The sequence below is a fragment of the Micromonospora sp. NPDC005291 genome, from assembly GCF_040607415.1.
GTDB lineage: Bacteria > Actinomycetota > Actinomycetes > Mycobacteriales > Micromonosporaceae > Micromonospora.
Map to the genome: position 1 here is coordinate 1 of NZ_JBEXGR010000012.1, position 181,643 is coordinate 181,643.

Annotated in this window: 173 protein-coding genes and 1 riboswitch; of the genes, 36 read left to right on the plus strand and 137 right to left on the minus strand. The window is 71.2% G+C overall.

Annotation, left to right across the window (positions count from 1 at the left end; all coding sequences use genetic code 11):
• Positions 1 to 579: 579 nt before the first annotated feature.
• Positions 580 to 1,872 (minus strand): tyrosine--tRNA ligase, encoded by a 1,293-nt coding sequence (tyrS, locus tag ABZT18_RS17515; RefSeq protein WP_354993614.1) that lies wholly within the window; start codon positions 1,870 to 1,872, stop codon positions 580 to 582.
• 115 nt (positions 1,873 to 1,987) lie between these two features.
• On the opposite strand from tyrS, the gene ABZT18_RS17520 reads away from it, so the two are divergent.
• A complete protein-coding gene (locus tag ABZT18_RS17520) occupies positions 1,988 to 2,362 on the plus strand; it encodes a PaaI family thioesterase (protein WP_354994036.1) in 375 nt (124 codons plus the stop codon).
• A gap of 18 nt (positions 2,363 to 2,380) precedes the next feature.
• Here ABZT18_RS17520 and ABZT18_RS17525 read toward each other — a convergent pair whose 3' ends face one another.
• The 5 genes from ABZT18_RS17525 to ABZT18_RS17545 form a co-directional block, all read right to left on the minus strand.
• Positions 2,381 to 3,724, minus strand: coding sequence for a hemolysin family protein (locus ABZT18_RS17525; protein WP_354993615.1), 1,344 nt, complete (start codon positions 3,722 to 3,724; stop codon positions 2,381 to 2,383).
• 126 nt (positions 3,725 to 3,850) lie between these two features.
• Complete coding sequence (locus tag ABZT18_RS17530; protein WP_355251835.1) at positions 3,851 to 4,492, minus strand: hypothetical protein; 642 nt, start codon at positions 4,490 to 4,492, stop codon at positions 3,851 to 3,853.
• A 9-nt stretch (positions 4,493 to 4,501) separates the two neighbouring features.
• Entirely contained in the window at positions 4,502 to 5,002 is a 501-nt protein-coding gene (locus ABZT18_RS17535; RefSeq protein ID WP_354993617.1) for a GNAT family N-acetyltransferase, read from the minus strand.
• A gap of 61 nt (positions 5,003 to 5,063) precedes the next feature.
• The gene (locus tag ABZT18_RS17540; RefSeq protein ID WP_354993618.1) at positions 5,064 to 6,536 is read right to left on the minus strand and encodes a serine hydrolase domain-containing protein; all 1,473 of its coding nucleotides are present in this window, start codon (positions 6,534 to 6,536) and stop codon (positions 5,064 to 5,066) included.
• A gap of 70 nt (positions 6,537 to 6,606) precedes the next feature.
• Positions 6,607 to 7,110 carry a helix-turn-helix domain-containing protein gene (locus ABZT18_RS17545; RefSeq protein ID WP_354993619.1) on the minus strand — a complete coding sequence of 168 codons (504 nt, stop codon included), beginning with the start codon at positions 7,108 to 7,110 and terminating at the stop codon, positions 6,607 to 6,609.
• 226 nt (positions 7,111 to 7,336) lie between these two features.
• Here ABZT18_RS17545 and ABZT18_RS17550 point away from each other — a divergent pair, with 226 nt between their 5' ends.
• The 3 genes from ABZT18_RS17550 to ABZT18_RS17560 all read left to right on the plus strand — a co-directional run bounded on the left by ABZT18_RS17550 (position 7,337) and on the right by ABZT18_RS17560 (position 11,921).
• Positions 7,337 to 9,907 carry a cation-transporting P-type ATPase gene (locus tag ABZT18_RS17550; protein ID WP_355251838.1) on the plus strand — a complete coding sequence of 857 codons (2,571 nt, stop codon included), beginning with the start codon at positions 7,337 to 7,339 and terminating at the stop codon, positions 9,905 to 9,907.
• 102 nt (positions 9,908 to 10,009) lie between these two features.
• Positions 10,010 to 10,909 (plus strand): universal stress protein, encoded by a 900-nt coding sequence (locus ABZT18_RS17555; protein WP_355251841.1) that lies wholly within the window; start codon positions 10,010 to 10,012, stop codon positions 10,907 to 10,909.
• 133 nt (positions 10,910 to 11,042) lie between these two features.
• On the plus strand, positions 11,043 to 11,921 hold the full coding sequence (locus tag ABZT18_RS17560) for a universal stress protein (protein ID WP_355251844.1): 879 nt from the start codon (positions 11,043 to 11,045) through the stop codon (positions 11,919 to 11,921).
• Here the strand turns inward: ABZT18_RS17560 and ABZT18_RS17565 are convergent.
• The 5 genes from ABZT18_RS17565 to ABZT18_RS17585 all read right to left on the minus strand — a co-directional run bounded on the left by ABZT18_RS17565 (position 11,914) and on the right by ABZT18_RS17585 (position 16,140).
• Positions 11,914 to 12,549, minus strand: coding sequence for an FMN reductase (locus ABZT18_RS17565; protein ID WP_354993623.1), 636 nt, complete (start codon positions 12,547 to 12,549; stop codon positions 11,914 to 11,916). The two genes, ABZT18_RS17560 and ABZT18_RS17565, sit on opposite strands and share 8 nt — an antisense overlap.
• Positions 12,546 to 13,685 (minus strand): LLM class flavin-dependent oxidoreductase, encoded by a 1,140-nt coding sequence (locus ABZT18_RS17570; protein WP_354993624.1) that lies wholly within the window; start codon positions 13,683 to 13,685, stop codon positions 12,546 to 12,548. Before ABZT18_RS17570 ends, ABZT18_RS17565 begins: the two co-directional genes overlap by 4 nt.
• A 367-nt stretch (positions 13,686 to 14,052) precedes the next feature.
• Positions 14,053 to 14,328 carry a ubiquitin-like small modifier protein 1 gene (locus ABZT18_RS17575; protein ID WP_354993625.1) on the minus strand — a complete coding sequence of 92 codons (276 nt, stop codon included), beginning with the start codon at positions 14,326 to 14,328 and terminating at the stop codon, positions 14,053 to 14,055.
• Between the two features lie 2 nt (positions 14,329 to 14,330).
• Entirely contained in the window at positions 14,331 to 15,416 is a 1,086-nt protein-coding gene (locus ABZT18_RS17580) for an exo-alpha-sialidase (protein ID WP_354993626.1), read from the minus strand.
• A gap of 82 nt (positions 15,417 to 15,498) precedes the next feature.
• Positions 15,499 to 16,140 carry a DNA-3-methyladenine glycosylase gene (locus ABZT18_RS17585; protein ID WP_354993627.1) on the minus strand — a complete coding sequence of 214 codons (642 nt, stop codon included), beginning with the start codon at positions 16,138 to 16,140 and terminating at the stop codon, positions 15,499 to 15,501.
• A 99-nt stretch (positions 16,141 to 16,239) separates the two neighbouring features.
• Between ABZT18_RS17585 and ABZT18_RS17590 the strand changes: the two genes are divergently transcribed.
• Together ABZT18_RS17590 and ABZT18_RS17595 are read left to right on the plus strand one after the other, a co-directional pair.
• Positions 16,240 to 16,665, plus strand: a complete 426-nt coding sequence (locus ABZT18_RS17590; protein ID WP_354993628.1) for a DNA-binding protein — start codon at positions 16,240 to 16,242, stop codon at positions 16,663 to 16,665.
• Between the two features lie 83 nt (positions 16,666 to 16,748).
• Positions 16,749 to 17,102, plus strand: coding sequence for an MmcQ/YjbR family DNA-binding protein (locus tag ABZT18_RS17595; protein ID WP_354993629.1), 354 nt, complete (start codon positions 16,749 to 16,751; stop codon positions 17,100 to 17,102).
• A 43-nt stretch (positions 17,103 to 17,145) separates the two neighbouring features.
• Here the strand turns inward: ABZT18_RS17595 and argH are convergent, their stop codons facing one another.
• The 10 genes from argH to ABZT18_RS17645 form a co-directional block, all read right to left on the minus strand.
• The gene (argH, locus tag ABZT18_RS17600) at positions 17,146 to 18,609 is read right to left on the minus strand and encodes an argininosuccinate lyase (protein ID WP_354994037.1); all 1,464 of its coding nucleotides are present in this window, start codon (positions 18,607 to 18,609) and stop codon (positions 17,146 to 17,148) included.
• A gap of 17 nt (positions 18,610 to 18,626) precedes the next feature.
• Positions 18,627 to 19,829 carry an argininosuccinate synthase gene (locus ABZT18_RS17605; protein ID WP_354993630.1) on the minus strand — a complete coding sequence of 401 codons (1,203 nt, stop codon included), beginning with the start codon at positions 19,827 to 19,829 and terminating at the stop codon, positions 18,627 to 18,629.
• Positions 19,826 to 20,341: an arginine repressor gene (locus ABZT18_RS17610; protein WP_354993631.1), complete on the minus strand. Its 516-nt coding sequence runs from the start codon at positions 20,339 to 20,341 to the stop codon at positions 19,826 to 19,828. Before ABZT18_RS17610 ends, ABZT18_RS17605 begins: the two co-directional genes overlap by 4 nt.
• The gene (argF, locus tag ABZT18_RS17615; protein WP_354993632.1) at positions 20,338 to 21,276 is read right to left on the minus strand and encodes an ornithine carbamoyltransferase; all 939 of its coding nucleotides are present in this window, start codon (positions 21,274 to 21,276) and stop codon (positions 20,338 to 20,340) included. Before argF ends, ABZT18_RS17610 begins: the two co-directional genes overlap by 4 nt.
• Entirely contained in the window at positions 21,273 to 22,514 is a 1,242-nt protein-coding gene (locus ABZT18_RS17620; RefSeq protein ID WP_355251847.1) for an acetylornithine transaminase, read from the minus strand. The genes argF and ABZT18_RS17620 overlap by 4 nt, the downstream gene beginning before the upstream one ends.
• Positions 22,511 to 23,398: an acetylglutamate kinase gene (gene argB / locus ABZT18_RS17625; protein WP_354993634.1), complete on the minus strand. Its 888-nt coding sequence runs from the start codon at positions 23,396 to 23,398 to the stop codon at positions 22,511 to 22,513. The genes ABZT18_RS17620 and argB overlap by 4 nt, the downstream gene beginning before the upstream one ends.
• 55 nt (positions 23,399 to 23,453) lie before the next feature.
• Positions 23,454 to 24,626, minus strand: coding sequence for a bifunctional glutamate N-acetyltransferase/amino-acid acetyltransferase ArgJ (gene argJ, locus ABZT18_RS17630; RefSeq protein ID WP_355251850.1), 1,173 nt, complete (start codon positions 24,624 to 24,626; stop codon positions 23,454 to 23,456).
• On the minus strand, positions 24,623 to 25,624 hold the full coding sequence (gene argC, locus ABZT18_RS17635; protein ID WP_355251853.1) for an N-acetyl-gamma-glutamyl-phosphate reductase: 1,002 nt from the start codon (positions 25,622 to 25,624) through the stop codon (positions 24,623 to 24,625). The genes argJ and argC overlap by 4 nt, the downstream gene beginning before the upstream one ends.
• Positions 25,625 to 26,015: 391 nt before the next feature.
• A complete protein-coding gene (locus tag ABZT18_RS17640) occupies positions 26,016 to 26,585 on the minus strand; it encodes a kinase (protein ID WP_354993637.1) in 570 nt (189 codons plus the stop codon).
• 15 nt (positions 26,586 to 26,600) lie between these two features.
• The gene (locus tag ABZT18_RS17645) at positions 26,601 to 27,263 is read right to left on the minus strand and encodes a pentapeptide repeat-containing protein (protein ID WP_354993638.1); all 663 of its coding nucleotides are present in this window, start codon (positions 27,261 to 27,263) and stop codon (positions 26,601 to 26,603) included.
• A gap of 306 nt (positions 27,264 to 27,569) precedes the next feature.
• Between ABZT18_RS17645 and ABZT18_RS17650 the strand changes: the two genes are divergently transcribed.
• A complete protein-coding gene (locus tag ABZT18_RS17650) occupies positions 27,570 to 28,460 on the plus strand; it encodes a hypothetical protein (RefSeq protein ID WP_354993639.1) in 891 nt (296 codons plus the stop codon).
• Here the strand turns inward: ABZT18_RS17650 and ABZT18_RS17655 are convergent.
• The 10 genes from ABZT18_RS17655 to ABZT18_RS17700 form a co-directional block, all read right to left on the minus strand.
• Positions 28,450 to 28,746, minus strand: coding sequence for a DUF4326 domain-containing protein (locus tag ABZT18_RS17655; protein ID WP_354993640.1), 297 nt, complete (start codon positions 28,744 to 28,746; stop codon positions 28,450 to 28,452). The genes ABZT18_RS17650 and ABZT18_RS17655 overlap by 11 nt on opposite strands.
• Positions 28,747 to 29,097: 351 nt before the next feature.
• Complete coding sequence (gene pheT / locus ABZT18_RS17660; RefSeq protein ID WP_355251856.1) at positions 29,098 to 31,644, minus strand: phenylalanine--tRNA ligase subunit beta; 2,547 nt, start codon at positions 31,642 to 31,644, stop codon at positions 29,098 to 29,100.
• 40 nt (positions 31,645 to 31,684) lie between these two features.
• Positions 31,685 to 32,752 carry a phenylalanine--tRNA ligase subunit alpha gene (gene pheS, locus ABZT18_RS17665; RefSeq protein WP_355251859.1) on the minus strand — a complete coding sequence of 356 codons (1,068 nt, stop codon included), beginning with the start codon at positions 32,750 to 32,752 and terminating at the stop codon, positions 31,685 to 31,687.
• A 217-nt stretch (positions 32,753 to 32,969) separates the two neighbouring features.
• Positions 32,970 to 33,767, minus strand: a complete 798-nt coding sequence (locus ABZT18_RS17670; protein ID WP_355251862.1) for an RNA methyltransferase — start codon at positions 33,765 to 33,767, stop codon at positions 32,970 to 32,972.
• An 83-nt stretch (positions 33,768 to 33,850) separates the two neighbouring features.
• Positions 33,851 to 34,243, minus strand: a complete 393-nt coding sequence (gene rplT / locus ABZT18_RS17675; RefSeq protein ID WP_088947486.1) for a 50S ribosomal protein L20 — start codon at positions 34,241 to 34,243, stop codon at positions 33,851 to 33,853.
• A 32-nt stretch (positions 34,244 to 34,275) separates the two neighbouring features.
• Positions 34,276 to 34,470 (minus strand): 50S ribosomal protein L35, encoded by a 195-nt coding sequence (rpmI, locus tag ABZT18_RS17680; RefSeq protein WP_007458415.1) that lies wholly within the window; start codon positions 34,468 to 34,470, stop codon positions 34,276 to 34,278.
• 19 nt (positions 34,471 to 34,489) lie between these two features.
• On the minus strand, positions 34,490 to 35,140 hold the full coding sequence (gene infC, locus ABZT18_RS17685) for a translation initiation factor IF-3 (protein ID WP_355171166.1): 651 nt from the start codon (positions 35,138 to 35,140) through the stop codon (positions 34,490 to 34,492).
• 729 nt (positions 35,141 to 35,869) lie between these two features.
• Entirely contained in the window at positions 35,870 to 36,343 is a 474-nt protein-coding gene (locus ABZT18_RS17690) for a PH domain-containing protein (protein WP_354993644.1), read from the minus strand.
• Positions 36,344 to 36,758: 415 nt separating this feature from the next.
• Positions 36,759 to 37,604, minus strand: a complete 846-nt coding sequence (gene hisG / locus ABZT18_RS17695; RefSeq protein ID WP_354993645.1) for an ATP phosphoribosyltransferase — start codon at positions 37,602 to 37,604, stop codon at positions 36,759 to 36,761.
• A gap of 47 nt (positions 37,605 to 37,651) precedes the next feature.
• On the minus strand, positions 37,652 to 37,933 hold the full coding sequence (locus ABZT18_RS17700) for a phosphoribosyl-ATP diphosphatase (protein ID WP_336298075.1): 282 nt from the start codon (positions 37,931 to 37,933) through the stop codon (positions 37,652 to 37,654).
• 115 nt (positions 37,934 to 38,048) lie between these two features.
• Between ABZT18_RS17700 and ABZT18_RS17705 the strand changes: the two genes are divergently transcribed.
• The 3 genes from ABZT18_RS17705 to ABZT18_RS17715 are packed head-to-tail and all read left to right on the plus strand — an operon-like array spanning position 38,049 to position 40,500.
• Positions 38,049 to 38,912 (plus strand): ABC transporter substrate-binding protein, encoded by an 864-nt coding sequence (locus ABZT18_RS17705; protein ID WP_355251865.1) that lies wholly within the window; start codon positions 38,049 to 38,051, stop codon positions 38,910 to 38,912.
• On the plus strand, positions 38,909 to 39,754 hold the full coding sequence (locus ABZT18_RS17710; RefSeq protein WP_355251868.1) for an amino acid ABC transporter permease: 846 nt from the start codon (positions 38,909 to 38,911) through the stop codon (positions 39,752 to 39,754). Before ABZT18_RS17705 ends, ABZT18_RS17710 begins: the two co-directional genes overlap by 4 nt.
• Before the next feature lie 2 nt (positions 39,755 to 39,756).
• The gene (locus ABZT18_RS17715) at positions 39,757 to 40,500 is read left to right on the plus strand and encodes an amino acid ABC transporter ATP-binding protein (RefSeq protein ID WP_354994038.1); all 744 of its coding nucleotides are present in this window, start codon (positions 39,757 to 39,759) and stop codon (positions 40,498 to 40,500) included.
• A gap of 41 nt (positions 40,501 to 40,541) precedes the next feature.
• Here the strand turns inward: ABZT18_RS17715 and ribH are convergent, their stop codons facing one another.
• The 7 genes from ribH to rpe form a co-directional block, all read right to left on the minus strand.
• Positions 40,542 to 41,039: a 6,7-dimethyl-8-ribityllumazine synthase gene (gene ribH, locus ABZT18_RS17720; protein WP_328414128.1), complete on the minus strand. Its 498-nt coding sequence runs from the start codon at positions 41,037 to 41,039 to the stop codon at positions 40,542 to 40,544.
• A 2-nt stretch (positions 41,040 to 41,041) separates the two neighbouring features.
• Positions 41,042 to 42,307: a bifunctional 3,4-dihydroxy-2-butanone-4-phosphate synthase/GTP cyclohydrolase II gene (locus ABZT18_RS17725; protein ID WP_354993648.1), complete on the minus strand. Its 1,266-nt coding sequence runs from the start codon at positions 42,305 to 42,307 to the stop codon at positions 41,042 to 41,044.
• A gap of 76 nt (positions 42,308 to 42,383) precedes the next feature.
• Positions 42,384 to 43,070 carry a nicotinamide riboside transporter PnuC gene (pnuC, locus tag ABZT18_RS17730; RefSeq protein ID WP_354993649.1) on the minus strand — a complete coding sequence of 229 codons (687 nt, stop codon included), beginning with the start codon at positions 43,068 to 43,070 and terminating at the stop codon, positions 42,384 to 42,386.
• On the minus strand, positions 43,070 to 43,714 hold the full coding sequence (locus ABZT18_RS17735) for a riboflavin synthase (protein ID WP_355251871.1): 645 nt from the start codon (positions 43,712 to 43,714) through the stop codon (positions 43,070 to 43,072). The genes pnuC and ABZT18_RS17735 overlap by 1 nt, the downstream gene beginning before the upstream one ends.
• A gap of 1 nt (position 43,715) precedes the next feature.
• Positions 43,716 to 44,777, minus strand: a complete 1,062-nt coding sequence (gene ribD, locus ABZT18_RS17740; RefSeq protein ID WP_354993651.1) for a bifunctional diaminohydroxyphosphoribosylaminopyrimidine deaminase/5-amino-6-(5-phosphoribosylamino)uracil reductase RibD — start codon at positions 44,775 to 44,777, stop codon at positions 43,716 to 43,718.
• A 166-nt stretch (positions 44,778 to 44,943) separates the two neighbouring features.
• A riboswitch (FMN riboswitch) is annotated at positions 44,944 to 45,114 on the minus strand.
• Between the two features lie 78 nt (positions 45,115 to 45,192).
• Positions 45,193 to 46,221 (minus strand): response regulator, encoded by a 1,029-nt coding sequence (locus ABZT18_RS17745; RefSeq protein ID WP_354993652.1) that lies wholly within the window; start codon positions 46,219 to 46,221, stop codon positions 45,193 to 45,195.
• The gene (gene rpe, locus ABZT18_RS17750) at positions 46,151 to 46,831 is read right to left on the minus strand and encodes a ribulose-phosphate 3-epimerase (RefSeq protein WP_354993653.1); all 681 of its coding nucleotides are present in this window, start codon (positions 46,829 to 46,831) and stop codon (positions 46,151 to 46,153) included. Before rpe ends, ABZT18_RS17745 begins: the two co-directional genes overlap by 71 nt.
• Positions 46,832 to 47,085: 254 nt before the next feature.
• Here rpe and ABZT18_RS17755 point away from each other — a divergent pair, with 254 nt between their 5' ends.
• Both ABZT18_RS17755 and ABZT18_RS17760 read left to right on the plus strand, forming a co-directional pair.
• A complete protein-coding gene (locus tag ABZT18_RS17755) occupies positions 47,086 to 47,976 on the plus strand; it encodes a septum formation family protein (RefSeq protein WP_354993654.1) in 891 nt (296 codons plus the stop codon).
• Positions 47,977 to 48,059: 83 nt separating this feature from the next.
• Positions 48,060 to 48,950 (plus strand): septum formation family protein, encoded by an 891-nt coding sequence (locus ABZT18_RS17760; RefSeq protein WP_355251909.1) that lies wholly within the window; start codon positions 48,060 to 48,062, stop codon positions 48,948 to 48,950.
• Between the two features lie 48 nt (positions 48,951 to 48,998).
• Here the strand turns inward: ABZT18_RS17760 and ABZT18_RS17765 are convergent, their stop codons facing one another.
• The 19 genes from ABZT18_RS17765 to pyrR all read right to left on the minus strand — a co-directional run bounded on the left by ABZT18_RS17765 (position 48,999) and on the right by pyrR (position 71,168).
• Positions 48,999 to 50,477, minus strand: coding sequence for a transcription antitermination factor NusB (locus ABZT18_RS17765; protein WP_354994040.1), 1,479 nt, complete (start codon positions 50,475 to 50,477; stop codon positions 48,999 to 49,001).
• A complete protein-coding gene (gene fmt / locus ABZT18_RS17770; RefSeq protein ID WP_355251912.1) occupies positions 50,432 to 51,358 on the minus strand; it encodes a methionyl-tRNA formyltransferase in 927 nt (308 codons plus the stop codon). Before fmt ends, ABZT18_RS17765 begins: the two co-directional genes overlap by 46 nt.
• Positions 51,359 to 51,363: 5 nt before the next feature.
• The gene (def, locus tag ABZT18_RS17775) at positions 51,364 to 51,921 is read right to left on the minus strand and encodes a peptide deformylase (protein WP_354993655.1); all 558 of its coding nucleotides are present in this window, start codon (positions 51,919 to 51,921) and stop codon (positions 51,364 to 51,366) included.
• Positions 51,922 to 51,966: 45 nt separating this feature from the next.
• Entirely contained in the window at positions 51,967 to 53,235 is a 1,269-nt protein-coding gene (locus ABZT18_RS17780; RefSeq protein WP_355251874.1) for a cytochrome P450, read from the minus strand.
• A gap of 134 nt (positions 53,236 to 53,369) precedes the next feature.
• Positions 53,370 to 54,353 (minus strand): AAA family ATPase, encoded by a 984-nt coding sequence (locus ABZT18_RS17785; protein ID WP_354993657.1) that lies wholly within the window; start codon positions 54,351 to 54,353, stop codon positions 53,370 to 53,372.
• Between the two features lie 258 nt (positions 54,354 to 54,611).
• Positions 54,612 to 56,531, minus strand: coding sequence for a primosomal protein N' (locus ABZT18_RS17790; protein WP_354993658.1), 1,920 nt, complete (start codon positions 56,529 to 56,531; stop codon positions 54,612 to 54,614).
• Positions 56,532 to 56,590: 59 nt separating this feature from the next.
• Positions 56,591 to 57,784 carry a methionine adenosyltransferase gene (metK, locus tag ABZT18_RS17795; protein WP_204944578.1) on the minus strand — a complete coding sequence of 398 codons (1,194 nt, stop codon included), beginning with the start codon at positions 57,782 to 57,784 and terminating at the stop codon, positions 56,591 to 56,593.
• An 87-nt stretch (positions 57,785 to 57,871) separates the two neighbouring features.
• Positions 57,872 to 59,080, minus strand: coding sequence for a bifunctional phosphopantothenoylcysteine decarboxylase/phosphopantothenate--cysteine ligase CoaBC (gene coaBC / locus ABZT18_RS17800; RefSeq protein WP_354993659.1), 1,209 nt, complete (start codon positions 59,078 to 59,080; stop codon positions 57,872 to 57,874).
• 14 nt (positions 59,081 to 59,094) lie between these two features.
• The gene (gene rpoZ, locus ABZT18_RS17805) at positions 59,095 to 59,358 is read right to left on the minus strand and encodes a DNA-directed RNA polymerase subunit omega (RefSeq protein ID WP_074318577.1); all 264 of its coding nucleotides are present in this window, start codon (positions 59,356 to 59,358) and stop codon (positions 59,095 to 59,097) included.
• Positions 59,359 to 59,423: 65 nt separating this feature from the next.
• Positions 59,424 to 59,957, minus strand: coding sequence for a guanylate kinase (locus ABZT18_RS17810; protein WP_354993660.1), 534 nt, complete (start codon positions 59,955 to 59,957; stop codon positions 59,424 to 59,426).
• A 25-nt stretch (positions 59,958 to 59,982) separates the two neighbouring features.
• Positions 59,983 to 60,300, minus strand: a complete 318-nt coding sequence (gene mihF / locus ABZT18_RS17815; protein WP_112584585.1) for an integration host factor, actinobacterial type — start codon at positions 60,298 to 60,300, stop codon at positions 59,983 to 59,985.
• A gap of 178 nt (positions 60,301 to 60,478) precedes the next feature.
• Entirely contained in the window at positions 60,479 to 61,315 is an 837-nt protein-coding gene (pyrF, locus tag ABZT18_RS17820; RefSeq protein WP_354993661.1) for an orotidine-5'-phosphate decarboxylase, read from the minus strand.
• Between the two features lie 70 nt (positions 61,316 to 61,385).
• A complete protein-coding gene (locus ABZT18_RS17825; RefSeq protein ID WP_355251877.1) occupies positions 61,386 to 62,660 on the minus strand; it encodes an adenosylmethionine--8-amino-7-oxononanoate transaminase in 1,275 nt (424 codons plus the stop codon).
• Positions 62,661 to 62,778: 118 nt separating this feature from the next.
• Entirely contained in the window at positions 62,779 to 63,831 is a 1,053-nt protein-coding gene (locus tag ABZT18_RS17830) for a quinone-dependent dihydroorotate dehydrogenase (protein WP_355251880.1), read from the minus strand.
• Positions 63,828 to 67,175 carry a carbamoyl-phosphate synthase large subunit gene (carB, locus tag ABZT18_RS17835; protein WP_354993664.1) on the minus strand — a complete coding sequence of 1,116 codons (3,348 nt, stop codon included), beginning with the start codon at positions 67,173 to 67,175 and terminating at the stop codon, positions 63,828 to 63,830. Before carB ends, ABZT18_RS17830 begins: the two co-directional genes overlap by 4 nt.
• Positions 67,168 to 68,331 (minus strand): glutamine-hydrolyzing carbamoyl-phosphate synthase small subunit, encoded by a 1,164-nt coding sequence (carA, locus tag ABZT18_RS17840; RefSeq protein ID WP_354993665.1) that lies wholly within the window; start codon positions 68,329 to 68,331, stop codon positions 67,168 to 67,170. Before carA ends, carB begins: the two co-directional genes overlap by 8 nt.
• 55 nt (positions 68,332 to 68,386) lie before the next feature.
• Entirely contained in the window at positions 68,387 to 69,664 is a 1,278-nt protein-coding gene (locus ABZT18_RS17845; protein ID WP_354993666.1) for a dihydroorotase, read from the minus strand.
• Complete coding sequence (locus ABZT18_RS17850) at positions 69,661 to 70,587, minus strand: aspartate carbamoyltransferase catalytic subunit (protein WP_354993667.1); 927 nt, start codon at positions 70,585 to 70,587, stop codon at positions 69,661 to 69,663. Before ABZT18_RS17850 ends, ABZT18_RS17845 begins: the two co-directional genes overlap by 4 nt.
• Positions 70,584 to 71,168 carry a bifunctional pyr operon transcriptional regulator/uracil phosphoribosyltransferase PyrR gene (gene pyrR, locus ABZT18_RS17855; RefSeq protein WP_354993668.1) on the minus strand — a complete coding sequence of 195 codons (585 nt, stop codon included), beginning with the start codon at positions 71,166 to 71,168 and terminating at the stop codon, positions 70,584 to 70,586. Before pyrR ends, ABZT18_RS17850 begins: the two co-directional genes overlap by 4 nt.
• Positions 71,169 to 71,457: 289 nt before the next feature.
• On the opposite strand from pyrR, the gene ABZT18_RS17860 reads away from it, so the two are divergent.
• Complete coding sequence (locus ABZT18_RS17860; protein WP_007458348.1) at positions 71,458 to 71,946, plus strand: transcriptional regulator; 489 nt, start codon at positions 71,458 to 71,460, stop codon at positions 71,944 to 71,946.
• An 83-nt stretch (positions 71,947 to 72,029) separates the two neighbouring features.
• On the opposite strand, the gene nusB is transcribed toward ABZT18_RS17860, so the two are convergent.
• The 5 genes from nusB to ABZT18_RS17885 all read right to left on the minus strand — a co-directional run bounded on the left by nusB (position 72,030) and on the right by ABZT18_RS17885 (position 75,679).
• Entirely contained in the window at positions 72,030 to 72,440 is a 411-nt protein-coding gene (gene nusB, locus ABZT18_RS17865) for a transcription antitermination factor NusB (RefSeq protein WP_354994042.1), read from the minus strand.
• Positions 72,441 to 72,463: 23 nt separating this feature from the next.
• Positions 72,464 to 73,021 (minus strand): elongation factor P, encoded by a 558-nt coding sequence (gene efp / locus ABZT18_RS17870; RefSeq protein WP_354993669.1) that lies wholly within the window; start codon positions 73,019 to 73,021, stop codon positions 72,464 to 72,466.
• An 85-nt stretch (positions 73,022 to 73,106) separates the two neighbouring features.
• A complete protein-coding gene (aroQ, locus tag ABZT18_RS17875; protein WP_354993670.1) occupies positions 73,107 to 73,532 on the minus strand; it encodes a type II 3-dehydroquinate dehydratase in 426 nt (141 codons plus the stop codon).
• A gap of 58 nt (positions 73,533 to 73,590) precedes the next feature.
• Positions 73,591 to 74,670, minus strand: coding sequence for a 3-dehydroquinate synthase (aroB, locus tag ABZT18_RS17880; protein WP_354993671.1), 1,080 nt, complete (start codon positions 74,668 to 74,670; stop codon positions 73,591 to 73,593).
• A gap of 10 nt (positions 74,671 to 74,680) precedes the next feature.
• Complete coding sequence (locus tag ABZT18_RS17885; protein WP_355251883.1) at positions 74,681 to 75,679, minus strand: YafY family protein; 999 nt, start codon at positions 75,677 to 75,679, stop codon at positions 74,681 to 74,683.
• Between the two features lie 79 nt (positions 75,680 to 75,758).
• Here ABZT18_RS17885 and ABZT18_RS17890 point away from each other — a divergent pair, with 79 nt between their 5' ends.
• Complete coding sequence (locus ABZT18_RS17890) at positions 75,759 to 76,487, plus strand: alpha/beta fold hydrolase (RefSeq protein WP_355251886.1); 729 nt, start codon at positions 75,759 to 75,761, stop codon at positions 76,485 to 76,487.
• A gap of 69 nt (positions 76,488 to 76,556) precedes the next feature.
• Here ABZT18_RS17890 and ABZT18_RS17895 read toward each other — a convergent pair whose 3' ends face one another.
• The 15 genes from ABZT18_RS17895 to ABZT18_RS17965 form a co-directional block, all read right to left on the minus strand.
• Positions 76,557 to 77,060 carry a shikimate kinase gene (locus ABZT18_RS17895; protein WP_354993674.1) on the minus strand — a complete coding sequence of 168 codons (504 nt, stop codon included), beginning with the start codon at positions 77,058 to 77,060 and terminating at the stop codon, positions 76,557 to 76,559.
• A complete protein-coding gene (gene aroC / locus ABZT18_RS17900) occupies positions 77,060 to 78,238 on the minus strand; it encodes a chorismate synthase (RefSeq protein ID WP_354993675.1) in 1,179 nt (392 codons plus the stop codon). Before aroC ends, ABZT18_RS17895 begins: the two co-directional genes overlap by 1 nt.
• Positions 78,239 to 78,323: 85 nt before the next feature.
• Complete coding sequence (locus ABZT18_RS17905) at positions 78,324 to 78,785, minus strand: hypothetical protein (RefSeq protein WP_355251889.1); 462 nt, start codon at positions 78,783 to 78,785, stop codon at positions 78,324 to 78,326.
• 135 nt (positions 78,786 to 78,920) lie between these two features.
• Positions 78,921 to 79,844, minus strand: coding sequence for a glycosyltransferase (locus tag ABZT18_RS17910; RefSeq protein WP_355251892.1), 924 nt, complete (start codon positions 79,842 to 79,844; stop codon positions 78,921 to 78,923).
• Positions 79,841 to 80,416, minus strand: coding sequence for a glycosyltransferase (locus ABZT18_RS17915; RefSeq protein WP_355251915.1), 576 nt, complete (start codon positions 80,414 to 80,416; stop codon positions 79,841 to 79,843). The genes ABZT18_RS17910 and ABZT18_RS17915 overlap by 4 nt, the downstream gene beginning before the upstream one ends.
• Positions 80,417 to 80,514: 98 nt before the next feature.
• The gene (locus ABZT18_RS17920; RefSeq protein WP_355251895.1) at positions 80,515 to 80,994 is read right to left on the minus strand and encodes a UDP-N-acetylglucosamine--LPS N-acetylglucosamine transferase; all 480 of its coding nucleotides are present in this window, start codon (positions 80,992 to 80,994) and stop codon (positions 80,515 to 80,517) included.
• 216 nt (positions 80,995 to 81,210) lie between these two features.
• Complete coding sequence (locus ABZT18_RS17925) at positions 81,211 to 82,473, minus strand: hypothetical protein (protein WP_355251898.1); 1,263 nt, start codon at positions 82,471 to 82,473, stop codon at positions 81,211 to 81,213.
• Complete coding sequence (locus ABZT18_RS17930; protein ID WP_354993679.1) at positions 82,470 to 83,372, minus strand: sulfotransferase domain-containing protein; 903 nt, start codon at positions 83,370 to 83,372, stop codon at positions 82,470 to 82,472. The genes ABZT18_RS17925 and ABZT18_RS17930 overlap by 4 nt, the downstream gene beginning before the upstream one ends.
• An 8-nt stretch (positions 83,373 to 83,380) precedes the next feature.
• Positions 83,381 to 85,015 carry a lipopolysaccharide biosynthesis protein gene (locus tag ABZT18_RS17935; protein WP_355251901.1) on the minus strand — a complete coding sequence of 545 codons (1,635 nt, stop codon included), beginning with the start codon at positions 85,013 to 85,015 and terminating at the stop codon, positions 83,381 to 83,383.
• A complete protein-coding gene (locus tag ABZT18_RS17940; protein ID WP_354993681.1) occupies positions 85,012 to 86,304 on the minus strand; it encodes an O-antigen ligase family protein in 1,293 nt (430 codons plus the stop codon). The genes ABZT18_RS17935 and ABZT18_RS17940 overlap by 4 nt, the downstream gene beginning before the upstream one ends.
• A gap of 68 nt (positions 86,305 to 86,372) precedes the next feature.
• On the minus strand, positions 86,373 to 87,971 hold the full coding sequence (locus ABZT18_RS17945; protein ID WP_354993682.1) for a lipopolysaccharide biosynthesis protein: 1,599 nt from the start codon (positions 87,969 to 87,971) through the stop codon (positions 86,373 to 86,375).
• On the minus strand, positions 87,964 to 88,512 hold the full coding sequence (locus ABZT18_RS17950) for a DapH/DapD/GlmU-related protein (protein ID WP_354993683.1): 549 nt from the start codon (positions 88,510 to 88,512) through the stop codon (positions 87,964 to 87,966). The genes ABZT18_RS17945 and ABZT18_RS17950 overlap by 8 nt, the downstream gene beginning before the upstream one ends.
• 95 nt (positions 88,513 to 88,607) lie before the next feature.
• Complete coding sequence (locus tag ABZT18_RS17955) at positions 88,608 to 90,545, minus strand: hypothetical protein (protein WP_355251904.1); 1,938 nt, start codon at positions 90,543 to 90,545, stop codon at positions 88,608 to 88,610.
• Between the two features lie 221 nt (positions 90,546 to 90,766).
• The gene (locus ABZT18_RS17960) at positions 90,767 to 92,479 is read right to left on the minus strand and encodes a glycosyl hydrolase (RefSeq protein WP_354993685.1); all 1,713 of its coding nucleotides are present in this window, start codon (positions 92,477 to 92,479) and stop codon (positions 90,767 to 90,769) included.
• A gap of 934 nt (positions 92,480 to 93,413) precedes the next feature.
• Positions 93,414 to 94,241, minus strand: a complete 828-nt coding sequence (locus ABZT18_RS17965; protein ID WP_354994044.1) for a shikimate dehydrogenase — start codon at positions 94,239 to 94,241, stop codon at positions 93,414 to 93,416.
• Between the two features lie 213 nt (positions 94,242 to 94,454).
• On the opposite strand from ABZT18_RS17965, the gene ABZT18_RS17970 reads away from it, so the two are divergent.
• Positions 94,455 to 94,946 (plus strand): hypothetical protein, encoded by a 492-nt coding sequence (locus tag ABZT18_RS17970; protein WP_354993686.1) that lies wholly within the window; start codon positions 94,455 to 94,457, stop codon positions 94,944 to 94,946.
• A gap of 113 nt (positions 94,947 to 95,059) precedes the next feature.
• On the opposite strand, the gene mltG is transcribed toward ABZT18_RS17970, so the two are convergent.
• The 8 genes from mltG to ABZT18_RS18010 all read right to left on the minus strand — a co-directional run bounded on the left by mltG (position 95,060) and on the right by ABZT18_RS18010 (position 105,296).
• Positions 95,060 to 96,253 carry an endolytic transglycosylase MltG gene (gene mltG, locus ABZT18_RS17975; RefSeq protein WP_354993687.1) on the minus strand — a complete coding sequence of 398 codons (1,194 nt, stop codon included), beginning with the start codon at positions 96,251 to 96,253 and terminating at the stop codon, positions 95,060 to 95,062.
• Positions 96,253 to 96,711 (minus strand): Holliday junction resolvase RuvX, encoded by a 459-nt coding sequence (gene ruvX, locus ABZT18_RS17980; RefSeq protein ID WP_354993688.1) that lies wholly within the window; start codon positions 96,709 to 96,711, stop codon positions 96,253 to 96,255. The genes mltG and ruvX overlap by 1 nt, the downstream gene beginning before the upstream one ends.
• A 72-nt stretch (positions 96,712 to 96,783) precedes the next feature.
• Complete coding sequence (gene alaS / locus ABZT18_RS17985) at positions 96,784 to 99,462, minus strand: alanine--tRNA ligase (protein ID WP_354993689.1); 2,679 nt, start codon at positions 99,460 to 99,462, stop codon at positions 96,784 to 96,786.
• Entirely contained in the window at positions 99,459 to 99,764 is a 306-nt protein-coding gene (locus ABZT18_RS17990) for a hypothetical protein (protein WP_354993690.1), read from the minus strand. Before ABZT18_RS17990 ends, alaS begins: the two co-directional genes overlap by 4 nt.
• Before the next feature lie 29 nt (positions 99,765 to 99,793).
• On the minus strand, positions 99,794 to 100,258 hold the full coding sequence (locus ABZT18_RS17995; RefSeq protein WP_354993691.1) for a DUF948 domain-containing protein: 465 nt from the start codon (positions 100,256 to 100,258) through the stop codon (positions 99,794 to 99,796).
• A 150-nt stretch (positions 100,259 to 100,408) separates the two neighbouring features.
• Positions 100,409 to 101,104 (minus strand): hypothetical protein, encoded by a 696-nt coding sequence (locus tag ABZT18_RS18000; RefSeq protein ID WP_354994045.1) that lies wholly within the window; start codon positions 101,102 to 101,104, stop codon positions 100,409 to 100,411.
• 2,357 nt (positions 101,105 to 103,461) lie between these two features.
• Complete coding sequence (locus ABZT18_RS18005; protein ID WP_354993692.1) at positions 103,462 to 105,000, minus strand: replication-associated recombination protein A; 1,539 nt, start codon at positions 104,998 to 105,000, stop codon at positions 103,462 to 103,464.
• Between the two features lie 74 nt (positions 105,001 to 105,074).
• The gene (locus ABZT18_RS18010) at positions 105,075 to 105,296 is read right to left on the minus strand and encodes a hypothetical protein (protein WP_354993693.1); all 222 of its coding nucleotides are present in this window, start codon (positions 105,294 to 105,296) and stop codon (positions 105,075 to 105,077) included.
• Positions 105,297 to 105,436: 140 nt separating this feature from the next.
• Here ABZT18_RS18010 and ABZT18_RS18015 point away from each other — a divergent pair, with 140 nt between their 5' ends.
• Entirely contained in the window at positions 105,437 to 106,177 is a 741-nt protein-coding gene (locus ABZT18_RS18015) for an N-acetyltransferase (protein WP_354993694.1), read from the plus strand.
• A gap of 52 nt (positions 106,178 to 106,229) precedes the next feature.
• On the opposite strand, the gene ABZT18_RS18020 is transcribed toward ABZT18_RS18015, so the two are convergent.
• From ABZT18_RS18020 to aspS, 4 genes are all read right to left on the minus strand, one after another.
• On the minus strand, positions 106,230 to 107,519 hold the full coding sequence (locus tag ABZT18_RS18020; RefSeq protein ID WP_354993695.1) for an MFS transporter: 1,290 nt from the start codon (positions 107,517 to 107,519) through the stop codon (positions 106,230 to 106,232).
• Positions 107,516 to 108,121, minus strand: coding sequence for a helix-turn-helix domain-containing protein (locus ABZT18_RS18025; protein WP_354993696.1), 606 nt, complete (start codon positions 108,119 to 108,121; stop codon positions 107,516 to 107,518). The genes ABZT18_RS18020 and ABZT18_RS18025 overlap by 4 nt, the downstream gene beginning before the upstream one ends.
• 70 nt (positions 108,122 to 108,191) lie before the next feature.
• Complete coding sequence (locus ABZT18_RS18030; protein ID WP_354993697.1) at positions 108,192 to 109,004, minus strand: sugar nucleotide-binding protein; 813 nt, start codon at positions 109,002 to 109,004, stop codon at positions 108,192 to 108,194.
• Between the two features lie 88 nt (positions 109,005 to 109,092).
• Positions 109,093 to 110,898 (minus strand): aspartate--tRNA ligase, encoded by a 1,806-nt coding sequence (gene aspS, locus ABZT18_RS18035; RefSeq protein ID WP_354993698.1) that lies wholly within the window; start codon positions 110,896 to 110,898, stop codon positions 109,093 to 109,095.
• A gap of 155 nt (positions 110,899 to 111,053) precedes the next feature.
• Between aspS and ABZT18_RS18040 the strand changes: the two genes are divergently transcribed.
• Together ABZT18_RS18040 and ABZT18_RS18045 are read left to right on the plus strand one after the other, a co-directional pair.
• On the plus strand, positions 111,054 to 111,767 hold the full coding sequence (locus ABZT18_RS18040) for a DUF998 domain-containing protein (protein ID WP_354993699.1): 714 nt from the start codon (positions 111,054 to 111,056) through the stop codon (positions 111,765 to 111,767).
• 25 nt (positions 111,768 to 111,792) lie between these two features.
• A complete protein-coding gene (locus tag ABZT18_RS18045; protein WP_354993700.1) occupies positions 111,793 to 112,440 on the plus strand; it encodes a DUF998 domain-containing protein in 648 nt (215 codons plus the stop codon).
• Between the two features lie 91 nt (positions 112,441 to 112,531).
• Here the strand turns inward: ABZT18_RS18045 and ABZT18_RS18050 are convergent, their stop codons facing one another.
• Both ABZT18_RS18050 and ABZT18_RS18055 read right to left on the minus strand, forming a co-directional pair.
• Positions 112,532 to 113,578 carry a S1 family peptidase gene (locus tag ABZT18_RS18050; protein WP_354993701.1) on the minus strand — a complete coding sequence of 349 codons (1,047 nt, stop codon included), beginning with the start codon at positions 113,576 to 113,578 and terminating at the stop codon, positions 112,532 to 112,534.
• A 291-nt stretch (positions 113,579 to 113,869) separates the two neighbouring features.
• The gene (locus tag ABZT18_RS18055; protein WP_354993702.1) at positions 113,870 to 114,346 is read right to left on the minus strand and encodes a helix-turn-helix domain-containing protein; all 477 of its coding nucleotides are present in this window, start codon (positions 114,344 to 114,346) and stop codon (positions 113,870 to 113,872) included.
• Positions 114,347 to 114,401: 55 nt separating this feature from the next.
• Between ABZT18_RS18055 and ABZT18_RS18060 the strand changes: the two genes are divergently transcribed.
• Positions 114,402 to 114,914 carry a PaaI family thioesterase gene (locus tag ABZT18_RS18060; RefSeq protein WP_354993703.1) on the plus strand — a complete coding sequence of 171 codons (513 nt, stop codon included), beginning with the start codon at positions 114,402 to 114,404 and terminating at the stop codon, positions 114,912 to 114,914.
• A gap of 122 nt (positions 114,915 to 115,036) precedes the next feature.
• Here ABZT18_RS18060 and ABZT18_RS18065 read toward each other — a convergent pair whose 3' ends face one another.
• The 3 genes from ABZT18_RS18065 to ABZT18_RS18075 all read right to left on the minus strand — a co-directional run bounded on the left by ABZT18_RS18065 (position 115,037) and on the right by ABZT18_RS18075 (position 118,169).
• Positions 115,037 to 115,972 (minus strand): acyl-ACP desaturase, encoded by a 936-nt coding sequence (locus ABZT18_RS18065; RefSeq protein ID WP_354994046.1) that lies wholly within the window; start codon positions 115,970 to 115,972, stop codon positions 115,037 to 115,039.
• Positions 115,973 to 116,049: 77 nt separating this feature from the next.
• Positions 116,050 to 117,378 (minus strand): histidine--tRNA ligase, encoded by a 1,329-nt coding sequence (gene hisS, locus ABZT18_RS18070; RefSeq protein WP_354993704.1) that lies wholly within the window; start codon positions 117,376 to 117,378, stop codon positions 116,050 to 116,052.
• 71 nt (positions 117,379 to 117,449) lie between these two features.
• A complete protein-coding gene (locus tag ABZT18_RS18075; RefSeq protein ID WP_354993705.1) occupies positions 117,450 to 118,169 on the minus strand; it encodes an MBL fold metallo-hydrolase in 720 nt (239 codons plus the stop codon).
• Positions 118,170 to 118,439: 270 nt separating this feature from the next.
• Here ABZT18_RS18075 and ABZT18_RS18080 point away from each other — a divergent pair, with 270 nt between their 5' ends.
• Together ABZT18_RS18080 and ABZT18_RS18085 are read left to right on the plus strand one after the other, a co-directional pair.
• The gene (locus tag ABZT18_RS18080; RefSeq protein ID WP_354993706.1) at positions 118,440 to 119,318 is read left to right on the plus strand and encodes a peptidylprolyl isomerase; all 879 of its coding nucleotides are present in this window, start codon (positions 118,440 to 118,442) and stop codon (positions 119,316 to 119,318) included.
• Between the two features lie 60 nt (positions 119,319 to 119,378).
• A complete protein-coding gene (locus ABZT18_RS18085) occupies positions 119,379 to 120,218 on the plus strand; it encodes a peptidylprolyl isomerase (protein WP_354993707.1) in 840 nt (279 codons plus the stop codon).
• Positions 120,219 to 120,284: 66 nt separating this feature from the next.
• On the opposite strand, the gene ABZT18_RS18090 is transcribed toward ABZT18_RS18085, so the two are convergent.
• From ABZT18_RS18090 to ruvC, 8 genes are all read right to left on the minus strand, one after another.
• Positions 120,285 to 122,795 carry a RelA/SpoT family protein gene (locus ABZT18_RS18090; RefSeq protein ID WP_354993708.1) on the minus strand — a complete coding sequence of 837 codons (2,511 nt, stop codon included), beginning with the start codon at positions 122,793 to 122,795 and terminating at the stop codon, positions 120,285 to 120,287.
• A 170-nt stretch (positions 122,796 to 122,965) separates the two neighbouring features.
• Positions 122,966 to 123,532, minus strand: coding sequence for an adenine phosphoribosyltransferase (locus tag ABZT18_RS18095; protein WP_354993709.1), 567 nt, complete (start codon positions 123,530 to 123,532; stop codon positions 122,966 to 122,968).
• 88 nt (positions 123,533 to 123,620) lie between these two features.
• Complete coding sequence (secF, locus tag ABZT18_RS18100; protein ID WP_354993710.1) at positions 123,621 to 124,814, minus strand: protein translocase subunit SecF; 1,194 nt, start codon at positions 124,812 to 124,814, stop codon at positions 123,621 to 123,623.
• Between the two features lies 1 nt (position 124,815).
• Positions 124,816 to 126,720, minus strand: coding sequence for a protein translocase subunit SecD (gene secD / locus ABZT18_RS18105; protein WP_354993711.1), 1,905 nt, complete (start codon positions 126,718 to 126,720; stop codon positions 124,816 to 124,818).
• 274 nt (positions 126,721 to 126,994) lie between these two features.
• Positions 126,995 to 127,333 carry a preprotein translocase subunit YajC gene (gene yajC, locus ABZT18_RS18110; RefSeq protein WP_354993712.1) on the minus strand — a complete coding sequence of 113 codons (339 nt, stop codon included), beginning with the start codon at positions 127,331 to 127,333 and terminating at the stop codon, positions 126,995 to 126,997.
• 140 nt (positions 127,334 to 127,473) lie between these two features.
• Positions 127,474 to 128,541: a Holliday junction branch migration DNA helicase RuvB gene (ruvB, locus tag ABZT18_RS18115; protein ID WP_354993713.1), complete on the minus strand. Its 1,068-nt coding sequence runs from the start codon at positions 128,539 to 128,541 to the stop codon at positions 127,474 to 127,476.
• 16 nt (positions 128,542 to 128,557) lie between these two features.
• Entirely contained in the window at positions 128,558 to 129,160 is a 603-nt protein-coding gene (gene ruvA / locus ABZT18_RS18120) for a Holliday junction branch migration protein RuvA (protein WP_354993714.1), read from the minus strand.
• Positions 129,157 to 129,684: a crossover junction endodeoxyribonuclease RuvC gene (ruvC, locus tag ABZT18_RS18125; RefSeq protein ID WP_354993715.1), complete on the minus strand. Its 528-nt coding sequence runs from the start codon at positions 129,682 to 129,684 to the stop codon at positions 129,157 to 129,159. Before ruvC ends, ruvA begins: the two co-directional genes overlap by 4 nt.
• A gap of 416 nt (positions 129,685 to 130,100) precedes the next feature.
• On the opposite strand from ruvC, the gene ABZT18_RS18130 reads away from it, so the two are divergent.
• Positions 130,101 to 130,883: a 3-hydroxybutyrate dehydrogenase gene (locus tag ABZT18_RS18130; RefSeq protein ID WP_354993716.1), complete on the plus strand. Its 783-nt coding sequence runs from the start codon at positions 130,101 to 130,103 to the stop codon at positions 130,881 to 130,883.
• A 14-nt stretch (positions 130,884 to 130,897) separates the two neighbouring features.
• Entirely contained in the window at positions 130,898 to 132,817 is a 1,920-nt protein-coding gene (locus ABZT18_RS18135) for a helix-turn-helix domain-containing protein (protein WP_354993717.1), read from the plus strand.
• A 141-nt stretch (positions 132,818 to 132,958) separates the two neighbouring features.
• On the opposite strand, the gene ABZT18_RS18140 is transcribed toward ABZT18_RS18135, so the two are convergent.
• The 10 genes from ABZT18_RS18140 to ABZT18_RS18185 all read right to left on the minus strand — a co-directional run bounded on the left by ABZT18_RS18140 (position 132,959) and on the right by ABZT18_RS18185 (position 143,431).
• Entirely contained in the window at positions 132,959 to 133,567 is a 609-nt protein-coding gene (locus tag ABZT18_RS18140) for a TetR/AcrR family transcriptional regulator (protein ID WP_354993718.1), read from the minus strand.
• A gap of 11 nt (positions 133,568 to 133,578) precedes the next feature.
• Positions 133,579 to 135,147 carry an MFS transporter gene (locus ABZT18_RS18145; protein WP_354993719.1) on the minus strand — a complete coding sequence of 523 codons (1,569 nt, stop codon included), beginning with the start codon at positions 135,145 to 135,147 and terminating at the stop codon, positions 133,579 to 133,581.
• Between the two features lie 84 nt (positions 135,148 to 135,231).
• Positions 135,232 to 135,903, minus strand: a complete 672-nt coding sequence (locus ABZT18_RS18150) for a transcriptional regulator (RefSeq protein ID WP_354993720.1) — start codon at positions 135,901 to 135,903, stop codon at positions 135,232 to 135,234.
• Positions 135,904 to 136,058: 155 nt separating this feature from the next.
• The gene (locus ABZT18_RS18155; protein WP_354993721.1) at positions 136,059 to 137,222 is read right to left on the minus strand and encodes an acyltransferase; all 1,164 of its coding nucleotides are present in this window, start codon (positions 137,220 to 137,222) and stop codon (positions 136,059 to 136,061) included.
• Between the two features lie 55 nt (positions 137,223 to 137,277).
• Positions 137,278 to 138,588, minus strand: a complete 1,311-nt coding sequence (locus tag ABZT18_RS18160) for a glycosyltransferase 87 family protein (protein ID WP_354993722.1) — start codon at positions 138,586 to 138,588, stop codon at positions 137,278 to 137,280.
• Positions 138,589 to 138,798: 210 nt separating this feature from the next.
• Positions 138,799 to 139,815, minus strand: a complete 1,017-nt coding sequence (locus ABZT18_RS18165) for a branched-chain amino acid ABC transporter permease (RefSeq protein ID WP_354993723.1) — start codon at positions 139,813 to 139,815, stop codon at positions 138,799 to 138,801.
• Positions 139,812 to 140,693: a branched-chain amino acid ABC transporter permease gene (locus tag ABZT18_RS18170; RefSeq protein ID WP_354993724.1), complete on the minus strand. Its 882-nt coding sequence runs from the start codon at positions 140,691 to 140,693 to the stop codon at positions 139,812 to 139,814. Before ABZT18_RS18170 ends, ABZT18_RS18165 begins: the two co-directional genes overlap by 4 nt.
• Positions 140,690 to 141,940 carry an ABC transporter substrate-binding protein gene (locus ABZT18_RS18175; protein ID WP_354993725.1) on the minus strand — a complete coding sequence of 417 codons (1,251 nt, stop codon included), beginning with the start codon at positions 141,938 to 141,940 and terminating at the stop codon, positions 140,690 to 140,692. The genes ABZT18_RS18170 and ABZT18_RS18175 overlap by 4 nt, the downstream gene beginning before the upstream one ends.
• Before the next feature lie 50 nt (positions 141,941 to 141,990).
• The gene (locus ABZT18_RS18180) at positions 141,991 to 142,683 is read right to left on the minus strand and encodes an ABC transporter ATP-binding protein (protein WP_354993726.1); all 693 of its coding nucleotides are present in this window, start codon (positions 142,681 to 142,683) and stop codon (positions 141,991 to 141,993) included.
• Entirely contained in the window at positions 142,670 to 143,431 is a 762-nt protein-coding gene (locus tag ABZT18_RS18185) for an ABC transporter ATP-binding protein (RefSeq protein WP_354993727.1), read from the minus strand. Before ABZT18_RS18185 ends, ABZT18_RS18180 begins: the two co-directional genes overlap by 14 nt.
• 223 nt (positions 143,432 to 143,654) lie before the next feature.
• On the opposite strand from ABZT18_RS18185, the gene ABZT18_RS18190 reads away from it, so the two are divergent.
• Positions 143,655 to 144,512: an SPFH domain-containing protein gene (locus tag ABZT18_RS18190; protein WP_354993728.1), complete on the plus strand. Its 858-nt coding sequence runs from the start codon at positions 143,655 to 143,657 to the stop codon at positions 144,510 to 144,512.
• Between the two features lie 60 nt (positions 144,513 to 144,572).
• Here the strand turns inward: ABZT18_RS18190 and ABZT18_RS18195 are convergent, their stop codons facing one another.
• The 6 genes from ABZT18_RS18195 to ABZT18_RS18220 all read right to left on the minus strand — a co-directional run bounded on the left by ABZT18_RS18195 (position 144,573) and on the right by ABZT18_RS18220 (position 150,059).
• Complete coding sequence (locus ABZT18_RS18195) at positions 144,573 to 145,949, minus strand: permease prefix domain 1-containing protein (RefSeq protein WP_354993729.1); 1,377 nt, start codon at positions 145,947 to 145,949, stop codon at positions 144,573 to 144,575.
• A complete protein-coding gene (locus ABZT18_RS18200; protein ID WP_354993730.1) occupies positions 145,946 to 146,311 on the minus strand; it encodes a helix-turn-helix transcriptional regulator in 366 nt (121 codons plus the stop codon). The genes ABZT18_RS18195 and ABZT18_RS18200 overlap by 4 nt, the downstream gene beginning before the upstream one ends.
• A gap of 143 nt (positions 146,312 to 146,454) precedes the next feature.
• Positions 146,455 to 146,715 carry a hypothetical protein gene (locus ABZT18_RS18205; RefSeq protein ID WP_354993731.1) on the minus strand — a complete coding sequence of 87 codons (261 nt, stop codon included), beginning with the start codon at positions 146,713 to 146,715 and terminating at the stop codon, positions 146,455 to 146,457.
• Positions 146,716 to 146,749: 34 nt separating this feature from the next.
• The gene (locus tag ABZT18_RS18210; RefSeq protein WP_354993732.1) at positions 146,750 to 147,892 is read right to left on the minus strand and encodes an alcohol dehydrogenase catalytic domain-containing protein; all 1,143 of its coding nucleotides are present in this window, start codon (positions 147,890 to 147,892) and stop codon (positions 146,750 to 146,752) included.
• Positions 147,889 to 149,346 (minus strand): aldehyde dehydrogenase family protein, encoded by a 1,458-nt coding sequence (locus tag ABZT18_RS18215; protein ID WP_354993733.1) that lies wholly within the window; start codon positions 149,344 to 149,346, stop codon positions 147,889 to 147,891. Before ABZT18_RS18215 ends, ABZT18_RS18210 begins: the two co-directional genes overlap by 4 nt.
• 56 nt (positions 149,347 to 149,402) lie before the next feature.
• Positions 149,403 to 150,059 (minus strand): TetR/AcrR family transcriptional regulator C-terminal domain-containing protein, encoded by a 657-nt coding sequence (locus ABZT18_RS18220; protein ID WP_354993734.1) that lies wholly within the window; start codon positions 150,057 to 150,059, stop codon positions 149,403 to 149,405.
• Positions 150,060 to 150,157: 98 nt separating this feature from the next.
• Here ABZT18_RS18220 and ABZT18_RS18225 point away from each other — a divergent pair, with 98 nt between their 5' ends.
• A complete protein-coding gene (locus ABZT18_RS18225; RefSeq protein ID WP_354993735.1) occupies positions 150,158 to 151,330 on the plus strand; it encodes an acyl-CoA dehydrogenase family protein in 1,173 nt (390 codons plus the stop codon).
• 7 nt (positions 151,331 to 151,337) lie between these two features.
• On the opposite strand, the gene ABZT18_RS18230 is transcribed toward ABZT18_RS18225, so the two are convergent.
• The 6 genes from ABZT18_RS18230 to ABZT18_RS18255 all read right to left on the minus strand — a co-directional run bounded on the left by ABZT18_RS18230 (position 151,338) and on the right by ABZT18_RS18255 (position 159,616).
• A complete protein-coding gene (locus tag ABZT18_RS18230) occupies positions 151,338 to 152,375 on the minus strand; it encodes an aminotransferase class V-fold PLP-dependent enzyme (RefSeq protein ID WP_354993736.1) in 1,038 nt (345 codons plus the stop codon).
• Between the two features lie 60 nt (positions 152,376 to 152,435).
• Positions 152,436 to 152,972, minus strand: coding sequence for a SigE family RNA polymerase sigma factor (locus ABZT18_RS18235; RefSeq protein ID WP_354993737.1), 537 nt, complete (start codon positions 152,970 to 152,972; stop codon positions 152,436 to 152,438).
• Positions 152,972 to 153,583, minus strand: a complete 612-nt coding sequence (locus ABZT18_RS18240; RefSeq protein WP_354993738.1) for a permease-like cell division protein FtsX — start codon at positions 153,581 to 153,583, stop codon at positions 152,972 to 152,974. The genes ABZT18_RS18235 and ABZT18_RS18240 overlap by 1 nt, the downstream gene beginning before the upstream one ends.
• Before the next feature lie 115 nt (positions 153,584 to 153,698).
• Complete coding sequence (locus ABZT18_RS18245; protein WP_354993739.1) at positions 153,699 to 155,888, minus strand: FUSC family protein; 2,190 nt, start codon at positions 155,886 to 155,888, stop codon at positions 153,699 to 153,701.
• Between the two features lie 97 nt (positions 155,889 to 155,985).
• Positions 155,986 to 157,392 (minus strand): FAD-dependent monooxygenase, encoded by a 1,407-nt coding sequence (locus ABZT18_RS18250; RefSeq protein WP_354993740.1) that lies wholly within the window; start codon positions 157,390 to 157,392, stop codon positions 155,986 to 155,988.
• Between the two features lie 73 nt (positions 157,393 to 157,465).
• Positions 157,466 to 159,616, minus strand: a complete 2,151-nt coding sequence (locus ABZT18_RS18255) for a ricin-type beta-trefoil lectin domain protein (protein WP_354993741.1) — start codon at positions 159,614 to 159,616, stop codon at positions 157,466 to 157,468.
• Between the two features lie 472 nt (positions 159,617 to 160,088).
• Between ABZT18_RS18255 and ABZT18_RS18260 the strand changes: the two genes are divergently transcribed.
• Positions 160,089 to 160,448, plus strand: coding sequence for a hypothetical protein (locus ABZT18_RS18260; RefSeq protein ID WP_354993742.1), 360 nt, complete (start codon positions 160,089 to 160,091; stop codon positions 160,446 to 160,448).
• 201 nt (positions 160,449 to 160,649) lie between these two features.
• Here the strand turns inward: ABZT18_RS18260 and ABZT18_RS18265 are convergent, their stop codons facing one another.
• Together ABZT18_RS18265 and ABZT18_RS18270 are read right to left on the minus strand one after the other, a co-directional pair.
• Positions 160,650 to 161,153 (minus strand): NUDIX hydrolase, encoded by a 504-nt coding sequence (locus ABZT18_RS18265; RefSeq protein WP_354993743.1) that lies wholly within the window; start codon positions 161,151 to 161,153, stop codon positions 160,650 to 160,652.
• A 161-nt stretch (positions 161,154 to 161,314) separates the two neighbouring features.
• On the minus strand, positions 161,315 to 162,295 hold the full coding sequence (locus ABZT18_RS18270) for a phosphotransferase (RefSeq protein ID WP_354993744.1): 981 nt from the start codon (positions 162,293 to 162,295) through the stop codon (positions 161,315 to 161,317).
• A gap of 69 nt (positions 162,296 to 162,364) precedes the next feature.
• Here ABZT18_RS18270 and ABZT18_RS18275 point away from each other — a divergent pair, with 69 nt between their 5' ends.
• On the plus strand, positions 162,365 to 162,478 hold the full coding sequence (locus ABZT18_RS18275; RefSeq protein WP_354994047.1) for a DUF3224 domain-containing protein: 114 nt from the start codon (positions 162,365 to 162,367) through the stop codon (positions 162,476 to 162,478).
• 169 nt (positions 162,479 to 162,647) lie between these two features.
• Here the strand turns inward: ABZT18_RS18275 and ABZT18_RS18280 are convergent, their stop codons facing one another.
• Together ABZT18_RS18280 and ABZT18_RS18285 are read right to left on the minus strand one after the other, a co-directional pair.
• Complete coding sequence (locus ABZT18_RS18280; RefSeq protein WP_354993745.1) at positions 162,648 to 163,193, minus strand: hypothetical protein; 546 nt, start codon at positions 163,191 to 163,193, stop codon at positions 162,648 to 162,650.
• A 214-nt stretch (positions 163,194 to 163,407) separates the two neighbouring features.
• Positions 163,408 to 163,758 (minus strand): cyclic-phosphate processing receiver domain-containing protein, encoded by a 351-nt coding sequence (locus ABZT18_RS18285; protein ID WP_354994048.1) that lies wholly within the window; start codon positions 163,756 to 163,758, stop codon positions 163,408 to 163,410.
• 64 nt (positions 163,759 to 163,822) lie between these two features.
• Between ABZT18_RS18285 and ABZT18_RS18290 the strand changes: the two genes are divergently transcribed.
• Positions 163,823 to 164,482: an MSMEG_1061 family FMN-dependent PPOX-type flavoprotein gene (locus ABZT18_RS18290; RefSeq protein WP_354993746.1), complete on the plus strand. Its 660-nt coding sequence runs from the start codon at positions 163,823 to 163,825 to the stop codon at positions 164,480 to 164,482.
• 326 nt (positions 164,483 to 164,808) lie between these two features.
• Here ABZT18_RS18290 and ABZT18_RS18295 read toward each other — a convergent pair whose 3' ends face one another.
• Genes ABZT18_RS18295 through ABZT18_RS18305 form a run of 3 tightly spaced genes read right to left on the minus strand, consistent with a single transcriptional unit; the run spans position 164,809 to position 165,406 of the window.
• Positions 164,809 to 165,027 carry a hypothetical protein gene (locus ABZT18_RS18295; protein WP_354993747.1) on the minus strand — a complete coding sequence of 73 codons (219 nt, stop codon included), beginning with the start codon at positions 165,025 to 165,027 and terminating at the stop codon, positions 164,809 to 164,811.
• Positions 165,024 to 165,203, minus strand: a complete 180-nt coding sequence (locus ABZT18_RS18300; RefSeq protein ID WP_354993748.1) for a hypothetical protein — start codon at positions 165,201 to 165,203, stop codon at positions 165,024 to 165,026. The genes ABZT18_RS18295 and ABZT18_RS18300 overlap by 4 nt, the downstream gene beginning before the upstream one ends.
• Positions 165,200 to 165,406 carry a hypothetical protein gene (locus ABZT18_RS18305; RefSeq protein WP_354993749.1) on the minus strand — a complete coding sequence of 69 codons (207 nt, stop codon included), beginning with the start codon at positions 165,404 to 165,406 and terminating at the stop codon, positions 165,200 to 165,202. The genes ABZT18_RS18300 and ABZT18_RS18305 overlap by 4 nt, the downstream gene beginning before the upstream one ends.
• A 205-nt stretch (positions 165,407 to 165,611) precedes the next feature.
• Between ABZT18_RS18305 and ABZT18_RS18310 the strand changes: the two genes are divergently transcribed.
• Complete coding sequence (locus tag ABZT18_RS18310; RefSeq protein WP_354993750.1) at positions 165,612 to 166,742, plus strand: helix-turn-helix transcriptional regulator; 1,131 nt, start codon at positions 165,612 to 165,614, stop codon at positions 166,740 to 166,742.
• Positions 166,739 to 167,332 (plus strand): HD domain-containing protein, encoded by a 594-nt coding sequence (locus tag ABZT18_RS18315; RefSeq protein ID WP_354993751.1) that lies wholly within the window; start codon positions 166,739 to 166,741, stop codon positions 167,330 to 167,332. The genes ABZT18_RS18310 and ABZT18_RS18315 overlap by 4 nt, the downstream gene beginning before the upstream one ends.
• Positions 167,333 to 167,399: 67 nt before the next feature.
• On the opposite strand, the gene ABZT18_RS18320 is transcribed toward ABZT18_RS18315, so the two are convergent.
• Together ABZT18_RS18320 and ABZT18_RS18325 are read right to left on the minus strand one after the other, a co-directional pair.
• Positions 167,400 to 167,966, minus strand: a complete 567-nt coding sequence (locus tag ABZT18_RS18320) for an NUDIX hydrolase (protein WP_354993752.1) — start codon at positions 167,964 to 167,966, stop codon at positions 167,400 to 167,402.
• Between the two features lie 130 nt (positions 167,967 to 168,096).
• Positions 168,097 to 169,482 (minus strand): cation:dicarboxylase symporter family transporter, encoded by a 1,386-nt coding sequence (locus tag ABZT18_RS18325; protein WP_354993753.1) that lies wholly within the window; start codon positions 169,480 to 169,482, stop codon positions 168,097 to 168,099.
• A 100-nt stretch (positions 169,483 to 169,582) separates the two neighbouring features.
• Between ABZT18_RS18325 and ABZT18_RS18330 the strand changes: the two genes are divergently transcribed.
• A complete protein-coding gene (locus tag ABZT18_RS18330) occupies positions 169,583 to 171,169 on the plus strand; it encodes a sensor histidine kinase (protein ID WP_354993754.1) in 1,587 nt (528 codons plus the stop codon).
• Positions 171,166 to 171,861, plus strand: coding sequence for a response regulator (locus ABZT18_RS18335; protein WP_354993755.1), 696 nt, complete (start codon positions 171,166 to 171,168; stop codon positions 171,859 to 171,861). Before ABZT18_RS18330 ends, ABZT18_RS18335 begins: the two co-directional genes overlap by 4 nt.
• Before the next feature lie 66 nt (positions 171,862 to 171,927).
• Here the strand turns inward: ABZT18_RS18335 and ABZT18_RS18340 are convergent, their stop codons facing one another.
• Both ABZT18_RS18340 and ABZT18_RS18345 read right to left on the minus strand, forming a co-directional pair.
• A complete protein-coding gene (locus ABZT18_RS18340; protein ID WP_354993756.1) occupies positions 171,928 to 172,242 on the minus strand; it encodes a helix-turn-helix transcriptional regulator in 315 nt (104 codons plus the stop codon).
• The gene (locus tag ABZT18_RS18345; RefSeq protein ID WP_354993757.1) at positions 172,242 to 172,634 is read right to left on the minus strand and encodes a type II toxin-antitoxin system RelE/ParE family toxin; all 393 of its coding nucleotides are present in this window, start codon (positions 172,632 to 172,634) and stop codon (positions 172,242 to 172,244) included. The genes ABZT18_RS18340 and ABZT18_RS18345 overlap by 1 nt, the downstream gene beginning before the upstream one ends.
• A gap of 351 nt (positions 172,635 to 172,985) precedes the next feature.
• Between ABZT18_RS18345 and abc-f the strand changes: the two genes are divergently transcribed.
• Positions 172,986 to 174,623, plus strand: a complete 1,638-nt coding sequence (gene abc-f / locus ABZT18_RS18350; protein WP_354993758.1) for a ribosomal protection-like ABC-F family protein — start codon at positions 172,986 to 172,988, stop codon at positions 174,621 to 174,623.
• 27 nt (positions 174,624 to 174,650) lie between these two features.
• On the opposite strand, the gene dnaE is transcribed toward abc-f, so the two are convergent.
• Complete coding sequence (gene dnaE / locus ABZT18_RS18355) at positions 174,651 to 178,181, minus strand: DNA polymerase III subunit alpha (protein ID WP_354993759.1); 3,531 nt, start codon at positions 178,179 to 178,181, stop codon at positions 174,651 to 174,653.
• A 147-nt stretch (positions 178,182 to 178,328) separates the two neighbouring features.
• Between dnaE and ABZT18_RS18360 the strand changes: the two genes are divergently transcribed.
• On the plus strand, positions 178,329 to 178,949 hold the full coding sequence (locus ABZT18_RS18360) for an L-threonylcarbamoyladenylate synthase (protein WP_354993760.1): 621 nt from the start codon (positions 178,329 to 178,331) through the stop codon (positions 178,947 to 178,949).
• Positions 178,950 to 178,955: 6 nt separating this feature from the next.
• Here ABZT18_RS18360 and ABZT18_RS18365 read toward each other — a convergent pair whose 3' ends face one another.
• Positions 178,956 to 180,125, minus strand: a complete 1,170-nt coding sequence (locus ABZT18_RS18365; RefSeq protein ID WP_354993761.1) for a low temperature requirement protein A — start codon at positions 180,123 to 180,125, stop codon at positions 178,956 to 178,958.
• 111 nt (positions 180,126 to 180,236) lie between these two features.
• On the opposite strand from ABZT18_RS18365, the gene ABZT18_RS18370 reads away from it, so the two are divergent.
• Together ABZT18_RS18370 and ABZT18_RS18375 are read left to right on the plus strand one after the other, a co-directional pair.
• Positions 180,237 to 180,578, plus strand: coding sequence for a PadR family transcriptional regulator (locus tag ABZT18_RS18370; RefSeq protein WP_354993762.1), 342 nt, complete (start codon positions 180,237 to 180,239; stop codon positions 180,576 to 180,578).
• Complete coding sequence (locus tag ABZT18_RS18375) at positions 180,575 to 181,522, plus strand: permease prefix domain 1-containing protein (protein ID WP_354993763.1); 948 nt, start codon at positions 180,575 to 180,577, stop codon at positions 181,520 to 181,522. Before ABZT18_RS18370 ends, ABZT18_RS18375 begins: the two co-directional genes overlap by 4 nt.
• Positions 181,523 to 181,643: the final 121 nt, after the last annotated feature.

Genomic DNA, 181,643 nt, shown 5'->3' on the forward strand with positions numbered 1-181,643 from the left:
ATAAAGCCCGACCAGTCCGGGGTATAAATCATAATTGGCACTGGCTTTTAAAGCACCCTGTTGAGTTCTCAAAGAACAACCACACACCGACCAGAGCCCCACCTCAGTGGAACCCCAACTCGGGGCTTTTCGCACCGTGTCCCTGGCCGCTACCAGCGCCAGGCACTTTTACTACGTTACCCGCTGGTTTCCGCCGTGTCAAACCGATGTTTTGCGGTTCGTCATGCTTCATCCAGTCATGCGGGCACCATGTCTCGACCGGCTTACGCCGCTCTCGTCACGGATTCGGCAGGCCGGCCGTCGCGGTTTCCCGCGACCCGCCCGGTGCCCTGCCGGTTGGTAACCTTACCCGGTCGGTTTCGCCGCACCAAATCCGCCTCGCGGCGTTTCTGGCGGCTCCTCCCGGTCCGTGATCGGTGGGCGTGCCCGCCCGACCCCGAGGCCGTTGACCTGCGCTCCGGCCGCTTTAGGCTTTCGCCTGTTTCGTCCGTTCCGCGCTGGCAGAGAGAAAGTTACGCGTCCGGCGGGATGATCGTCAACTCCGCCGGACGCGTCCCCCGTCACATCGTCGACGGACGGCTATTCCCCCAGCTCAACGCCGGCGAACGAGCGCTTGCCACGCCGCAGCACCAGGTATCGCCCGTGCAGCAGCTCAGCCGGCGACACCCCGGCGTCCACTTCGGTCACCCTTTTGTTGTTGACGTAGGCGCCGCCCTCGGCGATCACCCGGCGAGCCTCCTTGAGGCCACTGACCAGCCCGGAATCGCGGAGCAGACCCGCCACATCCGGCAATTCGCCGGAGAGGCGCACCAGACCGGCTTCGGTCAGCGCCGCGCGCAGTGTCTCCGGGGCAAGGTCGTCCAGCGACCCCCGCCCGAAGAGCGCCTGACTGGCGGCGATCGCCTGTCGGGTTTCCTCGGGGCCGTGCACCAGACTTGTCAGCTCCTCGGCGAGCGCCCGCTGCGCCAAGCGGGCAGCCGGCCGCTCAGCGGTCGCCTTCGCCAGCTCCTCCAACTCGTCGCGCGACCGGAAGCTGAAGTAGCGCAGGTAGCGGTCCACCTCCTGGTCCTCGACGTTGACCCAGAACTGGTAGAACGCGTACGGGCTGGTCATCGTCGGGTCGAGCCAGACGGCGCCGCCCTCGCTCTTGCCGAACTTCGTGCCGTCGGCCTTGGTGACCAGCGGCGTGGTGAACGCCTGCACGGGCCCCGCGCCACGTCGACGGACGTAGTCGACGCCGGCGGTGATGTTGCCCCACTGGTCGGACCCGCCGAACTGGAGCTGACAGCCGTGCCGGCGGTTCAGCTCGAAGAAGTCGTTGGCCTGCAACAGCTGGTAGCTGAACTCGGTGAAGCTGATGCCCGTTTCCAGCCGGGCCCGCACGACCTCCCGGGCGAGCATCTTGTTCACCGGGAAGTGCTTGCCGACGTCACGGAGGAATTCGACGATCGACATCTCGCCGGTCCAGTCCAGGTTGTTGACCAACTGCGCGGCGTTGTCCCCGGTGTAGGACACGAAGGGCGCGAGCTGGTCACGGATCCTCTCCACCCAGCCGGCGATCACCTCGGTCGGGTTGAGAGCCCGTTCGGTGTTCTCCTTCGGGTCGCCGATCTGCCCGGTCGCCCCGCCGACCAGCAGCAACGGGCGGTGGCCGGCGAGTTGCAGCCGGCGGGCCATGAGGACCTGCATGAGGTTGCCGACGTGCAGGCTCGGCGCGGTGGGGTCGAAACCCACGTAATAGGTGGCGGCACTCCCACCGTCGAGCAGCTCGCGCAGCTCGTCGAGGCCGGTCGAGTCCTGGATCAGGCCACGCCAGAGCAGGTCATCGGTCAGGGAGGCCCGCCCGGGGGGCGGGAGTCTGCTGTCAGTCACGGTCACCGATTCTCCCCCATCGCCGGTGCCGACCCGTACCGGGTTTCGCGCAACCCGCCCCGGTTACGCTTGCGCCTTGTTGATCGAGGAGGGGTTCGCCGTGGAGATACCGGACATGACAGGTGGGTTCGTCGCCCTGCTCGGCCTGAAGTTCGAGGAGGCGAGCGCCGACCGGGTGGTCATCAGCTGGCAGGTCCGACCGGAGCTGCACCAGCCGTTCGGTATCCAGCACGGCGGGGTGTACTGCTCGGTCGTGGAGACCGCGGCCAGCGTCGGCGGCTCGCTCTGGCTGGCCGACCGGGGCACCGTCGTGGGGGTGTCGAACCAGACCGACTTCCTGCGGGCGGTGCGCGACGGCGAGCTGAGGGCGGTCGGCACGCCGGTGCACCGGGGACGCAGCCAGCAGCTCTGGCAGGTGGAGATCACCGACGCCGATGAGCGGCTGGTCGCCCGTGGTCAGGTCCGGCTGCAGAACCTCTCCCGCGACTGACCGGCCGCTCCCGGCAGGTCAGCTGCGGGCCTCGTCCAGCACCGGCTCGGTGTCCGCGTCGGTATCAGCGTCGGCGTCCACGGCGTCTTCGTCGGGAACCCGGCTGAGGCGTACCTCGGTGATGGCCCGGTGGTCGACGTCGGCCACGACCAGCACCCAGCCGTCCAGGGTGATGTCCTCCCCGGCGACGGTGGGGATGTGCCCGAGGTGGGTCAGGACCAGCCCGGCGACCGTGGTGTAGTCGCCGGCCGGCCGCGACGGCAGCTCGACGCCGACGTTCGGCAGGTCGTGCACCGGGAAGGTGCCGGGCAGCAGAAGCGCGCCGTCCGGTTCGCGGCGCACCGAGTATCCGTCCCGGTCGGTCTCGTCGTAGATCTCCCCGACGATTTCCTCCAGGATGTCCTCCAGCGTCACGATGCCGTCGACGGCGCCGCGCTCGTCCACGACCAGGGCGATGTGCTGGCGCTCGGCCTTGAACTGGCGCAGCGCGTCCACCACGGGCAGCGAGTCGGGCAGCAGCATCGGCGGCCGGGCGATGTCGTCGACCGGGCGGTCGTCGGGCACGCCCACCAGATCACGCAGGTGGATCACCCCGGCGGTGTCGTCCAGGCCGCCGTGGCGCACCACCGGCGCACGGGAGTGCCCGGTGGCGGCCAGCACCAGCCGCGCGGCCTCCGCGGTGGTCCCGCTGTCGAGCGTGAAGACCTGCAACCGGGGTACGAGGACCGCGCGCAACCGCCGGTCGGCGATCTCCACGGCGCCGGCGATGATGGTGCGCTGTTCCTTGGTGAAGCCGTGGTTGCCGGCGACGATGTCGCGTAGCTCGTCCGGGCCGATCTCCTCCGGCTGGTGCTTCGGGTTGAGCCCGAACAGGCGGACCACCAGGTCGCTGGTAGCGCCGAGCGCCCACACGGCCGGGCGGGTGAAGGTCGCGAGCAGGTCGAGCGGGCGGGCGACCAGCAGCGCCCAGCGCTCGGCGGACTGCATGGCGATCCGCTTGGGTGCCAACTCGCCGAAGACCAGGGTGACGAAGGTCAGCGCGAGGGTGACCACCACGATCGCCACCGTCTCGGCGGCGTTTCCGAACATCCCGAGCAGCGGTACGAGTGGCTTGGCCAGCGAGACCGCCGCCGCGGCGGAGGCCAGGAAGCCGGCCAGGGTGATGCCGATCTGAATGGTGGCCAGGAAGCGGTTCGGGTCCTTGGCGAGCCGGGCCAGCACCTGCCCCGCCCGGCTGGTGCGCTCCAACCGCTGGATCTGGCTGTCCCGCAGCGACACCAACGCCATCTCACTACCGGCGAAGAGCGCGTTGATCACGACCAGGATTCCGACCAGGGCCAGTTGGCTCCCGTAGCTCTGCACGCCCGGTTCGCTCCCTCGTGGTGGTGGCACCGGCCGGTACGCGCGGCGCCCGCCGGTCGGCGAGCCCGCCCGGCGTAGGCGTGTCTGTGCCCCGTCCGGCGCCGGCTGAATCCTGCCGCGGCGACGCTACGCCGAATCGGTCACCGGTGACGCCGGCAGATCGAGGACGTACGAGTCGCCCTCCGGGCGGAAGCCGAGCCGGTGGTAGTAGGGGGCGACCATCCGGGGCGGGCTCACCACCCGGTGGAAGCCCCGTTCGGTGAACAGGTGACTGCGCCGGTAGACGAACTCGCCCGGGGTGAAGTCCCGGAACTTTGGAGTCACGTAGTCCAGGTCGATCTGGGCGACTCCACGCGCCTCGGCGTGCGACAGCACCACCCCGACCACCTCGTCGGCGGTGACCACCAGGAACGCGGAGCCTCCCGAAGCGTCCGGGTCCCAGTGGAAGTCGGGATTGAACCGGGCGATGTCCGCGGCATGCACCCGCAGCGTGTGCGCGAGGAACTGATCGCCGACACCGACCTCCACCACCTGGTAGGTCTGCTCGTCGTGGCGGGTGGCGAGCATCCCGCGCAGGTACCAGATGTTGATCACCGCGAGAACGATGCTGAGCCCGACCATGGGCCAGACCTCGATCGCGGTGTTGTAGCCGATCAGCACGACACAGCCGACGAGGTTGAGCGCGCGCAGCCTCAGGACGCGCGACTGCAGCAGCGACCAGACCAGCACCGCCGAGCCGGCCCAGCCGACCAGATCCAACCAATTCACTCCGCGAGACTAGTGCCCACCCAGGTCAGAACCATCGGCGGGCAGCTCCAGCAGCCACTCCTCGACGTCTTCGCCACGGCCGTTGGCGTACCCCGAGTCTTCACCGACCACCACGAAGCCGCACTTGCGGAGCACCGCGAGGGAGGCGGCGTTGTCCTTGGCGGCACGGGCGTGCACCGGCCGGGGCAGCTCACGCAGCAGGGCGGCCAGGGCCGCCGTGGCATGGCCCCGGCCCCAGCGGGCCGGGTCGATCCAGTAGCTGACCTCGGTGCGGTCACCGTCCGGGAATGCGGTCACATAGCCGACCACCTCGCCGTCGACCTCGACGGTGCGGACCACATTCGCCGGGTCGGTGAGCACCCGGGCCCAGTGCCGGGCGAACTCACGGTGGTCGGACGGGTCCTTGGCGCCGAACGCGGCCATCCGGTTGGCCTCCGGATCCTGCTGGTGCAGGAAGAACTCCACGAGATCGTCCTCGCGGACCGGGCGCAACCGCACATCGGTGGTCATCCGACGAGGGTACGCAGCGGCGGTGACAGTTCGAGGCCTCCGGCCCGTCGACCGTGCTGGCTCAGGCGGCAACGGCCGCGACGGCCAGCACGGCGGCGGCCAGGGAGGTCGCCACCGACAGCACGCGACGCCACCGCACCCTCGCGTCGACCACCGGCAGGGCGGCCCACCGGGTCGCCGCGAGGGCCACCCCCGCCGCCGACAGGCCGACGCCGACCGGCCACAGCCAGGCCGGCACCACCGACCAGTCCCCCGTGCGGTGCCCGAGCCCGAGGTAGGCGAACGCCCACACCGCCGCCGCCGCCAGGGTCACCCGGTCCAGGCCGCTGCGGCGGACGGTGCGGAGCAGGGAGATCCCGCCGAGGAAGGTGAAGGCCAAGGCGAGACCGGCGCCGATCCACACCGTCACCGATGGTGCCGCCGCTGCGGCCTCCTCCTCCGGCAGCCCGAGCAGCCGCAGACCGATCGGCTCGACGCCCTTGTCGGTGTTGCCGAGCACCACGACCGCCCTGCCGGTGGCCCGCTCGAAGCCGACGTACGAGCGGAACCCGCTGGTCGCGCCGTTGTGCCAGACGATCTCGCGGTCGCCGTGGCGGGTGGTGAACCAGCCGTACCCGATGCGGTTGTCCTCGTCCTCGCTGAAGCGGGCGGTGGCGGCGTCGGCGCCGGGCGCGGTGCCGTCGAGGGTGGCCGCGACCAGGCGGGCCAGGTCCTCGGCGGTGGACCAGGGACCGACGCCGGCGGGGGCGTACCCGGCTCCCAGCCAGGGGTCGAGGGGGCGCCCGCCGGCCCGGCTTCCGTGGGCGCGGTCGGCCGGCAGGTCGTCGGCCCTCGTGGCGACCACGGTCGCGGTCATTGCGAGCGGTCGGAGAAGCCGTTCCTCCAGCAGGTCGGGGTACGCCACGCCGGCCTTCGCGGCGAGCGCCTGGCCGAGCACGGACGGGCCGAGGTTGGAGTAGTGGACCTCGCCCCGCCCGCCGTCGGGGGTGACCCGGTCGGCGGCGGTCCGGACACTGCCGACGTCCTGCCCGGCGTAGGGGTTGCCGCCGGAGATGTTGGACCAGAGGATGCGCGCCCAGCCCAGCGGCGAGCCGGGGGCCAGCCTGGGCAGGCCGGCCCGGTGACTGGACAGCTCGGCCAGGGTGACATCGCTGGCGGGGCCGGTGATGGTGGGCCACGTGGCGCCGAGCCGGTCGTCAGGGCGGACGACACCGGCGGCGGTTTGGTCGGCGAGGAGCATGCCGGTGAGCACCTTGGTGACCGAGCCGATCTCGAACGGGGTGCCGCTCTCGACGGGTCGACCGGCGACGTCCCGGTCGCCCAGGCCTGCGGTGCGGATCTGACCGTTCTCCACCAGGGCGACGGCGAGCCCGCGGTGTCCCTTCGGGTCGGGCACGGCGGCCCGGGCGGCGGCGGCAAGGTCGGAGTCGCCGGTGACCTGCGTGCCGAGCTGGGGGACGCGGGGCATCAGCGCGGCCCCGACGAGGCCGGCGACGAGCGCGACGAGGAGGGCGGTGACGACTGTTCTCCGCATGGTGATCCTTCGGGGTGATGTCCACCGTGGTGGTGCGGCGGTCGGGGGCTTCGACGGTGGCGGGCCGGGTTCAGCGGCCGGCTGCGGCGAGGATGGCCAGCAGTGGCACCACGCGTTCGGCGGGAACGGCGTACCGGCCTCGGCCGGCGCTGCGCAGCCAACCGGCGGCGGTGATCTGGCGCAGGTGATGGTGGAGCTGACCGGTGGTGCCCAGTTCCTCGATCTCGGCCAGCTCGCCGGTGCCCTGCCGGCCGCCGAGAACCTCCCGCAACAGCCGCAGCCGCACCGGGTGGGCCAGCGCGGACAGGGTGGCGGCCAGCTCCGTCCAGTCACCGGCGAGCAGGTCGTCGACGGTGCGCCCGTACTGCCAGTCGTAGTGCTGGTCGGCGACGGCGACGGTGCCGGTGTAAAGCACGGCGCCCGTGCTGTCGGGCGGCAGGCGCTGCTTGAGGCCGTCGAGGGCCCAGAACACGCCCTCGGGCGCGGGCGGCGTTGGCGGTGCCGCCATCAGTCGTTCGCTCAACGCGGCGACCTGTGTCTCCAGCGCGGCGAGCCGCTCTTCCACGATGCTCATACGTCGATACTACGCACATACGTATTTCCGTATGAACCAGGGTTGGCCCTGCGCCCCACGAGGGCCGTCTACCGAGTCGGTCCGTCTCCTCCCGGGTGCGTGACGCGGAGGGTCTTTGGTCCCGGGTCCCACGGGTGCAATGCCTCTGCCCAGGGTGATCGTGCTGCCGGAGGGTGAGACGGGACGGTGTGCCGGTGGCGCGCCGCGCGGGACGGGGAGGTCACTGGTGGCGACGACCGGCGGACGAGGCGGGATCCTGGAGGACCCCGTCGACCTGGGCGTCCCGGTCGGGCTCGACGCGGCCGAGGCCGCCGCCCGGCTGCGGGCGAACGGACCCAACACCGTGGCGCCGCCACCGCGCCGGCATGTGGCCGTACGGGTCCTGAACCAGCTCACCGACCCGCTGGTGGCGTTGCTGGTCGCCGCGGCCGTGGTCACCACTGTGCTCGGCGACTACCCGGACACCGCGGTGATCGTCCTGGTGGTGCTGGTGAACACGATCATCGGCGTGGTGCAGGAGGTCCGCGCGGACCGCGCCATCGCGGCGTTGGGCCAACTCGCCGCCCCCGCCGCCCGGGTGGTCCGTGACGGCCGGGATCTGGCGGTGCCCGCCGCCGAGCTGGTCCACGGCGATCTGGTCCGGATCGAGGCCGGCGACATCGTGCCGGCCGATCTGCTGCTGGTCGAGGCGAACCGGCTGCAACTGGATGAATCCGCGTTGAGCGGAGAGTCGGTGCCGGTGGGACGGACCGCCGGTCAGGAGGCGCTTGCCGGGACGGTGGTCACCACCGGACGCGCGGACGGCACCGTGCTCCGGACGGGCCCGGCGAGCGCGCTGGGCCGGATCAGCGCCCTGGTGGCGGGCACCCGGCCCACCGCCACACCGTTGCAGCGCCGGCTCTCCGCCCTGGGCCGCACGCTCGGGCTGGTCGCGGTCGCGCTGTCCGGGCTGGTGTTCGCGATCGGGGTGATCAGCGGCCGACCGGTGGTGGACATGGCCATCACGGCGGTGAGCCTGGTCGTCGCGGCGGTGCCCGAGTCACTGCCGGCGGTGGTGACCCTGGCACTGGCGCTCGGCGCACGACGGATGGCCGCCGCGCACGCCATCCCGCGCCGGCTGCACGCGGTGGAGACACTCGGCTCGGTGACCGTGATCGCCTCGGACAAGACCGGCACCCTCACCGAGGGGCGCATGGCGGTGCAGCGGGTGGTCACCACCGACGGAGCGCGATACGGGGTCTCCGGCAGCGGGTACGCCCCGCACGGCGGAGTGCACCAGGACGGCGCTGCGGTGGCCGTACCGGAGGAACTCCGCCGGCTGGCGCGGGCCGGGCTGCTCTGCAACGACGCGGCCCTGGCGCCTCCGGACGACGAACGACCCGACTGGGGCGCCGTGGGCGACCCCCTCGAAGCGGCGCTCGTCGCCTTCGCGGCCCGGTGCGGCCTCGACCCGCAGGACACCCGCGGCGCCTGGCCGCGCGTCGCCGAGCATCCGTTCGACCAGACCCAGCGTCGGATGGTCACCGTGCACCGCTCCTGCGACCAGCGCTACCTCGTGGTCTGCAAGGGCGCCCCGGAGAGCGTCCTCGGCGCACCCCTGCTCGACGCCACCGACGGCGAGATCGCCGCGCTGACCCGCACCGCCCACCAACTCGCCGGGGAAGGGCTGCGGGTGCTCGCCGTCGCCGCCGCCCTGGTGGACACGCTGCCGGACCCCGCCGCGCCGACCGGGTTGCGTCCGCTCGGGCTGGTCGCCGTCGGTGACCCGCTGCGCGCGGGCGCCCCCGAGATCGCCGACAGCCTCGACACCGCCGGGGTACGACTACTCTTGATCACCGGGGACCACCCGGCCACCGCCGCCGCGATCGGCGCTCAGCTCGGCCTGTGGCGCGAGGGCGACCCCCTCGCTCGTGGCGACGACGAGTCGGCGACGGCGCACCCGGACACCCGGATCTTCGCCCGAACCCAGCCGGAACAGAAGCTCGACATCATCGCCGACCTACAGTCCCGCGGACACGTGGTCGCGATGACCGGCGACGGGGTCAACGACGCGCCCGCGCTGCGCCGCGCCGACATCGGGGTGGCCATGGGCGGCGGCACCGAGGTCGCCCGGCAGGCAGCCGACCTGGTGCTGGTCGACGACGACCTCTCCACCGTGGCCACCGCCATCGGCGAGGGCCGCCGCATCTACGACAACATCCGCCGGTTCCTGCGCTACGCGCTGTCCGGCGGGGTGGCGGAGATCCTGGTGATGCTGATCGGCCCGCTGTTCGGGTTGGCCGTACCGCTGTTGCCCGCCCAGATCCTCTGGGTCAACCTACTGACCCACGGAGTGCCCGGGGTGGCACTCGGCGCCGAGCCGGCCGAGCCGGGGACGCTACGCCGAGCACCCCGCTCGCCGCAGGAGTCGGTGCTCGGCGCCGGGCTGGGCCGGGACGTCCTGCTCACCGGCGCCCTGATCGCCGCCGTTGTGCTCGGCGCCGGGGTGTTCGCCGCCCACCGGGACCTACCCTGGCAGTCAGTGGTCTTCGTGGTGCTCGGGCTGGCCCAGCTCGGCGTGGCGCTGGCGGTCCGGGCACCCCGGCCTGCGGGCGCCCGACGCGGCAACCCGGGCCTCCTCATCGCGGTCGCGGTGTCGGCGCTCCTTCAGGTCGCCGGGGTGCTGCTCGCCCCGCTGCGGGAGCTGCTCGGCACCGACCCGCTGACACCGACCGTGCTGCTGGCCTGCGCGGCGGTCAGCGCCCTGCCCGGGCTGGCGCTGCGGCTGACCCGCCGCCCGGCCGACACCGCGAGCTGACGCGACACGGTGACGGGACCAATGACCCCCGGTCCCTTGCCGTCCGCCTCTGACCAGCCGGCCGGCACTGCACGAGGATGAGAACGGACGAAGGAGGACGTGATGACCATCAGACCCGGCGCACCCGTGGTGGTAGCTGTGGACGGTTCGGCATCGGCGCTGGAGGCGGTGCGGGTCGCCGCCCGGGAGGCCGTGACGCGAGGCCGCCCACTGCGGGTGGTGCACGCGTTCATCTGGCCGCTCTACGACGTGTCGCTCGCGCCGGCGCCGGGCGCTCCCCTGCACGCCGGTCTTCGCCACGAGGCGGAACAGTTTGTCGCCGAGGCGGTGACCGAGGCCGGCAAGGTCGCGCCAGAACTCACCGTCACCAGCGCGGTGGTCGACGGCGCGGCCACGCCGGTGCTGCTGACCCATTCCCGGGACGCGGTGCTGCTGGTGCTCGGCAGCCGCGGCCTGGGCGGCTTCGGTGGGCTGCTGATCGGCTCGGTGGCGGTGCAGGTCTCCGCCCACGCCGACTGCCCGGTGCTGGTCGTCAAGGGTGAGGGCCGCGCCGACGGGCCGGTCCTGGTCGGGGTCGACGGCTCGGACCTGTCCACCGAGGCACTGAAGTTCGCCTTCGAGGAAGCCTCGTTGCGCGGCACCGATCTGGTGGCCGTGCACGCCTGGATCATCCCGGTCGCGCCGAGCGACCTCCTACCGGTGGCGTACGACGTGGAAGCGCTCGTCGCCGAGGAGGAGCGGGTGCTCGCCGAGGCCCTCGCCGGTTGGTCCGAGCGGTACCCCGACGTGCCCGTGCGGCACCGCGTGGCGTACGGCGCGCCGGCGCGGATGCTGGTGGAGGAGTCGGCCACGGCGCAGCTCACCGTGGTCGGGGCGCGCGGCCGAGGAGCGCTGGCCGGCATGCTGCTCGGCTCGGTGAGCCACGCGGTGCTGCACCACTCGCAGAGCCCGGTGGCGATCGTCCGGCGTCGCCGCGAAGACCGCAAAGACCGCAAAGACTGACACTGTGCCCCCGGCCGCGCCGGCCGCTGCCCGACCGGCGCGGACCGGCGTTCGGTTGGTTCCGTGCCGGCGAGTTCGGCGGCGGGGCGGGGGTGCACCGCCGACAATGAGCTGACCGACCCTGGGAGAGCCGATGAATCGACCTGTCGTGGTGGGTGTGGACGGGTCGCCGTCCAGCCTCGTCGCCGCGGAGCACGCCGCCCGCGCCGCCCTGCTCCGATCCCGGCCGCTACACCTGGTGCACGGCTACCTGCACCCGCTCGGCTACGGCGTGCCGCTCAACCCGTACGACATCGGGGTTCCGGCGCCCTCCGAGGAGGCGCAGAAGATGTTGGAGCGCACGGCGGCCGACCTGGCCGACCGCTGGCCCGGCCTGGTTGTCGAGGTACGCCAGGTCGCTGGCGGTCCCGGCATCACCATGATCGAGGAGTCCCGCCGGGCCGACCTGGTCGTGGTGGGCACCCGAGGGCTGGGCGGGTTCGCCGGGCTACTGCTCGGCTCGGTGGGCGCGCAGGTGGCCGCGCACGCGCACTGCCCGGTGCTGGTGGTCCGCCCGGACGAGCAGCCGGTGCCGGCGGACGCCCCGGTGCTGGTCGGCGTGGACGGGTCCGAGTCGTCGCGGCTCGCCGCGAGCTACGGCGCCGACGAGGCAGCGCTGCGGGATGTGCCGCTCGTGCTGGTGCACGTCGGCCCGCCGGGCGGGGGCCGGCCGGTGCCGGAGGAGCCCGAGGAGTCGCAGGCCGTGTTCCAGGCCGAGGCGGTCCGGCTGCTGGCCGACGCCTCCGCCGCGGTCCGCGCCGAGCACCCCGACCTGGTCGTGCGCGAGCATCCGGTCCGGGCGGCCGGCACGGCCGAGGGGCTCATCGAGGCCAGCGGCACGGCGTCGCTGCTGGTCGTGGGCACCCGGGGCCGGGCCGGATTCGCCGGAATGCTGCTCGGCTCGGTCAGCCAGGCGGCGATCCAGCACGCGCGCTGCCCGGTGCTGGTCGCCCACCCCTACCCGGTCAGCTGACCGTCGCGTCGTCGCCCCGGCCGAGCATCTGGAGGAAATCGGTGGTGAGGGCGAACGGATCGGCGGGGCCACTGGCCGGTGGCCGACGCTCGACCTGGTCGGCCAACTCCCCAGCCCCGCGCAGGATCCGACCGCGCAACGCTCCGTCGGCGGTGCCATCGGACCAGTCCTCCGGGGCGGCGAAGACCGCGGTGGGGACCACCACCGCCCGCAGGTAGCTGAACATCGGGCGGACGGCGTGCTCCAGTGCCAGCGAGTGCCGGGCGGTGCCGCCGGTTGCCCCGATCAGCACCGGCCGGTCGACCAGCGACCCGGCGTCCAGTACGTCGAAGAAGGACTTGAACAGCCCGTTGAACGAGGCGCTGAAGATCGGGGTGACGGCGATGATGCCGTCCGCTCCGGTCACCGCGTCGATGGCCTTGCGCAGCGCTGCCGGCGGGAACCCGGTGAGCATGTTGTTCACCACGTCGTGGGCGTACTCCCGCAGGTCGACGACGTGCAGCTCCACCTCGGAGCCGCGCCGGACCAACTCGTCGCGGGTAGCCGCGGCGAGCTGGTCGGCGAGCAGCCGAGTCGACGAGGGCTGACTCAGCCCCGCGGAGACCACGGCCAGGGTCCGACGGGTCATCGGGCCACCTCCGGTGCCTTGCCCGTCACGTCGTCGACGGCGTGGACGGTGCTGTCCTTGGCGCCGCCGGCCGCGGCGACCAGCGAGGCGTGGGTCGGCGCCTCCGGGACGTGCGCCGGACGCAGCGCGGCGAACTCCTTGCGCAGCACCGGCACGACCTCCTCACCGAGCAGGTCGAGCTGCTCCAGCACGATCTTCAGCGGCAACCCGGCGTGGTCCATCAGGAACAGCTGCCGCTGGTAGTCACCGACGTACTCACGGAAGCCCAGCGTCCGGTCGATGACCTGCTGCGGGCTGCCCACGGTCAGCGGGGTCTCCCGGGTGAACTCCTCCATCGACGGCCCGTGCCCGTAGACCGGGGCGTTGTCGAAGTACGGACGGAACTCCTTGACCGCGTCCTGCGAGTTGCGCCGCATGAACACCTGCCCGCCGAGGCCGACGATGGCCTGGTCGGCGGTGCCGTGGCCGTAGTGCGCGTACCGCTCGCGGTAGAGACTGATCATCCGCTCGGTGTGCTCCTTCGGCCAGAAGATGTGGTTGGCGAAGAAGCCGTCCCCGTAGTACGCGGCCTGCTCGGCGATCTCCGGGCTGCGGATCGAGCCGTGCCAGACGAACGGGGGCACACCGTCGAGCGGGCGCGGCGTCGAGGTGAACGACTGCAGCGGCGTGCGGTAGCGACCCTTCCAGTCGACCACGTCCTCGCGCCACAGCCGGCGCAGCAGGTCGTAGTTCTCGATCGCGAGGGGAATTCCGGCGCGGATGTCCTTGCCGAACCACGGGTAGACCGGCCCGGTGTTGCCCCGGCCCATCATCAGGTCCACCCGGCCGTCGGACAGGTGCTGGAGCATCGCGTAGTCCTCGGCGATCTTCACCGGGTCGTTGGTGGTGATCAGCGTGGTCGCGGTGGACAGCAGCAGCCGCTCGGTGCGCGCCGCGATGTGGCCGAGCATGGTGGTCGGTGACGAGGGAACGAACGGCGGGTTGTGGTGCTCACCGGCGGCGAAGACGTCCAGACCGACCTCTTCGGCCTTGAGCGCGATGGCGACCATCGCCTTGATCCGCTCATGCTCGGTCGGCTCCCGACCGGTGGTCGGGTCGACCGTGACGTCGCCGACGGTGAAGACTCCGAACTGCATGACCAGCTCCTCGCGTGTCGAACCGGATTCCTCCGTGGTACCCGGACGCAGCTCACAACTTATTTGACGAGTCAACTATTCCGTCGGCGGGACGGCTCGCAGTGGCGCCCATCACTCCGGAAACGGACGCTGGGGGCAACCGACCCCGCGATCCGGAAGCCAAACCGGACAAAGCGCTCGATGGCGCGGCGCACAGCCGGGCTGAGCGGCCTGGCCGCCGTTTGCTGGCCACCCTCGTCGTCGCGGCAGGCGATCGACTCCAGGTCCGCGACGTGGGGGCATCTGGTCGCCAGGACACCGCCACGTCGCCGATCTGGAGTGGAAGGCACGGCGAGCGGCCAGGTAGACCGCGAGTGGCACGGGCGCCTCAGCCGCCCGCGACCGAGGGCAGCACCTGCACCTCCGCGTCGTCGCCGACCGGGGTGGCCAGACCGCCGGAGTGCCGGCAATCTTCCCCGTCGACGAAGACGTTGACGTAACGGCGCAGCTCACCGCGTTCGTCACGGATCCGCCGGGCCAGCCGCGGATGATCGGCGGCCAACTCGTCGAGGACCGCCCGCAGCGTCCCGGCGGCGGTGACGTTCAGCCGACTGGCGCCGCCGGCCTCACCGCGCAGCGGACCGGGCAGCAGCACGGTGACCACGCTCAGACCGCCGCGGCCCGGACGCAGAGCACGTCGGGAAGGTGCGCCGCCACCAGGGACCAGGAGTCGCCCTCGTCGCGGCTGGCATAGACCGAGCCGGAGCGGGTGCCGAAGTAGACCCCACCGGGGGTGGCGTCATCAGCGCACATCGCGTCGCGCAGCACCGCCGGGTAGAACGGCCCCTCGGGCAGCCCCACCGACAGCGGCTCCCATTTGCCGCCAGCGTCGGCGGAACGGAACACCCGGCAGCGGTGGTCGGTCGGGAACCGCTCGCTGTCGGCCACCAACGGGAAGGTCCACACCATGCCGCTGCGCCCCGGGTGGGCCACCATCGGGAAGCCGAAGTCGCTGGGCAGCCCGTCGGCGATCGAGGACCAGGTGCGACCGTCGTCGTCGGAGCGGTAGACGCCGTGGTGGTTCTGCGCGTACAGCCGTTCGGGGTTGCCGGCGTCCCGAGCGACCTTGTGCACACACTGCCCGAACTCCGGCCACTCGTCGGGCATGAAGTAGGCGCGGATGCCGGTGTTGCCCGGTGCCCAGCTCGCCCCCGCGTCCTGCGAGCGGTAGACGCCGCCGGTGGACATGGCGACCAGCAGCCGGGCCGGGTCACGCGGGTGAGGCAGCACGGTGTGCACGGCCTGACCGCCGAAGCCGGCCCCCCACTGGGGGCGGTGCGGGTGGTCCCACAGGGAGCGGACCAGCTCGAAGCTGCGGCCACCGTCGGTGGACCGGAACAGCGCCGAGGGCTCGGTGCCGGCCCAGACCACGTCCGGCTCGTCGGGGCCGGCGGGCGTCAGCTGCCAGACCCGCCCGAGGGAGACCCCGGTGTCGGCCGGAAAGGCGACCGGCGCCTGGTCGGGCTCGTCCCAGGAGGCACCGAGGTCGTCGCTGGTGGCGACGCTGGGCCCGAAGTGTGAGCTGGTCACCCCGGCGAGCAACCGCGGGGTGGGGCGGCGCGTGTCGACCGCGACCGCGTAGACACCGGTCATCGGGAAGTGCGGGCCGGTGATCTCCCAGTTGCGCCGGTCGTCGCCGCTGGTGGCGAGAAACAAACCCTTGGCCGTGCCGATCGCGAGCAGCGTTGCCATGACGTCCTCCGAACCGTCGGTGAGCAGGTGCGGTGATTATGGCCACACCCCCCGACACATTCGTCGGACACACGTCGGCGGGTCAGCGCCGGGTGCGGGGCACGTGTCGCCGGTACACACTGACCGTCGGGTCGCCGTCGAGCCAGAACCGCCACGGCAGATCGTGCGCGCCGGTCACACCGACCCGCGGACCGGCGACCACCGCCTCCGGCGGCACCGGCCGCGTCGGCGGACGCAACCGGACCGGCCCGTCGCCCAGCAGATACCCGCCGTACGCCGAACGGTCGATGCCGAGCGTGGCGCAGAGCCGGGCCGGACCGCGGGCCAGGTCCACGTCCCGACGCACGGCCGGTCGGCGATCCCGAGCGGTAGGCAGGCCGTCCACCACCTCCCCGGCGCGCACCAGCACCGCGGCGGCCTCCCCCTCCACCCCGGTGACCACGTTCATGCACCAGTGCATCCCGTAGGTGAAATAGACGTAGGCGTGCCCAGCCGGCCCGAACATCACCGCGTTGCGTGGCGTGCGCCCCCGGTGGGCGTGCGAGGCCGGGTCACCGGCGGTGCCGGCGTACGCCTCGACCTCGGTGATCCCGACGGTGACGCCGCCGGCGTGCAGCTGGCAGCCCAGCAGCCCGCGCGCGGCCGGTAGCAGCGGACCGGCGAGCAGGTCTGCCAGCGCCGCCACGTCGGCGTCGGTGGCGTCCGCGCCGGGCAACAGATCCATGACCCGACGGTACCCAGCCGGGCCGCGAACCCCACGCGCGGACACCCAATCGTTGAACGTTCTGTTGACAATGTTCCGTTGAGGGTGTGTGCTCGGGGCATGACGACGGACGATCCGTTCACCGCGCCCCACCCCGCCCACGCCCGCGCCCACCGCACCCACGAGGCACTGCAGCGGATCAGCGATCGGCACGCCAGCACCGACACCCAGCGTGGGCGCTGGGCCCACCCGTACGTGCTGGACCCGTGGGAGGCGGTGGCCCTGGTCACCGCGTTGGCCGCGGGCGGAGCGGAGCGGGAGCCGGCGGAGGAGCCGGTCGACGCCGCCGACCTCACCGCCGCGCTGACCCTGCTGCCGCACGTCCGCGCCGAGGTGGACGCCCTGGAGGCGGGCCTGTTGACGCTGGCCCGCGACCGCGGGCTGACCTGGCAGGCGATCGCGTACGGGCTGGGCCTGGGCAGCGCGCAGGCCGCCCGACAGCGCTACGAGCGGGTCGCCGCCCGTTCGGCCGAGCAGACCGACTGACCGCCACCCGGCGACCGGACGGGCGGACCGGCGCACAGTGTGCCGACGGGCGGGCACACTGTGCGCACGACGAGGAGGCACCCATGGAGCGCACGGAGATGCTGACGTACTGCCTGGCCAAGCCGGGAGCGTGGCTGGACCGGCCGTGGGAGGGCGACGAGGTGGTGAAGGTCGGCAGTCGGATCTTCGCGTTCCTCGGCAGCGGCGAAGGAAAGCCGACGGTCGGCATCAAGTGCGGGCCGACCCGGGAGGTTGCCGACGAGTGGCTGCACCGGCACCCCGACGACGCCCGGGTGATGGCCTACATCGGTCGGTCCGGCTGGAACACGCTGCGCCTGGACGGCGGGATCGACGACGAGGAGCTGACCGAGGCGGTCGACGCGTCGTACGACATGGTGGTGGCCAAGCTCCCGAAGCGGGAGCGCCCGGCGGCCTGAACCGGCCGGGGCGCCGGCGGCATGCGCCGACGCCACGGCGAGGTCAGCGCGGTACGACTCGTTCGGTGGCCCACTCCCGCCAGCCAACCAGCTGGTCCGCCGCAGCGGCGAGCTGGTCGGCGACCGGGCCGGGGCCGGTGGAACCGGGGGTGGTCCGGGCCGCGAGGGCCGAACGGACCGAGAGCACATCGCGCACCGACGGGTCGAGGTGCGTGCTGACCGCGGCGAGATCCTCATCGGAGACCTCCTCCAGCTCGCACTCCCGGGCCGCGCAGAGCGCCACCAGCCGGCCGGTGATCTCGTGCGCGTCACGGAACGGCACGTTGCGCCGGACCAGCCAGTCGGCAACCTCGGTGGCCAGGGAGAAGCCGACCGGGGCGGCGGCGACGAGGCGGTCCACCCGGACCGTCATCGTGGAGATCATTCCCGCCAGGGCCGGGAGCAGCAGCTCCAGGGTGTCGACCGCGTCGAAGGCCGGCTCCTTGTCCTCCTGCATGTCCCGGTCGTAGGTCATCGGCAGACCCTTGAGCATGGTGAGCACGGTTACCAGGCCGCCGACCAGCCGGCCGGACTTGCCGCGGGCCAGCTCGGCGATGTCCGCGTTCTTCTTCTGCGGCATGATCGACGAGCCGGTGGCGAAGGAGTCGTCCAGCTCCACCCAGCCGAACTCGTGCGACGTCCAGAGCACGACCTCCTCGCCGAGACGGGACAGGTGCACCCCGATCAGGGCGGTGGTGAAGAGGAACTCGGCGACGAAGTCCCGGTCGGCGACCGCGTCCATCGAGTTGGCGAAGGACGTGCGGAAGCCCAGCTCCTTCGCCACGGCCACGGGGTTCAGTGGCAGCCCGGAGCCCGCCAGCGCGCCCGCGCCGAGCGGGCTGATCGCCGCCCGGTGGTCCCAGTCGCGCATCCGCTCCAGGTCACGCAGCAGCGGCTGCACGTGAGCGAGCAACCAGTGCCCGAACGTGACCGGCTGGGCGTGCTGGAGGTGGGTCATGCCGGGCGCGGCGGTGTCGATGTGTCGCTCGGCCTGCTCGACGAGCGCGTCGGCCAGCTCCACGAGCCGGCTGGCCACGCCCCGGGCGTGGTCGCGCAGGTAGAGCCGCAGGTCCGTGGCGACCTGGTCGTTGCGGGACCGGCCGGCGCGCAGCTTGCCGCCGAGGCTGCCGAGGCGCTCCAGCAGCCCGCGCTCCAGCGCGGTGTGCACGTCCTCGTCGTCGATGGTGGGGCGGAACGACCCGGAGGCGCAGGCGGCCTCCAGGTCATCCAGGGCGGCCAGGATCCGGCCCAACTCCTCGGGGTCGAGCAGGCCGGCACCGGCGAGGACCCGGGCGTGCGCCCGGGAACCAGCGATGTCGTACGGGGCCAGACGCCAGTCGAACTGCACGCTCACCGACAGTCGGGCGAGCGCCTCGGCGGGGCCACCGGCGAACCGGCCACCCCACAGGCTGGTCCGGTTGGTGGCGGCGCTGTTCTCGGTGAGGCTCTTGTCGTCCACCCCACCCATTGTGGTCCCCATGGTCGTCAGCCGCCCAGCCGGGCGTCGCGCGCGGCGGCCATCCCGCTCGGCAGGCCCCACAACTGCACGAAGCCCTTCGCCAGGGACTGGTCGAAGGTGTCGCCGGTGTCGTAGGTGGCCATTCCGAAGTCGTAGAGGCTCGCCTCGGAGCGCCGGCCGGTGACGGTGGCCCGGCCGCCGTGCAGGGTCATCCGCACCTCGCCGCTCACGTGCCGCTGCGCGTCGTCGATGAACGCGTCCAGCGAGTCCTTCAGCGGAGAGAACCACAGGCCGTCGTAGACGAGCTCGCCCCAGCGCTGGTCGACGCTCTTCTTGAACCGGGCCAGGTCCCGCTCCACGGTCACCGCCTCCAGCTCCTGGTGGGCGGTGATCAGGGCGATCGCGCCGGGAGCCTCGTACACCTCGCGGCTCTTGATGCCCACGAGGCGGTCCTCGACCATGTCGAGCCGGCCCACGCCCTGGGCGCCGGCGCGCCGGTTCAGCTCCAGGATCGCCTGGTACGGGGTGACCGTCTCACCGTCGATCGCCACCGGCACGCCGCCGTCGAAGGTGATCACGACCTCGTCGGCGTCGCGGTCCTGCGCCGGGTCGGCAGTGTACGAGTAGAGGTCCTCGATGGGGGCGTTCCAGATGTCCTCCAGGAAGCCGGTCTCCACCGCGCGACCCCACAGGTTCTGGTCGATCGAGTACGGAGACTTGGCCGACACGTCGATCGGCAGCCCCTTCTCCTCCGCGAAGGCGATCGCCTTGTCCCGGGTCCAGGCGAAGTCCCGGGCCGGCGCGACGATCTTCAGGTCGGGGGCGAGCGCGTTCAGGCCCACCTCGAACCGGACCTGGTCGTTGCCCTTGCCCGTGCAGCCGTGCGACACGATCGTGCCGCCGTGCTTACGGGCCGCGGTCACCAGGTGCTTGACGATCAGCGGCCGGGACAGCGCCGACACCAACGGGTAGCGGTCCATGTAGAGGGCGTTGGCCCGGATGGCCGGCAGGCAGTAGTCGGCGGCGAACTCGTCGCGCGCGTCGACCACCTCGGATTCGGCGGCGCCGCAGTCCAGGGCACGCTGCCGGATCGCGTCGAGGTCCTCGCCGCCCTGCCCGACGTCGACCGCCACCGCGATCACCTCGGCGCCGGTCTGCTCGGCCAGGTACGGAATGGCGACGGAGGTGTCCAACCCTCCCGAGTACGCGAGGACGACCCGCTCGGTCATGATGTGGTGTTCCCTTCAACGGTGTCTTCCCGGCGGGCCCAGCCGGCGAGCTTCTCACCGAGTGCGGCCCCGCCGACGGCCTCGCGGGCCACGACGAGGATGGTGTCGTCGCCAGCGATGGTGCCGACGATCTCGGGCAGGCCCGCTCGGTCCAACGCGCTGGCCAGGTACTGGGCTGCGCCCGGCGGGGTACGCAGCACGGCGATGTTGCCGCTGGAGTCGACCCCGTTGAGCAGCTCGTGCAGCAGTCGCACCAGACGGGCCGGTGCGGCCTCCGCGTCGCGCAGCGGCCGTTGACCGTCCTCGGGGATCAGGTAGACGGCCGGGCCGTCGCCGCCGCGCACCTTGACCGCACCCAGCTCCTCCAGATCCCTGGAGAGGGTGGCCTGGGTGACGCCGACGCCGTCGGAGGCGAGCAGGTCGGCCAACTCGGTCTGCGACCGGATCGCCTTGTCGCGGATCAGCTCCACGATCCGGGCATGCCGGGCCGCGCGGGTCAACGGCGCCGTCATCGGGGGTCGCCGTTCGCGGTGCCCAGCAGGAACGTCAGCAGCGCCTTCTGCACGTGCAGCCGGTTCTCCGCCTGGTCGAAGACCGCGCTCTGCGGGCCGTCGAGCACCTCATCGGTGATTTCCTCGCCACGGTGTGCGGGCAGGCAGTGCAGCACGATGGCGTCCGGTGCGGCCTGGCCGAGCAGCTCCTTGTTGACCTGGTACGGCAGGAACGGGGTGATCCGGTCCAGCCCGTCGGCCTCCTGGCCCATCGACGTCCAGGTGTCGGTGGCCAGCACGTCGGCGTCGCGTACCGCCTGGGCCGGGTCGGTCAGGACCCGCACCGACCCGCCGGTGCTGGCGGCGATCTGCGCCGCCTGGTCCACCACGGCCGCATCCGGTGCGAACCCGGCCGGCCCGGCGATCCGGACGTGCATCCCGGCCATCGCCCCGGCCAGCAGGTACGACTGCGCCATGTTGTTCGCGCCGTCCCCCACGTACGTCAGCGTGCGGCCGGCCGTGCCACCGCACCGCTCCCGCACGGTCAGCAGGTCGGCCAGCAGTTGGCACGGGTGGAAGCCGTCGGTGAGCGCGTTGATCACCGGCACGCTGGCGCCCGCCGCGACCTCGGCGATCCGGTCGTCGCCGTGCGTACGCAGCACGATGGCCGCGACGTAGCGGGACAGCACGCGCCCGGCGTCGGCCAGCGACTCACCCCGGCCGAAGTGGGTGACCTGCGTGTCCACGACCAGGGGGTGCCCGCCCAGCTCGGCGATCCCGGCGTCGAACGAGATCCTGGTCCGCAGGCTCTGCTTGTCGAAGAGCACCGCCACCGAGCGGGGGCCGGCCAGCGGCCGGTGGCCGAACCGGTCCGCCTTCATCCGCGCCGCCAGGTCGAGGACCGTGGACTGCTCGGCGGGCGAGAGGTCGTCGTCGCGCAGGAGATGCCGGGTCATGAAGTCGTTCCCGTCGTGGTGATGGTCGTGGCGGGCAGCGTGGATGACCCGCGTTCCGCTCCGGCGGCTGCCGGGGCCGTCGCGTCGAGGGCGGCGGGCAGCGCGGCGAGGAAGGCGTCCACCTGGGCGCCGGTGAGGATCAGTGGCGGGGCCAGCCGGACCACACCCGGCTGCACCGGGTTGACCAGGAAGCCGGCCTCCCGCAGAGCCTCGGCGAGCACCGACGCCACCGGCGCGGTGAGCGCCACGCCGAGCAGCAACCCGGTGCCGCGTACCCCCGTGATCAGGGGGTGGCCCAGCGCCTCGATGCCCCGGCGCAGCCGCTCACCGACCCGCTTGACGTTGTCGAGCAGGCCCTCGTTGGCGATGGTCGCCACCACGGCGAGCGCCGCCGCGCAGCTGACCGGGTTGCCACCGAAGGTGGTGCCGTGCGAGCCGGGGGTGAGCAGGTCAGCGGCGCGGCCGAAGGCCAGCGTGGCACCGATGGGCAGCCCGCCACCCAGCCCCTTGGCCAGGGTGACCACGTCCGGCTCCACGCCCTCGGCCTGGTGCGCGAACCAGTGCCCGGTGCGTCCGATGCCGGTCTGCACCTCGTCCAGGACCAGCAACGCCCCGTGCCGGGCGGTGATCCGACGCGCTGCGGCGAGGTAGCCGGCCGGCGGGACGAGCACCCCGTTCTCGCCCTGGATCGGCTCCAGGATCACCATGGCGGTGGCGTCGGTGACGGCCGCGTCGAGGGCGGCGACATCGCCGTAGTCGACGTGGGTCACCTCGCCCGGCAGCGGCCGGAACGGGTCGGCCTTCGCCGGCTGGCCGGTCAGCGCGAGGGCACCCATGGTGCGGCCGTGGAAACCGCCGTTGGTGGCCACCACATGACTGCGGCCGGTACGCCGGGAAAGCTTGAACGCCGCCTCGTTCGCCTCCGCGCCGGAGTTGGCGAAGAAGACCCGGCCGGGCCGGCCGGCGAGCGCCAACAGCAGCTCGGCCAGGGCGACCGGCGGCTCGGCGACATAGAGGTTGGAGACGTGCCCGAGAGTGGCGACCTGCTTCGACACCGCGGCCACCACGGCCGGGTGGGCGTGGCCGAGGGCGTTCACCGCGATGCCACCCACCAGGTCGAGATACTCCCGCCCGGCGTCGTCGACCACCACGGCACCGGCGCCGGAGACCAGCGCCATCGGCGGCGTGCCGTAATTGTCCATCATGGATTGCTTCCAGCGCTGCGCCAACGTGCTCATGACGGAGTGACCATCGTTCCGAACCCTTCCGAGGTGAACACCTCGAGCAACGTGGAGTGCGCCACCCGACCGTCGACGACGTGCGCGGCGGGCACTCCCCCACGCACCGCCCGCAGGCAGGCCTCCATCTTCGGCACCATCCCCGACTCCAGACTGGGCAGCAGCTTGGCCAGATCATCCGCGACGATCTCGGAGACCAGGCTGGTGGTGTCCGGCCAGTCGGCGTACAGGCCGGCCACGTCGGTGAGCACGACCAGCTTGCGGGCCTGCAACGCGATGGCCAGCGCCGCGGCGGCGGTGTCCGCGTTGAGGTTGTGCAGCACCCCGTCCACGTCCGGCGCCACCGTGGAGATCACCGGAATCCGACCGGCCTCGATCAGGTCCGTCACCGCGGACACGTCGACCGACTCCACATCCCCGACCTGGCCCACGTCGACCGGCAGCCCATCCACGTACGCCGGGCGGCGCACCGCGGTGAACAGCCGGGCGTCCTCCCCGGAAAGGCCCACGGCGAACGGACCGTGCGAGTTGATCAGCCCGACCAGCTCGCGGCCCACCTGCCCGACCAGCACCATCCGGACAACGTCCATCGCCTCAGCGGTGGTCACCCGCAGACCACCCCGGAACTCACTGGCGATGCCGAGTCGGCCCAGCATGGCGGAGATCTGCGGGCCGCCGCCGTGCACCACCACGGGCCTGAGGCCGGCGTACCGCAGGAAGACCATGTCGGCCGCGAACGCCCGCTGCAACTCGGGATCGGTCATGGCGTTGCCGCCGTACTTGACCACGACCGTGGAGCCGGAGAAACGCGCCAGCCAGGGCAGCGCCTCGATCAGCGTCTCCGCCTTGACCTGCGCGCGGGTGAGGTCGGTGCTGAGGTTCACCGCGCCAGTCTTCCGTTCGCGACTGCGGGACTCCGCTGCGCTACGTTCCTCGCGCTCACGACGAGTACGCCGAATTCTCGTGCACGTACGCGTGGGACAGGTCGTTGGTCCAGATCGTCGCGGCCGACGTACCGGCGTGCAGGTCGATCCGGATGGTCACGTCCCGCCCGATCAGGTCGACCTTCGAGCGGTCCTCGGCGGCGGCACCGCCCCGGCACACCCACACCCCGTTGACCGCCACGTCCACCTCGTCCGGCTCGAACGCGGCAGCGGTGGTGCCGACGGCGGCGAGGATCCGCCCCCAGTTGGGGTCGTTGCCGAACAGCGCGGTCTTGACCAGGTTGTTGCGGGCCACCGTGCGGCCCACCTCGACCGCGTCGTCCTCGTCGGCGGCGCCGACCACGTCGATGGCGATCTGCTTGGTGGCGCCCTCGGCGTCGGCCACCAACTGCTGGGCCAGGTCGTGACAGGCCGCGGTGACGGCAGCGGCCAGCTCGGCCGGAGTCGGCTCGATGCCGCTCGCGCCGCTGGCCAGCAGCAGCACGGTGTCGTTGGTGGACATGCAGCCGTCGGAGTCGACTCGGTCGAAGGTGACCCGGGTCGCCGCCCGCAGCGCCTCGTCCAGCGTTGCCGGCCCGGCCACCGCGTCGGTGGTCAGCACGCAGAGCATGGTGGCCATCCCCGGCGCGAGCATCCCGGCGCCCTTGGCCATGCCGCCGACCGTCCAGCCGCTACCCCGGGCCACCGTGGTCTTCGGCCGGGTGTCCGTGGTCATGATCGCCTCGGCAGCGGCCGGGCCGCCGTCACGGGACAGCCCTCGGATCGCCGAGCGGACGCCCGGCAGCAGCTTCGTCATCGGCAGCCGCTCACCGATCAACCCCGTGGAGCAGACCGCGACATCACCGGCACCGAGGATCAGCCGTGGACTGACCGAGGTCAGCGCGGCGGCGGTGTGCTCGGCGGTGGCGTGCGTGTCCTGGAAGCCGGCCGGGCCGGTGCAGGCGTTGGCGCCACCGGAGTTGAGCACCACGGCGCGGACCACACCGCCCTGCACGACCCGCTGGCTCCAGAGCACCGGCGCGGCCCTGACCCGGTTGGTGGTGAAGACACCGGCGACACCGGCGTCCGGGCCGTCGTTGACCACCAGGGCGACGTCCGCGCCACCGCTGGCCTTGAGACCGGCGGCCACACCGGCCGCCCGGAAACCCCGTGGGGTGGTGACGCTCAAGGGGTGACTCCCCAGATCGACAGGCCCGTCGTCTCGGGCAGACCGAGCATCAGGTTGGCGTTCTGCACGGCCTGACCGGCTGCGCCCTTACCCAGGTTGTCCAGCGCGCTGAGCACGATCAGACGACCCGAGTCGACGTCGACGGTGGCCTGCAGGTGGCAGGAGTTCGAGCCGAGGGTGGCGGCGGTGTGCGGCCAGCGGCCCTCCGGCAGCACGTGCACGAACGGCGCGTCCGCGTACGCCTGCGCCAGCACCTGCTGCGGGTCGACCCCGCGCGCCGGCACCGCGGTGACCGTGGCCAGGATGCCGCGCGGCATCGGCGCCAGAACCGGGGTGAACGACAGGCCGGTCGCGCCGGTGGCCTGCTTGATCTCCGGTACGTGCTGGTGGGTGCCGACCCGGTACGGCGACAGGTCCCCCAGCACCTCGCTGGCCAGCAGGTGCGGCTTGGCCGCCCGCCCAGCGCCGGAGGTGCCGGAGGCGGCGACCACCACCACGTCGGCGGGGCTGGCCGCGCCGTCGGCGATCAGCGGCGCGAGCGCCAGGGTGATCGCGGCGGCGTAGCAGCCGGTGTTCGCCACCCGGGTGGACCCGGAGATCAGCTCCCGCTGGCCGGGCAGCTCGGGCAGGCCGTAGGTCCACTGCCCGGCGTGCGTGCCGCCGTAGTACTGCGCCCAGGCGTACGGGTCGGCCAGCCGGTGGTCCGCGCCCAGGTCGACGATCCGCACCTCGGCCGGGAGCTGGGCCGCGAGGGCCGCCGACTCGCCGTGTGGCAGGGCCAGGAACACCAGGTCCGCGTCGGCCAGCGTCGTCGGGTCGGTTGCGCCGAGCACCAGGTCGAGCCCGGTGAGCTGCGGGTGCACCACGTCGACGCGGTGCCCGGCCTGGCTGTGGGCGGTGGCGGCGACCAGGTCGAACTCCGGGTGACCAGCGACCAGGCGCAGCAGCTCGCCCCCGGCGTAGCCGCTCGCCCCGGCGACCGCGACTCGGATCCCCATACTCACCTCCGCATGACTATGCAACGAAGGCTAGCAGCGACCAACGGCTCACTGCAACTTCATACAGCCCACTGCATGGAAATGTGCCGCCATCTCAGGGATCCGCCCGTCGTGTCGAGCACACCGCGATGGGACGTAGCGCGATCTCCCCCGCCGATCAGCAGTGGGTACCGACTCATCACCACGGCCCGGCCCTGCTGCATCGGGTCGACCCGCGTCACGGACTGACCGAGCGCGACTTCACTGTCATCGAGAGCTGGCTCAGGCGGGCGCGGTAGAGCGAGCTCCATCCGCCGCAGTCGCCGTGCTTGACGGGCTGTCTTGGCTACTCGGGACCGACGTCGGCGAACTGTGCGCCGCAACGGCGACACCGGTAGCCGGCTGGGCTGCCCTACGGGGACGGAACGCTCGGAAGCAGGTCATCGTCGCGTCCGGTCTGGGGTAGCCCGGCAGCAGCCGCGATGGCCTCAACGGCCTCGTCCAGTCCCGTGGTCTCGGGGAGGACGAGTTCGTCGGGCCAGCCCAGGACGTCGTGGGCGGCGTACCAGCCGCTCATGTGCTCGGCGGTGAACTCACCGGCCTGCGGGCGCGTGAGGTGTCGGCGCAGGGTCTCGGCCAGGGACACGTCGAGATAGCAGAACAGTGACCGGCCGCGGTGGCCGTCCCGCAGGGAGGTCAGCAGGCCCCGATAGCGGCTGGTGTGCATGATGCCCTCCAGCACCACGTGATAGCCGTGGTCCAGCGCGAACCGAACGGTTTGCCCGATCAACGCCGGTGCCGCGCCGCCGGGCTGGTCCCGCTCGCGCAGCAGGATGCGCCGCAGGTAGTCCTGCTCCACCAGGGCGCAGCCCCGACCGTGCCGGCGTCGTAGCTCGCGGGCGATGCTGCTCTTGCCTGAGCCGGAGTTGCCCCGGATGCAGACGAGGATCGTGTCCGGGCTGCCAGTGGGTTCAGCGAGCACGATCCCTCCTCGGCTTCAGCTGTTGAGGACGGTGAGGCCGAGGGCGGCGACGGTCAGCTGGGTGAAGTCAGGAAGTTGGTCTTCGCCGAGGGTGACGCCGCGCAGGTTGTCCAGCGGCGTCTTGAGGCCCTGGAGCCGGCTGCCCCGCAGGTCAGTGCCGTCGAGGTGGCACGAGTCCAATTCCAGTCCAGCGAGGTCACATGACCGCAGCGCGATGCGAGGTAGTCGGCAGGAGGACCACGCGCCGTTGGTGAGAGTGCAATCGGTGAAGGCGACCGAGCCGGCGGCGGCGACGCGGTGGAAGGTGGCGTAGTCGAAGCGGCAGCCGTCGAACAGGACGTCCTTGAGGCGTACGTCGGTGAGCCTGGTGCCGGTGAACCGGGAGCCGGTAATGGCGCAGCGTTCGATGGTGATGCCGGTCAGGGTCGCGCCGGAGAAGTCGGTGCGGGTGATCTCGCAGCCGTAGAGGCTGCCCGCCTCCCAGGTGCTCTCGCTCAGGTCCACGCCGGTGATCAGACTGCTACGGATGCGGGCGTCCTCAAGGTGCGAGCCGTGCCACGCTGCGCCCTCCACCAGGGCCTCGGTGAGGTCTCCGTCCAGGTCCGTCGTGGTGTCGAGGTCGTCCGGTTCGAGGTCCGGCAGCAGGACCTTCACGTCGCCGATCGTGGTGGTACGCATGAGTCCTCAACCTGTGTGGGCGCGGGGTGGGCACGCCACCCCGCGCTTCCCGTGGCCGGGGTTACCGGTTGATCAGCGTATCTACATGGAGAGCGCCGTGCCGCGGCACCAATCTCCAGAAACGCCCGACACGCGCCTTCCCTGCTCGGCGATGCGTGTCACGCGCCGAGACAGTGGTTACCAGACGAGTTCTGCACGCCGGCATTCGACTGCGGGGCTGACCCTCCCCCTGCCGGCTAGCGCTCGCCGCACTCAAATGCGAGACTGTCTATGTAACTAAATGCATCTGGTCAGCTGCGTTTAGCGATGCGGGTGGTTCCGTTGGAACAGCTTCCGTTGTGGGGACCGAGCACCGACGAAGATCCGAGACCAAAGCCAGTCCTGGCACGACCAGCGAAACTCCGTCTCCTGATCACAGTTAAGGCGGCACCCAACCCCTCCGCGCGGTACGGGGAGACGGTCTGCGTCGGGGCACTGGGCATGGACCCGCCCTGGACGGGTTGGATTCGCCTCTACCCGGTCCACTATCGGGACCTCGACGACGACGGCAAGTTCCACAAGTACGACATCATCCACGTCGAGGCACTGCCAGCCAGGCAAGACCAGCGGCGCGAGAGCTGGAAGCCGATCGTGGACACCATCACCACCGAGCGACACATTGCCAGTCGGCAGTCGCGTCGAAACCTCCTCGAACCACTCATTGAAGACTCCATGTGCCAGCTCAACAAACAGGCCCGCGACGACCGGAGCGCACGATCGATCGCGCTGATTCGCGTGGCCGACATCTCGTCTCTTCAGGTCAAGCGACATCCCGGCTGGTCGGCGGAGGACCGCAAGAAGATCGCTGGCTACCTCAACCAGCTCGACCTATTGGAACCCGCCAAGCGCAGCCCGCTTCAAGCACCACGCTTCACCGGCGCCTACCGCTACCGCTGCGCGGACCGTCATTGCCGCGGTCACCAGCAGACACTCTGGGACTGGGAGTTCGTCGTCCTACAACGTCGTCTGGACCAGCTCACCGACGCGGAGGCTGCGGAGCAGCTGAGAAACAAATTCCTCACCCAGCTCTGCGCCGCTGACCACGACGTCGCTTTCTACGTAGGCAACCAAGCGGCAAGACCGCAGTCCTTCAGCATCGGCGGTGTGTACGCACCGAGACGGCCCACCGCTCGGTACCGGTTGCACGTCAACCGATGATGTCGGTCAGCACGTCGGCATGGCACGCATCCTCGACGCGGCACCAGCACGCCAACTGCTTCCCCGTGAGTTCCCGACGCGCTCGGTCAACAAGGGCCGGCTGCTCAACAAGCCACTGTCGATAGAGGCGTAACGCCTCCGCCCGATCATGCTTTCGCAGGCTGAACGGATTGGCCCAGGGAGAACGCCGCAACCCGAACCCCTGCCGCCCCACGTACACGGCACCGGGCGGCACCACCGGGTGATAGAGATCGCCCTGCACACGAACCCGAGGCTGTCCCCCCACGCCGCCAGCGTAATCGCCAACGACCGGCTCCGCGTGGGTGCTCGAAGGAAGCCCGTCGCCCCAGGGCGAGGGGATGCGCCAATGACCCCGAAGGCCCGATGCAGGCTGGCCACCTCAGAAATGGCAATGAGCGAAGGTGTCCACGGAACAACGACATGTTCCAGCAATGCCGCCCCGGTCCAACGGCTACCGAGCACCCGCCGAGCGACCACCCACCATCGACGTACACGAAAAAGGCCCCGACCCGGTGTGAACCACCAGGTCAAGGCCTTGATCGTTGGTGCGCCGCCAGGGACTCGAACCCCGAACCCGCGGATTAAGAGATCGCGGGGCGGGGACGGGTCGATCCCGTTAGGCGCCGCGCAGGGTGGCGCCGACACGCTCCGCCGCGACGGCGACCGCCGCGTCCCGTGCCGCAACCGCCTCCTCGACGGTGAGCGTCCGGTCCGGTGCCCGGAAGGTGAGCTTGTACGCCAGCGACCGGCGACCGGCACCGAGCTGCGCGCCCGAGTACACGTCGAACAACCGCACGTCCTCCAGCAGCTCACCGGCGCCCGCCTCCAGCGCCCGGCGCACCTGCTCCGCCGGCACCGAGTCGTCCACCACCAGGGCCACGTCGATCAGCGCCGGCGGGAAACCGGAGACCGCCGGGGCGGGCGTCACCGGAGCCGCCGGCAGCGCGTCCAGGTCCAGTTCCATCGCGCAGGTACGACGCGGCAGCTCCAACGCCGCCACCGCCACCGGGTGCAGCTCACCGGCATGCCCGACAACCGCGCCGTCGACCCGCAGCTCGGCACAGCGGCCGGGGTGCCACGGGGCGTACTCGGCGGCCCGCACCTCGACCCACTCGTCGGGGATCCCGGCGGCGGCCAGCACGTCACGGGCCGCCTCGATCGCGTCCGCCCAGCCGGCCGGTCGGCCCGACCCCCACCAGCCGGCCGGGTCGAGGTCACCGGTGAGCACCGCCGCGACATGCACCGGCTGCACCGGCACCACCGCGTCGGCGGCCGCGAACTCCGCGTCGGTGGGGCGCCGGTCCACGCCCATCGCCGGCGGGCTGCCGGCACCGACGCGGGGATGGAAGACCGCCCCGATTTCATAGAGCGCCAGGTCGCGGTGCCCCCGGCCGAGGTTGCGCTTGAGGATGCCGAGCAGCGGGCCGAGCAACGTGGTACGCAGCAGCGGCTCCTCCTCGGACAGCGGATTGGCCAGCCGCACGGCGGGCCGGCGCGGGTCGTCGGCCGGGAGGCCGAGCAGGTCGGCCAACTCCGGCGACACGAACGGGTGCGCGAGCACCTCCACGTACCCCCGCTCCGCCAGTGACCCGGCGACCGCCCGGCGCCGACGCTGGCGTGGGGTCAGCCCGCGGCCGGGAGGCGCGGTCGGCAACACCGACGGCACCCGGTCGTACCCGTCGAGGCGGACCACCTCCTCGACCAGGTCGGCCGGATCGGTCAGGTCGGGCCGCCAGGTCGGCGGCGTGACGCTCAGCGCCGTCGCGGCGCCGCTGGCCACGCCGACCGCGCCCGGGTCCTCAGACAACCGGTCCGCGCCCTGCGCGACCGTGCAGCCGACCCGCTCCAGCAGGGCGACCACCCGCGCCGGCGGATACTCGACCCCGACCCGCCGGGTCGGCAGGTCCGCCGGAAGGCTGATCGGGGTACGTGGCCGCACGTGGTCGATGTCGAGGATCTCCACGCTCGGGGTGCCACCGCCGTGCTCGGTGAGCAGCCGCACGGCACGCTCCAGCGCCACCAACGCGACGGCCGGGTCGACGCCCCGCTCCCAGCGCTTCGCGGCCTCGCTGAACAGCTTGTGCCGGCGGGCCGTCCGCCCGACCATCGCCGGGTCCCAGTGCGCCGCCTCGAAGAGCACGTTGGTGGTGCCGGCGACGACCTCGCTGGTCTCGCCGCCCATCACCGCGGCCAGAGAGATCGGGCCGGTGCTGTCGCAGATGACCATGTCGTCGGCGGTCAGCACCCGGTTGACCCCGTCGAGCGTGGTCAGCTTCTCCCCCGCCTCGGCGCGCCGGACCACCAACGGTCCGGCGATCCGATCGGCGTCGAAGGCGTGCATCGGCTGACCCAGCTCCACCATCACGTAGTTGGTGATGTCGACCGGCAACGAGATGCTGCGGATGCCGGCGGTGACGAGCCGCTGCTGCATCCAGGACGGCGTGGGGGCGTTCGGGTCGACACCGCGGACCAGGCGGGCGGTGAACCGGTCGCAGCCGACCGTGTCGCGAACCTCCACCGGGTACGCCGGCGCCTCGGTGCCGCTCGGCGCGGGCACCAGGGCCGGGTCGCGCAGCGGCACGTCGAACGCGTGCGACAACTCCCGGGCCAGGCCGCGCAGGCTCAGCGCGTACCCCCGGTCGGGGGTGATCTCCAGATCGAGCACGACGTCGTCGAGGCCCACCACCGGGCGCGCGTCGTCGCCCGGCTTGGCCGTCACATCCGACCCCAGCACGATGATGCCGGAGTGGTCGTCGCCCAGGCCCAGCTCCTTCGCCGAGCAGATCATGCCCGCGGAGTTGTGCCCGTACGTCTTGCGGGCGCCGATGGCGAAGCCGCCGGGCAGCACACCACCGGGCAAGATCACCACCACCCGGTCACCCGGGGCGAAGTTGCGCGCCCCACAGACGATCTCCTGCGGCTCGCCGGTGCCGTTCGCGTCACCCACGTCCACCCGGCAGAACCGGATCGGCTTCTTGAAGCCGGTGAGCTCCTCGATCTCGCGCACCTCACCGACAACGAGTTGGCCGGTGACGGTCTCGGCCAGGTCCACCGCGGACTCGACCTCGATACCGAGGTCGACCAGGGCCTGCTCCAGGTCGCCGGTGGCCAGGCCGGCGGGAAGGTCGACGTACTCCCGCAGCCAACTGACAGAAACTCGCATGACTTCAGACCACCGTTCCCGTGTCTCGTACCCGCATCGCCTACGCCCCGGTCCCGAGCGCGCGGCTGAACCGCACGTCGCCCTCGAAGAGATGGCGGATGTCGCTGACCCCGTGCCGGACCATCAGGGTCCGGTCGATGCCCATGCCGAAGGCGAATCCGGAGTAGACCTCCGGGTCGACGCCGCAGGCGCGCAGCACCCGCGGGTTGACCATCCCGCAGCCGCCCCACTCGACCCACTGCGGGCCGTCGCGGTGCTCCGGGAACCACACGTCGAACTCCGCCGAGGGCTCGGTGAACGGGAAGTAGTGCGGCCGCCACCGGGTCTTCGCCTCCGGGCCGAACATCGCGCGGGCGAAGTGGTCGAGCGTGCCCCGCAGATGCGCCATCGTGATGCCCTTGTCGACCACCAGGCCCTCGGCCTGGTGGAACACCGGGCTGTGGGTGGCGTCGATCTCGTCGGTGCGGTAGACGCGGCCGGGCACGATCACGTAGATCGGCGGCTTGCGGCTGAGCATCGTGCGGGTCTGCACCGTCGAGGTGTGCGTGCGTAGCACCAGGCCGGAGCCCTCGGGTGCGATGTGGAAGGTGTCCATCAACCCGCGCGCCGGATGGTCGGCCGGAATGTTCAGCGCGTCGAAGTTGACCCACTCCAGGTCGACCTCGGGCCCCTCGGCCACCTCGTAGCCCATCCCGACGAAGAGGTCACTGATCGACTCCATCAGGGTGCTCAGCGGGTGCCGGGCACCACGCGGACGCCGGTCGTACGGAAGGGTGACGTCCACCCGCTCCTCGACCAGCACCCGCTCGGCCTGCTCGCGCTCCACCACCTCGGCGCGGTCGGCGTACGCGGTCTCGATCGCCCGGCGGGCCTCGTTGACCCGCTTGCCGGCGTCGGACTTCGCGGCCGGCGGCAACACGCCGATCTCACGCCGGGCCAGCGAGACCGGTGACCGGTCACCGAGGTGCACCGAGCGCAGCGCGGTCAGCGCGTCCGGATCGGTCGCCGCCGTGAACGCCTTCGTGGCGTCCGCGACAGCCTCGTCCAGGGCGGCGGGGTCAAGCAGGGCGACCTGCTTCGGGTCGTACGGATCGTTGCGGTAGCTCATGGCGTACGGGCACTCCCTCACGGCGGCGCCAGCCCTCAACGGGCGGCTAAGCGAGTCTACGGACGCGCGGCTGCGCCGCAGCCCGCCGGTAGGAGTTGTGCAGGGAGCAGGTCAGGCACGCCGCCCGCCGACACCGGCGGGCTGGCTAAACGAACGCCGTGGCGCGTTCATGGACGGAGACTCTCCCCTGCTGTCAGTCGCGCCGGCTTTCGTAACCTCAGCGCTGTGCTCTCGCTGAAGCGTACAGGCAGACCGCCGCTGCGGCAGCCAGGTTGAGGCTCTCCGCGCGCCCGTACAACGGCACCCGCACCCGGGCGTCGGCGGCGGCGGTCAACTCCGCGGGCAGGCCGTGCGCCTCCGAGCCGAACAGCCAGGCGGTGGGCCCGACGAGCCGACCGTAGTCGGTCAGGTCGTCCAGGTCGCTGTCGCCGTACCCCGTGGTGGCGAAGACAGACAGCCCGGCGGCGCGCAGCGCGTCGACCACCTGGGCCGGGTCGGCGGCGCGGACCACGTCGAGGTGGAAGAGGCTGCCGGCGGAGGCGCGTACACACTTGCCGTTGTACGGGTCGACGGCGTCGCCGGCGAAGACCACCGCACCCGCCCCGGCCGCGTCGGCGGTGCGCAGCACCGTGCCGGCGTTGCCCGGGTCGCGGATCTCGGCGAGCACCGCCACCAGGCGCGGCCCGTTGGCCAGCGCCTGCTCCAGCGACACGTCCAGGTGCCGGCAGACAGCGACCAACCCCTGCGGGGCGACGGTCTCGGCCAACGCGGCCAACCCGTCGTCGGTCACCTCGGAGACCGGCACGTCGGCGTGAGCCGCCGCGGCGGGCAGCTCCGGGTGCCGGTCGAGGGCGGTGGGCGTACCGAAAAGCTCAGTGACCACCCCCGGCCGTGCGAGGGCCTCGCGGACCGCCTGCGGGCCCTCGGCCAGGAACAGGCCGGTGGCGTCGCGGTCCCGGCGGCGCTGCAGGCGGCGGGCGGCGACAACCCTGGGGGTACGCGGGGTGAAAGCCATGATGGGTGGTCCTCCGACACGATTGAGGCGCCCCCCGGACGGCGGTGCCGACACGGGAGACGCCTCGCTCTGGTGCGTGGGGATCAGGCGGCCTGAGCCGCCGCGCCGCCGGTGCCCTCGGCCGTGACCGCGGCCCGGGCCAGCTCAACGATCGCCGCGAAGGAAGCGGCGTCGTTGACAGCCATGTCGGCCAGGATCTTACGGTCGACCTCGATGCCGGCCAGACGCATGCCCTGGATCAGGCGGTTGTAGGTCATCCCGTTCGCCCGGGCGCCTGCATTGATCCGCTGGATCCACAGCTGCCGGAAGTCGCCCTTGCGGTCGCGACGGTCCCGGTAGGCGTACTGCATCGAGTGCAGCACCTGCTCCTTGGCCTTGCGGTACAGCCGGGAGCGCTGACCGCGGTAACCACTCGCGGACTCCAGCAGGGTACGACGCTTCTTCTGGGCGTTCACAGCCCGCTTGACGCGTGCCATCTCAACTCCTTATTACGTAAAGGTGGCGCGCGTCAGCGGCCGAGCAGCTTCTTGATGCGCTTGACGTCGGCCTTGGCCAGCACGACCGTGCCGGTCAGCCGGCGGGTCTGGGTGGAGGGCTTCTTCTCCAGGTTGTGGCGGAGGCCGGCCTGCTGGGCAACGATCTTGCCCTTGCCGGTCACCTTGACCCGCTTACCCATACCCGTGTGGCTCTTCATCTTCGGCATGTGGAACGTCTCTCCCCTGTTACTCGCCGCTGGTGTCGGCGGCGAGGCCGGTGTCACCGGCTGCTGCGGTCTCGCCGACCGCCGCGGTCTCATCGGCTTCCGGAGCGTCGGACTCGTCCGCTGCCCGGTCCCGAGGTGCACCGCGGGACGCCGTAGCGGCGACCGCGGAGGCCTTCACGGCCCGATGCGGAGCGAGAACCATGATCATGTTTCGGCCGTCCTGCTTCGGAGCGGCCTCGACGTATCCCAGTTCCGTGATCTCGGATTCGAGCCGGCGCAGGAGCCGGTAACCCAGCTCCGGGCGGCTCTGCTCGCGACCGCGGAACATGATCGTCACCTTGACCTTGTCGCCCGCCTTGAGGAACCGCACCACGTGACCCTTTTTGGTCTCGTAGTCGTGCGGGTCGATCTTCGGCCGAAGCTTCATTTCCTTGATGACGGTCTGCTGCTGGTTACGCCGCGCTTCGCGCGCCTTCAGTGCGCTCTCATACTTGAACTTGCCGAAGTCCATGAGCTTGCACACCGGCGGGCGCGCCATCGGCGCAACCTCGACCAGGTCCAGATCGACGTCCGCAGCCAGCTGAAGGGCGCGCTCCAGCGGGACGATGCCCACCTGCTCACCCTCTGGGCCGACCAGTCGGACCTCACGTGCCCGGATCTGCTCGTTCACGCGTGGTTCGACGCTGATGGGGCCTCCTCGAGTCGATTCCGCTCTCTTGCCGACCCTGCGGCCCCCAGGTGGGAACCGACTCGAAAAGCAGAAGGCCCCGGCGCATGCCAGGGCCCGCTCGACCGGCCAGCACGATCATACGATCGCGCATCCGGCGCCGGGACATGCCCGAAACCGGGGACCGGACCCGGCCACCGTAGCGGCGACTCGGGTGGGAGCAGGCGCTCCGCTTTCAAGGCTGTCTGCTCGCACGCGGAGACAGCCTGGTCGACTCGACAACACTACACCGGCGCCCCGGCCGGCCTCAAACCGGGACACCCCGGTCCCTGGGTTCCTCCGGGCCGGGACCGCCCTCCGTCGGCCAAGATCCGCACAGTTTCCCCGAAACTGCTGCATCAGCGCACCCGGAGGCAGCAGTTTCGGGGATGTTGTGTGGCTTTGGGCAGCCGGTGTGTAGATTGCGCCAGCGCGGGCGGGTGAGGCGCGGCGGGGTCATGAGGCGCAGGACGGCGGGGTCGCAAGAGGCAGGGCAGCGGGGTCGTCAGGCCCGGCCGGTGAGCGGACAGGCCGGCCGGCGAGCGGACAGGCCGGCCGGCGAGCGGACAGGCCGGCTCAAGCGGCAATGCCGCCCGGGGCGGGCAGCACGGGCAGACCGGCTCAAGCAGCACCACCGGCCGGGGCGGGCGGTGCCGCGCAGCGCGGGGCGGTGCAGCGCGGGGCGAGGGCTGGTTAGCGGCCGACGGCGCGCTCGGCCAGGCGGGCCTGGTGCTCCTGGTGCAGTCGCCGCAGTGCGCGGACCCCTTCGACGGCCAATTCCTTGTCGGCCGCCTGCAGGGCGATCATCGGCAGCAGGTCGTCGTCGTGCAGCTCCAGGGTGGCCCAGGGCGCGCCCCGGTCGAAGCGGATGCCCCGGACGACCTCCCAGGGCAGCTCGTACGAGCTGATGACGTTGCGCACCCGGACACCGCGCGCGTCAGCCTCGACCCGGGGGCGGGTGAACATCAGGAAGCCCAGTGCACCGAAGACGCCCAGGCCGATCATGGCGATCTGGTCACCGCGCTGGAAGCTGCCGTAGCCGTCGCCGGTCGGCCCACTCAACGAGGTGGCAACCAGAGCGAACACCACCAACAGCGCGATCGCCGCGGACCAGCAGACCATCCGGATGCGGCGGGGCTTCAGGCGGATCAGCTCGGTTTCACTCACCCCACCAGTCTGCCACCCGCACCCGCCCGTCGAACGCACCACCCGCCGAGCCACCACTCAATGCGCCACGCCACGCACGACACCTCCCACGCCACGCGCGCCACCCGCCGCAAGCACCGCCACGCCACGCGCCGCCACGCACCGCCACCCGCCGCACGCACCGCCACGCCACGCGCCGCCACGCGCCGCCACGCGCAAGATCGTGCTCGATCCAGGTTGTAGTGGCCTCGGTCAGGGCTGGAGGCCACTACAACCATGTTCGAGCGTGATCATCGCGCGGGTCGGCCCCAGGACAGGCCGCGCGAATGGGAGATCCACTCCAGGTCGGCGACGTGGGGGTCTCCAAGCGGGTGGACACCCCCACGTCGGCGATCCTGAGTCGATCAAGCGGACCGACGGCTACGCGCGCAGCCGGTCAGAGCCGGCAGGCGTGGATGTTGGTGACCAGGATGGCGCGGGCGCCCAGCTCGTACAGCTCGTCCATGATGCGGTGGACATCGTCGCGGAGCACCATCGCCTGCACCGCCACCCAGCCTTCGCGGTGCAGCGGCGACACGGTGGGCGACTCGATGCCCGGGGTGAGCCCGCTGGCCCGGTCCAGCAGACCGGCCGGCACGTCGTAGGCGAGCATCACGTAGCGGCGGGCCACCAGCACACCGTGCAGGCGGCGGAGCAACTGCTCGGCCTGCGGGAGCGCGGGTGCGCCGGCACGACGGACCAGCACCGCTGACGAGCGCAGCAGCGGCTCACCGAAGACCACCAGGCCCGCCTGGCGCAGGGTGGCGCCGGTCTCCACCACGTCCGCGATGACGTCGGCGACGCCGAGGCGTACGGCGTTCTCCACCGCGCCGTCGAGGCGGATCACGTCGGCCTTGACGCCCGCCTCGCCGAGGTGCCGCTCGACCAGCCCCGGGTACGCGGTGGCGATGCGGTGCCCGCCCAGGTCCTGCACGGAGGCGATGTCGTCGGGGCGGGCGGCGAAGCGGAAGGTGGCCTGACCGAAGGTCAGGTCGACGACCTCCTCGGCCGGCGCGGCCGAGTCGATCAGCAGGTCCCGGCCGGTGATCCCGAGGTCGAGGTCACCGGAGCCGACGTAGGTGGCGATGTCCTTGGGGCGGAGGTAGAAGAATTCGACGTCGTTGGCCTCGTCCCGGCAGACGAGGTCCTTGGGGTCGGTGCGCTGGCGGTAGCCCGCCTCGCGCAGCATCTGGGCGGCCGGCTCGGCCAGGGTGCCCTTGTTGGGAATGGCGACACGCAGCATGACGGAGTGCTCCTTCGATCCGGATGGCGATCAACGGGTGGGGGCACTCACAGATGTCGGTAGACGTCCTTGAGCTCGAGACCGCTGGCGAGCATCAGCACCTGGACCTGGTAGAGCAGCTGGGAGATCTCCTCGGCGGTGCGCTCCGGCCCCTCGTGCTCGGCGGCCATCCACGACTCGGCCGCCTCCTCGACGACCTTCTTGCCGATGAAGTGCACCCCCTTGTCCAGGGCGGCGACGGTGCCCGAGCCCGGGGTGCCGGCGGCGGCCTTGGCCTGCAGCTCGGCGAACAACTCCTCGAACGTCTTCACGGAAGAGGATTCTTCCAGCCGGCCGACCGGCGCCCCGCGTCCGGGTCCGCCGAAACCCAGCAAGCGGACAATTCCCTATCAACATGGTGGGACAATCTTCGATCGATGCCCATGGAGCTCTACGCTGTCCGCCATGGCCAGCAGCTCACGTCTCCTCGCGCTCACCCTCGCCGGTGCCGTCGTCGTAGCCACCGCCGGATGCGCGCCACAGGACGAGGAACCGACCCCCACCGTCACCGCATCGCCGTCCTGCGCCAAGGACAGCCTGCCCACTCGTACGCCGGGCAAGCTCACCATCGCCACCGATCAGCCCGCGTACGAGCCGTGGTTCTCCAAGGACAAGCCGGACAACGGCGAGGGCTTCGAATCCGCCGTCGCGTACGCGGTGGCCGAGAAGCTCGGCTACGCCCGCGCCGATGTCACCTGGGCCCGGGTCAAGTTCGACACCGCGATCGCACCCGGACCCAAGGACTTCGACTTCGACATCAACCAGTTCTCCATCACCGAGGAGCGCAAGCAGGCGGTCGACTTCTCCGCGCCGTACTACCTCGTTCGGCAGACGGTCATCGCGTTGAAGTCCTCGAAGATCGCCGGCAGGACGTCGTTGGCCGACCTCCGCGACGCCCGGCTCGGCGCCCAGGTCGGCACCACCAGCTACCAGGCGATCACCGACGTGATCAAGCCGACCGCCAAGCCGCAGGTCTACAACAGCAACGACGACGCCAAGAAGGCCCTGCAGAACGGGCAGCTGGACGGGCTCGTGGTGGACCTGCCGACCGCCTTCTACATCACCGGCGCGGAGATCACCGACGCGATGATCGTCGGGCAGGTGCCGCAGGTCGGCACGCCCGAGGCGTTCGGGTTGCTGCTGGACAAGAACTCGCCGCTGACCTCCTGCGTGACCGGCGCGGTCGGTCGGCTCAGTGAGGCGGGCACGCTGACCCAGTTGGAGCAGAAGTGGCTCGCGCAGGTGGCGGGGGCGGCCGAGCTGCGGTGACCCTTCTGGATCACGTTCCCTCCGAGGCGCAGCTGCGGCGCTGGGCGTACCGGCGTCGGCAGACCTTCTACAGCGTGCTGGTCGCGGCCTCGTCCACGGCGGCGCTCGGCACGCTGCTGGTGATCGCGGTGACCGGTGCACCCGGCTGGGACCGCGTCCGGCAGTCGTTCCTGGACCCGGAGATCGCCTGGGACGCGCTGCCGGCGGTGCTGAGCGGGCTCTGGCTCAACGTCCGTCTGCTGGTCTGCTGTGCGGCCGGCGCGTTGGTGTTCGGGCTGGTGATCGCGGTGCTGCGGACGCTGCGCGGCCCCATCTTCTTCCCGGTCCGGGCACTGGCCGCCGGCTACACCTACACCTTCCGGGGCCTGCCGCTGATCATCGTGCTCTACCTGCTCACCCTCGGCGTGCCCGGGCTGCGTCTGCAGGGCATGCCGCCGGTGCTGGTGCTCGGTGGGCTCGCGTTGGTCCTCACCTACGGCGGCTACCTCGCCGAGGTGTTTAGGGCCGGCATCGAGTCGGTGCATCCCAGCCAACTCGCCGCGGCCCGCTCGCTGGGTCTGACCTACCGGCAGACGATGCGGCACGTGGTCCTGCCACAGGCCGTCCGTCGGGTGGCGCCACCGCTGCTCAACGACGTGGTGGCGTTGCAGAAGGACGTCGGGCTGGTCTCGCTCGCCGGGCCGATCGACGCGGTCCGCGCCGCCCAGATCGCTACCGCCCAGTCGTTCAACTACACGCCGTACGTCGTGGCGGGGGTGCTCTTCGTGCTGCTCGCGATACCGCTGATCGCGGTCACCGACTGGGTGACACTGCGCGCGGCCCGCCGACAGTCGGGAGGATGACCATGGCACTGCTGCGTTGCCGGGGCCTGCGCAAGGAGTTCGCCGGCCACGTCGTGCTCGACCAGCTCGATCTGACCGTCGCCGAGCACCGGGTGGTGGCCCTGATCGGCGCGTCCGGGTCCGGCAAGTCCACCCTGCTGCGGTGTGTGAACCTGCTGGAGGAACTCGACGACGGCACCATCGAGCTGGACGGGGAGGACATCTCCGATCCCCGCGTGGACCCGGACCGGGTCCGTCGGCGGATCGGCATGGTGTTCCAGGCGTACAACCTCTTCCCGCACCTGAGCGTCCTGGAGAACATCACCCTCGCGCCGCGCCGCGTACACCGGCGGGCACGGGCGGAGGCGGAGGCGCAGGCCCGGGACCTGCTCGACCGGGTGGGGCTCGGCGCCAAGGCGGACGCCTACCCCGACCGGCTCTCCGGCGGGCAGCAGCAGCGGGTGGCGATCGTCCGGGCGCTGGCGAACTCACCTCGACTGATGCTGCTCGACGAGGTGACCTCCGCGTTGGACCCGGAACTCGTCGGCGAGGTGCTGACGATGATCCGGGATCTGAAGGCCGACGGCATGACCATGGTGCTGGCCACCCACGAGATGGGCTTCGCCCGGGAGGTCGCCGACGAGGTCTGCTTCCTCGACGCGGGCCGGGTCATCGAGAGCGGCCCGCCCGAGCAGGTGCTCGGCGAGCCGACCCAGCCTCGCACCCGGCAGTTCCTCCACCGGATCATCGAGGCCGGTCGCCTCTGAACACCGGTCGCCTCTGAACACCGGTCACCCCTGACGACGGGTCAGCCGCCGAAGCCGACCCGCTGCCCGTTGCTGGCCAGCGTACGGACGGCCAGCGCCGCGTCGAGCGCGGCGACGGTGGCCGACCAGCCCTTGTCCTCGGCCGAGCCGGGCAGACCGGCCCGGTCCCGGGCCTGCTCGATGGTCTCCACGGTCAGCACCCCGTGCGCCACCGGCTTGCCCTCGTCCAGCGCCACCCGCGTCAGCCCATCGGTGACCGAGCGGCAGACGTAGTCGAAGTGGGCGGTGGCACCGCGGACAACCACGCCGAGGGCGACAACCACGTCGCAGCGGCGCGCGAGGGCCTGGGCGACCACCGGCAACTCGACCGAACCGGCGACCCGGGCCACCACGGCCCGCGCCCCGCACGCCTCAGCGGCAGCCACCGCGCGCTCCAGCATGTGGTCGGTCAGCTCACCGTGCCAACGGGCGGCCACCACCCCGACGGTCATCCCGGCCGCGTCCACCGCGTCGACGCCCGGCTCCCCGAAACCCGCCATCGTCATGCTCCGATCTCGTCGTTGGCGACCGGACGCCCCATCGGAGCCTCGGTCACCTCGTCCAACTCGTCCAGCAGGTGACCCATCCGGTCCCGCTTGGTGCGCAGGTAGCGCAGGTTCTCCGGGTGCGCACCGGCCGGCAGCCCCTCCCGGCCGGTGATGGTCAGGCCGTAGCCTTCCAGCCCGGCCCGCTTCGCCGGGTTGTTGGTGAGCAACCGCATCGAGCGCACGCCCAGGTCGTACAGGATCTGCGCACCGGTGCCGTAGTCGCGGGCATCGGCCGGCAGCCCCAGGTCGAGGTTGGCGTCGACGGTGTCGCGGCCCAGATCCTGCAACTGGTACGCCTGCAGCTTGTGCAGCAGCCCGATGCCGCGCCCCTCGTGGCCGCGTACGTAGAGCACGACGCCCCGGCCCTCCTTCGCGACCCGGGCCAGCGCGGCGTCCAACTGCGGTCCGCAGTCGCAGCGCAGTGAGCCGAACACGTCCCCGGTCAGGCACTCGGAGTGCACCCGGACCAGCACGTCCTGGCCGTCGCCGAGGTCGCCCAGCACCATCGCGATGTGCTCGGCCGGGTCGTGCTCGGCGCGGTAGCCCAGCGCCCGGAACACCCCGTGCCGCGTCGGCATGCGGGCGTCGGCGACCAGCTCGACCTGCTTCTCGGTACGCCGCCGGTAGGCGATCAGGTCGGCGATGGTGATCAGGGTGAGGCCGTGCTCGGCGCAGAACTTCTCCAGGTCCGGCAACCGCATCATGGTGCCGTCGTCGTTGATCAGCTCGCAGAGCACACCCGCCGGGCGCAACCCGGCCAGCCGGGTCAGGTCCACCGACGCCTCGGTGTGCCCCGGCCGGCGCAGCACCCCGCCCTCGCGGGCCCGCAGCGGCACCACGTGCCCGGGCCGGGCCAGGTCGGTCGGGTCGGTGGCGGCGCCGGCGAGCAGCCGGATGGTGTGGGCGCGGTCGGCCGCGGAGATGCCGGTGCTGATCCCCTCCCGGGCGTCCACCGTCACCGTGTACGCGGTGCCGCGCCGGTCCTGGTTGGTGTGGTGCATCGGCGGCAGGTCGAGCCGGTCAGCCTCGCTCTCGGTCAACGGCACGCAGACGTACCCGGAGGTGTAGCGCACCATGAACGCCAGCAACTCCGGGGTAGCCAGCTCGGCCGCGAAGATCAGATCGCCCTCGTTCTCCCGGTCCGCGTCGTCGACCACGACGACCGGCCGACCGGCCGCGATCTCCGCAACCGCCTGCTCGATATCCGCAAAGCTGCTCATGCCGCCACTCCGCTTCGCTCCGTGGCGTCATGAGACACCATGGCGCTGGACCTGATGATTCGCTCGCTGCGCTCGCTCACGCGACGGCCTCCGTGTAGATGGGGCGTACAGGGGTCGGCCGGGTGGCGCGCGAGGTGCGCCACCAGGCGGCGAAGCCCCAGGCGCAGAGGGCGCCGTAGATGAGGTACATGACCGCCGACGGGTAGAACCCGCCGCGCAGCAGCAGCGGCACGCCGACCGCGTCCACGGCGATCCAGAGCAGCCAGAACTCCACCCAGCCGCGGGCCATGCCGTACGTGGCCAGCAGGCTGCCGGTGAGGATCCAGGCGTCGGGCAGCGGACCCCACGAGCCCAGTGCGGCGAGCACCGGGTACGCCGCGGCGGTGCCGACCACGGCGGCCAGCAGCATCACCAGTCGCTCCCGCCCGGTGGCCCAGCGTGGGACGACCGCCGCCTGCCCGGCGTCGGCGCGACGGTTCCGCTGCCAGCGCCACCAGCCGTAGACGCTGACCGCGAAGAAGAACACCTGTCGGCCGGCCTGCCCGTACAGGTCATGCTCCTGCGGGGTGGTGAACACCCCGCCGAGGAAGACGGTGAGGAGCAGCGCGTTACCGATCATGCCGACCGGCCAGGCCCAGAGCAGCCGGCGCAGCCCGAGCAGCGCGGAGACCAGCCCGAACCCGTTGCCGACGATCTCCCGGACCAGCACCGGCGAGCCGGCCACCTGCACCTGGGCGTCCAGCAGCCAACCGAGCGGGCCCATCAGGCCACTCCGTCCGTGCTGGAGGCCACCCCGTGACCGTCGGTGTCGGTGAGCCGGGCGCCGAGCAGCCGCTCGACGTACTTGGCCACCACGTCGACCTCCAGGTTGACCGGGTCACCGACGCCCTTCGCGCCGAGCGTGGTCAGCTTGAGCGTGGTCGGGATCAGCCCGACGGCGAACTGGTCCGCGCCCACCTCGGCCACGGTCAGTGAGACGCCGTCGATGGTGATCGAGCCCTTCTCCACCACGTACCGGGCCAGGGTGGCGGGCAGCCGGAACCGGACGGTCTCCCACTGCTCGGCCGGCTCCCGGGAGATCAGCTCGCCGACACCGTCCACGTGCCCCTGCACCAGGTGCCCGCCGAGCCGGCTGCCCAGGGCGGCGGCCCGCTCCAGGTTGACCGGGTCGCCGGGACGCAGCGCGCCCAGCGCGGAGCGGCGCAGCGTCTCCCCCATCACGTCGGCCGTGAAGGTGCCGTCGGCCACCTCCACGACGGTCAGGCAGACGCCGTTGACCGCGATGGAGTCACCGTGCCGGGCGTCGGAGGTGACCAGCGGGCCGCGCACGGCGACCAGCGCCGAATCGCCCGCCGTGGGCGTCACCTGGACGATCTCGCCCAGCTCCTCGACAATGCCGGTGAACATGTCAGCCCTCCCTTTTTCGGGGCAAAGCGGTGATCCGGAGATCCGGACCGATCTGTGTAACGTCGACGAACTCCAGATCGATGGCCTCGGCGATGGTGTTCACTCCCGCGTCGACCAGGGCGGTGGGGCCGGCGCCGAGCAGCCGGGGCGCGACGTACCCGACGATCTTGTCGACCAGGCCGGCTTCCAGGAACGCGCCGGCCAGCCGGGGGCCGCCCTCCAGCAGCACCGCGCGGATCCCGCGCTCGTGCAACGCCGCGAGCAGCGCTGGCAGGTCGACCCGGCCGTCCGGGCTGGCGCCGACCTCGTCGGCGGTCGCGATCCACGTCCGTGCGGCGCCGTCGCGGACCCGGGCGTCAGCCGGGGTACGCCCCGAGCTGTCCACCACCACCCGCAGCGGCTGCCGGATGGCCAGGCTGCCGTCGCGCAGGTTGCGGGCGGTCAGCCGGGGATCGTCGGCGAGCACGGTGCCCACCCCGGCGAGCACCGCGTCGACAGTGCCGCGCAGCGCGTGCACGTCGATCCGGGCGGCCTCCGAGGTGATCCACATGCTGGTGCCGTCCGCCGCGGCGGAGCGCCCGTCGAGCGTGGCGGCGTACTTCCAGATCACGTACGGCCAGCCCCGGCGCATCGAGGTCAGCCACGCGATGTTGCCGGCCTCGGCCTCGTCACCGCGTACCCCCAGATCGACCCGGACCCCGGCGGCGCGCAAGGTGGCGGCGCCGCCGGAGGCGACCGGGTTGGGGTCGGGTACGGCGATGACCACCCGGCCCACCCCAGCCTGGACGAGCGCGGAACTACAGGGGCCGGTGCGACCGGTGTGATTGCAGGGCTCCAGGGTGACGATCGCGGTGCCGCCCTTGGCCCGCTGCCCGGCCTGAGCAAGGGCGACGATCTCGGCGTGCGGCCCGCCTGCGTACGCGTGGAAGCCCTCCCCCACGACCTGGCCGTCGTCGTCGAGCAGCACGCAACCGACCACCGGGTTGGGGCTGGTGGTGCCGAGCCCGCGCGCCGCCAACTCGATCGCACGCCGCATCGCCTCATCGACGGAGACGCTGGCCATCGCGCTGCCCCTGCCCTCTCACTCGCCGGTCCGCGCGCGGGCGGTCAGGGAGGCTGCGGCCATGGGGCCGCGGGCAGGCGGAGGCGGATTCCGGGAACGGCACAGCCGCCCCGGAGGGTCGACGCGGCACGCTGAAGCCAGCGGCCGGCTCGGACCCGTCCGTCCCGCGCGCTGTCTCCCATCCGGACTTTCTGGGCGCGGACGAACCGCCCCCAACCGTCGGCCCCGGATTTTCACCAGGTCCACCGGGCGGCAGAGCCGTCCGGGTCGCGGGCTGACCACGGTTGGACCGCGGATCACCGCCGGTTCGGAATTTCACCGAGTCCCGCCAGCGCGTGGTGGGTACAACGGAAGTCTTACACGCCGATCCGGGTACGCCGCCACCTAGGCGAGCTACTTCACAGCGGTATCACGCTCAGGTGACGCCGCGACGCCGGTCCACTGCCACATACGAGCCCGGCTGACTCTTGGCCACCGTCTTCATCTCCGAGGCGACCGCGATCGCCTCCAGGGGGTCGGTGAACCGCTTCCCGGCGTCGGAGAGGGACACCCCGATGGAGAGTGTGACCAGGGCGGCGCGACGGATGTTGCCCCGCCGGTCCTTCAGCTCGACGAAGCCGCGCTCCCGGTCGGTGGCGTCGTAGAGCGTGTCGGCGACCTTCTCGAAGTCGACCACCGCTGCGGACGTCAGCGAGCGGACCTGGTCCGGGGCGCAGACGATGACGAAGTCGTCCCCGCCGACGTGGCCGAGGAATGCCGGTGGCAGCCCCACCGCCACCACCGCCCGGTGCAGGCTGCGGGCCAGCGCGGAGATGAAGTCGTCGCCGCGGACGAAACCGTAGCGGTCGTTGACGCTCTTGAACCGGTCGATGTCGATGTAGCCGACCGCGTAGTCCACGCCGTGCCGGACCCGGTCGCTGATCTCCCGACGGATCCGGCTGTTGCCGGGCAGCCCGGTCAGCGGGGAGACCTCCCGGAACTCCTTGTTGCGCCGCAGCGTGGACGAGACCCGGGCCACCAGCTCGGCGGTGTCGAACGGCTTGACCAGGTAGTCGTCGGCGCCGGCGCTGAGCCCGTGCACCTTGTCGACGGTCATGCCCTTGGCCGTCAACATGATCACCGGCAGGGCGGAGGTCATCGGGTCGGCGCGCAGCCGCCGGGTCAGCTCCAGCCCGTCGATCCGGGGCATCATGAGGTCGACCACCGCCAGGTCCGGCCGCTGGCGCTCGATGACCTCGAGGGCCTCCTGGCCGTCGCTGGCGTGGATCACCTCGAAGCCGTGCAGCCGCAGGTTGAACTCGACGAAACGAGCAATGTCGTCGTCGTCGTCGACGACGAGGATGATGTCCTTACGATCGCCGTCGGGGTCCACCTCAGGCCTCGGGAGCCGCGCGTTCCGCCAGTGCCCGCAGGTGGCGTACCGCCTCCGCCGGGTCGGCGGCACCGTAGACGGCGGTGCCGGCCACGAAAGCGTCGGCGCCCGCGGCAGCCGCCTGTTCGATGGTGTCGGCGGCGATCCCGCCGTCCACCTCGATGCGCAGCTCCAGGTGACCGGCCGACACGTGCCGGCGGGCGGTGCGCACCTTGTCCAGCAACTGCGGGACGAACCGTTGCCCACCGAAACCGGCCTTGATCGTCATGATCAGCAGGGTGTCGAAGCTGGGCAGCAGGTCCAGGTACGGCTCGATCGGCGTGTCCCGGTCGATGGCCAGACCAGCCTTCGCACCGGCCGAACGCAGGTCCTTGGCCAGCGCCACCGGGTCGTCGGACGCCTCCGCGTGAAAGGTGACGTTGTACGCCCCGGCGTCGGCGTAACCGGGGGCCCACCGGCGCGGATCCTCGATCATCAGATGCACGTCGAACGGCATCGCGGTGACAGCCCGCAGGCTCTGCACCACGGGCAGTCCAATGGTCAGGTTCGGCACGAAATGGTTGTCCATCACATCGACGTGCAACCAGTCCGCGGCGTCCTCGACGGCACGGACTTCTTCGGCGAGGCGGGCAAAATCGGCGGCCAGGATGCTTGGCGCGACGATCGGCGGCGGTACGGTCACGGGGCCAGTGTACGAACGTGGTCACCCGCTACCCGCATCGCGGCACCAACGGGGACGCGCTGTGATCCAACAGTGACCACTGGTGCAGAATTGGTCACTCCGGACCGTGAAATCCGGACGAACAGACATCAGCGGCTGGCCGATCGACGGAAACGCGACGACACTCCAACGGGGACGGTGCCTAGGCCGCACGCCCCGCCGGGTTCTCGCCGCGGGGCGCGGCGACCGGCCGCCAGCTCCCGGAAGGGCGGACGATGCGACGGTGGTTTCCAGCGCTGGTGCTGGCCGGCGTCACGACGATGCTGCTGGCCGGCTGCGGGCCCGCGCGGGGCGCGGACGGCGATCTCACCGACGACTGGCCGGCGCTGCGGGTCCCGAAGCCGTTCGCCCCCGCCACCGACACCTGCCTGCCCCGGATCACCTCGGTCGTGCAGGCCAGCACCTACGAGACGGTGGACTGCGCTCGTAACCACCTGGCCGAGGCCATCCACGTCGGCACCTTCGTCGGGCCTGACGCACTGTCCGAGACCCGGCCCGAACCCGGGTCGTCGGCGCTGCGCACGGCCCGCGCCGAGTGCGACCAACGGTCCCGGGAGGTGCTCGGTGGCGACTGGCACACGGCCCGACTCACCCTGTCCCTCGCGCTGCCCTCCGTGCCGGCCTGGGCCGGCGGCGCGCGCTGGTTCCGCTGCGACCTCAGCGAGACCGGCAGCATCGACAACACCCGCCCGGTGAACCGCACCGGCAGCCTGCGCGGCGCGTTGATCGGCGACACCCCACTGACGCACCGCTGCTTCGATCCGAAGCTGATCGGCGACAACCTCAACTACATGGCGCCGGTGCTCTGCACGGAGCCGCACCGCGCCGAGTTCGTGGGCGTCTACGAGGAGCGCGACGTGACCTGGGCGGAGTTCACCCGCTCCGCCGAGCAGGCGCACAAACGCTGCATGGCGTTGATCGCCGAGTACGCGGCCGTGCCGAACAACAGCGACCTGCCGTACCGGGCGGGGTCCATCTACTACCCACCGTCGCAACGGGAGTGGGAGGAGGGTGACCGTGGGGTCCGCTGTTTCCTGTGGAGCGACGACCGCAAACTCACCCGCTCGATGCGCGGCGCCGGCCCAGAGGGACTACCCGCGATCTGAGCATCGGTGCCGTATGCTGCTGCGCCGTGGCGCTACCGACCGGCTGGGTCCGGCCGGAGGCCACCAGCGGCGGGAGGTCGGGGATGCGACGGTGGTTGGCGGCGTTCGCCGGAGGTACGGCCCTGGCACTGGCGCTGGCCGGGTGCGGCGTACCGGCCGGAGTCGACCGTGACCTCATTGACGACTGGCCGGCGCCCGTCGCGGCGCAGCAGTTCGTTCCCGCCGCCGACGTCTGCCACCAGACCTCCCAGCAGGTCGGCTTCCTGTCCGGCTACAACCCGACGGCGTGCACCGAGTCGCACCGGGTGGAGACCGTGCACGTCGGCACGCTCACCGGTCCGGGTGCCGAGCGCGACAAGCCTCCGCAGCTCGGCTCGGTGGGTATGCGTACCGCGCAGGCAGCGTGCGACAAGGAGGTCAACAAGGCGCTCGGCGCCGACTGGCGTTCCGGGCGGCTCGGCCTGACGGTCGTGCTGCCGTCGCCGCAGGCCTGGGCGGGCGGGGCCCGCTGGTACCGCTGCGACGTCGCCGAGATCGCCAGCATCGACGACACGGCGGTCGACCTGCGCACCGGCAGCCTCCGGGGTGCGCTGACCGGGGCCTCGCCGCTGGCGTACCGCTGCTTCGAACCAAAGCTGATCAAGGACGACATCGACGAGATGGTCTCGGTCTCCTGCACCGCTAAGCACCACGCCGAGTTCGTCGGGGTCTGGCAGGCCCCGGACATCAGTTACGACGAGTTCTCCCGCACCATCAAGCGGACCCACCGGGCCTGCCAGACGATGATCGCCAAGTACGCCAAGGTTCCGGACAACTCCCAGCTCGAGTTCCGCGCCGGGACGATCTACTACCAGCCGTACGAGGATGAGTGGAAGAACGGCAACCGTGGCGTGCAGTGCTTCCTCTGGATCAGCGACCGGAACCTGACCCGCTCGATGAAGAACGCCGGCACCAAGGGCCTCCCGGTCACCTGAGCGCCTGCGCATCCGGCCGGTCGGGTGACCGGCCGGATGCGTGTCACATCAGCCTCGACGCAGGACGGCGAGGAACATGGCGTCGGTGCCGTGGCGGTGCGGCCAGAGCTGCACGGTGGGCCCGTCACCCAGACCGGGCATGCCGGCCGGCAGCAGCGGCCGGGCGTCGACGAAGTCCACCGGCACCCCGCTACGGCGAGCCGCCTCGGTCACCGTCACGTGCGTCTCGACGGTGTGCGGCGAGCAGGTGACATAGGCGACCACGCCACCCGGGCGGACCGCCCGCAGCGCCGCGCCGAGCAACTCCCGTTGCAGCCGGGTCAACGGCGGCAGGTCCGACGGTTGGCGGCGCCAGCGCGACTCCGGCCGGCGCCGCAGCGAGCCCAGCCCGGTGCACGGGGCGTCCACCAGCACCCGGTCGAAGTGCTGCTCGGGCAGCTTCGGGTCGGCGCCGACCTCACGGCCGTCCATGGCCAGCACGGCCACCGGCAGGCCCCGGGTCGCCAGGGAGACCAGCCGGGCCCGGTGCTCGGCCACCTCCACCGCGGTCACCCGCGCACCACGCTGGGCGGCCAGCGCGCCGAGCAACCCGGCCTTGCCGCCCGGGCCGGCGCACAGGTCCAGCCAACGCCCGTCCGGGCCGTCCAACGGCGCGTCGGCGAGTGCGGCGGCCACCAACTGGGAGCCCTCGTCCTGGACGTGGGCACGGCCGTCGACCACCGCCGGCACGTCGCCCGGCGCGCCGCCGGGCAGATAGACGGTGTACGGCGAGAAGGCGCCGGGCGCCCCGCCGACCTGGTCGGCCAGCTCGATCGGGTCGATCAGCCCGGGCCGGGCACACAGGTGCACCGGCGGGCGCTCGTTGTCCTCGATCAGGAGGCGGGCCGTGTCACCCAGATCGCCGTCGAGCGCCTCGGAGAAGGCCCGCACGATCCACTGCGGATGGCTGTACGCCACCGAAAGGTGCCCGACCGGGTCGGTCTCCATCGGTGGGGCGATCTTCGCCACCCAGGCGTCCGCGTCACGGGTGGACACCTCGCGCATCACGGCGTTGGCGAAGCCGCTGGCGCCGGGCGCGACCGAACGGACCAGGTCCACCGTCGACGAGACCGCGGCGTGCGCCGGCACCCGGGTGTGCAGCAGTTGGTACGCCCCGATCCGCAGCGCGTCGCGTACCGGTGGGTCGATCCGGGCCACGTCCCGGCCGGCCGCGTCGGTCAGGATCGCGTCCAACGTGCCCAGGTGGCGCAGGGTGCCGTAGGTCAGCTCGGTGGCGAAGGCCGCGTCCCGGCCGAACAGCCCCTCCTCCCGCAGGATGATGGGCAGCACCAGGTTGGCGAACGCGTCGTCGCGGTGCACCGCCGCCACCGCCTCGTACGCCGCGCGGCGCGGTCGGTCCGTCGGTGGCCGGACCGGACGGCGGTCCCCGCCACGATTGGTCGACGGGCCGGAGCGCGTGGGGCGCGTTCCCTCGGGGGCCGTCACGCGAAGTCCTCGCCGGTGCCGACCCGGACGCCACGCGCCCAGTCGGTCGCGGCCATTGCCCGCTTGCCGGCGGCACGGACCTCGCCGAGGCGCACCGGCACGGTGGCCGTTCCGGCCAGCACTCGCGACTTCTCCACCAGCAACTCCCCCGGCTTCAACTCTGGGCCCTCGGGCACCGGCACGACCGGGCCGAGCTTCACCCGCTCGCCCCGGAACATCGTCCAGGCGCCCGGAGCCGGGGTGCAGGCCCGGAGCCGGCGATCCACGGCGAAGGCCGGGTCACTCCAGCGCACTCGGGCATCGTCCACGGTCAGCTTCGGCGCCAGCGACACCCCGTCGGCGGGCTGCGGCTCGGCCCGGGCGGTGCCGTCGGCGATCGCGTCGAGCACCGCCACCAGCAGCCCGGCACCGGATGCGGCGAGCCGCTCCAGCAGGTCACCGGAGGTGTCGGCGGCGCGGATCTCGTCGGTCAGGGTGCCGTAGACCGGGCCCGTGTCCAGGCCCTGCTCCAGCTGGAAGACACTGGCCCCGGTCAGCTCGTCACCGTGCAGCACCGCGTGCTGCACGGGCGCGGCGCCCCGCCACGCGGGCAGCAGGGAGAAGTGCAGGTTGATCCAGCCGTACCGGGGGATCTCCAGGGCCGCCGGCGGCACCAGCGCGCCGTAGGCGACCACCGGCACGCAGTCCGGCTCAAGCTCGCGCAGCCGGTCGAGGAACTCGGGGTCGCGGGGGCGGGCCGGCGTGAGCACCTCGACGCCGTGCTCGTCGGCCCACTCGCCGACCGGGGAGCGGGACAGACCACGCCCGCGCCCGGCGGGCGCGTCGGGCCGGGTGACCACGGCGACCAGCTCGTGCCGGGAGGCGGCGACGGCGGTCAGGGCGGGAACGGCGACGGCCGGCGTACCGGCGAAGATCACGCGCATTCGGGTCACCGACCCAGACCGAAGGGGTCGCTGATGTGCGGGCTCAGCTTGACCGTCGGCGGGGCTGCCCCGTCGTACCACTCGGCCTGGCGGATTGCCTTCATGGCTTCCTTGCGCCCCTCGGGATCCAGCCGGTCGAGGAAGAGCACCCCGTCGAGGTGGTCGGTCTCGTGCTGCACGCAGCGCGCCATCAGGCCGCTGCCGACGATCTGCACGGGATCGCCGAAGGCGCTGAAGCCCTTGGCGACGACGTTCTGCCGACGCTTGGTGTCGAAGTAGAGCCCGGGGATGGACAGGCAGCCCTCCGGGCCGTCCTGCTCCTCCTCGTCGGGAAACTCGAGCACCGGGTTGATCAGGTGCCCGAGCACGTCGTCGACGTCGAAGGCGAACACCCGCAGGCTCACACCGAGCTGCGGCGCGGCCAGGCCGGCGCCGTTCTGCTCACGCATCGTGTCGGTAAGGTCGGCGACGAGCCGACGCAGCTCGGCGTCGAAGTCGACCACCGGATCGGCCGGCGTGCGCAGCACCGGATCCCCAAACAGACGGATGGGCTGGACGGTCACGCGGGATGGCTCCTTCATGGGTGGGACGAGCGGTGCCGTACCAGTCTACGGAGTGCCCGGCCGCGCGCCGGCCGGCGTACCTCGATCGACCACCACCGGTGTGCCCAGCGTCACCGGAACGCTCTCGTAACCACGCAGGGTGAGCCGGGTGCGGTGCCGGGGGGCCTCGGCCAGGGCCAGCTCGGGCAGGCGGCGCAGCAGCATCGGGAAGGCCAGCTGCGCCTCCAGGCGCGCCAGACCGGCGCCGAGACAGTAGTGCGGGCCGGCACCGAAGGAGAGCGGGTGCGCCTGGTCACGGGTCGGGTCGAAGCGCTGCGGATCAGGGAACCGCCGGGGGTCCCGGTTGGCCGCGCCGAGCAGCAGCAACATGGTGCTGCCGGCCGGCAGGTCGAGCCCGCCGCAGCGCACCGGCGCGGTGCTGGTCCGGGTGGTCAACTGCACCGGGGAGTCGTAGCGCAGCAGCTCCTCGACGTACGTCGGGGCGAGGTCGGGATCGGCGCGCAGCGTGGCGGCGGCCTCGGGGTGGCCGAGCAGCACGACAAGGCCGTTGCCGAGCAGGTTGGTGGTGGTCTCGAAGCCGGCGACCAGCAGCACCACCAGGTTGGCCAGCAGCTCGTCACCGGTGAGCCGTTCACCGTCGGCGTCGTGCACCTGGACCAGCGCGGTGGTCAGGTCGTCGGCGGGCTTCCGGCGCCGGGCGACGACCAGCTCGACGAAGTAGTCCCTCAGCTCGGTGGCGCCCGCGTCGGCGACAGCCAACTCCTCGGGGGTGATCTCCGGCTCCAGCACCCCGGTCAGATCACCGGCCCAGCGGCGGAACAGCGGCCGGTCCGCCGCCGGCACGCCGAGCAGTGCGCAGATCACGCCCACCGGCAGCGGGTACGCGAAGTCGGCCAGCACGTCGACCGGCGCGCCGCTCCCGGCCCGGGCCACCATCGTGTCGAGCAGTTCCTCGGCCTGGGCGCGCACCACGTCCCGCATGCCGGCGACCCGACGCGGGCTGAACGCGCCGGAGGCGAGCCGACGCATCCGGCTGTGGTCGGGTGGGTTGGTCCGCAGCATGGAGCGGGCGATCGACGACACCGCCGGGCTCTCGCGCCAGTTCGGCCAGACCTGGTCTCGCAGCGCGTCGTCCTGCACCCCGAGGCGGGGGTCGCGCAGCAGCTCGTCGATTTCCGGATAACCGGTCACCACGTACAGGCCCGGCATGGCCTGCACCACCGGTCCGTGCGCGCGCAGCCGCTCGTACGTCGGGTACGGGTCGATGCGCCCCTGCGGCGACATGAGCAGTGTGAGCGCCTCGGCAGCGTCCATGGCTGGCCTCCCCGTCGATGCGTCGGAGGTTCCATCATCCCGGTGCCGGCCGCTCCCGGCAGCCCCCGCGTCGGGGGAAGTCGGCGCGGGCCGGGTCCCGCGCCGGGCTCAGCCCGACGCGGGCGACGAACCCGTCAGGCGCCGGCGCCCGGGTCCCCGGCGAGCACCGCGTCGCCGCGGAGCAGCGCGGGCTCGGGCAGCGGCAGCTCGATCTTGTGGGCCGCCTCCCAGTCGTAGACCAGGCCGGGGCGCACCTGGGCGGCGAAGTAGTCGATCGCGGTCATCCCACCCACCACCGGCTCGTCGACCTCGGCGACCAGGTGGGCGGGGACCAGGGAGAAGCCGTTCTGCAGGGCGGCGCTGAGCCGGCGGTGACCGTCGACGACGAAGAAGTACTCGCCGGTGAACCCGATCTTCAGCGGCTCCAGCGCCTCATCACCGGCCTCGGCCACGTCGCCGACGAAATCGGTGTCCCACAGACCCCGCAGGGTGGCGATGTCCTCGGTCGGGTAGACCCGCGCCGGGTCCAGCAGCAGCAACGGCGGGCCGTCACGCAGCACCTCGGCGCCGAGCGTGCCCTCGTACGCGGCGATGATGTGCTCGATCACCTCGGTGGCGGAGGCCCGGGTGGTGTCGCAGATCAGGTCGTAGTTGCGCAGTCGGGCCTTGTCCACCCCGTAACGGATGATGAACCGGCTGCGCTCGCTCGCGCTGCGCTCCCGGAGCTTGGCCTTCGCCTCCTCCAGGGAGGCGTAGCTCTCCGCCGGCCCGGAGGGGCGGGCCAGCACCCGGCGGGCGGCCTCGCCCGGCTCGGTGATCATGTGAATCTTGAGCGCGTCGGTGAAGAAGTGCCAGGCCAGCCGGGAATCCATGATCAGCGGCTCACCGGAGGCGGCGATGTCCCGTTGGAGCTGGTCGACGTAGCCGTCGACGGCCTGGTCGAGCTCGGCGTGCAGGTTGAGCTGCAGAGCGGTCATCTGCCGCTGCTGCGCCATCTCCCGGTAGAGGTCACCCACGCTGACCCGGCGCATTCCGAGTCTCTTGGCGATCTCCACCGACACGGTGCTCTTGCCGCTGCCGAGGTCGCCGTTGAAGACGATCGATTGTCGAACGGTCACGACTGGCCCACCTCTGATAACCGGCTGTTTGACATCATCGACATCGCGTCCGACCGCGGCGTTCCCGCCACCGTCGCGCCATCCTCCGGCGACTCCAGCTCGGCCCGACCCGTCTGACGCCGTGCCGTGACCTGGAGCCGTCGTACGCCCGGCATGACGGGCGATGCTACCACTCTGCCGCCAACGCTTTGCCGGACGCGGTGTGCGAGTGCCACCGCTGCCAACCAGGTCCGCCGGGGTCGGCACCAGCCGAAACCGTCAGAACAGGCTCAGCGGATCGACCTGGAGACGAACCGGATCGGCGGCCTTGCGGGCGGCCCGTGCCCCGGCGGCGGAGTGCAGCGCCTCGGCAAGCGCGGCGGCCCGGGCCCGGGGCACCCGGACCAGCATCCGCTCCCGACCCTCCTCGGCCGGCACCGGCCCGAGCACCTCGGCGTCGTCGGGCAGCCGGGCCGCCGCGAGCAGGTCGGCCACCGCCTCTGCCGGGCCGGTGACGCTCGCCATGCGTACGGCCGGGGGGAAGCCCAGCTCCCGGCGCTCGGCCAGCTCCCGGCCGGCGAACCAGGCGGCGTCCCAGCGCAGCAGCGCCTGCACCGGGGCGAGCGCGCCGTCGGCGACCACCACCACCCGGCCGGCCGGTGCCGGGCGGGCCAGGGCCGCCGCGGCCAGCCAGCGGCGCAGCGCCTCCTCGCCGGCCCGCAGGTCGGCCCGGGTCAGCAGAGCCCACGAGTCGAGCAGCAGCACCGCGCCGTAGCCGCCCTCGGCGACCGGCTCGGCGCCGGGCGTGGCCACCACCAGGGCCGCGCCGCCGGGCACGTCGGTCAGCACCTCCTCGCGCCCCGAGGTCCGCACCGCCACGCCGGGGAACGCCCGACCCAGCTCTTCGGCGGTCCGCCGGGCACCGGTCACGGCGGCCCGCAGCCGCCGCCCACCGCACTCCGGGCAGGCGTACGCGGCGGCCACCCGAGCGCACCACCGGCAGGCCGGGGTGCCGCTGGCCGACGGCAGCGCGAGCGGGCCGGCGCAGTGGGCGCAGCGAGCCGGGGTGCGGCACTCCGCGCAGGAGATCGAGGGCAGGTAGCCACGCCGGGGCACCTGCACCAGCACCGGCAGGTCCTGCCGGATGGCGTCGCGGGCGGCCGTCCAGGCCAGGCTGGGCAGCCGGGCGGTGGCGGCCCCGGGGTCGCGGGCCAACTGCGGGTCGTCACCGGTCGGCGCGATGGCCGGGATCCGGGCCCGCACGGTCGCCCGGTCGGCGACCACCTCCCGGGCCCAACCGGTCTCCAGGAGCAGCTGCGTCTCGGCGGTGCGGGCGTACCCGCCGAGCAGCGCGCCCGCCTCGGCGAGCTGGGCGCGGGTGAGCAGCACGTCGCGGGCGTGCGGGTAGGGAGCGCGGGGCTCGGAGTGCAGGTCGTCGCCGTCGTCCCAGATCGCGACCAGGCCGAGGCGGTCCACCGGGGCGAACATCGCCGCTCGGGTGCCGATCACCACCGGCACCTCCCCCCGCCGGGCGGCGAGAAACGCCCGGTAGCGCCGGGCCGGCCCGAGCGCCGCGGTGAGGCTGACGTGCCGTCCCGGGCCGAGCACAGCGGTGAGCGCGGCGTCGAGCCGGTCGAGGTCGCGGGCATCGGGCACCACGACCACGGCCCCACGCCCTCCGGCGACGGTGGCGGCCACCGCGTCGGCGTAGCGGGCCGCCCAGTCCTCGCCGGGCAGCGCCGACCAGACCGCGCGGGGCGCCCGGCCGTCGGTGAGCGCGCGCAGCAGGGGCGGGCCGGTCGGGTAGTCCCGCCACCCGCGCGGGTCGACCGCCTCGACCTCGGCGGTCGCGACCGCCGGGGTCGGCTGGTCGTCGCGAGGCTCCTTCTCCACCCGCGCGTGCCGGGGTGGCACGGCGAGCCGGAGCACGTCGGCGAGGCTTCCCGCGTACCGGTCGGCTACCGCCCGGGCCAGCCGGGCTACCTCGGGCGCCAGCACCGGCTCCGGCGAGACGACCTTCTCCAGGTACGCGAGGCGGCCGGTGTGCCCGGAGTCGTCGGCGCGCGACAGCAACCACCCGTCGACGAGTTGCCCGGCGAAGCGCACCTTCACCCGGGTGCCGGGCACCGCCACCTCGTCCAGCTCCGCCGGCACCAGGTAGTCGAACGGCCGGTCCAGGTGCGCCAGCGGGACATCCACGCAGACGCGCGCGACCGGCGACCCGTCCGCGGGTCGCCGGTCGCTACGCGTGGTGGCGGTCAGGCTCCCGCGGCCGACTTGAGGTCGGCGGCCCGGTCGGTGCTCTCCCAGGTCAGGTCCGGCAGCTCCCGGCCGAAGTGGCCGTACGCTGCGGTCTGCTGGTAGATCGGACGGAGCAGGTTGAGGTCCCGGATGATCGCGGCGGGGCGCAGGTCGAACACCTCGGTGACGGCCTTCTCGATCGAGGAGACCGGCACGGTCTCGGTGCCGAACGTCTCGATGAACAGGCTCACCGGGTGCGCCTTGCCGATCGCGTACGCGACCTGCGCCTCGCACCGCTCGGCGAGGCCGGCGGCGACCACGTTCTTGGCCACCCAGCGCATCGCGTACGCGGCCGAACGGTCCACCTTGGACGGGTCCTTGCCGGAGAACGCGCCGCCGCCGTGCCGGGCGTACCCGCCGTACGTGTCGACAATGATCTTGCGGCCGGTCAGCCCGGCGTCACCCATCGGGCCGCCGATCTCGAACCGGCCGGTCGGGTTGACCAGCAGCCGGTAGCCGTCGGTGTCCAGACCGAGGCTCTCCAGCTCCGGGGCGATCACGTGGTCGCGCACGTCCGGGGTGAGCAGCGAGTCGAGCGAGATGTCCGCGGCGTGCTGGCTGGACACGACCACGGTGTTCAGCCGGACCGGGCGCAGCCCCTCGTACTCGATGGTCACCTGGGTCTTGCCGTCCGGACGCAGGTAAGGAATCGTGCCGTCCTTGCGGACCGCGGCGAGACGGCGGGCCAGCCGGTGCGCGAGCGCGATCGGCAGCGGCATCAGCTCGGGCGTCTCCGAGCAGGCGAAGCCGAACATCATGCCCTGGTCGCCGGCGCCCTGGGCGTCCAGCGCGCTCTCCGAAGCCCCGGTACGCAGCTCGAAGGCATTGTCCACGCCCTGCGCGATGTCCTCGGACTGCGCGCCAATGGAGACGCTGACCCCGCAGGAGGCGCCGTCGAAGCCCTTCTTCGACGAGTCGTAGCCGATGTCGAGGATGGTCCGGCGGACGATCGTCGGGATGTCGGCGTACGCCTTGGTGGTCACCTCACCGGCGATGTGTACCTGGCCGGTGGTGATCATGGTTTCCACCGCCACCCGGCTGTGCGGATCCTCGGCCAGCAACGCGTCGAGGATGCCATCGCTGATCTGGTCGGCGATCTTGTCCGGGTGGCCTTCCGTGACCGATTCGGACGTGAAGAGGCGGCGTGTCACGGCACTCCTAAGCGTGTGAGGTCGTTCCGCGGCAGTCTAATCACCACTGCGGCCGGTGTCGGGATTGGTCGCGCCCTGTACCACCCATCAGGAGCGGCCGGGCAGCCGCGCCACGACGAGATCCCACACGGTGTCGGCCACAGCCTCCTTGGCCTGCTCGGGCAGTCGGCTGACCGAGCCGTCCGCGCCGATGACGGTCACCGTGTTGGTGTCGGCGCCGAAGACCAGGTCCGGACCGACCTCGTTGACCACGATCAGGTCGGCCCGCTTCCGGGCGAGTTTCGCCCGGCCGTTGGCCTCGGCATCGCCGGTCTCGGCGGCGAACACCACCAGCAGTTGCTCCGGCCGTTTGCGCTGGCCGAGTTCCGCAGCGATGTCCGGGTTCGTGACGAGCTCGATGGTGGGCGCGACGCCATCGTCCGACTTCTTGATTTTGCCAGGCGCGTACGTCGCCGGCCGGAAATCGGCCGGAGCCGCCGCCATCACCACCGCGTCGGCCTCGACGGCGGCCTTCAGCGTGGCCTCCCGCAGCTCGCCGGTGGTGCCCACCCGGATCAGGTCGACGCCAGCGGGGTCGGCAAGGGCGACGTTGGCCGCGATCAGGGTGACCCGGGCACCGCGGGCGACCGCCGCTCGGGCGAACGCGTAACCCTGCTTGCCCGAGGAGCGGTTACCCAGGAAGCGGACCGGGTCCAGGGGCTCCCGGGTGCCACCTGCGGTGACGACCACCCGGCGGCCGGCCAGGTCGGCGGGGGCGGAGTCGCCCCGGGCCAGGACCCGACGGGCGACGGCGAAGATCTCCGCCGGGTCGGGCAGCCGACCCTTGCCGGTGTCGACGCCGGTGAGTCGGCCGACGGCCGGCTCGATGACCCGGACACCCCGAGCGCGCAGGGTGGCGACGTTGGCCACGGTGGCCGGGTGCTCCCACATCTCGGTGTGCATGGCCGGGGCCAGCAGCACCGGGCAGCGGGCGGTCAGCAGGGTGTTGGTGAGCAGGTCGTCGGCGAGCCCGTGCGCGGCCTTGGCGAGCAGGTCGGTGGTGGTCGGCGCGACCACCACCAGGTCGGCCTGCTTACCGAGCCGGACGTGCGGCACCTCGTGGACGTCGGTCCAGACGTCGTCGGCGACCGGCTGGCCGGAGAGCGCCGCCCAGGTCGGCGCCCCAACGAACCGGAGCGCCGACGCGGTCGGCACGACCCGCACCTGGTGGCCCGATTCGGTGAAGAGTCGCAGCAGCTCACACGCCTTGTAGGCGGCGATGCCACCGCCGACCCCGAGGACGATCGAGGGGGACATCGGCCGTGGCGGGCTTACGGCTGGTCGGTCGGCTCAGCGGTGAGCAGGCCCCCGTTGATCTCGCGCATGGCGATGGAGAGGGGCTTCTCCTGCGGGGTGGTCTCGACGAGCGGGCCGACGTACTCGAGCAGACCCTCACCGAGCTGGCTGTAGTAGGCGTTGACCTGGCGCGCGCGCTTGGCGGCGAAGATGACCAGCGCGTACTTCGACGTCGTCTTCTCGAGGAGCTCGTCGATCGGCGGGTTGGTGATGCCTTCGGGGTTGGCGATGGATCCCACGAATTAACCTCTGCGTCTTTCGAGCCGCGCGGACGCGGAGCATGAGTCTCAACGGCGGCCGACCGTCAGCCGCGCACGCGCGACCAGGCCGGATCCGGATAAGAAGAACCGAGTAAGCCTACCAGCTCATCAACCACCCGACCGGTGAGGTCGTGGGTCAGCGTGTGCGCGAACGCGGCCGCCACGGTGACGTCGGGTCGGTACCCGGGCGGGCTCAGCAGCACCAACCGGGAATCGGGCAGGCGCGCCCGGACCAGCGGAGCGCCGGCCAGGTCGAGCGGGAGTAGCACCGACTGCCCGGCGTCGAGCCGGGCGCGCAATGGCGGGTACGGGGTGCCCCGGCGGTACGAGCCGATCCGGGACCACTCCAGCAGCTCGCCGGCGGCGACCCGGCGATCGAAATCGGCGGGGGCGAGGAAGACACGGTCGACCTCGTCGATCTCCGACTCCCGGCGCGGACGGGTGGTTGCCGGCACCGGGATCCACACGGACGGAGAACGCGCCCGGACGAGCTCGACGACACTCTCCCTGCCGGAACCCGAAGGTCCAGCCAGGACAGTGAGCCGAGCCGCCGGGCGCGCCTCGTCATCCGTGCTCACTGCTTGTTTCTACACGCTGCCAGGTTCAGTTGGCAGCGAACTCTCCAAGCAGTGCCTTGCGCTGCTGCTCGCCGAGGCCGCGCAGGCGACGGCTGTCGGCGATCTTGAGCTTCTCCATGATCTGGGTAGCCCGGATCTTGCCGATGCCCGGCATGGCCTGCAGGACGGCTGAAACCTTGAGCTTGCCCACGACGTCGTCGTTCTCGGCTCGCTCGAGGACAGCACCGAGGGTGGTCTTGCCCTGCTTGAGCTGCTCCTTCAGTTGAGCACGGGCCTTGCGGATCTCCGCGGCCTTCTCGAGCGCGGCAGCGCGTTGTTCGGGGGTCAGTGACGGGAGCGGCACCAGTTCTCCTCAGGTCCCTATCGCGGCGGGCGGGGCGCACCGCCGCATCTGTGAAACGTGGTGTCGCTGTGAACCAAGGGGTCCGTGGTTCCCAGCGCGGGGAAAACTAGCGGCCAACGGAGCTTTCGGCAACGTGGGGGCCGCATGATCACCGTAGAGTGACCGACCGATCAGTCAGTCACCGGGCAGGCAGGACGGCCCGGCAGTCGACCAACACGCGGTCCGCGGCGGCCCGCAGGGCGGCGACATCGGGGCCTGCCGAGAGCACCTCCCGGGAGTACGACGGGAGCACCGAGGCGAGGCTGGAACCGAAGACGGTACGCAGATCGGCTGCGCCGGCACCCTGCGCGCCGAGCCCCGGGGCGAGCAGCGGGCCCCCCACGCCGGAGAGGTCGTGACCGGTGTCTCCGATGGTCGCGCCGACCACCAGACCGAAGCTGCCGAGTGGGGTCGCACCCCTGTTGAGCTGGGAAATCTCGTCGATCACGGTCTGCGCCACGGTGCGGCCGTCGGCCGTGCGGGCCTGCTGAACGGCCGCGCCCTCGGGGTTGGAGGTGAGGGCCAACACGAACACTCCGCCGCCGTGCTTGGCGGCGAGATCGAACATCGGTGCCAGCGAACCGACTCCCAGGTAGGGGCTCGCGGTGACCGCATCGACATACAGAGGGCTGGATGGATCGAGGTACGCGGAGGCGTACGCGCTCACCGTCGAACCGATGTCGCCGCGCTTGACGTCGAGCAGAACGAGCGAGCCGGCATTCCGTAACTGTCGGATAGTTGACTCAAGGACCGCCACACCTCGGGACCCGAACCGCTCGAAAAAGGCCGACTGAGGCTTGACCACCGCAACCCGGTCACCGAGGGCTTCCACGACGGTTTGGGTGAACCGGTCAAGCCCCTGAACGTCGTCCGCGAGGCCCCAACGGGCCAGCAGACCGGGATGCGGGTCGATGCCCACACAGAGTGGCCCGCGCTCGGTGATCGCGCGGTGCAGCCGGGTGCCGAAGCTCTCCATCGGAGTTCCCCTCTCCTCGTCCGGACGGCAGCCCCGCCCGGGTAACCGTCGACCCGGTGACCGGGCCGACTCAGCCGGCAGCCACCGCCGCCGCCACCCCGGCCGCGATCCGGGCCAGGTCGGCGTCGTCGGTGACGTACGGCGGCATCGTGTAGATCAGGTCGCGGAACGGGCGCAGCCACACCCCCTGGTCGACCGCGGCCGTGGTGGCCGCGCGGAGATCGACCTCGTGATCGAGCTGGACCACCCCGATCGCGCCGAGCATCCGTACGTCGGCCACGCCGGGCACGGCGCGTAGGGGCTCCAGGCCGGCGCGCAGGCCAGCGCCGACCCTGGCCACCTGTGCCGACCAGTCCTCGGCCCGCAGCAGCCCGATGGAGGCGTTGGCCACCGCGCAGGCCAACGGGTTGCCCATGAACGTGGGTCCGTGCGCCAGTACGCCAGCGGCGGAGATGCCCCGGGCGACCTCCGGGGTGCAGAGCGTCGCCGCGAGCGTCAGGTAGCCACCGGTGAGCGCCTTGCCCAGGCACAGCACGTCCGGCGTCACCCCGGCGTGCTCGGCGGCGAACATCTCACCGGTACGACCGAACCCGGTGGCGATCTCGTCGAAGATCAGCAGAATCCCGTGCGCACGGGTCACCTCGCGCAGCACCCGTAGGTAACCCGGGTGGTGGAAGCGCATCCCGCCAGCGCCCTGGACGACCGGCTCGACGATCACGGCAGCCAGTTCGTCGGCGTGCCGCTCGACCGTGTCCACCAACGCCGCCACGTACGCGTCGTCGGGCGGGTCGGTGAAACCGCCCGGCGGGACCGGGGCGAACACCTGCCGGGGCAGCACGTCGCCCCAGAGGTGGTGCATCCCGCCCTCCGGGTCGCAGACGCTCATCGGGTGGAACGTGTCGCCGTGGTAGCCGCCCCGCCAGGTCGCCAGCCGGTGCCGCTGCGGCCGACCGATGGCCCGCTGGTACTGCAGGCACATCTTCACCGCCACCTCGACGCTGACCGAGCCGGAGTCGGCCAGGAACACGTGCTCCAGGCCGTCCGGGGTCAGCTCGACCAGGGTCCGGGCGAGCTGCACGGCGGGCTCGTGGGTGAGCCCGCCGAACATCACGTGGCTCATCCGGCCGAGCTGGTCGGTCACCGCCGCGTCCAGCACCGGGTGTCGATAGCCGTGGATCGCCGCCCACCAGGACGACATCCCGTCCACCAGCTCCCGCCCGTCGGCCAGCCGCAGCCGCACCCCCTCGGCGCTCTCCACCACGTACGGCGGGTTCGCCGGCGGAATCGCCGCGTACGGATGCCAAACATGCGCCCGATCGGCCCCAAGAATCTCCTCAGGCGTCACGCCCACCCCACCCCATCTCCCCGCCCCCACGCCCACGCCCACGTCCGCGCCCACGTCCAAGTCCGCGTCGATCTAGGGCATCTTGTCGCTACTGGATCTCCAATCACGACGATCTGCCCTAGATCGACGCGGAAGGGGCGGTACGGGGGGCGCGGGGGGTGCGGGCGGCGCGGGCGGCGGCGCGGACCAGGGCGGGGCCTCGGTAGATGAAGCCGGTGTAGAGCTGCACCAGGGCGGCGCCGGCGTCGAACATCCGCGTTGCGTCGTCCGGGTTCAGCACGCCGCCTACGCCGATGATGGGCAGCCGGCCACCGGTCTCCCGGTGTACGAAGGACACCACTTCCCGGGCCCGGTTGGTGAGCGGCCGACCGGAGAGACCACCGGTCTGGGCGCCGCGCTCGGCGTCCACAGCGGCCAGCCCGGTACGGGCCAGCGTGGTGTTGGTGGCGATCACTCCGGCGGCGCCCCGGGCCAGGCAGACCTCCAGCAGTTCGGCGATCGCCGCCTCGGTCAGATCAGGCGCGATCTTGACCAGCACCGGCTTCTCCCCCACCAGCGCGCCGAGCAGCGCGTCCAGGTGAGCGCGGTCCTGCAACGAACGCAGCCCCGGCGTGTTCGGTGAGGACACGTTCACCGCGAAGTAGTCGCCGTGCCCGCGCAGCGCCCGGTACGAGGCGAGGTAGTCCTCGACCGCCTCGTCGAGCGGTGTCACCTTGGACTTGCCCAGCGAGATGCCCAGCGGCACGCCGATCGGGCGCGGCAGCGCCGTCAGCCGGGCGGCCAGTGCTGCGGCCCCGGCGTTGTTGAAGCCCATCCGGTTGACCACGGCCTCGCTGGTGGGCAGTCGGAACAGCCGCGGCCGGGGGTTGCCCGGCTGGGCGTGCGCGGTGACCGTGCCGACCTCGACGAAGCCGAAGCCGAGCGCCGGCCAGGCCGGCAGCGCCGCCCCGTCCTTGTCCATCCCCGCGGCCAGCCCGACCGGGTTGGGGAACCGCACACCGAACACCGTGCGTGGCGCGCTGACCGCGTACCGGGCCCGCAGCGCCGCCAGCGCGGCCGGCCGCCGCGACAGAGCGCTCAACCGCCGCAGTGTCCACTCGTGCGCCGCTTCGGCGTCCCCGCCGCCGAGCCGGAACAACCACGGCCGCACCGCCTGCTCGAACAGGGTCACTGAGCCGCCCGGAGGGTGGCGTGCAGGTCCTGCAGGGGGCGTACCTGCATGTCGCCGCGGATCCGTGCCTCGATGCCCATCACGGCCGCGGCGGCGCCGGGGACCGTGGTGATGCAGGGGATGTCAGCGGTGACGGCGGCGCTGCGGATCTCGTAGCCGTCGGAGCGGGCGCTGGCGCCCGAACCCTGCGGCGTGTTGATCACCAGTGCGACGTGGCCGCCGCCGATCAGCGACACCGCGTCGTCCCCCTCACCGGCCTGGTAGTGCTTGCGGATCTGCTCGCACGCGATGCCGTGGCGGCGCAGCACCTCGGCGGTGCCGGTGGTCGCCACGATCTCGAAGCCCAGATCGGCCAAACGCTTGATCGGGAAGATCATGCCGCGCTTGTCCCGGTTGGCCACCGAGACGAAGATCTTCCCGGCGGTCGGCAGCGAGCCGTACGCGGCTGACTGGCTCTTGGCGAAGGCATGCCCGAAGTTGGTGTCGATGCCCATCACCTCACCGGTCGACTTCATCTCCGGCCCGAGCAGCGAGTCGATCCCCTTGCCGGAGCGGGTCCGGAAGCGCTTGAACGGCAGCACCGCCTCCTTGACCGCGATCGGCGCGTCGGCGGGCATCGTGCCCCCGTCCCCCGTCGCCGGCAGCAAACCCTCGGCGCGCAGCTCGGCGATGCTCGCGCCGAGCGCGATCCGGGCCGCCGCCTTGGCCAGCGGCACCGCCGTCGCCTTGGAGACGAACGGAACGGTCCGCGACGCCCGCGGGTTGGCCTCCAGGACGTAGAGCACGTCGTCCTTGAGCGCGTACTGCACGTTGAGCAGGCCGCGGACGCCGACGCCACGGGCGATGGCCTCGGTGTAGCGGCGGACCTCGACCAGGTGCGAGCCCGCGAGGGTGATCGGCGGCAGCGCGCAGGACGAGTCACCGGAGTGGATGCCGGCCTCCTCGATGTGCTCCATCACGCCGCCGATGTAGACCTCGCCGTCGGCGTCGCACAGCGCGTCCACGTCGATCTCGATGGCGTCGTCGAGGAACCGGTCCACCAGCACGGGGTGGTCCGGGGAGATGTCGGTGGCCCGACCGATGTAGTCGCGCAGCGTCGGGTCGTCGTAGACGATCTCCATGCCCCGCCCGCCCAGCACGTACGACGGTCGGACCAGCACCGGGTAGCCGATCTCGTCGGCGATCGTCTTGGCCTCGTCGTACGAGGTGGCCATGCCGTGCGCCGGCGCGCGCAGCCCGGCCCGGGCCAGCACCGCGCCGAACGCGCCCCGCTCCTCGGCCAGGTGGATCGACTCCGGGGAGGTGCCGACCACCGGTATACCCGCGTTCTTGAGCCGCTGCGCCAACCCCAGCGGGGTCTGCCCGCCGAGCTGCACGACCACCCCGACCACGCCCGGCCCGCCGGCCGCCCGGCCGGACGAGTCCTCGGCGTGCCAGACCTCCAGGACGTCCTCGAAGGTCAGCGGCTCGAAGTAGAGCCGGTCCGCGGTGTCGTAGTCGGTGGAGACCGTCTCCGGGTTGCAGTTGACCATGACCGTCTCGTAACCGGCCTCCCGCAACGCCTGAACCGCGTGCACACAGGAATAGTCGAACTCGATGCCCTGCCCGATCCGGTTCGGGCCGGAGCCCAGGATCAGCACCTTCGGCCGGTCCGACGGCACGACCTCGGTCTCCAGGTCGTACGTCGAGTAGTGGTACGGCGTGGTCGCCTCGAACTCGGCCGCGCAGGTGTCCACGGTCTTGTAGACCGGGCGCACGTCAAGTCGGTGCCGCAGGGTCCGTACGCCGTCCTCGGCGGCCAACTCCGGGCGCAGCGCGGCGAGCTGCCGGTCGGACAGCCCGGCCCGCTTGGCACGGCGCAGCAGCTCGGCGTCGAGCACCGGGGCGTCCACGATCTCCGCGCGCAGCTCGATCAGCGAGGCGATCTGGTCCAGGAACCACGGGTCGATCCCGCCGGAGGCCTCGGCCACCTCGGCGATCGACGCACCGAGGCGCAGCGCCCGCTCGACGGTGTACAGCCGGCCGTCGTGCGGGATCCGCAGCGCGGCGAGGGTGTCCGAGCGGGTGGCCCCCTCTGGGTCCGGAGTGGTCCAGAAACCAGATGATCGGGTCTCCATCGAGCGCATCGCCTTGTTCAGCGCCTCGGTGAAGTTACGCCCGAGGCTCATCGCCTCGCCCACCGACTTCATCGTGGTCGTCAGCTCCGGGTCCGCGCCGGGGAACTTCTCGAACGCGAACCGGGGGATCTTCACCACCACGTAGTCCAGGGCCGGCTCGAACGCCGCCGGGGTCTTCAACGTGATGTCGTTGGGAATCTCGTCGAGGGTGTAGCCGATGGCCAGCTTCGCGGCGATCTTCGCGATCGGGAAGCCCGTCGCCTTGGAGGCCAGCGCCGAGGAGCGGGACACCCGGGGGTTCATCTCGATCACGACGATCCGGCCGTCGACCGGGTTGACCGCGAACTGGATGTTGCAGCCGCCGGTGTCCACCCCGACCTCGCGCAGCACGGCGATGCCCAGGTCACGCAGGCGCTGGTACTCACGGTCGGTGAGCGTCATGGCCGGGGCCACGGTGACGCTGTCGCCGGTGTGCACGCCCATCGGGTCGATGTTCTCGATCGAGCAGACCACCACCACGTTGTCGTTCCGGTCGCGCATCAGCTCAAGCTCGTACTCCTTCCAGCCGAGCACGCTCTCCTCGATGAGCACCTCGTGCACCGGGCTGGCGGACAGGCCGTCGCCGGCGATGCGGGCCAGGTCCTCCGGAGTGTGCGCCATGCCCGAGCCCAGGCCGCCCATGGTGAACGACGGCCGGATCACCACCGGCAGGCCCAGCTCGGCGACGGTCGCCTCGACCTCGTCCATCGTGTGGCAGACCCGGGAGCGGGGCACCAGCCCGGTGGGCTCGTCGACGCCCAGGCGTACGCCGGCCTTCGCGACGATCTCCTTGAACAGCTGGCGGTCCTCGCCCCGGTTGATCGCGTCGATGTTCGCGCCGATCAACTCCACGCCGTACTTCTCCAGGACGCCGGCCTCGTGCAGGGCGACCGCCGTGTTCAGCGCGGTCTGCCCGCCGAGGGTGGCCAGGATCGCGTCCGGCCGCTCCTTGGCGATGACCAGCTCCACGAACTCCGCAGTGATCGGCTCGACGTAGGTCGCGTCGGCGAACTCCGGGTCCGTCATGATCGTCGCCGGGTTGGAGTTGACCAGGCTGACCCGGATCCCCTCACTGCGCAGCACCCGGCAGGCCTGGGTGCCGGAGTAGTCGAACTCGCAGGCCTGCCCGATGACGATCGGCCCCGAGCCGATCACCAGGATGTGCTTGAGATCGGTCCGCTTAGGCATTGCTGCGCCCCTCGCTGTGGGTCCGGCCTTCGATCAGCTCGGCGAAACGGTCGAAGAGGTAGTCGGCGTCGTGCGGGCCGGCCGCCGCCTCCGGGTGGTACTGAACGGTGAACGCGGGTACGTCCACGGCCCGCAGCCCCTCGACCACGTTGTCATTGAGGCAGACGTGCGACACCCGCACACCGCCGAAGTCGGTGTCGATCACCTGGTCGGGGACCACCGCGCCGTCACCCGCACCGGGCACCTGCACGGCGAAGCCGTGGTTGTGGCTGGTCACCTCGACCTTGCCGGTGGCCCGGTCGAGCACCGGCTGGTTGATCCCCCGGTGGCCGTAGCCCAGCTTGTAGGTGCCGAAGCCGAGCGCCCGACCGAGGATCTGGCTGCCGAAGCAGATGCCGAACAGCGGCACCTGCCGCCGCAGCGCCTCCCGGGCCAGCGCCACCGGAGCGTCGGCGGTGGCCGGGTCGCCGGGTCCGGGCGACAGGAAGATCGCGTCGGCGCCGGTGGCGAGCAGCTGATCGATGCTCGACGAGGCCGGCAGCACGTGGGTGGTCACCCCACGCGCGGCGAGTCGGCGTGGCACGTTGCGCTTGATGCCCAGGTCCAGTGCGGCCACGGTGAACCGGTGCTCGCCGACGGCCTCGACGACGTACGGCTCGGCGGTGGTCACCTCGGCCGACAGGTCCGCGCCGACCATCTGCGGCGCCTGACGGACCCGGGTCAGCAGGCTCTTCGGATCGTTGTCGATGCTGGAGATGCCCACCCGCATGGCACCCCGCTCGCGCAGGTGCCGGGTCAGCGCCCGGGTGTCCACCCCGCTGATGCCCACCACACCCTCGGTGGCGAGCCGGTCCTCGAGACCACCGCTGGCCCGCCAGTTCGAGCCGATCCGGGCCGGGTCACGCACGACATAGCCAGCCACCCAGATCCGGCCGGACTCGTCGTCCTCGGCGTTGACGCCGGTGTTGCCGATGTGCGGCGCGGTCTGCACCACCACCTGACGGTGGTAGGACGGATCGGTGAGGGTCTCCTGGTAACCGGTCATGCCGGTGTTGAAGACCGCCTCGCCGAAGGTCTCCCCGACGCTGCCGTACGCCTCACCGGGGAACGTGCGCCCGTCCTCGAGCACGAGGATCGCGGAACGTCTGCGGGTCACTGTGCCAGCCTTTCGTTCGCGACTGCGGGACTCCGCTTCGCTGCATTCCTCGCGCTCACTTGACAGCCTTTCCGTCCAGGACCGTCGGCTCGCCGCGCAGGAAGGTCGCCACGATGCGACCTGGCAGCGTCATGCGGGCGTACGGGGTGTTGCGACTGCGACTGGCCAACTCCGCCGGCTCGATGGTGCGGCGGACGGCCGGGTCGATCAGGGTCAGGTTGGCCGGCACACCGGGTGCCGGGTCGACGCCGTGCCCGGTCAGCCCGGCGATCCGGGCGGGGGCGCGCGACATCCGCTCGGCGATCAGGTCCCACTCGGGGCCGAGCACGTCCAGCGCGATGGAGAGGGCCGTTTCCAGACCGAGCATCCCCGGCCGGGCGTACGCCCACTCGCACTCCTTGTCCTCCACCGCGTGCGGAGCGTGGTCGGTGGCGATCACGTCGACCACCCCGTCGGCGAGCGCGGCGCGCAGGGCGGCGACGTCCACGGCGGTGCGCAGCGGCGGGTTGACCTTGAAGACCGGGTCATAGGTTTCCGCACGCTCGTCGGTGAGCAGCAGGTGGTGCGGGGTGACCTCGGCGGTCACGCGTACCCCACGCGCCTTGGCCTGGCGCAGCACCTCGACGCTGCCGGCGGTGGAGACGTGGCAGACGTGCAGGCGGCTGCCCACGTGCTCGGCGAGCAGCACGTCGCGGGCGATGATCGCCTCCTCGGCGACCGCCGGCCAGCCGATCAGCCCGAGCCGGGTGGAGACCTCACCCTCGTGCATCTGGGCGCCCTCGGTGAGCCGGGGCTCCTCGGCGTGCTGGGCGATGATCCCGTCGAACGCCTTGACGTACTCCAGTGCCCGGCGCATCAGCTTCGGGTCGGCGACGCAGTGCCCGTCGTCGGAGAAGATCCGCACCCGGGCCGCGGAGTCGGCCATCGCGCCCAGCTCGGCCAGGCGCTCGCCGGCCAGCCCGACCGTGACCGCGCCGATCGGCTGCACGTCGACCAGGCCGGCCTCCCGGCCGAGCCGCCAGACCTGCTCGACCACGCCGGCGGTGTCCGCGACCGGGGAGGTGTTCGCCATCGCGCAGACCGCCGTGTAGCCACCCATTGCCGCCGCGCGGGAGCCGGACTCGACGGTCTCGGCGTCCTCCCGACCGGGCTCGCGCAGGTGGGTGTGCAGGTCGACGAGGCCGGGCAGGGCGACCAGCCCGGTGCCGTCGACCACGGTCGCGTCCGGCACGGACAGGCCGGGGCCGACCTCGGCGACCAGGCCGTCGCGGATCAGCAGGTCGGTCGGCGGGCCGCCGACGACACTCACGCTGGTGATCAGGTACGCGGTCACCGGTTGTTCCCTCCGAGCAGCAGGTACAGGACGGCCATCCGCACGGAGACCCCGTTGGTGACCTGTTCGACGATGGTGGAGCGGGGTGAGTCGGCGACCTCGGGGGTGATCTCCATCCCCCGGTTCATCGGGCCGGGGTGCATGACGATGGCGTGATCGGGCAGCCGGCGCATACGCGGGCCGTCGAGCCCGTAGCGGCGGGCGTACTCGCGCGCGGAGGGGAAGTAGGAGTCGTTCATCCGTTCCCGCTGCACCCGCAGCATCATCACCACGTCGACGTTGGGCAGCACGGAGTCGAGGTCGTAGGAGACGTCGGTGCCGGGGGCGAGGGCTCCCGCGATGTCGACCGGGATGAGGGTCGGCGGGCCGACCAGGGTGACCTTGGCGCCGAGGGTGGAGAGCAGCAGCACGTTGGAGCGGGCGACCCGGGAGTGCAGCACGTCCCCGACCACCGCGACCGACAGGCCGGCCAGCCGGCCCAACCGCGCCCGCATGGTGTACGCGTCCAGCAGCGCCTGGGTGGGGTGCTCGTGGGTGCCGTCACCGGCGTTGACGACCGACCCGTCGACCCAGTTGGCCAGGCGGTGCGGCGCGCCGGAGGCGGGGTGCCGGATGACGACGGCGTCGGCGCCCATGGCCTGCAGGGTCAGCGCGGTGTCCTTCAGGCTCTCGCCCTTGGTGACGCTGGACCCCTTCGCGGAAAAGTTGATCACGTCGGCGCTGAGCCGCTTGGCCGCCGCCTCGAAGGAGATGCGGGTGCGGGTGGAGTCCTCGTAGAAGAGGTTCACCACGGTCCGGCCGCGCAGCGCGGGCAGCTTCTTGATCTCCCGGCCGGCGACGGTGGCCATCTCGGCGGCGGTGTCCAGGATCTCGGTGGCGGTGTCGGCGTCGAGGTCCGCGCCGGAGAGCAGGTGCTTGATCATGAGGAGGTTCCTCCGTACAACTTGACCTCGTCCGTCCCGTCGGTCTCGGCGAGCGTCACCTTCACGCTCTCGGCGAGCGAGGTCGGGATGTTCTTGCCGACGTAGTCGGCGCGGATCGGCAGCTCCCGGTGGCCGCGGTCGACCAGGACGGCGAGCTGCACGGACGCCGGGCGGCCCACGTCGTTGAGCGCGTCGAGCGCGGCCCGGACGGTGCGGCCGGAGAAGAGCACGTCGTCGACGAGGATGACCCGCTTGCCGTCGATGCCGCCGGACGGCAGCTCGGTCGGGCCGATCGCGCGGGTGGCGTTCCGGCGGAGGTCGTCCCGGTACAGGGTGATGTCGAGCACACCGACCGGAATGGCGACGTCCTCGAAGGTGCTGATCCGGGCGGCGAGCCGCCGGGCGAGGGGGGTGCCCCGGGTGGGAATCCCCAGAAGCACCGTGTCAGCGGCGCCCTGGGTCTTCTCCAGGATCTGGTGGGCGATGCGGTCGACCACGCGTTGCACGTCGGCGCTGGCGAGGATCACCTTCACCGAGGGTTGTCGCGGTGGTGACGAGCGGGCAGCCGGTGGGTATGCCACGGCGGACCTCCTTCCCCGCCTCACGGGACGGGTCGTTAAAGGATGTCGGGCACCTCCGGCCGGACCGCACAGCGGACCTGAGCCGGGGCTTCACGCCACGTTACCAGTGGTCACCGTGCCGATGGACGGCGGCCGCTGACCACCGGATCAGGTCCACGAAATGGGGATAACTTCCCTGACGCTCCCCAACGGTAGGGTCACGACCACTTGACCAGGTGTCCCATTCCCCGTACCGTCACGCTCCGTAGCGATCGACGGGAGAACCCCGAGCAGCACTGGGAGTGTCCGAATGCCCTCTGAATACGCCAAATCTCTGGGCGCCCGCCTGCGCTCCATCCGCCAGCAGCAGGGTCTCTCCCTGCAGGGTGTGGAGGAGAAGTCCAACGGGCGGTGGAAGGCCGTGGTGGTCGGCTCGTACGAGCGCGGCGACCGGGCCGTGACGGTGTCCCGTCTGGCCGAGTTGGCCGAGTTCTACCGCGTCCCCGTCTCGGAGCTGCTGCCCGACGGCAGTGGCGTCCGTCACGAGCCCACCAGCAAGATCGTCCTGGATCTGGAGCGGCTGTACGACGAGGCCTCCGAGGACCTGGCCTACGTCGCCCGCTACGCCCGCGCCATCCAGCAGCAGCGCGGCGACTACAACGGCCGGGTGCTCTCCATCCGCGCCGACGACCTGCGGGCGCTCGCTATCGTCTATGACGCCTCGCCGTCGGGCCTGATCGAGCGGCTCACCGAGCACGGTGTGCTGGTGGCCGACCCCCGGGCGTTCTTCGCCTCCTGAGCTGTCGTTCCACCGAAAGGGCCCGTGCCATCCGGCACGGGCCCTTTTCGTTCGTGGCGCTGGTGTGCTGCGCTGGCGCTGACTCAGCGGGTGGCGTACTCGGCGATCCGGCCGAGGATGCCGTTGAGGAAGCGCGGCGAATCGTCGGTCGACATCTGCCGGGCCAGCTCCACAGCCTCGCTGATCGCCACCGCGTCGTCGATCTCGTCGACGTAGAGCAACTCGTAGACGGCGATCCGGGCCAGGTTCCGGTCGACGACCGGCATCCGCTCCAGCGTCCAACCCTCGGCGTAGCTGGCGATCAGCTCGTCGATCCGGTTGAGGTGCTCGGCAACACCCTCGACCAGGCCCACCGCATAGCCCAGGTGCTCCGGTCGGGGCTGCTCGATCCGCTGCACGTAGCCGGCGAGCACCTCCACCGGAGGCTTGTCCCGCAGGTCGGCCTCGTAGAGGACATCCAGCGCCCGCTTGCGCGCCTTGCGGCGCGCCGGCATCTGCTGCTTGGAACCCTCGGCCATCAGGCGCGGCCGAGGTAACGGCCGTCGCGGGTGTCGACCTTGATCTTCTCGCCGGTGGTGATGAACAGCGGCACCGGCACGGTGGCGCCGGTCTCCACGGTCGCCGGCTTGGTGCCGCCGGTCGAGCGGTCGCCCTGCAGGCCCGGCTCGGTGTAGGTGACCTCCAGCACGACGCTGGTGGGCAGCTCGATGTAGAGCGGCACACCCTCGTGGGTGGCGACGGTCGCCTCCGCCTCGGGCAGCAGGTAGTTGGCTGCTTCACCGACGGTGCCACCGGGCACCGTGATCTGGTCGAAGGTCTCCAGATCCATGAAGACGTAGTCCTCGCCGTCGGCGTACAGGTATTGCATGGTGCGCTTGTCCACGGTCGCGGTTTCGACCTTGGTGCCCGCGTTGAAGGTCTTGTCGACCACCTTCCCGGACAGCACGTTCTTCAGCGTGGTGCGCACGAACGCACCACCCTTACCGGGCTTGACGTGCTGGAACTCGACGACAGCCCACAGCTCGCCGTCCAGGTTGAGTACCAGGCCGTTTTTGAGGTCGTTGGTGGAGGCCATTTCCTGCCTTGATCATCAATTGGCGGACGGACCTGGCAAGTCTACAAGCTGCGTCGAATCGGCCGGCCCCCGCTCGGAGCGCCCCTCAGCGGGCGGCCAGATGGTGCAGTGCGAGGCGATAACCGTCGATGCCGAGACCACAGATCACCCCGGTCGCCACCGCGGAGACCACCGAATGGTGCCGGAACTCCTCACGGGCGTGGATGTTGGAGAGGTGCACCTCCACCAGCGGCCCGCGCAGCATGGCGCACGCGTCCCGCACGGCGTACGAGTAGTGCGACCAGGCAGCCGGGTTGAGCACCACCGCGGCGCCCTCGTCGGCGGCGGTGTGCAGCCAGCCGAGCAGTTCGTGCTCGGCGTCGGTCTGCCGGACCGTCACGTCCAGCCCCAACTGCTCGCCCGTGGATTCACAGAGCGCCACCAGGTCGGCGTAGGTGGTCGCGCCGTACACCTCGGGCTCTCGGGTGCCCAGCCGGCCCAGGTTCGGCCCGTTCAACACGTAGACCTTCACGCCGGGCCACCTTTCGTTCGCGACTGCGGGGCTCGCAAACCCGGCTCACTCCTCGCGCTCACCGGGCACAGACCTCCTGGTAGGCGGCCTCCAGCAGCGCATCCTCCGGGCCCTCCAGCATCGCCGGGCGAGCCAGCCCGTCCAGCACCACGAAGCGCAGCCGGTTGCCCCGGGTCTTCTTGTCCACCCGCATGGCGGCCAGCAGTTGCGGCCAGGCGTCGGCCGGGTAGCTCACCGGCAGGTCGAGCGCGGCCAGGGTGGCTCGATGCCGGTCGGCGGTCGGGGCGTCCAGTCGGCCGGCGAGCCGGGCCAGCGCGGCGGCGTAGACCAGGCCGACGGCGACGGCGTGCCCGTGCCGCCAGCGGTAGCCCTCGTTCTGCTCGATCGCGTGGGCCAGCGTGTGACCGTAGTTGAGCACCTCCCGCACGCCCGACTCGCGCAGGTCACCGGCGACCACGTCGGCCTTGACCCGGATCGCCCGCTCGATCAGCTCCCGCGTCACCGGCCCGCGCGCGTCGGTGGCCGCCGCCGGGTCGCGCTCGATCAGCTCCAGGATCGCCGGGTCGGCGATGAACCCGCACTTGACCACCTCGGCGAGCCCGGCCGCCAGGTCGACCGCGGGCAGACTGTCCAGAGTGGCCAGGTCGGCCAGCACGCCGACCGGCGGGTGGAACGCGCCCACCAGGTTCTTGCCGGCGGCCGTGTTGATGCCCGTCTTGCCGCCCACCGCGGCGTCCACCATGCCCAGCAGCGAGGTCGCCACCGGCACCCAGCGCACCCCCCGCAACCAGCAGGCCGCGACGAAGCCGGCCAGGTCGGTCACCGCACCGCCGCCCACCCCGACCACCGCGTCGGTGCGGGTGAAGCCGGCCGCTCCGAGCCGGTCCCAACAGGCGGCGGCCACGTCGATCTGCTTGCCAGACTCGGCGTCGGGCACCTCGATCGGCAGCGGCTCGACGCCAGCGGCGCGCAGTCGCTCGCCAAGCGCGTCCGCAAGGGCCTTGAGCGGGGGCGCGTGCAGCACCGCCGCCCGGGTCGCGCCGGGCAGCAGGCCGGGCAGCGCGCCCAGCAGGTCGCGTCCAACCAACACGTCGTACGGCCGCTCGCCGCCGACCGGAATCCGGGTCACCTCGTCCATCGCCGGCAGCCTAGTCCAGCGAACGGCGCGGTGAGGGCAACCGCCCACCTGCTGGCCGGGCGGCCCAGTCGGCCAGCAGGCGGGCGTGCTCGGCCACCGCGGCGCGCAACGCGTCCGGGTGTCGCACGGTGAACGGGCAGCCCAGCCCGGCGAGCAGCGCGGCCGCACCGGGCAGGCTCTCCACCCGGGTCCGCAGCAGCACCCCGTCGGTGGTGGCGGTCAACTCGGCCACGCTGGGCGGGACGCGGCGGCGGGCGGTGACCAGGTCGGTCTCCAGCAACACCTCGATCTCGTGGGTGTACGGCACGCCGGCAAGCGACCGCGTCACCCGGGTCACCGGGTCGAAGCCGTCCGGCACGGTGAACGTCGTCACGCCGGGGGTCACGGCGCCGATGCGGTCCAGCCGGAAGGTGCGGACCTCACCGCGCCGATGGTCGTGCCCGGTGACGTACCAGCGGCCGGAGTGAAAGACCAGGCCGTACGGGTCGAGCTCCCGGTGCGACTGCTCGCCCCGCCAGGAGCGGTAGTCCAGTGCCACCCGCTGCCGGTGCCGGGCGGCCGCGGCCAGGACGAGCAGGGTGCCCGACGCCGGCCCCCGCTGCGCCTCGGGGCGTCGCAGGGTGAAGCCCAGGTGCTCCTGCACGGCGGCCAGCCGGTCGGCGAGCGCCACCGGCAGCACCCGGCGGATCTTCGCCAGCGCGGTGGCGGTGGCCGGCTGCTCGGTGGCCAGCCCGACCCGCTCCGCGACGACCAGGCCGAGCAGCACGGCCACCGCCTCATCGTCGGTGAGCATCAGCGGCGGCAACCTGAACCCGGGGTGCAGCCGGTAACCGCCGTAGCGGCCCCGGTCGGCGGTGACCGGGATGCCCATCTCGACCAGGGTGGCCGCGTACCGGCGCACGGTTCGCTCGTCCACGCCGAGCCGGCCGGCCAGTTCGGCGGCCGTCGCCCGGTGTCGCGCCTGGAGCAGTTCGAGCAGGGCCAGCACCCGACCGGCGGGATGTGACACGGGCCACTCCTTAAAACCGGGCGGATTCTGTCCAGATTCGATCGTACGGTCTGTCGGTAGCCGAGAGAAGGAGCGACAGATGGCGACGTTCGTGCTGGTACCGGGGTTCTGGTTGGGCGCCTGGGCGTGGCGGGAGGTGACCGGAACGCTGCGCGCGCAGGGGCATGAGGTGTACCCGATGACGCTGACCGGATTGGCCGAGCGTGAGCACCTGGCCGGGCCGGAGGTGAGCCTGGAGACGCACACCGCCGACATCGTCCGGCTGATCGAGGTGGAGGACCTGCGTGAGGTGCTGCTGGTCGGGCACTCCGGTGGCGGCATGCCGGTCGCCCAGGCTGCGGACCGCATCCCGGACCGGATCGCCCGCGTGGTCTACGTGGAGAGTGGGCCGCTGCCGGACGGCACCGCACAGTTCGACACGGTGCCGCCCGAGGAGCAGGAGGCGCTGCGGGCCGCCATCGGCGACGGGCATCTGCTGCCGCCGCCGGCCTGGGATCCGACGGCCGACCCGGCCAACCTGGCCGGACTGGACGAACCGACGCTCGCCCTGCTGCGCGCCCGGGCCACTCCGCAGCCGCTGCGGGCGGCGACCGACCCGGTGCGGCGCACCGGCGGTCGCCCGGTGCCGACCGCGCTGGTCGCCAGCACGTTCCCGTTGGCCGTGGTGGAGCAGATGATCGGCCAGGGACACCCGTTCTTCACCGGGCTGGCCGGCGGTCAGCTGTTCGAGCTGCCCACCGGGCACTGGCCGATGCTCAGCGAACCGAAGGCCCTGGCCGACATCCTCGACGCCGTCGCCCACGGCTGAGGCAAGGCCCCAGAAACGGGCACCGTCGTCGGCCCCCGCCCAGCCGCCAGCCCACCGGCTGGCCCGGCGTCAGCGGGGCAGCAGGGCGGCGATCTCGGTGACGATCTCCGCCGGGGCCCGCCCGTCGGTGGTCACCGTCGCGGTGGCGACCTCGGTGTAGAGCGGCCGGCGCTGGTCCATCAGGTGTTTGAGGGTGGCTCGCGGGTTGATCGCCAGCAGTGGCCGGCCAGCGCCGAGCCCGACCCGCTTCACCGCGTCCGGCAGCTCGACCGAGAGGTGCACCACCCGGTGCCCGACCAGGGCGGCCCGGTTCTCCTCGGCCAACACCGCGCCGCCGCCGAGGGCGAGCACACCCGTGCCGGCAGCCAGCGCCGCGGCCACCGCGGCCCGCTCCAGAGTACGGAAGTGCGCCTCACCCTCGTCGATGAAAATCTCCGGGATCGGCTTGCCGGCCATCTGCTCGATGTCGGTGTCGGTGTCGCGGAACTCCACCCCGAGGGTGGCGGCGAGTGCCCGTCCGACGGTGGTCTTGCCACAGCCGGGCGCGCCGACCAGCACGACGACCGGTGCCATCAGCGGATGACCAACGCGTCGAGGTACCCGGCCAGGTTCCGGCGGATCTCGGGGATCGAATCCCCGCCGAACTTCTCGGTGGCCGCCTCGGCGAGCACCAGGGCCACCATCGCCTCGGCGACCACCGCCGCGGCGGGCACGGCGCAGACGTCCGACCGCTGGTTGATCGCAGTGGCCGGCTCGCCGGTGGCGACATCCACGGTGGCCAGCGCCCGGTTCAGTGAGGAGATCGGCTTCATCGCGGCGCGAACCCGCAGCGGCTCACCGGTGGTGATGCCACCCTCCAGGCCGCCGGCCCGGTCGGTGACCCGGCGGACGCCGGTGGCCGACGGGATGATCTCGTCGTGCGCCTCCGAGCCGCGGGACCGGGCCTGCTGCCAGCCGTCGCCGATCTCCACGCCCTTGATCGCCTGAATGGACATCAGCGCGGTGGCCAGTCGGGCGTCGAGCTTGCGGTCCCACTGCACGTGGCTGCCCAACCCCGGCGGCACCCCGTACGCCAGCACCTCGACCACACCGCCGAGGGTGTCGGCGGCCTTCTTCGCGGCGTCGACCTCGGCGACCATCAGGGCGCTGGCCTCCGGGTCGAGGCAGCGCAGCGGGTCGGCGTCGATCCGGGCGGCGTCGGACGGAGTGGGGCGTAGCCCGGGCTTCGCGGCCACCGGGCCCAGCTCGATGACGTGCGAGACGATCTCGATGCCGAGCGCCTGGCGGATCAGCGCCTTGGCGACCGCGCCGACGGCGACCCGGGCGGCGGTTTCCCGGGCGCTGGCGCGCTCCAGGATCGGCCGCGCGTCGGTGTGGCCGTACTTCTGCATGCCGGCCAGGTCGGCGTGGCCCGGGCGGGGGCGGGTCAGCGGGGCGTTGCGGGCCTGCTGGGCCAACTCGTCGGGGTCGACCGGGTCGGCGGCCATCACCGTGCGCCACTTCGGCCACTCGGAGTTGCCGACGCGGATCGCCACCGGGCTGCCCAGGGTGAGCCCGTGCCGCAGACCGCCGAGCACCTCGACCTCGTCCCGCTCGAACGACATCCGGGCGCCCCGGCCGTAGCCCAGCCGTCGGCGGGCCAACTCGTCGGCGATCTCGGTGGTGGTCACCTCGATGCCGGCCGGCACCCCCTCCAGCATCGCGACGAGGGAGGGACCGTGCGATTCACCTGCAGTCAACCAACGCAACACAACGGTCAGTCTGTCACGCCCGGTCGCCGCCCCGCCGTGCCGCCCGGCGCGTCCCGCCCTGCGGACGCGGACGTCCGCAGGGCGGTCACCGGGACCGCGCCTGTTCCTGCCAACGCCGTACGTCGGCCAGCAGTTCTCGCAGCCGAACCACGTGCACCGCGATGGGAAACCACGAGTACACGCGGGACGCGGTCAGCGGCGCCTCCCGTCCGTCCCGGAGCGTCAGGACCAGACAGTGACCGTCGAGGAAGCCACCAGGCCGGCCGAGATGCACCTCGGCCACCTCCGTTCGCTCGTACGTGCGCCGCACGAAGAGCCGGACATCGGTGACCGAGGAGTCGGTGATGGAAACCCTGACGACGGCCGCCCGCCACGCCAGCAGTACGAGAACGATGCCGGCCCCGACACCCAGCGCCTTATCCGGTGCGCCCTCAGCGGTCACCACCGACGCGGCAGAGGCAACGGCGAGAACGAGCAGGAGCCCGACCTTGTACGGCTGCTCGGGTGAACGCAGTTCCCTAATTCGCAACTCCCCACTGGACGTCACTGTTTGGCCAGCGCTGCAGGCCGTTGAATTCTTCTCAGCCTGGATGCCCTTGGGTCAATTCGACTTGCAATGGACCGAGGGATACCCAGCTTCGAGGCGGCAGGAGTGGATCGATCAGCTCCGCAGTGCACCGGTTCAGATCCCCCGACCGCGCTTGTGCAGGGTGCGCAGCAACGCGTCGGCCCGGACCACCCGACCGGCGACGGCGAGGGCGAGGTAGGCGCGCGGCTCGCGGGGATTGCTCCGCAGGGTGCGTCGGGCCCAGCGCAGCGCGCCCCGGCGGTCGCCGGAGGCGGCCTGGGCGAACGCGATCTGCCCGGCCACCCTGGCCTCACCGGCCGGTTGGCTGGCGAACTCCGGGTAGCGCTGCAGCAACCATTGCAGCGCCTCGGAGATGGTGTCCCAGCGCTGCGCGAAGTACGAGCGTTTGTGCCAGCGAACCAGCACCGACGGCGTACGCAGGTTGATCAGCGGCGCGCTGCGCGCAGCCCGGAGCAGGAACTCGTAGTCCTCCGCGTAACTGCCCGGGATCTCCTCGTCGACGAGCCCGAACCCGTCGCGCAGCGCGATGGCCCGGATCAGGAAGGTCGACGGGTGCAGCTCCGTCATCCGGTCGCGCAGCAGGTCGTCCAGGGTGATCCGGTCCTTCTCGAGCACCCGGTCGACGGTGTGCCCGTCGTAGCTCACACGGATGCCGCAGCAGACGAACTCGGCCTCCGGATCGGCGACCAGCGCGTCGACCTGGGCGACCAGCTTGCCGGGCAGCCACTCGTCGTCGTCGTCGCAGAACGCGACCAACTCGCCCTCGGCCGCGAGGGTGCCGCTGTTTCGCGCACCGGCCAACCCCGGGGTACGGGTATTGCCGATCACCCGCACCGTACGGACCGGGCCGTCCCCCAGCCCGGTCAGCGACTCATCCGACGCGGACTGGTCGAACACCACCACGACCTCGATCGTGCCCGCGTATTCCTGCGCCAGGATCGCGCGCACCGCGGCGCGCAGCAACTCGGGGCGGTCCCGGGTGGGCACCACGACGCTGACGCTCGGCTGCTGGGTCATCGGGTCTCCTTCGTACCCGGGCGCGCCCGGGACCAGACCCGCCACCGGGGTGGGCGCGGGTTCGAGCGGGCCACCAGGTCATCGACGATCCGCCCGACCCGGGCCACCGCCGCCCGTCGCGCCTCACGCGCGTCCGGGTCGTCGGCCACCGCGTACCGGGACGGGTCGGCGAGCCCGGCGGTCAACGCGTCGTGCAACGCCTCCCGGGTCTCGCAGAGCGCCACCAGCCCGGCGGCGCCGAGCCGGCGGGCGAAGAGTTGCTGGTGGTCGTCGACGTGCTCACCGCGCGTCGGGTCGCGGGGCACCACGATGGGCAGGTGGCCGTGCCGGCGGGCTTCCAGGATGGTCGCCGGGCCGCCGTGGCAGACCACCAGGTCGGCGTGGGCCATCGCCTGCTGCAGGTCGTCGTGGCCGAGGAACGGCACCGCGCCGGGCACCTGTGGCGCGGCCGTGTGCCCGTGCTGCACGGTCAGCCCGACCGGGTCGCTGGCCTGCGCGTGCCACTGCGCCAGCCAGTCGACCAGCCGGTCGAAGGGGTGCTTGTCGGTGCCGACCGCGACCAGCAGCCGGATCTGGGCGGCCGGTGCGCTGTCACGTTGGCGTGGCAACCGGGCGCCCTCGGTGGTGGTCGACCGGGGTTGCGGAAGCCGGGCGGTGCCCGTCTCCCCGGTCACAGCAGCGTCCCGACGACGGTCGCCTCGGGGTACTGCCGCCGCTGCTCGTCCCACTGCACGAGCATCGCGGACAGGAACGGCCGGCAGAGCCGGGCGGTCAACGTCGGGGTGTCGATCCGGTCGTACACCTCGATGTAGACGGTCGGGATGCGCCGCAGCCGGGCCAGCACCACGAACGGCACCGCCACCCCGGCGCCGGTGGTGACCACCGCGGCGACCCGCCGTGCCCGCAGCACCCGCCAGGCCAGCAGCGCGTTGCGCAGCAGGTTCGGCACGTTGCGGGTGGTCGGGTGGTGCGCCGGCACCAGGTCCTCGCCGGTCAGCAGGGACACCGCCTCCGGGGTGTCGAAGGTGACCCAGCAGCGCTGCCACTGTTCGTACCAGGGCCGCAGGGCGAGTAATTGGGCCAGGTGGCCGCCGCTGGATCCGACCAGCAGCAGCACCGGTGCCTCACCGTCGTCGTTCTTCGTTTCCACGCGACTCCCCACAAGTTCGCTTGGAGTTTCCATTCACGCCAGGCAGAAGCAGATCACACGTTCCCCGGTCGTTGAATAGCGCGACCGGACGAGATGACGATCTCCACATCGGGTGGTCCGGGGCACCGGTTCGCCCGAGGTCCATCGATCGTCGTCACCACCTGCAATTTTGTCGTCACTCTGCGGCGCACCCCCCGACGCCGCGAATTCCCCGGATCAGCCGCTATGTCTTTTCTCGATGACGTCCAAGAGTGCGGGATGCAGCGCGCCGTTCCAGCCCGCGCCCGCGTCCGCCAGCCGCCACGTCCGCAGCCACATCTCCACCAGGTACGCGTCGGCGACGAGTCGGCGCTGCGCCGCGTCGAGGCCGAGCCGCTCGCCATGCCGGCCCAGATGCTCGTCCACGGCCGACGCCGCGGCGTCGGCCGGCTCACCCCGCAGCACCAGAGCCCGTTGGAACGCGTCGTGGGCCAGGTCGAAGCCGAGCGGTACGTCCGGCCCGCTGTGCTCCCAGTCCCAGGCGACCAACTGGCCGGCGTGCCAGCCCAGGTTCCATGGCACCCAGTCACCGTGCCAGTGACCGAACTCGACGCTGGTGTCGCCGTGTCGACGGGCCAGCGCGGAGACCGCGGCGACCGCCCGCGTACCGGCCGGCTCGGTCAGAGCGGCCCGCTCGGCCTGTTCGGCCAGCCGGGTCAGGAACGTCGACCCGGCCAGTGGTCGGGGCGCACCCACTGGGCCGCCGCGCCGGGCGACCGCCAGCAGCGCCGCGATCCGCGGTGGGTCGTCGACCGGCACACCGCGTACCGCTGGTGGCAACGGCTCGATCACCGCGACCACCTGGCCCGCCCACGCCGTCTCGGTGAGCAGCCTCGGCGGCGTCGGGTGGTCGGCGACGCCGACCACCGCGCTCAACGCCCGCAGCGCCGCCGCCTCCGCGGTGACCAGCGCGCGAGTCGCATCGTTCCAGCCGATCTTCGCGTAGCCGCGCGGACGGCCATCGGCGCTGAAGAGTTGCAGGGTGGGCTTGCCGTTCGGGTCGGGAGGGCGGACCCCGCAGGCGGCCAGCAGCGGCGTGCCGCCCAGGTCGGCCGTGAGCCGCTCGGTCAACAACAACTCAGCCGCCGCTGCCCCGTCGGGCACCGAGACGGTCAGCGTCGGAAAGGGCGCCAGCCCCACCCCGCCGAACCGGGCCAGCCCGCCGAGCACCGCCCGCAGCGCGCGCACCTTCGGTGGCCGCAGAGCGTTGTACGCCAACAGCGACGCCGCCCCGGCCCGGGGCGCGCCCAACGGCACCAGGAACCGGGCCCGCGCGACCGACGGCACCACCGCGTACCGGGCCACCGCCTGGTGACCGGCCGGCGGGGCGCCGCCCACGGTCAGGCCGACCCGGTCGTCCGGGAAGACCGCACGACTCACCCAGCCCAGACCGTCCACCCGCGAGCGCGGGTCCGTGGTCGAGTCGACCCCTGTCGTCACGCCGCCTGGTCCGCCCAGTCGAGGTCCAGCCCGAGCCGCTGACGCAGAGCGTCGTTGTACGGCCGGTAGTAGTCGGTCAGCTCGGCGCGCACCGCCGGCTCCAACGGTGACGAGCGCCGGTCGTTGTAGACCTTGAAGTTGGGCAGGTCGTACGCCGGTAGCCCGAGGAAGTCGAGGGTGCGCCGGTAGGTCGCGCGGGAGTCGCGGTACAGGTCCTCGCTCGGCAGGAAGAGGATCTGCTCCCGCTCGAAGCGCTCCAACCACGGCTCCAGGTGCTCCAGGTAGCGCCCCCGGGCCCGGTACGTGTACCAGTCGAACGGCTCGCTGAACGACTCCGGCTCGGCGATCAACCGCTCCCGCTCCCCCGCCGTGCGCTCCGGCTCGGCAGCCAGCGCGGCGGCGAAGTCCAGCGGCTCGATGCCGTGGGTGCGGCGTTCCTTCCAGTGCGAGTACGCCCGCTCCACCGGGTCACGCAGCAGCACGATCAGCTTCACCGTCGGCATCAGCGCGGCGACCCGCTGCGCGGCGAGGGGATGGAACATGTACAGCGGGGCGGCCTCACCGACCCGGACCGGCCCGCCGTGCCGCTTGGCCAGGGCCTCCCGCTGCCGCTCGGTCGGGAAGTGCGAGCGGTACCACGCCTCGCCGCGACCCCAGTGCTCCTCGAAGTAGTGCGCCGACTTGGTGTTCCACGCGGGAAAGAGCCGGGGCACCAGCGGGTGCTGGATGAGGTAGTTCCACAGCGAGGTGGTGCCGCCCCGCTTGGTACCGATGATCAGGAAGTCCGGCAGGGGCCGGCGATCACTGGTGCGGACCCCGTAGTCGACGAGCGACTCCTTCACCCGGGTGGTCATCTGGGTCGGGACCAACTGCTTGACCCGGTCACGGATGGACGCCACGACGGACCTCACCTGCCTCTCGTCGATGCCGGGGTGGGCTCGGCGGCCGCGGCCGCGTTGTCCCCTCCACGGATCTGCCTCATGGTCCCCCGGATGCCGGCGCGCACCCGGGGCAACGTCAACATGCCGACGCAGCCGGCCAGCAGCACACCGAGCGCCACCGCCAGGCCGTGCAGGCCGCGCCCGCCGGCCAGCACGCCGACACCGGCCGCCAGGCCCACACCGGCGACCGTCGCCGCCGCGGCGCGCACCATCCCGGTGTCGAACAGCGGCTCCCGGACCACCGACCGGGCGAACCAGGCGGCGGTGAGGTTCTCGGTGGCGATGCCGGCGGCCCAGGCCACCGCCGCGCCCGTGGCGCCGTACCCGGGGATCAGCCAGAGGCCCAGCGAGACGGTCATCGTCAGCCCGGCCACCGTGGCCACCAGATGCAGCCCGCTGCGCCCGCCCATCAGCAGCAGGCTCTGCACGTTGCCCACCCCGGTGTTGACCAGCATCGCCAGCGCGAGCACCGTCATCGCCGGCACGCCAGCGGTGAACTCCGGCCCGAACAGTTGCAGGAAGGCCAACGCGAAGACGGCCAGCAGCAGGTACACCGGCCAGGACAGCACCAGACCCCAGGTGGTCAACTGCCGGTGCACGGCCGCCGCTGCGGCCCGCTCGCCGCGCCCGAGCAGCCGGGACAACTGCGGGGACACGGCCACCCGCAGCCCCTGCATGGCCAGCTGACCGGCCAGCACGTACCGGCCGACCGCGCCGAACACGCCAGCGTCCGCCGGCCCGGCCAGCACCGAGGTGAGCAGCACACCCACCCACATGCTGCCCGCGTCGATGGCCGCCGAGGCGGCCCGGGGCAACGCGAAACGCCAGAACGTCGACCAGTCGGTGCGGCTCGGGCGCAGCGCCGCGCCCCGACCCAGCCCGAGCGGGCCGGCGACGAGGGTGAGGCAGACCAGCAGCGCCAACGCCGCCGGCACCAACCAGCCGGTCATACCGGCGAGCAGGCCACCGCCGGCCAGCGCGGCGCCGCCGACCAGCACCGGGCGGGCCACCGGCAGCAGGAGGAACTGCACCCCGACGTACGCCCGGATGGACCGCACGCAGCGCAGCGCGGCCAGCAGCAGGGTCATCGCGACCACCACCGGCACCGCGGCGAACGTGACCGTGAGCAGCGCCTCGCCGCTCGCACCGGAACCACCCAGCAGCCGGGGCGCGAGCGCGTCGGCGGCCAGCATGCCCCCTCCGGCGACCAGGAGCCCGGCCAGCAGCGGCGGGATCAGGGCCACCGGGAGCATCCGGGCCGCATCCCCGCGCACGCCGGCGCGGCGGCGGGGCAACGCCCACATCAGACCGGTCTCCGCGCCGAGCGTGCAGACCGCGGTGGCCACGGTGACCACCCCGATCGCGGCGAAGAACGCACCCGCGCCGGCTGTGCCGTACCCCCGGGTGATCACCACGGCCAGCACGAAGCCGAACAGGCCGCTGGTGGCCGCGCCGAGCAGGCCGGCCACTCCGCTACGCGCGCTGCGTCGGGTCTCGGCCGTGCCGGCGTCGACCGCCACGGGAGCGACCGGACCCACTGGCTCATCCAGACCGGCGGCCACCGGCGTCGAATCGGCCGGTGGTCGGGTGGCGGCGGTCATGCCGGCACCGCCGCGTCCCGCACGGCCGGCGGCCGCAACCCGGCCAACCGGGTCAGCCGTTCGCGTTCACTCAGCGCCATCGCGAAGGCGACCGCGAAGAACGCCACCGCCAGGTTCTGATTCGCCATGCCATAGAACGGGATCTGCACCAGGCAGACCACCGGCACCACCGCCAGCCACTGCCCGGCCGCCGAGGTCGCTCGCGCACAGATCACCGCGGCGGCGACGAACCAGGCCAGGAAGCAGATGAGCGCTGGTACGCCGTGACTGAACAACACCATCCACAGCTGCCCCTGGGTGCCGATCGGCGCGGCCGCCGACACGGTGTCGACGTTCACCGGCGCGCCGTAGCCCAACCACGGCGACTCCTGCACCCGGCGGATCACCTCCGTGTAGAGCGAGAGCCGGTCGCTGTTGGTGTCGCTGGAGTCGACCCGTTGGCTGATCAGGTCGGTGATTGGGATGACCAGCGTGGCCAACGCGCCGGTCACCACCACCCCGACGATGGACGCGGCGACCCGGACGTTGCCGCGCAGGCTGGCCCGCACCCCGAGCACCGCCAGCCCGGCACCGAGGCTGAGGAACATCGCCCGGTTGAGGGTGAGGAACGCCGGCGCCAGCGACAGCGGCAGCGAGCCCAGCAGCACCCAGCGCAGCAGCCCGCGCCGGCGCAGCATGGCGAACGCCACCACACAGGGCAGGGTCATCGCGTACGCGCTGCCGTAGTTGTTGGTGTACGCGAACGGCGCGGCCGGTCGGTAGATCGGGTTGAGCGAACGGACGCTGTATTCCGCCGTGGTCAGGTGCACCATGTCCTGGATGAACGGGGTGCCGGCCACCCCGCCGGGCAACAGCACCTCCATCGGGGTCGTCATCGCCAGCCGGGGCACCAGCACGCCGAGCCAGCCCAGCGCCACCAGCCCGAACCAGAACGCGCAGAGCGGGGTGAGCACCGCCACCAGGCTGGCGCGTTCGCGGGCGGCGGCGTAGACGTAGATCCCGACCACCAGCGCGGTCAGGTAGAAGGCCAGGCGCAGCGCGAACGTGAGCAGCGAGGCGGGCGACTTCAGTTGGGTGGCGCTGACCACCACGATGGCGAGAAACAGCAGCCAGATACCGGCCGCCGGTGGCAGCGGCACCCGGCCCCGGGTGAGCAGCAAGGCGAACAGCAACGCACCCAACAGCGGCCAGCCGAGGTAGAACGCGCCGAGCAACCACCAGAGCGGCACCAGGCCGAACATCAGCGACAGCGGCCAGATCGGCAGCTGGGGCGGCGCGGGCGGCTGCACCGGCGCGACGACGGCCGGGACACCTCCGGGCGGCGGTTCGGTCGCCGGGGCGCGAGTGACCGACACGCTCAGGCCCGGCCGTTTCGGGTGAGCACGAAGCCCAGCGGGGTGACCCCGGCGGCGCGTAGCCGCTCCACCAGGCGTCGCAGGTCGCTCTGCCGGGTGCGGTCCCGCTCGACGACCACCACCGCACTGCCCTGCCGGGCCACCGCTACGCCGCGCTCGTCGGACTCCGCCGGCGGGGCGTTGAACAGCACCAGTCCGTGGTCCGCGCCCTGTCGCCAGGTGCCGAACCGGACGCTGCCCACGCCCACGGCCACCTCGTCCGGGGCGACGACCCGATTGTTGTCCGGGCGGCCGGAGGACACCCGGGGCAGCGTCAGCGTGGCGTCCGGGTCGGTGGACGGGCGGGCGCCGGGCGGGTGCGGGGAGGGCCGACGGGCGGCCGTGCTGTCCACGGTGCCGGCGGCGGTCGGGGTGCTGCCGGCGGGGCGGGGCTTGGGCACCAGCGGCCGGGACGGGTCGATGGGCAGCCGTCCCCGGTCGGCGAGCACGGTGGCGCGCAGCCGCTCGGTGCGTCCGCTGTCGTCGGCGACGAAGACCTCCCGGCCGTCGGCGGCGAGCGCCACCGCCAGCCCGGCGGTGAGCGCCGTAGCGTCCTCCCGGGCGGTGACCAGCGCCACCCGGGCGGGCTGACGGACCCGCTCCGCGACCGCCATCGCCACGTACCGGACGTCGGCGTCGACCGCCCGAGGGCTGCCCCGGAACGCCGCCCGGCGCACCGTGCCGAGCAGCGGCAGGCCGGTGGCATCCCGGCCGTCGGCGACCGAGCGGACCCGCCGGTCCGTCGACTCCCAGGCGTACGCCAGCACGATGCCGATCAGCGCGCCACCGAGCAGGCCGGCGACCAGGTAGAGCGGCCGGTGCCCGGCGGAGGTGACCAGCGCCTTCTCGGCGGTCTGGGTGACCCAGCCAGGGTTGACGTCGACTGCGGCGATCTCGGTACGGGCGGAGTTGAGCTGGGTGAGCTGGTTGTTGATCCCGGCCAGCTCGGCCACCACGGCATCGCCGGCAGCCGTGTCCTTGACGGTGCTCGCCCGCCTCTGCAGCGCGGTCTGCTGGGCGGCGACCTTGGTGATGCTGGCGTCGTAGGAGCGCAGCATCTCGGCGCGCTGCTGCTCGTACATGCCGCGTCGCACGTCCAGGTATGCCTGGGCGGCCATGTTGGCGCTCTGCACCGCCCGGTGCGCGTCGCGCGCCTGGTAGGTGAAGCGCAGGATCTGCCCACCGGTGGGCACCTCGACCTCGAGCGCGTTGCGGATGTCACGCGGGTCGGCGCCGGCCGAGTCGGCGAGCTGCTGCACCACCTCGGTGCCGGTGGCGATGCCGCTCTCCACGTTCATGTTGACCGCGCGGTCGGCGCCAGCACCGCTGGGGGTGAACGCGTCGGTCACCACCGGTCGGACCGCCACCACGGCGCTCGCGGTCATCGCCACCGGCACCAGCAGCACATAGCCGAGCGCGGTGAGCAGACCGACCATGGCCACCGCCGCCACCAGCCGCAGACGGTGCATCGGCACCCGCAGCAGGTCGGTCAGTGTCACGGCTCCGGAGGTGCCGGAGGACGGGCCGTCCGTGGGCCAGGGGCCGGGAGCTGCATCAGTCATGGAACTTCTTCACCGTCTGTTGAGGATTGCCGACCACCACGACCCCGGGTGGTACGTCCGTGCGGACCACCGTCGCTGCGCCCACGACACTGTCCCGGCCGACCCGTACGCCCTTCATCACCAGGGCGTGCGCACCGACCCACACGTTGTCCTCGAGGACGATCGGGACACGGGTGGCCGGGCTGGGCGGCGCGTGCCGCTGCTGGGGCCGCAGGTTGTGGAAGTCGTTGTCGAGCAGTTCACAGTCCGACAGGAGGCACCGGTCTCCCACGGTCACCGACGTCCAGGTGCCGATCCAGGTGGCATTGAGCAGACAGTCGGCCCCGACGCGTACCTCGCCGGGGCCCGCGAAGCGGACGAGCTTGTTCAATCGGGTGCGGTCACCGATGGTCACCCGCACGCCGCGGCGCAGCCGGATCCGACCACGGATCTCCACGTCCCGGCCGAGCGTCAACCGCCGGTAGCGGAGCCGGTACCAGCCGCGTTTGACCGCGAAGACCAGACGCACCGCGCCTTTCGTACTGCCAGCGGCGCCGAGCAACGACCCTCCCCCACGTCGCGGGGCCGGCGGCGGTGATGCCCGCCGCCGGCCCAACGTGAACAATCTACCGATGCTCCGTTACGAACGGTTGACCGTTACTGTACGGAGAAGAACGTCGATGGGGTGGACCAGGACAACTCGGGCGTCGCAGTGCTGATGACGGTCGCCGAGGCGCCATTGACCACCGCGGTCGGCGCGGCCGTCGGGTCGAACGGCACGCTGCGCAGCGTGCCGTCGGTGGCACCGTAGACGATCCGGCCGCCCACCCAGGCCATGCCACGCACTCCCGACCAGGTCACGCCGGTGGTCGGCAGGGTGAACTCGGTGGCGCCGAGGTAGTTGCCGTCGATCTCGAAGTAGCGGTAGTAGAGATTGTTGGCCCCGGTACGGGTGTAGTAGAGCCGACCGTCGAGGAAGAAGGCACCGGTCAGCAGCGCCGGGTTGTACCAGTCGTTGTAGCCGGACGCCTCCCACGGCGAGCCGATCGCCCCGCCGTTGAACAGCGAGATGTCGATCCGACTGCCGGTGGGCGTGCCGGCCACCGTGTGCGCCCAGTAGATCCGGTCAGCCACCCGCCAGGTCGCGCCGGCCGCCGTGTACGCGGGCTGGCTGACCGTGGCCGGGGTGCCCAGCGCGGTGCCGTCGAACGGCACCTTGGCCAGGGTGCCCGCACCGGTGCCCAGGTAGAGGTTGCCCGTGGTGGCGGTCGGCGGGTTCTTCGCGGTGAAGGTACGCCCGCCAGCGAGCGGGAACATGCCGAGCCGGCCGTGGTATTCCTCGCCCATGCCATCGGAGTTGTGCCCGAAGTAGAGGCCGTCCGAGCCGCGCCAGAGCACCGGCACCGCCGAACCCCAGTTGCTGGTGCCCGAGGGCATCGAGGCACTGCCGCTGCGGCGCGGGTTCCAGTTGACCGGCATTCCGGTCGCCGGGGTGACGGCGGCGATGCCGAGCCGGTCGACCGCTCCCGGACCGGCGTTGTCGCTGGCGTTCGGGTTGTTGACCCAGCGGAAGTGCCCGCCCAGGTAGATCACGTTGTCCGCCACCTCGACCGCGGTGATGGTGTCGTTGCCGGTGAAGTCGGCCCAGGTGGCGAGCAGGCCGCTGCCCCGTGCGGCGGTCTCGAAGCGGACCAGGGCGTCGCAGTACGCGGTCGGCCAGCCAGCGCCGCCGTTGGAGCCGACCACGAACCAGCTGCCGTCGCCACCGAACTTCACGTCCTGCACGTAGTGCACGAAGGTTGCCGGCGCCGCGCACGGCGGAACGAACTTCTCCGTGCTCCAGTTGAGCAGCGTGGGCGTCGCGGAGACGTCCACCAACGCGATCTGGTTGCGCGGCAGGTCGTTGACGAGCGTGAAGTTGCCACCGACGACCAGCGTGTTGCCGTCCGGCGCGACGTCGATGGTCCAGACGTACGACGTGGTGCTGTGCCGCCCGACGGTGGCATCGATGGTGAAGCTCGGGTCGATCGCGCCGGTGGTCGCGTTGAGCCGGCCGAGACCGGCGTGCGCGGTGCCGTTGAGCCAGTTGAACGCGCCGGCCACGTACAGCCAGTTGCCGTGCAGCGCCAGGTCGCGGACCGTGCCGCCGTCGGAGCGCCCGACCCAGCTGTCGATGATCGCGCCGGTCGACGGGTTGAGGGCCACCAGGTTCTTGCGGGAGACCCCGTTGACGTTCTTGAAGGTGCCGCCGACGATCAGCGTGCCGCCGGGGCCGGCGAGAAGCGTGTTGACCGCGCCGTCGAGCACCGGCAGGAAGGTCGTGGACATGGTGCCGCTGGTCCGGTCGTACGCGAAGAGGTAGCGCTGCGTGACCCACGCGGAGCTGGCGGTCTGCCGAAGCTGGGTGAAGCTGCCGCCGACGAAGACGGTATTGCCCACCTGCGCGAAGGCGCGGGTTTCGCCGTCTCGGGCATGCGGAGTCACGTCCGCGGGGTTCGCCGAGACCAGGGTCGCCGTCTCCGGGACCGGTACCACCGCAGCCGACGTGCTGGTGGGCACGCCCAGAACCGCGGCGACGGTCGCCAACGCGACCACCCCCGCGCCAGTACGACGTCGTCCTGCGGAACGCCACAAGTGCGAGAGTTTGGGCACGCTTCGCCTCCAAGATGGATGAGAACCCGAGGTAGCGTGCCTCGTCCAGCCTGGTAAACAAAATCCGCCGATTGGGCGGTGCGTGAATCCACTAGCCGACAGAACGCCGGAGGATCGGATGACCGACCCCCGGCGAACGCCGTTCTGTCAGCTCGTCATGATCGTCAGCGGCCGCCCCCGGTGGGTTGCCGCAGGTACGGGTCCCGGCCGGCCTGCGTGAAGCCGGCCACCGCCGAGGCGTCGTGGTTCATCGTCATGTCGCAGGTCGCCGTGCGGCTGGTCATGCCGGGCGAGTTGAAGTAGATGGCAGCCTTGATCTTCGGGTGCGCCTTCAGCGCCGCCGGGAACTCCTGGAACCAGCGCTGCTTGGCGCCGGGGTCGGCGGAGTTGAAGTTGGTGCCGAACTCGGCGAGCATCCGCGGCTTCCCGGCGCCGATGCCGTTCTCGTCCAACCAGCGGTAGAAACCGCCCACGGTCGTGCTCGGGCTCTTCCACACCGTGCTGCCGTTGCAGACGTGGAAGTTGTACGGGTCGTAGGCCACCCAGTCGACGTACCCGTCACCGGGGTACAGGTCGTCGTACCGGGAGTAGTGGCCGGACCAGCCCATCATCGTCCAGACCCAGACCGCGTTGGTCGCGCCGGCCTTGGCGAAGCGGTCGTAGACGTAGCGCCAGGCGCGGACGAAGTCGGCGTCACTGCCCTTGGCCGGCTCGTCCTCCGGCTCGTGGTCGAAGCCCATGAAGACCGGCACGCCAGCGGCGCGGATCCGGCCGGCGACCGCGTCGATGGTCTCGTCCTGCCGGCCGCTGTAGACGTCGGACCACTTCAGCGTGGTGCCCGCGGAGAAGTCGCGGGACTCCCAGGCGAAGAACATCAGCCGGCCCTCGCGCATCTGCTGCAACTCGTACACGTCGGGGAAGGCCCCGTTGCTGCCGGCGTTGGAGAAGTCGTGGTAGCGGTGCACGATGTCGAATTTGCGCCCGACCTGCGTCTCCACGTCGGTGACGGCCTTGCCGTGGTCCCAGCCGCCGGCCGCCCCGGCGGGTGAGTACATGCCCCACCAGGCGCCGCAGGAGGGGACGAGCTTGTTCGACACGGACCCGCACCGACCGGCCGGAAGGGTGCCGCTGGCACTCGGGGTCGGCGTCCGGGTGGGGGCGACCGTCGGCGTCGGCTTCGGCGCGGCGGTGGTCGGCGACGCGCTCGGCGACGACGACGGCGGCGGCGCGGGTCGGGTGGTCGTCACCGGCGACGGCCGGGCCCCAATGTCGTAACTGATCACCAGGCTGGGACGCAGGTCCGGGTTGCGGTTCTCGACCGACGCCCAGTAGATCCGGCTGTCGAGGCCGCTCTGCGCCAGCGAGACCGTCCAGGTGCCGTTGCCGGTGATCAGCTTGGAGATGTCCCACTCGTTGACGCCCTTGGACACACCGGTCACGCTGTCCAGCGCGTCACCGGCCGACGCCAGGGCCGGTCGCGCCTCACGGGCGCTCAGCGGCGAGGCGTGCGCCGTCACCGTCGCGGCGAACTGCTGCCAGGCGTGCATCCGCAGCGTCGCCCGGACGTTGACCGCAGCGGCCGGCACGGTGGTCACCGCGAACTCGATGACCGCCTCGCGGCCACCGCGCGGGTTGCCGTCGCAGCGCGTCGGGCAGGTCGCGAGGGTCGTCTTGGCCGCGTTGTCGCCGTCCTGCGACACCGCGGTCGCGGTGGTGTCCGCCGCCGCCTGGATCGACAGGTCGTCGCTGGCCAGCAGCGGCATCATGGTCGCCACGATGCCGGCCACCACCGAACCGCCAACCACGCCGATGGCGATCGCCTTGCGACGGGGTCCAGAGCGGAGCCGGGTGATGCGGTGCAGTCCGTGCCTGGTCAAGGAAACTCCCTGTGTCTGCGTCCGTAACGGTGAGCAGCGTATCGATGACCAGGCCGTGTCGTACGGAGGACAGTTTCCCGTAAGCGCGTCTTAACCGTCAGCTAAGGAAGCCGCGACCGACCGATCACTGGCCTTGACATGCACCGTCGCATGTGGAAGGCGGAGCTGCGTCGTCGCGGAGCCGGTAAGCGCACCCCAGAGTCAACGGGGCACGTTCGTTGCCTGCTTCCTATGCAGCAGCGCACTGACGACGGCGGGCAACGCCAGCAGGAGGAGAAGCGGCAAGGTGCGGGAAGCGCGTCAATCGCCATCCATCGGACGAAATTCAGACCTTGCAATCCATTCCTCTTCGTCAGTGTTGACCATGGACGTGCATCTCAGTAGGGTCACATACAAGAACGGAGACGCAAGGGCGTCCTCCATCGACCAAACACGGGGAGAATTATGAAAATTAGGCCATTGCTAGCTTCAGTATTAGCGGGCATGACTGCAACTATCGGCCTGGTTGCGGTAGACGCCTCTGCGGCTAGTGCAGGCTCCGCGAGAGGCTGCGTGTATCCGCGCGTTTGCTTCTATCTCACCGAAGCACGTTCGATTGCCCACAACCCCACAGCCTCTTACCAGGACATCACCTCCGGCTACCAGAATCTCGGCTCCACCAGCAAAGGCTCTTTTGCTGTCTACAATACCCGAAATGACGACGGAGCCCTCCTCCACTACACCAACGGTTACACCTATTGCCTCCCTCCAAACAGAGGGAATGCGCACATCCGTGGGGAGATCGTGGATAAGATTCGTATCATGAATTCACCCACCTGCGCCTCGTAGGCAACAGTCGCTCGTCAAAGACTGATCCCTGTTATGCAGTCAATCGCGCGGCATGCACCCCAAATAGGGTGCCTCCAGTTTTATGAGACCCGCGCGATCTGGTTCGTCACCTGGCGATGGTCGCCGCGAGCGCGGCGGCCATTGCCAGGCGGGGCGCGGCCACCCCGGTAAACTGCTCGAACTGGCCAACGGCCTGGGCAAGCAGAAGGTCCAGGCCGGACACCACCCGCAGGCCCGCCGCAGCGGCGGCGGCGGCCATCGGCGTCGGCCACGGGTCGTAGAGCGCGTCGAAGAACACGGCGCCCGGCCGCCAGGCCACCGCTGCGGCCAACGGATCAGCGACGCCCTTCGGCACGGTGGAGACGACCACTTCGGCGGCGGATAGATGCCGGGGCGCGTCGGCCCAGGCCCCGGCGCTCAACACGACACCCACTGCCTCCGCCACCGGCCGCAGGTCTTCGACCGCTTCGGCCCGGCGGGCCACCACCACGACCGAGGAGCAGGCCAGCTGCGCGGCTGCGGCGAGCGCGGCGCGGGCCGTTCCGCCCGCACCGAGCACCGTCACGGCAGCACCGGCGCTCACGCCGGCATCGGTCAGTACCTGCACCATGCCGGCGACGTCGGTGTTGTCCGCGTACCAGGAGCCGTCCGGACGGCGTACCAACGTGTTGGCCGCGCCGACTGCGGCGGCCACCGGCGATGCCTCCGCGGCCACCGCGAGCGCCGCCTCCTTGCCCGGCATGGTTACCGACAGCCCGGCCCACTCCAGGCCCAGGCCGGCGACCAGATCCGGCAGCTCCGCCGCCGCGCACTCGATCCGGGTGTACGACCACCCGGTCAACCCGGCGGCGGCATACCCGGCGGTGTGGATCACCGGGGAGAGGGAGTGCGCGATGGGCTTGCCCAGCACCGCGGCCCTACGGGTCAACACGATCACCGCCGGTCACAGCCCCGGAGGCCCGGTCAAGGTCCGCATCGTTTCCCCGCTTCCCGTACGTGTCGGAGCGACCCTACCCAGCACGCAGCCCGCAGCACCACCGAATCAGGCTGCGGGCGATGTCCCGCGGTCTGCTCCTAGCTTGACGTTCATCGATATGAGTGAAAGCATTCCTGCGACGGTATGTCCGGTCCACAAAAAGGAGAAACCTTGAACAAAAGCATTCTCCGTGCCCTTATCGCGATTGCCGCGGCCCTCAGTCTTTCGCTGATGGCCGCCGCGCCCGCACGTGCGGACAGCGCGGCGGGCAGCTGGTCGGACAACCACGAGCTGTGCCAGTCCAACTCCTGCGTGCGTGGTGGCAACATCGTGCGGCTCTGGCAGGCCATCGTCTGGGCCGACGACCTGAGCGGCAATGTCGGCACGAGCTTCATCGACGGGGAGTTCGGCGCCAACACCGCGGCCAAGACTCGGACCTGGCAGGACGTAATGAACGTCGGCATCGATGGTTCGGTCGGGCCGCAGACCTGGTCCAAGGCGTACGGCGGGGTCAACCGGAACACGGGATTCGACACGAGCACCCAGACCGGGTATTTCTACTACGGCTACAACCGGACATTCGGTCTGCGAAAGCAGAACAGCAACGGCGTGTGGACGTTCCTCAACCCGCGCACCGGCACGTGGACCGGAACGAGTCACTGACAATGACGCCGTAAATGGTGCGTCAGGGCTGACGCGAAGGCTCCCTCCCCCGATCAGACCACATTCTTGGTCGCCGTCGGGAAAGGGAGCCTTCATGCCATGGGGAGTGCCCCTCAGATAATGCCGGCCTCCCGGGCCTTGTCCTTGTTTCGCTCATGCTGCTCGGGTGTCTCGGCAAACTCTGAGTGGCCCTGCTTGTCGATCGCCACGAAGAAGAGCCACTTGCCGACCGGCGTGTCCATCGCCCCGTTCAGGGCTTCCTTGCCGGGGTTGTTGATCGGGGTGGGGATCATGCCCCGCAGTTTGCGGTTGTACGGGTTCTTCGAGTCGTTCAGCTCGGACTCCGTCATCTGCTTGGACGACTTGGTCGGTTTGCCGATCGACTCCAGGTAGTAGTTGACCGTGACGTCCATCTCCAGGCAGTTGCAGGGGAAGTCACCGTACGCCCGGTTGTAGGCCACCCGCGCGACCTTGCCGAGGTCGTCCTTGTTGCCGGCCTCGGCCTGGGCCAGCGAGGCCACGATCAACGCCTCATACGGGCTGACCTTGCGTTCCTTCTGCACCCGGTCGGCGAACTTCATCTCCCCGGTCACCGCGAGGAAGTTGTCCACCATCAGCTTGAGGATGCTCTCCGCGGTGGCCTTCGGCGGGATCTCGTACGTGTCCGGGTAGAGGAAGCCCTCGATGGACTTGACGACCTTCTTGCCGTCGTCGCGCTTGAACCACCACTCCGGGACACCGAGCCCCTCCGGGTCCTTCGCGGCGGCCTGGAAGTCCTTGACCGGGATCTTGGTCTTCTCGGAGAGCAGCTTGTAGATGTTCATGCTCGTGCGACCCTCGGGAATCGTCAGCCCGTTGACGATCTTGTTCTTCAGGTCGAGCATCGCGGTGACGGCGCTCGCGCCGCTCATCTGCTTGCGCAGCTTGTACGTGCCCGGCTGAATGTTCTTGCTGCGCGCGTTGGCCTCGGCCGCCTCGACGAACGCCTTCTGGCTCTTCACCACGTCGGCCGCGACCAGGGCGTCGGCCATGTCGGCGAGCAGCGCGCCGTTCTTGATCTCGACGGTGATCTCACCGGACCCGGCGCCGTCGTAGTCGGGGGTGACGAAGTAGTTCTGGATGCGGTCGAAGCCGTAGAACGCGCCGCCGCCGATGGCGCCCAACAGGACCAGGGCCATCAGCAGTGCCAGGAATGTCTTGCCCCGGCCGCCGCCGGAACCACCCTTGCGCTTGCGGAAGCCGCGCCGGTGCCGGCCCTTCTCCCCCCGCTCCGCATCGTCGAACCCAAGATCCAGATCGTCGATCATTACGTCCGCCTCCGCTGCGCGTCCAGCCAGCTCTGCAGGATCTCCACCGCGGCCGCCTGGTCGACAACCGCACGTTGACGTTTACCTCGGACGCCACGCTCGGCAAGCCTACGAGAAGCGACCACGGTCGACATCCTCTCGTCAGTGAGCGTTACCGGGACGGGCGCTATCACATCGACCAGTCGGTCAGCGTACGCCTTCACGTGGATGGCCGCGGGACCGTGCTTGCCGGCGAGATTGACCGGAAGGCCGACGACAACCTGAACGGCCTCGTGCTCGGCCACCAACGCTGCCAGCTGGGCGAGGTCGCTCGGCACGGCATCCGGCGCCGCCGTGAGATCACGGGCCAGGGTCACCAGCGGCGTGGCCAGGATCCCGTCCGGATCCGAACGGGAAATCCCCACTCGCACCTGACCGACATCCACGCCGATCCGCACACCACGTGTCATCTTAGCCACGTGCGGTCACCGTCGGTGCCAAACAAGCCAGGGCGGACCGATCGGTCCGCCCTGGCTGACAATGATCGTCCATCACGCCTCAGTGATCGCCTTCTCGACGGTGAGTAGCAGGTTCGGTGCCTCGGCCGCGGGCAGGCCGCCGCCCTGGGCCAGGTCGGGGCTGCCACCGCCGCGCCCGGAGAACGCCGCCTTCACCAGATCCGAGGCGGCCAGGCCCCGGCTGCGCGCGGCCGCGTTGACCGCCACCACCAGGGACGCCTTGCCATTCGACCGGGCCGCCACCGCGACCACCGCCGGCCGCGCCGGGTCGATCTTGCCGCGGATCTCCTGGGCCAGGGTGCGCACGTCGTTGCCGGCCGCGCCCTCCGGCGCCTCCGTGCCCACGTACGCGACCCCACGCAACTCCTTGGCCTGCGCCGCGAGCGCCGCCGCCCCACCCAGCACCAGTTGGGCGCGCAGCTTCTCCAGCTCCTTTTCCGCGTCCCGAAGCTGGGTGACGGTCTGCTCCACCCGGTCGGCGACCTGATCGTTGGGCACCCGGTACAGCTCGGCCAGTCGCGAGACCAGCAGGTGCTCACGGGCCAGGAAGCCGAAGGCGTCCATGCCGACCAACGCCTCGACCCGACGCACGCCGGCGCCGATCGACGACTCGGAGAGGATCTTCACGAGGCCGAGCTGGGCCGATCGGGCCACGTGCGTGCCGCCGCACAGCTCCCGGGCGTAGTCGCCCACCTCGACGACCCGCACCTCCTCGCCGTACTTCTCGCCGAAGAGCGCCATCGCACCGATCCGCCGCGCCTCGTCCAGCGAGGTGATGAAGGCATGCACCTCCAGGTCGGCGAGGAGCACCTCGTTGACCTGCTGCTCGACGTCGCGCAGCACGCTCGGCGACACCCCGGTCGGGGTGTTGAAGTCGAACCGCAGCCGACCGGGCGCGTTCAACGACCCCGCCTGCGTGGCCGACTCGCCGAGGAAGTTCCGCATGGTCTGGTGCACCAGGTGGGTCGCGGTGTGCGACCGGGAGATCGCCCGGCGCCGGGTCGCGTCGATCTCGGCGTAACCGGTCTCGCCCGCACGCACCTCGCCCCGAATCACCCGGGCACGGTGCACGATCAGGCCGGGCACCGGCTGCTGCACGTCGAGCACCTCGACCTGACCGCCGCCAACGGTGATCATGCCCTGGTCGGGCTGCTGGCCACCGCCCTCCGCGTAGAACGGGGTCGTGTCGAGCACCAGCTCGATGGTGTCGCCCTCGGTGGCCGCCTGACGCGGGCCGTCGGCGCCGAGCAACGCCCGCACCGTCGACTCGCGGGCCACCTCGCTGTACCCGGTGAACGTCACCGGGCCACCCGAGTCGAGCACCGACCGGTACGCCGACAGGTCGACGTGCCCCGTCTTACGAGCCTGCGCGTCCGCCTTCGCCCGGGTCCGCTGGTCGGCCATCAGCCGGCGGAAGCCCTCGTCGTCGACCGCGAGGCCCTGCTCCGCGGCGATCTCCAGGGTCAGGTCGATCGGGAAGCCGTACGTGTCGTGCAGCTGGAACGCCTTCGCCCCGGACAGCGCCGCGCCACCCGCGGTGCGGGTCTCGGCGATCGCGGTGTCCAGGATCGTGGTGCCGGCACGGAGGGTGGACAGGAACGCTTCCTCCTCGGCGTACGCGTACTGCGCGATCCGGTCGAAGTCGGTCGCCAGCTCCGGGTACGACGGGGCCATGCAGTCCCGGGCCACCGGCAGCAGCTCGGGCAGCGCCCGATCCTGCCAGCCGAGCAGCCGGATCGACCGGATCGCCCGACGCATGATCCGGCGCAGCACGTAACCGCGACCCTCGTTGCTCGGGGTCACGCCGTCGCCGATCAGCATCAGCGCCGTCCGCACATGGTCGGCGACCACCCGCAGCCGCACATCGTCCGGGTGCGACTCGCTCGCCACGTGGCCGGAGTGCGCGCCGTAGCGCTTACCGGTCAGCTCGGCCGCCCGGTCCAGGATCGGCCGGACCTCGTCAATCTCGTACAGGTTGTCGACGCCCTGCAGGATCGAGGCCATCCGCTCCAGGCCCATGCCGGTGTCGATGTTCTTCGCCGGCAGGTCACCCAGGATCGGGTAGTCGTCCTTGGTCGTGCCCGGACCCCGCTCGAACTGCATGAAGACGAGGTTCCAGAACTCCATGTAGCGGTCCTCGTCGACCGCCGGGCCACCCTCGCGGCCGTACTCCGGGCCACGGTCGTAGAACAGCTCGGACGACGGGCCGCAGGGGCCGGGGATGCCCATCGACCAGAAGTTGTCCGCCTTGCCCCGACGGACGATCCGCTCGGCCGGCACACCGATCGAGCGCCAGATCTCGAACGCCTCGTCGTCGTCCAGGTAGATCGACGGCCAGATCCGCTCCGGGTCGAGGCCGTACCCGCCCTGGTCCTGCGGCTTGGTGATCAGCTCCCAGGCGAGCGGGATAGCCCCTTCCTTGAAGTAGTCACCGAAGGAGAAGTTGCCGTTCATCTGGAAGAACGTGCCGTGCCGACTGGTCTTGCCGACCTCGTCGATGTCCGGAGTGCGGAGGCACTTCTGCACACTGACCGCCCGCTGGTACGCGGGAGTCTGCTGCCCCAGGAAGTACGGCACGAACTGCACCATGCCGGCGTTGACGAACAGCAGGTTCGGGTCGCTGATGGCGGGCAGCGGAGCGGACGGCACCACGGTGTGGCCATTCGCCTCGAAGTGCGCGAGGTACCGTCGCTTGATCTCCGCCGTCTTCATCGCTGGTGTTCCTCCGGAAAGATTTCTCGATCGCCGATCCGCGGGTCTTCCCGCAGGTCGGCGAACTGATCGTCGAACGCCTCGCCCTGGGCGAACGCCTGGTGGATCTCCTGCTCACGCTCGGCCATCCCCACCCGGACGTCCTCCACGAAGCTACGCAGCGACTCGACGAGTCCGCCAGCGGATTCCGTCACCGAGCTGGCGATACCGGCCGGCGTGTACGCCTGGGCGGTCCGGGTCGCCTTGCGGACGACGATCACACCGACGGCCACCCCGATACCGAGCCAGAACAAGCGCCTCATGTCTCGCTACCTCCTGGTGCGCCGGCCGGTCAGCGGTTGCCGCGCTTGGCGGCCCGCCGCTGCTGCTTGATGGTGTCGCGCACCTCGCGCTCCGTCTCCGCGTGCCGACGGCCGGCGGCGGCCTTGCGCACGCTGTAGCCGAACGCGGCCACCTTCACCAGCGGGTTGGCGGCCGCGGCGGAGACGACGGTGGCCAGGTTGGCGACGTTGGCGGTGACGTTCTGCGCGTGGCTGGTCATGGTGTCGACCTTCGCCAGCTGGAGGTTCACACCGTCCAGCGAGGTCTGCACCTGCTCCAGCGCCGTGTTGACGTTCTTCACCGTGGTGTTCACGTCGCCGAGCAGCGGTGCGGTCCGATCGTTGAGGTCGTTGATCATCCGGGTGGTGGCGTCAACCGTGTGCCGCAGCCGCAGGATGGGCAGCGTCAGGATGAGCACCAGCACCGCGAACGCGCACGCCGCGATCAGCGCCGCAATCGCTCCAATGTCGCCCACGCCTGTCCTCCTCAAGCAGAATTCCGCAGGACCCGACGTCCCCGGAACACACAACCGTGGTACCCGTACCCGGTCGCCAAACCATCGGCGGTCACGGGTAGCGGGCGTGCCCGCCAGCCCCAGACCCTACCGTCCGTGATGGAGACCGGCTCACGACGGTGAGGGTGTCAGCTCACCCAGCGGGTCCCCGCTGACCGTCGGGAACGGATCCTCTCCGGTCAGTGACGGGTCGGTGGTCGGCTGCGGCCTGGTCCGCTCGTCGTCGATCGCGTTGCGTACCTTCACCGACACCAACGAGCCGGTGCACTCCGTCGCAGCGGCCGACGGATCGCCAGACGGCACGATGGCCGGCTTGTCGTCGACCGGCGGCGGCACGCAGGTCGGCTCACGTACCCACAGGTCGAGCGTCAACTCGTCGCGGCGCCAGCAGGTGTAGCTGCCCTTCGTCTCCTGCTCCGGGCATCGGCTCACCTTCCACGGCTGCCAACCGTCCTGGCGCAGCGCGTCCTCGTAGACCTGCGCCGTATCCTTCGGCGCCTTCTCCGAGGTCACGGTGCGCTCACGCAGCCGGCAGTCGAGCAGGCACCACCGGCTGCCGCTGACCTCGTCGACCGTCTTCGCGGCGGCCCAGCCGGGCACGTTGAGCTGGTCCAGGTTGTCGAAGACCGGGTCACGACTCAGTGTCCGGATGCCGAAGAAGAGCGGCACCGCACCGAGCAGTACGACGCTGACCAGCACCAGCACCGCCACCCGCAGGCGGCGCCGTTCACGCGACAGCCGTCGCAACTCGGACCGGGCACCCGGTGCGGCGTCGTCGTCAGGCGCGTCCTGGTCGGCCGACCGCAGCGCGGGCCCGCCGGACGGCTCCGGTGCCGGCCGGTCGACCGGGCCGGACGGGGAAGGCACCACGGCGGCGGCACGGGCCACGCCGACGGGCTCGCCGGAGCGGCCGGGCGGCGGCACAGGGGCGACGCCGCTCGGCTCGGGGCGGCCGGGCTCCCGATGTGGAGGCAGGGCGCGCCCCGCGGCACGGTCGGACGGCGCGGGTCGACCGGCCGGGGCACCACCACGGGCGACCGCCGGGGACCCGGGACCAGCGCCGGGCTCACCGCTCGCCCGATCCTCGGCGAGGGGCGGCTGAACGCCGCCGGGTGGGCGGACGGCGGCACGAGCCGGGCCGTCCGGACGTGAACGCGGTGGGCCGTCCACACCCGGCGGCACGGCGGCACGAGCCGGACCTGCGTCCCGGAGGGCCGCCTCGGCACCCGGGCCGGGGCGGGGTGGGCCGTCGGCGCCACGGCGCCCGGCGTCCGGGACCGGTGCGGTACCCGGGGTGGGCCGGGCCCGTCCGGGCGGGGTGGAGCGGGCTGCGCCCCGAGCCGGTGCGGCGGGTCCTGCGCCGGGCGCGGGGGGCCGTCCACCGGCGTACGGATCGTCGCCGCGGTCGCTCGCCGGTCCGGGTCGACCCGGCCCCGGCGAGCCGTCAGGGCCGGGCTCGGCCTGCGGGTGACGGCGTCGGCCGGTGGGGTCTGGAGTGGGCGTCGCCGCGCCCCGTCCACGGGTGGGCCGCTCGCCGGAGGCCGGCGGATAGGGCACCGCCTGTTCTCCGGTGGATCCCGGCGCGTCGGGCCGGACGGACCGACGACCACTCGGTGCGTCCGCGCCCGGGTTGGCCGGCTGTCCGGCGGGCCGGCGGCCGGCGGCCGGGTCGGGCACGCCGAGCCGACCGGGCGCCTGGTCGGCGAACTCCCCCGTGCCGGCGCTCGACGCCGGTCGGCGACCCGCGGCGGGCGGGGTGCCGCCTCGACGGTTGACCACCGGTAGGCCGGGGTCGGTGTGCGGCAGGCGGCCGGCCTGACGCAGCCAGTCTGCGGGCCGCTCCGGGCGGTCCGCCCGAGGTTCGCCGCCAGCCGGCGTACGCCGCTCCGGCTCGTCGGAGACACCCCGGCGGCGACCGGTGCCGTCGGCCGGGCCGACGGTGGGCGTGGCGCCGCTGTGACCACCGGACGCCTCGGGCATCGACGGCGCGTTGCCCGAGCGCGGCACCACCGGCTCGTCGGGCTCCGCGGCACGGCGGCGGCCGGCGGCTGCCGGACGGGAGCGGTCGGCGGTACGGGGGCCGCTGACCTCCGGTGCCCCGGGGTCGACCGGGCCTGGCCTGCGTCGGGCGGTACGCGGGTCACGGTCGATGGCGGGGTCGGGCCGCAGGCCGTCCGAGACCGGCGGTACGGCACCAGCCGGCGCGCCGTCGAACCGGGCCGGGCCGGGGGCGGCGGATGGCCCGGCGGCCCGCGCCGGATCGGGTGCCGGTCCGGCGGCACGTCGACCGGCGGGCGCGCCGTCGGTGGGCGGCAGTGGACGGCCGGGGTCTGCGGGCTCCGGGCCGGGCCGGCGGCCCGGTGGGCCGGCGTCCGGACGGCGCAGCGGCGGCATCGCGTCCGGATGACCCCCGGGTGCGGCAGTCTCCGGACGACGCCCGGTCGGGGCGGCAGCGTCCGGACGACGGCCCGTCGGATTGGCCTCCGGACGGCGACCGGTCGGGGCGCCGGAGTTCGGTGGGCCCATGGGTGGGCCGGGGGGAGCCACCGCGGGGCGGGGGCGGGCGGGGCCGCCGGGCGCCTCGGTAGTCGGGCGAGGCCCCGGCGGGCCGGCCGGGTCACCGCCGACCGGGCGAGCGGTGGGCGGCGACGGCGGTACGGCGGCGCGGGCGCCGGTGCCGGGCACCGGCTGCACGCCGCGACGCACCGGCTGGCCCGGGGTGGGGGCACCGGGGCTGGCGGCGGGTGGCCGGTCATCCGGGCGGCGGCCGACTGGCGGCGCCTCCCCCGGCCAGGGGCCGTCGACCGGTCGACGCGCGGGCGCACCGCCCGGGTCGCTCTGGCGCGGAGCGGGCGGCGCCGAGGCCTCGGGCGCACCTCCCCGCGCGCCGGTCGGCTCGGCCGGCGCACCCGTACGCGGCCCGGCGGGTTCTGCCGGCGCACCCCCACGCGGGCGGGTCGGCTCTGCCGGGGCGCCGTCCGGGCCCAGCTCGGTGCGTTGCTGCTTGGCCGAGCGCAGGTCGTCGATCCAGCCGAACTCCTCGCCGGCGACCGGTTCCTCCGGCTCGGCCTCGGCTGCCCGGCCTCGACCCCAGCGTCGCGTCTTGGCGCGGGGATCGCGCCGCTCGTCCGGGCCCTCGTCCGGGTGGTCCCCACCACGCGATCTCACTGTTGACCCTCTCCTGCGGCTTCAGTGCCGCTGTGCTGCATCGTGCCGGGAGCGCGCGTGTCTGTCGTCGGGCGACCGGTCTCGCCAGGTAGCGCCGACGCGGTCTGCGCCGTTACAGGCGGCTCGGCTGTCGGAGTCTCCGGACGGGCGGCCGGGGCCGGCAGGCCACGCACGATCCGGCGCAGCAGCGGCAGCCGGGTGGCCACCGATCGTTCCGCGCCGTGCGGGCTGGGCTGGTAGTAGTCGGTGCCCACCAGGTCGTCCGGGACGTACTGCTGTGTGACCACGCCGCGCTGGTCGTCGTGCGGGTAGCGGTAGCCGGTCCCGTGGCCCAGCCCTCGGGCGCCGGAATAGTGCGCGTCGCGCAGCCCGCGCGGCACCGGACCACCGCGACCCGCCCGCACGTCGGCGATCGCGGCGCCGATGGCGGTGGTGGCCGAGTTCGACTTGGGCGCGGTGGCCAGGTGGATCACCGCCTGGGCCAGGTTGAGCTGCGCTTCGGGCAGCCCCACGTACTCGACCGCGTGCGCGGCGGCGGTGGCCACGCTCAAGGCCGCGGGGTCGGCCATGCCCACGTCCTCGCTGGCGAAGATGACCAGGCGGCGGGCGATGAACCGGGCATCCTCACCGGCGACCAGCATGCGGGCCAGCCAGTGCACCGCGGCGTCCACGTCCGAGCCGCGCATGCTCTTGATGAAGGCGCTGACCACGTCGTAGTGGGCGTCGCCGTCGCGGTCGTAGCGCACCGCCGCTACGTCGACCGCCTGCTCGGCGGTGGCGAGGTCGATCCGCCCGGTGCCGAGCGCCGTGGCGGAGGCCGCCGCCGCCTCCAACGCGGTGAGTGCCTTGCGGACGTCGCCGGCGGCGAGCCGGACCAGGTGGTCCTCGGCCTCCGCGGCCAGGGTCAGCGCGCCGTCCAGGCCGCGCTTGTCGGCGACCGCACGGCGCAGCAGGCCCCGGACCGCCTCGTCGTCCAACGGTTGCAGGGTGAGCAGCACACACCGCGACAGCAGCGGGGAGATGATCGAGAAGTACGGGTTCTCGGTGGTCGCCGCCAGCAACGTGACCGTACGGTCCTCGACTGCGGCGAGCAGCGAATCCTGCTGGGTCTTGCTGAACCGGTGCACCTCGTCGATGAAGAGCACGGTCTGCGGGCCGCCCGAGCGGCGCTGGCGGCGGGCCGCCTCGATCACCGCCCGCACGTCCTTCACGCCGGCGGAGAGCGCCGACATGGCGACGAAGCGGCGGTCGGTCGCCCCGGCGACCAGGTGCGCGATGGTGGTCTTGCCGCTGCCCGGCGGGCCCCAGAGGATCACCGACATCGGGGCACCGCCGGAGACCAACTGCCGCAGTGGGGCGCCGGGGGCGAGCAGGTGGTCCTGCCCGACCAACTCGTCGAGAATCACCGGGCGCATCCGGACGGGCAGGGGCGAATCGTCGGCCACGGCAGTGAAGCCGTCGACACCGGCGGGGCCGTCGGGCGCGCTGCGCGACCCGGCGGGTTCACCGAGGGAGAAGAGGGCGTCGGACTCCATCACGAAGACAGTACCGGGCCGGGCCTACGACGCCGGAATCGCGCCGCAGGCCCGCCACCGGTGATCGGTTACGGTCAGCCACGACCGGGGCGCCGGCCCCGGTACCAGCGGCCGCCGCCACCGCCGCCACCGCCGCGCGGGCCGCTGCCCACACCGGCCAGGTAGAGCGAGAGCAGGAGCAACCCGATGAGCACGAGCGTGTTCCAGTTGAACAGGTCCGGTGCGCCGAAGTCGGTCTTGAGCAGGTCGAGCAGCAGGGCAAAGCCAAAGACGATGGCGGCCAGGATGGCGAGCATGTCGGTCCTCCGGTGGGGGTTCCCAGTAGGTCGGCGCGTGATGTACCCAATCGGTCGACTCGTCAATCTCCATGATGGATGTGGTTGCGCCGCGGTGGCCCGGCGCAGGCGTTCGACCGCTGACTTCTAGGCTGCTCAGCATGATCATCGACGACCAGGTGCTGCAGGACCGGAGCGCTATCCTGGCCGCCGTCGGCCACCACCCGTTCGCCCGGCACGCACTCGGGCGGGGCACGCCGGCGCACGGCTACCGGTGCGACGGCGCCGTGCTGTGGTTGGTGCCGCCCAAGCACGGGCCGGCCGGCTGCGCGATCGGCCCGGCCGGGCCGGCGATCGAGGTCTGTGTCGCGCTGGTCGCCGACGGGGTGCTGCGCCCGGAGCAGCGGCTGCACCTGCCCCGGCACGATCCCGCGCTGCTTGTGGGTCGACTGGCGGTGACCCGTCACGACGACTGGGACTTCCACTGGACCGACACGCCACCACCGGCGCAGGAGGACGAGCAGCGAGTCGTACGACTCGCCGAGGCTGACCATCCGGCGCTGGAGGCGCTGATCGACGAGGCGTTCCCGAGCACCACCGCCCGACCGGGCGACCCACGGGTGGTGGCCTGGTACGGCATCCGGTCCGGCGAGCGGCTGGTGGCGTGCGGCGCGGACCGCAGCCAGGGTGAGGTCGGCTTCCTCGCCGGCCTGACCGTCGCCCCCGACCAACGGGGTCGAGGTCTGGGTGCGGCGCTGACCGCCGGGATGACCCGGGCGCTGCTGGCGCGCCACGACACCGTGGGGCTCGGCGTCTACTCGAGCAATGTCGGTGCGGTACGGCTCTACCGGCGGCTCGGCTTCACCGAAAGCCTCCCGCTCAGCACGCTACGGCTGGGCTGAGGTGTAAGGAAAGGACCCCTGTCATCGCCTCGGGTAGCGGACGGTGCCCTTCCTAACGCCCAGCGACCTGCGGCTCGGTGGGTTCGGGAACCGCGGGATCTGCCGCGGGCCGACGGCCGGCCAGCCAGGCGGGCAGGTAGAGCGGGGCGGCGACGGCCAGCACCACCGCACCGACCACCATGGCGGTGCCAACGCTGGTGGCGGCGGCGAGCGCGGTCAGCACCACCCCGCCGAGCGCGCCAGCCGGCTGCGCCATCATCGAGTTCAGTGACAGCACGCTGGTCCGGTACGGGCCGTCGACCTGCCGATGCAGCAGCCCATTGTGCAGCGGGTTCGACGCTCCGTGCACTGTGTAACAGGCCAGGTAGGCCACGAGCACCCCAACCGGCCCGGCGAACAGCCCCATCCCGACCACCGTGACGCCCTGCAGGATGCGCAGCAGGGCCGCGCCCGGTGCGGCGCCCAGCCAGCGCAGCAGCAGGGGGGTCAGTGCCGCGCCGGCCGCCGAGGCGAGCCAGGCGGCCGAGTTGGCCGGCCCGAGCAGCGCGGCGGCGCGCTCCGGGTTGCCGATCACCTCGGCGAGCCGTACGGGCAGCAGCGACTCGAAGGTGACCATGCCGAAGCCCCAGAACAGCTCCACGGCCACCAGGGCCAGCAGCACCCGGGAGCGACGCAGCAGCCCGACCGCCTGGCCGATCATCCGGGGCGCCTGCACCATCGAGGCCCGTAGCGCCGCGACTCCGGTGGCTGGCCGCTGCTCGACCAGCAGGACGAGGAGCCCGACGAGGGCCACCGCCTGCGCGAGGATGGCGACCAGCACCGGCACCGTGAGCGCGCTGACCGGCCCGATCGGGCCGAGGGCGATCAGGCCACCGCTGATCAGCGCTCCAGCGCCGATGGCACCGCCGATGACGGTGCCGGCGTACCCGAGGCCGCGCTCGTACTCGGCATCCGGGTCGGCGGCCAGGGTGGCATCGACGTACCAGGACTCCAGCGGGCCGCTGTCCAACGCCCGGTAGATCCCCTGCAACGCCCAGACCAGGAAGAACATCCAGAACGAGTCGGCCACCGCGAACAGCGCCAGCGAGGCGAGGTTGATCGCTCCGGCGGCGAGCAGCACGGGTCGGCGGCCGAGGGCGTCGGCGAGGCCACCGGTGGGCAGCTCCAGCGCCAGCACCAGCAGCCCCTGCGCGGTGCCGACCAGGCCGATCTGCGGCAGTGACAGGCCGCGCTCCTGCATCAGCAGGATCATCACCGGGATGATCAGGCCCGTGGGAAGCCAGCGCAGGCCGTAGAGCGTGAGGTAGCGATTCCGGACCTGGCGTACGGTCAGCGCGGTCATCGTCCCTCCAGCAGGGGGTACGCGGCCAGGAAGACCTGCACGGGCCGGGCCTCCGGGTCGGCGGGGTCAACGAGTTTGGCTTCGCGGTTGTACCGCTCCAGCACCTGCCACACCTCCGCTTTGAGCGCCTCGAGCCGGGCTGGCGGGACGGTCATGAAGACGTCGCCCATGCCGAATGCGTCCCGCCATGCGGGGGACCACTCGTGCTGGTTGGCGAACCAGCGTTCGGCGTGCTCAGCGAGGTGGCGTACCTGGTCGCCCTGGATCCACTCGATCGCGGCCCGGGCGTCGGGGTCGTCGTCGAAGTCGGTCGGTTCCCAGTTGGTGACGTCGTGTGCAGCCTGCCACCAGCGCTGCCGGCCGCTGCCCCGGTCGGGGTCCTCGGTCACCAGCCCGACCTCGGCGAGCTGGCGCAGGTGGTAACTGGTCGCGCCGGTGTTGGTGCCGAGCAGCTCCGCCAGGGTGGTGGCGGTGGCGGGTCCGTTCACCCGCAGGGCGCCGAGCAGTCGCATCCGCAGGGGGTGCGCGAGCACCCGGACCTGCCGCTTGTCGATCCGTACCTCACGCGGCGCCCGTCTCGGCGTCTCTTCGTCGTTCGCCATGACTGCACAATAACTCTGCACAATTCTTGTGCACAAGAGTCATGCACAAGAATTGTGCAACTCGGCGGGCTCAGCGGGACAGGAGCTCGCGCACCCCACGCAGCCGGGTACGCAGCAGGCCGGCGGCGCGGGTGGAGTCCAGGCGTACCTCGGTGGGGCCGGCCATCCCGGCGGCGGCGCTGGTGGTGGTCTTCAGTCCGGCCGCGTCCAGGTCGAACCGCTCGGCGACCAGCAGGCCCAGCTCAGCGCGGCTGACCGCGTCCGGGCCGGCAACGTTGAGCGGGCCGGCGTACGCGCTGTCGACCAGCTCCAGCACGGCGTCGGCCAGGTCGGTGACGTCGACCGGGCAGCGGATCTGGTCGGTGAACAGGGTGGCGCGGCCGGCGAGCGCGTCCCGGGAGAGCTGAATCTGCTTGCTGCCCTCCCCCAGGATCAACGAGGTGCGCACCAGGGCCGCGCCGGGGTCGATCGCCCGTACAGCGGTCTCGGCCGCGGCCTTCGCGGCGCCGTACGCGTTCACCGGCGTGGGCGGCACGTCGTCGGCATACGGCTCGGGCCGGCCTGCGTGCAGCGCGTCGCTGGACACGTGGACGAGCCGGGCGCCCACCTCGGCGGCGGCGACCGCCACGTGCGCGGCCCCGTCGGCGGTCACCGTCCAGTCGTCGTACCGATAGGGGGTGCTCACCACAGCGTCCGGCCGCACCTGCGCGACCAGCGCGCGCACGGCGGCCCGGTCGGTCACGTCCAACCGCCGCGCGTGCACGCCCGGCACCGAGATTTCGCCGGAGTGGAACGTCCCCACCATCGACCACCCAGCGCCGACGCCCCGCCGACACACCTCCGCGCCGAGAAGCCCACTACCCCCAACAACAAGCACCCGCATCCCAGCCCACTCCCCCGTTGCCGTTGATCAAGAGGTTTGCGTCATCATCGCCCCGCGAGATGACGCAAACCTCTTGATCAACCAAGCACTAGACCGGGTCGGCTACTGGGGCTGCCACGCCTGCGGTGCCGGTGTGGGGGGTGGCTGGGGGCTTGGGCTTGGCGTCTATGCCGGCCTCGGTGCGCTGCTGGGTGGTGATCGGCGTCGGCGCGCCGGTCAGCGGGTCGAAGCCACCCCGGGTCTTCGGGAAGGCGATGACCTCACGGATCGAGTCCGCGCCGGCCAGCAGCATGCAGACCCGGTCCCAGCCGAAGGCGATGCCGCCGTGCGGCGGGGCGCCGTACTTGAACGCCTCCAGCAGGAAGCCGAACTTGTCCTGCGCCTCCTCGGGGGTGATGCCGAGCAGGTCGAAGACCCGCTTCTGCACGTCACCCCGGTGAATACGGATCGACCCGCCGCCGATCTCGTTGCCGTTGCAGACGATGTCGTACGCGTACGCCAGGGCGCGGTCCGGCGCCTCCTCGAACCGGTCCACCCACTCCGAGTTGGGCGAGGTGAACGGGTGGTGCACGGCCGTCCAGCCGCCCTCGTCCGTGCGCTCGAACATCGGCGCGTCGACCACCCAGCAGAACGCCCAGGCGCTCTCGTCGATCAACCCGGCCCGCTTGGCGATCTCGACCCGAGCCGCACCGAGCAGCTCCTGCGCCTCCCGGCTGGTGCCGCTCGCGGCGAAGAACACCGCGTCGCCCGGCTTCGCGCCGACCGCGTCGGCGAGCCCGCCCAGGTGCTCGGCGGACAGGTTCTTGGCCACCGGGCCGCGCGCCTCACCGGTTTCGGCGTCCAGCACCACGTACGCCAGGCCACGCGCGCCACGCGCCTTGGCCCAGTCCTGCCAACCGTCCAGCTCCTTGCGGCTCTGCGCCGCGCCGCCCGGCATCACGACCGCGCCGACGTAACCGCCCGCGTCGATCGCCCCGGCGAAGACCCGGAACTCGGTGCCGCGCAGGTAGTCGGTCAGCTCGGTCAGCTCGACCCCGTAGCGCAGGTCCGGCTTGTCGGAGCCGTACCGGGCCATCGCGTCGTGCCAGGTGATCCGCGGGATCGGCCGGCTGATCTCGTGCCCGGCCAGGTCCTTCCAGAGCGCCGAGACGATCGCCTCGCCGAGGTCGATCACGTCGTCCTCGGTGACGAAGGACATCTCGATGTCGAGCTGGGTGAACTCGGGCTGCCGGTCAGCGCGGAAGTCCTCGTCCCGGTAGCAGCGGGCGATCTGGTAATACCGCTCCATGCCGCCGACCATCAGCAGCTGCTTGAACAGCTGCGGCGACTGCGGCAGGGCATACCAGCTGCCGGGCTGAAGGCGGACCGGCACCAGGAAGTCGCGGGCGCCCTCCGGCGTCGAGCGGGTCAGCGTCGGCGTCTCGATCTCCAGGAAGTCGCGCTCGTGCAGCACGCCCCGGGCGAGGTGGCTGGCGCGCGAGCGCAGCCGCAACGCGTTCGCCGGGCCGCTGCGGCGCAGGTCCAGGTAGCGGTACCTGAGCCGGAGGTCGTCACCGGCCTCGACCTGGTCGTCCACCGGCAGCGGCAGCGGGGCGGCCTCGGAGAGCACCTCCAGCTCGACGGCGGTCACCTCGACGTCGCCGGTGGGCAGCTCCGGGTTCTCGTTGCCGGCCGGCCGGCGGGTCACCTCGCCGACGACCTTCACGCAGAACTCGTTGCGCAGCGCGTGCGCGTCCTCCTCGCGGAACACCACCTGGACAACACCGGAGCCGTCGCGCAGGTCGACGAAGATGACCCCGCCGTGGTCGCGCCGGCGGGCCACCCACCCGGCGAGCGTCACCGTCGAGCCGGCGTCCGCGGCGCGCAGGCTTCCGGCATTGTGGGTACGGATCACGGCTGGCAACTCCTCATCGTGGAACAGTCCTCACCAGCATTCTGTCAGGGGTGGCCGCCCTGCCTCCGGGGCACCCGGCAGGCCGGCGCGATTCGCTGGTGGGGCGAACCGGCGAACCCGATTCAGCCGGCTGCCACGCCGGTTAACGTGGCGAAATGCGCGCCGTACCGAACTGGGCCGTCGCCACGGCGGTGGCCGGGCCCCTGCTGCTGGTGGGCGGCTGGACGGTCGCGGAAGCCCGGCAGCCCACCGACTACGACCCGGTCCGGGACACCATCAGCGAGTTGGCCGGGCACGACGCCACCGACGCCTGGATCATGATCAGCTGTCTGGTGCTGCTCGGCTGCTGCTACCTGGCGATCGCCGCCGCGCTGCACGCGGCCGGGTTGCCCAGCCGCTTCCTGCTCGCCGTCGGCGGCGTGGCCACCATCGCGTTGGTCGCCTTTCCCCGGCCGATGGTCGGCGGTTCCCTCAGCCACGGCATCGCGGCGACCGTGGCCGTCCTCGCCCTGGCGCTCTGGCCGGCCGGCTCGGCGCTCCGACTGCCGCGCGGGCGGGACGCCGCGCATCCGGCCGCACCGGAGCCGCCCTGGGCGTTCCGCCGGGCGGTGGGGTTGAGCGCCACGGTCGTGCTGCTGGCCCTCTTTGGCTGGTTCGCGTTCGAGGTGACCAGCGGATCCCGGACCGGGTTGGCCGAACGGGTGACGGCGGTGGCCGTGTCGCTCTGGCCCCTGCTGGCAGTCCTCTCCGCCCGCCGAGCACACCTCGCGTGGGCCGCTGGCGGCGCCGTACCCATCGGCCCGGAACTACCGACAGGCGGCGTCGTACCCCCGGATCCGCTTCGACCAACCCACGGGCCCACTCCGTGACGGTCCGCGCCGCTACGATCACCCGATGTCCGCCGTCCCCCGCTGGGCCCTGCTGTCAGCCGTTGGCGCACCACTGTTTCTCATCGGGGGCTGGACGCTGGCGCAGGCCGTCCAACCCGACGGGTTCGACCCGGTCGAACAGACCATCAGCGCGCTTGCCGCCACGGGTGCGGACCATCGCTGGATCATGACGGTCGGGCTGGCCGGCCTGGGCCTCTGCCACCTGATAACCGCGCTCGGCCTGGTCACTGCCGCACCGACGGGCCGAGGGCTGCTCGCGCTGGGCGGGCTGGCCACCCTGGTGCTGGTCGCCTTCCCACAGCGCCCGGGCGGCTCGACGACACACGCCGTCGCCGCTGGTGTGGCGTTCGGGGCGTTGGCTGTCTGGCCCGCCCTGGCCGTGCCCCGCGAAGCGGCGCCGTCCCTCGGTCGGGATCAGCGCCATCCGCCCGACGGGTCAGCTCCGGATGGAACCGCGCGCTGGACCGCACTCGCGGTGGCGGCGGTCCTGCTCGGGCTGCTCGGCTGGTTCGCCGTCGAGTTCTTCGCCGACGGGGCATGGATCGGGCTGACGGAGCGGCTGTTGGCGGCTGGCGAGGCGTTCGTACCGCTGGCCGCCGTGCTCGCCGCGCTGGCGTCGGCGCGGCGATCGGGACCGTCCGGGTCGCGCTGATCGCCAGGGGCACCGAGTACGGCGGGAGTCGTGGGCCAGGACAGCGAACGGGCCGCCGGAGGACTCCGGCGGCCCGCTGGCGGTTACTGGATCAGAAGACGCTGACGCCGTAACGGCTCAGGGCCTCGGTGACCGGCTGGAAGTAGGTGGTGCCACCGGTACGGCAGTTGCCGCTCCCGCCGGAGGTCATGCCCAGGGCGGTGCCGCCGCTGAACAGCGAGCCGCCGCTGTCGCCCGGCTCGGCGCAGACGTTGGTGCGGATCAGACCGGAGACCGAGCCCTCGGCGTAGTTCACCGTGGCGTTGGTCGCGTTCACCGTGCCGCTACGAAGGCCGGTGGTGCTGCCGGAGCGCTGCACCGACTGGCCGACGGAGGCGTTGCCGGAGCCGGTGATGTCCCGGTAGCTGCCGTTGTAGAGGGAGACGTTGCCGGCGGCGTTGGCCGAGTTGCTGTGCCGCACGATGCCGTAGTCGTTGCCCGGGAAGCTGGTGCCGGTGCGGGTGCCGATCAGCGCCGACTGGGCCGAGTTCGAGTACCAGCTCGCGGAGATGTTGGTGCAGTGCCCGGCGGTCACGAAGTAGTAGGTGCTGCCGCTGCGCACGTTGAAGCCGAGCGAGCAACGCCCGCCGCCACCGGCGTAGATGGCCTGGCCACCGGAGATCCGGGTGCTCAGCACGCCGGCCTCGGCCTCGACCCGGACCGCGCCGTTGGCCCGCGCTGCGGCGGCCTTGACCCGCTCCAGCTTGGCACCGGTGACGGTGCTGTCCACGGAGACGACGACCTGGTTGGTGACCGGGTCGCTCCACCAGGCGGTGCCCGGGATCTTGGCGGAGCGCTCCAGGTCGGAGGTGGCCCGGTTGAGCTCGGCCGCACCGCGGGTGACGTAGCGGACGGCAGCGCCGGCCTTGCTCGCCTTGCTGGCGGCGGCCGCGTCGGTCACCGTGACGACGGACTTGCCGCTGGCGTCGATGTACGAGCCGGCGGAGCGGTCGCCGAGCTGAGCGGAGATTGCGGCAGCGGCATCGGGCGAGGCTGCGGGAGCGGCCTGGGCGGGCGCGCCGATGAGCGTGCCGACGACCAGGGTTCCGGACACGGCGACGGTGGCCGCGACGCGGAATGAGGACCTCGTGGGTCGCATGTAATAAACCTCCTGGGCGGGGGGTCGGGTCACGCCGGGGGCGGCGAACCCGAGGGGGGCAACCCAGCCGATCTGGGGAAACCGGCCAAGTGAACTGAAGTATTCACATACTTAAGATCATTGACAAGGCTTGGTTTCGCCCGGATTTGCCGATCTTGGCCCGTCACATCGCCGCAACACCACTGACACGCTGGCGAACAAGCACCGTCACACCAAATCGACGCCGGATCCATTTTGGGCGCGCACGATCATCGATGGACGAAGGCGCCGGGGTGGCACGGGTGCCGACCGTCAGGGGGTACGACGGCGGGCGCCGGGACCCGGGCGGGACACCACGTCGCGTGGCTGACCCACATCGTGCCCGTCGGCGCATCGCAACTCGACGCGTACCGGCGCGTCACAGTCACGGTGAGCGACGGTCAGCGGCGAGCCTTCCGGGTCGGCGAGGTACCGGTCGCCCCACCCGAGCACGGCGACCAGCACCGGCCACAGGTCCAGGCCCTTCTCCGTCAACCGGTACTCGTGGCGCAGCCGGCTGCCGGGCTCCCGGTACGGCTCGCGACTCAGCACGCCCTGCTCCACCAGGGTGGCCAGCCGGTTGGTCAGCACCTGACGCGGAATGCCGGTGCGCACCCGCATGTCGTCGAAGCGGCGCACACCGGTGAACACCTCGCGGAGCACCACCAGGGTCCACCGCTCGCCGAGGATCTCCATCGTGCGGGCGATGGTGCAGTTCTCCACCGACCAGTCCAGTGCCGCGGGTCGCATCCGACCAGGCTAGGTCTCGTTGACAGACTCAGCAAGGTGCTGCGAGGCTGCGTCCATGACGCAGACGCAGGAACCGGCGCGCAGTCGTACCTTCACCTGGTCGGACCCGGCGGCCAACGCGGCCCAGGTCGGTCGGCGAAGCGGCCTCGACATGCTCCGGGCGATGATCGCAGGCGAGTTGGCCGCGCCGCCGGTGATGCACCTGATCGACATGGCCCGGATGGAGGCCGACGAGGGGCGGGTCGTCGTCGAGCTGATTCCGCAGGAGTTCCACTACAACCCGCTCGGCACCGTCCACGGTGGAGTCCTCTCGACGCTGCTGGACACCGCCGCCGGATGCGCCGTGCACACCACGCTGCCCGCCGGCGTCGGCTACACCTCGCTGGACCTCAACGTGAAGTTCCTCCGCCCGGTCACCGTCGACAGCGGCACGCTGCGCTGCGAGGGCACGGTGCTGCAGAGCGGCCGCCGCACGGCCCTGGCCGAGGCCCGCATCACCGACGCCAGCGCCCGCCTGATAGCCCACGCCACCAGCACCTGCCTCCTCTTCCCCCTCACCACTGCCTAACCCCACCCAGCCCGCGATCTTGCACTTGCTGTCGCCGGAATGCGGCGGCTGCGCGGATAGGCCCCGGCAGCAAGTGCAAGATCGCGGGGCAGGGTGCGACGGGGACGGGGCGCGGGTGGGGTTTAGCGGAGGGCGAGGCGGGCGGCTCGGGCGTCGCGCTTTTCCTCGAAGCGGCTCGCGGCGCGCTCCAGGGTTTCCAGCTGAGCGGCCAGCTCCTCGCGGGCGGCTTCGCCGTCGGCGTCGAGGCCGGTCACGTTGAAGACGTCCCACTGACGCAGCACCGGCTGGAGCACCTCGTCGCGGTGCTGGCGCAGGTCGTAGATGCCGGCCAGGGCGATCGCCACCGACTTGCGGGCGAAACCCTCGATGCCGCTGCCCGGCATCTGGAAGTCGGCCACCACGTCGGCGACTGCCCGCATGGCCTGACTCGGGGCCAGCTCGAACGAGGCGGCGAGCAGGTTGCGGTAGAAGACCATGTGCAGGTTCTCGTCGGCTGCCACCCGGGCCAGCAGCGCCTCGCAGGCGGGGTCGCCGGTGGCCTTGCCGGTGTTGCGGTGCGAGATGCGGGTGGCCAACTCCTGGAACGAGACGTACGCCAGCGAGTGCAGCACCTCGTCGCCGTGGGCGTTGGCGTAGCCCTCCGACATGTGCGTCATCCGGGCGCGCTCCAGCGCCACCGGGTCGACCGCCCGGCTGACCGTCAGGTAGTCGCGGATCGCCGTGCCGTGTCGGCCCTCCTCCGCGGTCCACCGGTGCACCCAGGTGCCCCACGCGCCGTCCCGGCCGAACAGGGTGGCGATCTCGTGGTGGTACGAGGGCAGGTTGTCCTCGGTCAGCAGGTTCACGATCAGCGCGGTGCGGGCCACCTCGGGAATGGTGGAGTCGGTCGGTGACCACGCCTCGCCTCCGAGCGGCCCGTCGAAGGTCCGCCCTTCGCTCCACGGCACGTACTCGTGCGGGAACCACTCCTTGGCCAGCGTGAGGTGGCGGTCGAGGTTGCGCGCAACCACCGGCTCCAACTCGACGAGGAGTGCGGTCTGGCTCAGTGTGGTACTCATGGTCACGAGAAGCTCCCTACGGTGGCGTAACTTACGCTACCGTAGGTCCCCGCAGCCGTATGCGCCAGTTGTGAGACTCACCTGACCAACGGCTTGACGTCCTCCTGGAGCGGCATCCACTCCCCCGCAACGGCCGTGACCTGCTCGCCGGAGCGGATGTCCTTCACCTCGTCCGGCGCGCCGTCGGCCCCCGGGAACCAGACGTACGGGATGCCGCGCCGCTCGGCGTAGCGGATCTGCTTGCCGAACTTCGCCGCGCTCGGCGACACCTCGGTCGGCACCCCGCGCCGCCGCAGCGCCTCGGCCACCCGGTTGCTGGATGTGCGCTGCTCCTCGCTGGTCACCGCGACGAGCACGGCGGTCGGCACCTCGCGGGAGATCGACAGCTCACCCGCACCGAAGAGCAGGCCGAGCAGCCGGGTCACCCCGATCGAGATCCCCACCCCGGGGTACGAGGTGGCGCCGGCACTGGCCAGGTTGTCGTACCGGCCGCCGGAGCAGATCGAGCCGAACCGCTCGTAGCCGCGCAGCTGGGTCTCGTAGACGGTGCCCGTGTAGTAATCCAGGCCACGGGCGATGCGCAGGTCCGCCACGCAGAGGCCGGGCGAGTGCTCGGCCGCGGTCTCCACCACCCGGACCAGCTCCTCGATGCCCTCGTCCAGCAGCGGGTCGGTCACTCCGAGCGCGCGGACGGCGTCGGCGAACGACGCGTCCGGAGCGGAGATCTCGGCCAGCGCCAGGCACGCCTTGGCCTGCGCCTCGCTCGCCCCGGCGGTCTGGGCCAGCAGCTCGGCCACCTTCGCCGGGCCGATCTTGTCGAGCTTGTCCACGGCGCGCAGCGCCGCCTCCGGGTCGGTCAGCCCGATGCCCCGGTAGAAGCCCTCGCAGATCTTGCGGTTGTTCACCTGGATCGTCACCGGCGGGATCGGCAGCGAGCGCAGCGCGTCCCCGATCACCAGCGGCATCTCCGCCTCGTGGTGCGGGGCCAGGGTGTCCCGGTCGACGATGTCGATGTCGGCCTGGACGAACTCCCGGTAGCGGCCCTCCTGCGGTCTCTCGCCCCGCCACACCTTCTGGATCTGGTAGCGGCGGAACGGGAAGGCCAGCTTGCCGGCGTTCTCCAGCACGTACCGGGCGAACGGCACGGTCAGGTCGAAGTGCAGGCCGAGCTGGTCGTCACCGCCCGCACCCTCGGCGTCGGCGTGCAGCCGCCGGATCACGTAGACCTCCTTCGAGGTCTCGCCCTTGCGCAGCAGCTGGTCCAGTGGCTCCACCGCGCGCGTCTCCAACGGGGCGAAACCGTACAGCTCGAAGGTGGCCCGGATCTTCTCAAGCACGAACTGCTCGATCATCCGCTGGCCGGGGGTCCACTCCGGGAAACCGGAGATGGGCGTGGGCTTGCTCATGGGCGTACTCCTTGCGGTTCCGCGCCCGCGGCGCGGTGGTGTCGTGGGTCCGCGCGCGGCGCGGACGAGAACTAGAGGCCCCGGGTGGGCGCCGCCGGGCGGCCGCCGCCGACCTGCGCCACCTCGATGAGGTACGGGTTGCTGGCGCGCTCGCGGCCGATGGTGGTGCTGGGGCCGTGGCCGGGCAGCACGACGGTGTCGTCGGCCAGCGGGAGGATCTTGTCGCGCAGGCTGGTGAGCATGGCGGGCATGCTCCCGCCCGGCAGGTCGGTGCGGCCGATCGAGCCGGCGAAGAGCACGTCGCCGGAGAGGCACAGCTCGTCGGCCTCCCAGCCCGACCCCGCAGCGGGCAGCCGGAACAGCACCGACCCGCCGGTATGGCCCGGGGCATGGTCGACGGCGATCTCCAGGCCGGCGAGCGTGAGGGTGGCGCCGTCGGTCAGCTCCGCCACGTCCTCCGGTTCCGTGTAGGTGAGCCGGCCGCCGAAGAGCGACGCCAGGTCGGCCGAGAGGCCCTTGGACGGGTCGGCCAGCATCTCCCGGTCGCCCGGGTGCACGTACGCGGTGATGCCGCGCGCACCGCAGACCGGCGCGACCGAGAAGGTGTGGTCGAGGTGGCCGTGGGTGAGCAGGACGGCGGCCGGATGCAGGCGGTGCTCGGCGAGCAGCACGTCGAGCTGGTCGAGCACACCGATGCCGGGGTCGACCACCACGCACTGCTCCCCCGGCGCGGTGGCAACCACGTAGCAGTTGGTGCCGAAGGCGTCCGCGGGAAAGCCGGCCACGAGCACGGGCGCTGTCCTTTCCGTCGAGCAGCTGTCGTCCTGTCCAGCAGCCTAACGGGCGGGCCGAGCGAGTTTGCCGCGTCCGTCCCTCCCACCCCGCGAGGCACAGTGACAACTCCCGATAAGCGCTGCTCGGAACGGGGTGGACCTCGTACACCACATTCCCAGTCGCTAGCCGTACACTCTGGCGGGCGTGTGGCGCGGCACACGTGGCGCCCGGACGGGCCGGGACGCCCGGCCGCCGGCGACAACCAGGTAGAGGAAAGGGGAGCACGGGTGGCTTCCAGCAGGGACCGGCAGCGCAAAATGGCGCGGGCCAAGCTCGACCGGCAGTTGGCTCGCCGGGCCGCCGCCACGCGGCGCCGTCGGCGGATCCAGGCCGGCGTCGGTGCCGCCCTGATCCTCGTACTGGTCGTGGCCGGCTCGGCCTGGGCACTCGGAGCCTTCGGCTCCGACCCGAAGCAGAACACGGCTGCGGAGGACACCTGCCTCTGGACGCCGCAGGACGCGACGACCAACACGAACCTCAAGGACGTCGGCACACCGGGGACCAAGGGCCTGCCCACCGACGGCACCCGGGCGATGACCGTGACCACCAACCAGGGCGCGCCGATCACCGCGGAGCTGAGCCTGACCAACTCGCCGTGCGCGGCGGCGAGCATCGCCCACCTGGCGAGCAAGTCGTTCTACGACAACACCAAGTGCCACGAGATCACCACCGAGGGCGCGCTGCGCTGCGGCGATCCCAGCGGCACCGGCCTCGGTGGGCCGACCTACTCGTTCTACGACGAGGAACTGCCGACCGTGCCGTCGGCGTCTCCGTCGGCCAGCCCGGCCCCCGGCCAGCCACCGACGTACCCGAAGGGCACCGTGGCGATGATCGCCAACCCGCCGGGCAACAACGGCAGCCAGTTCCTGCTCTTCTTCAAGGACTTCACCACCACCGACCCGAAGTACCCGGTGATCGGCCGGGTTACCGGCGGGCTGGATGTGGTGGAAAAGATCGGCGCTCTCCCGACCGTGGACAATGGGACCGGGGCCAAGGTCAAGCCCGGCACCGACGTGACGATCCAGAGCCTCACTGTCGGTGAGCCGGTCACCGGTGCGGCACCGTCGGCCTCCGGCGCCCCGGCCAGCAGCCCAAGCGCTGGCTGACCGGTCGCCACCACCCACCCAAGCGGCACCCCAGCAGCAGACAGCCAGGAGGATCCAGGCGTGACGTCCACCAGAGAGCGGCAGCGCGCGGCGGCACGCGCCCGGCTCGAGAAGGAGATGGCCGAGCGCGCGGCCAAGGCCCGCAAGCGGCGGCAGACGCAGGCGATCGTCAGCGCGGGTGCCGCGCTGGTGCTCGTGGTCGCCGGCACCGTCTGGCTGGCGATGACCCTCGGCGGCGACGACGACAAGCCCGACACCGCCGCTCAGGCGCCCGGCGCGTCCGAGTGCGCGTTCACCGCACTGCCCACTGAGCAGCGGCCCGCACAGATCAAGGACGTGGGGCTGCCGAGCAACGAGCAGTCCGCCACCGGCGTGCAGACCATGACGATCGACACCAACCTGGGCCCGATCACCGCCAAGGTCGACCGGTCGCTGGTGCCGTGCACGGCGGGCAGCTTCAGCTACCTCGCGGAGAAGAACTTCTTCGACAACACCAAGTGCCACCGCCTCGTGACCGAGGGCATCAAGGTGTTGCAGTGCGGTGACCCGAGCGCGACCGGCAACGGCTGGCGGGAGACCGACGGCACCGGAGGCCCGAGCTACCGTCTGCCCGAGGAGAACCTGCCCACCGACAAGCGCCCGCCGTACCCGGAGGGTGTCATCGCGATGGCCAACTCCGGCCAGCCGGGCAGCACCGGCAGCCAGTTCTTCATCGTCTACGGCGACTCGCCGCTGGACCCGGCGTACACGGTGGTGGGCACCATCACCGGCGGCCTGGACATCGTCAAGGACGTGGCCAAGAGCGGCGACGACGGGGCGTTCGCCCAGCAGGCCGGCGGTGGCCACCCGAAGAAGGAGGTCGTCATCAAGGACCTCATGATGAGCAACCCGCAGGGCTGACGCCCGAGAGCACGACGAAGCGCCCGCCGGCTGAGCCGGCGGGCGCTTCCGTGTGCGGGGTACGCGTCAGGCGCCGGAGGTGACCCGGTACGCGTCGAAGACGCCGTCCACCTTGCGGACCGTGGCCAGCAGGTGGCCCAGGTGCTTCGGGTCGGCCATCTCGAAGCTGAACCGGCTCACCGCCACCCGGTCGCGGGTGGTGGTGACGGTGGCGGAGAGGATGTTGACCCGCTCGTCGGAGAGCACCCGGGTGACGTCGGCCAGCAGCTTGTGCCGGTCGAGGGCCTCCACCTGGATGGCGACCAGGAACGTCGAGGCGGAGGTCAGCTTCCAACTCACCTCGACCACCCGCTCGCTCTGCGCCCGCAGGTCCTCCGCGTTGGCGCAGTCGTCACGGTGCACGCTCACCCCACCGGAGCGGGTGACGAAGCCGAACACCGAATCCGGTGGGACCGGGGTGCAGCAGCGGGCCAGCTTGATCCAGACGTCGCTGACGCCGCGGACCACGACACCGGGGTCGCTGCTGCTCTGCCGGCTACGCGGCGGCCGGGTGGCGACGGCGGTCTCGGCGATGTCCTCCGCCGCGCCCTCCTCGCCGCCGTACGCGGCCATCAGCTTCTGCACCACCGACTGCGCGGAGACCTGGCTGTCGCCGACCGCCGCGTAGAGCGACGCCACGTCGGCCAGGTGCAGGTCCCGGGCGATCGACATGAGCGCGTCGGAGGTGAGCATCCGCTGCAACGGCATGCCCTGCTTGCGCATCGCCTTGACGATCGAGTCCTTGCCGGCCTCGATCGCCTCCTCGCGCCGCTCCTTGTTGAAGTACTGGCGGATCTTCGTCCGGGCACGCGGGCTCTTGACGAAGCCCAGCCAGTCCTGAGTCGGGCCGGCGGTCTCGGACTTCGAGGTGAAGATCTCGATCACGTCGCCGTTGGAGAGCGTCGACTCCAGCGGCACCAACTTGCCGTTGACCCGCGCCCCGATGCACTTGTGCCCCACCTCGGTGTGCACCGCGTACGCGAAGTCCACCGGCGTCGACCCGGTCGGCAGCGGGATGACGTCACCCTTCGGGGTGAAGACGTACACCTCCTGGCTGGACAGGTCGAAGCGCAACGCGTCCAGGAACTCGCTCGGGTCGGCCGCCTCACGCTGCCAGTCGAGCAACTGCCGCAGCCAGGTCATCTCGTCGATGTGCGCCGGCGGGCCGACGATCTGGGTGCCCTTGTGCTCCTTGTACTTCCAGTGCGCGGCGATGCCGAACTCCGCCGTGCGGTGCATCGCGTACGTGCGGATCTGCATCTCCACCGGCTTGCCGGTGGGCCCGATGACCGTCGTGTGCAACGACTGGTACATGTTGAACTTGGGCATCGCGATGTAGTCCTTGAAGCGACCCGGCACCGGCTGCCAGTTGGCGTGGATCACACCCAGCGCCGCATAGCAGTCACGAACCGTGTCGACCAGGATCCGCACGCCGACCAGGTCGTAGATGTCGTTGAAGTCACGACCCCGCACGATCATCTTCTGGTAGATCGAGTAGAGGTGCTTCGGCCGCCCGGTGGTCTCCGCCTTGATCTTGGCGGCCTTCAGGTCGGTCTGCACCTTCTGCGTCACCTGCCGCAACAGCGCCTCGCGCTGCGGCTGGTGCTCCCCGATCAGCCGGTTGATCTCCTCGTAGCGCTTCGGGAACAACGTGCCGAAGGAGAGATCCTCCAGCTCCCACTTGATCGTGTTCATACCGAGCCGGTGCGCCAGCGGGGCCAGGATCTCCAGCGTCTCCTTGGCCTTCTGCTCCTGCTTGGGGCGAGGCAGGAACGTCAGGGTGCGCATGTTGTGCAGCCGGTCGGCCAGCTTGATCACCAGCACCCGCGGGTCCTTGGCCATCGCGACGACCATCTTGCGGATCGTCTCGGCCTTGGCCGCGTCACCCAGCTTGACCTTGTCGAGCTTCGTGACGCCGTCGACCAGCAGGGCGACCTCGCCACCGAAGTCGGCACGCATCTGGTCGAGGGTGTATTCGGTGTCCTCGATGGTGTCGTGCAGCAGCGCGGCGACCAGCGTGGTGGTGTCCATCCCCAGGTTGCCGAGGATGGTCGCCACCGCAAGGGGGTGGGTGATGTACGGGTCACCGGACTTGCGGTACTGCCCGGAGTGCCACCGCGCGGCCGTGTCGAAGGCGCGCTGGAGCAGACGGGCGTCGGCCTTGGGGTGGTTGTCACGGTGGCTCGCGATGAGCGGCTCCAGCACCTCGCTGACCTGCGAGGTCTGCCAGGGCGCGTTGAACCGGGCCAGCCGGGCCCGGACCCGCCGACCGGTGGGCGCGTTGGACAGCCCGAAGCCACCGCTCGGCGACGGGTCGATGCCCGCGTCGGTCGGGAACGGCACCACGACTCCATCGGCGCCCGGGGACGCCTCGGCGCTCGGCGGACCGCTGGTCGGCCGCACCGCGCTCTCGCCCGGGGCCTTGCCGGAGCCCGTCACCCGGGCCGGCGCGTCGCCTGTCCGGTCGGTCACCGAGCCGTCAGCGTCGCCTGTCGGGTGCACCGTGCCCTCCGCCGGAGGGACGACATCGTGGGACACCGGCCTCCTCACCGCTCGCCGGAAACACACCGGCCGAACATCGGCCGGCCTGGTCTCGCGCCGCCGGACGGCATACCGCCGGCGTCAGCAATGGGCAATGCTACCCGCCCGGGCGGGCCCCTGCCGCTCCGCCGGACGGTCGGCGCGGGCTCCGCCCGACCGGTCGGGGATCAAACGGTCAGCAGAGCATGTACGGGACGGGGCGCCAGCTTCTTCCGCCCGCCCAGGAAGCCGAGCTCCAGGAGCACGGTGAAGCCGGTGACGGTCCCGCCGGCCCGCTCGACGAGGTCCAGGGTCGCCTCGGCGGTGCCGCCGGTGGCCAGGACGTCGTCGACCACCAGCACCCGGTGCCCGGCGGTGAAGGCGTCCTCGTGCACCTCCAGGGTGGCCTCACCGTACTCAAGGGCGTACGAGATCGAGTGCGCCGGGCGGGGCAGCTTGCCGGCCTTGCGCACCGGCACCACGCCCACCCCGGCCGCGTACGCGACGGCTGCCGCGACGACGAACCCGCGTGCCTCGATGCCGACCACCACGTCGAAGGCGTCCCGCCCGTGGTACTCGACGATCCCGTCGACCACCTCACGGAAGACCTTCCCGTCGGCGAACAGCGGCATCAGGTCCTTGAACATGACGCCGGGCTTGGGGAAGTCGGGCACGTCCAGCACCCGGCTGGCGACCAGTTGGGCGGCCTCCGGGCCGCTGTCCCCGCGCACTGCGGTGCTGTGGGTCTCCGTCACGGCTGTTTCGTTTCCCTTCAACGACGACGGCGTCCGGCAATGCTGCTCGCACAGCATGCCGGACGCCGTTCGGGTGTTTCCTCCCGGGTCAGCGCCGCTTGGCGCCACCAGGCCGGTTGCCGCCGCCACCCGGGCGACCGCCCCGTGCACCGGTCGGTCGCTTGCCCGCCGGCCGAGCGCCCACCTTGGGGGCGGAACCGGCCAGCGCGGCGGCGTCCGGGTCGAGCGGCTCATCGCCCGCGTCGACCTGGGCCGGGCTCGGGGCACCCTTCGGGGTGACCTCGCCCCGGGCGAGGGCGCCCCGACGGGCCAGTACGCGCTTGTTGTGCGCCTGGATCCGCGGGTCGTAGTTCTTCAGCAACGCCAGCAGCGGCGTGGCCACCAGGATGGAGGTCACGAATGCCACCGCCATACCGACGAACAGCACCAGGCCGAGGTCCTTCAACGTGCCGGCGCCGAGCAGGCCGGCACCGATGAAGAGCAGACCGCCGACCGGCAGCAGGGCGACCACCGAGGTGTTCAGCGACCGCATCAGGCTCTGGTTGACGGCCAGGTTGGCCGCCTCGCCGTACGTCTGGTTGTTGTTGGCGGTGATGCCCCGGGTGTTCTCCTGGACCTTGTCGAAGACCACCACCACGTCGTAGAGCGCGAAGCCCAGGATGGTGAGGAAGCCGATGATCGTCGACGGGGTGACCTCGAAGCCGACCAGCGAGTAGATGCCGGCGGTGAGGACCAGGTTCGTGATCAGCGAGGCGACCGCGGCGACGGCCATCCGCCACTCGAAGCGCAGGATCAGGTAGACCATCACCAGCGCGATGAAGATGACCAGGCCGAGGACGGCCCGCTCGGTGACCTGGCTGCCCCACGCCTCGCTGACCTGGTTACCGCTGATCTGGTCGGCGTTGATGCCGAGGTCCTCGGCGATCTGGGCCTTGACGGCGTTGGCCTGCTCGACGTTGAGCTGCCCGGTGCGCAGCTCGTAGGAGTCGCCGCCGGGACCGCCGACCTTCTGCGCGGTGGCGACCTTGATGCCGGTGTTCTCGGCGTCGAGCGCCGAGTTGACCTCCCGCTCGGCGTCCTCGAGGGTGCCGACGCTGGCCGGCACCTGGAACGAGTTGCCGCCGGCGAACTCGATGCCGAGGCTGAAGCCGCGCAGCCCGAAGCTGAGGATCGCGATCAGGATCAGGACACCGGCGACGCCGAACCAGAGCTTGCGCCGGCCGACGATGTTGAGACCGGCCTCGCCGTTGTAGAGGCGGCTCGCCAGACCGTTTTCAGCCATCTCAGGCCTCCTTGGCGCGCGAATTGCGGGGCTGAGCCTGCTGGGTGCGGGCCGGAAGCGCCCGGCCCAGACCGCTGACCCGCGGGGACAGGAACGCCTGGGTCCGGGCGAACATCGTCATGATCGGGTGCCGGAACAGGAAGACCACGACCAGGTCGAGCACTGTGGCCAGGCCGAGGGCGAACGCGAAGCCCTTGACCGTACCGACCGAGACCACGTAGAGCACCACCGCGGAGAGCAGGGTGATCGCGTTGGCCGAAATGATCGTCCGGCGGGCCCGGATCCAGGCACGGGGTACCGCGCTGCGAGGGCTGCGCCCCTCTCTGATCTCGTCCTTCAATCGTTCGAAGTAGATGACGAACGAGTCCGCCGCCACACCGAGCGAGACGATCATGCCGGCGATGCCGGCGAGGGTGAGCGTGAAGCCGATCTGCCGGCCGAGGACCACCAACGCGCCGAAGACCAGCAACGCCGAGAGGATGAGGCTCAGGAAGATCACCGAGCCGAGCAGCCGGTAGTAGAAGAACGAGTAGATGATGACCAGCAGCATGCCGATGCCGGCCGCGAGCAGACCGGCGCGCAGGTGGCTGGCACCCAGGGTGGCGGTGACGTTCTGCGACTCCTGCGGCTCGAACGTCACCGGCAGCGCGCCGTACCGCAGCTGACCCGCGAGCGCATTGGCGTCCTTCTGGACAAAGTTGCCGGTGATCTGGGAGTTGCCGGTCAGCACGCCCTGGATCTCCGGGGAGGAGACAATCTTGTTGTCCAGCACGACGGCCACCCGGCACTTGCCGTCCTGACCGAGCGCGGTCGCGTCGCAGGCCTGGCCCTCGTTGTTGAACGCCTCACGGGTCAGCGCGGTCCACTTGCCCTGGCCGTTACCGGTGAAGTCCAGGCTGACCACCCAGGCGTTGGTCTGGTCGAGCACCGCGTCGGCGTCCGACACGTCGGTGCCGAGCACCTTGGCCTGGTCGAGCAGGTACTTGGAGACGCCGTCCTCGCAGGAGACGACCTGCTGCTTCGGGTCGGAGATCGACGCTGGCGGGCGTTCGTCGAGCTGCGCGCAGCCGATCGTCGGCACGTTGAACTGCATCTGCGCCGGCAGCACCGCGACCTCGCGCGCCGACAGCGTGCCGAACGGCTTGAGCTTGTCAGCCAGCGACGGGTCGGTGGCCAGGTCGGCGGGGGCCTGTAGACCGTTGGCGGCCTGCCACGAGGCGGCGCCGACCTTCTGCTCGACGGCCTTGCGCTGCTCCTCGATGCTGGCCGGCACCGGCTCGGCGCTGGCACTCGGCGACGGTGCGGCGGCGCTCGCCGAGGCGGACGCGGAGGGGGTCGGCGTGGCACTGGGCGACGCCGGGGCCATCCCGCCCTGACCGCCGCTGGGCGACGAGGTCGCCTTCGGCGCGCCGCTGCCCGACGGGGTCGGGACCGCACTGCCGGACGGGACCGCACTGCCGGACGGGACCGGCGTGGCGGCCGGCGGCACGGCAGCCGTCCCGCTGCCGTCGGCGGCCTTGAGCACCTTGCGGAAGCGCAACTCGGCCGCGCTGCCCACGTCGGTGAGGTCCCGGTTTTCACCGGGCAGGGAGATGACGATGTTCCGGTTGCCCTCGGTGACCACCTCGGCCTCGGCCACGCCGAACGCGTTGACCCGGCTCTCGATGATCTGGCGGGCCTCCTCGAGATTCTCTGCCGTCGGAGGCTTGCCGTCGACGCTGTTGGTCGCCTCCAGTGTCATCCGGGTGCCGCCGATGAGGTCCAGGCCGAGCTTGGGCTCAAGCCTGTCCTTCAGGCTGCCGCTGGCGCCGCCCGAGAAGAACACCAAAAGGTAAAGGACGACGAAGATGAACCCGAGCACGGCGAGCTGCCGCCCGGGGCGCATCTGTCCCTGAGGTGGTGCCACGGCTGTCCTGTCTCCCTGTACGGTCGCGCCGCTGTGCGCAGCGGCGGCGGGTGTCGGGCCGGGTCCCGGCCGACGGCTCTGCCCTGAGCCGACGAGGTGCCGACACGAGGGCCGGTCACGCCGGCGCAGGACACCGACGGTCACGGGAACGTGCCGACGTCCGGCGTCGACCCAACTATCCAGTTTTCACGTCTCGTCCGCTGCCCCGTCGGGCGCGGCGGTCCGGAAGCCGTTCGACCGGCCGTACGCCGGACTCGCCACCCCCGCAGGAGGGTCAGTCCTTGGCGGCGTCCGCGTCCTCGCTGATCGGCTCGCTCGGCAGCTCCGCGCGGGTGACCACCCGCGCGATGGCCGGGCGGGCGTAGCGGGTCTGCACGCCCGGAGCGACCTCGATCAGGACGGTGTCGTCCTCGATGCCGGTGACCGTGCCGTAGAGCCCGCCGATGGTCACGACCTCGTCGCCGGGGCCGAGGTTCGACTGCATCGACTCCGCCTCGCGGCGGCGCTTCTGCTGGGGCCGGATCATCATGAAGTACATGACACCGAAGAGCAGGGCGATCATCAGGATCGGCGTGAAACTGCCGGCCCCGCCACCCGCTGCTGCTAATTGCACGGTTACTGACCTTCCCATTGGCCACCGGCCCGGCACCTGAGGTGCCGGAGCGGAGGCGGATTCTCACGTCCTGTAGAGACCGCGGCGAAGTCTAAACCCTGCACCTGAGAACGCCGAATGCGGCACAGATCACGTTCACATCACGGCTGATCGGTATCCAAGGAGAACAGATCGGGCACAGGCGGACTATCCGTGCCAAATGTACCATTCGGTGGTGTGCGCCCCAGATGCCGCCAGGCGGCCTCGGTAGCCACCCGACCGCGAGGCGTACGGGCCAACAGACCAGCGCGGACCAGGAACGGCTCGCAGACCTCCTCGACCGTGTCCGGCTGCTCCCCCACCGCCACCGCAAGGGTGGACAGACCGACCGGACCGCCGCGGAACGAATCGACCAGTGCGGTCAGCACCGCCCGGTCCAACCGGTCCAGGCCGAGCGCGTCCACGTCGTACACGATCAACGCGGCACGGGCGGTTGCGAGATCGACCACGCCGTCGGCCCGCACCTCCGCGTAGTCGCGGACCCGGCGCAACAGCCGGTTGGCGATTCGCGGGGTGCCCCGGGAACGGCCGGCGATCTCGGTCGCGCCCTCGGCGGTGATCGGCACGCCGAGGATCCGCGCCGAGCGGTGCAGCAGCGTCTCCAGATCCGCCGGGGCGTAGAAGTCGAGGTGCGCCACGAAGCCGAACCGATCCCGCATCGGCCCGGTCAACAGGCCCGAGCGCGTCGTCGCGCCGACCAACGTGAACGGCTCGACGTCCAACGGGATCGCGGTCGCGCCCGGCCCCTTGCCGACCACCACGTCGACCCGGAAGTCCTCCATCGCGCTGTAGAGCAGCTCCTCGGCCGGCCGCGCGATGCGGTGGATCTCGTCGATGAAGAGGACGTCGCCCTCGGCGAGACTCGTCAGGATCGCCGCCAGATCACCGGAACGCTCGATCGCCGGGCCGCTGGTCACCCGGATGCCCGCGCCCAGCTCGGCGGCGACGATATTCGCCAGACTCGTCTTGCCGAGCCCGGGCGGGCCGGAGAGCAGGATGTGATCCGGTGGCGACCCCCGCCGCATCGCGCCCTGCAACAACAGGTCGAGCTGGTCGCGCACCCGGTCCTGGGCGATGAACTCGGCCAGCCGCTTCGGCCGTACCGTGGCCTCCGCGTCCAGGTCGGCGTCGCTGACGTACGCCGAGACAAGCCCCTCGGTCTCACTCACCGCACGGCCCGCGCGCTCATCGGGTCCGGCCCAGCAGGCGGATGGCCTGCTTGAGCAGGACCGGCACCGGCGGGGTCTCGCCCTCGATGGTCTCCGCCACGGCGGCCACCGCCTGATCGGCCTGACCGGCCGTCCAGCCCAGCCCGACCAGTGCCTGCCGGACCTGGTCGGGCCAACTGCCCCGGGTCACCCCGCCCACGCCGTCGGCGCCGATCGACACCGGGCCGATCCGGTCGCGCAGCTCCAACACCAGGCGTTCGGCGCCCTTCTTGCCGATCCCGGGAACCCGCGTCAGCGCGGCCGTGTCGGCGTTGGCGATCGCCTTGCGTACCGCGTCCGGGGTGTGCACGGCCAACACCGCCTGGGCCAGCCGCGGGCCAACCCCGCTGGCGGTCTGGAGCAGCTCGAACAGCGACTTGGCGTCGTCGTCGGCGAAGCCGTAGAGGGTCAGCGAATCTTCCCGCACGATCAGGCTGGTGGCGAGCCGGGCGACCTGCCCGACCCGCAGCTCCGCGAGCGTCCCGGGGGCGCAGTGCACGGCGAGGCCGACACCGCCAACCTCGATCACGGCCTGGTCCGGGCCCGTCGCGGTCACCGTGCCGCGCACGCTGGCGATCATCGTGCTCCTCCTCGTCGTGCCCGGTCGGCCGCCGCGGCCAGCTTGGAGCGCGTCCCGCCCCGCCACACATGGCAGATGGCCAGGGCGAGCGCGTCGGCGGCGTCGGCCGGCTTCGGTGGCTCGGCCAGCCGCAGCAACCGGGTCACCATGGCGGTCATCTGCGCCTTGTCGGCCTGACCGGAGCCGGTCACCGCCGCCTTCACCTCGCTCGGGGTGTACGTCTGCACCGGCAACCCGGCACGCGCCCCCGCCAGCACGGCGATGCCACTGGCCTGCGCGGTGCCCATCACCGTACGGACGTTGTGCTGGCTGAACACCCGCTCGACGGCGACGCTCTCCGGCTGGTGCTTGTCGACCAGCTCGGTCAGCGACCGGTCCAGGTGCAACAGGCGCAGCGACAGGTCGTCGGCCGGGTCGGTGTAGACCACGTAGTAGGCGACCAGAGTGCAGGGCCGACCGGGCACACCCTCGACCACGCCCACCCCACACCGGGTCAGCCCCGGGTCAACCCCCAGCACCCGCACGCCGCCCCCTCCCCAGCCGTCAGCAGTACGTGTGTTCGACACCCTAACTGTCGGCCTTCCCACGGGCCCCACGGGACACGCCCTCGCATTCGTTGCGGCGTCCGTGCGTGCGGCCGCCCCGTCCATGCCTGGCCCTAAGGCCGGGACCCTGTCCGAAATTGCCAGAGCTCGCGGCGCGCGTCGCACGAACGCTTGTCGATCATGGAGTTGTGGTGGGAGGCAGAGCGCGCAAATCGTCGGTATTCGGGCACCACAATTCCATGATCGGCGGGGGCGCCGGGGCCGCGGGCAGGCGGGCCGAGGGGGCTGCGAGGGCGGGCGGGACGGGGGTGCCGGGGGTGCCACACAGCTTTGCCCCGGAGTATGTGTCGCTGGCCCATGTGCCGGGGAGCACACAGCTCGTAACTTCTTGCGCCATGACGGCAGAACCCGTGGCGGTCCCCCACGTCGTACAGGTCGACCTCGCCGGTCGGACCGCCCTGGTCACCGGGGGCGGCAGCGGCATCGGGCGGGCCTGCGCCCTGCGGCTGGGCGCGGCCGGCGCCAAGGTGCTCGTAGTGGACCGCAACCTGGAGGCGGCCAAGGCCGTAGCCGCTGAGGCCGGAGGCCGGGCCGAGGGCGTCGACCTGTCCGACGCCGCGGCCGTGGACCGCCTCGACGTGGACGTGGACATCGTGGTGAACAACGCCGGGCTCCAGCACGTCGCGCCGGTGCAGGACTTCCCCGTCGAGCGCTTCGAGTACATCCAGCGGGTGATGGTGGAGGCGCCGTTCCTGCTGATCCGTCGGGCGTTGCCGCACATGTACGCCCGGGGGTGGGGGCGGATCGTCAACATCTCCTCGGTGCACGGGTTGCGTGCCTCGCCGTACAAGGCGGCCTACGTCTCGGCCAAGCACGCCCTGGAAGGGCTGTCGAAGGTGGTCGCCCTGGAGGGCGCCCCGCACGGGGTGACCGCCAACTGCATCAACCCGGCGTACGTGCGCACCGCCCTGGTGGAGAGCCAGATCGCCGACCAGGCGGCCAGTCACGGCATAGAAGAGGCCGAGGTGATCGAGAAGATCATGCTGGCCCGGGCCGCGATCAAGCGACTGATCGAACCGGAGGAGGTCGCTGAACTGATGGCGTACCTCTGCTCGCCGCCGGCGGCGTTCATCACCGGGGCGTCGATCGCCCTCGACGGGGGCTGGACGGCCAACTAGTGGGCCTGAGCACAATGTCGACCATGTCATCGCCGGTGGAATTCCTGGAACTGCTCGCCCGTGAGGCCGCGGCGGTCGAGTTCGAGGGACCGCTGGTGGCCGCGCGTGCCGCCGGGCTGCCGCCCGACCGGTTGGCCGAGCTGGAGCAGGCCAAGACGGTGGCGTTGCGGGTACGCGCGCTGCTGGAGCGTCGGCGCCGCCGCGAGACCGAGCTGTCCGGCCTGTACGACACGGTCAGCGACCTGGCCGGGCTGCGCGACCTGGACGACGTGCTGCGGGCGATCGTGCACCGGGCCCGCAACCTGCTCGGCGCCGACGTGGCCTACATGACGCTCAACGACGACGAGCACGGCGACACCTACATGCGGGTGACCGACGGGTCGGTATCGGCCCGTTTTCAGCGGTTGCGACTGCCGATGGGCGCGGGCCTCGGGGGCCTGGTGGCTCAGTCCGGAGCCCCGTACGTCACCGCCAACTACGGCGAGGACGCACGCTTCCACCACACCGGTGAGATCGACGCCGGGGTCGGGGAGGAGGGCCTCGTGGCGATCCTCGGGGTGCCGTTGCGGCTCGGTTCCACCTCGATCGGTGTGCTCTACGCGGCCAATCGTTCGGCCCGGCCGTTCGTCCGCGAGGAGGTGGCGCTGCTGGTCTCGCTCGCCGCGCACGCCGCGGTGGCGATCGACACCGCCCGGCTGCTGACCGAGACCCGCTCGGCGCTGGCCGAGCTGTCGGCGGCGAACACCACCATCCGGGCGCACAGCAGCTCGGTGGAGCGGGCCGCGGCGGCGCACGACCGAATGACCGCACTCGTGCTGCGCGGCGGCGGTGTGGAGGACGTGGCGGCCGCGGTGACCGAGGTGCTGGACGGTGCGCTGCTGGCGCTGGACGCCGAGGGCCGGCTGCTGGCCCGGGTCGGCGAGATCAACGAGCCGGACCGGGCGGACATCGTCGAGGCGGTGGCCGCGTCCCGGACCGAGGGGCGCAGCGTCCGACGCGGCCCACTCTGGTACGCGGCGGTGGTGGCTGGCGCGGAGAACCTGGGTGCCCTGGTCCTGCGCCCGGACGACGAGCTCGTCGACGCCGACCAGCGGATCCTGGAACGCGCCGCGCTGGTGACCGCGCTGCTGTTGCTGTTCCGTCGGACGGTGGCCGAGGCGGAGGGGCGGGTCCGCGGTGAGCTGCTGGACGACCTGATCGCCCGCCCGCTGCGCGACACCGACGCGCTGCGCAGCCGGGCCCGACGACTCGGGGTGGACCTGGACGCGCCACACGTGCTGGTGGCGGTGGGCGACGACGCGATCGCCGCGACCGGCTCGGCCCGGCAGCGGGTGCTCTCCTGGGCCACCACGTACGCCTCGGCGCGTGGCGGGCTGGCCGCGGCGCGCGACGGCCGGGTGGTGCTGATGCTGCCGGGGCTGGACGCGGGTGGCAGTGCCCGTGCGGTGGCCCGGGACCTGTCCCGGGTGACCGCCCGACCGGTGACCGCCGGGGCGAGTGGCCCGTCGAACGGGCCGGCGGGGCTGGCGGGGACGTTCCACGAGGCGGATCGCTGCCTGACCGCGCTGGGCGCGCTGGGCCGTGCCGGTCAGGGGGCGAGCACCGCTGAGCTGGGCTTCGTCGGGCTGCTGCTGGGCACGGTCGGTGACCGGGGTGAGAAGGACGTGACCCAGTTCCTCAGCGCCACGGTCGGGCCGGTGGTCGACTACGACGCCCGGCGGGGCACGGCTCTGGTGAAGACGCTGGAGGCGTACTTCGGGGTGGGTGGCAGCCTGGCCCGGGCCGCCGAGCAGCTGCACGTGCACGTCAACACGGTTACTCAGCGGTTGGAACGGGTCGGGCAGCTGCTCGGCACCGACTGGCAGCGGCCCGAGCGGGCGCTGGAGGTGCAGCTAGCGCTGCGCCTGAACCGCCTCCGAGCCCCCGCCAGCTGACGCGCCGATCTAGGGCAGATCATCGCTGGTTGATCTCCAACAGCAGCGATATCCCCTAGATCGGCGGGGCGGGGCGGGGGCGGGCGGGGCGCGGGCGGGGCGAGCGGGGCGGGCGCGGGGGCGGGGCGGGGCGCGGGCGGGTCAGCGGGCCTGGAGGCCCGCCAGCACGGTGTCGACGACCTGCTCGGGCAGGGTCTGGTCGTCCAGGTCCGGGTTCCATTGCAGCACCCGCTGGATCAGCATCGGCCCGGTGAGGAGAGCCATCGTCACCTCCACGTCGATGTCGGGCCGGAGTGTTCCCTCGTCGATTCCGCGGCGTAGCACCTCGCGCATCAGCTGCCGGCGCGGGGCGATGATGTTCTGGTAGAGCTGGAAGTGGTCGGGGCTGCGGTTCACCTCGGGCACCAGGCAGGGCATGATCTTCGCCGCGCGCGGGTCGACATTTTTCCCGATCGCGCCGACCAGCAGGATCAGATCGTCCCGGACGGTATGCCCCTCGGGCTGCGGCAGGATGCCCTTGAGCCGGCGCAGCGCGTCCAGCAGCAGCGCGTCCTTGCCGGCCCAGCGGCGGTAGATGGTGGCCTTGCCGACCCCGGCGCGAGCGGCGATCGCCTCGATCGAGAGCGCCTCGGTGGTGCTGCCCTCGGCGAGCAGGTCGAGGGTGGCCTCGATGATCGCCTCATCGGCGCGGATACTCCGCGGTCGCCCGGGCGACCGCGGAGCATCGGCAGTGGACATCATGTCGGACATTGTCCCCGAACCTAGGCCGTCCCGGCCAACTCGGGTTCGGCGGCCGGCGCCGCCGGTACGGCGGGCGTTACCTCCCGGCCCGGCATCCAGCGCAGCACCACCAGGATCCCGAGCGCGGCGACCACGGCGGAGAGCCCCGCCGCCCAGTGCATGGCGGTGACGAAGGCGTCGTTGGCCGCCGAGATCAGCGCCGGCGCCGCCGGGCCGAGTTGCCCGGCCGCCGCGTACGCCCCGGAGATCGACTCGTTGGCCGTGTCGCGGGCCTGCGCGGGCAGACCGGTCAGCGCGCCGTCCATGTCGGCCCGGTAGACCGCGGAGAGCACCGAGCCGAGGACCGCCACGCCGAGCGCGCCGGCCACCTGGCGGACGGTGTTGCTCACCGCGGAGCCCACGCCGGCCTTCTCCCGAGGCAACGCCGACATGATCGACTCGGTTGCCGGCGGCATGATGTTGGCCATTCCGACGCCCTGGAAGAAGAAGACGACCAGCACGATCCAGATCGGGGTGGACGCGTCGATGAAGGCGAACGCGGCCAGTGCCAGCACGGTCAGCGCCAGCCCGACGGTGGCGACCGCCCTGCCGCCGTAGCGGCGGACCATCGCGGCGCTGCGCGGCGCGAAGATCAGCTGGGCGCCGGCGAAGGGCAGGAAGAGCAGGCCGGTCTGTAGCGGGCTGTAGTCGCGCACCAGTTGCAGGTAGAACGAGCTGAAGAACATCACGCCCATCGCGGCGAAGAACACCAGGCCGACGATGGCCACGGGTGCGGCGAATCGGGGCAGCGTGAACAGCCGGACGTCCAGCGACGGGTGGTCGCTGCGCCGTTCGTGCTGCACGAACCAGGCCAGCACCGCCAGGCCGACGAGGATCGAACCCCAGGCCACCGGTCGGCCGAAGCCGTGCTCGCCGCCGTCGATGATGCCGTAGGAGAGGGCGACCAGGCCGACCACGGAGAGCAGGACGCCGGGCACGTCGACGCGGCCCGGACGCGGGTCGCGCGACTCGGGGACCAGCAGGGCGACCAGCACCACGCCGGCGGCGACCACCGGCACGTTGATCAGGAAGACCGAGCCCCACCAGAAGTGCTCCAGCAGCGCACCGCCGAGGATTGGGCCGATCGCCACGGCGAGGCCGACCGCGCCGGCCCAGACGCCGATCGCCCGGCCGCGTTCACGCGGGTCGAAGACGTTGGAGATGATCGACAGCGTCACCGGCATGATGGCCGCGCCGCCGACCCCCATCAGGGCGCGGGCCGCGATCAGCTGGGCCGGGCTCTGGGCGTACGCGGAGAGCAGCGACGCCAGCCCGAACAGCACGAGACCGATCATCAGGAAGCGCTTGCGGCCGGCGCGGTCGCCGAGCACCCCGAAGGTGAACAGCAGCCCGGCGAAGACCAGCGTGTAGGAGTTGATGGACCACTCCAGCTCGCCCTGGCTGGCGCCGAGGCCGTGCACCGGGTCGGCCAGGGTGCGCAGGGCGACGTTGAGAATCGTGTTGTCGAGGACGACCACGAGGAGGCTGATCACCAGCACTCCCAGGATCGCCCACCTCCTCGGGTGGCCCGTGTTGTTGTGCAGTTCCATGTCTGGCTTACCCCCCACGCTTTTCCCCCGCGACGTAATACGATACGGGGCAGACTCGTAACGTGAGTCAGCGTACGGCCCGCATTAACGATACGGCACCGATCCGTATCGTATGTGGTGGGCGTCACGTCCCGAAGACGCGGCCAGACAGGCGGCGACAGCGGCCGGCAGCGTGCCCAGGTGGTTCACCGGCGCGGTGAGCGGCTCGATCCAGCCCGGCCCCGCGCCGTACACCCGCAGTAGCGGGAAGTCCCGGGCGAAGCGCACCAGGCGGTACGCGCGGCCCGTGACCGGCGTCTGCGACCACAGCACGACGGTGCGTGGGCGGGCTCGGTTCACCGCGCTGGCCAGCGCGCGCCAGGGCAGCGCGGGGCCGAGATGCAGACAGCCGCGCCCCTGCTCGCGCAGCGCGGCGGCGAGCGCGTTCAGGCCGAGGCAGTGCGCCTCCTTCTCGGCGCCGGCCAGCAGCAACCCGCCGGTGGGCAGTGACCGGCCGGGCTCCCGGCGGTACACGTCCAAAGCGACCCGGACACCCTCGCAGAGGGCACGCTCGACGGCGACCTCGGTCGCGCCACATTCCGGCAGCTGGGCCAGCAACGGTTTGCAGACCTGTTCCCAGAGCGCCGGCACGCCCCAGGTGTCGGCCAACTCCAGGACCAGCGTGGCGACACCGTTGCCGTTCAGGTCCCCGGCAGCCAGTGAAACCTGCTTGTACGCGCTCTCCACGGCCTGCTGCGGCATCAGATCAGTCAGCACCAGACGTACCCCCGGGTTAGGCGTTCTCCACCCGGGGGTTCGCTGAAACGACGCGCGGTGGATGCGCCGTCGCGGGATTTACCGGCGACGGGCCGTCCGCCGGTGAGCCAGCTCGGTAGAGCGGCGCCGGCAGGCTCAGCGAGCGGGCCCCGATGTCAGCGAGTGGTCCGCAGTTGGCGCATCGAGTCGTTGAGCTGCCGCTTCATCCAGCGAGCGGCGGGCCGTTCGACGAACCGGTGGATCAGCCAGGCGGCGATGAGCAGGCCGGCGATCAGCGTAGTGATCAGCAACCACGGCGACAGGTGGTCCTGGAGCCGGTCGATGACGGCGAGCCCGACCGTCTGGTGAATGAGGTATAGCGGGTAGGTCATGGCACCGGCCGTCGCGACCCAGCCCCACTTCACCCAGGAGAAGAAGTTGAGAGCGACCGCCGCCATCACCACGACGAAGGCCGTCACGATGACGGCCGTCGGCGCGAAGGCGACGTCGCGGGCCTGGGCCAGGCTGGGCAGCCGGGTGATCGCGATCAGCCAGGAGAGACCGACGATCGACCACAGCAGCAGGTTCGGGCCGAAGCGGTAGATGAGGTAGAGGGCGATGCCCGCGATGAAGTAGCTGGAGTAGCCGGCCGCCACGACGGCGCTGAACCACGGGCTGCCGAACTTGGGCACGACCAGCGAGGCGACGGTCCAGATGGCGCAGAAGGCGACCACACCGCGGTAGGTCAGGCCGCGCGCCACGAGGATGGCGAAAAGGAGGTAGAAGACCATCTCGACGGTGAGCGTCCAGTACGACAGGTCGAGGTGCCGGATGCCGAGGAACTCCTGCATCATCGTCAGGTTGCCCACCACTTCGCGGAGCTTGAGGTCGACACCCCTCGGCACGGCCACGAGCACGGCGGCGGTCACCAGGACGGCGAACCAGTAGGCGGGGTAGAGCCGGACGACGCGGGAGACGAAGAAGTCACCGACGGAGCGTCCCCAGGCGCTCATGCAGATGACGAAGCCGCTGATGATGAAGAAGAGCTGCACGCCGAGGAAGCCGTACTGGGAGACGGAGTGCAGCAGCCCGAAATGGGACGCGGCGGAGGGCTGCCAAACACCGATCTTGTCACCGACGAGGTGGTACGCGACGACCATGAGCGCAGCGCCAAGGCGCAGTCCGTCGAGGACCAGCAGGCGCGGCGGCCGCCCGCCCGCCGCCCGCTCGACGGCCGGCGCCTCCACGCCGGCCTGCCGGGGCAGGTCCGCGTGTTGGCCGGCCTGCATCGGCTCGGTGGTCTGCGCTGCGATCGCGTGCTCGTCCATCGCCTGCGTCATCGACGTCTCCTGGTGTTCGCGGCGGTTCCGAGCCGCTGTCGCCGTAGGGAATTGATCACGGGTTTGCGGTGCCGACGGCCGGCAGGACCGTCCGTTCCGCACGGGACCGCCAGTACAGCCACAACGCGGCGAGCACGAAGAGCACCAGCGTCGTCGACACGTAGGGATCAACCGCGAACCGCTGGGCCAGCCCGTCAAACCGGTTAGCCTGCCAAATCAGGCCGCGCGGGCTGAGTCCGCCATAATAGGGGCCCGGCCACATGAGAAACGGCACGATCGCGGCTACCGCGACGACGCCGGCGATCAGACGTGCCGTGCCGCGTGAGCGACGCGCTACGTCGATCAACACCACCGCCATCGGGCCGATCCAGAGCCAGTAGTGCGACCAACTGACGGGCGAGATGAGCAGCATGGTGAAGCCGACGACGAGCATCGCCATCGCTTCCTCGCCGTGCCGCTGGAGCGCGGTGGCCAGGGCGAGGCCGCCGACCAGTACGACGGCGACGGAGAGCATCCACCAGATGGTGTTCTGCTGGTCGGTCCCGAGCAGTCGGGCGGTGAAGCCCTGCAAGGACTGGTTGCCCCCGTAACGCGGGCCGGAGGACATCAGCACCCGGTGCGAGTCGAACGCCCGCCCGGTCAGCCAGTAGTCGTACGAGCCGCCCGGCTGGATGATGGCGCCCAGCAGCGTGAGCCCGACGAAGGTGCCGGTCGCGACGATGGCGGCCCGGATTCGCCGGGTGAGCAGCAGGTAGACCACGAAGAGTCCGGGCAGCAGCTTGGTCGCGGTCGCGACGCCGATGCCGACGCCCTTGAACCGGCTCCGGCCGGGCAGGGCGAGGTCCGCCACGACCAGCAGCATCACGAAGATGTTGATCTGGCCGAGGTCGAGGTTGCGCTGCAGCGGCTCGGTCCAGATCAGCACCGCGCCGACGGCGGCGACGAGACCGAGCCGGCCCCGGGTGCCCTCGTAGCCGAGCATCTTGGTGGTGAACCACAGGGCGAGGAGCATTGCCGCGATACCCACGATGTTCATGACGGTGAGCGCGGTCCGCGGGTCGAGCAGCGTCAGCGGCGTCAGGAACGGCAGGGTGATCGGCGGATAGGTGTACGGAAGGGCCAGCGTGGTGTACCCGAGCTGGTAGACGGGCTGCCCATCGAGGAACGCGTGGGCGGCCCCGAGGTACATGTTGAAGTCCGTCCCGCGGAACGGCCGGTCGCGCACGAACGCGCCGTACGCCGCGAGCGAGATGACCAGCAGGGCCAGACCCGGGACGAGGAGCCAGTTCGGCAGGGGGGTCCGCGGGCGCGCGGCGTGATCGGCCGGTACGTCGGTGGTGAGCCGGCGGATGCGCTGTATGAGCATAGTGGGCTGGATCCTAGTCGGGTCGCCGCCCCCGTGGGTACCGGCCCCCGCACCTTCGGCGGCTTGCCGTAGCCGGACAGTTACGACCGGTTGCATCGATGGCCGAGGGGGCTGGCAAACTCCCTGGCACTAGCGCGTAACCGACCTGGCGGCGAAGAGGCCGAGCCGGCGACCCGGGCTCGTCGCCCAGGCCACCGACGCCCGCCAGAGTTATCTGCGGCGGGTGACGGCCCAGCGCCGGGCCAGGTCGGCCACGGTCCCCCAGATGCCGCGCCGGAACAGCAGCACGACCAGGACGAAGATGCCACCGGTGACCAGGCCGATCGCCTCGAACCCGGAGAACGACAGCCAGTCCTCCAGCCGGACGACGACGCCCGCGCCGAGCACCCCACCCCAGAGCGTGCCGATGCCGCCCAGCACCACGACGATGACCGCCTTGCCGGAGGTGGTCCAGTGCAGCGTGTCGAGGGAGACGAAGCGGTGCCCGACGGCGAACAGCCCGCCGCCGAGTCCGGCGATGAACCCGGAGAGGACGAACGCGGTCAGCTTGTAGCGGTGCACCGGATAACCCAGCGCCCGCGCCCGGGCCGGATTGTCCCGGATGCCGACCAGCACCCGGCCGAACGGTGAGTGCACGATCCGCCAGGCGGCGGCCAGCCCGAGCAGCACGATCGGCAGGATCGCGTAGTAGAAGAAGTAGTCGTCGGTGAGATCCCAACCGAACAGCTCCCGGGGTACGCCCTGGAGCCCGTTCTCGCCCTGGGTCACCGAGCGCCACTCGTTGGCCACGTAGTAGACCATCTGCGCGAAGGCCAGGGTCACCATGGCGAAGTAGATGCCGGTCCGCTTGACCGCCAGGTAGCCGATCGGCACCGCCAGCACGGCCGCGGCGAGTGCCCCGGCCAGCACCGCGAGCGGAAACGGCAGGCCCGCGTGGATGGCCACCAACCCGGTGACGTACGCCGAAGTGCCCCAGAACGCGGCGTGACCGAAGGACATCAGCCCGGTGAAGCCGAGCAGCAGGTCCACCGCCACGGCGAACAGCGCCCAGCAGAGGATGTCCACCGCGACCGCCGGGTAGAGGCCGTTGGGCAGCCACACCGCGACGGCCAGCCCGACGGCGAGCAGCACGTACCGCATCCAGCCGGGGGCCCGGGCCACGGCGATCAGCCCGGACGGCGGCGTCGAGCGGGACGCGTCGGCGGGAGTGTCCACGGTGCTGGTCATGCCGGCGCCTCCTCACGACCGAACAGTCCGGCCGGTCGCCAGAGCAGCACGACGGCCATCACGATGAAGACGATCGTCTGCGACACGATCGGGAAGTTGGACAGGTACGCCTCGCCCCACGCCTGGATCAGGCCGATGCCGAAGCCCGCGGCGACCGAACCGAAGATCGAGCCCAGCCCACCGATGACGACCACCGCGAACACCACGATGATCAGGTCGGCCCCCATCAGCGGGTTGACCGCGCGCATCGGCGCGGCCAGCACACCGGCCAGCCCGGCGAGCCCGATGCCGAAGCCGAAGACCGGGGTCACCCAACGTCCGACGTCGATACCGAACGCGCGGGTCAGGTCGGGCCGCTCGGTGGCCGCGCGGACCACCATGCCGATCCGGGTACGGGTGAGCACCCACCACACCGCGACGCAGAGCAGCACCGCGAAGACGAGGATGAACACCCGGTAGGTCGGGAAGTCGAAGAGCCCGAAGTTGACCGACCCGCTCAACAGCGACGGGGTGGCGTACGGGCTGGACTGCACGCCGTACCGCAGCTTCACCAGATCCTGCAGGATCAGCGTCAGGCCGAAGGTCAGCAGGAAGTTGTAGAGCGGGTCGAGCGTGGTCAGCCGGTGGATCACGGCGCGTTCCAACGCCATCCCGAGCAGGCCCAGCCCCACCGGCATGATCACGAGGGCCGCCCAGAACGGCACGCCCGCCTCGGTGAGCAGCACGTAGGCCCCGAACGCGCCGAGCATGTAGAACGCTCCGTGCGCGAAGTTGACCACCCGCAGCATGCCGAAGATGACCGCCAGCCCGAGGGCGAGCAGGGCGTAGAACGCCCCGCTCACCAACCCGTTGAAGGTGTTCTGCGCGAATCCGCTCATAGCTTGCAGTCCGCGGAAGGCGCGCGGAACGCCTCCGCGGCGGGGATCGTCTTGAGCACCTTCACGTAGTCCCACGGCTCGGTGACCTCGGACTGGGGCTTCACCTGGGCCAGGTACGCGTCGTGCACGACCCGGTGGTCCTCGGCGCGGATCCTGCCGTTGCGCAGGAAGACGTCCTCGACCGTCTTGCCCTCCAGGCCCTTGACCACGGCGTCCGCGTCATCGGTGCCGGCGGCCTGCACCGCCTCCAGGTACTGCAGGGCCGCCGAGTAGTTGGCCGCGTGCGCGAAGGTCGGCCGGGTGCCGGCCTTCTGCTGGAAGCGGTCGGCGAACTCCCGGTTCTTCGCGTCGAAGTTCCAGTACCAGGCGTCGGTGTACGTGGTGCCGGCCAGCGCGGCCGGGGTGAGCGAGTGGATGTCGGTGAGGAACATCAGCCCCACCGCCAGGTCGACGCCCTTGTCGCGCAGTTTGAACTCGTTGTACTGCTTCACCACGTTGACCAACTCCGCGCCAGCCTGCATGGTGCCCAGCACGTCCGGCTTCGGGGTCAGGTGCGGCGCCTTGAGCAGGAACGTGGAGAAGTCGCCACTGGTGTTCGGGAACGGCGCGCCGTCCTTGGCGACCACCTTGCCGCCGGCCGCCGTGATCGCGGTGGAGAAGCTCTTCTCCATGTCCTGACCGAAGGCGTAGTTCGGGTACAGGATGTACCAGTTCTTGCCGATCTGCTCGGTGGTGGTCTTCCCAGTGCCGTGGGCCAACATGTACGTGTCGTACGCGTAGTGGAAGGTGTACTTGTTGCAGCTCTTGCCGGTCAGATCGGTGGTCGCCGCACCGATGTTGAAGTAGAGCTTCTTCTTCTCCTTCGCCACGTCGGCGACCTTCAGCGCCGCCGACGAGGTGGGCACATCCAGGATCAGGTCGACGCCCTTGCGGTCGTACATCTCCTGGGCCTTGGAGTTGGCCACGTCCGGCTTGTTCTGGTGGTCGGCGGTCTGCACGGTGATGTCCTTGGTCACCGCCTTGTCGCCGTACTTGGCGGTGAAGTCGGCGATGGCCATCTCCACCGCCGTCACCGAGTTCTTGCCGGACAACTCCGAGTACGCACCGGACTGGTCGTTGAGCACGCCCAGCACGATCTTGTCGCCGGTCAGCTTCTGGCCGCCACCCGACTGGGGCCCACCGCCGCCGCACCCGGCGACCAGCACCACCGCGGCCGACGCCGCCGCCACACCCACCGTCCTGCGCATGCCCACTCCATCCATCCCGTGCGTCGTCGCGCGGGTCGTCGTTGAAAGAATCAGATCCCGAGGTACGCGAGCAGCTCGCGTTCCCGCGAACGCACCTCGGAGTTGTCCATCGCCTCGGCGACGCGTCCCTCGGCCAGCAGGTAGTGCCGGTCGGCGACACCCGTGGCGAAGTGCAGGTTCTGCTCGACCAGCAGCACGGTCACCCCGTGCCGCTTGGCGTCGCGCAGCAGGTCACCGACCTGCTGCACCAACAGTGGAGAGAGCCCCTCGGTGGGCTCGTCACAGAGCAGCAGCCGGGCGCCCATCCGCAGCACCCGGGCCAGCGCGAGCATCTGCTGCTCGCCGCCGGAGAGCATGGTGGCCGCCGAGTCCCGCCGGCTGTAGAGGGCGGGGAACGCGTCGTACACCCGCTCCAGCGACCATGGGTCGGGGCCGACCGTCGGCGGCAGGGTGAGGTTCTCGGTGACGGTCAGGGTGGCGTAGCTGCCCCGGTCGTCGGGCACCCAGCCCAGCCCCAGGCGAGCTCGCTTGTGCGCCGGCAGCTTCGCGATGTCACGCCCGTCCAGCTCGACCGCGCCGCGCTGGCCGGAGTGCAGCCCCATCACGCAGCGCAGCAGAGTGGACTTTCCGGCGCCGTTGCGCCCCACCAGGGTGACCACCTCACCGGCGGCGACCTGGAGGCTGACGTCCCGCAGCACCTGCGCTTCGCCGTACGCGGCGGAGAGGTTCTCAATGCGCAGCATCAGCGGCTCCCAGGTAGGCGGTGATGACGCGCTCGTCCGCGCGGACCTGCTCGTACGGGCCCTCGACGAGGACCTTGCCGGCCTGCAACACGGTGACGGTGTCGGCGAGGCGGCCGACCACGCTCATGTTGTGCTCGACCATCACCACGGTCCGGCCCTGGCGGACCTGACTGATCAGCTCGACGGTGCGGTCGACGTCCTCCATGCCCATCCCGGCGGTCGGCTCGTCGAGCAGCAGCACCTTCGGGTCCAGCGCCAGGGCGATGGCCAGCTCCAGGGCCCGTTTGCGGCCGTACGCCAGTGACTCGGACGGGGCCTGCGCCAGGTCGGCCAGCCCCACCATGGCCAGCAACTCGTCGGCCCGCTCGGTGTAGCGGCCCATCAGCTTCGCCGAGCGCCAGAACCGCCAACCCAGCCCACTGGACGACTGCAGGGCCAACGCGACGTGCTCCCGGGCGGACAGCTGCGGAAAGAGGCTGGTGATCTGGAACGAGCGGGCCACGCCGAGCCGTGCCACCTGCTCCGGGGGCAGCCCGGTGACGTCCCGCCCGGCCAGCTCGATCCGCCCGCCGCTGGGGCGGAGGAAGCCGGTGAGCAGGTTGAACAGGGTTGTCTTGCCCGCGCCGTTCGGGCCGACCAGCGCGTGCACACTGTCCGGCGCGACGTCGAGATCGACGTCGTCGACCGCCCGGAAGCCCCGGAAGTCGCGGGTCAGCCCACGGGCCGACAGGAGCGCTTGCCCGGCCATCGCCTCATCCTCCGCACGGTCGCGGCGACGGTTGCTTCGGTGACCGCGGTCACAGGGCCGTCGCGTGGACGAAACGTACGGCCGGCAATGCACGTCGAGCCATGTCGATGTCATCCACATTCAGCCGGCAGGAGACGTGCGCAAACGCCACTCCCCGGCGTCAGCGACTTGACCGGGCCCCCTAGGTTGATGATCCACACAGCCCAGCGAAAGGCCCCACCCCATGCCGGTCGGTTTCACCATGGCGATCGTCTTCGCCGTCGCCATGGCGGTCAGCGCCGTCCTGGCGCTCGTCGCCCCCAGAAGCGCCATGAAACGGACCGCCGCCCTCGCGGCGCTCGGGCTCCTCGCCGTCACCGTGCTGATCGGCGTCGCCTCCAGCGCCCACTCGGTGCCCATCCGCTCGGTCGGCATCGTCACCAGCTTCGGCAAGCCCACCGGCGAGGTGACCGGCTCGGGCCTCAAGTGGGTGGCCCCCTGGCAGAAGGTCGGCGAGTGGGACGCGGGACGGCAGAAGTACGACCACATCGGCGGCAACAACTGCGTACGGGTGCGCACCGGCACGCTCGCCGACGCCTGCGTCGAGGTGCTCATCGAGTGGCAGGTCAAGCCGGAGAACGCGCCGAAGCAGTTCATGGACTACAAGGGAGACTTCGTCAGCTTCCGGGGCCAGCGAGTGGGTGTGCAGCTCGACAGCGCGGTGAACGACGCCTTCGCCGCGTACAACCCGCTGGAGAAGATCGACGCCCAGACCGGTGACCTCAACGTCGACCTGAAGCCGTTCGCGGCGAACATCAAGACCAGCGCGGACACCCGGCTCGCCACGGACGTGGACATCCTCTCGGTGACGATCACCCGGGTGAACCACGACGACAAGACCGAGGGCAACATCAAGGCGTTCCAGGACAAGCTGGCACAGACCCGCAACCTGGAGCAGGACCGCAAGAACGCCGAGATCTCCAAGCAGATCACCGAGACCAACGCGAAGGTCGACAAGGTGACCCGCTGCCTGGAGATCGCCGAGAAGAACGGCGCGAACCCGGGTCTCTGCATCAACCCGGGCATCGTCACCGGCAAGTGACGTGCAGCCGGCCCACCCTTGGCGGGTGGGCCGGCTTCCGCGTCACGTCGATCGCGCCGTCTAGGCGTAGCTGAACAGCGGCGGGAAGACGAGGACCACGATCCAGGCCCACGCGGCGTACACCGGCAGGTAGCCGGTCTGCCACCGTTCGAGCGCCGCGAACGGTGTACGCCGACGGACGAAGCTCAGCAGGAGCCACGCCGACCACGCGAGGTTGACCAGCAGGATCGCGTTCTCGCCGAGCGCTGCCGCCCGGTTGGGCGTGCTGCCGTAGTCGTCGGTGATGCGCCCGGTGATCTCCAGCAGCACCAGCACGTCGATCGCCAACGCGCTGAGCACGAGTGCGAGTTGGAGCTTGTCGAACGGGCCGGGCGGGGCCAGCGGATCGCGGGCCGAGAGCGAGTAGAGCAGCAGCCCCAGCACCACGACCAGCAGGAGGTCGAACAGGATCAGCGCCTCGCGCTCGACGTCGATGCCGTGGCTGGTCCAGACGACGGCGACGAGGAAGGCGAGCAGGGCGGCCGTGAAGAGCGGGGTGAACAGCCGCGTGAGGACCGGCGCGATGTTCTCGACGACGCTCTGCTTGGCCTCGACGAGCCACCCGGCCACGACGACCGCTGCCGCGGCGCCGCAGGGAAGGAGCCAGTGCGAGATGAACTCCTCCGGGACGATTCCGATGGCGTCGAAGGTGTTGAACAGGAACGCGGCGAGCACGCCGCCGCCGAGGGCCATCAGCACGAAGTAGATGAACCACTCGCCGGTGAAGCGGATGAAGTCCATGCGTCGGCGAGACGAGCGCCAGTCGTCAGCGACGTAGGCCAGACCGACCACGAGCCACAAGGCGATGGGAAGGTGGACGCTGGTGACGACCACGGACTGCGAGTCGTCCGCCAGGGGATAGACGTTGGCCGCCACGGCGCCGAGGGCGAACAGCGCCACCAGCACCGCGATCACCGCCGGTCGGGCGCTGCGGCGCCAGGCCAGGAACGCCGCCAGCCAGGGCAGCGCGAACAGCGTGAAGTTCCGCGCGTAGAACGAGCCGTCGTCGTTGAAGGTCAGCCCGAACAGCGCCGGCACCTTGACGGACGCGACCGCGCCGGCCGCACAGCCCAGCATGACCCACAGGTCCCGCCGGGAGCGCGTGCCGGTGGCCGGGCTGCCGGAGTCGCCGGTCAGCACCAGCTGCTTCCACAGCCGTTCCGAGTGCTCCCGGGCGAACTCGCGGGAGAGTTCGTCGAGGCTGCCCATCCGCTTGACCGCGACCAGGAACGCCTCGTCCGGGCTCAGGCCCGCCGCGACTAGCTCGTCGACCGAGCCGCGGAGGTGGTCTTCGAGCTCGTCGGCGTCCGACGGTTGCAGCTCCCTGCGGCGGAGCACGTACTGGCGCCACTGCTCGAACTGCGCCTCCAACTCCTCCGGACCGTCGTGTGCCGTCATGCGAGGCCCTCCAGCGGGCGCACCGTGAGCGGCGTACGGTCGTGCCAGATCTCTGTGAGCGCGCCCACGACGGTGTCCCACTGCCGGCGCTGCTCGGCCAGCTCGGCCAGGCCCCTGTCGGTGATGCGGTAGTACTTGCGCCTCCGCTCGCCGGCGACCGACTGCCAGCTCGACTCCACATAAGCGAGCCGCTCGAGCCGGTGCAGCAACGGGTACAGCAGCCCCTCGGTCCAGTCCAGCTCACCTCCGGACAGCTCGTTGATCCGCCTGAGGATGGCGTAGCCGTAGCTCTCACCCCCGGCCAGGATGCCGAGCACCATCGGTGTCGCCGAGGCGGCCACCAGATCCTTAGTGACCTTCACGAGACCTCACCACGCTCCCCCAATCCAAGCCTAGAACCATTATGCATAGTACTGCTAGGTATAAGAGGGCGCGACGAGCCAATCATCTGGCCCTGCCTGCGGTGCCTGCGGTCCGCCCTGCTCGACGACATCCGTTCGTCTGGTCAGAACGGATAGGAGTACGGATGGCCCGTGACGTGGTCGTAGATCGCCCGCAGCCACGGCTGGCGGACCTCGCGCAGCCGCGCCAGCGTGCAGAGGAACACCGCCACGTCGGGTCGAAACAGCCCGGCGGGCATCAGCGGCGGCGGGTCGTCTCGGCGGGCGTCGGCGGGCATCGGGCCGGCGCCCGGGACGGGCCGCCGGTCGTGCCGGTAGGTCGGCAGGCCCGGTCCGGCCCGGCCCACACCCACACCAAGCCGCAACGCGGCCCACCCTTGCACCGGCCGACCCGCGTGCTCAGTCCAGGGTGACCACCCAGCGAGCGCCCTCGCCCCGGGCCAGCCGGCCGAACGCCGTGGGCGCGTCGTCCAACGGGATCGTGCCGCTGACCAGTACGCCGAGATCCAGCGAGCCGTCAGCCAGCTCGGCGGCCAGCACGGGCACCTCGCGGTCCGGGTCGGACGAGCCGTACACCGAGGAGCGCAGCGTACGGGCGGAGTGGAAGATGTCCAGCGCGCCGAGGCTGACCATGTCGTCCTTGGCGCCCATGCCGACCACGGTCACCGCTCCCCCACGCCGGGTGAGCCGCCAGGCCGCCCGGATGGTGGTGGCACGGCCGACACACTCGAAGGCGTGGTCGACGCCCCGACCCTCGGTGCGCGCCCGTACCTCCTTGGAGAGCCGGTCGTCGGAGAGCAGGAAGTCGGTCGCGCCGGCGGCGAACGCCAGGTCGCGCTTGGCCTCGGCGACGTCGACGGCCAGGATCGTGGTGGCGCCGGCCCGGCGGGCCGCGGAGAGCACGGCCAGCCCGACGCCGCCGAGCCCGATCACCGCCACCGACTCGCCGGGAGCCACCCGGGCGGTGTTGCCGACCGCGCCGACGCCGGTGAGCACCGCGCAGCCGAGCAGCGCGGCCCGCTCCGGGGGCAGGCCGGCGGGGATCGGGATGACGGCGTTCTCGGGCACCACCACCGCCTCGGCGAGCGCGCCGAGGCCGAGGGTCAGGTGCAGCGGGAGGCCGTCGTCGGTTTCGCCACGCGGCACAGTCGGTGCCGTGGTGTCGGCGCAGAGCCACGGCTCCCCGCGCCGGCACCACCAGCAGGCCCGGCAGGCCGGCGCCCAGTTGAGCACCACCGGCGTGCCGACCGCCAGCCGGCTTCCGGGCCCGGTCTCGGCCACCACCCCGGTCGCCTCGTGCCCGAGCACCAGCGGGAACCTCGCGGCGAGGGTGCCGTTCACCATGGACAGGTCGGAGTGGCAGACACCGGCGGCGCGGATCGTCACCCGCACCTCGCCGGGGCCGGGCGCGGGCAGGCGTACCCGCTCGACCCGCAGCTCGGCGCCGGACTCGCGCGCCACCAGCGCGCGAACGGTGACCGGCGCGGCCGTCGGCGCGGGGCCGCCCGCCGCTGCGGTCGGGGCCAGCTCAGGGCCGGTCATCGCTGGATCGCCTTCAGCTCGCAGAACTCGGCGAGGCCGTGCACGCCCAGCTCCCGGCCCAGGCCGGACTGCTTGTAACCACCGAACGGGGCGAGCGGGTTGAACGGCGCGCCGTTGATGTCGACGGCGCCGGTGCGCAGCCGTCGGGCCACCGCGAGCGCCGCGTCGGTGTCGGCGGACCAGACCGCGCCGGCCAGCCCGTACTTCGAGTTGTTGGCGATGGCGACCGCCTCGTCGGTGTCGTCGAACGGGATGACGGCGAGCACCGGGCCGAAGACCTCCTCCTGGGCGAGCGCACTGTCGGGGTGCACGTCGGCGAAGACGGTCGGGGCGACGAAGTGCCCCTGGGCGGGCACCGGGGCGTCCGGGCCGCCGGCGACCAGTCGGGCACCGTCGGCGAGGGCCCGGTCGACATGGCCGCGCACCCGTTCGACCTGGGCGGCGGAGACCAGCGGGCCGAGCCGGGTGGCCGGGTCGAACGGGTCGCCGAGCCGGTAGCCGGCCACCGCCGTGGCGATCAGGTCGAGCGCCTCGTCGTACCGGTCGCGGTGCACCAGCATCCTGGTCCACGCCGTGCAGGTCTGGCCGGAGTTGAGCAGGGCGTTGCCGACGCCCACCTTGACCGCGGTGGCCAGGTCGGCGTCGGCGAGGATCACGTTGGCGGACTTGCCGCCCAGCTCCAGCGCGACCCGGGCGATCCGGTCGGCGGCGCGCCGCATGATCCGCGCGCCGGTGGCGGTGGAGCCGGTGAACGAGACCAGGTCGACGTCGGGGTGCCCAGCGAGGGCCTCGCCGACCACCGGCCCGGTGCCGGGGACGAGGTTGAGCACACCCGGCGGCAGCCCGGCCTCGGTGACCGCGTCGAAGAGCAGGTACGCGGTCAGCGGGGTCAGCTCGCTGGGCTTGAGCACCACCGTGCAGCCGGCGGCCAGCGCGGGCGCCAGCTTGGCCATCACCTGGTGCAGCGGATAGTTCCACGGGGTGATGGCGCCGACCACGCCGATCGGCTCGCGGACGACGAGGGAGTTGCCGATGCTCTCCTCGACCGGTGGGCGGGCGGCGAGCGCGACGTGGTCGCGCAGCACGGTCAGCGGCAGCCCGACCTGCACGCGGGTGGCGAGCCTGAGCGGGGCGCCCAGCTCCACGGCGATGGTGCGGGCGAGGTCGTCGGCGCGCGCGGCGAGCGCGGTGTGCAGCCGGTCGAGGTGGGCGGACCGCTCGGCGGGAGCGGTGGCCGACCAGCCGGGGAACGCGGCGCGGGCGGCGGCAACGGCGCGGTCCACGTCGGCCGGGGTGCCGGCTGGCACCTGACCGATCAGCTCAACGGTGCTCGGGTTCTCCACTCCGATCACGTCGCTGGCGGTGGACTCGGTCCACTCGCCGGCGATGTGCAGGTGGCGCCGGAGGCGCAGGGCGTCGGGCAGCAGCTGCGACGGCGGGGCGGCGAGGTCCATGTCGTCCCTTCGGGGGTGGGCGATGGGCGATGAAACTAGCGCTGGGAGTTTGGACGCTACCCGCTCGGCAGGGCGGACTCCACCGTGCCGACGGTGCGGGCGTACTCGGCGGCCAGACCGTGCAGCAGTGCGTCCAGGCCGAGGGCGAAGGCGCCCTCGTCCACGCTCTGCTGGTGCTCGGCGAGCCGGTGCGCCTGACGCAGGTGCGGGTAGTGCGCGGCGTACAGCTCGGGATCCTCGACGAAACCGCGGGCGAACGAGCCAAGCGCCGAGCCGGCCACGAAGTAGCGCAGGGCAGCGCCGATGTGGGTGGCCCGTGCGGGCGGCCAGCCGGCGCGTACCAGCCCGCCGTAGACCGCGTCGGCCATGGCCAGCGCGGCCGGTCGACGGCCCGGCCCCTGGGCCAGGTAGGGCACGATGTTGGGGTGCGCGGTGAGCGCCCGCCGGTACGACCAGGCCCAGTCGCGCAGCGCGGCGGCCCAGTCCCGGCTGGCGAAGCCGCTGGTGTCGACGACGCCGGTGACCGTGTCGGCGACGGCGTCCAGGATCTCGTCCTTGGTGGCGAAGTGGTTGTAGAGCGATGGCCCGCGTACGCCCAACTCGGCGGCGAGCCGGCGCGTGGAGAACGCCGGCAGGCCCTCGGCGTCGATCAGCGCGGTGGCGGTCTCGACGATGAGCTGCCGGGTGAGCCGGGGCTGACGTGGTCGGGGCACGGCGCTCCTCGCGGGTCTCGGCTTTGGGGTCTGGACGCGGCAAAACTTACAGCGCTAGTTTAAGGGTGACCGGCTGCGCCAACGCCAGGAGGACCACCGTGGACTTTTCGCTGACCGACGAGGAGCGGGCGGTACGGGACACCGTCCGATCGTTCATCCGCCGCGAGGTGATGCCCCTGGAGGCGGAGGTGCTCCGCCGGGAGCGGGCACACCAGCCGGGCCTCGACCATTCCGAGGTGCGCGAGCTGCAACAGAAGGCGCGCAAGTTCGGCTTCTGGGGCCTGGCCACTCCGGAAGAGTACGGCGGGATGAACCTGCCGGCGGTGCTCCAGTCACTGATCTGGACCGAGCTGGGCCACACGTTCGTGCCGTTCCGCTTCGGCGGCGAGGCGGACAACATCCTGTTCCACGCCACCGAGGAGCAGAAGCAGGAGTTCCTCATCCCGACCATCGAGGGCGAGCGGCGCTCCTGTTTCGCGATCACCGAGCCGGGCGCGGGCTCGGACGCCGCGAACATCCGACTCTCCGCCCGCCGCGACGGCGACGACTGGGTCCTCGACGGCGAGAAGACCTTCATCACCGGAGGCCACGACGCCGACTTCGCCATCGTGGTCGCGGTGACCGACCGGGAGAAGGGCGCCCGCAACGGCGGCGCCACCGCGTTCCTGGTGGACCGGGCGATGGGCTGGCGCTCCGAGTGGATCCAGACCATGGGCGAGGGCGGGCCCGCGTCGCTCATCTTCGACGGCGTACGCGTGCCGCACCGCAACATCCTCGGCGAGATCGGGCAGGGCTTCACGCTGGGCATGGAGTGGATCGGCAAGGGCCGCTACACCATCCCGTCGCACGCCATCGGCATCGCCGAGCGGGTGCTGCAGATGGCCATCGACTACGCCAACACCCGTGAGACCTTCGGCGCGAAGATCGGCACCAACCAGGCCATCCAGTGGATGATCGCCGACTCGGAGACCGAGCTGGAGGCGGCCCGCTGGCTGGTGTTGCGCTCGGCGTGGACGGTGGACCAGGGCATGGACCCCCGGCACGCCTCGTCGATGGGCAAGCTCTACGGCGCCGGCATGGTCAACCGGGTCGTCGACCGGGTGCTCCAGATCCACGGCGGCATGGGCTACACCCGTGAGCTGCCCATCGAACGCTGGTACCGGCAGGTCCGGCTGTACCGGATCTTCGAGGGCACCGACGAGATGCAGCGGCTGATCATCTCCCGCGATCTGCTGCGCGGCTACACGAAGATCGGCGGTCACCTGGCCTGAGCGGGGCTCAGTCGGTCAGCGCCTCCAGGGCCGCGTCCACGTCCGCCTCGGTGGAGTAGATGTGGAACGAGGCGCGGACCCGTCCGGCGCGGACCGCCGCCCGGATGCCGGCCGTCGCCAGACGCCGCTGCGCGTCGGGCACGTCCACGCTGACGATGGCGCTCTGCCCCGTCGGCCGGCCCAGCCCCGTCAGGAACCGGTTGGCCAGCGCCACGTCGTGCGCCCGGATCGCCGGCACGCCGATCTCGGCGACCAACTCCAGGGCGGGCGCCGCCCCGACCCAGCTGAACCAGGCCGGTGAGATGTCGAACCGGCGGGCGTCGTCGGCCAACCGCAGCGGCGGGCCGTAGTAGGAGGCGTGCGGGTCGCGGCCCGCGTACCAGCCGGCGGCGTCGGGGCGCAGCCGATCGCGCAACGCCGGGGCCAGATAGGCGTACGCGGTACCGCGCGGATTCATCAGCCACTTGTAGCCGCCGACCACCACCACGTCGGCCCGGCTCGCGTCGAACGGCAGCCAGCCACACGCCTGGGTGGCGTCCACCACCACCCACGCCCCGTGCGCACGGGCCGCCGCCACGATCTCGTCGTACGCCGCGACAGCCCCGTCGGCCGATTGCACCAGGCTGAACGCGACCAGATCGGTGTCGGCGTCGATCGCGTCGACCAGCGACTCCGGTGGCACCGTACGAACCGTGACCCCACGATCCTCCTGGACCAGCCAGGGGAACAGGTTCGAGGTGAACTCGACCTCGGGGACCACCACCGTCGCCCCGGCCGGCAGCGCCGCCGCGACCGGCGCGAGGAGCTGGGACACGGCCGCACCGACCGCCACGTCACCGACCGGCACTCCGACGAGGCCGGCGAACGCCGTCCGGGCCCGCTGCACCGACTCGCCCCAGCCCTCCCAGGACGTACGGCCGACCCGCCACTCGGCGAGGGCCTCCTGCAGCGCCGTCCAGGCCGGCTCGGGCGGCAACCCGTAGGTGGCGGTGTTCAACCAACCGGGCTCCGGCTGCCACAGCTTCTGTGCCTGCTCGATCTCCATGTCTCGACGCTAGGCGGGGCGGCGTCGAACGGGCACGACCAATCGGCGACCGGCGGCCTGTCAGATCCGTACGAAGTCCTGGCCGAGAACCGCCCGCAGCTTGGTCAGCGCGCGGGCGTTCTGCGTCTTGACCACCGACACGGAGACGTCGAGGGTGCTGGCGACGGCCTCGACGCTCTGATCCTCCCAGTGGCGGAGCACCACGATGGCCTGATCGCGGATGGGCAGGGTGGCCAGTGCCTGGAGCAGGGCGACGTGCAGTTCCACGGTGTCGTGGGGCCGTTGGTGCGGCACCTCTGGCAGCTCGGCGAGCACGAGTTCGGAGGCACTGCGCCGCTTTGCCTGGTCGAAGACGGCGTTCATGAGGACGCGACGGCCGTACGCCTCCAGGTTGGTGGTGTGTCGGATCCGGCCCCAGTTCGCGTACATCTTCGCGAAGGCGGTCTGGGTCAGGTCCTGTGCGAGGTGCCAGTCGCGGCACATCAGGTAGGCGGTACGTCGCAGCCTCGGTGCGGTGGTCTCGACGAACGCCGTGAACTCCGCCTGCCGGGCGGTCTGCTCCCGCCGTCGGGCCGCGCCCCAGCGGGCAGATGCCATCAGTTGACCGCCGAAGCGCTCATGCCGGCGGGGCAGTCGAGGCCGATGATCTCGTCGACCCCGGGCATGCGTTCGACCCGGGCAACCAGCCTCGCGTACTGGGACCGCGCGGCGAGCGTGATCCGGAATGACTCCGGTAGCTGGCTGGGCACGATGGAGGCGACGAGTTCAGGTGTGTCCGCGTACACCTTCTTGAACTTCCTCAGCGCCTCCTCGCGACTCTCGAACGCCACGGTCCCGACCGCCCGGTCGGCGTGCAGCGCGCGGTTGACCGCGCTGCGCTGCTGGTCGGTGATCTCGGAGGTGAGGAAGACCACAGCGTCGGTTGCGGTCTGCCGAACGGGAGCCCCGCACTCCTTGTTCACCAGCATGCCGAAGGCTGCTGGTACCGTCGTCGGTGGCGGCGCCGACCGTTGCGGGGGTGTCGCCACGTTCACCACCCCCACCGCCGCGACGGTGGCCACGGCTGCCGCGCCTGCCGCCACCCACCGCTGTCGGCGTCGGCGCAGGCTGGTGCCGGTGGTCATGGCGTGACCGGCCAGGTCGACCGAGGGCAGTTCGGGCTCGTCGGCCATGGCGCGGTCGAAGAGCAGCCGCAGGTTCTCATCCACGATTTCCTCCCGTGGTCCGGTGGACTCCCACCTGTGCTGACTGGTTGGAGCACCGAATCGGTCACACCCACGGGCTCATCGACACACTGCCGGCCCACCGAGTCGAGCCGGCAGGTCATGACTTCTCGCGCCGGCCGGCCGGCTCGCCATCAGCGGGCGCGTGGATCCGGGCGAGACTGTCGGCGAGACCGGCGAGCCACCGGTCGATCTCCACCAGGTGCCGGACCGACTGAGGGTCGACGTCGCCGAGAAGCGGACGGATCCGGTCCAGCTCATCGGAACAGGTGGTCGGGACAGGCGTCGGGCGCGACGGCCGGCCGTGCGCCACCTCGTCGGCGACGTCATCGTACGTCGATCGCAGTTGATCGGCCGTGTCCCGCAGCAGCGCCGCCCCCGCGGGCCAGCCGGCGAGGCAGCCGGGCGGGTTACGCCGCAGGAGCGACTCGGCGCCGGGCACCACGTGGTGCCCGGCACTCAGGACGGCATCCCAGTTCACCTGCTGACGGCGCGGATCGTGCCGCTCGGAGTGGTACTGGCAGTACGACGAGTCGACGAGGATCATCTGCCGACGGACCCGGTCGAGGGCACGGTCGGGAGGCGGAGCGCCACCGAGCATCGCCTGGACGGTCTGCTCGACGGCGTCCGCGTTGGCCACCAGATAGCCGGTGGCATTGTGCCGTAGGTCGCGGCTCGCGCCTCGCGGCCAGATCGCCACCCCGGCGAGCACCCCGATCACCGCGCCGAGAAGTACGTCGACGAGTCGGGCCTCGGCGAGACGCCACCCCTCCGGGCTGAGCTGGGCGAAGACGACCGTCAGCAACAGGGTGAACAGCGCCTGCTGCCACACCGGGCCGAGCAGACGGCCAACGCCGAAGGCCAGCATCAGGGTGACCGGCAGGACGACGGCGTAGACGATCGGCTGGTTGACGACGAGCATCAGCCCGCCGCTGACGACGGCACCGGCGATCGTGCCCAGCACGGCCGGCCGCAGCGCGGTGCGGGTGTCCGCGGCCGAGGTGCGGAGGACCGTGAGGGTGGCCAGCAGCACCCAGAAGCCGTGGTTCAGCTGCAACACCCCGGCGGCCACCCGGGCGATGGCAAGCGCCACGGCCAGCCGCAACGAGCTGTGCAGGTGGGCGGAGCGGGGCGCCAGGTGGGAGCGGAACTGCCACCAGTACAGCGTCCACGTGCCGCGCCGCGCGTACTCGAACAGCCCTGAGTAGGCATCCTCGCCGTCGAGCCGCGCCCCGGTGGCCACTCGGGCACCGATGGCGAAGACCCGCACCTGGTCGGCGAGGGCCAGCGCCGTCGCGTCCTGGCACAACCGGGGTACGTCCGACCCGTCGCGGCCGTCGCTCTCTCCCCCGGGGTACGCCACCTCGGTGCGACCGATCGCGGCGTCCAGATTGTCGAGGTCCACTGCCGGGGCACCCGGCGACAGGCTCCGGCCAGCGGCCCGGGTGGTGTCCGCGCACGAGCGCAGCAACCGCGCCGCCGCCAGGTCCGGGATCGGCTCCGGCGGCGCGTCGGCCGCCAGCCGGTCGGCCTCGGCGAGCACCTCCCGTAACGCGACCGCGCAGATTCGCAACGCCCGGTCCCGAGCGCCCGCCGCGGTGGGGGCCCACTCCGAAGGGTTGCGGCTCAACTCGACCGTGGCCATCACGTCGTACGCCCGCCTGCGCCGCGTGTCCCGATCACCCTGACCGGCGTGCGGGTCGGTCAACCCGTCGGCGGTGGCATCGAGGAACGCCGCGACGCCGTCCGCGGAGCTGGCGAGGTGCTGCCGGTAGGAGACCGGCACCGGGTCGGGCCAGAGGAGCACCTCGGCCGCGGCGAGCAGCACGATGGCGAGCGTGACCCCGCCGAGTCGCTCCGGCAGGGTGCCCGGTTGGTACGGCGGGAAGGACGCCAGGATGTAGAAGAGCTGGAACGCGCTCGCCAACCCCACCAGGCGCGGGTTGCCAACCCCGGCGAACGCCACGACGAAGCCGATGACCAGCATCCCGCCAGCCGCCGACCAGGTGCTCCATGCCAACAGCGAGCCCGCGGTGATCAGCGCCCAGACCGCCGGCAGAGACAGGACGAGGTTCCGCGCCCGCTGCGGCGCCGGACCGGGAAGCTGCGCGAACGACCCGGCGGCGATCGTGCCGAACAGACCGTAGGTGGCGAGCACCGAACTGCCGGCACCGTAGCGGCAGCCGTAGAAGACGACCGACGCGACGAGCGTCAGGCGGGCCCCACGTCGCAGGATGGCGTCCCCCGGGTCACGACGGCGAAGCCGGCCCAGGAGGCTGGTTCCGCGCACGCCTGCTCCCCCGGGTTCGTCGCAGCACCCCTCCCCGGCCCACCATTCTTCCCCGAGCCTCCCGGTGACGGCGGGTTTCGCGACGAACGGCCGACGTCTAACGGCTCCGGAACAGGCCGAGCCGGAGCGCTCGGAGCAGGGTGCCGGGGCGGCTCAGGGTCGCCGGATGGTCGAGCATGGTGGTGACTCGACCCAGCCGGGCGTTGAGCACCGGGTCGGTCAGCGACGTTCGGAAGAGCAGGTCACCGAACCACTTGGTGACCTTGTACCCGGGCGGGTACGGCCCGTCGACGTGCGGAAGCTCGATGTCGGCGGTGGTGGAGATCTGCCAGGCGGCGTCGACGACCACCCGGACGTGGTCGAAGTACATCCGGGCGGGCTCGTCGTGCGGCTTCGGGCCGGAGCGGAGGTACGCCGACAGGCAGGAAGCGTGCAGCGTCGCGGAGGTCATGCCCTGGCCGTACACCGGGTTGAAGGAAGCGACGGCGTCACCGGCGGCGACCAACCCTGCGGGCAGGCGGTCGAGCTTGTGGAAGTCGCGGCGTCGGCTGTCCGCCTGGTGGTAGGTGACCACCCCGCCCAGCATCGCCCCGTGCTCGGCGATGTCGCCGAACATCCGCGGGTAGTGCTCGCGGCAGCGTGCGGTGAAGTCGGCGACGTCGCGGCTGGGCCGGTCCTCGTCGTAGCCGGCAACCAGCATGATCCAGCGGTCATCCTCGACCGAGTTGATCCCACCGATCCGGGCGGTGCGACCCTTGCCCGCCATGGTGTGGAAGACCGCCACCCAGGCGTCGCTGACCTTCTCGTCGCGCCGGTAGAGCGCCGTCGCGTAGTTCAGCTTGATCGGCATTCGTCGCATCGGCGGGCGGGGCCAGCCGTGCTCGCCCAGCCAGTCGCTGAGCCGGCTGGACCGCCCCATCGCGTCGACCACCAGGTCGGCCGTTTCGACGACCGGCTCGGTGCCGCCCTCGGGCACGTATCGCGCGCCGGTGACACGCCGCTCGTCGAAGAGCAGCCCGTCCGCCCGGCCGTACACCATCCGGATGTTGTCGACGGCGAGCGTCCGCCGCCGGACCAGTGCCTCCAGGAACGGACGCGTCGTGATCAGCGCCGGCCCGGTGCCGGTCGCTGCCGGCGGCAGCCCCAGCACGCCGTTCACGAAGATCTTCGCCGTGCCCTGGTCGCTCGGCGGCGGAGGGGCACCGAGGGCGAGCGCCTCGTCGGCGATGCCGGGAAACCAGCGTTCCAGCTGGACCTGACCGGCGGGCAGCAGCGCGTGCACCTGGCTGCCCTGTGGCACACCTGGACGAGGCCCGGCATCGACATCGGACGGGTCCCGTTCGATGATCAGCACTTCCTCGGCGTGGTCGCTCAACACCCGAGCGGCCATCAGCCCGGCCATGCTGCCACCGAGCACCACCGCACGTCGCATGACCACTGTGGTCGCGGGCGGTCGTTCGGCCGTCGCTATCTCCGAGAACAGCCGGGACGGAGAGGGTGGCATGCGATCGCTCCTCGGGTGGTCGGGAAACCTCGGCATCCACGACCGTAACCACCGGAGCGCCCGCAGTCAGCGCTCAGCCGGCCCGCCATTTCTGGTTGGCGGTCCCGTTGCACTGCCAGATCTGCAACCGGGCACCGTTGTCCGGGTTCGCGTCGAGCACGTCGACGCACCTGTCGGCCTTGGTGTTCACCAGGTCGTAGGCCTTGTTGAGGGTGAACTTCTGCGACCCCGCACCGGAGCAGTCAGCCAGTTGGACAGCGGCCCCATCCGCGGTGGAGTGACCGGCGACGTCCAGGCATTTGCCCATCGAACGAACCGTGCCGTCGGCGGGAAAGGTCCACAGCTGCTTGGCGGTCCGGCGACAGTCCCAGATCTGCAGTCGAGCGCCGGCGGCGGCGTTGCCATCCGGGATGTCGATGCAACGGTCACTGGCGAAGCTGACGATCTGCTTCCCGGCAGGCGCGTTGCCCTGCGTCGGAGACGGCGGCGGCGGGGCCGACGGCTGCTGCGCCGGGATCCCCGGGCCGGTCGTCGCACCGTTGCCCGTCCCCGGCGACGGCTGCCCCGGGCTCCCGGACGGTGGCGCGCCGGCAGATCTGGACGGCGAGCCGCCCGCGACCGGTAGGCCCTGAAAACCGTCCGTGATCAGCGCGAGGACACCCGCGCTCGCCGACCATTCAGCCGACGAGGTGGTCCAGCCGATCGAGTACGCGTGCCCGTTGTGACCGACGAACGCACGGCTCACCGTGTGCATCGACGTGCCGTCCTCGTCGGTGTACGTCCACTCCCATTCGGCGGCCCGCACCTGGTAGCGCAGCGCGGCGAGTCGGACCTGCCGGTAGTCGGCGTACCGCTTGCGTTCCGCCCTCTCCGTCGCCCGCAGCTCAGCGACCAGGTCGGCGGGGACGGACCGGAATTCCTCGACGACGAGCACCCGGCTGCCGTCCGGCTCACGGAACTCGGCCCGCTCACCGTCGCGTCGCGACTGCCAACCGTCCGGCACCGGTACGAGGAAGCGCGGATCGTCGCGGTGATAGCGCCAGCCCGCAGGCGCCGGTGGCAGCACCCTGGACACCGGCGTCTCGGCGATTGGCGACGGGTTCGCGGTCGGTGCCGCCACCTGGCCGTCGCCCGCGTCGCCGGGCAGCCCGCCGTGCAGCAGGGACGCGGCCACCAACACCGCGAGCAGCAGGGCGACGGCCGCGAGCGACCCGAGCAGCCGACCCCGACGCGTGCGGCTCGGCGTTGGAACGGCTGCCTCGGGGTCAGCCGGCGACGCGGGCAGGCCGGACTCGACGGTGACGAACTCGGGCACGATCTTCGGACGGGGTACTTCGGCCGTGGTGTTGATCCGGGCTAGCGGCCCGTCGCCGGTAGCGCTCACCTGGGCGACCAGTTCGTCTGGGGCAGCGGCGGCCTGGCGTAGGAGCCGATCCGCCTCCTCGGCGCTGATCCGCTGATCCGGCTCTCGACGCAGCAGTCCTTCGAGGACCGGGGTCAGCTGACCGGCACGCTGAGCCGGCGGTGGCGGCTCGGTGGCGAGCGCCGCCAGCGTGGCGATGGGAGACGAACGGTGGTACGGGGTGCGTCCCTCGACCGCCGCGTAGAGGGTGGCGCCGAGCGACCACAGGTCGGCGGCCGGGCCGACGTCGCCGTCGGTGGCCCGCTCCGGTGCGAGGAACGCCGGCGAGCCGAGCACCATCCCGGTCTGAGTCATGCGTGGGTCGCCGGGGAGGGTGGCCAGACCGAAATCGGTCAACACCACCCTGCCGTCGTCGGCGAGCAGCACGTTGGCCGGCTTGACGTCCCGATGCAGCACGCCGGCGTGGTGTGCGGCCCGCAGCGCACCCAGCACGCCCAGCCCGATCCGCGCGGCGCGGGCCGCCGGCATCGGCCCCTCTGCTTCAAGCACCTGGTGCAGGGATCGGGATGGGACGAGCTCCATCACGATCCAGGGGTCGTCGCCCGAGTGCAGCACGTCGAAGACGCGTACCACGTTGACGTGGCCGAGGCGGGCGACGGCCCGCGCCTCGCGCATGGACCGTTCGCGCATCTCCCGGCGTTCGTCGTCACGCAGGCCCGGCGGCGCCACCAACTCCTTGATCGCCACGTCTCGCTGGAGCATCTCGTCACGGGCCTGCCACACGCGGCCCATCCCGCCCTGGCCGAGCGGACGGACCAGCCGGTAACGATCGGCAATCAACTGACGAGAGGCGTCGGGCACGACAGGAAGGTACCCGGCAATGTTTACGGGCCCAATTCTTGTGGCAGGCGAAAAAGCGACAGTTGGGTATGTCACAGGCCGGTTCGGCGGTTAACCACTACACCATTTCGGCACAACTCCACTATTGACACCAGCACTGTCGCCCAGCGCGATGTTACCAACACGTATATCGGCATTGTGCTATGAATATCGAATGAATTCGAATTCTGTGCGGACCAGGGATGCGAGGGGCCTGGTCCACCCGGAGCCCGTGCCAGGCAACCGGACCAGGCCGTTTACGGCGTGGAGCCTCCTGTGCCTGCTGGTGGTGCTGTCCGCCTGTACGACCACAGGCGATTCGAGCCAACCCACCGCGCCGCCGGTCGATGGCAAAACTCCGTCGACGCGCGGGAGCAGTGCGGAGCTGCCATGCACGCCATCGGTAGACGCGATGCCGGAACTGCCAGCGGATTATCGGCTCGTCGGAGAAGACGTGGCGGTGCCTGACGACACGGTGCTGTCGGCGGAGGAATCCGGGGAGGCCGATCCAGCGGCTCGACTATTCGCCAAATGGGGGCTGGTCGTACGCGCGGGCGCGGTCGTCGACCTCCGGGTGGCACCTGGATGGGAAGACGACGCTCGGATCGGGTGGGGTGCTGCCGGCACGCCAGCGGCGATCGCCACGGTGCACGCCTGCGCGCCGACCGACGGGCACGCTCAGTGGATGGCCTTCGTCGGTGGCATGTGGGTTGCGCGTGCCGCCTGCGTACCCCTCATCGTGCGGTCGAACGGCCGGGAGGGCCGCGTCGACCTCGGCATCGGCGTTGCCTGCGACAAGAGCAGCACGCCGTAGACCCATCTAGACCGCGTCGCCGTGCTCGATTCACCGCGGCGAAAACAAATCGAGAGTCCCAGGAGCCCAAGCTGGTCTCGCTGCGGGAGAGATCCGCACTCTCAAGCGGACCGCGGAGGACTCAACCCACGACGCCGCCAAGCGCACCCGGGAGTTGGAGGACACGATCCGCGTCTACGCCAAGCCGACAGAGGACGGGGATCACCCCGCCGGGGAGCCGTTCTCCAAGTAGACCGTGGCCGACGCCTCCCGGGCAGCCAGGCACGACAACAGACGCCTCGCCAACAGGTCAGGCAAGGCCCGCGCCGCGTCGGCCGCGGGCAGAAACGCGTACGAGCGAAGCTCATCAGCCGGCAGACGAATACCGACGATCTCCTGCGCGGTCAAGACGCCACCGTCAAACACCGTTATGACGCCCTCACTGCGGCCCGGCCGCGACGGCACCCAATCCATGGCCAACAAGCGACCGGGATCTCGATCGAGTCCGAGCTCTTCCTTGACCTCCCGGACAGCCGCCTGCCGAGGCGACTCGTCGAGATCGACGGAGCCGCCGGGCAGCTCCATGAAGTCGACATACGTCGGTTCCACAACCAGCACCCGACCCGACTCGTCGAACAGCAGGACCGTGGACGCCATGCGCTTACGCGGCAACGCCAGATCGAACTCTGCCACCGGAACCGCCGACGGTGTCGCCTCGAAGGTCATACCGGCACGCTAGCCGCTCGTCCGGCAGCCATGGCGCACGTGAGGTGGGTCGACAACGCTTTCCCCATCTCGATGGCCGCCCGACGACGGGACTCATCGACGGACTGTCGCTGTCGAGGAGGCTGGGCGGCATGAAGTCAGGCTGCCTCGGCTCTCGGCCTTCAGGGTGATGGCAGTTGGCTCAGCGCTGACGGTCCCCACCCCGTCGGGTCATCGCCGGGTGGCACCATCGCCAAGCCCTGCCAGAGCAGGAGGATGTCCAGCCAGCCCGCCTCAGCCGGACTCAGCGGGCGCTCGGACTCGTAACCGGTAAGGAATTCCGCGCGAACCTCGGCCGGCAGCGGCCCCCAGTTGTGGTAGCGGGTCCCGAGCAGGACCGCCGCGCGAGCCAGCTCGACGAGTCGGTGCTCATGCCGAGCTTCCTCGAAGTCGATGATCGCGGCGATCTCACCGCGGTTACACAAGATGTTGGCGGAGCGGAAATCAAAATGGACGAGCTGCCGGGGAAGCCGGTCGGGTGGCGCGCTGGCGACGAGCCTGCGCAATGTGTCGCGAGCCGCCACCGGCAGATGATCGGCGCACGAGTCCAGCCAGTCGCCAATCCAGGCCTTCAACGGCTTGGCCGGGACGACAGGCGCGGGAATCTGATCGGCATCCGGGTATGCCGCCAGCGCAGCCTGCAATCGGGCCAGTACGACGCCGGCCGCCCGCACCTGGTCGAGATCGGCGGTGTCGAGAAGGTCGCCCACGATTTCGCGCTGCACGCCGATGGAGACACGATCGACCTCGACCTGAAGACGGCCGTCTCGCGCGGGAACCGGCGCCGAAACCGGCAGCCCCCGGCCGTGGAGCCAGCTCGTGAGACGCGCCGTCTCCGCCAAATGCGGGAAACGCTCGGGCACTACCGACCACTTCGCGAGCAACCGACCGGATGGCGTGCCGACCCACGCCAGCGCGTTGCCGCCACTCATCACGATCCGCTCGCTGGAGTCGATACGAACGCCCCAGTGCTTGTCCAGCGTGTCGGCGACCCAGCGGCCGGCCGCCTGCCCGTCGCTGAACCCGAACCGTCCGTCGAGCGTGTGGTGAGGGTCCTGAGCCTCCCACAACATCTCCAACACCGGAGCCTGTGATTCGACCACGCGGCGTATCCCATCACAGGACCGGTGAACTTCGCTGGCCCGGCGCCACGGGTCCAGGCCGGCCCCGTCATGGCGGCAGCAGATGTTGGCACCGGCGACCTGACCGGTATCCGCGGCACAGGAGGCATGACAGTCGACGAGGACGGCACCCACCGCATCTGGTTCGACTTCGAATTGTCCTGACACCCGCCTCCCCGGTGGGCGACCGATGTTGATTAATGAAGCGTTCCCATCCCGCCCCGACGGCGTTCGGGCATGACGTAGGTGTTTGTCCCTTGGTTGCCGGACCGCCTACGCGGCCTGTTGAAAGCAATTTCGTTGCTCGTTTGATCTAGACACCGCTACGACGGCCTTATGGCGCGTGCTCGGGTTCGGCGGCGGTGGCAGGCAGTTGGCGGGCCAGTTCGCGCCGGAGCAGGTCGCGTCCGGGGCTCATGTTGACGAGTGGAACCAAGATCTCGTATGGCCGGCTCTGCCCATGCCCCGCCCATTCCCACCGCTTCAGCGGGGGTCGGGTCTGGTCCGGGTCAGCCGGCTCGATCACCAGGAATGCCCTCCACCGACCCCGGATCTCGGCGCGAGCGATGTTCGACCACTCGATTGCCAGGACGCTCCCGCCCGAACCCGCCACTTCGAGGTGCTCTCCGCTGAGCCGCAATGGCAGCCGTGCCTGGTGGCCGGAGGCCGATGGACGGGCCAGACGCACGGAGTATCGGAAGATCAAGAACCACAGGAGAGGCATCCACAGCCCGTCCCACCACTTGTCGCCCGTGGCCAGGTTGATGCCTACACCTGCTCCTGTCGCGGCGGGGAGCGCGATGGCCAAGTGGACGATTTCACGGCCCACAGAGCGTCTGAACACGATGGTGAGAGGCTCATCGGCATCGGTCACGCCCATGGTCGTGCCCCGCTGGCCCGAGAGTCAAACGACGCAAGAATGGCCTCCCCGGCAATACTTTCAACCTCGGACACCGTCGCCCACCCGTCATCCACCGACGGTGCAACTCCTGCCCACACGGCGAACCGGATTACTTTGCCGAAAGCGGTGAGGGTGCGGGCCTACTCATCTGGCCGTCCGAGCGTGACGGCCGTCCGGCGGCGGCTTGTTGTGATCAGCTCGCCGCCGGGCGGTCGAGATAGCCGACGTCCGTGGAGTCCGACGGGACGTGGACGCGATAGTTCCAGTGCCGTAGGACCCTGCGCAATCTTCCCGGCACCGTTCGGGTTGGCGCGGAGTGGGCATTGATGACGCCGATTTCGGAGGGTCGCTTCTCGAACGCGGCCTGTTCCAGGATCTCCACGACCGGCCAGATCGTGTCGTCCCCACCCAAGTCGTGATCCAGCCACAGCTCGTCCAGGCACCCGTCCCGGTACCGAGCGAGAAGCTCGACTCCGGCAGCATTCGTCCGCGCCACCTTGGCGTTGCAGCCGTCGTGGTTCGAGAGGCCGCCCGGATCAGTCATTACGTCCGGCAAGCGCTGACCGAGACCAAGAAGGACCTCCCGCTGGAGTATTAGGGTCGACGGCATGACACCAGCCCTTGCCACCAGTGCCTTCGACTCGCTGCGCCTCGACGCCGTGCCCGACCAGGAGGCGCTACGCCGGGCCTACGAACTCCCCAGCGATGCGGCCGTGCGGAAGCAGATGACCGAACTCACCGAGCAGACCCGACGGTTGATCGGCTGCTCATCGCTGGTCCTGGTCGCCAGCGTGGACGCCGAGGGCAACTGTGACGTCTCCCCGCGCGGCGGCCCCGCCGGGTTCGTCGCCGTCCTGGACGCGCGGACGGTGGCGATACCGGACGCGACAGGCAACAAGCGTCTCGACAGCCTGCAGAACGTCGTCGCGACCGGCCGGGCCGGGCTGCTGTTCATCATCCCGGGGCGCACCACGACGCTCAGGGTGAACGGCCGGGCCTGCGTCTCCACTCGCCCCGACCTGCTGTCGCAGCTGACCGCCGTGGGCAAGCCGCCGGCCAGTGCGCTGGTGCTGGGGATCGAGGAGGTCTACCCGCACTGCCCCAAGTCGCTCCTGCGCAGCGGGGCCTGGAAGCCGGAGCAGTGGTTGCCGGCGGACGCCCAGCCAACCTCGGCCGAGGTGACGCTGGCCCAGCTGCGGATGCCGGAGCTGACGATCGCCGACATCGAGCAGTCGGAGGCGGACGCGCTGAAGTACCGGTACGAGTGACGGGCCGGACAGAGATGGTGCCGAACACCGCGGGTCGCCTGCGGCGGCGCGCTGGTAGTCCGGCCGGGCCGCTTGCCCTCCACGGGCAAAACCACACGTCACCGCAGGTCAGAAAGGATCTCCTGCTGGAGTACTAGCCAAGCCCGCTCTGAGGTTCTAGCAGAGGCGTCTGATGCGCACCTTCGGCCGCACGTTCCTCAGGTGGCCATGCTTGTGTTGGCGAACTTGCTCGTCCCAGACCTCTTGGTCGTAGTCCGCGTCGGGCGGGATCCACTTGTGCGACCCATCGCTGTAGTGAAACTTCTCGTCGCCAGCCCGCAGGATGCTCACCGCACCCACCCGAGGAAGCGCCGGTGCAGCGCGCCGGCCGGCGCCCAGGTCAGATCGGCGGAGGCGCGGACCAGTTGCGCACCCATGTAGAGGGCAAGCGAAACCGGCGCATCGCCGAACTCCGCGCTCAGTTCCCGCCGTCGGGTCTGGCACGGCCACGGCGCGTCGCATCCGCCGCAACTCCAGATCGGCAGGACCGGGCCGTGCGTGCTCACTGCGAACCTCCGAGCAGCAGCGCCGTGAGCAACCGGGCCTGCCGGCTGGTCGCCCACTCCACCTGCCAACACGGGTACGGAACCAGCCGCGACCACCACACTCGGCAGCCCGTACACATCCCGTCGAGCCCGCGCAGATGCATCCTGATGATGCGCTGCTCCTGCTCGTCGTTCACTGCTCCTCCTCCCGCGGCCAGTGCCTACGGTTGATCGGGATCCGGTGCCGGACCCGGCAGGGAAGGTCCCCGCCACACCGGCAGGCCCATCGCCACCGACGCCACGACCACACCGGTCGGTGCCGCCGCGCCAGGGTCATCGCGACGGCGAGCAGGTACTGGTCGTAGGAGACCCGTCGCCCTGGCGGTGAGCTGTCCCCCATCGCTGTCTCCCTCCGACCGGCAGCACAACTTGACCGACCCGCGAGGACGACGGGACCGGTTATGGAACGTTCGGTAACTACGACGCTACGATCACGACGGCACCGGTAGGACTCACCGGCAGTACGAGTGAGCAGGCCAGGCCACGCCTGGTTGCGTGGATGCCGGTGTAGAACGTCGACCATCGGTCAACGTAGGGATGTCGGGATGGCGATCCAAGGGCGCTCGCACTGCCAACTCGGCGGCGTGACCGGATACCTGCTGAAGCTGATCCGCGAATCCATCCCGCTGACCCAGGAGCACCTTGCGGTCGAGTTGGGCGTCGACCGCGCGACGGTCCAGAGTTGGGAATCCGGACGCCGACACTTCACCGCAGTCGCATTCGGCCAAGCGATCGCGATCCGCCAGAAGCTGGCCCGGCTCGGTGCGAACGCCGTCCTGCTGGACGCCCTCGACGACGCGGCCGAAGCCGACATCATCGTCGCCGCGGTGCTCGACGACCAGGCCGAACGGACCGACATCAGCCAACAGCCGCTGGGCTGGTCAGTACTCACCCACCGCCTGACCGACCTCATCCTCTGGGCCGTGCTCGGACAACCGCCCACGTTCCTGCGGCACCTCGTGATCCACGGCCGTCGACGTGGCCCGGTTGCACCCGCGCCGCAGCTACCCGTTGACGAGCGCACTGCCTTCTACGGGCACCTTCATGTCCTCGCAGACCGCACCGCCGGACGGCGTGACCCGAGTGTCCTTCTGCACCGGCAAGCATGTTTCCTCGCCGGCACGGACCCCACCGGCACGTCCGCCGCCTGGCTCACACAAAGCAGTGCACGGAGGTTTCGCCCTCCGACTGCCTTCCACACCTGGACGCCGCTGTGGCCCGACGCCCGCTCAGTGGCAACATCCCTCGCCAACCAGGGCGATCCGGAGCCACTACGAGACTTCATCGCCCGGGCCCACCCAGACGATGCCTGCGAACGCGCCGCCCTCAACTATTCGGCCTACTGGGTCGGCGAGATCCCGTACCGCCAGTGCGACGACTCCTTCATGCCGGCAGCCCTTTCCGACTGGCGAGGATCCCGGCTCCTCCGACACCTGGTCGAACGCCTCGACGACGGCCACCCCTTCGCGGACCTCAACATCCACAACACGTGGTCACTACTCACCGCCCGACGCAGACTCACGCTCGACGACGCCACGGTCGGACGGACACTCGTCGATCGCAGCACCGCTCTCCTCGACGGTGACTCGATCTCAGAGCAGTCCCGGCGCGAACTGACGTCTATCGTCTACAGCCTGCGCACCGACGGAATCACCGGCACAGGGACGGGCAGATGAGCGACGACCACGACGACGACATCGGCGCCATGAACTTCATCTTCGAAGCGGGTGTTCTCAAACGTGCAGCCCGCACCGGCTGGTGGTTCGCCGGCGTCAAGCACCCCGAATCAATCGCCGAGCACTCGTTCCGCACCGCGCTCATCGGGATGATGCTCGCCGCGATGGAAGGCGCCGATCCCGCCCGGGTGTCGATGATGTGCGTCCTGCACGACACCCAGGAAACCCGGATAACGGACATCCCGCACATCGCCAGGCGCTACCTGACCGCAGCACCCAACACCGCCGTCACGGCTGATCAGGTCGCCGGCTGCCCACCAGCGGTTGCCAACGCCATCACCGCCGCCGTCACCGAGTACGAAGCCCAGGAGACACTGGAAGCCATCGTCGCCCGCGACGCCGACAAACTCGAATGCCTCGTCCAGGCCGTCGAGTACCGCCACCAGGGCATCGACAACGTCCAGCGCTGGATCGACAGCTCACGCGCGGCCCTCAAGACCACCTCGGCACACCGCCTCGCCGACGCCGCACTCGCAGGACAGCCACTCGCCTGGCTCACCCCACCCTCTTCGCGAGCGAAGCAGCCGTAGCGCCGTAGCGCCGTAGCGCCGTAAACGAAGCCTGATGGGCGTCGTGCGGGTGCGCGGCGGATGACACCTACAACTCCCGACGTGCCTGTCGGACCACCAACTCCAGCACCGCGATCACCGTTCCGGCCCCGACGATCTCGCCCTGCGCCACAAGCTCACGCGCCTCGGCCAGCGGGATCCAGGCGACCTGTTCGGCCTCATTCACATCAACCGGACCGCCCACGTACTCCGCTTCCCGTGCGAGGAAGAGCATGTTCTCGGCATCCGCAGTTCCCACCCAAGGTTGAAACGACAGCAACGGTTCGACTCCGTGCGGACGCCAGCCGGTCTCTTCCTCCACCTCGCGTACGGCGCACACCTCGGGCAACTCTTGCTCGTCGACGTAGCCGCCGGGCAACTCCCACACCCACCGGTCGAACACGAACCGGTGCCGCCGCATCAGCAGCAGGCGCTCTCGCTCGTCGAGCACCGCGACCATGGCGGAACGAGGGGCCCGGATGACGTATTGCTCGAACCGCACCCCGTCGGGCAACTCCAGGTCGGCGATGCTCAGCCGCGCTCGGCGGGTTTCGTCGACGACCCGCTCACCGTGGATGGTCCACCGCGTCAGTTCCGCCGGGTGCTCCTCAGTCATCGGCCCAGTATCGACTCGCCGCGACAGCATCGAGCGCCCACTGGATTCGCAACCCCAACCAGGTAGGCCGCCAGATACCGGGGCCCCGCTGCCGTTAAGCTGGCGGGACCCCGGGCTGTCTCTTGAACGGTCAGGCGGGCACCCCTGCCGGAGCCGCCTCGTCGGGCCGCCGCGCAGCCGCCTCGTCCTCGTCGTCGTGCTCGTCGAGCATCGTCGCCTCGTCGAACGGGTCGTCGCCGCGCAGCACCTCGACCGCCTTGTCCCGATCGAACTCCCCGGTCCACGTCCCCACCAGCACCGTCGCCACGGCGTTGCCCGCGAAGTTGGTCAGCGCCCGTGCCTCCGACATGAACCGGTCGATGCCCACGATCAGCCCGACCCCGTCCACGAGGTCCGGCCGGTGCGACTGGAGCCCACCGGCCAGCGTCGCCAGCCCAGCGCCGGTAACCCCAGCGGCACCCTTGGACGCGATGACCATGAACAGCAGCAGCGAGATCTGCTCCCCGATGGCGAGCGGCTTACCCAGTGCGTCCGCGATGAACAGCGACGCCATCGTCAGGTAGATCGCCGTGCCGTCCAGGTTGAACGAGTACCCGGTCGGCACCGTGATGCCGACGACCGGCTTGCTGACACCGAAGTGCTCCATCTTCGCGATGAGCCGTGGCAGCGCCGACTCCGACGACGAGGTGGACAGGATCAGCAGGAACTCCCGGCCCAGGTAGCGCAGCAGCGAGAAGATCGAGATCCGGGCTACGAACCAGAGCAGCGCGCCCAGGAAGACCAGCACGAAGATCAGGCAGGTGGCGTAGAAGCCCACCATGATCTGGGCGAGGCTCTTGAGCGCGTCGACGCCGGTCGCGCCGACCACGGCAGCCATGGCGCCGAACGCGCCGATTGGCGCCAGCCACATGATCATGGCGAGGACCTTGAAGACGACCCGCTGGATGACGGCGACGGCCCCGAGCACCGGCTCACCGCGCCGACCCATGGCCTGTACGGCGAAGCCGACCAGCAGGGCGACCAGCAGCGTCTGGAGCACCTCGCCCTCGGTGAGCGCGGAGAGCAGCGTGGTCGGGATGACGCCGAGCAGGAAGTCCACCGTCCCGCCGGCCTCGTCACCGGCGGCGGCCTTGCCCGCACCGGCGAGATCCTGGCCGAGGTTCAGGCCGGAGCCGGGGTGGATGAGGTTGCCGACGACCAGGCCGATGGCGAGCGCGACGGTCGACATGGTGAGGAAGTAGCCGAGGGCGAGGCCGCCGACCTTGCCGACCTTCGCGGCCTGCCGGACGGAACCGACGCCCAGCACGATGGTGCAGAAGATGACCGGGCTGATCATCATCTTGATGAGGTTGACGAAGCCGGTACCGATCGGCTTGAGTTCCTTGCCGAAATCGGGGGCGACCAGGCCGACCACGATGCCGGCGAGCACGGCCACGATGACGGCCAGGTAGAGGTAACGGGTACGGTCCCGACGGACCGGGGGTGCCGGTGAGGTGGCGGTTGCGGTGGTGTCCATGTCGACAATGTGAAGCGCGTCTCACCCGTTGACAGCCTTGCGGTCATTCTGTTCACCGCGACAGCACCAACAGTGGCGGCGCGACGAGGAGGTGGTGGAGGTGGCCCGACGCCAGTGGAGCATCGCGGGGCAACTCTTCGCCCTCCAGGCGATGGTGGTGACGCTGCTCGTGCTGGCCGGTGCGGCGGGCGCCGTCTGGCTGGCCCGCAGCGACTCCCGCCAGGCCGCACAGGAGGAGGTGCTCGCGGTGGCGCAGACCGTGGCCCGCTCCCCCGACGTCCGCGAGGCCCTCACGACTGCCGACCCGGCCAGCATCCTCCAGCCGTACGCCGAATCGACCCGGCAGGCGACGGGCACCGACTTCGTGGTCGTGATGGCCCCCGACCGCACCCGCTTCTCGCACCCCACCCGGGAGCGGATCGGCGAGCCGTTCGTCGGGGAGATCGGGCCCGCCCTGGCGGGCCGCCCGTTCACCACCACCAACGTCGGCACGCTCGGCGAGTCGGTGCGCGCGGTCGTCCCGGTGTACGACGAGCAGCGACGCATCGTCGGCCTGGTCTCGGTGGGCATCACCACCCGGGCGATCAACCGCAAGCTGCTCGGCCAGTTGCCGGTGCTGCTCGGTGTCGCCGCACCGGCTCTCGCGCTCGCCGCGACCGGCTCCTGGTTGCTCAGCCGCCGGCTGCGCCGCCAGACCCACGGTCTCGGGCCAGCGCAGATGACGCGGATGTACGAGTACTACGACGCGGTCCTGCACTCGGTACGCGAAGGTCTCGTCGTGCTGACCACCGACCGGCGGGTGGCGCTGGTCAACGACGAGGGTCGCCGGCTGCTGGGCCTCGACGCGGACGCGCCGGTGATCGACCAGCCGGCCGCCGGGATCGATCTGCCGCCCGCTGTGGCCGAGCTGCTCAACTCCGGGCGCGACGCCCTCGACGAGCCCATCCTCGCCGGTGACCGGGTGCTCGTCGCCAACCAGCGGACCACCCGCTTCGAGGGCGCGGTGCTCGGCACCGTGCTGACCCTTCGCGACCAGACCGAGCTGCGCGCCCTGGCCAGCGAACTGGACTCGGTCCGCGCGCTGACCGAGGCGTTGCAGGCGCAGACCCACGAGTCGGCCAACCGGCTGCACACCGTGCTGACCCTTGTGGAGCTGGGCCGCGCCGACGAGGCCGTCCGGCTCGGCACCCGGGACCTGGCCCTCGCCCAGCAGCTGACTGACCGGGTGGTTGGCGCGGTGACCGAGCCGGCGTTGGCCGCGCTGCTGCTCGGCAAGTCCGCGCAGGCTGGCGAGCGCGGAGTGGACCTGGTCATCGAGCCCGACTGCCGCCTCGACGACAGCCCACTGCCGACCGGCGACCTCCTCACCGTGGTCGGCAACCTGGTCGACAACGCCCTGGAGGCGGTGGCCGGCACGCCGGCGCCGCGCCGGGTGCGGGTCTTCGTCGGCGCGATCGACGAGGAACTGGTGGTACGGGTCGCCGACAGCGGCCCCGGGCTGGCCCCGGAGCGGGTGGCCGACGCGTTCCGGCGCGGCTGGTCCACCAAGAGCACCGGCCGGGGACTCGGCCTGGCGCTGGTCGGGCAGGTGGTCCGCCGCCATGGCGGTAGCTCCGAGGTGGGCCGCTCGGCCGACGGCGGCAGCGTGTTCACCGTCCGTCTGCCGGTCGTCGGGGCACGCCGATGACCGACATCCGGGTGCTGGTCGTCGAGGACGAGCCGCTGCTGGCCGAGGCGCACACCGCGTACACGGAACGGGTTCCTGGTTTCGTGGTGGTCGGGGTGGCACACACCGCTCGGGCGGCGATGGCGGCGCTGCGCGCCAACGACGGCGGCGACGTGGACCTCGTACTCCTCGATTTTCGGCTGCCCGACCTGCACGGCCTGGACGTCTGCCGGGCGCTGCGCGCGGCCGGCAGCAGCGTCGACGTGCTGGCGGTGACCTCCGCGCGGGACTTGGCGGTGGTGCGCACGGCGGTCTCCCTCGGGGTGACCCACTACCTGCTCAAACCGTTCACGTTCGCCGCGTTCCGCGACAAGCTGGAGCGCTACGCCGACTACCGCGCGCAGGCGCTCGCCGACGGTGAGGTGGCCGCCCAGCACGAGGTGGACCGGATGTTCGCCACCCTGCGCGGCACCGCCGGGCACAGCCTGCCCAAGGGGCTCGACGCGCAGACCCTCAATCGGGTACGCGCCGCCCTCACCGACGGGACCCGCACGGAGGTGGGACTGTCCGCAACCGAGGTGAGCGCGCTGACCGGCATCTCCCGGGTAACGGCCCGCCGCTACCTGGAATACCTCGTAACCGTCGACCGGGCCGTTCGGAGCCCTCGCTACGGCACCCCCGGCCGCCCCGAGGTCGAGTACCGGCCCAGGTGACCGCACCATGAGGACGAATTCCTCGCCGACCCGCGGCTCCCGCCGAACAGAGGCAGACGGGCAGGGTCAAGCGATCTGACGGAGGTCGTCGCCGTAGTCGAAGATGATCCGCATCCGGGCGCCGAGCGCTCGTGCATATCGGCTCAGCGTCGCGACCTCGTTGGCCTCCAGATCACCGTTTTCGATCTGGCTGACTCGGCCTGGCGTGACACCCATCAGCTCGGCCACCTGCCGCTGGGTCAGACCCAGCCGCTTCCGCTCTTCAGCAAGATGAAACGCGCTGATCCAGGCCTCGGTGCGGGCACGTTCTGCATCGAGCGCTTCATCGTCTCCATCGTGCAGCTCGCCCCGGATGTCGTCCCAGTCATGGAAGTCGCTCATCAGCCCTCCCTCCGTTTCCTCTCGAAGGCAAGCCAGCCCTCGTACGCAATCTCAGCCGTTGGAATCGCTTCGTCGTACCATCGATTCCAATCTCCCGCCTTGTTGCCGGCCACCAACAGCACGGCCTGGGACCAGGGATCGAAGACGAACAGCACCCGAACGGCGACGTCCCGTCCAGACCTCGGTCGCAACTCCTTGAGGTTGCCGATACTCGACCCTCTGAGAGTGTCGACCAGGGGACGACCCATGCCTGGCCCGGTCTCCGCGAGCATGTCGATCGCTGCGTTGACAGACCGGTACGTAGATGGATCAGCCTGCCGCAGAGACCGCAACCAGTCGCGGACATCCGTTGTCGTCCTGATCGCCCAGCGACGTGGCGGCTCATGACCCATGGGCGAACTATAGCCCAGCCTATACACGATGTCCCCCTCGGAACCGGTCTCCTGCCGAAAGCTGCGGTCCACGAACCGGTATCGCTTGACCGCTCACCGCAGGATCGAACCGCTCGGCCAATGGCGGTGGCGGGCCGAAGATCCGTTGTTAGACTCGGCGGGTTGGGTGTCAGCAGTTGACTAGGGAGACCAGACATGGCGGGTGACGACGACATCTCCGGGTGATACCGGATGTGTTCGGCCACCGTTCGGCGCGCTTCAGCGCAGCTGTTGTGGCCATGTTGTCGTTCCACCGGTCCCCGTTTCGTCGGGCAGCTCCGGCGCGCCCACCCACCCTTTGAGGTCACTCGCATGTCTGATGCGTTCATTGTCTGCTCGAACCTGTCCTTCTCCTGGCCGGACGACACCCCGGTCTTCTCGGAGCTGTCCTTCACCGTTCCCGGCGGTCGCACCGGCCTGGTCGCGCCCAACGGCGCCGGCAAGAGCACCCTGCTGCGGCTGGTCGCCGGGGAGCTGCGGCCCAGCGGCGGCAGCGTCACCGTCGACGGTGTGCTCGGCTACCTCCCGCAGACCCTGCCGTTGGCCGGCGACCTGACCGTGGCGCAGGTGCTCGGCGTCGCCGAGCGGATCGCCGCGCTGCACGCCATCGAGGCCGGCGACGCCAGCGAGGAGCACTTCGCCACGATCGGCGACGACTGGGACATCGAGGAGCGCACCCGCTCCGAGCTGGACCGCCTCGGCCTGGGTGAGCTGTCCCTCGACCGACGGCTGCACACCCTCAGCGGCGGCCAGGTGGTCTCCCTCGGCCTGGCGTCGCAACTGCTCCGACGCCCGGACGTGCTGCTGCTCGACGAACCGACCAACAATCTGGACCTGGAGACCCGGCACAAGCTCTACGACGTCCTCACCGACTGGTCCGGGTGCCTGCTGCTGGTCAGCCATGACCGGGAGTTGTTGGACCGGATGGACCGCATCGCCGAGCTGGACCGCGGTGAGATCCGCTGGTACGGAGGCAACTTCACCGCGTACACCGAGGCGGTGCAGGCAGCGCGAGAGGTGGCCGAGAGCAATCTGCGCAACGCCGAGCAGGAGGTCAAGCGGGAGAAGCGCGAGATGCAGCAGGCCCGGGAGCGGGCCGACCGGCGAGCCAGCAACGCCTCCAAGAACCTGAAGAACGCCGGTCTGCCGAAGATCTTCGCCGGCACCATGAAGCGGGGTGCGCAGGAGTCGGCCGGAAAGGCGCAGGAGACGCACTCGGCCCGACTCGGCCAGGCCAAGGCCCGGCTCGACGAGGCCGGGCGGGCGGTACGCGAGGAGGACCGGATCGTCGTGGACCTGCCGGACACCACCGTCCCGGGCGGTCGCACGGTCTTCTCCGGCCAGGGCATGCGGGCCCGCTTCGACGACCGGGAACTGTTCGGTGGCGACGGCGCCGACCTGGTGATTCGGGGGCCGGAGCGGATCGCGCTCACCGGGGCGAACGGCGTCGGCAAGTCGACCCTGCTTCGCCTGGTCAACGGTGACCTGCAACCGTCCGGCGGTGAGCTGAGGCGTGGCGACGGGCGGATCGCGTACCTGTCGCAGAGGCTGGACCTGCTGGACCTCGATCGCACGGTGGCGGAGAACTTCGCCGCGTACGCGCCGAGCCTGCCGGACGCGCAACGGATGAACCTGCTCGCCCGGTTCCTGTTCCGGGGGGCCCGGGTGAACCTGCCCGTCAGGGTGCTCTCCGGCGGTGAACGGCTGCGCGCCACCCTCGCCTGCGTACTCTGCGCCGACCCGGCACCGCAGTTGCTGCTGCTCGACGAGCCGACCAACAACCTGGACCTGGTCAGCGTGGCCCAGTTGGAGAGCGCGCTGTCCGCGTACCAGGGTGCGTTCGTGGTGGTCAGCCACGACGAACGGTTCCTGGCCGAGATCGGGGTGCAGCGCTGGTTGCGGTTGGCCGACGGCCAACTGCGGGAGATCGGAGCCCCCGACCGGGCCTGAGGCCCGGTCGGCACGTCCGCGGCCCGGTCAGCTCACGTTGGCCGGGCCGAGGACGCTCTTCAGGTCACCCATCAGCGCGGTCGTCGCCGCCACCCGGAACGGACCCAGCCGCAGGGTGGTGGTGCGCCCGCCGTTCTGAAGTTTGACGTGCACCTCGGTGTCGCCGGGGTGCAGCACCAGGGTCTCCTTGAGCTTTTCCATCAACGGCGGCGTGCACCGGTGCACCGGAATGGTAAGGGTGACCGGCTTGTTGCTGGCGCTGGTGCTGACGTCCGGCATGGACATGTCCATCGCCATGATCCGGGGGGTGTCGTCGCGACGGTCGACCCGGCCCTTGACCACGACGATGGCGTCCTCGGCGATGTACTGCCCGATCACCTCGTAGGTGTTGGGGAAGAACAGCGTCTCCACCCCACCGGCGAGGTCCTCCAGGGTTGCCGAGGCCCAGGCGCGGCCCTGTTTGGTGACCCGCCGTTGCACTCCGGAGAGGATGCCGGCGAGGGTGACGACCGCCCCGTCGGGCACCGCGCCGTCCTCGGCCAGGGAGGCGATGGTGGTGTCGGCCGCCGGGCCGAGGATGTGCTCCAGGCCGAACAGCGGGTGGTCGGAGACGTACAGGCCGAGCATCTCGCGCTCGAAGGCCAGCTTGTCGCGCTTGTCCCACTCGCTGTCGCTGATGACCGGCATCACCGTCGTGCTGCCGGTGTCGGCGTCACCGAAGCCGGCGCCGAAGAGGTCGTACTGGCCGACCGCCTCCTTGCGCTTGACGTCGGCGTACGCGTCGATGGCGTCGGCGTGCACCGCGAGCAGGCCCTTGCGCGGATGCTCCATCGAGTCGAAGGCGCCCGCCTTGATCAGCGATTCAATGGTCTTCTTGTTGCAGACCACGGCGTCCACCTTGGACAGGAAGTCGTAGAAGTCGGTGTAGTCGCCCTTCTCCTGGCGGCACCGCATGATCGAGGCGACCACGTTCGCGCCGACGTTGCGCACCGCGGCCAGGCCGAAGCGGATGTCCTTGCCGACCGGCGTGAACGGCCCGGCCGAGGTGTTCACATCCGGTGGCAGCACCTGGATGCGCATCCGGCGACACTCGGACAGATAGAGCGCCATCTTGTCCTTGTCATCACCGACGGAAGTCAGCAACCCGGCCATGTACTCGGCCGGATAATGCGCCTTCAGGTACGCGGTCCAGTAGGAGACCAGGCCGTACGCGGCGGAGTGCGCCTTGTTGAAGGCGTACCCGGCGAACGGCACGAGGACGTCCCACACCGCCTGGATCGCCTCGTCGGAGTAACCGCGCTCACGGCAGCCGTCCCGGAACGGGATGAACTCCTTGTCGAGGATCTCCTTCTTCTTCTTACCCATCGCCCGGCGCAGCAGGTCGGCCTGACCGAGGGTGTAGCCGGCGAGGATCTGCGCGGCGCGCTGCACCTGCTCCTGGTAGACGATCAGGCCGTGGGTGGGTGCCAGGATCTCCCGCAGCGGCTCCTCCAGCTCCGGGTGGATCGGCGTGATCTCCTGGAGGCCGTTCTTGCGCAGCGCGTAGTTGGTGTGCGAGTCGACGCCCATCGGGCCGGGCCGGTACAGCGCCAGGACGGCGGAGATGTCCTCGAAGTTGTCCGGCTTCATCAACCGCAGCAGCGACCGCATCGGCCCACCGTCGAGCTGGAACACGCCCAGGGTGTCACCCCGGGCCAGCAGCTCGTACGCGGCCGGGTCGTCCAACTGCAGAGCCAGCAGGTCGAGCTTCCTACCGTGGTTGAGCTCGATGTTCTTGACCGCGTCGTCGATGATCGTCAGGTTGCGCAGGCCGAGGAAGTCCATCTTCAACAGCCCGAGTGACTCACACGTCGGGTAGTCAAACTGCGTGATGATCGCCCCGTCGGCGTCACGGCGCGTCAACGGGATGTGCTCGATGATCGGCTCGGCGGACATGATGACGCCGGCGGCGTGCACACCGGTCTGCCGGATCAGCCCCTCGATGCCCTTGGCGGTGTCGATCACCTTGCGGACGTCCGGGTCGGACTCGTACAGGCCGCGGATCTCGCCGGCCTCGGCATAGCGGGGGTGCTTGGTGTCGAAGATGCCGGTGAGCGGGATGTCCTTGCCCATCACCGCCGGCGGCATCGCCTTGGTGATCCGGTCGCCGACCGCGTACGGGAAACCGAGCACCCGGGCCGAGTCCTTGATCGCGGCCTTCGCCTTGATCGTGCCGAAGGTGGCGATCTGGGCGACCTTGTCCTCGCCCCACTTGTCGGTGACGTACTTGATCACCTCACCGCGCCGACGCTCGTCGAAGTCGATGTCGACATCCGGCATCGAGACCCGCTCGGGGTTGAGGAACCGCTCGAAGATCAGGCCGTGCAGGATCGGGTCCAGGTCGGTGATGCCCAGCGCGTACGCGACGAGGGAACCGGCGGCCGAACCGCGACCCGGACCCACCGCGATGCCCTGGTTCTTCGCCCACTGGATGAAGTCGGCGACCACGAGGAAGTACGACGGGAAACCCATCTGGTTGATGACGCCCAGCTCGTACTCCGCCTGGACGACATGCCCCTCCGGGATGCCGTTCGGGTAGCGGCGGGCCAGGCCGGCGAACGTCTCCTTGCGGAACCAGGACTCCTCGGTCTCGCCCTCGGGCACCGGAAAGCGCGGCATCAGGTTGTGGAAGGTGAACATGCCGGTCGGGTCGACCTTCTCGGCGACCAGCAGGGTGTTGCGGCAGCCCTCCTGCCACAGCTCCGACGAGTCCACCGCGCGCATCTGGTCGGCGCTCTTGATGAAGTAGCCGCCGCCCTCGAACCGGAACCGGTTCGGGTCGTCGATGTTGCTGCCGGTCTGCACGCAGAGCAGCACGTCGTGGGCGGTGGCCTGCGCCTCGTGGGTGTAGTGCGAGTCGTTGGTGACCACCGGTGGGATGTCCAGCTTGCGGGCGATCTCGGTGAGCCCCTCACGGACCCGGCTCTCGATGGAGAGGCCGTGATCCATGATCTCCAGGAAGTAGTTGTCCTTGCCGAAGATGTCCTGGTAGCTGGCGGCGACCTTGAGGGCCTCGTCGAACTGGCCCAGCCGAAGCCGGGTCTGCACCGCGCCCGACGGACAGCCGGTGGTGGCCATGATCCCCTCGGCGTGCTGGGCGATCAGCTCCATGTCCATCCGGGGCCACTTGACGTAGTGCCCCTCCATGGACGCGCGCGAGTTGAGGGTGAACAGGTTCTTCAGGCCCTGCGCGTTCTTCGCCCACATCGTCTTGTGGGTGATCGCGCCGTTACCGGAGATGTCGTCGCTCTTCTGCTCCGGCCGACCCCACTTGACCCGCGCCTTGTGATAGCGCGACTCCGGCGCCACGTACGCCTCGACGCCCAGGATCGGCGTGATCCCGGCGGCCATCGCCTGGTTGTAGAAGTCGTTCGCGCCGTGCATGTTGCCGTGGTCGGTGATCGCCACGGCGGACATGCCGAGCCGCTTGGCCTCGGCGAACAGGTCCTTGAGGCGGGCCGCTCCGTCGAGCATCGAATACTCGGTGTGCACGTGCAGATGCGCGAACGAATCAGCCATGCGTGGCGCCCCCCGGCGGTGTGGATCTTGTTGGTCGGAGCCGACCGGGACCTACCCTACCGAGGTGATCTCGGCGGCTCCACCGTCCGCGCCGACGGCCGTGGCCCTCGTCTCCTGATCGCCGGACGATGCGCCTAGGCTCGGAGGATGGCGAGGTACTACGACATACATCCGGAGAACCCTCAGCCCCGGATCATCGGCCAGGTCGCCGACCTGATCCGCGGTGGCGGGCTGGTCGCCTACCCGACGGACTCCTGCTACGCGCTCGGCATCCAACTGGGCAATCAGGACGGGCTGGACCGGATCCGCCAGATCCGCCATCTCGACGATCGCCACCACTTCACGCTGGTCTGCCGGGACTTCGCGCAGCTCGGCCAGTTCGTCCAGATCAGCAACTCGGTCTTCCGCCTGGTGAAGGCGTCCACCCCGGGCAGCTACACCTTCATCCTGCCGGCCACCCGCGAGGTGCCGCGCCGGATGCTGCACCCGAAGAAGCGCACCGTCGGCGTCCGCGTACCCCGGCACACCGTCACCCAGGCACTGCTGGCCGAGCTGGCCGAGCCGCTGGTGTCGAGCACCCTGGTCCTGCCCGGCGACGACGAGCCGATGACCCAGGGCTGGGAGATCAAGGAACGACTCGACCACCAGCTCGACGCGGTGCTCGACGCCGGCGACTGCGGCATGGAGCCGACGACCGTGATCGACCTGTCCGGGCCAGAGCCGGAGATCCTGCGCCGGGGCGCGGGAGACGTGTCCCGCTTCGAGTAGCGCCGCTCAGATCGTGGCCGCGTCCCGGACCGGCTGGCTTCGGGCCCTCAGGAGTTCGGCGACGGCGACGCCCAGCAGCACGAGCCCGGCGGCGACGGTCACCGCCAGACCAGGCAGGTGCCCCGCGAGCGGCGCCAGGGCGATCGTCGCGACGACGCCGATGACGTGGGACAACGGCACGCGCTCGAAGACCTCGTGCTCCAGCACCGCCCGGCCGCAGAGAAACAGCCCGGCGCCGCCCAGGATGAGCGCGGTCATGGGAGCGCCGGGCCGCTCCCCGGGCTGCGCGATGACCGCCTCGACGCCGGCGGCCGTGCCGACCACCCCGGCCACCATCAACCAGTGGGCGTACGGATTGGTCTGCACCAGTCGGCCTCTGTGGGGTGACGACTCGATGGCGGCACGGAGGGTCGCGCCGGCTCCTCGCGCGTAGCTCCACCAGAGCACCACGGCGGTCAGGAACGCGACGCCGAAGGCGCCGATCCGGCCTGCGGTGAACGGCTGGTGGCCCAGGCTGAGGACGCTGACGAGGATGAGTTCGCCCAGGGTGAGGATGTAGATCTGCTGGTACCGCTCGGCGAGGTGCTCGGGTGCCACCTGGTACTGCGGCAGCGGCGGCCGACCGGGGATCGGGAAGCGGAACCCGAAGGCGATGTAGTCCGCGGCCAGCGCGGCCAGCCACACGGCGAGCCGCCGCCCCGGGTCGGGCATCAGGGCGCCGACCACCCAGAGGGTGCCCGAGCCGAGGTTCCAGACCAGGGCGCGCACGGAACGCTCCTGCTCCTGCCGCCCGCGCAGGGACCGGATGAGCGCCAGCCCTCGGCCCAGGTTGATCGCGGCCCAGGTGCCGCCGAAGATCAGCCCGTGGTCGCCGAACGCACCCGGCAGCGCGGCCGCCATCAGCATCAGGCCGAACATGGAGCCCAGGATCAGGTACGGGATGGGCCGCTTCCGCGGGCTGTAGGTGTCGGTGATCAACGTGGTGGTCACCCACACCGCCCAGAGCGTCGACAGGGCGAGAAGACCCTGGCTGATGCCCGTCCAGGTCTGCTCGGCCGCCATCTTCGCCGACGTCATCGCCAGACCAGCGACGAAGGCGAGGTCGAAGAACAGCTCCAGCAGGTCCGCCCGCTGCGGACCGCTCGACATACGGGTCAGCGCCCGGCTCTCCGCCATGGCCCCAGCTTCACATCGGGGGGTGGGCTGCCGACGGCGATCGCCGGACCGGAGCGGACACGATGTTATTGGCGTAGACAACACTGTGTGGCACACAGTATGGTGTGACACATGGTTAGCGAGGACGTTCTGAGGACGCACCTACAGGAGTTGCGTCGAGGCACCGTCGTGGTGGCCAGCCTGGTCGCGCTGCGCCGACCGGACTACGGCTACGCACTGCTGCAACGGCTCACCGACCACGGCTTCCCGGTAGACGCCAACACGCTCTACCCGCTGCTGCGCCGCCTGGAGGACCAGGGGCTGCTCACCAGCGAGTGGAACACCGAGGAGAGCCGGCCGCGCAAGTTCTACCGGACCAGCGACGAGGGCGAGTCGATGCTGGAACGACTCCTCAACGACCTCGCCGCCGTACAGACCTCCGTCACCGGGCTGATCCAAGGAGTGGACCGATGAACACCCTGACCGACCGCTATCTCGCCGCCACCCTGCGCTCGGTGCCCACCCCGCGCCGCGCCGAGATCGCCACCGAGCTGCGCGCCTCGATCGAGGACATGATCGAGGACCGGACCGGCGGCGGCCAGGACGCGACCGGCGCCGAGCGGGAGGTGCTCACCGAGTTGGGCAACCCGGACCTTCTGGCCGCCCGGTACGCCGACCGCCGACTGCAGCTCATCGGCCCGACCTACTACCTGGTCTGGCTGCGACTGCTGAAGCTCCTGCTCAGCTTCGTCCCGGCGATCGTCGGCACGGTGGTCGCCGTCATCGACGTGGCGGACGGCAAGGGGTTCGGGGCCATCGGGAGCGGCATCGGCACCGCCATCGAGGTCGCGGTGCAGATCGCCTTCTGGCTCACCCTCACCTTCGCCCTCATCGACCGCTTCCAACCCGTCTCCGGCCTGCCCGACTGGACCGTCGACCAACTGCCCGACGTCCCCGTACACCGGGACATCTCCCTCACCGACACCATCGCGTCGGTGGCCATGCTGGTGCTGACCATCGGTTACCTGCCGTTCCAGCACTACCAGTCGTGGGTGCACGAGACCGACGGCAGCAACATCCCGATCCTCGATCCGGCCCTGTGGTCGTTCTGGCTGCCGGCGCTGATCGTGGTGCTGCTGGCCAACGTGGTGTTCGAGATCGTCAAGTACCGGATCGGGCACTGGAGCTGGGCCCTGTTCGGGGTGAAGGCCCTGCTCAACCTGGCGTTCTCGCTGCCGCTGGCGTGGCTGGCACTCTCCGACCGGCTGCTCAACCCGGCCCTGGGCGACCGACTGAGCTGGCTGGCGGAAAGTGACAACCGGAACACCCTCGGGGCTGCCATCGCGGTCGGCGCGGCCGTGGTGCTGGTCTGGGACCTGGTCGACACCACCACCAAGACCCGCCGTCAGGCGGCGTGAGCCCGAGCAGCAGCCGACCAGGCGGCCCGGCGCGGCCCCCCCGCCCGGCACAGGGGGGAGCCCGGAAACTGGCGTAGAAAGTCTAAATGTTCGACATGATAACCAACACCGAGCAAGTGCG

What these genes read in the sequence shown, in the direction of transcription:
- ABZT18_RS18010 (WP_354993693.1), bottom strand. Translation starts at nt 105,296, where the DNA reads ATGCTCGCCATCCTGGCCGCCATCGTCTTTGGCTTTGCCCTGCTGCTC.
- ABZT18_RS17590 (WP_354993628.1), top strand. Translation starts at nt 16,240, where the DNA reads ATGACGACGGACGATCCGTTCACCGCGCCCCACCCCGCCCACGCCCGC.
- pnuC (WP_354993649.1), bottom strand. Translation starts at nt 43,070, where the DNA reads ATGGGCCCGCTCGGTTGGCTGCTGGACGCCCAGGTGCAGGTGGCCGGC.
- aroB (WP_354993671.1), bottom strand. Translation starts at nt 74,670, where the DNA reads ATGGACGAGGTGACCCGGATTCCGGTCGGCGGCGAGCGGCCGTACGAC.
- ABZT18_RS18345 (WP_354993757.1), bottom strand. Translation starts at nt 172,634, where the DNA reads ATGGGTCATGAGCCGCCACGTCGCTGGGCGATCAGGACGACAACGGAT.
- ABZT18_RS18315 (WP_354993751.1), top strand. Translation starts at nt 166,739, where the DNA reads ATGAGCGACGACCACGACGACGACATCGGCGCCATGAACTTCATCTTC.
- ABZT18_RS18055 (WP_354993702.1), bottom strand. Translation starts at nt 114,346, where the DNA reads ATGCGACCCGCGGCACTGGACTGGTCGGTGGAGAACTGCACCATCGCC.
- ABZT18_RS18160 (WP_354993722.1), bottom strand. Translation starts at nt 138,588, where the DNA reads ATGCTCATACAGCGCATCCGCCGGCTCACCACCGACGTACCGGCCGAT.
- hisS (WP_354993704.1), bottom strand. Translation starts at nt 117,378, where the DNA reads ATGAGCAAGCCCACGCCCATCTCCGGTTTCCCGGAGTGGACCCCCGGC.
- ABZT18_RS17735 (WP_355251871.1), bottom strand. Translation starts at nt 43,714, where the DNA reads ATGTTCACCGGCATTGTCGAGGAGCTGGGCGAGATCGTCCAGGTGACG.
- ABZT18_RS17945 (WP_354993682.1), bottom strand. Translation starts at nt 87,971, where the DNA reads ATGACTGATGCAGCTCCCGGCCCCTGGCCCACGGACGGCCCGTCCTCC.
- ABZT18_RS18050 (WP_354993701.1), bottom strand. Translation starts at nt 113,578, where the DNA reads ATGCGACCCACGAGGTCCTCATTCCGCGTCGCGGCCACCGTCGCCGTG.
- ABZT18_RS18030 (WP_354993697.1), bottom strand. Translation starts at nt 109,004, where the DNA reads ATGCGGGTGCTTGTTGTTGGGGGTAGTGGGCTTCTCGGCGCGGAGGTG.
- ABZT18_RS18280 (WP_354993745.1), bottom strand. Translation starts at nt 163,193, where the DNA reads ATGGGCGTGACCGATGCCGATGAGCCTCTCACCATCGTGTTCAGACGC.
- ABZT18_RS17990 (WP_354993690.1), bottom strand. Translation starts at nt 99,764, where the DNA reads ATGAGGCGCTTGTTCTGGCTCGGTATCGGGGTGGCCGTCGGTGTGATC.
- ABZT18_RS18060 (WP_354993703.1), top strand. Translation starts at nt 114,402, where the DNA reads ATGACGCAGACGCAGGAACCGGCGCGCAGTCGTACCTTCACCTGGTCG.
- ABZT18_RS18045 (WP_354993700.1), top strand. Translation starts at nt 111,793, where the DNA reads ATGTCCGCCGTCCCCCGCTGGGCCCTGCTGTCAGCCGTTGGCGCACCA.
- ABZT18_RS18040 (WP_354993699.1), top strand. Translation starts at nt 111,054, where the DNA reads ATGCGCGCCGTACCGAACTGGGCCGTCGCCACGGCGGTGGCCGGGCCC.
- ABZT18_RS17935 (WP_355251901.1), bottom strand. Translation starts at nt 85,015, where the DNA reads ATGACCGCCGCCACCCGACCACCGGCCGATTCGACGCCGGTGGCCGCC.
- ABZT18_RS18020 (WP_354993695.1), bottom strand. Translation starts at nt 107,519, where the DNA reads ATGACCGCGCTGACCGTACGCCAGGTCCGGAATCGCTACCTCACGCTC.
- ABZT18_RS17540 (WP_354993618.1), bottom strand. Translation starts at nt 6,536, where the DNA reads ATGCGGAGAACAGTCGTCACCGCCCTCCTCGTCGCGCTCGTCGCCGGC.
- ABZT18_RS18325 (WP_354993753.1), bottom strand. Translation starts at nt 169,482, where the DNA reads ATGGACACCACCGCAACCGCCACCTCACCGGCACCCCCGGTCCGTCGG.
- ABZT18_RS18235 (WP_354993737.1), bottom strand. Translation starts at nt 152,972, where the DNA reads ATGGCATCTGCCCGCTGGGGCGCGGCCCGACGGCGGGAGCAGACCGCC.
- ABZT18_RS18145 (WP_354993719.1), bottom strand. Translation starts at nt 135,147, where the DNA reads ATGGAACTGCACAACAACACGGGCCACCCGAGGAGGTGGGCGATCCTG.
- rpmI (WP_007458415.1), bottom strand. Translation starts at nt 34,470, where the DNA reads ATGCCGAAGATGAAGAGCCACACGGGTATGGGTAAGCGGGTCAAGGTG.
- alaS (WP_354993689.1), bottom strand. Translation starts at nt 99,462, where the DNA reads ATGAAGACGGCGGAGATCAAGCGACGGTACCTCGCGCACTTCGAGGCG.
- ABZT18_RS17705 (WP_355251865.1), top strand. Translation starts at nt 38,049, where the DNA reads ATGGCCAGCAGCTCACGTCTCCTCGCGCTCACCCTCGCCGGTGCCGTC.
- dnaE (WP_354993759.1), bottom strand. Translation starts at nt 178,181, where the DNA reads ATGGCTGATTCGTTCGCGCATCTGCACGTGCACACCGAGTATTCGATG.
- ribD (WP_354993651.1), bottom strand. Translation starts at nt 44,777, where the DNA reads ATGGCCAGCGTCTCCGTCGATGAGGCGATGCGGCGTGCGATCGAGTTG.
- ABZT18_RS17610 (WP_354993631.1), bottom strand. Translation starts at nt 20,341, where the DNA reads ATGACGGCGCCGTTGACCCGCGCGGCCCGGCATGCCCGGATCGTGGAG.
- ABZT18_RS18130 (WP_354993716.1), top strand. Translation starts at nt 130,101, where the DNA reads ATGACGGCAGAACCCGTGGCGGTCCCCCACGTCGTACAGGTCGACCTC.
- ABZT18_RS18210 (WP_354993732.1), bottom strand. Translation starts at nt 147,892, where the DNA reads ATGACCGGCCCTGAGCTGGCCCCGACCGCAGCGGCGGGCGGCCCCGCG.
- pheS (WP_355251859.1), bottom strand. Translation starts at nt 32,752, where the DNA reads ATGAGCTACCGCAACGATCCGTACGACCCGAAGCAGGTCGCCCTGCTT.
- ABZT18_RS18065 (WP_354994046.1), bottom strand. Translation starts at nt 115,972, where the DNA reads ATGAGTACCACACTGAGCCAGACCGCACTCCTCGTCGAGTTGGAGCCG.
- ABZT18_RS17585 (WP_354993627.1), bottom strand. Translation starts at nt 16,140, where the DNA reads ATGGATCTGTTGCCCGGCGCGGACGCCACCGACGCCGACGTGGCGGCG.
- ABZT18_RS17560 (WP_355251844.1), top strand. Translation starts at nt 11,043, where the DNA reads ATGAATCGACCTGTCGTGGTGGGTGTGGACGGGTCGCCGTCCAGCCTC.
- ABZT18_RS18135 (WP_354993717.1), top strand. Translation starts at nt 130,898, where the DNA reads ATGTCGACCATGTCATCGCCGGTGGAATTCCTGGAACTGCTCGCCCGT.
- ABZT18_RS17670 (WP_355251862.1), bottom strand. Translation starts at nt 33,767, where the DNA reads ATGGCTTTCACCCCGCGTACCCCCAGGGTTGTCGCCGCCCGCCGCCTG.
- ABZT18_RS17580 (WP_354993626.1), bottom strand. Translation starts at nt 15,416, where the DNA reads ATGGCAACGCTGCTCGCGATCGGCACGGCCAAGGGTTTGTTTCTCGCC.
- abc-f (WP_354993758.1), top strand. Translation starts at nt 172,986, where the DNA reads ATGTCTGATGCGTTCATTGTCTGCTCGAACCTGTCCTTCTCCTGGCCG.
- ABZT18_RS17755 (WP_354993654.1), top strand. Translation starts at nt 47,086, where the DNA reads ATGCGACGGTGGTTTCCAGCGCTGGTGCTGGCCGGCGTCACGACGATG.
- ABZT18_RS18215 (WP_354993733.1), bottom strand. Translation starts at nt 149,346, where the DNA reads ATGGACCTCGCCGCCCCGCCGTCGCAGCTGCTGCCCGACGCCCTGCGC.
- ABZT18_RS18335 (WP_354993755.1), top strand. Translation starts at nt 171,166, where the DNA reads ATGACCGACATCCGGGTGCTGGTCGTCGAGGACGAGCCGCTGCTGGCC.
- ABZT18_RS17520 (WP_354994036.1), top strand. Translation starts at nt 1,988, where the DNA reads ATGACAGGTGGGTTCGTCGCCCTGCTCGGCCTGAAGTTCGAGGAGGCG.
- pheT (WP_355251856.1), bottom strand. Translation starts at nt 31,644, where the DNA reads ATGCGAGTTTCTGTCAGTTGGCTGCGGGAGTACGTCGACCTTCCCGCC.
- ABZT18_RS17860 (WP_007458348.1), top strand. Translation starts at nt 71,458, where the DNA reads ATGCCCTCTGAATACGCCAAATCTCTGGGCGCCCGCCTGCGCTCCATC.
- ABZT18_RS17850 (WP_354993667.1), bottom strand. Translation starts at nt 70,587, where the DNA reads ATGATCAAGCACCTGCTCTCCGGCGCGGACCTCGACGCCGACACCGCC.
- ABZT18_RS18375 (WP_354993763.1), top strand. Translation starts at nt 180,575, where the DNA reads ATGAACACCCTGACCGACCGCTATCTCGCCGCCACCCTGCGCTCGGTG.
- carB (WP_354993664.1), bottom strand. Translation starts at nt 67,175, where the DNA reads ATGCCTAAGCGGACCGATCTCAAGCACATCCTGGTGATCGGCTCGGGG.
- ABZT18_RS18360 (WP_354993760.1), top strand. Translation starts at nt 178,329, where the DNA reads ATGGCGAGGTACTACGACATACATCCGGAGAACCCTCAGCCCCGGATC.
- ABZT18_RS18365 (WP_354993761.1), bottom strand. Translation starts at nt 180,125, where the DNA reads ATGGCGGAGAGCCGGGCGCTGACCCGTATGTCGAGCGGTCCGCAGCGG.
- ABZT18_RS17570 (WP_354993624.1), bottom strand. Translation starts at nt 13,685, where the DNA reads ATGCAGTTCGGAGTCTTCACCGTCGGCGACGTCACGGTCGACCCGACC.
- ABZT18_RS17650 (WP_354993639.1), top strand. Translation starts at nt 27,570, where the DNA reads ATGCGGGTGGTTCCGTTGGAACAGCTTCCGTTGTGGGGACCGAGCACC.
- ABZT18_RS17760 (WP_355251909.1), top strand. Translation starts at nt 48,060, where the DNA reads ATGCGACGGTGGTTGGCGGCGTTCGCCGGAGGTACGGCCCTGGCACTG.
- ABZT18_RS18170 (WP_354993724.1), bottom strand. Translation starts at nt 140,693, where the DNA reads ATGAGCGGATTCGCGCAGAACACCTTCAACGGGTTGGTGAGCGGGGCG.
- nusB (WP_354994042.1), bottom strand. Translation starts at nt 72,440, where the DNA reads ATGCCGGCGCGCCGCAAGGCGCGCAAGCGGGCGCTGGATGTCCTCTAC.
- ABZT18_RS18305 (WP_354993749.1), bottom strand. Translation starts at nt 165,406, where the DNA reads ATGGGGGACAGCTCACCGCCAGGGCGACGGGTCTCCTACGACCAGTAC.
- ABZT18_RS18265 (WP_354993743.1), bottom strand. Translation starts at nt 161,153, where the DNA reads ATGACCTTCGAGGCGACACCGTCGGCGGTTCCGGTGGCAGAGTTCGAT.
- ABZT18_RS17715 (WP_354994038.1), top strand. Translation starts at nt 39,757, where the DNA reads ATGGCACTGCTGCGTTGCCGGGGCCTGCGCAAGGAGTTCGCCGGCCAC.
- ABZT18_RS18370 (WP_354993762.1), top strand. Translation starts at nt 180,237, where the DNA reads ATGGTTAGCGAGGACGTTCTGAGGACGCACCTACAGGAGTTGCGTCGA.
- ABZT18_RS17725 (WP_354993648.1), bottom strand. Translation starts at nt 42,307, where the DNA reads ATGAGCAGCTTTGCGGATATCGAGCAGGCGGTTGCGGAGATCGCGGCC.
- argC (WP_355251853.1), bottom strand. Translation starts at nt 25,624, where the DNA reads ATGGGGATCCGAGTCGCGGTCGCCGGGGCGAGCGGCTACGCCGGGGGC.
- ABZT18_RS17620 (WP_355251847.1), bottom strand. Translation starts at nt 22,514, where the DNA reads ATGAGCACGTTGGCGCAGCGCTGGAAGCAATCCATGATGGACAATTAC.
- ABZT18_RS17535 (WP_354993617.1), bottom strand. Translation starts at nt 5,002, where the DNA reads ATGACCACCGATGTGCGGTTGCGCCCGGTCCGCGAGGACGATCTCGTG.
- ABZT18_RS18285 (WP_354994048.1), bottom strand. Translation starts at nt 163,758, where the DNA reads ATGACTGATCCGGGCGGCCTCTCGAACCACGACGGCTGCAACGCCAAG.
- ribH (WP_328414128.1), bottom strand. Translation starts at nt 41,039, where the DNA reads ATGGCGGGTTTCGGGGAGCCGGGCGTCGACGCGGTGGACGCGGCCGGG.
- ABZT18_RS17555 (WP_355251841.1), top strand. Translation starts at nt 10,010, where the DNA reads ATGACCATCAGACCCGGCGCACCCGTGGTGGTAGCTGTGGACGGTTCG.
- ABZT18_RS18180 (WP_354993726.1), bottom strand. Translation starts at nt 142,683, where the DNA reads ATGCTGCGCATTGAGAACCTCTCCGCCGCGTACGGCGAAGCGCAGGTG.
- fmt (WP_355251912.1), bottom strand. Translation starts at nt 51,358, where the DNA reads ATGCGCGTGATCTTCGCCGGTACGCCGGCCGTCGCCGTTCCCGCCCTG.
- ABZT18_RS18340 (WP_354993756.1), bottom strand. Translation starts at nt 172,242, where the DNA reads ATGAGCGACTTCCATGACTGGGACGACATCCGGGGCGAGCTGCACGAT.
- efp (WP_354993669.1), bottom strand. Translation starts at nt 73,021, where the DNA reads ATGGCCTCCACCAACGACCTCAAAAACGGCCTGGTACTCAACCTGGAC.
- ABZT18_RS18185 (WP_354993727.1), bottom strand. Translation starts at nt 143,431, where the DNA reads ATGGCCGGGCAAGCGCTCCTGTCGGCCCGTGGGCTGACCCGCGACTTC.
- ABZT18_RS18230 (WP_354993736.1), bottom strand. Translation starts at nt 152,375, where the DNA reads ATGGAGATCGAGCAGGCACAGAAGCTGTGGCAGCCGGAGCCCGGTTGG.
- ABZT18_RS18025 (WP_354993696.1), bottom strand. Translation starts at nt 108,121, where the DNA reads ATGGCGAACGACGAAGAGACGCCGAGACGGGCGCCGCGTGAGGTACGG.
- ABZT18_RS18320 (WP_354993752.1), bottom strand. Translation starts at nt 167,966, where the DNA reads ATGACTGAGGAGCACCCGGCGGAACTGACGCGGTGGACCATCCACGGT.
- ABZT18_RS18175 (WP_354993725.1), bottom strand. Translation starts at nt 141,940, where the DNA reads ATGCGCAGGACGGTGGGTGTGGCGGCGGCGTCGGCCGCGGTGGTGCTG.
- ABZT18_RS18275 (WP_354994047.1), top strand. Translation starts at nt 162,365, where the DNA reads ATGGCGGCAGCAGATGTTGGCACCGGCGACCTGACCGGTATCCGCGGC.
- ABZT18_RS18190 (WP_354993728.1), top strand. Translation starts at nt 143,655, where the DNA reads ATGCCGGTCGGTTTCACCATGGCGATCGTCTTCGCCGTCGCCATGGCG.
- secF (WP_354993710.1), bottom strand. Translation starts at nt 124,814, where the DNA reads ATGGCTGAAAACGGTCTGGCGAGCCGCCTCTACAACGGCGAGGCCGGT.
- ABZT18_RS18290 (WP_354993746.1), top strand. Translation starts at nt 163,823, where the DNA reads ATGACACCAGCCCTTGCCACCAGTGCCTTCGACTCGCTGCGCCTCGAC.
- ABZT18_RS18155 (WP_354993721.1), bottom strand. Translation starts at nt 137,222, where the DNA reads ATGACGCAGGCGATGGACGAGCACGCGATCGCAGCGCAGACCACCGAG.
- ABZT18_RS18015 (WP_354993694.1), top strand. Translation starts at nt 105,437, where the DNA reads ATGATCATCGACGACCAGGTGCTGCAGGACCGGAGCGCTATCCTGGCC.
- ABZT18_RS17605 (WP_354993630.1), bottom strand. Translation starts at nt 19,829, where the DNA reads ATGACCGAGCGGGTCGTCCTCGCGTACTCGGGAGGGTTGGACACCTCC.
- rplT (WP_088947486.1), bottom strand. Translation starts at nt 34,243, where the DNA reads ATGGCACGCGTCAAGCGGGCTGTGAACGCCCAGAAGAAGCGTCGTACC.
- argF (WP_354993632.1), bottom strand. Translation starts at nt 21,276, where the DNA reads ATGACCCGGCATCTCCTGCGCGACGACGACCTCTCGCCCGCCGAGCAG.
- ruvA (WP_354993714.1), bottom strand. Translation starts at nt 129,160, where the DNA reads ATGATCGCCAGCGTGCGCGGCACGGTGACCGCGACGGGCCCGGACCAG.
- mltG (WP_354993687.1), bottom strand. Translation starts at nt 96,253, where the DNA reads ATGATCGACGATCTGGATCTTGGGTTCGACGATGCGGAGCGGGGGGAG.
- pyrF (WP_354993661.1), bottom strand. Translation starts at nt 61,315, where the DNA reads ATGGAGAGCTTCGGCACCCGGCTGCACCGCGCGATCACCGAGCGCGGG.
- ABZT18_RS18250 (WP_354993740.1), bottom strand. Translation starts at nt 157,392, where the DNA reads ATGCCACCCTCTCCGTCCCGGCTGTTCTCGGAGATAGCGACGGCCGAA.
- ABZT18_RS17595 (WP_354993629.1), top strand. Translation starts at nt 16,749, where the DNA reads ATGGAGCGCACGGAGATGCTGACGTACTGCCTGGCCAAGCCGGGAGCG.
- ABZT18_RS17780 (WP_355251874.1), bottom strand. Translation starts at nt 53,235, where the DNA reads ATGGACGCTGCCGAGGCGCTCACACTGCTCATGTCGCCGCAGGGGCGC.
- ABZT18_RS17545 (WP_354993619.1), bottom strand. Translation starts at nt 7,110, where the DNA reads ATGAGCATCGTGGAAGAGCGGCTCGCCGCGCTGGAGACACAGGTCGCC.
- ABZT18_RS17890 (WP_355251886.1), top strand. Translation starts at nt 75,759, where the DNA reads ATGGCGACGTTCGTGCTGGTACCGGGGTTCTGGTTGGGCGCCTGGGCG.
- coaBC (WP_354993659.1), bottom strand. Translation starts at nt 59,080, where the DNA reads ATGTCCCCCTCGATCGTCCTCGGGGTCGGCGGTGGCATCGCCGCCTAC.
- ABZT18_RS17645 (WP_354993638.1), bottom strand. Translation starts at nt 27,263, where the DNA reads ATGCGTACCACCACGATCGGCGACGTGAAGGTCCTGCTGCCGGACCTC.
- hisG (WP_354993645.1), bottom strand. Translation starts at nt 37,604, where the DNA reads ATGCTGCGTGTCGCCATTCCCAACAAGGGCACCCTGGCCGAGCCGGCC.
- ABZT18_RS18195 (WP_354993729.1), bottom strand. Translation starts at nt 145,949, where the DNA reads ATGACGGCACACGACGGTCCGGAGGAGTTGGAGGCGCAGTTCGAGCAG.
- ABZT18_RS18165 (WP_354993723.1), bottom strand. Translation starts at nt 139,815, where the DNA reads ATGACCAGCACCGTGGACACTCCCGCCGACGCGTCCCGCTCGACGCCG.
- ABZT18_RS17565 (WP_354993623.1), bottom strand. Translation starts at nt 12,549, where the DNA reads ATGACCCGTCGGACCCTGGCCGTGGTCTCCGCGGGGCTGAGTCAGCCC.
- ABZT18_RS18005 (WP_354993692.1), bottom strand. Translation starts at nt 105,000, where the DNA reads ATGGAGTCCGACGCCCTCTTCTCCCTCGGTGAACCCGCCGGGTCGCGC.
- ABZT18_RS18140 (WP_354993718.1), bottom strand. Translation starts at nt 133,567, where the DNA reads ATGTCCGACATGATGTCCACTGCCGATGCTCCGCGGTCGCCCGGGCGA.
- ABZT18_RS18310 (WP_354993750.1), top strand. Translation starts at nt 165,612, where the DNA reads ATGGCGATCCAAGGGCGCTCGCACTGCCAACTCGGCGGCGTGACCGGA.
- argH (WP_354994037.1), bottom strand. Translation starts at nt 18,609, where the DNA reads ATGGGTGGGGTGGACGACAAGAGCCTCACCGAGAACAGCGCCGCCACC.
- ABZT18_RS17895 (WP_354993674.1), bottom strand. Translation starts at nt 77,060, where the DNA reads ATGGCACCGGTCGTCGTGCTGGTCGGCGCGCCCGGCTGTGGCAAGACC.
- ABZT18_RS17910 (WP_355251892.1), bottom strand. Translation starts at nt 79,844, where the DNA reads ATGACCCAGCAGCCGAGCGTCAGCGTCGTGGTGCCCACCCGGGACCGC.